The 226554-nt window shown below is 58.9% G+C and carries 220 protein-coding genes, 6 tRNA genes and 1 pseudogene (3 of these 227 running past the window's edge); 116 read left to right on the top strand and 111 right to left on the bottom strand.

The features are described from left to right. A protein-coding gene (murC, locus tag K3J57_RS05485; protein WP_259797405.1) for a UDP-N-acetylmuramate--L-alanine ligase crosses the window boundary here: on the bottom strand, position 1 shows a 1-nt sliver of it. The gene continues 1400 nt to the left of window position 1, outside the view; only 1 of the gene's 1401 nt is visible here; only part of the start codon is in view: it crosses the left edge, with 1 base visible at position 1; its stop codon lies off the left edge, out of view. Next, on the bottom strand, positions 1-1134 hold the 5' portion of the coding sequence (locus tag K3J57_RS05480) for a UDP-N-acetylglucosamine--N-acetylmuramyl-(pentapeptide) pyrophosphoryl-undecaprenol N-acetylglucosamine transferase (RefSeq protein WP_259786636.1). The gene continues 3 nt to the left of window position 1, outside the view; only the first 1134 of its 1137 coding nucleotides appear in the window; it begins with the start codon at positions 1132-1134; its stop codon lies beyond the left edge, outside the window. The genes murC and K3J57_RS05480 overlap by 4 nt, the downstream gene beginning before the upstream one ends. Then, positions 1112-2275: a putative lipid II flippase FtsW gene (gene ftsW, locus K3J57_RS05475; RefSeq protein WP_259777113.1), complete on the bottom strand. Its 1164-nt coding sequence runs from the start codon at positions 2273-2275 to the stop codon at positions 1112-1114. The genes K3J57_RS05480 and ftsW overlap by 23 nt, the downstream gene beginning before the upstream one ends. A gap of 201 nt (positions 2276-2476) precedes the next feature. After that, positions 2477-3379, bottom strand: a complete 903-nt coding sequence (locus K3J57_RS05470; protein ID WP_259794348.1) for a DMT family transporter — start codon at positions 3377-3379, stop codon at positions 2477-2479. A gap of 158 nt (positions 3380-3537) precedes the next feature. After that, the gene (locus tag K3J57_RS05465; protein ID WP_173487209.1) at positions 3538-4971 is read right to left on the bottom strand and encodes an NAD(P)(+) transhydrogenase (Re/Si-specific) subunit beta; all 1434 of its coding nucleotides are present in this window, start codon (positions 4969-4971) and stop codon (positions 3538-3540) included. Between the two features lie 13 nt (positions 4972-4984). After that, on the bottom strand, positions 4985-6556 hold the full coding sequence (locus K3J57_RS05460) for a Re/Si-specific NAD(P)(+) transhydrogenase subunit alpha (protein ID WP_259777110.1): 1572 nt from the start codon (positions 6554-6556) through the stop codon (positions 4985-4987). A gap of 166 nt (positions 6557-6722) precedes the next feature. After that, a complete protein-coding gene (locus K3J57_RS05455; protein WP_259797404.1) occupies positions 6723-7169 on the bottom strand; it encodes a methyltransferase family protein in 447 nt (148 codons plus the stop codon). 127 nt (positions 7170-7296) lie between these two features. After that, on the bottom strand, positions 7297-8208 hold the full coding sequence (locus K3J57_RS05450; protein ID WP_259797402.1) for a pirin family protein: 912 nt from the start codon (positions 8206-8208) through the stop codon (positions 7297-7299). Positions 8209-8328: 120 nt separating this feature from the next. Next, positions 8329-8922: a TadE/TadG family type IV pilus assembly protein gene (locus K3J57_RS05445; RefSeq protein ID WP_259774755.1), complete on the bottom strand. Its 594-nt coding sequence runs from the start codon at positions 8920-8922 to the stop codon at positions 8329-8331. Continuing rightward, positions 8919-9452 (bottom strand): TadE/TadG family type IV pilus assembly protein, encoded by a 534-nt coding sequence (locus tag K3J57_RS05440; protein WP_259797399.1) that lies wholly within the window; start codon positions 9450-9452, stop codon positions 8919-8921. The genes K3J57_RS05445 and K3J57_RS05440 overlap by 4 nt, the downstream gene beginning before the upstream one ends. 25 nt (positions 9453-9477) lie before the next feature. After that, positions 9478-11271 (bottom strand): TadE/TadG family type IV pilus assembly protein, encoded by a 1794-nt coding sequence (locus K3J57_RS05435; protein ID WP_259794344.1) that lies wholly within the window; start codon positions 11269-11271, stop codon positions 9478-9480. Between the two features lie 324 nt (positions 11272-11595). Here K3J57_RS05435 and K3J57_RS05430 point away from each other — a divergent pair, with 324 nt between their 5' ends. Then, positions 11596-13026 (top strand): Glu/Leu/Phe/Val family dehydrogenase, encoded by a 1431-nt coding sequence (locus K3J57_RS05430; RefSeq protein WP_259774757.1) that lies wholly within the window; start codon positions 11596-11598, stop codon positions 13024-13026. Between the two features lie 80 nt (positions 13027-13106). Here the strand turns inward: K3J57_RS05430 and K3J57_RS05425 are convergent, their stop codons facing one another. Together K3J57_RS05425 and K3J57_RS05420 are read right to left on the bottom strand one after the other, a co-directional pair. After that, positions 13107-14378, bottom strand: a complete 1272-nt coding sequence (locus tag K3J57_RS05425; RefSeq protein WP_259797396.1) for an N-acetylmuramoyl-L-alanine amidase — start codon at positions 14376-14378, stop codon at positions 13107-13109. Positions 14379-14527: 149 nt separating this feature from the next. After that, positions 14528-15295: a DsbA family protein gene (locus K3J57_RS05420; RefSeq protein ID WP_259786626.1), complete on the bottom strand. Its 768-nt coding sequence runs from the start codon at positions 15293-15295 to the stop codon at positions 14528-14530. Between the two features lie 200 nt (positions 15296-15495). Here K3J57_RS05420 and K3J57_RS05415 point away from each other — a divergent pair, with 200 nt between their 5' ends. Then, positions 15496-16647, top strand: a complete 1152-nt coding sequence (locus K3J57_RS05415; protein WP_259786625.1) for a pyridoxal phosphate-dependent aminotransferase — start codon at positions 15496-15498, stop codon at positions 16645-16647. A gap of 220 nt (positions 16648-16867) precedes the next feature. On the opposite strand, the gene K3J57_RS05410 is transcribed toward K3J57_RS05415, so the two are convergent. Then, on the bottom strand, positions 16868-17464 hold the full coding sequence (locus K3J57_RS05410) for a TetR/AcrR family transcriptional regulator (protein WP_259797393.1): 597 nt from the start codon (positions 17462-17464) through the stop codon (positions 16868-16870). Between the two features lie 129 nt (positions 17465-17593). Here K3J57_RS05410 and K3J57_RS05405 point away from each other — a divergent pair, with 129 nt between their 5' ends. From K3J57_RS05405 to K3J57_RS05385, 4 genes are all read left to right on the top strand, one after another. Continuing rightward, on the top strand, positions 17594-18070 hold the full coding sequence (locus tag K3J57_RS05405; protein ID WP_259797390.1) for a (2Fe-2S)-binding protein: 477 nt from the start codon (positions 17594-17596) through the stop codon (positions 18068-18070). 1 nt (position 18071) lies between these two features. After that, positions 18072-20306: a xanthine dehydrogenase family protein molybdopterin-binding subunit gene (locus K3J57_RS05400; protein ID WP_259797387.1), complete on the top strand. Its 2235-nt coding sequence runs from the start codon at positions 18072-18074 to the stop codon at positions 20304-20306. A 192-nt stretch (positions 20307-20498) separates the two neighbouring features. Continuing rightward, positions 20499-22703, top strand: coding sequence for a Hint domain-containing protein (locus tag K3J57_RS16035; RefSeq protein ID WP_311196499.1), 2205 nt, complete (start codon positions 20499-20501; stop codon positions 22701-22703). Positions 22704-22850: 147 nt separating this feature from the next. After that, on the top strand, positions 22851-24851 hold the full coding sequence (locus tag K3J57_RS05385) for a Hint domain-containing protein (RefSeq protein WP_259797383.1): 2001 nt from the start codon (positions 22851-22853) through the stop codon (positions 24849-24851). A 22-nt stretch (positions 24852-24873) separates the two neighbouring features. On the opposite strand, the gene K3J57_RS05380 is transcribed toward K3J57_RS05385, so the two are convergent. Together K3J57_RS05380 and K3J57_RS05375 are read right to left on the bottom strand one after the other, a co-directional pair. Next, on the bottom strand, positions 24874-25629 hold the full coding sequence (locus K3J57_RS05380; protein WP_259794337.1) for a gamma-glutamyl-gamma-aminobutyrate hydrolase family protein: 756 nt from the start codon (positions 25627-25629) through the stop codon (positions 24874-24876). Between the two features lie 203 nt (positions 25630-25832). Further along, the gene (locus tag K3J57_RS05375; RefSeq protein WP_259794336.1) at positions 25833-26447 is read right to left on the bottom strand and encodes a cupin domain-containing protein; all 615 of its coding nucleotides are present in this window, start codon (positions 26445-26447) and stop codon (positions 25833-25835) included. A 225-nt stretch (positions 26448-26672) separates the two neighbouring features. Here K3J57_RS05375 and K3J57_RS05370 point away from each other — a divergent pair, with 225 nt between their 5' ends. Continuing rightward, the gene (locus K3J57_RS05370; protein ID WP_173487226.1) at positions 26673-27125 is read left to right on the top strand and encodes a fasciclin domain-containing protein; all 453 of its coding nucleotides are present in this window, start codon (positions 26673-26675) and stop codon (positions 27123-27125) included. Between the two features lie 84 nt (positions 27126-27209). Beyond that, on the top strand, positions 27210-27413 hold the full coding sequence (locus K3J57_RS05365) for a DUF378 domain-containing protein (protein ID WP_055192595.1): 204 nt from the start codon (positions 27210-27212) through the stop codon (positions 27411-27413). A 20-nt stretch (positions 27414-27433) separates the two neighbouring features. Here the strand turns inward: K3J57_RS05365 and K3J57_RS05360 are convergent, their stop codons facing one another. Beyond that, positions 27434-27859 (bottom strand): GlcG/HbpS family heme-binding protein, encoded by a 426-nt coding sequence (locus tag K3J57_RS05360; RefSeq protein ID WP_259797381.1) that lies wholly within the window; start codon positions 27857-27859, stop codon positions 27434-27436. Between the two features lie 13 nt (positions 27860-27872). Beyond that, positions 27873-30020, bottom strand: a complete 2148-nt coding sequence (locus K3J57_RS05355; RefSeq protein ID WP_259797379.1) for a malate synthase G — start codon at positions 30018-30020, stop codon at positions 27873-27875. A gap of 220 nt (positions 30021-30240) precedes the next feature. Between K3J57_RS05355 and pepN the strand changes: the two genes are divergently transcribed. The 4 genes from pepN to K3J57_RS05335 all read left to right on the top strand — a co-directional run bounded on the left by pepN (position 30241) and on the right by K3J57_RS05335 (position 36845). Then, entirely contained in the window at positions 30241-32805 is a 2565-nt protein-coding gene (gene pepN / locus K3J57_RS05350; protein WP_259797377.1) for an aminopeptidase N, read from the top strand. A gap of 231 nt (positions 32806-33036) precedes the next feature. Then, positions 33037-34551, top strand: a complete 1515-nt coding sequence (gene gatB / locus K3J57_RS05345) for an Asp-tRNA(Asn)/Glu-tRNA(Gln) amidotransferase subunit GatB (protein ID WP_259777093.1) — start codon at positions 33037-33039, stop codon at positions 34549-34551. A 90-nt stretch (positions 34552-34641) separates the two neighbouring features. Further along, on the top strand, positions 34642-36357 hold the full coding sequence (locus tag K3J57_RS05340) for a U32 family peptidase C-terminal domain-containing protein (RefSeq protein WP_259797375.1): 1716 nt from the start codon (positions 34642-34644) through the stop codon (positions 36355-36357). Continuing rightward, positions 36357-36845 (top strand): DUF4177 domain-containing protein, encoded by a 489-nt coding sequence (locus K3J57_RS05335; protein ID WP_259794331.1) that lies wholly within the window; start codon positions 36357-36359, stop codon positions 36843-36845. Before K3J57_RS05340 ends, K3J57_RS05335 begins: the two co-directional genes overlap by 1 nt. Before the next feature lie 3 nt (positions 36846-36848). Here the strand turns inward: K3J57_RS05335 and K3J57_RS05330 are convergent, their stop codons facing one another. Then, the gene (locus tag K3J57_RS05330) at positions 36849-37106 is read right to left on the bottom strand and encodes a BolA family protein (protein WP_259786611.1); all 258 of its coding nucleotides are present in this window, start codon (positions 37104-37106) and stop codon (positions 36849-36851) included. 74 nt (positions 37107-37180) lie between these two features. Here K3J57_RS05330 and K3J57_RS05325 point away from each other — a divergent pair, with 74 nt between their 5' ends. The 4 genes from K3J57_RS05325 (at position 37181) to cobT (ending at position 41604) form a co-directional block, all read left to right on the top strand. Continuing rightward, on the top strand, positions 37181-37813 hold the full coding sequence (locus K3J57_RS05325; RefSeq protein WP_055192602.1) for a J domain-containing protein: 633 nt from the start codon (positions 37181-37183) through the stop codon (positions 37811-37813). Positions 37814-38105: 292 nt separating this feature from the next. After that, positions 38106-39077, top strand: coding sequence for a cobaltochelatase subunit CobS (gene cobS / locus K3J57_RS05320; RefSeq protein ID WP_055192603.1), 972 nt, complete (start codon positions 38106-38108; stop codon positions 39075-39077). A 112-nt stretch (positions 39078-39189) separates the two neighbouring features. Beyond that, positions 39190-39645 (top strand): thermonuclease family protein, encoded by a 456-nt coding sequence (locus tag K3J57_RS05315; protein ID WP_259797373.1) that lies wholly within the window; start codon positions 39190-39192, stop codon positions 39643-39645. 87 nt (positions 39646-39732) lie between these two features. Continuing rightward, on the top strand, positions 39733-41604 hold the full coding sequence (gene cobT / locus K3J57_RS05310; protein ID WP_259797371.1) for a cobaltochelatase subunit CobT: 1872 nt from the start codon (positions 39733-39735) through the stop codon (positions 41602-41604). Here the strand turns inward: cobT and K3J57_RS05305 are convergent. Then, positions 41601-42794 (bottom strand): amidohydrolase, encoded by a 1194-nt coding sequence (locus K3J57_RS05305; RefSeq protein WP_259797369.1) that lies wholly within the window; start codon positions 42792-42794, stop codon positions 41601-41603. The two genes, cobT and K3J57_RS05305, sit on opposite strands and share 4 nt — an antisense overlap. Positions 42795-42950: 156 nt before the next feature. Between K3J57_RS05305 and K3J57_RS05300 the strand changes: the two genes are divergently transcribed. Further along, positions 42951-44744 (top strand): aminopeptidase P family protein, encoded by a 1794-nt coding sequence (locus K3J57_RS05300; protein WP_259797368.1) that lies wholly within the window; start codon positions 42951-42953, stop codon positions 44742-44744. Between the two features lie 79 nt (positions 44745-44823). Beyond that, positions 44824-45165, top strand: a complete 342-nt coding sequence (locus K3J57_RS05295) for a DUF427 domain-containing protein (RefSeq protein WP_173487238.1) — start codon at positions 44824-44826, stop codon at positions 45163-45165. Positions 45166-45254: 89 nt separating this feature from the next. Here the strand turns inward: K3J57_RS05295 and K3J57_RS05290 are convergent, their stop codons facing one another. Next, complete coding sequence (locus K3J57_RS05290) at positions 45255-46403, bottom strand: anhydro-N-acetylmuramic acid kinase (RefSeq protein ID WP_259797367.1); 1149 nt, start codon at positions 46401-46403, stop codon at positions 45255-45257. A gap of 66 nt (positions 46404-46469) precedes the next feature. Between K3J57_RS05290 and tyrS the strand changes: the two genes are divergently transcribed. From tyrS to trpE, 4 genes are all read left to right on the top strand, one after another. Then, positions 46470-47726 (top strand): tyrosine--tRNA ligase, encoded by a 1257-nt coding sequence (tyrS, locus tag K3J57_RS05285; RefSeq protein ID WP_259794861.1) that lies wholly within the window; start codon positions 46470-46472, stop codon positions 47724-47726. Positions 47727-47857: 131 nt separating this feature from the next. Then, positions 47858-49039 carry an aminotransferase gene (locus K3J57_RS05280; protein ID WP_259794322.1) on the top strand — a complete coding sequence of 394 codons (1182 nt, stop codon included), beginning with the start codon at positions 47858-47860 and terminating at the stop codon, positions 49037-49039. 72 nt (positions 49040-49111) lie between these two features. Next, complete coding sequence (locus K3J57_RS05275; RefSeq protein ID WP_259794321.1) at positions 49112-50953, top strand: SurA N-terminal domain-containing protein; 1842 nt, start codon at positions 49112-49114, stop codon at positions 50951-50953. Between the two features lie 27 nt (positions 50954-50980). Next, positions 50981-52492: an anthranilate synthase component I gene (gene trpE / locus K3J57_RS05270; RefSeq protein WP_173487242.1), complete on the top strand. Its 1512-nt coding sequence runs from the start codon at positions 50981-50983 to the stop codon at positions 52490-52492. Between the two features lie 148 nt (positions 52493-52640). Here the strand turns inward: trpE and K3J57_RS05265 are convergent, their stop codons facing one another. The 3 genes from K3J57_RS05265 to K3J57_RS05255 form a co-directional block, all read right to left on the bottom strand. Further along, positions 52641-53663, bottom strand: a complete 1023-nt coding sequence (locus K3J57_RS05265; protein ID WP_259797366.1) for a DUF3179 domain-containing protein — start codon at positions 53661-53663, stop codon at positions 52641-52643. Between the two features lie 113 nt (positions 53664-53776). Beyond that, complete coding sequence (locus tag K3J57_RS05260) at positions 53777-54415, bottom strand: peptidylprolyl isomerase (RefSeq protein ID WP_173487244.1); 639 nt, start codon at positions 54413-54415, stop codon at positions 53777-53779. Continuing rightward, positions 54408-54908, bottom strand: coding sequence for a peptidylprolyl isomerase (locus tag K3J57_RS05255; RefSeq protein ID WP_259777080.1), 501 nt, complete (start codon positions 54906-54908; stop codon positions 54408-54410). The genes K3J57_RS05260 and K3J57_RS05255 overlap by 8 nt, the downstream gene beginning before the upstream one ends. Positions 54909-55063: 155 nt before the next feature. Between K3J57_RS05255 and K3J57_RS05250 the strand changes: the two genes are divergently transcribed. From K3J57_RS05250 to K3J57_RS05215, 8 genes are all read left to right on the top strand, one after another. Further along, on the top strand, positions 55064-56254 hold the full coding sequence (locus K3J57_RS05250; protein WP_259794318.1) for a phosphoglycerate kinase: 1191 nt from the start codon (positions 55064-55066) through the stop codon (positions 56252-56254). 309 nt (positions 56255-56563) lie between these two features. Continuing rightward, positions 56564-56698: a hemin uptake protein HemP gene (hemP, locus tag K3J57_RS05245; protein WP_235477694.1), complete on the top strand. Its 135-nt coding sequence runs from the start codon at positions 56564-56566 to the stop codon at positions 56696-56698. Positions 56699-56905: 207 nt separating this feature from the next. After that, positions 56906-57799 (top strand): fructose bisphosphate aldolase, encoded by an 894-nt coding sequence (locus tag K3J57_RS05240; protein WP_259794316.1) that lies wholly within the window; start codon positions 56906-56908, stop codon positions 57797-57799. A 250-nt stretch (positions 57800-58049) separates the two neighbouring features. After that, positions 58050-58352, top strand: coding sequence for an FtsB family cell division protein (locus K3J57_RS05235; RefSeq protein WP_259786597.1), 303 nt, complete (start codon positions 58050-58052; stop codon positions 58350-58352). A 229-nt stretch (positions 58353-58581) separates the two neighbouring features. Beyond that, positions 58582-59583 carry a pyruvate dehydrogenase (acetyl-transferring) E1 component subunit alpha gene (gene pdhA, locus K3J57_RS05230; RefSeq protein WP_259774790.1) on the top strand — a complete coding sequence of 334 codons (1002 nt, stop codon included), beginning with the start codon at positions 58582-58584 and terminating at the stop codon, positions 59581-59583. Between the two features lie 21 nt (positions 59584-59604). Further along, positions 59605-60972 (top strand): pyruvate dehydrogenase complex E1 component subunit beta, encoded by a 1368-nt coding sequence (locus tag K3J57_RS05225; protein ID WP_259777077.1) that lies wholly within the window; start codon positions 59605-59607, stop codon positions 60970-60972. 12 nt (positions 60973-60984) lie between these two features. Continuing rightward, a complete protein-coding gene (locus K3J57_RS05220; RefSeq protein WP_259794314.1) occupies positions 60985-62283 on the top strand; it encodes a pyruvate dehydrogenase complex dihydrolipoamide acetyltransferase in 1299 nt (432 codons plus the stop codon). A gap of 131 nt (positions 62284-62414) precedes the next feature. After that, the gene (locus K3J57_RS05215) at positions 62415-62765 is read left to right on the top strand and encodes a carboxymuconolactone decarboxylase family protein (RefSeq protein ID WP_259774793.1); all 351 of its coding nucleotides are present in this window, start codon (positions 62415-62417) and stop codon (positions 62763-62765) included. A 114-nt stretch (positions 62766-62879) separates the two neighbouring features. On the opposite strand, the gene cysE is transcribed toward K3J57_RS05215, so the two are convergent. Next, positions 62880-63683, bottom strand: a complete 804-nt coding sequence (gene cysE, locus K3J57_RS05210) for a serine O-acetyltransferase (protein WP_259786594.1) — start codon at positions 63681-63683, stop codon at positions 62880-62882. Positions 63684-63978: 295 nt separating this feature from the next. Between cysE and K3J57_RS16030 the strand changes: the two genes are divergently transcribed. Next, positions 63979-64167: a TraR/DksA family transcriptional regulator gene (locus K3J57_RS16030; RefSeq protein WP_311196498.1), complete on the top strand. Its 189-nt coding sequence runs from the start codon at positions 63979-63981 to the stop codon at positions 64165-64167. 53 nt (positions 64168-64220) lie between these two features. Here K3J57_RS16030 and K3J57_RS05200 read toward each other — a convergent pair whose 3' ends face one another. From K3J57_RS05200 to K3J57_RS05090, 23 genes are all read right to left on the bottom strand, one after another. Next, positions 64221-64505, bottom strand: coding sequence for a DUF7742 family protein (locus tag K3J57_RS05200; RefSeq protein WP_173488070.1), 285 nt, complete (start codon positions 64503-64505; stop codon positions 64221-64223). A 2-nt stretch (positions 64506-64507) separates the two neighbouring features. Beyond that, positions 64508-68419, bottom strand: a complete 3912-nt coding sequence (locus K3J57_RS05195; protein ID WP_259794312.1) for a baseplate multidomain protein megatron — start codon at positions 68417-68419, stop codon at positions 64508-64510. After that, entirely contained in the window at positions 68419-68862 is a 444-nt protein-coding gene (locus K3J57_RS05190; protein WP_173487383.1) for an NlpC/P60 family protein, read from the bottom strand. The genes K3J57_RS05195 and K3J57_RS05190 overlap by 1 nt, the downstream gene beginning before the upstream one ends. Before the next feature lie 80 nt (positions 68863-68942). Continuing rightward, entirely contained in the window at positions 68943-69830 is an 888-nt protein-coding gene (locus tag K3J57_RS05185) for a phage/gene transfer agent baseplate hub protein (RefSeq protein ID WP_259786592.1), read from the bottom strand. Beyond that, positions 69830-70462 carry a DUF2460 domain-containing protein gene (locus tag K3J57_RS05180; RefSeq protein WP_259786591.1) on the bottom strand — a complete coding sequence of 211 codons (633 nt, stop codon included), beginning with the start codon at positions 70460-70462 and terminating at the stop codon, positions 69830-69832. Before K3J57_RS05180 ends, K3J57_RS05185 begins: the two co-directional genes overlap by 1 nt. Before the next feature lie 12 nt (positions 70463-70474). Beyond that, positions 70475-71137: an RcGTA-type gene transfer agent tail tape measure protein gene (locus tag K3J57_RS05175; protein ID WP_259777070.1), complete on the bottom strand. Its 663-nt coding sequence runs from the start codon at positions 71135-71137 to the stop codon at positions 70475-70477. 2 nt (positions 71138-71139) lie between these two features. After that, entirely contained in the window at positions 71140-71364 is a 225-nt protein-coding gene (locus tag K3J57_RS05170) for a rcc01693 family protein (protein ID WP_259778938.1), read from the bottom strand. Then, complete coding sequence (locus K3J57_RS05165; protein ID WP_173487257.1) at positions 71361-71693, bottom strand: gene transfer agent family protein; 333 nt, start codon at positions 71691-71693, stop codon at positions 71361-71363. The genes K3J57_RS05170 and K3J57_RS05165 overlap by 4 nt, the downstream gene beginning before the upstream one ends. A 2-nt stretch (positions 71694-71695) precedes the next feature. Beyond that, complete coding sequence (locus tag K3J57_RS05160) at positions 71696-72109, bottom strand: phage major tail protein, TP901-1 family (protein ID WP_055192633.1); 414 nt, start codon at positions 72107-72109, stop codon at positions 71696-71698. Between the two features lie 24 nt (positions 72110-72133). Next, complete coding sequence (locus K3J57_RS05155) at positions 72134-72544, bottom strand: DUF3168 domain-containing protein (RefSeq protein WP_259797363.1); 411 nt, start codon at positions 72542-72544, stop codon at positions 72134-72136. Beyond that, the gene (locus K3J57_RS05150) at positions 72541-72879 is read right to left on the bottom strand and encodes a head-tail adaptor protein (protein ID WP_173487258.1); all 339 of its coding nucleotides are present in this window, start codon (positions 72877-72879) and stop codon (positions 72541-72543) included. The genes K3J57_RS05155 and K3J57_RS05150 overlap by 4 nt, the downstream gene beginning before the upstream one ends. Then, positions 72876-73478: a head-tail connector protein gene (locus tag K3J57_RS05145; protein WP_259786588.1), complete on the bottom strand. Its 603-nt coding sequence runs from the start codon at positions 73476-73478 to the stop codon at positions 72876-72878. The genes K3J57_RS05150 and K3J57_RS05145 overlap by 4 nt, the downstream gene beginning before the upstream one ends. A gap of 165 nt (positions 73479-73643) precedes the next feature. Then, complete coding sequence (locus K3J57_RS05140) at positions 73644-74861, bottom strand: phage major capsid protein (RefSeq protein ID WP_259797361.1); 1218 nt, start codon at positions 74859-74861, stop codon at positions 73644-73646. 40 nt (positions 74862-74901) lie between these two features. Beyond that, the gene (locus K3J57_RS05135; RefSeq protein WP_055192710.1) at positions 74902-75447 is read right to left on the bottom strand and encodes an HK97 family phage prohead protease; all 546 of its coding nucleotides are present in this window, start codon (positions 75445-75447) and stop codon (positions 74902-74904) included. 32 nt (positions 75448-75479) lie between these two features. After that, the gene (locus K3J57_RS05130) at positions 75480-76658 is read right to left on the bottom strand and encodes a phage portal protein (protein ID WP_259797360.1); all 1179 of its coding nucleotides are present in this window, start codon (positions 76656-76658) and stop codon (positions 75480-75482) included. Positions 76659-76839: 181 nt separating this feature from the next. After that, positions 76840-78189 (bottom strand): DNA-packaging protein, encoded by a 1350-nt coding sequence (locus tag K3J57_RS05125; protein WP_259797359.1) that lies wholly within the window; start codon positions 78187-78189, stop codon positions 76840-76842. Continuing rightward, positions 78116-78466 (bottom strand): permease, encoded by a 351-nt coding sequence (locus K3J57_RS05120; protein ID WP_259778934.1) that lies wholly within the window; start codon positions 78464-78466, stop codon positions 78116-78118. Before K3J57_RS05120 ends, K3J57_RS05125 begins: the two co-directional genes overlap by 74 nt. Positions 78467-78640: 174 nt before the next feature. Further along, positions 78641-79801, bottom strand: coding sequence for an endolytic transglycosylase MltG (mltG, locus tag K3J57_RS05115; RefSeq protein WP_259797357.1), 1161 nt, complete (start codon positions 79799-79801; stop codon positions 78641-78643). Beyond that, complete coding sequence (gene fabF, locus K3J57_RS05110) at positions 79801-81063, bottom strand: beta-ketoacyl-ACP synthase II (protein ID WP_259797356.1); 1263 nt, start codon at positions 81061-81063, stop codon at positions 79801-79803. The genes mltG and fabF overlap by 1 nt, the downstream gene beginning before the upstream one ends. Positions 81064-81254: 191 nt before the next feature. Further along, positions 81255-81488, bottom strand: coding sequence for an acyl carrier protein (locus K3J57_RS05105; protein ID WP_055192641.1), 234 nt, complete (start codon positions 81486-81488; stop codon positions 81255-81257). A 224-nt stretch (positions 81489-81712) separates the two neighbouring features. Then, positions 81713-82450, bottom strand: coding sequence for a 3-oxoacyl-[acyl-carrier-protein] reductase (gene fabG, locus K3J57_RS05100; protein ID WP_173487265.1), 738 nt, complete (start codon positions 82448-82450; stop codon positions 81713-81715). Positions 82451-82541: 91 nt separating this feature from the next. Next, positions 82542-83483 (bottom strand): ACP S-malonyltransferase, encoded by a 942-nt coding sequence (fabD, locus tag K3J57_RS05095; protein ID WP_259774806.1) that lies wholly within the window; start codon positions 83481-83483, stop codon positions 82542-82544. A gap of 186 nt (positions 83484-83669) precedes the next feature. Further along, a complete protein-coding gene (locus tag K3J57_RS05090) occupies positions 83670-84248 on the bottom strand; it encodes a hypothetical protein (protein WP_259794307.1) in 579 nt (192 codons plus the stop codon). A gap of 281 nt (positions 84249-84529) precedes the next feature. Between K3J57_RS05090 and rpsF the strand changes: the two genes are divergently transcribed. The 4 genes from rpsF to K3J57_RS05070 all read left to right on the top strand — a co-directional run bounded on the left by rpsF (position 84530) and on the right by K3J57_RS05070 (position 86399). Next, entirely contained in the window at positions 84530-84886 is a 357-nt protein-coding gene (rpsF, locus tag K3J57_RS05085) for a 30S ribosomal protein S6 (RefSeq protein ID WP_055192645.1), read from the top strand. A 19-nt stretch (positions 84887-84905) separates the two neighbouring features. Further along, complete coding sequence (rpsR, locus tag K3J57_RS05080; protein ID WP_055192646.1) at positions 84906-85133, top strand: 30S ribosomal protein S18; 228 nt, start codon at positions 84906-84908, stop codon at positions 85131-85133. 10 nt (positions 85134-85143) lie between these two features. Beyond that, the gene (gene rplI, locus K3J57_RS05075; protein ID WP_173487269.1) at positions 85144-85758 is read left to right on the top strand and encodes a 50S ribosomal protein L9; all 615 of its coding nucleotides are present in this window, start codon (positions 85144-85146) and stop codon (positions 85756-85758) included. 137 nt (positions 85759-85895) lie between these two features. Beyond that, complete coding sequence (locus tag K3J57_RS05070; RefSeq protein ID WP_259797355.1) at positions 85896-86399, top strand: lytic transglycosylase domain-containing protein; 504 nt, start codon at positions 85896-85898, stop codon at positions 86397-86399. Between the two features lie 222 nt (positions 86400-86621). Here the strand turns inward: K3J57_RS05070 and tig are convergent, their stop codons facing one another. Further along, positions 86622-87953 carry a trigger factor gene (tig, locus tag K3J57_RS05065; RefSeq protein WP_259774810.1) on the bottom strand — a complete coding sequence of 444 codons (1332 nt, stop codon included), beginning with the start codon at positions 87951-87953 and terminating at the stop codon, positions 86622-86624. A 22-nt stretch (positions 87954-87975) separates the two neighbouring features. Continuing rightward, positions 87976-88060, bottom strand: a tRNA-Leu gene (locus K3J57_RS05060). Positions 88061-88304: 244 nt separating this feature from the next. Here K3J57_RS05060 and K3J57_RS05055 point away from each other — a divergent pair. Beyond that, positions 88305-88802, top strand: coding sequence for a Hint domain-containing protein (locus K3J57_RS05055; RefSeq protein WP_259786579.1), 498 nt, complete (start codon positions 88305-88307; stop codon positions 88800-88802). A 146-nt stretch (positions 88803-88948) separates the two neighbouring features. Continuing rightward, positions 88949-89365, top strand: a complete 417-nt coding sequence (locus K3J57_RS05050) for a Hint domain-containing protein (RefSeq protein WP_173487272.1) — start codon at positions 88949-88951, stop codon at positions 89363-89365. Here K3J57_RS05050 and K3J57_RS05045 read toward each other — a convergent pair. Next, complete coding sequence (locus K3J57_RS05045) at positions 89362-91140, bottom strand: NAD(P)H-hydrate dehydratase (protein WP_259797354.1); 1779 nt, start codon at positions 91138-91140, stop codon at positions 89362-89364. The two genes, K3J57_RS05050 and K3J57_RS05045, sit on opposite strands and share 4 nt — an antisense overlap. Before the next feature lie 281 nt (positions 91141-91421). Between K3J57_RS05045 and K3J57_RS05040 the strand changes: the two genes are divergently transcribed. Beyond that, complete coding sequence (locus K3J57_RS05040; protein WP_055192654.1) at positions 91422-91760, top strand: P-II family nitrogen regulator; 339 nt, start codon at positions 91422-91424, stop codon at positions 91758-91760. Between the two features lie 48 nt (positions 91761-91808). Next, positions 91809-93215, top strand: a complete 1407-nt coding sequence (gene glnA, locus K3J57_RS05035) for a type I glutamate--ammonia ligase (protein ID WP_259777059.1) — start codon at positions 91809-91811, stop codon at positions 93213-93215. Positions 93216-93695: 480 nt separating this feature from the next. Here the strand turns inward: glnA and K3J57_RS05030 are convergent, their stop codons facing one another. Then, positions 93696-94478 (bottom strand): heme-dependent oxidative N-demethylase family protein, encoded by a 783-nt coding sequence (locus tag K3J57_RS05030; protein WP_259797353.1) that lies wholly within the window; start codon positions 94476-94478, stop codon positions 93696-93698. A gap of 257 nt (positions 94479-94735) precedes the next feature. Between K3J57_RS05030 and K3J57_RS05025 the strand changes: the two genes are divergently transcribed. The 14 genes from K3J57_RS05025 (at position 94736) to K3J57_RS04960 (ending at position 108158) form a co-directional block, all read left to right on the top strand. Further along, positions 94736-95953, top strand: a complete 1218-nt coding sequence (locus K3J57_RS05025; protein ID WP_259797350.1) for a bifunctional alpha/beta hydrolase/OsmC family protein — start codon at positions 94736-94738, stop codon at positions 95951-95953. Positions 95954-96055: 102 nt separating this feature from the next. Next, positions 96056-97105, top strand: coding sequence for an alanine racemase (gene alr / locus K3J57_RS05020; RefSeq protein WP_259797346.1), 1050 nt, complete (start codon positions 96056-96058; stop codon positions 97103-97105). Then, on the top strand, positions 97102-97887 hold the full coding sequence (locus tag K3J57_RS05015) for an MlaE family ABC transporter permease (protein ID WP_173487278.1): 786 nt from the start codon (positions 97102-97104) through the stop codon (positions 97885-97887). Before alr ends, K3J57_RS05015 begins: the two co-directional genes overlap by 4 nt. After that, complete coding sequence (locus K3J57_RS05010; protein WP_173487279.1) at positions 97884-98630, top strand: ABC transporter ATP-binding protein; 747 nt, start codon at positions 97884-97886, stop codon at positions 98628-98630. Before K3J57_RS05015 ends, K3J57_RS05010 begins: the two co-directional genes overlap by 4 nt. A gap of 391 nt (positions 98631-99021) precedes the next feature. Continuing rightward, positions 99022-99870: a DNA repair protein gene (locus K3J57_RS05005; RefSeq protein WP_259794295.1), complete on the top strand. Its 849-nt coding sequence runs from the start codon at positions 99022-99024 to the stop codon at positions 99868-99870. Between the two features lie 30 nt (positions 99871-99900). Continuing rightward, positions 99901-100359, top strand: coding sequence for a paraquat-inducible protein A (locus K3J57_RS05000; protein WP_173487281.1), 459 nt, complete (start codon positions 99901-99903; stop codon positions 100357-100359). Positions 100360-100412: 53 nt separating this feature from the next. Next, positions 100413-101780, top strand: a complete 1368-nt coding sequence (gene radA / locus K3J57_RS04995) for a DNA repair protein RadA (RefSeq protein ID WP_259797343.1) — start codon at positions 100413-100415, stop codon at positions 101778-101780. A gap of 44 nt (positions 101781-101824) precedes the next feature. Further along, entirely contained in the window at positions 101825-102391 is a 567-nt protein-coding gene (locus K3J57_RS04990; RefSeq protein WP_055192663.1) for a CvpA family protein, read from the top strand. A 209-nt stretch (positions 102392-102600) separates the two neighbouring features. Then, on the top strand, positions 102601-104058 hold the full coding sequence (purF, locus tag K3J57_RS04985) for an amidophosphoribosyltransferase (protein WP_259794860.1): 1458 nt from the start codon (positions 102601-102603) through the stop codon (positions 104056-104058). 60 nt (positions 104059-104118) lie between these two features. Beyond that, positions 104119-104592: a DUF1284 domain-containing protein gene (locus K3J57_RS04980; RefSeq protein ID WP_259794292.1), complete on the top strand. Its 474-nt coding sequence runs from the start codon at positions 104119-104121 to the stop codon at positions 104590-104592. Positions 104593-104648: 56 nt separating this feature from the next. Further along, positions 104649-105302, top strand: a complete 654-nt coding sequence (locus tag K3J57_RS04975; protein WP_259797735.1) for an SDR family NAD(P)-dependent oxidoreductase — start codon at positions 104649-104651, stop codon at positions 105300-105302. Between the two features lie 132 nt (positions 105303-105434). Beyond that, positions 105435-106220 (top strand): 5'/3'-nucleotidase SurE, encoded by a 786-nt coding sequence (gene surE / locus K3J57_RS04970; protein ID WP_259797340.1) that lies wholly within the window; start codon positions 105435-105437, stop codon positions 106218-106220. Then, on the top strand, positions 106217-106873 hold the full coding sequence (locus K3J57_RS04965) for a protein-L-isoaspartate(D-aspartate) O-methyltransferase (protein ID WP_173487288.1): 657 nt from the start codon (positions 106217-106219) through the stop codon (positions 106871-106873). Before surE ends, K3J57_RS04965 begins: the two co-directional genes overlap by 4 nt. 127 nt (positions 106874-107000) lie before the next feature. Further along, positions 107001-108158, top strand: a complete 1158-nt coding sequence (locus K3J57_RS04960; protein ID WP_259797336.1) for a LysM peptidoglycan-binding domain-containing protein — start codon at positions 107001-107003, stop codon at positions 108156-108158. A 285-nt stretch (positions 108159-108443) separates the two neighbouring features. Here K3J57_RS04960 and der read toward each other — a convergent pair whose 3' ends face one another. The 3 genes from der to K3J57_RS04945 form a co-directional block, all read right to left on the bottom strand. Further along, on the bottom strand, positions 108444-109904 hold the full coding sequence (gene der, locus K3J57_RS04955; protein WP_259786569.1) for a ribosome biogenesis GTPase Der: 1461 nt from the start codon (positions 109902-109904) through the stop codon (positions 108444-108446). A 47-nt stretch (positions 109905-109951) separates the two neighbouring features. Next, positions 109952-111298 (bottom strand): PQQ-like beta-propeller repeat protein, encoded by a 1347-nt coding sequence (locus tag K3J57_RS04950; protein ID WP_259794288.1) that lies wholly within the window; start codon positions 111296-111298, stop codon positions 109952-109954. Positions 111299-111376: 78 nt separating this feature from the next. Then, positions 111377-112009, bottom strand: coding sequence for a tetratricopeptide repeat protein (locus K3J57_RS04945; protein WP_259797334.1), 633 nt, complete (start codon positions 112007-112009; stop codon positions 111377-111379). Between the two features lie 259 nt (positions 112010-112268). Between K3J57_RS04945 and K3J57_RS04940 the strand changes: the two genes are divergently transcribed. After that, positions 112269-113513, top strand: a complete 1245-nt coding sequence (locus K3J57_RS04940) for an efflux RND transporter periplasmic adaptor subunit (RefSeq protein WP_259797333.1) — start codon at positions 112269-112271, stop codon at positions 113511-113513. Continuing rightward, complete coding sequence (locus K3J57_RS04935) at positions 113510-117430, top strand: efflux RND transporter permease subunit (RefSeq protein ID WP_259797332.1); 3921 nt, start codon at positions 113510-113512, stop codon at positions 117428-117430. The genes K3J57_RS04940 and K3J57_RS04935 overlap by 4 nt, the downstream gene beginning before the upstream one ends. A 123-nt stretch (positions 117431-117553) precedes the next feature. Here the strand turns inward: K3J57_RS04935 and K3J57_RS04930 are convergent, their stop codons facing one another. Further along, complete coding sequence (locus K3J57_RS04930) at positions 117554-119380, bottom strand: ABCB family ABC transporter ATP-binding protein/permease (protein WP_259797331.1); 1827 nt, start codon at positions 119378-119380, stop codon at positions 117554-117556. A 115-nt stretch (positions 119381-119495) separates the two neighbouring features. Then, on the bottom strand, positions 119496-120878 hold the full coding sequence (locus tag K3J57_RS04925) for a LysM peptidoglycan-binding domain-containing protein (protein ID WP_259797330.1): 1383 nt from the start codon (positions 120876-120878) through the stop codon (positions 119496-119498). Positions 120879-121128: 250 nt separating this feature from the next. On the opposite strand from K3J57_RS04925, the gene K3J57_RS04920 reads away from it, so the two are divergent. Then, entirely contained in the window at positions 121129-121710 is a 582-nt protein-coding gene (locus K3J57_RS04920; RefSeq protein ID WP_259797329.1) for an LOG family protein, read from the top strand. Here the strand turns inward: K3J57_RS04920 and rarD are convergent. The 12 genes from rarD to K3J57_RS04860 form a co-directional block, all read right to left on the bottom strand. Continuing rightward, positions 121665-122591 carry an EamA family transporter RarD gene (rarD, locus tag K3J57_RS04915; RefSeq protein WP_259794282.1) on the bottom strand — a complete coding sequence of 309 codons (927 nt, stop codon included), beginning with the start codon at positions 122589-122591 and terminating at the stop codon, positions 121665-121667. The two genes, K3J57_RS04920 and rarD, sit on opposite strands and share 46 nt — an antisense overlap. A 130-nt stretch (positions 122592-122721) precedes the next feature. Then, positions 122722-123129, bottom strand: coding sequence for a GFA family protein (locus K3J57_RS04910; protein ID WP_259794281.1), 408 nt, complete (start codon positions 123127-123129; stop codon positions 122722-122724). A gap of 82 nt (positions 123130-123211) precedes the next feature. Continuing rightward, positions 123212-123811, bottom strand: coding sequence for a superoxide dismutase (locus K3J57_RS04905; protein WP_055192680.1), 600 nt, complete (start codon positions 123809-123811; stop codon positions 123212-123214). Between the two features lie 93 nt (positions 123812-123904). Beyond that, positions 123905-124564, bottom strand: coding sequence for a hypothetical protein (locus tag K3J57_RS04900; RefSeq protein WP_259797328.1), 660 nt, complete (start codon positions 124562-124564; stop codon positions 123905-123907). 368 nt (positions 124565-124932) lie between these two features. Continuing rightward, complete coding sequence (locus tag K3J57_RS04895) at positions 124933-125361, bottom strand: hypothetical protein (RefSeq protein WP_259794279.1); 429 nt, start codon at positions 125359-125361, stop codon at positions 124933-124935. Positions 125362-125643: 282 nt separating this feature from the next. Beyond that, positions 125644-126060 carry a hypothetical protein gene (locus K3J57_RS04890; protein WP_055192683.1) on the bottom strand — a complete coding sequence of 139 codons (417 nt, stop codon included), beginning with the start codon at positions 126058-126060 and terminating at the stop codon, positions 125644-125646. Positions 126061-126125: 65 nt separating this feature from the next. Next, a complete protein-coding gene (locus K3J57_RS04885; protein WP_259794276.1) occupies positions 126126-126578 on the bottom strand; it encodes a hypothetical protein in 453 nt (150 codons plus the stop codon). A gap of 45 nt (positions 126579-126623) precedes the next feature. Continuing rightward, on the bottom strand, positions 126624-127058 hold the full coding sequence (locus tag K3J57_RS04880) for a hypothetical protein (RefSeq protein WP_259794274.1): 435 nt from the start codon (positions 127056-127058) through the stop codon (positions 126624-126626). An 85-nt stretch (positions 127059-127143) separates the two neighbouring features. After that, positions 127144-127698 carry a sarcosine oxidase subunit gamma gene (locus K3J57_RS04875; protein ID WP_055192686.1) on the bottom strand — a complete coding sequence of 185 codons (555 nt, stop codon included), beginning with the start codon at positions 127696-127698 and terminating at the stop codon, positions 127144-127146. Next, positions 127691-130714 carry a sarcosine oxidase subunit alpha family protein gene (locus K3J57_RS04870; protein WP_259794272.1) on the bottom strand — a complete coding sequence of 1008 codons (3024 nt, stop codon included), beginning with the start codon at positions 130712-130714 and terminating at the stop codon, positions 127691-127693. Before K3J57_RS04870 ends, K3J57_RS04875 begins: the two co-directional genes overlap by 8 nt. Then, positions 130711-131034 (bottom strand): sarcosine oxidase subunit delta, encoded by a 324-nt coding sequence (locus K3J57_RS04865; protein ID WP_259786556.1) that lies wholly within the window; start codon positions 131032-131034, stop codon positions 130711-130713. Before K3J57_RS04865 ends, K3J57_RS04870 begins: the two co-directional genes overlap by 4 nt. Before the next feature lie 205 nt (positions 131035-131239). Continuing rightward, entirely contained in the window at positions 131240-132487 is a 1248-nt protein-coding gene (locus K3J57_RS04860; protein ID WP_055192716.1) for a sarcosine oxidase subunit beta family protein, read from the bottom strand. Between the two features lie 274 nt (positions 132488-132761). Between K3J57_RS04860 and ccmI the strand changes: the two genes are divergently transcribed. Genes ccmI through K3J57_RS04845 form a run of 3 tightly spaced genes read left to right on the top strand, consistent with a single transcriptional unit; the run spans position 132762 to position 134760 of the window. Beyond that, entirely contained in the window at positions 132762-134033 is a 1272-nt protein-coding gene (gene ccmI / locus K3J57_RS04855; protein ID WP_259797327.1) for a c-type cytochrome biogenesis protein CcmI, read from the top strand. A gap of 53 nt (positions 134034-134086) precedes the next feature. After that, positions 134087-134506, top strand: a complete 420-nt coding sequence (gene ruvX, locus K3J57_RS04850; protein WP_375542835.1) for a Holliday junction resolvase RuvX — start codon at positions 134087-134089, stop codon at positions 134504-134506. Continuing rightward, positions 134506-134760 carry a DUF1289 domain-containing protein gene (locus K3J57_RS04845; RefSeq protein ID WP_259794270.1) on the top strand — a complete coding sequence of 85 codons (255 nt, stop codon included), beginning with the start codon at positions 134506-134508 and terminating at the stop codon, positions 134758-134760. Before ruvX ends, K3J57_RS04845 begins: the two co-directional genes overlap by 1 nt. A gap of 331 nt (positions 134761-135091) precedes the next feature. Here the strand turns inward: K3J57_RS04845 and ispG are convergent, their stop codons facing one another. From ispG to hemA, 4 genes and pseudogenes are all read right to left on the bottom strand, one after another. Beyond that, positions 135092-136213, bottom strand: a complete 1122-nt coding sequence (gene ispG / locus K3J57_RS04840; RefSeq protein WP_259786549.1) for a flavodoxin-dependent (E)-4-hydroxy-3-methylbut-2-enyl-diphosphate synthase — start codon at positions 136211-136213, stop codon at positions 135092-135094. A gap of 144 nt (positions 136214-136357) precedes the next feature. Next, the gene (locus tag K3J57_RS04835; RefSeq protein WP_375542834.1) at positions 136358-137353 is read right to left on the bottom strand and encodes a DUF4115 domain-containing protein; all 996 of its coding nucleotides are present in this window, start codon (positions 137351-137353) and stop codon (positions 136358-136360) included. Positions 137354-137374: 21 nt separating this feature from the next. Further along, positions 137375-137491 (bottom strand): annotated as a pseudogene (locus tag K3J57_RS16085) (helix-turn-helix domain-containing protein); the annotation flags it as partial. Between the two features lie 202 nt (positions 137492-137693). Further along, entirely contained in the window at positions 137694-138917 is a 1224-nt protein-coding gene (gene hemA / locus K3J57_RS04830) for a 5-aminolevulinate synthase (protein WP_055191374.1), read from the bottom strand. Between the two features lie 369 nt (positions 138918-139286). On the opposite strand from hemA, the gene K3J57_RS04825 reads away from it, so the two are divergent. Then, positions 139287-140663, top strand: coding sequence for a M20/M25/M40 family metallo-hydrolase (locus tag K3J57_RS04825; protein ID WP_259797322.1), 1377 nt, complete (start codon positions 139287-139289; stop codon positions 140661-140663). A gap of 61 nt (positions 140664-140724) precedes the next feature. On the opposite strand, the gene K3J57_RS04820 is transcribed toward K3J57_RS04825, so the two are convergent. The 4 genes from K3J57_RS04820 to K3J57_RS04805 form a co-directional block, all read right to left on the bottom strand. After that, positions 140725-140946: an RND transporter gene (locus tag K3J57_RS04820; RefSeq protein ID WP_259794266.1), complete on the bottom strand. Its 222-nt coding sequence runs from the start codon at positions 140944-140946 to the stop codon at positions 140725-140727. A 148-nt stretch (positions 140947-141094) separates the two neighbouring features. After that, positions 141095-141171: transfer RNA gene (locus tag K3J57_RS04815), tRNA-Asp, on the bottom strand. Positions 141172-141354: 183 nt separating this feature from the next. Further along, positions 141355-141431 (bottom strand) — tRNA-Asp (locus tag K3J57_RS04810). 77 nt (positions 141432-141508) lie between these two features. Next, positions 141509-142111: a histidine phosphatase family protein gene (locus K3J57_RS04805; protein WP_259794265.1), complete on the bottom strand. Its 603-nt coding sequence runs from the start codon at positions 142109-142111 to the stop codon at positions 141509-141511. Between the two features lie 330 nt (positions 142112-142441). Here K3J57_RS04805 and K3J57_RS16080 point away from each other — a divergent pair, with 330 nt between their 5' ends. Next, entirely contained in the window at positions 142442-142684 is a 243-nt protein-coding gene (locus K3J57_RS16080) for an integrase core domain-containing protein (RefSeq protein WP_375542833.1), read from the top strand. A gap of 248 nt (positions 142685-142932) precedes the next feature. Here K3J57_RS16080 and K3J57_RS04800 read toward each other — a convergent pair. From K3J57_RS04800 to lon, 4 genes are all read right to left on the bottom strand, one after another. Continuing rightward, a tRNA-Val gene (locus tag K3J57_RS04800) sits at positions 142933-143008 on the bottom strand. A gap of 188 nt (positions 143009-143196) precedes the next feature. Further along, positions 143197-143271, bottom strand: a tRNA-Val gene (locus K3J57_RS04795). 19 nt (positions 143272-143290) lie between these two features. Continuing rightward, the gene (locus K3J57_RS04790) at positions 143291-143731 is read right to left on the bottom strand and encodes an HU family DNA-binding protein (RefSeq protein ID WP_259794264.1); all 441 of its coding nucleotides are present in this window, start codon (positions 143729-143731) and stop codon (positions 143291-143293) included. 236 nt (positions 143732-143967) lie between these two features. After that, a complete protein-coding gene (lon, locus tag K3J57_RS04785; protein ID WP_259797320.1) occupies positions 143968-146370 on the bottom strand; it encodes an endopeptidase La in 2403 nt (800 codons plus the stop codon). A 465-nt stretch (positions 146371-146835) separates the two neighbouring features. On the opposite strand from lon, the gene K3J57_RS04780 reads away from it, so the two are divergent. After that, a complete protein-coding gene (locus K3J57_RS04780) occupies positions 146836-147273 on the top strand; it encodes a hypothetical protein (protein ID WP_259794262.1) in 438 nt (145 codons plus the stop codon). A gap of 32 nt (positions 147274-147305) precedes the next feature. Here the strand turns inward: K3J57_RS04780 and tgt are convergent, their stop codons facing one another. Continuing rightward, positions 147306-148445 carry a tRNA guanosine(34) transglycosylase Tgt gene (gene tgt, locus K3J57_RS04775; protein WP_259772561.1) on the bottom strand — a complete coding sequence of 380 codons (1140 nt, stop codon included), beginning with the start codon at positions 148443-148445 and terminating at the stop codon, positions 147306-147308. Positions 148446-148654: 209 nt separating this feature from the next. Here tgt and K3J57_RS04770 point away from each other — a divergent pair, with 209 nt between their 5' ends. The 4 genes from K3J57_RS04770 (at position 148655) to K3J57_RS04755 (ending at position 150972) form a co-directional block, all read left to right on the top strand. Then, positions 148655-149020, top strand: coding sequence for an SUF system Fe-S cluster assembly protein (locus K3J57_RS04770; RefSeq protein ID WP_055189145.1), 366 nt, complete (start codon positions 148655-148657; stop codon positions 149018-149020). Between the two features lie 140 nt (positions 149021-149160). Continuing rightward, positions 149161-149814, top strand: coding sequence for a hypothetical protein (locus K3J57_RS04765; protein ID WP_259797316.1), 654 nt, complete (start codon positions 149161-149163; stop codon positions 149812-149814). After that, positions 149807-150514, top strand: a complete 708-nt coding sequence (locus tag K3J57_RS04760) for a DUF3307 domain-containing protein (protein WP_259794260.1) — start codon at positions 149807-149809, stop codon at positions 150512-150514. The genes K3J57_RS04765 and K3J57_RS04760 overlap by 8 nt, the downstream gene beginning before the upstream one ends. Positions 150515-150576: 62 nt before the next feature. Beyond that, positions 150577-150972, top strand: a complete 396-nt coding sequence (locus tag K3J57_RS04755) for a HesB/IscA family protein (RefSeq protein ID WP_173487323.1) — start codon at positions 150577-150579, stop codon at positions 150970-150972. A 66-nt stretch (positions 150973-151038) separates the two neighbouring features. Here K3J57_RS04755 and pyrE read toward each other — a convergent pair whose 3' ends face one another. Further along, positions 151039-151569 (bottom strand): orotate phosphoribosyltransferase, encoded by a 531-nt coding sequence (pyrE, locus tag K3J57_RS04750; RefSeq protein WP_259794259.1) that lies wholly within the window; start codon positions 151567-151569, stop codon positions 151039-151041. Between the two features lie 282 nt (positions 151570-151851). On the opposite strand from pyrE, the gene tpiA reads away from it, so the two are divergent. The 4 genes from tpiA to K3J57_RS04730 all read left to right on the top strand — a co-directional run bounded on the left by tpiA (position 151852) and on the right by K3J57_RS04730 (position 156963). Further along, positions 151852-152598 (top strand): triose-phosphate isomerase, encoded by a 747-nt coding sequence (gene tpiA, locus K3J57_RS04745; protein ID WP_259797314.1) that lies wholly within the window; start codon positions 151852-151854, stop codon positions 152596-152598. Positions 152599-152749: 151 nt separating this feature from the next. After that, complete coding sequence (locus K3J57_RS04740) at positions 152750-154147, top strand: pyridoxal phosphate-dependent decarboxylase family protein (RefSeq protein ID WP_259797313.1); 1398 nt, start codon at positions 152750-152752, stop codon at positions 154145-154147. 362 nt (positions 154148-154509) lie between these two features. After that, on the top strand, positions 154510-155151 hold the full coding sequence (trhA, locus tag K3J57_RS04735; RefSeq protein ID WP_259772568.1) for a PAQR family membrane homeostasis protein TrhA: 642 nt from the start codon (positions 154510-154512) through the stop codon (positions 155149-155151). 273 nt (positions 155152-155424) lie between these two features. Beyond that, positions 155425-156963 carry a trimethylamine methyltransferase family protein gene (locus K3J57_RS04730; RefSeq protein WP_259777013.1) on the top strand — a complete coding sequence of 513 codons (1539 nt, stop codon included), beginning with the start codon at positions 155425-155427 and terminating at the stop codon, positions 156961-156963. Positions 156964-157111: 148 nt separating this feature from the next. Here K3J57_RS04730 and K3J57_RS04725 read toward each other — a convergent pair whose 3' ends face one another. Together K3J57_RS04725 and K3J57_RS04720 are read right to left on the bottom strand one after the other, a co-directional pair. After that, positions 157112-158935, bottom strand: a complete 1824-nt coding sequence (locus K3J57_RS04725; protein ID WP_259794254.1) for an ABC-F family ATP-binding cassette domain-containing protein — start codon at positions 158933-158935, stop codon at positions 157112-157114. 127 nt (positions 158936-159062) lie between these two features. Then, a complete protein-coding gene (locus K3J57_RS04720) occupies positions 159063-159848 on the bottom strand; it encodes a GNAT family N-acetyltransferase (protein WP_259797311.1) in 786 nt (261 codons plus the stop codon). A 153-nt stretch (positions 159849-160001) separates the two neighbouring features. On the opposite strand from K3J57_RS04720, the gene msrB reads away from it, so the two are divergent. Then, positions 160002-160412: a peptide-methionine (R)-S-oxide reductase MsrB gene (gene msrB, locus K3J57_RS04715; protein ID WP_259794251.1), complete on the top strand. Its 411-nt coding sequence runs from the start codon at positions 160002-160004 to the stop codon at positions 160410-160412. Between the two features lie 89 nt (positions 160413-160501). On the opposite strand, the gene K3J57_RS04710 is transcribed toward msrB, so the two are convergent. After that, on the bottom strand, positions 160502-160954 hold the full coding sequence (locus K3J57_RS04710; RefSeq protein WP_259786517.1) for an outer membrane protein assembly factor BamE: 453 nt from the start codon (positions 160952-160954) through the stop codon (positions 160502-160504). 217 nt (positions 160955-161171) lie between these two features. Here K3J57_RS04710 and K3J57_RS04705 point away from each other — a divergent pair, with 217 nt between their 5' ends. From K3J57_RS04705 to K3J57_RS04665, 9 genes are all read left to right on the top strand, one after another. After that, entirely contained in the window at positions 161172-161747 is a 576-nt protein-coding gene (locus K3J57_RS04705; protein ID WP_259794250.1) for a YceD family protein, read from the top strand. A gap of 112 nt (positions 161748-161859) precedes the next feature. Further along, on the top strand, positions 161860-161988 hold the full coding sequence (locus tag K3J57_RS04700; protein WP_256415719.1) for a hypothetical protein: 129 nt from the start codon (positions 161860-161862) through the stop codon (positions 161986-161988). Between the two features lie 37 nt (positions 161989-162025). After that, entirely contained in the window at positions 162026-162235 is a 210-nt protein-coding gene (gene rpmF / locus K3J57_RS04695) for a 50S ribosomal protein L32 (protein WP_055189173.1), read from the top strand. A gap of 93 nt (positions 162236-162328) precedes the next feature. Further along, on the top strand, positions 162329-163411 hold the full coding sequence (plsX, locus tag K3J57_RS04690) for a phosphate acyltransferase PlsX (RefSeq protein ID WP_173487334.1): 1083 nt from the start codon (positions 162329-162331) through the stop codon (positions 163409-163411). Continuing rightward, positions 163408-164382, top strand: coding sequence for a beta-ketoacyl-ACP synthase III (locus K3J57_RS04685; protein ID WP_055189177.1), 975 nt, complete (start codon positions 163408-163410; stop codon positions 164380-164382). The genes plsX and K3J57_RS04685 overlap by 4 nt, the downstream gene beginning before the upstream one ends. Positions 164383-164497: 115 nt before the next feature. Then, on the top strand, positions 164498-164800 hold the full coding sequence (gene ihfA / locus K3J57_RS04680) for an integration host factor subunit alpha (RefSeq protein WP_173487336.1): 303 nt from the start codon (positions 164498-164500) through the stop codon (positions 164798-164800). A 72-nt stretch (positions 164801-164872) separates the two neighbouring features. Beyond that, the gene (locus tag K3J57_RS04675) at positions 164873-166465 is read left to right on the top strand and encodes a MerR family transcriptional regulator (protein ID WP_259797308.1); all 1593 of its coding nucleotides are present in this window, start codon (positions 164873-164875) and stop codon (positions 166463-166465) included. An 83-nt stretch (positions 166466-166548) separates the two neighbouring features. Then, positions 166549-166625: transfer RNA gene (locus tag K3J57_RS04670), tRNA-Pro, on the top strand. A gap of 121 nt (positions 166626-166746) precedes the next feature. Then, entirely contained in the window at positions 166747-167826 is a 1080-nt protein-coding gene (locus K3J57_RS04665; RefSeq protein ID WP_259797307.1) for a 2'-deoxycytidine 5'-triphosphate deaminase, read from the top strand. A gap of 138 nt (positions 167827-167964) precedes the next feature. Here the strand turns inward: K3J57_RS04665 and K3J57_RS04660 are convergent, their stop codons facing one another. The 7 genes from K3J57_RS04660 to K3J57_RS04630 form a co-directional block, all read right to left on the bottom strand. Then, positions 167965-168204, bottom strand: a complete 240-nt coding sequence (locus K3J57_RS04660; RefSeq protein ID WP_259794244.1) for a hypothetical protein — start codon at positions 168202-168204, stop codon at positions 167965-167967. Between the two features lie 56 nt (positions 168205-168260). Beyond that, positions 168261-168920 carry an SMC-Scp complex subunit ScpB gene (gene scpB, locus K3J57_RS04655; RefSeq protein WP_259797305.1) on the bottom strand — a complete coding sequence of 220 codons (660 nt, stop codon included), beginning with the start codon at positions 168918-168920 and terminating at the stop codon, positions 168261-168263. After that, positions 168920-169672: a segregation and condensation protein A gene (locus tag K3J57_RS04650; RefSeq protein ID WP_375542823.1), complete on the bottom strand. Its 753-nt coding sequence runs from the start codon at positions 169670-169672 to the stop codon at positions 168920-168922. The genes scpB and K3J57_RS04650 overlap by 1 nt, the downstream gene beginning before the upstream one ends. 33 nt (positions 169673-169705) lie before the next feature. Beyond that, positions 169706-170725: a glycoside hydrolase family 3 N-terminal domain-containing protein gene (locus tag K3J57_RS04645; RefSeq protein WP_259797302.1), complete on the bottom strand. Its 1020-nt coding sequence runs from the start codon at positions 170723-170725 to the stop codon at positions 169706-169708. Between the two features lie 36 nt (positions 170726-170761). After that, entirely contained in the window at positions 170762-172015 is a 1254-nt protein-coding gene (locus K3J57_RS04640; RefSeq protein WP_259786510.1) for an SPOR domain-containing protein, read from the bottom strand. A 126-nt stretch (positions 172016-172141) separates the two neighbouring features. Beyond that, positions 172142-173863 carry an arginine--tRNA ligase gene (gene argS, locus K3J57_RS04635; RefSeq protein WP_259794238.1) on the bottom strand — a complete coding sequence of 574 codons (1722 nt, stop codon included), beginning with the start codon at positions 173861-173863 and terminating at the stop codon, positions 172142-172144. 142 nt (positions 173864-174005) lie between these two features. Beyond that, on the bottom strand, positions 174006-175145 hold the full coding sequence (locus K3J57_RS04630) for a deoxyguanosinetriphosphate triphosphohydrolase (RefSeq protein ID WP_259786508.1): 1140 nt from the start codon (positions 175143-175145) through the stop codon (positions 174006-174008). Positions 175146-175422: 277 nt separating this feature from the next. Between K3J57_RS04630 and K3J57_RS04625 the strand changes: the two genes are divergently transcribed. The 7 genes from K3J57_RS04625 (at position 175423) to K3J57_RS04595 (ending at position 181600) form a co-directional block, all read left to right on the top strand. Then, a complete protein-coding gene (locus K3J57_RS04625; protein WP_259787014.1) occupies positions 175423-175752 on the top strand; it encodes a HesB/IscA family protein in 330 nt (109 codons plus the stop codon). A gap of 136 nt (positions 175753-175888) precedes the next feature. Beyond that, on the top strand, positions 175889-177076 hold the full coding sequence (locus K3J57_RS04620) for a BaiN/RdsA family NAD(P)/FAD-dependent oxidoreductase (protein WP_259797732.1): 1188 nt from the start codon (positions 175889-175891) through the stop codon (positions 177074-177076). A gap of 120 nt (positions 177077-177196) precedes the next feature. Then, the gene (gene xth, locus K3J57_RS04615) at positions 177197-178003 is read left to right on the top strand and encodes an exodeoxyribonuclease III (RefSeq protein WP_259794237.1); all 807 of its coding nucleotides are present in this window, start codon (positions 177197-177199) and stop codon (positions 178001-178003) included. 36 nt (positions 178004-178039) lie between these two features. Further along, positions 178040-178978 (top strand): nucleoside hydrolase, encoded by a 939-nt coding sequence (locus tag K3J57_RS04610; RefSeq protein ID WP_259797299.1) that lies wholly within the window; start codon positions 178040-178042, stop codon positions 178976-178978. After that, entirely contained in the window at positions 178975-179421 is a 447-nt protein-coding gene (locus K3J57_RS04605) for a GNAT family N-acetyltransferase (RefSeq protein ID WP_259786505.1), read from the top strand. The genes K3J57_RS04610 and K3J57_RS04605 overlap by 4 nt, the downstream gene beginning before the upstream one ends. A gap of 9 nt (positions 179422-179430) precedes the next feature. After that, entirely contained in the window at positions 179431-180834 is a 1404-nt protein-coding gene (locus K3J57_RS04600; protein ID WP_259794235.1) for a protein adenylyltransferase SelO, read from the top strand. Between the two features lie 82 nt (positions 180835-180916). After that, on the top strand, positions 180917-181600 hold the full coding sequence (locus K3J57_RS04595; protein WP_311196497.1) for an endonuclease/exonuclease/phosphatase family protein: 684 nt from the start codon (positions 180917-180919) through the stop codon (positions 181598-181600). On the opposite strand, the gene K3J57_RS04590 is transcribed toward K3J57_RS04595, so the two are convergent. Next, positions 181587-181874: a hypothetical protein gene (locus K3J57_RS04590; RefSeq protein WP_259797297.1), complete on the bottom strand. Its 288-nt coding sequence runs from the start codon at positions 181872-181874 to the stop codon at positions 181587-181589. The genes K3J57_RS04595 and K3J57_RS04590 overlap by 14 nt on opposite strands. A 163-nt stretch (positions 181875-182037) precedes the next feature. On the opposite strand from K3J57_RS04590, the gene K3J57_RS04585 reads away from it, so the two are divergent. From K3J57_RS04585 to K3J57_RS04555, 7 genes are all read left to right on the top strand, one after another. Beyond that, a complete protein-coding gene (locus K3J57_RS04585; RefSeq protein ID WP_259794232.1) occupies positions 182038-183288 on the top strand; it encodes a cation:proton antiporter in 1251 nt (416 codons plus the stop codon). Further along, entirely contained in the window at positions 183288-184118 is an 831-nt protein-coding gene (locus K3J57_RS04580; protein WP_259797294.1) for a PhzF family protein, read from the top strand. Before K3J57_RS04585 ends, K3J57_RS04580 begins: the two co-directional genes overlap by 1 nt. A 94-nt stretch (positions 184119-184212) precedes the next feature. Then, a complete protein-coding gene (locus tag K3J57_RS04575; protein WP_055189215.1) occupies positions 184213-184632 on the top strand; it encodes a Fur family transcriptional regulator in 420 nt (139 codons plus the stop codon). A gap of 242 nt (positions 184633-184874) precedes the next feature. Further along, complete coding sequence (locus K3J57_RS04570) at positions 184875-185771, top strand: DMT family transporter (protein ID WP_259794227.1); 897 nt, start codon at positions 184875-184877, stop codon at positions 185769-185771. A 50-nt stretch (positions 185772-185821) separates the two neighbouring features. Next, on the top strand, positions 185822-187096 hold the full coding sequence (gene eno / locus K3J57_RS04565) for a phosphopyruvate hydratase (protein ID WP_173487350.1): 1275 nt from the start codon (positions 185822-185824) through the stop codon (positions 187094-187096). 304 nt (positions 187097-187400) lie between these two features. Beyond that, positions 187401-188177, top strand: coding sequence for a UPF0449 family protein (locus tag K3J57_RS04560; RefSeq protein WP_259797291.1), 777 nt, complete (start codon positions 187401-187403; stop codon positions 188175-188177). A gap of 150 nt (positions 188178-188327) precedes the next feature. Continuing rightward, complete coding sequence (locus K3J57_RS04555) at positions 188328-188753, top strand: cupin domain-containing protein (protein WP_259776991.1); 426 nt, start codon at positions 188328-188330, stop codon at positions 188751-188753. 135 nt (positions 188754-188888) lie between these two features. Here K3J57_RS04555 and K3J57_RS04550 read toward each other — a convergent pair whose 3' ends face one another. Continuing rightward, positions 188889-190499, bottom strand: coding sequence for a divergent polysaccharide deacetylase family protein (locus tag K3J57_RS04550; protein ID WP_259794223.1), 1611 nt, complete (start codon positions 190497-190499; stop codon positions 188889-188891). 192 nt (positions 190500-190691) lie between these two features. On the opposite strand from K3J57_RS04550, the gene K3J57_RS04545 reads away from it, so the two are divergent. The 8 genes from K3J57_RS04545 to lexA all read left to right on the top strand — a co-directional run bounded on the left by K3J57_RS04545 (position 190692) and on the right by lexA (position 197379). Next, complete coding sequence (locus tag K3J57_RS04545) at positions 190692-191300, top strand: anthranilate synthase component II (protein ID WP_055189224.1); 609 nt, start codon at positions 190692-190694, stop codon at positions 191298-191300. Then, positions 191297-192313 (top strand): anthranilate phosphoribosyltransferase, encoded by a 1017-nt coding sequence (gene trpD, locus K3J57_RS04540; protein ID WP_259794222.1) that lies wholly within the window; start codon positions 191297-191299, stop codon positions 192311-192313. Before K3J57_RS04545 ends, trpD begins: the two co-directional genes overlap by 4 nt. Before the next feature lie 188 nt (positions 192314-192501). Beyond that, entirely contained in the window at positions 192502-193140 is a 639-nt protein-coding gene (locus K3J57_RS04535) for a uracil-DNA glycosylase (protein WP_259786494.1), read from the top strand. Between the two features lie 4 nt (positions 193141-193144). Beyond that, on the top strand, positions 193145-193948 hold the full coding sequence (gene trpC / locus K3J57_RS04530; RefSeq protein WP_259797288.1) for an indole-3-glycerol phosphate synthase TrpC: 804 nt from the start codon (positions 193145-193147) through the stop codon (positions 193946-193948). Positions 193949-193957: 9 nt separating this feature from the next. Beyond that, on the top strand, positions 193958-194437 hold the full coding sequence (gene moaC, locus K3J57_RS04525) for a cyclic pyranopterin monophosphate synthase MoaC (RefSeq protein ID WP_259797284.1): 480 nt from the start codon (positions 193958-193960) through the stop codon (positions 194435-194437). Continuing rightward, entirely contained in the window at positions 194434-195327 is an 894-nt protein-coding gene (locus tag K3J57_RS04520) for a GIY-YIG nuclease family protein (RefSeq protein ID WP_259797281.1), read from the top strand. Before moaC ends, K3J57_RS04520 begins: the two co-directional genes overlap by 4 nt. Then, positions 195324-196496, top strand: coding sequence for a molybdopterin molybdotransferase MoeA (locus K3J57_RS04515; protein WP_259797280.1), 1173 nt, complete (start codon positions 195324-195326; stop codon positions 196494-196496). Before K3J57_RS04520 ends, K3J57_RS04515 begins: the two co-directional genes overlap by 4 nt. Before the next feature lie 178 nt (positions 196497-196674). Next, positions 196675-197379 (top strand): transcriptional repressor LexA, encoded by a 705-nt coding sequence (gene lexA / locus K3J57_RS04510; protein WP_173487361.1) that lies wholly within the window; start codon positions 196675-196677, stop codon positions 197377-197379. 168 nt (positions 197380-197547) lie between these two features. Here the strand turns inward: lexA and phaR are convergent, their stop codons facing one another. From phaR to K3J57_RS04495, 3 genes are all read right to left on the bottom strand, one after another. Beyond that, the gene (gene phaR, locus K3J57_RS04505) at positions 197548-198105 is read right to left on the bottom strand and encodes a polyhydroxyalkanoate synthesis repressor PhaR (RefSeq protein ID WP_173487362.1); all 558 of its coding nucleotides are present in this window, start codon (positions 198103-198105) and stop codon (positions 197548-197550) included. Positions 198106-198294: 189 nt separating this feature from the next. Next, the gene (locus K3J57_RS04500; RefSeq protein ID WP_055189245.1) at positions 198295-198744 is read right to left on the bottom strand and encodes a hypothetical protein; all 450 of its coding nucleotides are present in this window, start codon (positions 198742-198744) and stop codon (positions 198295-198297) included. A 263-nt stretch (positions 198745-199007) separates the two neighbouring features. After that, a complete protein-coding gene (locus K3J57_RS04495; RefSeq protein ID WP_259797278.1) occupies positions 199008-200810 on the bottom strand; it encodes a PHA/PHB synthase family protein in 1803 nt (600 codons plus the stop codon). 161 nt (positions 200811-200971) lie between these two features. On the opposite strand from K3J57_RS04495, the gene phaZ reads away from it, so the two are divergent. After that, positions 200972-202333: a polyhydroxyalkanoate depolymerase gene (gene phaZ / locus K3J57_RS04490; RefSeq protein ID WP_259797275.1), complete on the top strand. Its 1362-nt coding sequence runs from the start codon at positions 200972-200974 to the stop codon at positions 202331-202333. A gap of 118 nt (positions 202334-202451) precedes the next feature. On the opposite strand, the gene K3J57_RS04485 is transcribed toward phaZ, so the two are convergent. After that, positions 202452-203162 carry an alpha/beta fold hydrolase gene (locus tag K3J57_RS04485; RefSeq protein WP_259797273.1) on the bottom strand — a complete coding sequence of 237 codons (711 nt, stop codon included), beginning with the start codon at positions 203160-203162 and terminating at the stop codon, positions 202452-202454. 93 nt (positions 203163-203255) lie between these two features. Beyond that, positions 203256-204014: an alpha/beta hydrolase gene (locus K3J57_RS04480; RefSeq protein ID WP_259797271.1), complete on the bottom strand. Its 759-nt coding sequence runs from the start codon at positions 204012-204014 to the stop codon at positions 203256-203258. A 171-nt stretch (positions 204015-204185) separates the two neighbouring features. On the opposite strand from K3J57_RS04480, the gene thrS reads away from it, so the two are divergent. The 5 genes from thrS (at position 204186) to K3J57_RS04455 (ending at position 209407) form a co-directional block, all read left to right on the top strand. Beyond that, a complete protein-coding gene (thrS, locus tag K3J57_RS04475; RefSeq protein WP_259797269.1) occupies positions 204186-206132 on the top strand; it encodes a threonine--tRNA ligase in 1947 nt (648 codons plus the stop codon). A gap of 587 nt (positions 206133-206719) precedes the next feature. Beyond that, a complete protein-coding gene (locus K3J57_RS04470) occupies positions 206720-207019 on the top strand; it encodes a BufA1 family periplasmic bufferin-type metallophore (protein ID WP_173487370.1) in 300 nt (99 codons plus the stop codon). A gap of 174 nt (positions 207020-207193) precedes the next feature. Then, complete coding sequence (gene bufB / locus K3J57_RS04465) at positions 207194-208084, top strand: MNIO family bufferin maturase (RefSeq protein WP_259797267.1); 891 nt, start codon at positions 207194-207196, stop codon at positions 208082-208084. Next, complete coding sequence (locus tag K3J57_RS04460; RefSeq protein WP_259786485.1) at positions 208081-208857, top strand: HvfC/BufC N-terminal domain-containing protein; 777 nt, start codon at positions 208081-208083, stop codon at positions 208855-208857. Before bufB ends, K3J57_RS04460 begins: the two co-directional genes overlap by 4 nt. Position 208858: 1 nt before the next feature. Continuing rightward, the gene (locus tag K3J57_RS04455; RefSeq protein WP_259797265.1) at positions 208859-209407 is read left to right on the top strand and encodes a DoxX family membrane protein; all 549 of its coding nucleotides are present in this window, start codon (positions 208859-208861) and stop codon (positions 209405-209407) included. An 87-nt stretch (positions 209408-209494) separates the two neighbouring features. Here K3J57_RS04455 and K3J57_RS04450 read toward each other — a convergent pair whose 3' ends face one another. Then, positions 209495-209860, bottom strand: coding sequence for a hypothetical protein (locus tag K3J57_RS04450; RefSeq protein WP_173487374.1), 366 nt, complete (start codon positions 209858-209860; stop codon positions 209495-209497). Positions 209861-209893: 33 nt separating this feature from the next. After that, complete coding sequence (locus tag K3J57_RS04445) at positions 209894-210229, bottom strand: arsenate reductase family protein (RefSeq protein WP_259797261.1); 336 nt, start codon at positions 210227-210229, stop codon at positions 209894-209896. A 254-nt stretch (positions 210230-210483) separates the two neighbouring features. Here K3J57_RS04445 and K3J57_RS04440 point away from each other — a divergent pair, with 254 nt between their 5' ends. Beyond that, the gene (locus tag K3J57_RS04440; RefSeq protein ID WP_259772613.1) at positions 210484-210690 is read left to right on the top strand and encodes a cold-shock protein; all 207 of its coding nucleotides are present in this window, start codon (positions 210484-210486) and stop codon (positions 210688-210690) included. Between the two features lie 163 nt (positions 210691-210853). On the opposite strand, the gene K3J57_RS04435 is transcribed toward K3J57_RS04440, so the two are convergent. Then, positions 210854-212500, bottom strand: a complete 1647-nt coding sequence (locus tag K3J57_RS04435) for an AIPR family protein (protein ID WP_259797256.1) — start codon at positions 212498-212500, stop codon at positions 210854-210856. A gap of 3 nt (positions 212501-212503) precedes the next feature. Beyond that, entirely contained in the window at positions 212504-213412 is a 909-nt protein-coding gene (gene thyX, locus K3J57_RS04430) for an FAD-dependent thymidylate synthase (protein WP_173487671.1), read from the bottom strand. A 168-nt stretch (positions 213413-213580) separates the two neighbouring features. Here thyX and K3J57_RS04425 point away from each other — a divergent pair, with 168 nt between their 5' ends. From K3J57_RS04425 to K3J57_RS04410, 4 genes are all read left to right on the top strand, one after another. After that, positions 213581-214660, top strand: coding sequence for a hypothetical protein (locus tag K3J57_RS04425; protein ID WP_259772616.1), 1080 nt, complete (start codon positions 213581-213583; stop codon positions 214658-214660). An 82-nt stretch (positions 214661-214742) separates the two neighbouring features. Continuing rightward, positions 214743-216038, top strand: a complete 1296-nt coding sequence (locus K3J57_RS04420) for a surface lipoprotein assembly modifier (protein WP_259797252.1) — start codon at positions 214743-214745, stop codon at positions 216036-216038. 206 nt (positions 216039-216244) lie between these two features. Further along, positions 216245-216673, top strand: a complete 429-nt coding sequence (locus tag K3J57_RS04415) for a VOC family protein (RefSeq protein WP_259772618.1) — start codon at positions 216245-216247, stop codon at positions 216671-216673. Next, positions 216674-217552 carry a DUF1194 domain-containing protein gene (locus K3J57_RS04410; protein ID WP_259794204.1) on the top strand — a complete coding sequence of 293 codons (879 nt, stop codon included), beginning with the start codon at positions 216674-216676 and terminating at the stop codon, positions 217550-217552. A 36-nt stretch (positions 217553-217588) separates the two neighbouring features. On the opposite strand, the gene K3J57_RS04405 is transcribed toward K3J57_RS04410, so the two are convergent. The 3 genes from K3J57_RS04405 to K3J57_RS04395 form a co-directional block, all read right to left on the bottom strand. Beyond that, entirely contained in the window at positions 217589-218086 is a 498-nt protein-coding gene (locus tag K3J57_RS04405) for a MarR family winged helix-turn-helix transcriptional regulator (RefSeq protein ID WP_173487666.1), read from the bottom strand. A 133-nt stretch (positions 218087-218219) separates the two neighbouring features. Then, positions 218220-218519, bottom strand: coding sequence for an FAD assembly factor SdhE (locus tag K3J57_RS04400; RefSeq protein WP_259787010.1), 300 nt, complete (start codon positions 218517-218519; stop codon positions 218220-218222). Between the two features lie 17 nt (positions 218520-218536). After that, complete coding sequence (locus tag K3J57_RS04395) at positions 218537-218941, bottom strand: helix-turn-helix domain-containing protein (protein ID WP_259786475.1); 405 nt, start codon at positions 218939-218941, stop codon at positions 218537-218539. Between the two features lie 193 nt (positions 218942-219134). Between K3J57_RS04395 and K3J57_RS04390 the strand changes: the two genes are divergently transcribed. Then, positions 219135-220337 carry a pyridoxal phosphate-dependent aminotransferase gene (locus K3J57_RS04390; RefSeq protein ID WP_259797250.1) on the top strand — a complete coding sequence of 401 codons (1203 nt, stop codon included), beginning with the start codon at positions 219135-219137 and terminating at the stop codon, positions 220335-220337. A 9-nt stretch (positions 220338-220346) separates the two neighbouring features. Continuing rightward, positions 220347-220748, top strand: a complete 402-nt coding sequence (locus tag K3J57_RS04385) for a hypothetical protein (RefSeq protein WP_173487663.1) — start codon at positions 220347-220349, stop codon at positions 220746-220748. Between the two features lie 193 nt (positions 220749-220941). Here K3J57_RS04385 and K3J57_RS04380 read toward each other — a convergent pair whose 3' ends face one another. The 3 genes from K3J57_RS04380 to ppk2 form a co-directional block, all read right to left on the bottom strand. Next, positions 220942-222267: an MATE family efflux transporter gene (locus K3J57_RS04380; RefSeq protein WP_259797249.1), complete on the bottom strand. Its 1326-nt coding sequence runs from the start codon at positions 222265-222267 to the stop codon at positions 220942-220944. 117 nt (positions 222268-222384) lie between these two features. Further along, positions 222385-223479 (bottom strand): lytic murein transglycosylase, encoded by a 1095-nt coding sequence (locus K3J57_RS04375; protein ID WP_259797248.1) that lies wholly within the window; start codon positions 223477-223479, stop codon positions 222385-222387. 296 nt (positions 223480-223775) lie between these two features. Beyond that, positions 223776-224780, bottom strand: a complete 1005-nt coding sequence (gene ppk2, locus K3J57_RS04370) for a polyphosphate kinase 2 (protein ID WP_259786468.1) — start codon at positions 224778-224780, stop codon at positions 223776-223778. 256 nt (positions 224781-225036) lie between these two features. Between ppk2 and K3J57_RS04365 the strand changes: the two genes are divergently transcribed. After that, positions 225037-225159: a hypothetical protein gene (locus K3J57_RS04365; protein ID WP_259786467.1), complete on the top strand. Its 123-nt coding sequence runs from the start codon at positions 225037-225039 to the stop codon at positions 225157-225159. Between the two features lie 55 nt (positions 225160-225214). Here the strand turns inward: K3J57_RS04365 and K3J57_RS04360 are convergent, their stop codons facing one another. Next, positions 225215-226554, bottom strand: partial view of a right-handed parallel beta-helix repeat-containing protein gene (locus K3J57_RS04360; RefSeq protein ID WP_259797247.1) — the 3' portion only. It continues 952 nt past the right edge of the window; only the last 1340 of its 2292 coding nucleotides appear in the window; its start codon lies beyond the right edge, outside the window; its stop codon occupies positions 225215-225217.

Here is a 226554-nt window from a genome sequence, read left to right as displayed (position 1 = left end):
TTGTGTTTGTCCTGTAAGCGTTTCAACCAGCGCGACAAGGCGTGCAGTGGCATCGGGAATTCCCTGCGAAAGCGCGGCGCGCGCCATTTGGCTGGCGCCCTCGGGGTGTTCCAATACATTGGCAATCTGGACCGAAAGAAGACCCGGATCCAGTTTGCTTTCGGGGATGAGGATCGCCGCCTGCGCATCCACCAGCCCGCGCGCATTGGCGGTCTGGTGATCTTCGGTGGCATGGGGATAGGGGATCAGGATCGACGGGCGCCCGATGACCGAAATATCTGCTACCGAGGAGGCGCCCGCCCGGCTGATCACAAGCTGCGCTTCGGACATGCGGCGGGGAATATCGGTGAAGAACGGCTGCACATCGGCGCGGATACCATGTTCGTTGTAAAAGGCGACCACCCGGTCATGATCTTCGTCCCGCGCCTGGTGGCTGACCGAGACATGCCGGAGCAGGTGCCCCGGCAAAGCGGCAATCGCAGCCGGGACAGTGTCCGACAATGCCCGCGCGCCCTGACTTCCGCCCATGACCAGGATCGACATCGGGTAATCGCCAGGCGCGATATAAGGCGCGCCAGCGCGTTCCAGAACCGCAGCACGCACCGGGTTTCCCGTGTGCTGCGCCCCTGCCCCCTCGGGCAAAGCGGTGGGCCATGTGCCGCAGGCAACCACGTCCACCCGAGTGGCAAAGCGTTTGTTCACCCGCCCGAGAACGCCGTTCTGTTCATGGATCATCCGCGGCAGGCCCAGCATCCAGGCGGCCCCGATCGCGGGAATGGAGGGATAGCCGCCAAAGCCCACCACGGCCGCTGGGCGATCGCGCCGCAGACGCAGGGCCATGGACAGAACGCCCCCGGCAATTTTCAACGGCACCAGTGCTTTTGCCACGATACCGCCACGTGCGAATGTGGCCGAGCTGACCTCCTCCACCTCAACCACATGGGGAAATCCGCCTGTATAGCGGGCGCCGCGGGCGTCCGTGGACAGCTTGACCCGCCATCCTTTGCGCAACATGGCTTCAGCCAGGGCCTGCGCGGGAAACATATGCCCCCCGGTCCCTCCGGCGGCGATCACAAGAAGAGGATGCGTGTCTGACATGTTTTCGGCCTGCTCAGTGACGGTGGTTAAAGACATCCTGCATCCGGCCCTGCGGCCGTGTGCGGGTGAAAGCCAGGAGCATACCCAAAGCCACGCCGCCTGCAATAAGCGATGATCCGCCGTAGCTCACGAAGGGCAAAGTCATGCCTTTGGCCGGCAGAAGGCGCACTGCGACCCCCATATTGATCAGCGCCTGAACCCCGAAGATCGAGGCAAGCCCAGCCCCCGCCAGACGGATGAACGTATCGCGTTCCTGAATGAGCCGCATAAAGCTGCGCACCACGATGGTGGCGTAAAGCGCGATAATGACCAGCACCAGAAGAAGGCCGTATTCCTCGGCCGCGACCGCGATGATGAAATCCGTATGGGCATCCGGCAGGGACCATTTCACCTGCCCCTCGCCCACGCCCACGCCAAAGAACCCGCCTTCGCGGATGGCATTGGTGGCATAGCCCAGCTGGGTGGTCGGATCGACCTCCGGGTTCAGGAACCCATCGATGCGGCGGGCAACATGTTCGGAGTTGTTATAAGCGACGCTCATGCCCAGCACTGTCAGCCCCACGAGAGAAACCAGCACCAGAATGGGCGCGCCGGCGAGGAAATACATCACCCCCCAGGCAAAGGCGATCAGCGCGGTCTGGCCATAATCCGGTTGGGTGACCAGAAAGGCGACAATCACCATCAACAGCCCCAGTGACATTGCCTTTCCCGGCGGTCCGTTCAATTCGTAACTGGCGGCCATCAGCCAGGCGGCCACGATCACGAAACCGGGCTTGAGAAACTCGGACGGCTGTATCGAGGCAAAGCCCAGCGAATACCAGCGCACCGCCCCTTTGCCAAAATCCGTGCCCAGCACCGGCAACATCATCACCGCAACCATGGCAAAGGCGAACCCGATCACCCCCAGACGGCGCACCATTGTCGGGCTCATCATCGTGGTGGCAAACATCGCAACCAGCGCCACAACCCCGAACACCAATTGCCGTTCGACATAGTGGAAATGATCCAGCCCGTTGCGCTCGGCCAGCGGCGGAGATGCGGCCAGCCCCAACAGGATGCCCAGACCAAACAGCGCCAGAACACAGGTCACGGACCACCGATCCACTGTCCGCCACCAACGGGGAAGAATTGGGTCGCCATCCCGCTTCGGGATCGCACCATATACCATTTCAGTCATGATCGCCGCCTGTCACTGCTTTAAAAACCGCTCGTTCTCTTTTGATTTCCCCGGCTTTTTATTGACTTCAGGCTCTGCGGCCCAACCGGAGGTCCCCGTCTACTTGCGGAGGATTGTGAAAATCATAGCGCAGATTTCCCTTTGCTGCCAGCACTTTATCTGGCTTTCGCCATGCCATGCGCAAAGATCCGCGCGCGCGGTTCAGGACGGGGTAGAGCCGCGAACCTGTGCTTCGCGCCACAAGATCACCCCACCTGCCGCAATCACGACCCCCGCACCGATCAGGGTCTGCAGACTGGGCAGTTCCGAAAAGAACAGATAGCCAAACAGGATTGCAAAGATCATCGACGAATAGTCAAAAGGCGCAATCGTCGATGCATCCGCATATTTATAAGCGGTGGTCAAAAGCGCCTGCCCCACGGCTCCAAGACATCCCGCACCAAACAGAACGGCCCATTGCGGGCCGGTGGGCCAGAGCCACCCGAAGGGAAGCGTCAAAAGCGCCGCCGCCGATGCGGTCAAAGCTGCATAGAGAACAACCGTCGATGGATGATCCCGCCCGACAAGGCTGCGCACGAAGATCTTGGCAGCTGCCATGAAACAGGCCGCGCCCAGGGCCAGCATCGCCCCCAGGCTGCGCTGCGCTGCTGCCTCATCGCTGGCGCCTGCCACCCCGCCCAGCTGGGGCCAGAGGATCACCAGCACGCCGATCAGCCCCGCCACCACTGCACTCACCCGAATAAGCCGCACCCGCTCTTTCAAAAAGATCACCGCAAAAATTGTGGTCAGGATCGGGGCAAAGAAGAAAAGCGCCGTGGCTTCGGGCAGGGGCAAGTAGGAGATGGCGGCAAAGGTCAGGCTCATTGCGCAGGCCCCCATCAGGCCCCGCATCAGATTGCCGCGCAGGTTTTCCGTCTTCAGCACAACATGCAGCCGCCCCTGCCCTCCGATCCAGACAAGCAGAAAAGGGATCGACAGAAACGCGCGGAAAAACACAACTTCGGTCGGCGGCAGCGCCCCCTCCAGCGTCTTGATCAGGCTTTGCATCGACAGGATGAAACCCACGGAGGCGAGTTTAAGAAAAAGACCAAAACCTTGTGACATGTGTTTGCCTAAAGCTGTTTGGGTGGTGGGCGCGCTTCACCACAGAGAAACCCATCAACCTGACCTCAATTGCCTTAGCGCCCGTTCCGGGGCCGGGCAAGGCCTTTGAAATGCGAACGGGCGCCCGAAGGCGCCCGCTGTGTTGATTTCATAACCGGTCAGGAGATCATCGTCAGCAGCGTATCAAGCGACTGCTTTGCGTCGCCATAGAACATGCGCGTGTTCTCTTTGAAGAACAGCGGGTTCTCGATGCCGGAATACCCGGTACCCTGCCCACGCTTCGAGACAAACACCTGTTTGGCTTTCCAGCATTCCAGAACCGGCATCCCCGCGATCGGGCTGTTCGGATCTTCCTGGGCAGCCGGGTTCACGATGTCATTTGACCCGATCACGATGGCCACATCCGTTTCCGGGAAGTCATCATTGATCTCGTCCATTTCCAGCACGATGTCATAAGGCACCTTGGCCTCTGCCAGGAGCACGTTCATATGCCCGGGCAGACGACCCGCAACCGGGTGAATGGCAAAGCGAACGTTCTTGCCCTTGGCGCGCAGGCGACGGGTCAGTTCCGCCACGTTCTGCTGGGCTTGTGCCACAGCCATACCGTAGCCGGGAATGATCACAACGCTATCGGCATCTTCCAGCGCAGCGGCCACGCCGTCTGCGTCGATGGCGATCTGTTCGCCCTCGATCTCCATCGCCGGACCGGTGGTGCCACCGAAACCGCCCAGGATCACCGAAATGAAGGACCGGTTCATCGCCTTACACATGATGTAGGACAGGATCGCACCGGACGACCCGACCAGAGCGCCGACCACGATCAGAAGGTCATTGCCCAGCGAGAAGCCGATCGCGGCCGCGGCCCAGCCTGAGTAGCTGTTCAGCATCGACACAACCACCGGCATGTCCGCACCACCGATCCCCATGATCAGGTGGTAACCGATGAAGAAGGCCGCCAGCGTCATGATGATCAGCGGCAGGATGCCACCGGAATTGAAATACCAGACAAGACAGACCAGCGACAGGATCGCAGCCCCGGCATTGAGCGCATGCCCACCGGGCAGCTTTTCGGCGGCCGAGGTCACTTTGCCCGCCAGCTTGCCATAGGCAATTACAGATCCCGTAAAGGTCACGGCACCAATGAAGACCCCCAGAAACAGCTCAACCCGCAGGATGTTCTGTTCAACGATGTCCTTCTTGGCAATGAGCGCCGCAAACCCTTCGAGGCCTTTCTTGGCGGCCTCCTCCATGCCCAGCACATTGACCAGTTCGATATGCGCATTGAAGCCCACAAACACTGCGGCCAGACCCACCAGAGAGTGCATCGCGGCCACAAGCTGCGGCATCTCGGTCATCTGCACGCGCTGTGCCACATAGGTGCCGATCACGCCGCCAATGGCGATCAGGATGATCGACAGCCACCAAAAGCCCGCACCGGGACCGATAAGCGTGGCAAACACCGCCAGCGCCATGCCGACAATGCCATACCATACCGCGCGCTTTGCGCTTTCCTGTCCCGACAGACCGCCAAGGGAGAGGATGAACAGAACTGCTGCAACAACATATGCAGCCGTGGTGAAACCAAATTCCATGATCCCTACCCCCTTAAGATTTCTGGAACATGGCGAGCATGCGCCGTGTCACAAGGAAGCCGCCGAAAATGTTGATCCCGGCCATGAAGACCGAAAGCGCGGCAAGGATGACCACCAGGGCCGAGCTTGTGCCGATCTGCATCAGCGCCCCCAGGATGATGATCGACGAGATCGCATTGGTCACCGCCATCAGCGGTGTGTGCAGCGAATGCGCCACATTCCAGATCACCTGGAAACCTACGAACACGGCCAGAACAAACACGATGAAGTGCTGCATGAAGCTGGCCGGCGCCACAAGACCAACCCCAAGAAGGAGTGCGCCACCAACAGCCAGAAGCGTGACCTGATTTTTGGTTTGCTGTTTGAATTCAGCAACTTCCAGCGCTCTCTTCTCTTCCGGCGTCAGTTCCGGAACCACCTCTTTCGGCTTGGCGGCAATCGCCTGCACCTTGGGCGGCGGTGGCGGGAAGGTGATCTCACCCTCAAAGGTCACGGTTGCACCGCGGATCACGTCATCTTCCATATCGTGGTTGATCTGCCCGTCCTTTTCGGGGGTCAGGTCAGCCATCATGTGGCGGATGTTGTTGGCGTAAAGCGATGAGGATTGCGTGGCCATGCGCGAGGGGAAATCGGTATAGCCGACGATCGTCACACCATTGTCGGTGACAATCTTCTCGTCCATCACGGTGCCTTCGGCGTTGCCGCCCTTCTCGGCTGCAAGGTCAACGATCACCGAGCCGGGTTTCATCGCCTTGATCATATCCTCAAGCCACAGCTTGGGCGCTTCGCGGTTCGGAATAAGCGCGGTGGTGATCACGATGTCCACCTCGGGCGCCAGTTCGCGGAACTTGGCCAATTGCGCTTCGCGGAACTCGGGGCTCGACACCGATGCATAGCCACCGGAGGCCGCACCATCCTGCTGTTCTTCTTCGAAATCGAGATAGACGAACTCCGCCCCCATCGATTCAACCTGTTCGGCCACTTCCGGGCGAACGTCGAACGCATAGGTGATTGCCCCCAACGAGGTCGAGGTGCCGATTGCGGCCAGACCAGCCACACCGGCACCCACAACCAGAACCTTGGCGGGCGGAACCTTACCGGCAGCGGTCACCTGACCGGTGAAGAAACGGCCAAAGTTGTTGCCCGCCTCGATCACCGCGCGATAGCCCGCGATATTCGCCATGGATGACAGCGCGTCCATTTTCTGGGCACGCGAAATACGTGGAACCATCTCCATCGCAATCACATTGGCACCAGATTTTTTCGCCTTTTCCATCCCATCTTCGTTTCCGCCGGGATTGAAGAAGGAGATCAGCGTCTTGTCCTTGGTGAGACGCTTCAGTTCCGTATCATTCGGCTGGCGCACTTTGGCGATGATATCGGCCTCTTTCCAGAGGCTTGCCGCGGTTTTGGCAATCTCTACACCAGCCTCCCTGTAAAGCTCATCTGAAAACCCGGCAGCAAGCCCTGCCTTGGTTTCAATCAGGCATTCATAGCCGAGCTTCTGCAGCATTCTGGCGCTTTCGGGGGTCATCGCGACCCGGTTTTCGCCCTCAAATATTTCCTTGGGAACACCAATCTTCACGTGTCTTTTCCTCTTCTCCCATCTTAGGGATGGCCATCCGATCCATGCCGCCGGACATCCCTGTTATTCATGCAATCTACGCTGTAATCCTGGCAAAGATACGCAGACGCAGCGTAACATCCTAACGTTTTTTGCCGCGCTGCGACAATTTTGTTTCAAAAACCTATCAGATCCAGCGGCGAACCTTTCTGCTCCATTCCTCAAATTCAGCCCCGTAAAGCGCCCGCAACCCGGCCTCTTCTCCTTCGATAAATCTTTTGTTTATCAAAAAGATAAACAGGGGAACAAAGAGGATGGCAGGAGCGATGTTCCACCATAGAACTGCCCCCAGCAACACCAGAGCATCCCCCAGATAGATCGGGTTACGAGAGAAACGGTAAATGCCGCGCCGCAGAAATGCCGTTGGGGTTGCGCGTGGCATGATGGTTGTGCGCGCGCGAAGAAACTCCCACATGGCACATAACATCAAACCAATCCCAAGCATGACGAACACCGCCCCCAGTTCCGGGATTACCAATGGGCCAAACCCGACTTCCGGCAAAGCAAGATGCAACGCATAGGTCCCGGCCAGCAGGCCCAACAACCACACGGGCGGGAGATCAAGCAGTTGCATCGTACATTTCACGACTCTTTTCAGCGAATTTCCGACCATTAGTAACATTTCCGAAAGGTTTAGCAATCGCTTCTGTTCGTCCCCCCTCTCCGGCGCGCGCCAATGCGTTGCTTTTCCCTTCGGAGGTTTAACTGCGGGGAGCGATAAAGGTCCCGTTTCTGAGGTCAGACATGGCCTGGCGAAGCTCGTCTTTGGTGTTCATCACAATCGGGCCGTGCCAGGCCACCGGCTCGCGGATCGGCGCCCCCGCCACCAGAAGAAACCGCAGCCCGTCAGGACCAGCCTGCACCCGGACCTCATCACCTGCGCCGAACCGGACCACGGTACGATTTCCGGACAGATCCCGGATATTCACTTCACGCCCCCCCACTTCCTTTTCAAGCAGAACCCCTTGGGGGGCAGCGGCATCTGCGAAAGCTCCGGCCCCCTCAAACACATAGGCAAAGGCCTGACGGCGGGTATCAATCGGCAGGGATTTCGTGACACCGGCGGGGATGGATACATCAAGGTAAAGCGGGTCAGCGGCAATCCCGTCTACCGGGCCAGTGCGCCCCCAGAAATTGCCCACAACAACCCGCACCACCGTGCCATCATCTTCTTCAATCACCGGGATTTCGGCGGCGGGCACGTCCTGATAGTTGGGGGTGGTCATTTTCAGCTCTCTGGGAAGATTGGCCCAGAGCTGAAACCCATGCATCTGCCCTTGCGGGTTGGCGCTCGGCATTTCCTGATGCATGATGCCCGACCCGGCTGTCATCCATTGGATGTCACCCGCCCCGAGGCGTCCCTTGTTGCCCAGGCTGTCTTCGTGTTCGACCTCTCCCGCCAGCACATAGGTGATGGTCTCAATGCCGCGATGGGGGTGCCAGGGGAAACCCTGCCCGTAAAGCGCAGGATCATCCGAACGGAAATCGTCGAAGAGCAGAAACGGGTCAAAGGATTTCGGATCATGAAACCCAAAAGCCCGATGCAGATGAACGCCTGCGCCTTCAAGCGTAGGCTGGGCGATATTTTGGGACAGAACAGGGCGAAGTGACATGGAAACCTCCTTGATCAGGCTGTGTCCATGATATGGGGTGGCCCGGTCACTTCGCAATTGCGCACAAATGCTCACCCAAAATACAGAAAAGCACAGATCCCGGCCTTGCTGATGGTCCGCTTATGGGTTGCAGTTTTCGTTCTCAAAACAGATCTTGGGTCCGTTCCGAGGCTTTGTCACAACCAGATCCGTCATGTTGCGTGAGAAGATGCCAGTCCAGTCCCCCGAAAAAATCGGCAGATAAACTGCGTTCGTCTCCACAATCACCAGAAACTCCCCCAGATACATCAACGGGATCGCCTCTCTGTACCGTTCCTGAATGTCCGTTGTCGTCAGTTCCGGCACACTTGCGGCTGGATAGGATTTGGACCAGACTTTTCTCAGAACCCGGCTTTGCTTGCCACAGGCGCGGCGACATTTAACCTCAGTCACCCTGATCCAGGCCCCCGGGTTGTTGTTTGTCAGATAGCGAAACAGCTTGTGGTAGCCCTGCAAATCCGCTTCGGTCACATTGTCATCACGCGAAATCAGATCGGAAATGGCGTAGTTTGCTTTCAGGGTCAGACTTTTTTCACGGAAGACATCAAAAAAGGTAAACCCGATCATGAAGACGGTGAACACGAGCGGGATGAGGATGACAGATTCAACGGTAATCGAACCATCATGCCGCGCCAGAAAAGACCGCAGGTGATATTGAACCGGTTTTTTCATCATTTCGGCTCCGCAACGTAAGTGGACCAGGACGACATGACCGACCCACCCGACGCATCCCGCGGCAAGTCCAGAACGAAGGGGGTTGGTGCAAAGAACGGGTCCATCACCAGGCAGGCCCGCACCAGGGTTGGCACCTTGTCAGCGCCCGGGGTAAACCGCAGATCCGCCGGATCAACACCATTCACACGGTCACGGCAGGCGATCTTGCCCGTGGGCAGTTTCCAGGAACTGTCAAGGGCGCGCACGTCAATCGACAGATCGGTTGTGCAGGTGGGGAAATAGATCATTTCGCTGCACATTCTGCGCTTCATCTCTTCGGGTGTCGCCGGCAGCATGGTTCCGAGGCGCAAAGACCGTATGCTCAGATCCAGCGCACGTTCCAAAAGAACGGTGCGAAAGGTGAAGAACCCGATTTCAAACGCGGTGAAGAAAATTGTCATGAACAACGGGAAAAAGATCACGAACTCAATGGTCGCGTTGCCGTTTTCCCGTTTCAGACGCCGTTTCAAACCTTTGCACCAAGCCATCATCACTCTCCCGAAACCTTCACCCGGATCATTGTGTCAATCGCAGACGGGAAATGTCCTGCCCGATTGCGGAAAAGGCTTGTTCCAATCCGGAACCATCAACCTTGAAATAATATCCGGCCCCCGAGGAGCATCTTTGCAGAACGCTGCCCCCATCGCTGCCCCCGGCTGTCTCAAGCTCAATCGTATAGACCTTGATTCCCTGGATTTTTGCCGCGTCACATTGGTCCAACAGCAATTGATCCACCGCTTTGTCAGGATCCGCATTCGACAGGCTGGTTCGCGGGGTGCTCAGGAAACTGAACTGATCAAAATACTTGGTCGTAAACCCTGCTTTCCAGAACTCTTCATAACGCAGTTGCACGGCAGAACCCGGTTCATCCTGGTCCCAGCAGTAATTGTAATATCCACTGGACCAGCTGTATCGCGTTTCGCAGGCGCGGTAAGACCCACTGCCATAAGGATGATCAGCGGTGCGCGGGGCGGATGCCGGCACATTGCGCCAGTGATACAGACCCGTCTTTGCATCATAGATCGACATGATACTTTGATGAGACAGATTGTCATAAGACTGAGAGTTGTTTCGCCAGAACGGGGAGGGACCTGTGCGCCGCCCGTCTTTCAGACGACGATAGGAGGAGTTCAACCCATCCGTCATCAACACAACAATCTTGGATGTCTCAACAATCGAAGGGTCATAGGGGCGGCTGGCAAAACCCGAATAGACGATGTTGTCGTCAATCAATCCCTGCACAACGCTGTTCGCATCTTTCATCAAAAGCGCAACACCCCATTTCATCCCGATATGGATTGCGGTTCCGCCAAGCGCATCCAGCGCCTCGATATCCTGAACCAGATCCTCTGCGGAATCCTCAAGCGGGGCGATTTCCCGCCACGGCGCCGTGAAACAGCTCCACCAAGTGTCTTTGGATGTGGCCGCAGCTCCGGACGGTTCAACCCACCCGTTGGGGTCCACCCAACTGCGATAGGTCAGACCGTAATACTTGGCAGCCTGACGCAAAGGAGAGCTCGGATCGATCCCGGCAATAGAAAAATCGCCGTCCATGAAGGTCGCGCAATGGCTGTCATCCTGCTGATCCAAAAGATTATACCGTTTCAACAGGTCCTTTCCGACCGACACCTGCGAAGCGTAAGGCACAAGCGAGATCGAGGTGTTCTTTTCCGTGTAAGTACAATTGGTTGAGGTGCTGGTGTCTTCCGGATTGCACAGCAGCTGGTTGGAAAATTTCTTTGCCGCCTGCTTCAACTCGTAAAGCTTCGTATTGCCGCTGGCGGACGGGTCTCCCATTGATCCTGAAACATCAACAACAAGCGAAACCTCAAGATGTTTCACAGCTTGTCGGGCACCACTGACGGCAACGGCATCCAGCCCCTTAAAGTCAATCAATTGCAGCAACAATGGCTCGACATGCATTTTTGCCTTCGCGCTGACCTCACTATGGGTTGCACTGGCATCCACCACGATATCCGCAGGATCAATGTAGTTCCCCAACCCGGCGGAATCGAAATAGGATTTCACAACCGCCGCACGATCTGTGGTCTGATCGGGATGGGCACCGGCCAGGATGGCACGATCCAGGGTGGCCTGAAGGCGGGTGCGCTGCGCTTCGTAATGCATGAAATCCACGCCAAGCCCGGCGATGATCAGCATGCCCACGATCATGAACAGCATGAAAACGACAAGCGCGCCATCTTCTTCCCGCTGGAAGCGCAGGACATGATCAACAAGCTTCGAACCGATACGCGTTTTATTCGAACCGATACGCGTTTTACGAGTTTTCCATTCTGCAAATCGCATCATGAAATCCCCTTTCCTCAATACAAACAGGCCAAATTGGTCCCGACAAAATCGCCGACACCAACGCCACCCAAACCCTACTTGGAGAGAGTTAACCTTATCCTTGTGGCGAAATTAGGGCATTCTCATTCTTCAAACTGGCCCAAACGCACCTAAACAAGCATTTGTTTCCACTCACTTTCTTGTTTCCCATAGGTCAATGATAGCCGTTCACATTTCTCATTTTCGGGATGTGTTGTTAACCAAAGCAGCCTAGGTTGTGCGTGAAAGTGACGCAGGGTGCGATTCGCCCTGCGTGTGTCACCGGTCAGCAGTCAGGAGCATCAAATGACCCGAACACAAGAACCTTCATTCCGTGAATCCGTGGATATCATGTTCGACCGTGCGGTCGAGATCATGGACCTCCCCCCCGGACTGAAGGAAAAAATCCGTGTGTGTAACGCCACATATACCGTGCGGTTCGGCGTGCGGTTGCGCGGCGAAATCCGCACCTTTGTTGGGTATCGCGCCGTGCATTCCGAACATATGGAACCGGTGAAAGGGGGCATCCGTTACGCCAGTGCCGTGAACCAGGACGAGGTCGAAGCCTTGGCCGCCCTGATGACCTATAAATGCGCGCTGGTCGAAACGCCTTTTGGCGGTTCAAAAGGCGGGCTGTGCATTGATCCGCGCGAATATGAAGAGCATGAGCTGGAGCTGATCACCCGTCGGTTTGCCTATGAACTGGCCAAACGCGACCTGATCAACCCCTCGCAAAACGTTCCCGCCCCCGATATGGGCACCGGCGAACGCGAAATGGCTTGGATCGCGGACCAATATGCCCGCATGAACACCACCGACATCAACGCCAAGGCCTGTGTCACCGGGAAACCCACCCATGCGGGCGGGATCTCGGGCCGGGTCGAAGCAACCGGGCGTGGGGTCCAATACGCGCTGAGAGAGTTCTTCCGTCACGAGAAAGACAAGGCAATGGCCGGCCTGTCCGGTAAGCTTGAAGGGAAGCGGGTGATCGTCCAGGGCCTTGGCAATGTGGGCTATCACGCAGCCAAATTCCTGTCAGAGGAAGATCACGCCCTGATCACCGGCATCATTGAACGCGACGGCGCGCTGGTCGACGAGAACGGGCTGGATGTGGAAGCGGTGCGCAACTGGATCGGCGCCAATGGCGGGGTGTCCGGTTTCCCGGACGCGACCTATGTCGAAAACGGGCGTGCAGTGCTGGAAAATGAGTGTGATATTCTGATCCCGGCGGCCCTGGAAGCTGTGATCGATCTGACCAACGCCGATCGGATCAAGGCACCGCTGATCATCGAAGCGGCCAACGGCCCCCTCACCGCTGGCGCCGATGATATCCTTCGTGAAAAGGGCTGTGTGATCATCCCCGACATGTATGCCAACGCAGGCGGCGTGACCGTTTCCTATTTCGAGTGGGTCAAGAACCTCAGCCATATCCGGTTCGGCCGGATGCAGCGTCGCCAGGAAGAGGCACGTCACCAGCTTGTGATCGACGAGCTGGAGCGGCTTGACCGCTACCTGGGGGACGCCTGGTCAATGACGCCGGAGTTCAAAGAGAAATATCTGCGCGGCGCAGATGAGCTCGAACTTGTGCGCTCGGGGCTGGATGACACGATGCGCACCGCCTATCAGGCCATGCGGGACGTGTGGCATTCACGTGACGATGTGCCCGATCTGCGCATGGCCGCCTATCTGGTGGCGATTGACCGGATCTCCAAAAGCTATCGCGCCAAGGGCCTCTGAGCTTTTATCGCCAATAAAAAGAAAAGGCCGCGCAATATGCGTGGCCTTTTTTACCGAAGATACAGACGCCAAAGGGTGGATTACTTGCGTAAACGATCCGCCTGCGCTGCATCCTGAATGGCCCAGTATTGCAACGCATCACGGATCCCTTCCGCAGCCTGCGACCGCCATTTCGCCGAGGTCATCCGCTCAAGATCCTTAGGCGAAGACATGAAGCCAAGCTCCAGCAACACCGACGGAATGTCCGGTGCTTTCAAAACCGAAAACCCTGCCTCCATCCGGGGGGTTTTGTAAATCGATCCCGTTGCGGAATGGATGCCTTCAACCAGCGCATCAGCCAAGGCGCTCGAACGGGGGGTGGTTTCCCGGCGCGCCAGATCCATCAGCACAAGCGCCACCTCATCATCCTGTTCCCGCAGGTCCACCCCGGCCAGCAGGTCCCCCCGATCATGACGTTCCGCCAGTTTCTGAGACGCGAGATCCGTGGCTTCTTTGGACAGGGTATAGACCGTGGCACCGGTGGCACGCCCCTGTGCCAAAGCATCCGCATGCAGCGAGATGAACACATCAGCCCCGGCATGGCGGGCAATGGTCACACGTTCCTCCAATGAAACGAAGCTGTTGTCATCACGGGTCAGCACAACATCAAACCCACCTGCCCGACGCAGAACGTCCCGCAACTCACGCGCAAATGTCAGCACCAGATCCGCCTCAACCACGCCATCGCGTTCCGCGCCCGGATCAATTCCCCCATGACCGGGGTCCAGAATCACCCGCAACGCGGCTTGCCCACGCTGGTGGGGTTTGCCGACAACATCGCCGGATCCCGAAGCAAACGCAGGACGGGTAGCGCCCAGATCCGGTGCCCCGGCGGTCTGCGCAAATTCCTCGTCCGAGACCGGCACGAGACGCAGGTGCAATCGAGCGCCCTGATCGCCCGTCGTCATTTGTGATGTCTTGATTTTCAGCGGCTCTGCCAGATCCAGCACAAGCCGCGCCCATCCCGGTCGATACAACCCGGCCCGCAAATCCGAGATCCGGTCGCTTTCATAAAGCACCGCCTCGCGGTCAAGCCCGGTCCAGTCCAGCTCTGAAAAATCAATCACCAGACGCCGGGGTTGTGTCAGCGTGAAAACGCGCCAGGGAACGGCGCGCGTCATGTCAATCCGAAGCTCAAGGCTGCGCCAGTTTGCCTCCAACGTCACCCCATCGCCCGCCAAACGGGCCAGCGCGGACAGTTTCCCTGCTTGGCCCGGTGTCGACTGCCCCTCTGCCAGCGCAGGAGAGAGCAGCAGACCGAAACAGACCACAAGACAGTTGAAAAAGCGGGTGAAACGACAAATTGAACGCAAGGGGCTGCTCCGTTCAGGATTGGGGCCGAGGGGTGGGATTGGGCGATCATAGCAAACCGCCCTCCCCTGAACACCCGTTTTGCCCCGGCTCACGGGCGCCGGGTTATTGGGGCACCGCGTTATTGGGGGCAACGTGTTATTGGACGGAGTTATTGGGCGGACCGGATGTCCGAGACAAAAGCCTCCATCTGCGCCAGCGGCATATACCCGCGCGCCAGCTGTTCCCCCATCACGAAGGCAGGCGTTCCGGTGATCTGCAGACGGCGCGCAAGGGCGTGGTTCTCACCAAGGATTTCATCAACACGATCCGCCGTCATCCCCTTTGCAATCGCTTTGCCATCCAGCCCGAGATCATCCGCCAGTGCGATCAGATTGCCAATGCTGGCCGATCCCCGCAGAGTGATCAGCGCCGGGTGCAGTTTTGCATATGCATCCTCACCAAACAGAAGTTGCGCCGAGATCGCAAACCGCGACGAGTTCAGGCTGTCTTCGCCCAGGATCGGGTATTCTTTCAGGATCAGGCGGATGCCCTTGTCCTTCTCCAATAGTTCGGTGACCTCGTCATAGGCCTTGCGGCAATAGCCACAACGGTAATCAACAAATTCGACAATCGTCACATCCCCGTCGGGATTGCCAGCCACATGCGAATAGCCATCGTTGAACAGCGCCTCTGCATTGACCCGCACCAAGGCCAGATCATCCATCGCGGCCTGCGCTGCCTGACGCTCTTCCAGAACGCTGACCGCTTCCATGATCACTTCGGGGTTTTCCAGCAGATAAGCCCGCACCTCATTGCGAAACGCTTCTCGCTCGGCCTCGCTCATGTTGCTCAGATCAATTGCTGCGGCAGGCAAGGCGGTGCCAATCATCAAAGCGGTGCTCAGAAGGGTGAGTTTAGCGCGGGAAAAACGTTTCATGGGGTTCTCGTTCCGAAAAAGACAAATCCCTTTCGACATATGCGATTGCAGCCGATGCGCCAAGCCTGATCCGATCAAACCCGCGCGAGGTCGCGCGGCAGATGGTCCCAGCCTGCCCCCTTCATCCCTTACCGCAGGTTGACTTTACGCCATTTGCGCGGCACCTGTCCGGCAAACCGGATCAGAATTCGAGGATCGACATGCGCAAATCTACCCGCGGCCAGGTGGCCCCCTTTATCGTGATGGACGTCATGGAAGCCGCCCGCGCCGCCGAAGCCGCCGGGCGCCATATCATCCATATGGAAGTGGGCCAGCCGTCAACGCCCGCGCCGCGTGCGGCCCGTGAGGCATTGCTGCGCGAGATGGAAAAAGACGCGCTAGGATACACCGTGTCGCTGGGGCTTCCAGAACTTCGGGAAGGCATCGCAAAGCTTTATAAAGATTGGTATAATCTTGACCTGAACCCTGCGCGCGTGGTGATCACACCGGGCAGCTCAGGGGCATTTATCCTTGCCTTTTCCGCCTTGTTTGATGCGGGCGACAAAGTGGGGCTGGGTGAACCCGGTTACCCGTCTTATCGGCAGATCCTCAAGGCCATGAGCATCGAAGCTGTCGGGCTGCAGACTGCCCCCGAAAACCGTTATCAACCGGTCCCATCGGACATTCCCGAAGGCCTTCAGGGCATGTTGACCGCCTCCCCCGCCAACCCCTCTGGCACGATGCTGGACCATGGTGCGCTTGAGGCGTTGATCGGGAAATGTCACGCGCAGGGCACCAGCTTCATCTCGGACGAGATCTATCACGGGCTGCAATATGGCGGTCGTGCGATTTCGGCACTGGAAGTGTCCGACGACATTTACGTGATCAACTCTTTCTCGAAATATTTCTCGATGACCGGTTGGCGCGTAGGGTGGATGGTCGTGCCCGAGGATCACATCCGCCACGTTGAACGTATCGCACAGAATATGTTTATCTGCGCCCCTCATCCCAGTCAGGTGGCGGCAATTGCGGCACTGAAATCACGTGAGGAGTTGGACGCAAACCTAGATACTTACGCAATAAATCGCCAAATTCTGACGGAAGAACTCCCCAAGATCGGATTTGGCAAATTTGCACCGGCGGATGGTGCGTTTTACATCTATTGCGATGTCAGTGAACATACCAACGACAGCCGGGCCTTTGCCGCTGAAATTCTGGAGAAGGCTGGCGTCGCAGTCACGCCCGGTTTGGATTTCGACCCGCGCCGGGGCGCTCAGACCCTGCGCTTTTCATATGCCCGCTCGACGGCGGATATCAAAGAAGGGGTGGCACGTCTGGCAACGTTCATGGCCGAGCGAAAGGCAGACACCTAAAGCGTTTCGGTTTCAACCTGACACAGGGCAAAACCGAAACGCGGCAAGAGATATCAATGTCGTGGGCGTTTCGGAATAAACATGTATCTCAAGTTTATCCCGAAACGCTTTAACCCGTCACCGCCCCGGAACCGACAGAAGATTGGACCGGCAGTCTGGGGCGGCTGGTAGGACAGCAGACGCGTCAGAAAACGGGGAAAGACAAAACACATCCGGCGCTTCAGGCCGACAGGGCTTTTCCAAAAACACGCCCCAGTCGGCTGACCCCGTCCAGATATTGCTGATAGCTGGTCGCATTGGCTTTGACCCCATCCAGCCCATCCAGAAGGGTCCTGGCCATTTCGCTCGCCGGGACATCCAGCACCACACGCCCCAGCGCGGCCTGATCTTCGAACCAATCCGCCAGCACCGAGGAGAGGCGCACCATACCTTCGGCCACCTCCTCCTCGGCAGCGGAGGTTTTCACTTCCATCATCTCATGCCCATGAGGCGAATTGAACAGGGCTTCCATCCCCGCCCCCCCCTTGGCCAGCAACGCGGCAACCAGCGTATCCGTCACCGCACGCGAGGGATCGCGCAGCAGCTCTCTGCGCAGATCACAGACGGCCTGGGCGAAAAACACCACAACAAGACGGCGAAACAGGTCCTGTTTGTTGCGAAAGTGAAGGTAAAGCGCCGCCCGCGACATGCCAGCGGTCTTGGCGATATCCTCCATCGACGAGCGGCGAAACCCATATAGCCGGAACACCTCCAGCGCGGCCATCAGAATGGCCATCTGCTTGTCATCGACGGGTATATCCGCAGGGGTTTCGGGCATGTTCTGGCTTTCAATCCGGCAAGAGGTCTGAAGCGCCAATCTGACATTTTCGTCAAATTTTGTCAATTGACTTACTGACACTTTAGGCTCATTTTGTCATTACGCAATTACTCGCTGCGGAGGATCCCGATGTCTCAGCCCACGACCCGAACCCTTGTTATCAACAACACCCCTCATCAGGTCACTTTGCCCGGTGACGTGCCCCTTTTATGGGTGTTGCGCGATGAACTTGGCCTGACCGGAACGAAATACGGCTGTGGTGTTGCGGCCTGTGGCGCCTGCACCGTGCATATTGACGGCGAAGCGGTGCGCTCTTGCCAGGTGCTGCTGGAGGATATCGACGGGCCGGTGACCACAATCGAAGGGATCGGAACACCAGAGGCGCTCAGTGCCCTGCAAGAGGCGTGGGTGCACAACCAGGTGGCACAATGTGGGTATTGCCAATCGGGACAGATCATGCAGGCGGCCGCCCTTCTGGCAGAAAACCCTGCCCCGACAGATGACGACATCAACGACGCGATGTCCGGCAACCTGTGTCGCTGCGGCACCTATCCCCGGATCCGGGCCGCCATCCATGATGCGGCCAGAATGATGGAGGTTTCCTGACATGGGCAAATTGAAGACTTTCACCCGACGCGCCTTTCTCGTCACCTCAACCGCCGTGGTGGGGGGCGTTGCCTTCGGGGCGTATCAATTGGCCAAGACCCCGGACAGTCCCTTGCCGGAAGGGGACGGCGCATTGAACCCATGGGTGGTGATCAATCAAGACGGGGTGAGCGCAGTGGTGCCGCATTCCGAAATGGGCCAAGGCGTGATGACCACGCTTGCCGCAATGGTCGCGGAAGAGCTGGATGTGGATCTGGACGCCGTGACGGTCCTGCACGGCCCCGCAGCCCAGGCCTATTACAACAGCGCATTGGCAACTGATCGCCACTACAAAGCAAGCCAGGACCCTGCCCCCAATGGCTGGGCGGCCTCGCTCACACAGGCCTTTCCGAAACTTCTGTCGCTACAGATCACCGGCGGATCGACCTCCGCACTGGACGGAATGCAACAGATGCGCATGGCGGGGGCCTCTGCCCGCGCCACATTGCTCATGGCAGCGTCGCAGCAATTGAATATCGGGCTGGATCGTCTGCGCACCGAAGACGGCCATGTGATTGCGCCGGATGGCACACGCCTCAGCTATTCAGAGCTGGCCCCGCATGCCGCCACGCTTGACCCGGAACAGACCCCGCGCCTGAAATCCCCGTCCGAATGGCGCTATCTGGGCAAAAGCCAGCCGCGCAAGGATCAACCACTGAAAGCAACCGGCACCGCGACATTTGGCATGGATGTCCGCCTGCCCGGCATGAGGTTTGCCTCCGTTCGCATGTCCCCTCGGCTGGGGGGTGAGATGATCTCTTTTGACGCCAGCACTGCTGAAACCATGCCGGGGGTCGAGAAAGTGGTCGATCTGGGCACTGGTGTGGCGGTGATTGCACGCAACACATGGCTTGCGATCGAGGCTGTGAATGCAATTGACGTCACCTGGGGAGATGCCCCCTACCCCCCTGAAAACAATGCGATTTTTGAAAAGATCAAGACCGCTTTCGATCAGCCCGCCAACTGCACCTTGCGCGATGAAGGGAACGCCGATATCGCCTTTGCGGGTGATGCCCTGACCGCGGAATATCGCGTGCCATATCTGGCCCATGCGACGATGGAACCGATGAACTCCACCGCGCTTTACACCGATGGCAAGCTAGAGGTCTGGTCCCCCAACCAAGCCCCGGTTCTGGTGCGCGACACATGCGCAGCCGCGGCCGGGCTGGAGGCCGAGAATGTTGAAGTGCACACCACCTTTCTTGGTGGCGGGTTTGGCCGGCGCGCCATGGTGGATTTTGCCGAGATCGCCACGCGGGTCGCCCTGGCCCTGCCCGGCACCCCGGTGCAGACCACCTGGTCGCGCGAAGAAGACATGCGCCATGATCACTATCGCCCCGGAGCCATCGCCCGGATGCGCGGAGTTCTGGAGAACGGCCGGATTGCTGCGCTGGACGGTCAGATGGCCGCACCGTCGATCATGAAACAGCTTCTGACCAACATGCTCGGGTTCGAAATGAACCCATCGGACAACACCCTCACCGAAGGGGCGCATGACCAGCCCTATGACATTCCCAATCAGCGGTTCAGAGGATACGCGGCGGATGTTGCGATCCCGGTCGGGTTCTGGCGCTCGGTCGGCTCCAGTCAGAACGTTTTTTTCCACGAGAGCTTTATCGACGAACTGGCCCATGAGGCAGCTGTGGACCCGCTGGACTTCCGCCTGCGCCACATCCGCCCCCAGCACGCCCCCTCCGCTACGGTTCTGGAGACCGTGCGCGACATGTCCGGCTGGACCGGCAAGACTGCGGACAATATCGGGCGCGGCGTGGCATTTGGGTTTACCTTCGGCACCGCGGTGGCCCAGGTGGTGGAAGTGGAACGCGATGCAGAGGGGCTGATCCGCCTGAACGACATGTGGATCGCAGCAGATCTTGGCACGGTGCTTGATCCGCTCAACGCAGAAGCCCAACTGACCGGCGGGGCCGTTTTCGGCCTGTCAGCGGCCATCCACGGACAGATCACCTTTTCCGACGGGATGGCTGAACAGGAAAACTTTCCGGATTATGACGCGCTGCGCATGGGGGTCACGCCCCGGTTTCATGTCAAGCTTTTGCAAAACATGGAGCGGATGGGCGGGGTTGGCGAACCGGGCACCCCCCCGGCCGCGCCTGCGCTGGCCAATGCGCTGTTTGACCTGACCGGCACCCGCGCACGCCATCTGCCCCTGGTGGAGCAGTTCCAGTTTTACAGCTGAACTGCTGCCCTCCACCGGATTGTTTCCAAATGGGAGATCTTTAGAAACACGCGGTTTCCTCACAAAAAATCGCAGCTTTACCGTAGTTTGCGCCAATTTTGCCTAAATTTCGGCTGAATTGTCCGAAAAATGGGAACAATCGAGGGGTTTGTCCGTGAAACAGCCCCCAATTGACGGCTGAGCATACACAAAATGGCAACGTATACGGTAGAGTTCTATGATACGGACCCGCTGTTCATTCTTGGACAGACGGTTGGGGCCACCGTGTCCTGGTCCGGTTCAGCCACCGCTGCCGGTGTTGCCATCATCACTGACAATGAAGCCGGCATCGAAGGACTGACACTTGACGGTGACGATGGTGGCGGAGAGACGGCCACAGCAGATGTCACCCTTGGCACGGGCAGTTCAACCGCAGCATTGGTTGAAGCCGAAGAAATGTGGACGCTGCGCGACACCGTCACCGGCGAGGAATTTCAGGTTGCCACCTTCCACGTCCTGTCCGGGGGCGCCGCAGGATATTACACCCTGTCCGAAGTGCCGCTTGTGCCGGGACGCTCTTACGAAGTGGTGGAGTTTGACAGTTCGCCCGATGTCACCTCTGGTGATATTGCCTTTACCTATTCCGACCAATTCCTGGGGGATGATCTGGTTGACGGCACCAGCGGGAATGATGTCATCGACGCAGGCTATGTGGGCGACCCGGAAGGCGACACCATTGACGATGGGCACGGGTCCGGCCCCTCCGGCCAGGGCGACGAGGTTGAGGCAGGCGGTGGAAATGACACCGTTCTCGCCGGCGATGGCGATGATCTGATCTATGGGGATTTCGGCCACCCCGATACCCCCCTTGCCGCAGAAGAGGTGCTCGACTGGACAGATCAGGGCACGCAAGGCACCGATCTGACCGGGGGATTTACCCAAAACACAGGCGAGATTGATGTCACGATCGGGTTTTCCGATCCGGGCAACAACGCCACAACCTTCACGGTTGAAACCGGAAATACCCAATATGTTGGTTCTGACGGATACGACACCAACTCAGCCGGCCGCCTATATGGAAACGGCGATGCGGAAACGGCGGTCCTGACCGTTGATTTTGCGGCGGCCACCGGGGCGAATGTCACCGGAGAAGTTTCTGACGTTTCCTTCCGCATCAACGACCTTGACGCGGTTGCGGGCAACCATATCGACCAGGTCACAATCACCGCCTTTGATGCGGATGGGAACCCGGTGGCGGTCAACCTTACCGCGGGCAGCGGCATTCTGGTTAGCGGCAACACCGCAACGGGCAACGGCAGCTATGACACCTTCAATCCGGAAGGCTCGCTATTGGTCGAGATCCCCGGTCCGGTGTCACAGATCGTCATTTCCTATGCGAATGGCGATACGGTCACCCATGCGGTCGACATTACCGACATTCACTTCACGCCGATCCCGATCTCCGGCAATGACAGCCTGAGCGGCGGGACGGGCAATGACACAATCTATGGGGAAGATGGGGATGACACGCTGGTCGGGGATGCCGGTCAGGACCACCTGTATGGTGGGGATGGCGCAGACGAATTCTCTGTGGGCGCAGGCGATGTGGCCGAGGGCGGGGCGCACTCTGATATCTTCAACCTCGACCTGACCGCCGCACTGGATGGCTCTGGCCCAACGATTACCGTGGATGGCGGCGAAGACGCAGATGACAGCGATATCGATACGCTCGACCTCAAGGGGCTGGTCAATGACTGGTCTGATGTGGTGTTCGATCCGGGTAATGCCGAAAACGGCACCGCCACCCTGACCGATGGCACGGTGGTCACTTTTTCCAATATCGAAAACCTGATCATCTGCTTTACCCGCGGCACCCGGATTGAAACCCCCTATGGCCCCCGCCCGGTTCAGGATCTGCGCCCCGGTGATCTGATCATCACCCGTGACAACGGGGTGCAGCCCCTGCGCTGGATTGGATCCAAGACCGTAAAGGGACAGGGGGATCTTGCCCCAGTTCGCTTTGCCAAGGGGGCCTTTGGCAACAGCCGCGCCCTGCTGGTCAGTCCGCAACACAGGATGCTCTACCGTGGGGCAGATGCAAATTTGTTATTTGACCAGAGCGAAGTCATGATCCCCGCCAAGCACCTGATCAACGGGCGCACGATCTTTCAAGAAGACCGCCACGAGGTGACGTATTATCACCTGCTCTTCGATCAGCATGAGGTGGTGTATAGCGAAGGCGCCGCAAGTGAGAGCTTTCACCCCGGCCTTCAGGGCCTGGCCGCGATCAGTCCCGCGGCGCGCGAGGAGTTGTTTACCTTGTTCCCAGAGCTGCGTTCAGCACCAAACAGCTATGGCCAAACCGCGCGCATGGTCTTGCGCCATCACGAGGCCCGCACACTGAACCTGGTGGCGTGATCGGTTGAATTCGCTTCAAATCCGAAACAAAAAGCGCCGCGAAACACTGATAATTCGCAAAATTTTCAGTCTTTTTTTCCTTCTCACACCCAATCTTAAGCCGCAACAGGCAAGCTGCCGAAATCTGCGCGTATGGTGGGGGAACCTATGGCAACGGGGTATCTGGTACAACTTGGTGATGGTTCACTGGACAGTGGCGACACAATCGTCGGCCCCACGACCAGTTTTAACGTCGATACAATCCTTGGCAGCGGAAGCTGGACCTGGAGCGGCACATATGGCGGCACCTCCTATACCAATGAAACCGAGACGGGGACATATTATCTGGGCTCGGATGGGAATGTCTATTTCACCTCGGACTATGGGCCGGTTGATACAATTTCATCCGCATCCGTCATCTCTGCTCCAAGCTATTCCACAACGGATGACGTGCTGACCGGAGGGGATGGCGCGGATGTCATCGACACAAATTTCACCGATGAAGACGGGGAAAAGGTCGACGGGGGGGACGGCGCCGCCGGGGACAATGCAGATGTGGTTGATGCGGGAGCAGGCGACGATTACGTGGACGCCGGTTACGGCGACGATACGATCTATGGCGGCACAGGATCCGACACGATCCAGGGGGGCGATGGCAACGACAGCATTTATGGCGATGACGACCTCTCTGCTGACGCGCCTGATCCGATCACGATCAACGAAGGCAATTTCGCCGACACCACCAATGGGTATACGGTCACCGCGCAGAATGTTGTTGGCGGGTCGCTGACCACCGCGAGCAGCAGCAACATTGCCACCTATTCCGGCGGCGGGTTCGGCGCAAGCGGCACCGTCTCTGACAGCGACAGCTCGGTCACCTCGCAAATCGGCTATGACCTTGCTTCGGGCCTGTCCGAAAACGTGACGGTCACACTCGATGGGGAGGCAAGTGAAGCAAGCTTCAGCTTTGCCAATCTCTACACCTCAACCTATGCAGAAGCCGGTCATTGGGCGATCTACAATGATGGTGTTCTGGTTGCGGAAGGCGACTTCACCGAACAGGGCGCGGGCACGGGAAGTGGCACGGTGGACATCTCCGGCCATGGGAATTTTGACCAGATTGTCTTTACCGCCCTTCCCCAGACAGATGGAACGGATGGATCGGACTATCACCTGACCTCGGTCAGTTTCACCCCGGTCCCGGTCGACCCGATCGCCGGGAATGACAGCCTTTCAGGTGGCGCTGGCAATGATTTTATCGATGGCAACGGAGGGGATGACACGCTGATCGGCGGGTCGGGGTCGGACACGCTTCATGGAGGAGACGGAGAGGATCTGATCCATGTCGGGGCGGGCGACACCGCTTCGGGTGGGACCGGGTCAGACCGGTTTGAACTGGACCCGACGGATGCGCTGGATGGTTCCGGCCCGACCATCACCCTGGATGGCGGCGAAGACGGCGACAACAGCGATATCGACGTGCTGGACCTGAACGGCCTGGTCAATGACTGGTCCGACGTTGTGATCAGTGAAACAGACCCGGAGGCCGGCACCGCCACATTGTCGGATGGCACCGTGGTGACCTTCACGAATTTCGAACAGATTATCATATGTTTTGCAGGCAGTACGCAGATTGAAACCCCTTTCGGGCCGCGCCCCGTTCAGGATCTGCGCCCGGGGGATCTGATCATCACCCGTGACAATGGGTTGCAGCCCCTGCTCTGGGTCGGGAAGAGCCATGTCGCAGCCCAAGGCAGGCTGGCCCCCATTCGCTTTTGCAAAGGCGCGATCGGAAATTCCCGCCCGCTTCTTGTCAGCCCACAGCACCGGATCTTGTTGAAGTCCTCCAAGGCAACCCTTCTGTTTGACACGCCCGAAGTCCTTGTTCCGGCCTGTCACATGGTCAATGGCAAAACCATCTACCGGGAGGAGACATCAGAGGTGACCTATTATCACCTTCTGTTTGATCAGCACGAAGTGATCTATTCCGAAGGTGTCCCGACCGAGAGTTTTCACCCGGCCTGGCCCACACTTGGTGGGCTGGACACCCCAACAAGGGAGGAGGTGCTTGCCCTGTTTCCCGCGCTACGCTGCTCAAACACCGGCTATGGCAAGACAGCCCGCAGCGTGCTGCGCCGCTATGAAACGCGCCTATTGCTGGCGGGGTGACGCTCCCAAACGGGTTTCACACTCAGACTTTTGCCGCCTTCCAAGCGCGGGCCGCGTTGCCGAAAGCTTCGAACAGGGGGCGGGACACCGGGTCTTCGGCCGCCTTATATTCCGGGTGCCATTGCACCGACAGCGTGAACCCCGGCGCATCCCGGATGACAATTGCCTCGGGCGTCTCATCATCCGCATGGCCTTCGATCACTACACGAGGGCCTGCGGTCTTGATCCCCTGCCCGTGCAGCGTGTTGGTGCGCACCGTGGTTTTGCCCAGCAATTTGTGAAACGCCCCCCCTTGGGTGAAATGCACGTCATGTCGGATTTCAAATTTTTCATCAAGCGTGCCATCCGGGGGCATCCGGTGGTTCATCCGACCGGGAAGTTCACGGATTTCCGGGTAGAGCGTGCCGCCCATCGCCACATTCACCTCTTGAAACCCGCGACAGATCCCAAAGAAGGGCTGGCCGCGGTCGACGCAGGCCCGGATCAGCGGCAGGGTAATCGCATCCCGGCAACGGTCAAACTCGCCATGTGCCTCGGTGGGATCTTCCCCATATTCCTCGGGATGCACGTTGGGCCGCCCCCCGGTGAACAGAAAACCGTCACAGACATCCAGCAATTCGTTCACGCAGACAAAATCCGGGTGGCTGGGCACGATCAGCGGCAGGCAATGCGCCACCTGACTGATCGCCTCTGAATTCATCGTTCCGCCCGCATGGGTGGGGTATTGATCATTCAAGGTGTAGAAATTGCCGATGATACCAATGACGGGGCGGGTCATATGTGCTCCGGTTTAATGCGTCTTTCTAAAGTGTTTCGCCTTATTATTGAGACACAATAATGAGGCGAAACACTCGAAACCTACTGATGTTGCGGGCGTTTCGAAATCAACTTGTGACTCAAGTTAACCTCGAAACGCTTTAGGCGTGATAGCAGATCGGGACTGACGGGCGAAGCCTTGATTGAGTTTCGACCCGAGGAAGTTTACGACCCGCGCGCCGAACTTGGCAAATGCGGTGCAACCGCGACCAGAGCCCGCGCCCGCCCGCCCTCGGATGTGGCATTTTCGTATTGGTGGTCATAATCCGCATCAAAATAAAAGGCATCTCCCTGAACAAGCAGATGGCGCCGACCATGAATGGTCAGGGCGATCTGCCCCTCGATCACATAGACCAGTTCAACCCCTTTATGGGCATGGGGTTTTGAAGGGCGTCCTGTTTCAGGAAACTCGGCCAGATACGCTTCGAGCAGACGATCAGGCACCGGGAAATCCAGGCTTTCGAACAGGTAGGACACGCCCTCCTGCCCGTCGATCGGCAGTTTGATCCGGTCCTCAGCGCGCACATGCACGGCTGTCGGTCGGGCATCTTCTGGCGTGAAGAAGTGATCCAGCCCGACGCCGAACACAAGAGAGATGCGCACAAGAGTTGGCAATGTGGGCACCACCACACCGCGCTCGATCTTGGACAGCATCCCGGCAGAGAGGCCGGTATGTTCCCCCAACTGCGCCAGCCCCAGCCGCTTGTCGGTGCGCAGCTGGTGGATTTTCGGACCGATTCGATAGGCGTCGATCTGCTCGATCAGCGTGTCTGACAACATGGGGATGTCCCTTTCCTTTTCGGTTTCTTTTGCCCCTCCGGAAAGAAGGCACAGATTATTTTACTCACATTACAGAATTATTCACATCACGAAAAAGTGGGTTGAGATGCAAGTAACTTTCACATCATGAAACTATTGTTCTCCAAATTCAAACCCAAAAGGAGCGTTACAATGTCGTTCAAGACGCTGAACCTGAAAAACACCACTCTTGTACTGGCCCTTGCGATGGCCCCCCTTGCTGCCTGCACCTCATATGCGGGGAGCGGCCCTGATATCGTGGACACTGCGGTCTCAGCCGGGAGCTTCAATACACTGGCGGCGGCTCTTGACGCTGCCGACCTTGTCGAGACCCTGAAAGGCGACGGCCCGTTCACTGTTTTTGCCCCCACGGACGAAGCCTTTGCCGCCCTGCCGGAAGGCACCGTGGAGACGCTGCTGAAGCCTGAAAACAAGGATCAGCTGACCGCAATCCTCACCTATCACGTGGTGCCTGGGAAAGTGATGTCCGGCGATGTGGTGCAACTGACCTCTGCCACCACCGTCAATGGCAGCGACGTGTCTGTGAAAGTCATGGATGGCAGCGTGATGATCAATGACGCCAAGGTCACCACCGCGGATGTGGGCGCCAGCAATGGCGTGATCCATGTGATCGACAAGGTGCTGATCCCCGCGAATTGAGGCCTCAGTATATCAGGCCGGAGCATTTCAGGCCGGCCGCGTCAGGTTTGGCGCGGCCACTCTTAAACACGGAAAGGAAATGTTATGACTTATACCCATCTCGTCACCCTGATCCTCGTCTGTATCGGCGGGGTGAACTGGGGCCTTGTCGGCCTTGCGAATTTTGATCTTGTTGCGGCGCTGCTGGGCGACATGTCAATCCTGTCGCGCATTGTCTATCTGCTGGTGGGCGTCTCGGCGGTCTATCAACTGGTTGGGGCCAGCCGGTGCCTGAAGGCAGCCGCCTGACCTCAGAAATGAAACGGGGCTTACCCCTCGGCGGTAAGCCCCACCGCGTCAATTCCTGCGGCTCCTGCGAGCAGGTCATTTTCCGACGTATCCCCGGTGACACCAACCGCACCGATCACCGCCCCGGTATCATTTCGCACCAGAATGCCCCCCGGCACCGGCACCAGACGCCCGTTATAGGCGCCATTGGCAGCGAGGATGAAATAGCTCTGCGCTTCAGCCCGGTCGCGCTGGGCCGTGCCACCAATCCCCAGCATGATCGAGCCATAAGCCTTGCCCTGGGCAATATCGAACCGGCCCGGAGGGGCGCCTTCGCCGCGTTCAAACGCCATCACATGACCGCCCGCATCCACCACCACAACCGACAGGGGCTTCATCCCCTCATCCCGGCCCTTTTCCTTGGCCACACGAATGATTTCGCGCGCCTGTTCCACTGTGAGTGTCATCACTTTTCCTTTTTCACCCGGCCAATGCGGCCTTCAATGCAAGGCGCCGCGCATGCAGCACCGGTTCAGTATAGCCGGACGGTTGCACCCGTCCCTTGAACACAAGATCACAAGCTGCCTGAAACGCCTGACCATCAAAATCGGGCGCCATCGGGCGATAGGCCGGGTCATCCGCGTTCTGCGCATCCACAATCGCCGCCATCTTTTTCAGCGCTGCCATCACCTCCTCCTCGCTGACCACACCATGGTGCAGCCAGTTCGCAAGGGCCTGGGAACTGATCCGACAGGTGGCGCGGTCTTCCATCAGGCCCACATCATGAATGTCCGGCACTTTTGAGCACCCCACCCCCTGATCAACCCAACGCACCACATAGCCAAGAATTCCCTGCGCGTTGTTTTCCACCTCCTGGCGGATATCCTCGGCAGACCAGTTCACCCCATCCGCCACCGGAATGGTCAACAGATCATCGAGGCGCCCGCGCGCGCCACCTTTGCGCAGCGCCTCCTGCCGGGCCAGCACATCAATGTCGTGGTAATGCGTGGCATGCAGGGTGGCAGCGGTTGGGCTGGGCACCCAGGCGCAGGTGGCACCCGCTTTCGGGTGGCCGATCTTGTCTGCCAGCATCTGCCCCATCCGGTCGGGCATCGCCCACATGCCTTTGCCGATCTGCGCCCTGCCCTTCAGACCACAAGCCAGCCCGATATCCACATTGCGATCCTCGTATGAGGCAATCCATTTCGACCCTTTCATATCCCCCTTGCGGATCATGGGGCCCGCCTCCATCGAGGAATGAATTTCATCCCCGGTGCGATCCAGGAAGCCGGTATTGATAAAGGCCACACGAAATTTGGCCGCGCGAATGCATTCCTTGAGGTTCACAGACGTGCGGCGTTCCTCATCCATGATGCCCAGCTTGACCGTATAACGCGGCAGGCCCAGCACCGCTTCGACCCGGCTAAAGATCTCATCCGAGAAGGCAACCTCCTCCGGCCCATGCATCTTGGGCTTCACCACGTAAACCGATCCGGTCACCGAGTTCCCGCCGCTGCGCGACAGGTCATGCATGGCGATGAGCGTGGTGATCATTGCGTCCATCAGCCCCTCGCCGATCTCTTCTCCCTCAGAGGTCAGGATCGCGGGGTTGCTCATCAAATGGCCCACATTCCGCACGAGCATCAATGACCGGCCCTTCAGGGTGATCGGCTGCCCGTCGCTGTCAAGATAGGTGCGGTCCGGGTTCATCTTGCGGGTGATGGTCTTGCCCGATTTTTCAAAGCTCTCTTCCAGATCCCCCCGCATCAGGCCAAGCCAGTTGGAATAGGCCAGCACCTTGTCTTCGGCATCCACCGCGGCGACACTGTCTTCGCAATCCATGATGGTGGACATAGCGCTTTCCAGGATGACATCCGAGATATTTGCCGGGTCATCCTTGCCAATCGGATGAGATGCGTTCACGCAAACAACCACATGCAATCCGTTGTGTTTGAAGACAAATTCGGATCCATTCTCCGCCGAACCAACAAAGTTCTCCGGCGAGACAAGGCGCGCCTCACCCCTTGAGGTCGAGATCACCAGCCCATCCTCAATACGCAATCCACGCACGTCCGACCATTTGACTCCCTCCAGCGCAACAGCCTTGTCCAGAAACCCCTTGGCCCAGTCAATCACCCGCGCACCACGCGCAGCATCATAGCCCCCAGCCTCGGGCAGATCCCCCATTGCGTCGGTGCCGTAAAGCGCGTCATACAGGCTGCCCCAACGCGCATTGGCTGCATTGAGTGCAAAACGCGCATTCATGATCGGCACCACCAGCTGCGGTCCCGGGATCAGGGCAATTTCCGGGTCGACATTTTCCGTCCCGATCTCAAAATCCGGGCCTTCCGGCACCAGATATCCGATTTCCTCAAGGAAAGACCGATAGGCCACGGGATCGTGTGATTGCCCACGATGGGCGATATGCCATGTATCCAACTGCTTTTGCAGCGCGCTCCGCCGCTCCAGCAGGGCGCGGTTTTTGGGCATAAGGTCCGCCACCAGATCCGCAAATCCCGACCAGAACGCCCCCGCGTCCACCCCGGTTCCCGGCAATGCCCGATCTTCAAGGAATGCGGCCAGCTCGGCAGCGACGGACAGTCCGGCACGGTTGGTATAGTCGGTCATGGGGCACCTCTCTTTGCGATCTGTTACAGGCAAACTCCCCCAAACAGCGTTGGCAGGCAATTGAAATCCTCGGCAGGTCAGTTAAGGGAAACTGAACCGACAGGTGAGTTTTTCCGTCGCGAGCCCTGACAGCCCGCCCCACCATCTCACCATTCGTTCTGCTTGCAGCCCCTCACCGGGCGAATTACGTTAGCGCCAAACATATCAAAGGCTCCCCGACATGACCGAACAGGCCCAGAACCAGGCACCGCAGAAAATCCACCTTTCCGACTACACCCCACCGGCCTATCTGGTGGAAGACGTGGCGCTGAGCTTCAAGCTCGCCCCAACAGCCACGCGTGTCTCCTCGAAAATCCGCTTCAAACCCAATCCGGCTGCCGCAAGCAGGGAATTTTTCCTGCATGGGGAGTATCTGACCCTGATTTCCGCAAGGATCGACGGCAAGGACGTCACCCCGGAGCTGGTTGACGGTGGCCTGCGCTGCGACGTGCCGGATGCTGCGTTTGTCTGGGAAGCTGAGGTCGATATCAATCCCGAGGCCAACACCGCGCTGGAAGGGCTTTACATGTCAAACGGCATGTATTGCACCCAATGTGAAGCCGAAGGGTTCCGCCGCATCACCTATTACCCCGATCGCCCGGATGTCATGGCCCCCTTCAAGGTGCGCATCGAAGGGGACCAGCCGGTGATGCTGTCGAACGGCAACCCGGTGGCCTCGGGCAATGGCTGGGCAGAATGGAATGACCCTTGGCCAAAACCCGCTTATCTCTTTGCCCTTGTGGCAGGCGATCTGGTGGCGCGCGACGACAGGTTCACCACCATGTCGGGCAAAGAGGTCGATCTGAAACTCTGGGTGCGCCCCGGTGATGAGGGCAAGACAGCTTTTGGCATGCAGGCGCTGAAAGACAGCATGAAATGGGATGAAGAGGTCTATGGGCGTGAATATGACCTCGATATTTTCCAGATTGTTGCCGTGAGCGATTTCAATATGGGCGCGATGGAGAACAAGGGGCTGAACATCTTCAACACCTCCGCCGTGCTCGCCTCACCCGACACCTCGACAGATGCCAATTTCGAGCGGATCGAAGCGATCATCGCGCATGAGTATTTCCACAACTGGACCGGAAACCGGATCACCTGCCGGGATTGGTTCCAGCTCAGCCTCAAGGAAGGGCTGACCGTGTTCCGCGATCAGCAATTTTCCGGCGACATGCGGTCCGAGGCCGTGTGCCGGATCAATGATGTCATCGCCCTGCGCGGTCGACAGTTCCGCGAAGATAACGGCCCGCTTGCCCATCAGGTCCAGCCCGACAGTTTTGTCGAAATCAACAATTTCTACACGGCGACCATCTATGAAAAAGGTGCCGAACTCATTCGCATGATGAAGACGCTGGTGGGGCATGAGGAGTATTACAAGGCGCTGGATCTTTACTTCACCCGCCATGATGGCGAGGCCGCGACAATCGAAGATTGGGTGCGGGTTTTTGAAGACAGCACCGGGCGTGACCTGACCCAGTTCCGTCGCTGGTACAAACAGGCCGGCACCCCACGCCTGAAGGTGACGGATCGGTTTGAGGATGGCACCTATACCCTTCATTTTGAACAACAAACTCCCCCCACCCCTGATCAGGATGAAAAGCTGCCACAGCATATTCCCGTGGCGGTTGGGCTGCTTGGCGACAATGGGGATGAAGTGCTCGGCACGCAGATCCTCGAAGTGACAGACGCCGCGCAAAGCTTCAGCTTCAGTGGGCTGGGCGCGAAACCCACCCCCTCGATCCTGCGCCATTTCTCAGCCCCGGTGATCTTGGAGCGCGAAAGCTCTGCCGAAGAGCGCGCGTTCCTGCTCGCCCATGACACCGATCCGTTCAACAAATGGGAAGCTGGGCGCACTTTGGCAAAAGATGTCCTGATCGGGATGATCACTGGCGAGAGCACCCCCGGCGGGGCCTATCTGGATGCCGTGGCTGCGATGCTGCGTGATGATAGCCTCGATCCCGCCTTCCGGGCGCTTGCGATGGGGCTGCCGGGGCAAGATGATCTGGCACAGACGCTGGCAGATGCCGGAATGACCCCCGATCCGATGGCGATATACAATGCCCATCAGACCCTGCGCCAGCAAATGGCCGAACACCTGCAGGACCTGCTGCCACGGCTGAGCGCGGAAATGACCGTGACCGACGCGTTTCAACCCAATGCGGAACAAGCAGGCAAACGTGCCCTTGGGCTGGAAGTGCTGAAGCTCACCAATCGGCTGGATGGCGGCATTGCGGCTCAGGCGCAATATGATCAGGCGGACAACATGACCCTGCGCCTGGGCGCACTTGGCTGCCTGCTCGACGTGCAGAAAGGCGAAGCAGCGCTTGCAGATTTCCGCAACCGGTTTGAGGAGGACGCCCTGGTCATGGACAAGTGGTTTGCCATGCAGGTGGCCCATGGCACCCCGGACCGTGCAGCTGAAATCGCCGCTGACCTGACGAAAGACGCGGACTTCAACTGGAAAAACCCCAACCGCTTCCGCGCCCTCTTCGGCGCCCTGATGATGAACCAACCAGGTTTCCACGAAGCCTCAGGAAAAGGCTATGCGCTCTTTGCCGACTGGCTGATCCGTCTCGATCCGCTCAACCCGCAGATCACCGCCCGCATGAGCTCAGGCTTTGAAACCTGGAAACGCTGGGATGTGGACCGGCAGGCGCTGATGAAAACGGCGCTGGAACGGATCCTCGCCTCCCCGGATCTGTCCTCGGACACGCAGGAAATGGTCAGCCGCATTCTGAACGGCTGACCCACCCCTTTTCCCGATCCCTGAAGGGTGGCGGCCTGTTCCGCCGCCCTTTTTTTCTTGTTTCAAATATCCCGGGGTGAGCGCGCTTGTCGCGCGAGGGGCAGCGCCCCTTGGTGATCCCCGCCCTGATCCCCACGCGGCGCCCTACCGACAGACCAGTCGCCAGCCCCCTTGCCCCGGATCGCGCCCTGCCCTAGAAGGCAGGGGAAACGAAATCATGGGAAAGCACACATGTTGGATCATCTCGCCTATGAAACCCCGAAACCAAAAGTCATTGCCGGGGCAAAGGAAGATTGGGAACTGGTTATCGGGATGGAAATCCACGCCCAGGTCAGCTCCAACGCCAAACTGTTTTCCGGCGCGTCAACCAAGTTCGGCGCCGAGCCCAACTCCAACGTGGCTTTCGTGGATGCCGCCATGCCGGGCATGTTGCCGGTCATCAATGAATATTGCGTAGAGCAGGCGGTGCGCACCGGGTTGGGACTGAAGGCGGATATCAACCTGTTCTCGGCCTTTGACCGCAAGAACTATTTCTACCCGGACCTGCCGCAGGGCTATCAAATTTCGCAGCTGTATCACCCCATCGTGGGCGAAGGCGAAGTGATTGTCGACATGGCGCCGGGTGTCGCGCGCAAGGTTCGGATCGAGCGTATCCACCTGGAACAGGATGCCGGCAAATCGGTGCATGACATGGATCCCAACATGTCTTTCGTGGACCTGAACCGCACCGGCGTCGCATTGATGGAAATCGTCTCACGCCCGGATATTCGTGGCCCGGAAGAGGCCGCGGCCTATGTCACCAAGCTGCGCCAGATCCTGCGTTACCTCGGCACCTGTGATGGCAATATGCAAAACGGCAACCTGCGCGCGGACGTGAACGTCTCGGTCTGTCGTCCGGGGCAATATGAGAAATACATGGAGACGCAGGATTTCTCGCATCTCGGCACCCGCTGCGAAATCAAGAACATGAACTCGATGCGCTTCATTCAGGCCGCGATTGAGTATGAGGCCCGCCGCCAGATCGCCATTGTCGAAGACGGGGGCGAAGTGGTGCAGGAAACCCGCCTGTATGACCCGGACAAGAACGAAACCCGCTCGATGCGGTCAAAGGAAGAAGCGCATGATTATCGCTACTTCCCCTGCCCTGACCTGCTGCCGCTCGAGATCGAACAGGACTGGGTGGACGGGATAGCCGACACCCTGCCGGAACTGCCGGATGAGAAAAAAGCGCGTTTTGTCACCGATTTCGGTCTGTCGGAATATGACGCGGGCGTTTTGACCGCCGAAGCGGAAAACGCCGCCTTTTTCGAAAAAGTGGCCGAGGGGCGTGACGGCAAGCTCGCCGCAAACTGGGTGATCAATGAACTCTTTGGTCGCCTGAAAAAAGAAGATCATTCGATCACCGAAAGCCCGGTCTCTCCCGAGCAGCTGGGGGGCATCATTGCGCTCATTACCAAGGGCGACATCTCGGGCAAGATCGCCAAGGATCTTTTCGAGATTGTCTATACTGAAGGTGGCGACCCGGCTGAGATTGTCGAGGCCCGCGGCATGAAGCAGGTGACGGATACCGGCGCCATCGAAGCGGCCGTGGACGAGGTGATTGCCGCCAACCCCGCTCAGGTCGAAAAGGCCAAGCAAAACCCGAAACTGGTCGGGTTCTTTGTGGGGCAAGTGATGAAAGCCACCGGCGGCAAGGCCAACCCGAAAGCGGTGAATGACATCGTGACGGCCAAGCTGGGCCTCTGATTTTGTCGACATTTCTGGTATAAGGCCCCCGCTGTGGGGCCTTTGCCATTTCTTCCAATCAGCCGACTGCGCGAACATACGGATGATGATATGACTGAACGACGCTCTGAACTCCTGATGCCTGCGGGCAATCTGCGAAAGCTGAAAATGGCGGTGCTTTATGGCGCCGATGCGGTCTATCTGGGCACGCCGGACATGTCGCTGCGCACCAAGTCGCAGTTCTCGCTGGAAGATGTGATCGAAGGGGTCGAGTTCTGCCACCAGCATGGGCGCCGCGCCTATCTGACCCTGAACCTGTTCAGCCACAACAAGGACATCCCGAAGCTCGACGAATATATCGACACGGTGCGCAAGGTGAAGCCCGACGGGCTGATCATCGCGGATCCCGGCGTGTTTCAATACGTGCGCACCCGCGCGCCTGAACTGCCGCTGCATATCTCGACCCAGGCCAATGTGTGTTCCTGGCTGTCGGTGAAATTCTGGGAGGATCAGGGGGCAGAGCTTGTGGTTCTGGCGCGCGAAGTGTCTTACCCGGAACTGGTTGAAATCCGCGAACAATGCCCGGATGTGAAGCTTGAAGCCTTCGTGCATGGCGCCATGTGCATGACCTATTCGGGCCGCTGCCTGCTGTCGAATTTCATGGCCGAACGCGGGGCGAACCAGGGCAATTGCGCCAATTCCTGTCGCTGGAATTACGGCGTGCGGATGCGCCTGAAGGATGGCACGATCGAAGATCTGAACATCACTGAAGACAACGCCGATATGTTTGAATTCCTACTTGAAGAGGGCGTGCGCCCCGGGGAATTCATGCCGATCGAGGAGGATGGGCGCGGCTCCTATATCCTCAATTCGCGCGACCTGTGCATCATGCCGAAACTGGATGAATACCTGAAAATCGGCGTGGACAGCCTGAAGGTCGAAGGGCGTGGCAAGTCGGAATATTACTGTGCCATTGTCGCCCGCGCCTATCGCATGGCCATCGATGATTATTACGCCAATCCCGAGAACTGGGATCCGAAACCCTATATGCGCGAGCTCGAGGCGGTGGGCAACCGCGGCTACACGCTGGCTTTCCACAATGGCCGGCTGACCAATTATTCACATGACTACGAACACACCGCGTCCTTGGCGCAGTGGGAATATGCCGGGGTTGTGAAAGAGGTCACCGAGGACGCTTTTCTGATCGAGGTGAAAAACAAGCTCGAGGCAGGGGAAGTGCTGGAGTTCATCTCTCCCATCGCGCGCGAAACCGTTTTGCTGCGGATGTATGAGTTTGAAGATGCCGAAACGGGTGAGGTGAAAGAGGTGGTGCAAGGCGGCACCAGAACCACCATCCGTGTGCCCTTTGCTCTGTTTGATCATGAGGACCTGGACCACCTCAAGGCGCAGTTCCCGGCCTTCACCGTGATGCGCAAGGAAAAGGCGCTGACGGATGAACAGTGGAAGCGGATCCGCTTTGACAAACTCACCCAAGGTCTTGAGATCACAGGGAAAGAAAACCCCAAAGCCTATGAAAAACGCCGCGATGCCCTGTCGGAGGCGATTGCCGAAGATGGGCGCGAGATGCGCTATAAGACCAACCGGGTCGGCACCGATGGTTGCTGTGGCAAGGGCTGTAACGGCTGCCTGATCTTCTGGCAGGGCGACCAATATGCCAAGGCGCGCGAGGTTTTGCTTAAGCGCAAACAGGGTGAACAGCTGACCCGGGCCGAAGCAAACGAGCTTCGTCTGGCCGCAGCCCCGTTTGCCCCTGCGGATCCCACATTTGCAGATCTGCCCCAAAGCGACGTGCCGATTCTGCGCTGATGCAGATGCTGGCAAAATTTGGCCATATGATGTCTGGTCGCCTGTTTGGCGGCTGGTCAGAACCCCGTCAAAATGCTACATCCCACGAACCCAAACACAGCGAGACAGGTTCCATGTACGAATACCGCGTCATCCCCGCACCCTCACGGGGCAAGAAAGCCAAAGGTGTCAAAACATCCGAAGATCGGTTTGCCCTGGCCATGTCCGATTTGCTGAATGAAATGGCGGCAGCGGGCTGGGATTATCAGCGTGCCGAGACCTTGCCGGCGGAAGAGCGCAAGGGGTTGACGGGCAAGACCTCAACCTTCCGTAACCTTCTGGTGTTTCGGCGCGAACGTGCCTGGGATGATGTGAAGGATACCTCCCCCACGGTGGCCGCCACCGCCGCCGCGGAAGAGACAAACGCCCCGGCCCTACCCTCAGCCGCCCAGGCCAACGAGGTGCCCGCAGATGCCCCTGCCCTGTCGCGCGATGGGGACAGCGCCTGACCCTCAAGCCTTGATATCAAGCGCCAGCGCGTGGATCTGCCCCATCAGGTCTGCGCCAATGGCCTGATGCACGGCTCGATGGCGCGCAACGCGGCTAAGATCGGCGAGCTTCTGCGCATGGATCACAACGCGGAAATGGCTTTCGCCCCCGTCCTGATACCCTGCATGCCCCCGGTGCATTTCGCTTTCATCAATCACTTCAAGCTGTTGCGGTTCAAACGCTGTTTCGAGCTTGGAAAAAATCTGGTCTCGGCGGGTCATTTTCGGACGCTTCCCTCTTCAAACATCTGCAAAATCCACTAAACTCTCTGGTCCGAGTCGAAAAGAGTGAACTAATGGCAAACGACGATCCTTTTGGTTTCGATATTTCGGTTTCTTCCGCCAAGAAGAAGAACCCGCGCGGCAGGCGTGGGATGTCTGGGGCGTTTGAAACCTCTACACGTGAATGTGAACACCCAACCTGTAAAGAGGCCGGGAAATACCGCGCGCCCCGCTCGCCGGATCATCTGGACGAGTTCAAATGGTTCTGCAAAGACCATGTGCGCGAATATAACCTGAAATGGAACTTCTTTGACGGCGCCAGCGAAGAAGAAATCAACGAACAGGCCGACAAGGACCGGGTCTGGGAACGTGAAACCAAACCGTTTGGCAAGCAGACCGAGGAACAGCGGGCCTGGGCCCGTCTGGGCATTGATGACGCCCATCAGGTGCTTGGGGAAAACGCCACGCAGAACCCGGGCAAATCCGTCACCGGCTCGACCCGACGCCTGCCCCCGACCGAACGGCGTGCGATTGAAATTCTGGAAGCCAAGGATCACTGGACCAAGGCCGAGGTGCGCAAGGCCTACAAAAAACTGATCAAGGTGCTGCACCCCGATATGAATGGCGGCGACCGTAGCCAGGAAGAGCAGCTGCAGGAAGTGGTCTGGGCCTGGGATCAGATCAAGGACAGCCGCAGCTTCAAATAAGCGCATTTTCAGGACACCCGAACGCCCTGCTTGTTTTCTGCAGGGCGTTCTTTTTTCCCAGCCCCATTGCCCAATGCAGAATTTCGCACCGTCAACTCACACGTCAAATCGTGCGTCAACTCACGCCAACAAACCGTCCGAATTCAGGTGGCCCTACACGCGATTATCCTCTGGCAATATCAATGGCTGAAAAATACGCCACGCTCCCCTTGCACGACGCGAGATAATCGGGCACCACACCGGGGCTGGCACCGGAATACCGGACCAAAACCGTTCAGGAAGGATTGCGAAGATGGATGTGAATGCAAAACCCACCGAAGATATCTCGGTTCGCGAGGTCTTTGGCATCGACACCGATATGACGGTGAAGGGCTTTGCAGACCGGACTGATCGCGTGCCGGAGCTGGATCCGACCTATAAGTTCGACCCGGACACAACACTCGCCATCCTCGCAGGGTTTGCCTTCAACCGTCGTGTGATGGTTCAGGGCTATCATGGCACCGGGAAATCGACCCATATCGAACAGGTTGCGGCGCGGCTGAACTGGCCCTGTGTGCGGGTAAACCTCGACAGTCACATCTCGCGGATTGACCTGATCGGCAAGGATGCGATCAAGCTGAAAGACGGGATGCAGGTGACCGAATTCCAGGAAGGCATCCTGCCCTGGGCGCTGCGCAACTCGACCGCCATCGTATTCGACGAATATGACGCGGGCCGGGCTGACGTGATGTTCGTCATCCAGCGCGTGCTGGAACATGACGGCAAGCTGACGCTGCTGGACCAGAATGAGGTGATCACTCCGAACCCGAATTTCCGCCTGTTTGCCACCGCAAACACCGTGGGTCTGGGCGACACAACCGGGCTTTACCATGGCGTGCAACAGATCAACCAGGCACAGATGGACCGCTGGTCGCTGGTCGCCACGCTGAACTACCTTTCGCATGACGCGGAAACCAACATCGTGCTGGCGAAAAACGCGATGATGAATACCGAAAGCGGCCGCAAGACCGTGAGCCAGATGGTCACCGTGGCGGATCTGACCCGCACCGCATTCATGAACGGCGATCTGTCGACCGTGATGTCCCCCCGCACAGTGCTGAACTGGGCGGAAAATGCACGTATCTTCCGCGATGTGGGCTATGCGTTCCGCCTCTCGTTCCTGAACAAATGTGACGAGCTTGAACGTCAGACCGTGGCTGAGTTTTATCAGCGCTGTTTTGACGAGGAACTGCCTGAATCAGCGGCAAGCATGAGCCTTGGTTAACCCAAGTTAACCCTGAAAGCCCTGTTTTTTCAGGGCTTTTCCTTTTCTCATTAACGGTTTCCCAGCAATCCCGGCTTATATTGGCCATGGGTGAAAATCGGGTGATGGTGGTATGCGTAGCCTCATGGTGTTGGTCTTTCTGTTCCTGTCGGCCTGTCAGGAAGAGCCGAAAAAAATGACGGCAGCCTCGGCGCCTCCGTCCTCGTGCGACATTATTCGCGTGGTGGATGGGGACACGGTAAAAGCCATTTGCCATGGGCGGGAACAGAACCTGCGCCTGCTTGGATTTGACACGCCGGAGACCTTTCGGTCACGCTGCCCTGACGAAAAGGCTCTGGGAAAAATTGCCACCAATCACCTGCGAAAGCTGATCGAAAATGCGCAGGAAGTTTTGCCCGTCACAGGTCGCCCGGATAAATACCGTCGGCTGCTGACACGGCTCTATATCGACGGGCGTGACGTGGCTGAGATCATGATCGAAGCCGGGCTCGCGGTGCCCTATCACGGCGAAAAACGGATCAACTGGTGTGACCGCCTGGTGGGGCGCAAGCAGGTGCCTCTGGGCTGATACTCCGCCGGAACTGGCCTCACAAATCCATCGCAAAATGTCGGAATACGGCTTTCCAAAGCGCGGGCGACGCCCTAATTTGACGATATGAAAAAGCCCAACGACAACCCCGCTGATCCGTTCAAAAAGGCGCTGGCCGAAGCGACCAAGACGCTGGCTGATGATGGCGATCTGTCCGTGACCTATTCGGTGGACCCGCCCGGGGCCACGAATGACGCGGTGCGCCTGCCGCAGGTGACGCGCCGGATGACCCGTGAAGAGGTGCTGTTGGCCCGCGGCACAGCCGATGCGTTTGCAATGAAACATCGCTATCATGACCCCGCGATGCACCTGCGTTACGCCCCTGCTGGCCAAATGGCGCGCGACCTTTACGAGGCGATGGAAACCGCCCGATGCGAGGCGATGGGCGCGCGCGACATGCCGGGCACGGCGGGCAATATTGACGTTAAAATTCAATCAGATGCCGCGCGTCTCGGCTATGACCAGATCACCGAGGCTGCGCAGGCTCCGCTCGCGGATGCCGCGGGTTATCTCGTGCGCCATCTGGCCACCGGACGCGATCTTCCCCCTGCTGCGACAAATGTGATGGAGCTGTGGCGTGGCTTTATCGAAGGACAGGCGGGCGACCATCTGAACGATCTTCAGGATACGCTGTCGGACCAGCAGGGCTTTGCGCGTTTTGCCAGACAGGTGATCGAAGATCTGGGCTATGGCGATCAGCTTGGCGATGATCCGGATCAGGACGACCAGTCCGACGAGGACGCCGAACAGGATCAGGAACAGCAAGAGGACCAAGAGCAGGAACAGGGGGACGACAGTTCCGAGGAGCAGGACGCCCAGCCTGAGCAGTCGCAAGATGAGACCATGGACCAGACCGAGGCCCAGGTTACCATTGACGACATGTCCGAAGATGAGATGGGCGATGATGCCGAGATGCCCGAAGGGGAGGCGCCGGTCGAGCCACCCGCCCCGGCCCCGGCCTCTGACGCAGACCCCAATTACGAGGTCTATCTGAACGAGCATGACGAGGAAATCCTGGCTGAGGAGCTTGCTGAACCGGCGGAGCTGGAACGGCTGCGAGCCTATCTCGATCAGCAGCTGGAACCTTTGAAAGGGGCCGTAAGCCGACTGGCCAACAAGCTGCAACGCCGCCTGCAGGCGCAACAGAACCGGTCCTGGTTGTTTGATCTGGAAGAAGGCATTCTGGACGCGGGACGCCTTGCACGGGTTGTTGCGAACCCGACCACGCCGCTTAGTTTCAAGCAGGAGAAGGATACCGAGTTTCGCGATACGGTGGTAACTCTGCTTCTGGACAATTCCGGCTCGATGCGGGGCCGACCGATTTCGATTGCTGCGATCTGCGCCGACGTGCTGAGCCGCACGCTGGAACGCTGTGGGGTGAAGGTTGAGGTGCTTGGCTTTACCACCCGCGCCTGGAAAGGCGGACAGGCACGCGAAAAATGGCTGGCTGATGGGCGCCCGGGACAGCCGGGGCGGCTGAATGATCTGCGCCATATCATCTATAAACAGGCGGATGCGCCGATGCGCCGGACCAGGGACAATCTGGGCCTGATGATGAAGGAAGGGTTGCTTAAGGAAAACATCGATGGCGAGGCACTGGAATGGGCCCATCGCCGGATCGTCGCACGCCCCGAGGCGCGGAAAATCCTGATGGTGATCTCTGATGGGGCGCCGGTCGATGATTCAACCCTGTCCGTCAACCCTGCGAATTACTTGGAAAAACACCTGCGTGACGTGATTGCAATGGTTGAAAAGCAGGCACGGGTTGAGCTTCTGGCAATTGGCATCGGCCATGACGTGACCCGGTATTACGACCGAGCCGTCACCATCACCGATGCCGAACAGCTGGCAGGCGCGATGACCGAACAGCTGGCCGCGCTGTTTGACAGTGACCCCCGGGCGCGAGCGCGGGTGATGGGGATCCGGAAGGCGAGCTAACCTTCGCCTTCCCCCGGTGTCGTCGGCCCCGGGGGCGTCGGTCCAAGAGCGTTCAGACTGGCAAGGAAAGCTTCGGTTCCAATGCGGATCAGCGCGTCTGGAAAGTCGTAATCCGGGTTGTGCAACGCAGGCGTGTCCACACCACTGCCCACAAACAGCATCACGGTTTGGGCAATTTCGCTGTATACGCCAAAATCTTCGGACCAACGCATCGGCAATCCACCGTCGGAAACCACAAATTCCGCGCTTTCCACCGCGCCTTTCACCTGTCCGGTCAGAGCAGGATCATTTTCACAGCCTGCAAATACATCCTGATAAGACCACGTCACCGAAAGCCCCTGCGCTTTCGCCACGTCACTCACAAGGGCTTCTGCGTCGCCAACCAACGCGCCCATCGCTTCATTGGTCAATGTGCGCAACGTCACCCAGACCTCCCCGGCACCGGGGGCGATTCCAAAGGTTTTCTCCCCCAGACTGGCATGGGTCACCGTCGCCATCCGGAAGTCGGGGTCGGAGGGTGCGCCAACCGCCATCGCGGCAAAACCGGAAATCACCTCTGCCATGGCCAGTCCCGGCGAGCGCCCGGTTTCAGGTTGCGATGCATGCGCCGTGCAGCCATTGAAGGCCACGCGCATTCCGCGCGAGGCACAATTGACCGGCCCGGCCTTCAGGCCAATCTCGCCCAAAACACGCCCGGGCACATTGTGCAAAGACAGCGCAAAATCCGGGGCCAGGCGCTGAAGCCGCCCATCCGCGAGCACCGCCTTTGCCCCGGCTCCGGTTTCTTCTGCGGGCTGAAACACCAAGATCACATCCAGCCCTTCAAAACGCCTGTGCGCCAGTGTGCGGGCCACGCCGATCAGGATGGCCATATGCCCGTCATGACCACACAGATGTCCCCTTCCGGGGTATTGCGAACGATGCGGCGCGTCTGAGCGTTCCTCAATCGGTAACCCATCCAGTTCACAGCGCAGCATCACCCGGTGCCGGATCTTGCCCGCACCGCGAAACACCGCCGCCACACCATGCCCCCCGAGCCCGGTTTCTATGTGATCAGGGCCAAGAGGTGTCAGCACCTCAACCACCCGCCGGGCGGTTTCACGCTCCTGCCCCGAGAGTTCCGGCCAGCGATGCATCTCACGTCGCCAGCGGGTCAGTTCCACCAGGTCCTCATCAGGCATTTGATACATTGATCTTCCCACCAAACTGCGTCGTAATGTTCAACTGCTGTGGCCTGCGCTCGGACCTGTCAACCGAATATTCCACTTTCCCTCCCGAGGCCGCAGGGGCAGTATGCGCGCAAACCAGTCCCACTTCAGACCAAAGATTCCCGCCAGAGACCCCACATGTATCAAAGCTTTGACACCACCGCCGATCCCTCCAAGGGGCCCGCCCGCCTAGACCGTCTGCGCCGCGCCATGGCACTGAAAGGTCTGGACGGGTTCATCATTCCCCGCGCGGATGCCCATCAGGGCGAATATGTCGCGGAATGTGACCGGCGGCTGGCCTGGCTGACGGGGTTTACCGGGTCGGCGGGGTTCTGCATCGCGCTGAAAGAGAGCGCGGGTGTGTTCGTGGATGGGCGCTATCGCAATCAGGTGAGAAGCCAGGTGGATCTGGGGCATTTCACCCCTGTCGACTGGCCCGAAACGCAGCCCGGTCCGTGGATGTCACAAAAGGCCCAGCCCGGACAGAAAATCGGGTTTGATCCGTGGCTGCACAGCCGCGGCGAAATCGAACGGTTGCGCAAGGATACCGCCGCTGCGGGGCTGACCCTTGTGGCGGTGGACAATCTGGTGGATCAGATCTGGACGGACCGCCCGGCGCCACCAGCCGCTCCGATCACCGCACACCCGCTTGAGTTTGCGGGTCAGAACAGCGCAGACAAATGCGCCGAAATTGCCGACGAACTGCTGGCGCGCGGATTGAAAGCGCAGGTGCTGACCCTGCTTGACAGCATCGCGTGGCTTTTGAACATCCGTGGCACGGATATTGAGCATATCCCGGTTGTGCAGGGTTTTGCGATCATTGGCGATGACGCGCAGGTGACGCTGTTTACCGAAGAGGGGCGCGAGGGGATTGAGCGGCTTGAGGGGATTTCGGTGCGCCCCAAACACGCGTTTGTTGCCGCCCTGAAGGCGCTGGATGGACCGGTTGGCGTCGACAAAAGCTCTGCCCCCTATGCTGTCACCCAACATCTGGAAAAAGCAGGCATTGCCTTTGAGTGGAACGACGACCCCGTTGTCCTGCCCAAGGCACGCAAAAACCCCACCGAACTGGCCGGAGCCCGCAAGGCCCATCTGCGCGACGCCGCGGCCGTGGTCGAATTTCTTGCCTGGTTTGACAATATGGACAAACCCAGCCTGTCCGAAATTGATCTGGTTGAAAAGCTTGAGGAGAAACGCCGCGAGACCGGGAAGCTCGAGGACATCTCATTCGAAACCATCTCAGGCACTGGCCCCAATGGCGCAATCATGCATTACCGCGTTACACATGACAGCAATCGCCGCCTGCAAAACGGGGATCTGGTGGTTCTGGACAGCGGCGGACAGTATCGCGATGGCACCACCGACATTACCCGAACGCTGGCTGTCGGCGAAGTCGGTGACGAGGAAAAACGCTGTTTCACCCGTGTATTACAAGGCATGATCGCGCTGTCCCGCACCCGTTTTCCCCACGGCAGAACCGGCCGCGACCTTGACCCGATTGCGCGCTATCCGCTCTGGGCGGCGCATCAGGACTTCAATCATGGCACCGGCCATGGTGTTGGCGCCTTCCTGTCGGTCCATGAAGGGCCGCAACGGTTTTCAAACATCTCGGAAGTGCCCTTGGAGCCCGGCATGATCTTATCAAACGAACCCGGATATTACCGCGATGGCGCTTTCGGCATTCGCATAGAGAACCTGGTGGTGGTTGAAGAGGCTGTCTGCCCGCCCGATGGGGACAAAGAGCGCGCCCTTTACGGGCTGGAGACCCTCACCTATGTGCCGATTGACACCGGGCTCGTGGTGGGGGAAATGCTGTCGGGGGAAGAGCGCGCATGGCTCAACACCTACCATGCCCGGTGCCGCGAAATGCTCTCACCGCGCCTCAGTGACGTCGCGTATCAGTGGCTACAGGACGCAACCGCGCCGATTTGACACGCGACACGCATCTATAATCTGGTAAAGTCAGGGCCAAATCGAGATCGGCCCTTTGGTCGGAAGAATTGGGGATAACATGACTGACAACATCAAGATCCGTAAGGCCGAGGGCAAATGGACCGTGCGCGCCGGGGGCGCTGTGCTGGGCGAAAGCCTGAATGCCCTTGAAGTCATCGAAGGTCAGAGCCAACCGGTCATCTACTTCCCGCGCGCGGACATCGCCATGGCCTTTCTGGACGAAAGCCAGACCGTGACAACCTGCCCCTATCGTGGCGAAGCAAAACACTATTCGATCAACACCAAATCCAAGGTGATCGAAGATGCCGGTTGGAGCTATGGCTCTCCGATCGAGGAATTGGCTGCGCTGAAAGATCACCTGGCCTTTTACGGCGATAAGGCGACAGTGGCACGGACCTGATACGGCGACCTGATACTGGGCCTGAGACGGGGACCACCTTTACACCACATCGGAAATGGGCCCTGTTTGGGCCCATTTTTTATGCAAGATCAGAGATCTTGATCCCCGTCCCCTTGCGGATAGGACAGGACGCCCCCCCCAACTGCGGCTTCAACACCTGTTGTCGTGGGGCAGGACGTGGGCAGACCACGCGCCACACGGACCGCAAGATAGGCAAAGGCCTGGGCCTCCAACATATCTCCATCCAGACCTGCCTCTTCAACCGGCAGGACATCCCCCCCACAGCGCGCGCGCAGCTCTTGCATGATGGCCGCGTTGTGCCGCCCCCCACCCGTGACCAGAATGCGGGATGGTGTCGAGGGGCAGTGCTCAAGCCCGCGGGCGACGGCCGCAGCGACACAGGCCGACAAGGTCGCCACGGCATCCGCATCGCAAAGCATCTCCACCTGATCCTTCAGCGAAGAAAACGCATCCCGGTCAAGAGATTTTGGCGGAATGCGTAGAAAATAGGGGTGCTGCAGGAACCGGTCGACAATCTCCTCCTGCACCTCGCCAGACTGGGCCAATGCACCCCCGGCATCAATGCTCTGTCCCCGGCGCGCGCGCATCACATCATTGATTGGTGCATTGGCAGGCCCCGTGTCGAAGGCGAGGCAGGCACCGGTTGCAGCGGGATCCGCTACATTCGGATCCACCCAGGTGACATTTCCGACCCCACCCAGGTTGAGAAAGACCAACGGCATGTCCGCCTTGATATGACGTGCCAATGCATGGTGGTAAAAGGGCGCAAGCGGGGCGCCTTCCCCCCCCAACAGCACATCAGCTGACCGAAAATCCCAGACCACAGGCGTGCCGGAAATCTCGGCCAGAACCTGGCCGTCGCCCACCTGATGCGTCCCCCTCCCGCGCGGATCATGCGCCAGGGTTTGGCCGTGAAAACCAATAATATCAATATGATGAGAGGACAACTTCGACACCAAAATCGCATGTGACGTTTCCACCAGTTCTGCCGCCTCAGCCACTCCCTCCTCGCCCGGCCACGCGCCAAGAACTGCACATAGTTGCGCCTGCTCAGCATCATCAAAAGGAAGAAAAACCGATGGTCCAAACTCTTCAACCCGTTCGCCATCGGTCAGCACAAGCGCACCATCCACCCCGTCCAGAGAGGTCCCCGACATGCAGCCAAGCGCCCAGATCGCCTGCCCCCCGCCCGGACCGTTTGTCCGTGTCTTCAACATGCTCTTCCCCTTTTGCCCGCCCCCGTCTATACGGAGGGTTCAATGACAAACATGGACCGAAAAACGATGACCTACCACCCAAAATCCGACTTCATGCGTGTGATGATCGAGCGCGGCTTCGTGGCCGATTGCACCGATTATCAGGCACTGGACGAAGCTTTGGTCAAAGGTGTCGTGCCGGCCTATATCGGCTTCGATGCCACGGCAAAATCGCTGCATGTGGGGTCGCTCATTCAGATCATGATGCTGCGCTGGCTGCAAAAGACCGGGCATAAGCCGATCACGCTGATGGGCGGTGGCACCACCAAGGTGGGGGACCCCTCGTTCCGCGCGGACGAACGCCCGCTGTTGGGGCCTGAGCAGATTGACGAGAACATCGCCGGGATCAAGAAGGTCTTTGCCAAATATATCGACTATGACACTGACGGCGACAACAAGGCGCTGATGCTGAACAATGCCGAATGGCTGGACGATCTGAACTACCTCGATTTCCTGCGCGATATCGGGCGGCATTTCTCGGTCAACCGGATGCTGGCGTTTGAAAGTGTAAAGTCGCGGATTGATCGGGAACAGAGCCTGTCTTTCCTCGAGTTCAACTACATGATCCTGCAAGCCTATGATTTCCTTGAGCTGAACCGCCGCTACGGCTGTGCTCTGCAAATGGGCGGCTCGGATCAATGGGGCAATATCGTCAACGGGATCGACCTGACCCGCCGTATCCTCGACAACCAGATCTTTGGCCTGACCTCGCCGCTTCTGACCACATCGGACGGCAAGAAAATGGGCAAATCGCAAAACGGTGCGATCTGGCTGAACGAAGACATGCTGTCACCTTACGAATTCTGGCAGTTCTGGCGCAATACCACGGACGCGGATGTGGGGCGTTTCCTCAAGCTTTATACTGAACTGCCGCTTGAAGAATGTGAACGCCTGGGCGCGCTGGAAGGTCAGGCCATCAATGATGCAAAGATCGTGCTGGCCAATGAAGTCACCACGCTCGCCCATGGGGCGGAAGCTGCAAAAGCCGCCGAGGCCACTGCGCGCGAAGTGTTCGAAAAAGGCGGCGTCGGGGATGACCTGCCCACCGTCGCCCTCTCCGCAGATGAGATTGGCGATGGCATTTCCATCGTGCAGCTCATTGTGAAATCCGGCCTGGTCAAATCCGGCAAGGAGGCCAAACGCCTGATCGCCGAAAACGGGGCCAAGGTAAATGACGCGCCGTTGGAAAATGCTGGCCTCATGATCAGCGCGACCGACCTCGCCCAGCCGATGAAACTGTCCGCAGGCAAAAAGCGGCACGCACTCGTCACCTTGGCGGGTTAAACGCCCTTTTTCTTGCTAAAAATACCTTTGGGGTCCGGGGGCAAAGCCCCCGGCCTGCCAATGCGCAATCTGCAGATTGCCCTTCCTTCCCCTGCTTGCTACCGTCCATTGCGCAGCCGCAGGAGGATCCGATGCAGCCACTCAATCCCAACCTATTCGCAACCTCTCCTCCCCCGGTGATGGAGGCGCGCCGCTGGATCGCGGGCAAAAGCTTTTCCCAAGACCTGCCCCTGATCAATGTCAGCCAGGCCGCCCCGGTCGATCCCCCACCGGAGGGATTGCGTCAGGCAATTGCCGACACTGCTTTGACCCTGCCCGACGCTCATCTTTACGGCCCGGTTCTGGGTCTGCCCGCATTGCGCAAAGAAGTGGCGTTTCAGTTTTCCCAGGCCTATGGCGGCACGATCGACGCAGAAAACGTGGCTATCACCTCCGGGTGCAACCAGGCCTTTTGCGCCGCCATCAGCACACTTGCCGGCCCAGGGGACGCAGTCATCCTGCCAACACCTTGGTATTTCAACCATAAAATGTGGCTGGACATGAACGGGATCAACGCTGTTGCGCTGAAAACCGGTAAGGATCTGCTGCCCGACCCGGACACAGCCCGCACCCTGATCACCCAAAAGACACGGGCAATTGTGCTGGTCACCCCGAACAATCCGGCCGGGGTCGAATACCCCCCCACCCTGATTGCCGCCTTTCGTGACCTTGCCCGCGACGCCGGGATTGCGCTGATCATTGACGAAACCTATCGGGATTTTCATTCCAGGGACGGCGCGCCACATGACCTGTTTGCGGACCCTGATTGGAGCGACACGGTGATCCAACTTTACAGTTTCTCGAAAGCCTACCGGCTGACCGGCCATCGCGTGGGAGCATTGATCACCAGCCCCGCACGCCTCGCCCAGGTGGAGAAATTCCTCGACACCCTGACAATCTGCCCCGCTCAGCTGGGCCAGCACGCGGCCCTTTGGGGGATGCGCAACCTACGGGACTGGCTCAACGGCGAACGGCAGGAGATCCTGAGCCGCGCCCAGGCAATGCGAGAGGGGTTTGCCCCGCTGGCACAAAAGGGCTGGAGCCTGATGGGATGTGGCGCCTATTTCGCCTATCTGAACCACCCGTTCGACCTGCCCTCGGATCAGCTTGCTCCCAGGCTGGTTGATCAAAGCGCCATTCTGTCCCTTCCCGGCACCATGTTCACGCCCGCGGGCGATGCGGACGGGGCGCGCCAGCTGCGGGTGGCCTTTGCCAATATCGACCGTGATGGGATCGGCGTATTTCTTAATCGGCTCACGGATTTTCATCCCTGACGCATCACCGCTTGGCAATCCGGACCGCGTGACCTAAAACCGCTTAGAGCTGAATGAAAAAGGATGCAAAGCATGGCAACCAGTAAGATCTCGCGCACCTTCGGTTGGGGCCTCATGGGCCTCGTGATGGTTGGGCTTGTAGGCTTTGGATCCACAAATTTCGGCGGCGGCGGCCGGTCAATTGGCACCGTGGGGGATACCGATATTGATGCCCAGCGATATGCGCGTGAACTGAACAATGAACTGCGTGCGCTCCAGGCCCAGACCGGGCAGCAGATCCCGCTGGCGCAGGCCCAGGCCTTTGGCCTCGACCGTCAGGTTCTTGGCCGCCTGCTGGCGACCACGGCACTGGAAAACGAAACCGCTCGTCTGGGTATTTCGGTTGGCGATGACCAGCTGCGCAAGCGGATTGTGGAAATCTCGGCCTTTCAGGGGATCAACGGACAGTTTGACCGTGAAGCCTATAATTTTGCATTGGAGCAGTCCGGCCTGACCGCAGCCGAGTTCGAAGCGTCTTTGCGGGCGGAAGTGGCGCGTCAGATCCTGCAGACCGCCGTGGCAAGCGGCACCACCGCCTCGCCGCTTTTCGTCGATACGCTTTATGGTGTTTACTATGAGACCCGTGATTTCACCTGGGCCAGCCTGCCGATGTCGGCGCTGACCGAGGCGCTTCCGGCTGCCTCTGAGGAAGAGCTGACCGCCTTTTATGACGCGAACGCAAGCGCCTACACCCTGCCCGAGACAAAGAACATCACCTTTGCCTGGCTCAACCCGGAAGACCTGATCACCGGGATCGAGGTGAACGACGAAGACCTTGAAGCTCTTTATCAGGAGCGGATCGACGAGTTCATGGTGCCCGAGCGCCGCATGGTCGAACGCCTTGTCTTCTCCAGCACGGCAGACGCCCAGGCAGCCATGGACGCGATCACCGCAGGCGATAAGAGTTTTGAAGACATTGTCGCCGAACGTGAACTGACCTTGAGCGATGTCGATCTGGGGGACCTGTCACAGGATGAGCTGGGCATGGCAGGGGACGCAGTTTTTGCCATGACGGCCCCCGGCGTTGCGGGCCCGGTTGAAAGCGACCTGGGCCCGGCAATTTTCCGCATGAACGCTGTTCTGGCGGCGCAGGAGACCAGTTTCGAGCAAGCCCGCGAACAGCTTCAGGGAGAGCTGGCCTCTGACGCGGCCCGTCGGCAGGTAAACGACCAGATTGCCGATCTGGATGATCTTCTGGCCGGTGGCGCCACCCTGGAAGAGATTGCAGGCAGCCATAAAATGCGTCTCGACACAATCGACTGGACCACAGAGAACAGCGACGGCATTGCCGCCTATGAAAGCTTCCGCGATGCAGCCCTTGCTGCACAGGAGGGAGATTTCCCCGAAATCACGCTGATGGCCGATGGCGGCGTTTTTGCGCTGCGCGTCAACAAGGTCGACGCCCCACGCCTGCAGACGCAGGAGGAAGTGGCAGATCAGGTTCTGGTGGGCTGGGGCCTGCAAAAGCGCCTTGAGTTGCTGGCCGCACAGGCCGAAAGCATGATCCCGGCGCTGGAGGGGGGCGAAAGCCTGTCCTCGCTTGGACTGACTGAGGTGGTGGAAACGGAACAGGGGCGCGAAGCCTTCATCAACGGCGCACCAGCCGGGTTCATCAACGAAGTCTTCACCATGAAAACCGATGAATGGCGTGTTCTTCCGGGCGTTGAAGACGTGGTGCTGGTGCGTGTTGATGCGGTGAACGCCGCCGACCAGACCAGCGAAGAGGCCGTTGCGACGAAAGCGCAATTTGCCGAGCAGACCGGTCAGGAGCTGGGCATTGACATCGAAAATGCCTTTGCCCGTATTCTCGAAGCTCAGGCAGGGGTGACGCTTGATCGGGCCGTGATCAACGCCATCCACGCCCAGTTCCCGTAACCCCGCCCCCAATCGAGAGGAACCCCCATGGCCCTTACCCCGTCATTCGACGCGTTTGAAGCCGGTTGGAATGCCGGGAAAAACCAGGTGGTCTATACCCGACTTGCGGCGGATCTGGACACACCGGTCAGCCTGATGATGAAGCTGACCGAAGCGCGCCGGGACAGTTTCATGCTGGAATCGGTCACCGGCGGCGAGGTCCGGGGCCGCTATTCGATGGTGGGCATGAAACCCGACCTGATCTGGCGCGCGCGCGGGGAGCAGTCGGAAATCAACCGTCAGGCACGGTTTGACGGGGACAGTTACGAGCCAATGCCGGGCAACCCGCTGGACGCTTTCCGCACTGTTCTGGCGGAAAGCCGGATTGACCTGCCCGCAGATCTTCCAGCCGCCAGTGCGGGGCTGTTTGGCTATCTCGGCTATGACATGATCCGGTTGGTGGAACATCTGCCCGATCAGAACCCCGACCCCCTGGGCCTGCCGGATGCGGTGATGATGCGCCCGTCTGTGGTTGCGGTCCTGGATGGGGTGAAAGGTGAGGTAACCCTGGTTGCCCCCGCCTTTGTGTCTTCCGGCCTCAGCGCCAAGGCGGCCTATGCCCAGGCGGCGGAACGCGTCATGGATGCGCTGCGGGATCTGGAGCGCGCCGCGATTGGCGAAAGCCGCGACCTAGGGGATCTGGCCGATCTGGGCCCGCTTACATCAAACTTTGCCAAGGACGATTATCTGGCGGCGGTAGAACGCGCCAAGGAGTATATCCGGGCCGGTGACATTTTTCAGGTGGTGCCCAGCCAACGCTGGGTTCAGGATTTCCCCCTGCCCCCGTTTGCACTTTACCGCTCCCTGCGCCGGACCAACCCGTCGCCTTTCATGTTCTACTTCAATTTCGGCGGTTTTCAGGTGGTTGGTGCCAGCCCGGAGATCCTTGTGCGCGTGTTTGACGGGGAGGTGACAATCCGCCCGATCGCGGGAACCCGTCCGCGCGGAAAAACACCCGAGGAGGACAAGGCGCTGGAGCTGGATCTGCTGGCGGATCAGAAAGAGCTGGCCGAGCACCTGATGCTTCTGGATCTCGGGCGCAACGACGTGGGCCGCGTGGCAAAAATCGGCACCGTCCGTCCGACCGAAGAGTTCATCATCGAACGCTACAGCCACGTTATGCATATTGTCTCGAACGTTGTGGGAGAGCTGCACGAAGACAAGGACGCATTGGACGCCTATTTCGCGGGTATGCCCGCAGGCACCGTGTCGGGCGCGCCGAAAGTGCGGGCGATGGAGATCATCGACGAGCTGGAGCCGGAGAAGCGCGGCATCTATGGCGGCGGCCTTGGCTATTTCAGCGCGGGTGGCGACATGGACATGTGCATCGCGCTGCGCACGGCGATTGTAAAAGACGGAAAGCTTTATATTCAGGCCGGTGGCGGTGTTGTTTACGACAGTGATCCGGAGGCGGAATACCAGGAAACCGTGAACAAGTCGAAAGCCATTCGGGCGGCTGCGGAGCATGCCGGGATGTTCAGCCGTTCACGGGGAAACTAAAGGGTTTCGGCTTTAACCCGAAACACCTTAGCCCAGGTTGAGGGGCTCTGCCCCTCGCTTCTTCGAGGCTCACCCCGAGGTATTTCAAGCAAGAAAAAGGCGGCGCAGGCATCTGGGGCCGCCTTTTCTTTTCTGCAATTTCGCGGGGTTAGAAGCCGAGCATCCATGTCCCATCGGGCCAGAATGCATGGAAAGCGAAGGCAAAGAGCACATCATGGGGAAGGTCACGGCCCTGAGCGTCGCGCACCCGGATGGTCCCCACGTCGCGCCCATTTGCGATCCGCCCGTCATCCAGCGCCGACGCCTGACCGCCCACCCAGCTGATCGTGATCCCTGCCTCGTTAATCTCACCAGATTTGGCAAGGCGTGAAACGGGCCAGGCGCGATCTCCGACCCGCACCACCCGCGCAAGGGCGGGCACATTGTTTGGGGGAAGCTCGCCTGTAAAAAAGGGATAGGGGCGTGTGCGGCTGTCATATCCCACATAGGGGTTCCGACCATAGGCACGGCGCGCCTGTGGTTGGTCCATCACTTCCCCATCCGGGTTGCGACCGGCAAATTCTGCCCAGCTTTCCATCCAGGAGGGAAGCTGTTCAAGTTGCGTATCGGTATGAACGCCGACAATTCCAGTGCCAAGCGCCTGCTGCCACCAGCTTTCGGTTTCACGGTCATACATCACCATGTCCGAATTTCTGAGCTTTCCGGTCACGCCGAAGTTGAGCACCTGCCCCTTGACGCGCCGGTCAAATACCATGGCGGAATTACAGAGCGGGCAGAAGGTGACCGCGATGGGGCGACCGGCGACCTCATCATTTACGATTTCATGCCAGGTCAGGTAGCGCAACGGATAGGCGCGAGCCGGCGCGCCGTCGAGTTCCACCGCGATCACGGGTTCACGTGCGCCGAGACGGGTTTCGTCCTGTACGGAAAGAAATCGGGGATCAAACAAGGCAGGGATCCCGTCCCGGCCCGGGCCACCAGACAGGATTTCGGTCCAGTTCTCAACACTGGTTCGGGTGAAGTCGGTTTGGGGAAATTCGTGTTTCCAGAACGCGGGATCTGCCCGCAGGCATTGTGCCCAAAGCCCGAGGATCACGGTCAGGATGGTCAATGCCAGACGTCCGTGAAACTGTATTTGGGTCTGGGATATAAGCTGGACGGGTAAACGCATCGGGGCCTCCTCTTCCCGTGGCATCTGGTCAACAGATGGTGACAGAGAGAGGAGGCCCCGCCTAGACCCGCTCACGCGGGTTTGAGGGCATGTGTTCGCAAGCGACTGAGGCGTTACTCAACCACTTTCACGGAGGTCATCACGTCCGGATCGCCCAGGATCTGACCATTGGGACCTGCGCCTTTCTTGATGGCCTCTACCACGTCAAAGCCATTGGTGACTGCGCCGACGATGGTGTATTGGCCGTCTAGGAACGGTCCCGGCTTGAACATGATGAAGAACTGCGAGTTGGCAGAGTTCGGGTTTTGCGACCGCGCCATGCCAACAACACCGGCGGCAAAACTTTCCGAGGAGAACTCGGACGGAAGATCCGGGTAATCCGATCCCCCCATGCCGGCGTAATCCATCTTGTCACCATCTTTTTTGCCGTATTTCACGTCACCGGTCTGGGCCATGAACCCCTCGATCACACGGTGAAACACCACATTGTCATATTGCCCCTCACGCGACAGCGTCAGGATGCGCTCCACATGCTGCGGGGCGAGATCCGGGCGCAGGGTGACTTCGATCTGACCGTTGGCCTCTCCGGCCACGGTGATTTCGATCTTCGGAAAATCACTTTCGGCAATGGCGGCATTGGGTTCGAAACTTTGAGGCCACAGGGTATAGGCGGCATAGCCGACGATCACCAGAACGCCAGCCAGAAATGCCGTCCAGAACCCGCGCTTATCCTTGGCGCTATAATCAGACATCTGCAGCGACCTTGACCGACACCATCACATCCGGCTCTGCAGGCGGCTCACCACGGGTGATTGCATCCACATGCTCCATGCCCGAGGTTACACGGCCGTAAACGGTATATTGGCCATTCAGGAAATGGTTGTCGTTGAAATTGATGAAAAACTGCGAATTGGCCGAGTTTGGGTTCTGCGAGCGCGCAGCGCCAAGGGTGCCACGATCATGTGGCAGTTTCGAAAACTCTGCCGGCAGATCCGGCAGATCCGACCCACCGGTCCCCGCACGACGCAGGCTCATCGGGTCTTTGCCGTTGGCCACATCCCCGGTCTGGGCCATGAACCCGTCGATCACACGGTGAAACACCACACCGTCATAGTCGCCACGACGGGCCAGCTCTTTCATGCGCTCTGCATGTTTCGGGGCCACATCCGGCAGCAGCTCAATCACGACCGTGCCGTTTTTCAGCTCCATCAGGATCGTGTTTTCAGGATCTTTATATTCGGCCATCTGGGCCTCCTTTGCATTCAGATTTGCCGCCAACCTATGTTGCACGGCAACGGTTGAAAAGACCCCGACCTGAATCCGGTGCAATTTCCGCATTCATCGTTGACCATAGTGGACAAATGGTGTGCATAGGCGACAAGATTGTAAGGAGGGGTGTCATGGCCTGGAAAACGCTGGACGAGATGGAACTGGCAGGGAAAGTGGTGCTGACGCGCGTGGATATCAACGTGCCGGTCAAAGATGGCGAGGTCACGGATGACACCCGCATTCAGCGCATCCTTCCAACCATCAGGGACATTCTGGCCGCAGGCGGCAAACCTGTTCTTCTGGCCCATTTCGGGCGCCCCAAAGGGGAACGCGTGCCGGATATGAGCCTTTCGGTCGTGCGCCCCGCCCTTGAGGCTGCGCTGGGACGACCGGTCAAATTTGCCGAGGACTGTATTGGTGGTCCGGCCAAACAAGCGGTGGCCGCGCTGGAAGAAGGCGATGTTTTGCTTCTGGAAAACACCCGCTATCACGCTGCTGAGACCAAAAACGATCCTGCTTTTGCCGCCGGTCTTGCAGCCCTCGGCGATATTTACTGCAATGATGCCTTTTCGGCGGCGCATCGCGCACATGGGTCGACCGAAGGGGTCGCCCGGCTGCTCCCATCCTGCGCCGGACGTCTGATGCAGGCGGAGCTTTCCGCGCTTGAAGCTGCTTTGGGGCAATCTGAACGCCCTGTTGTCGCGGTGGTCGGCGGGGCGAAAGTGTCAACCAAACTCGACCTTCTGGGCAATCTGGTCAGCAAGGTGGATCACCTTGTCATTGGCGGTGGAATGGCAAATACATTCCTCGCCGCGCAGGGCATCGATGTGGGCAAATCACTGGCAGAACACGAAATGGCCGATACCGCGCGCGAGATCCTGGCCAAGGCAGACACAGTGGGCTGCGAAGTGATCTTGCCAAGCGATGTGGTGGTGGCGCGGGAATTCGCTGCAGGGGCTGCCAGCGAAACTGTACCCGCCGACGCCTGCCCCGCTGACGCAATGATCCTCGACGCGGGACCTGAAAGCGTCGCGAAAATTATCGACACCCTGTCAACCGCCAAGACCCTGATCTGGAACGGGCCTCTTGGGGCGTTTGAGATCGAACCGTTTGATGCGGCGACCAATGCGGCGGCTGCGAAGGCGGCGGAATTGTCGGCAGACGGTAAACTCACCTCGGTGGCGGGCGGGGGCGACACGGTGGCCGCGCTGAACAAAGCAGGGGCGACTGAGCGATTCACCTATATCTCAACCGCTGGCGGTGCATTTCTTGAGTGGATGGAGGGCAAGGAACTGCCCGGTGTAGCGGCCCTATCCAACTGATAACGTCTTATAATTAAACCACTTCACCCCGCCTCTTTCGGCGGGGTTTTCTTTTGCATTCTCAGCTTGACTCTTTTCTGACTATTTTAGTAAGTTATCCATATCAGCCACCCGACACCCGGCCAGCCGACACATTTTTCTCACGAGCGCGAACATGAAGACACTGGCTGATAGCCCCCCGGATCCACTGGAGATCCTGCACCACCTCCCCCTGCCCTCCGGCCTTGCTCCCTTGGCGGAATGGCTCCTCGACCGAATTGAAGGAAATCGCACATGACTGTCCAACTGCGCACCCTTTCACTGGATGCAATGACCAAACCGCAAGCCCCGCAATATGAGGCCCTTTCGCTGACCCGGAATGGCAAAACGGCCCAGATCACCCTCAACGGGATGATCTACACGCTGACAATCACCCGTGCCGGCAAACTGATCCTGACCAAGTGACGCGCGAACCAATCGCCGGTTCCCCGCAGCATGGGTTCCTGGCGGCTCCGGGGGCAGCGTCATTAAACCGTTTCATCCGACGTTGCCTCCGGTTTTTTGCCCGTCTCCCTACTGTCCCAACAGAATGTTAGCGCCAGCAGAATTGCAACATTGGGGTCTCTCGCCTAGAAGGGGGAAAATTTCACCCTGACATCGGACGGGACCATCATGCCGAACCAAGCACAATTGGACAAAATCAAAGCCGGCCAAGGCTTTATCGCAGCACTCGACCAATCGGGTGGCTCCACCCCCAAAGCTCTGCGCCTTTATGGCGTGGAAGAAGACGCCTACTCGAACGACGCCGAAATGTATGACCAGATCCACGCCATGCGCTCACGCATTGCGCAGGCGCCTGCGTTCACCGGCGAAAAAGTTATTGGCGCGATCCTGTTCGAAATGACCATGGATCGGGAGATTGACGGAAAACCGACCGCCACTTTCATGTGGGACGAACGCGGCGTTGTGCCTTTCCTGAAGGTCGACAAGGGCCTGGCCGATGAGGAAAACGGCGTGCAGGTGATGAAACCAATGCCAGATCTGGATGCCTTGTGCGCGCGCGCTGTGAAAGCAGGCGTTTTCGGCACCAAAATGCGCTCGGTCATCAATGCGGCCAACGCGGAAGGCATCAAGGCGGTTGTGGCCCAGCAGTTCGAAGTGGGCAAACAGATCATCGGCCATGGGCTGGTGCCGATCATTGAGCCGGAAGTGACCATCTCGATTGAGGACAAGGCTGAGGCCGAAGCCCTTCTTCTGGCAGAGATCAAAGCCCAGCTTGACGCATTGCCCGAAGATCAGACCGTGATGCTCAAACTGACCCTGCCCGAGACCGCAAATCACTATAAAGCCCTGGTCGATCATCCGCGCGTCGCCAGCGTCGTGGCGCTGTCCGGCGGCTATTCCCGTGAGGAGGCGAACGCCCGCCTTTCGAAAAACTCGGGCATGATTGCCAGCTTCTCTCGCGCGCTGACCGAGGGGCTTTCGGCCCAACAGTCTGATGAGGCGTTCAACGACACCATCGCAGGCACCATCGACAGCATCTATCAGGCGTCGATTGCAGGCTAACCCCCTGCGCCAAAATGATTTTTCCAAAACGCCCGCGATCAGTTTCGTGGGCGTTTTTCATTCAGCCCCCTGCTTTCCAGAGCTTTCAAATTGCTCCTGTTGCCCGCGCGACTCACTTCCTGCCTCTGTCTGACTTTTTTCAAAACCGATTCGTTTTTGGGATTCACAAGGCGAATCGCCTATGGCATAGTCCTCTTGCACCACCCAAAAAGAGGTGGGCATGAAGGCAGTACATACAGGCGGGAAACCTATGGGCGCCCCTCGCGCAAAAACGGGAATTGGTGGAGTGGTCTACTTCGTCGCGGTCACTGGCCTCGGCATCTACTTCACCTTTGCCAGCGTGCAGGGCGACTTTGGAATTTTCCGACGCGTGCAAATTGAGGCCGAGGCGCAAGCGCTCACACAAGAACGCGCAGCGCTCTCGGCCCAAATTGCGGAGCTGAGCAACAAAACCCGACGGCTCTCCGACACCTATCTTGACCTCGACCTGCTGGACGAACAAGCGCGCTCGGTTCTGGGTCTGGTGCGGGCTGACGAAGTGGTTCTGCGTTAAGCAACCTACCTGAAAATCCGACAGGGCTGAACTTATCCCCCTCCCTCTCCGCTAAACTCTCCACAAACCGGCAAAAAATTCATGCGACGGGCGCGCCCCAAGTCGCTTTTACGTGACTTTTTTCCTGAACACCAAGTTTTTGTCGACCTGAGCAGGAAAACTCTGTAATAGATAGTTTAATGCTAAACTATTGCATCAATCAGAGTTGACGCCAAAAGGAGGATGCCGCATGGCCGCCCGGAAAAGCGCCCAGAAAAAGTCCGCTAAATCAAACACATCCAAAGAAGAGCTGCTTGAGTATTACCGCGAGATGCTTCTGATCCGTCGATTCGAAGAGAAATCGGGGCAGCTCTATGGCATGGGGCTGATCGGCGGGTTCTGCCACCTTTATATCGGTCAGGAGGCTGTTGTGGTCGGCCTGGAAGCCGCCGCGATCGAGGGCGACAAGCGCATCACCTCTTACCGTGACCATGGACATATGCTGGCCTGCGGCATGGATCCAAAAGGCGTGATGGCAGAGCTGACCGGCCGCGAGGGCGGTCTGTCGAAAGGCAAAGGCGGCTCGATGCACATGTTTTCGAAGGAAAAGCATTTCTACGGTGGCCACGGCATTGTTGGCGCGCAGGTTCCGATCGGCACCGGCCTGGCGTTTGCAGACAAGTATCTGGAAAATGGCGGTGTAACCTTTGCCTATTTCGGCGATGGCGCAGCCAACCAGGGTCAGGTTTACGAAAGCTTCAACATGGCCTCGCTTTGGCAGCTTCCGGTCATCTATGTGATCGAGAACAACCAATATGCCATGGGCACGTCATTGCAGCGCGCAAGCTCCACCCCCGAAATCTACACCCGCGGCGAAGCCTTTGGTATTCCCGGTGAGGCCGTGGATGGGATGGACGTTCTGGCGGTAAAAGAGGCCGGCCTGCGGGCGACGGAACATTGCCGATCGGGCAATGGGCCATATATTCTGGAAATGAAAACATACCGTTACCGCGGACATTCGATGTCAGATCCGGCCAAATACCGCACCCGTGAAGAGGTGCAGAAAGTGCGTGAGGAACGCGATGCCATCGAACATGTGCGCGAGCTTCTGCTGCAAGGCAAACACGCCACGGAAGATGAGCTGAAAGCCATCGACAAGGACATCAAATCGGTTGTGAACGACGCTGCCGAGTTTTCGAAAACCAGCCCGGAACCCGCTCTCGAAGAGCTGTGGACCGATATTTACGCCTAAGCCGGACGAGGAGAGAGAAACATGGCTACTGAAATCCTGATGCCCGCCCTGTCCCCGACCATGGAGGAAGGCACGCTGGCAAAATGGCTGGTCAAAGAGGGCGACACCGTATCGTCCGGTGACATCCTGGCCGAGATCGAAACCGACAAGGCGACGATGGAATTCGAAGCGGTTGATGAAGGCATCATCGGCAAGATCCTGATCGAAGAAGGCACCGAAGGGGTGAAAGTCAATTCGCCCATCGCCGTGCTGGTGGAAGAAGGCGAAAGCGCGGATGACATTGCCGCGCCCGCCGCTGCGACCGAAGCGGCCCCGGCCGCTGAAGCCCCGGCCCCTGCTGCCCCGGTTGCTGCCCAGCCGATCACGCCAGTGGTTCCGGCTGATACCGAAATTCCGGCCGGCACCGAAATGCGGTCCACCACCGTGCGCGAAGCCCTGCGTGACGCGATGGCCGAAGAGATGCGCGCCGATGACAGCGTCTTCCTGATGGGGGAAGAGGTTGCGGAATATCAGGGCGCCTACAAAGTGTCCCAGGGGCTCCTGGACGAGTTCGGCGCCAAACGCGTGATTGACACACCGATCACCGAGCATGGTTTCACCGGCCTCGCCACCGGGGCTGCAATGGGTGGTCTGCGGCCTGTGGTCGAGTTCATGACCTTCAACTTTGCCATGCAGGCAATTGACCACATCATCAACACCGCCGCCAAGACGCGCTATATGTCCGGCGGCCAGATGTCCTGCCCGATCGTGTTCCGCGGCGCCAATGGTGCCGCCGCCCGCGTCGGCGCCCAGCACTCGCAAGATTATGCCGCATGGTATGCCCAGATCCCCGGCCTGCATGTGGCCATGCCCTACTCGGCGGCGGACGCCAAGGGGATGCTGAAATCGGCCATTCGTGATGACAACCCGGTTGTGTTCCTGGAAAATGAGCTGCTTTACGGCGCGAGTTTTGATGTGCCGGTGATGGATGATTACACCGTCCCCTTTGGCAAGGCACGCATCTGGCGGGAAGGCAATGACGTGACCATCGTCAGTTTCGGGATTGGCATGAAATACGCTCTGGAAGCCGCAGATGAGTTGGCGAAAGAGGGTATTTCGGCAGAGGTTATCGACCTGCGCAGCCTGCGTCCGATCGACTATGACACCGTGATCAATTCGGTGATGAAAACCAACCGCTGTGTCACGGTGGAAGAAGGCTGGCCGGTGGCCTCCATTGGCAACCACATCTCGGCCACGATCATGGAGCGTGCATTTGATTATCTGGATGCCCCGGTGATCAACCTGACGGGCAAGGATGTGCCCATGCCCTACGCCGCCAACCTTGAAAAGCTGGCGCTTGTGACCACCGCCGAGGTGATCCAGGCCGTCAAAGCCGTTACTTACCGCTAAGGAGCTCGACACATGGCTATCGAAATTCTCATGCCCGCCCTGTCGCCCACGATGGAAGAAGGCACTTTGGCAAAATGGCTGGTCAAGGAAGGGGACACGGTGCAATCCGGTGACCTTCTGGCCGAGATCGAAACAGACAAGGCGACGATGGAGTTCGAAGCGGTGGACGAGGGTGTCATCGGGAAGATCCTCGTGGCCGAAGGCACCGAGGCCGTCAAGGTGAACTCGCCCATCGCAATCCTCGTAGAAGAGGGCGAAGAGGTTGGTGACGTGGCTGCAAGCGCCCCAGCAGCGCCTGCTGCAGCCGAGGCCGCTCCTACAGCGGTTGAGGCATCGGCACCTGCCGCAGCACCTGCGCCCGCAGCCCCCGCCCCGCAAGCCGCTGATGGAACACGCATTTTTGCCTCGCCGCTGGCGCGTCGCATTGCAGCGGACAAAGGTCTGGATCTGACGCAAATCAGTGGCACCGGTCCGAAAGGGCGCATTGTGAAGGCGGATGTGGAAGGCGCAACGGCATCGGCCCCCGCAGCAGCTCCGGCGGCGTCCGCCCCGGCAGCCCCGGCCGCAGCCCCTGCCCCCTCCGTGTCTTCGGATGCAGTGGCCGCAATGTATCAGGGCCGTGAGTTCGAGGAGGTCAAGCTTGACGGGATGCGCAAAACCATTGCCGCCCGCCTGTCGGAAGCCAAGCAGACCATCCCGCATTTCTACCTGCGCCGCGACATCAAGCTCGACGCTCTTCTTGCGTTCCGCAGCCAGTTGAACAAACAGCTGGAAGCGCGTGGAGTGAAACTGTCGGTCAATGATTTCATCATCAAGGCCGTGGCAAACGCCCTGCAACAGGTGCCCGAAGCCAATGCCGTTTGGGCAGGCGACCGGGTGCTTCAGATGAACGCCTCGGACGTGGCGGTCGCCGTGGCCATTGAGGGCGGGTTGTTCACCCCGGTCTTGCAGGACGCCGATCAGAAGTCGCTGTCGAGCCTGTCGACCCAGATGAAAGACCTCGCCGCGCGTGCCCGTGACCGCAAACTGGCACCGCATGAGTATCAAGGCGGCAGCTTTGCCATCTCGAACCTCGGCATGTTCGGGATCGACAATTTTGACGCCATCGTGAACCCGCCGCATGCGGGCATTCTGGCGGTCGGCACCGGAGTGAAGAAACCTGTGGTTGGCGATGATGGCGAGCTAACGGTTGCGACAATCATGAGCGTGACCATGTCTGTGGACCACCGGGTGATTGACGGGGCCGTTGGGGCCAACCTTCTGAAGGCCATCGTCGAAAATCTGGAAAACCCGCTGACCATGCTGGCCTGAAGAGGATCGGGTGCCGGAAGATCCCTGCACCCGATACATTCAAAAAATTACATCCATTGATCTGGCTCAAGGTGGCGCCCTGCCCCTTGGGCCATTTCTTTTGCGAATGAAGATATCCGCAGGAGACAGACATGGATTTCCCCGCCCTTCTGGCTGACACCACCGCCAACACGGACGAGTTTCGCAAGCTCAATCCCGATGGCGGGAAAGGCTTTGCCGCCATGCACCGCGCCGCGATGGGTGAAGGGGTGCTGTCGGTTAAGGCGAAAGAGCTTCAATGCATTGCGATCGGGATTGCCAAGCAATGCAATGACTGCATCGGCTTTCATGTGCGTGCCGCAATCAAGGCGGGCGCAACCCGCGAAGAGATTTCAGAAACTGTCGCCGTGTCGATCATGATGGGGGGCGGTCCCGCCTATATGTATGGCGCGCGCGCCCTGCAGGCATTTGATCAGCTATCCGAACTTGCGGTCCCGGCCTGAGCCTGACGCGTTTTCTGGGGTCCCCGAGGCGCCTTAAAACATGTAAGGGCGCCGGTATCGGGCGCCCTTTTCATCTTCTGTCATGATCATCATCTGTCATGAGATGCCACCAGCTCAGCGGCTGAGGGTCTGATCCATCTGGATTGACGGTTGCGCGCACCCGGCCTCACCCACGATACGCGCAGGCACACCGGCCACAGTCACGTTTTCCGGGACTTCCTCCAACACGACGGACCCCGCTGCGATACGCGAGCAGCAGCCGACGCGGATATTGCCCAGCACCTTTGCCCCGGCCCCAATCAGAACCCCATCGCCAATTTTCGGATGACGGTCTTCGTCCTCTTTGCCCGTGCCTCCCAGCGTGACGGAGTGCAACATCGACACATTGTCCCCGACCACAGCGGTTTCACCAATCACGATGGAATGGGCGTGGTCAATCATGATCCCTTTGCCAATGCGCGCACCAGGATGGATGTCGATGCCATAAACCTCGGAACAGCGCATCTGAATAAAATAGGCCAGGTCCTTGCGCCCTTCGTTCCACAGGAAATGCGCCAAGCGATAGGCCTGCATCGCCTGAAACCCCTTGAAGTAAAGAACCGGCTGCAACATCCGGTGGCAGGCCGGGTCGCGCTCAACAATCGCGGCCACATCCGCACGTGCCGCCTCTGCCAGATCCGCACAGCTGTCATAAGCTTCATCCGCAATCTCGCGCAACAAAACCATGCTCATTTCATTCGAGCTGAGCTTGGCGGCAAACCGGTAGGACAGTGCTTTTTCGAGCGTCTTGTGATGCAGAACACAAGCCCCCACCAGCCCCCCCAACAGGGGTTCTTTCTGAATTGCAGCCCTTGCCTCATCGGTAATGCGGTCCCACACTGGGTCGAGTTTTGTCACGATTGCGCGCTTCTCTGCCATGGTTTTTCCTCAAGTTACCGAACCGTTTTACACCAGCTCTGCAGGGAATGCCAAACGCAAAGCCGTGATGGGGGCAATTGCAAACAGGAATGACTTAAAGCGTTTCGACGTTCACCTGAGACAGGAAAAAGTCGAAACGCGGCAAGAGATATCAATGTCATGGGCGTTTCGGGACAAACATGTATGTCAAGTTTATCCCGAAACGCTTTATGCGTAGCAAATTCAAAACGCAGCTTTTGCAGGAGCTGGACGATCTGGACCAAGAAGATGCCCTCGGGGCCGAGGGGCACGGGTCGTGGAGCTGGATCAGCAGGCCGTTGGGCGCCTGTCCCGCATGGACGCGTTGCAAAATCAGGCCATGGCGCAGGCTCAGGGGGCGCGACGTCACGCCCAGCGCCAACGCATTCACGCCGCCCTCGAGCGGATCGAAGACGGCGCGTTTGGCTTTTGCGAGGATTGCGGAGAAGATATCCCCGGCGGTTGACTGGAACTGGATCCCTGTGTGACGCGATGCGTCAGTTGCGCATCAGGGTGATATCAGACACAGCGTTGGGTCCTCAGGGCCGCAAAGATCGTCAGCATGCAGTCACAATAGTCGGGATCATCCTGATACGGTTCCTGTTCGCGCGGCATCTTGCGGGCAACGGCAGCCAGGCTGCCATTGCCCCATTTCGGATGCGCACGCCCCGTCACATAACGGTAGCGATCTGCCATATTGGCCCGCGCCACCATGCGCAACATGGCGTCGGGTCGGTCCTGCGCAGGCAGCGCAAGAAGCGCACAGGCTGCAGCGGCCACATCACCGGGAAGGACAGGACGCATGGTCAGACCTCCAGATCCATCCGGGCAAACAGGCCGGGGCCGAAGCGTTCAGACATTTGCGCCACCTCGATCTGACAGCTTCCCGTCACCCCATCGCTCGCAATCTCCGCGGCACTATAGGTCCACACCGGTTCCGAGACGAACGTTTCGCGCAGGATGGTTCCCCCCTGACGAACACGCACCATGTATTGCTCAAAGGCTTCCCCAAGCGGAACATCTCCGATCCCCCATTGGTCCCCCTCAAGGCGGGTGCGCCGGATCCAGCTGATCTCCTGCCCCCCGGCCCCATCGGGGCTTGCCTTCAGATAGGCTGGGGCATAGGGGCGCAGCCCGTTCCCATGGAACGCCTGCACAACATGCTGAAAGCTCGGATCGCTGACCGGCAGACGTGCCGCCCCGATCCGATAGTGGCGCTCAACCCCTCTGGAGGACATGGCGAGGTCGATCTGCTCCGGGCGGCCATCCAGAAGCACGAAGTAGCTGCCGACCGGCCAGCTTTCCGGCATCAGGGCATCTGTGCCCAGCTGACCACGCAACCGACCTGAGATCTCATAGGTCCGCGTGTCAACAAGCGTGGCGGTGGTGAATTGGAAGATCTCCCAATTGTCCGGCATCCCATCCCCGATGGCGGCGATATTGGCCCCATTGAGCACATCTGCCAGCGCGGCACTGGACAGGGAACCGTCAATCAATTTCACCCGCAAGGCCGCCCCGTGGTCCAAAACAGCTGGGGGTGCGATATCCAATTCGGTCTCAGTCAGCCCGATGACCGAACGAAGGTCAATCACGGTATTCAGAGCATACCCGCTGTCAGATGCAGACCCATAGGCTGCGGCCTTCCCAAGCCACGGCCTGGACGATACCGCTAGGTAAGGCGCATGGGGCACCTCGTCCCCACGGATCAGGGGCAAGTCAAGGAACAGCGGAAAGGCAGGCGCAGGCGCGACGAAGCTGACCGGTGTCAGGCTTTCCTCGACATTGGCCGAAGCCCCGTAGATCCCGGTCTCAACGCGCGTGGCCTGCACCTGCTGGACACCGGCCTGCTCGACCTGATCCAGACGATAGAACTCGGTTCCGGCGTCCGTTTCGATCTGCACGATGTCCCCGGCAACCTTGCCAAGATCAGAAGGGGGCATGGCAAAGCTGGCACGGTCCCGGGCGACGCGTGCTTCAGATAGCCAGCGTTCGGTGATCTCCAGCGCTTCATTCGCGGTCAGGATCAGGGGAAATTCCGATTGCGACACGGTCTGAATGTCATCATCCGGGAAACTGGATTCGGTCGACCGCAGCTCATAGCTGCCTTCGCTTTCCACATAGGTCAGGCGCACCCGCCCCACCACATCCGGCTCGCCATCCCGCACGCGTTCCAGGCTGCTGTCACGATCCGGCGACAGGGCAAGCTTATCCGGGTCGAGCACATGGTCCACAACCCCGCTCCGTGACCTGAAATGCAGCACCCCATCATATTCCGCGGCCTCCATACCATAAGCCAGCATCAGAGGTTGCAGCGCAGACCGCCCGGCCGAGATATCCTTGACCACATAGCCGCGCACCAACCCATGGAGCTTGGAGACATCATAGCGGGTCACACCGGAGCGTTCACAGACCTCCGACACAACAGATGCGAGCGAACGCGAGGAACTGCGCCCATTCAGCCAATGACCACGCAGGTAGTTCTCCCCATCACTCCAAAGCTCGAGATTCATCGGAAACTCCGGATAGGGTCGCGCGTCCCAGGCCCAGACATGGGCACGGTCCATATCCACCATCTGCACATCCGTTGCAGTGTGCACCGGATTGTTGGCCTCATCCCCCCAATAGCCATACATGGCCCGCAGATATTGCATCTGCGCAAGGTCATCCCGCCGGCCCGTCGAGTAATGCGGCAGCTCACTTTCCGAACTTTTGGGATCCAGAAACTTGTTTGGCTCATTGGTCGCCTTGTCGATCGCCGCACAGCCCAGTTCGGTAAACCAGAACGGCTTTGACCCCGGCAGCCAGTCGGTGGGCAAATTGTGTCGCACCCCGCCTATGCGGTTGTGGTGTGACCGATACCACCAGTTGCGCAGATCCTTGTATCTGAACACCCAGGGTTCCGCATGGGCGCCATCTGTGATCGGCAAACGGTTCTGCGCATCACGATCTGCCTGCGAGGCATAATACCAATCATACCCCTCGCCCCCTTCGATATTGGCCTGCAGGTATTCCAGATTGTAGATCGACCGATAGCTGGCATCCAGATGATCAACCTCATCACGCCAGTCAGACAGCGGCATGTAATTGTCGATCCCGATGAAATCGACCTCATCATGGCTCCAGAGCGGATCAAGGTGGTAATAGACATTCCCCGACCCGTCGGTGGGGTGGTAGCCGAAATACTCGGACCAGTCCGCCGCATAGGAAATCTTGGTGTCATCGCCCAAAATGGCGCGCACCTCTTCGACCAGCTCGATCATTTTCTCAACCGCCGGGAAACTGTGCCCGGCGCCACGGATCTGGGTCAGGCCCCGCATTTCGGATCCAACAAGGAACGCATCCACGCCACCCGCAGACGCGCAAAGATGCGCATAATGCAGGATAAAGCGACGATACGAGAACTCCTCCGGGCCGCTATAGCTCACGCCATTTGAAGTCGCTGTAAAATCAGACGGTTGGGCCGCCCCGAAAAAGCTTGCCACTTCCGCGGCGGCGGCAGCGGTCCCATCCGGGCTGCCGGACACACCCGGCGCAAGCGACGTGGTGATCCGACCACGCCAGGGCAACCTGGGTTGCTCACCACTGCCGGTCCACGGGTTGATCAACCCGTTTCCGTCGAGTTGCTCCATCAGGATGAACGGGTAGAACGTCACCTTCTGCCCGCGATCTTTCATTGCAGTGATCGCCTGTTTCACCGACTGGTCCGTCGGGGTGCCCCCGTAAACGGCACGGCCATCTTCATGCGGCACGACTGAGGCATTGGCGCGGGTGACCCCGGAGACATTCCAGGGCATTTCTTTCCCGTCATCCCCGTTTTGCTCAACCTTCGGCTGGACCTGACAGCTGCCACAGCGCAGATCCGACCCAAACCAGGACACGACAAGAGAACTCGCCCCGCAATTGGGCAGATCATTGCCCAACATCTCCAACGAGGCCTGAAAGTCCGTAAGCCCCGTTGCGTTGTTGACATTGCTGCGTCCCGCGACACCAGGTTCTGCAGGAAAGGACACCTTGCTTGTGGCCAGAGAATACTCTCCCGTTCCGGGAATGATCGCCACGGCTTTGGTGCCGCGCGCCACTTCTGCAATCTGGTTGGGTTGCTCAGGCCGCACCACTTCGAAATTGAACTGGGGAATCCGGTTGCCGAACTGACCCAGAGGAAGGTCTTCGATCACAACATAGGCCGTGCCCCGATAGGCCGGCGCCTGGCCCAGCCCCATGGTTGCCTCGATCTTGGGATCAGGCAATTGCGCCTCATCCCCCGGATAGACGCGCATGTTCAGATCACTGGTCGCAATTTCCTTGCCATCCGCCCAGATACGCCCCACCCGGGTGATTTCACCCTCACAAAGCGCCAGCGCGACACTTACCGTGTAGCTATAAGAGGTCACCTCTGGCTGGCTGGGGCCACCCTTGCCACCGCCTGAGGTTTTGGAGTGCTCCTTGAACCGTGTTGCCCAGATCACCTGCCCGGCGACCCGCGCACGCCCATAAAGCTGCGGGATCGGCGTGCCTTCGGACGCCCCGGTCAGACGGAAACGGTCAACCCGCCCGGTTTCCACGGGTTCAGAACCGCCCCCCAGAATTTTCCCGTCAATCATCCGTCCAAGGGTTGCCCCGACAGCCTTGCCAATGGCAACCGAGGAGAGCCCCAGAATGCCACCACCAATCGAAGCCCCAACTGCGCTCCCAACGCCTGCAAGCAGAATTGTTGCCATCAGTCCATCCTTTCCGGAAATGCAAATGCCGCCACCACGCGGCGCGCCCAGGGCGCTGACAGGGGGCTTTCAACCACCCCGTGGCCGCTATAGGCGTGAATGAAAGTTTTATGGGGCGAAACAGCCCCCAGAATGCCAAGATGCTTTGCCACGGCGCCCTGCCTCATGCGAAACAACAGCACATCCCCCGGCACCGCTTGGTCAGGGGTTTTCTCAATCAGATACCGGGAGGCATCTTCCCAGAGGTCTTCTTGCCCCGAAGGTTCGGACCAGTCCTGAGTGTAAGCTGGCACCTCAACGGGCTCGCGCCCGAGCACGGCACGCCAGACCCCTCTGATCAGCCCCAGACAATCCGTCCCTCCCCCCGCACAGGAAGATTGATGTTGATAGGGCGTCCCAATCCAGCGCCGCGCCTCCTGCAGCGCACGTTCATTCTGCGTCATCTGTGACATGATAAACCTGTTGATGAATGCCCGGACATAACCCGCCAGGACAATGAGCGAAGAGGGCAATGCGCTGGTTGTCAGCTCAGCGCACCGCCATCATTTTGTTCTGTGGAAACCGGGTAGGACATCAGCCAGTCCTCGCCCGGGATGGTCGGAAAGCCGCGGAAATTCAACAAGTTGTCAAATTTAGCCTTGCAGGTCTCGGCCCGTTTGTCACACCCTGCTTCCAGACGGATCACATCGCCGGCGACGATCTCGGCCCGCAGGGCTTCCCACAGGGTGATTTCGCGCGCTCCGCCGGGAAGAACCTTATCCTTGCGGATCAAACCAACCAGCCCGGCCCCGTCGCCGGTTTTCACCGAAAGCCGCCCTTTTTCAAACCAACCGCTGTCAAAAGCACCCAGGCCTGCAAAGGAAAAGGTGATCTCATTTCCGGCCACTTGCAGGGGCGCCTCGACAGCATAAGCGGGGTCATCCAGATCGACCTTGCAGGACTTGTCCCCCAGCAGCGCCGAGCAAGGTTTCTGAAATGCCCGTCCCTGCGGACGGTTCAACGCTTCGGACAAGCCCACAAGCTCTGCCCGGAAGGCCCCGTTTTCACGGGTGATTTCACCGATATTTCCACGAAATTGCAAATATCTCTGCGAGGGCGTTTCCCAGTTTACCAACCAGGCCTCGACCTCTGCACCGTCATAGCGACCCGCCCGGATGTCTTCCTCGGTAATGGCCGCGTCCGTCAACGCCCCCATCGCTTCGGAATTGTCGATCGACAGGCCCGTGGTCTGTTCCAGCGCATAGGCGGTCAGCCCGGTATCCGCCTTGCACAAGACCGCACCGATCATCAGGTCCCGGTCATGATCAGTGAAGCCAAAGGCCTCGCCGTCGCGACGCGTGACCACCCAGGCTCGGCAAACGGTGGTCATTCCCGTGGCGAAATGCGCTTCAAATTGAGGAGAAAGAGGCATCAGACACGCACCTCCACAACCGGCACATTCGGCGCATCCCCCGCCTGGAAGGATGAAACGGAGGTATGAATGCGATCCGTATCGAAACGCACGGGCACGTCAAACTCATATCCTGCGGTAATCTCTGCCCCCTCTTCCGGCGCGATCACAAAGCTCACCATACCGGTGGTTGCATCATAGGTGAAATCCACCCCTTCAATCAGCGGATCCCCCTTGAGACCAAGGGTCACCGTCCCCTCCACAGGTTTCTGGATGGGGCGGTCATAGCTTTGTTCACCACTGCGATATGTCTTGATCAGCTGCCAGTCGGTGCGCGTGCCATTGCCATGGCCAATCACCTGATCGGTATAGGAAATCTCGGCAGAAGGTTGGGCACTTTTGTAATCGGACCAATCCTTCCAGCGGAAAGAATGCAGCTGCCCGCGGCGGGCCTCGAAAAAAGCAATCAGAGTTTCGATATCGTCCAGGCTGCGCATCGCAATCCCTGCATCATAACGACGACGGGAATGCTCCCATGGCGTGTTGCGCTCTTCAAATCCATTGGCAAGCGTCACCACTTCGGTGCGCCGTTCCGGCCCCCCGATTGAGCCAAAGCTGAGATTGGCTGGGAAACGGACTTCATGAAAGCTCATTCTAAACCCTCCTTATCGATGCCGCTGACCGCGTGACAACGCACGCGTCATCTGTGCCGCGACCTGACTTTGTGACCGGCGGAAGCCTTCCACGTCCGGCGTTGTGATATTCATGGTGATATTGATGGGTTGACCACCGCCCTGCGCACGGACACCAAGGCTGCCATCGGCCCCTCGGGTCAGGGGCATGATCGCCTCAGGGCCAGCTTCGCCCATCAGCCCGGTGCCGCCGCGCATCGGGAAAGTGGTGGCACCAGAAACAACACCGCCCTTGGCAAAAGGCATCACCTTGCCCTGTGCGAACGCACCGCCCTTTTCGAAGGCCAGAAAGCCGTTCATCACGGTGCCAACACCCTGGGCAATCATGCCGCCAAAATGGTTCATCACTGGCTGCATCGCCGCATTATAGGCGGTCCGCGACATGCTCTCGGCAAGGTTCGACAGTGCATCCGACAGTTTCATGCCGTCAAAGGCCAGCCCATCAAACGCCTTTTTCAGACCAGAGCTGAAACCTGAAGACAGTTTGCCCACATCAACATTCAGATCCGAGATCGTGGAATGCACCCCCTTGAGCTCGCCCGAAAACGCCGAGGTGAGCGAAACCGCCTGACCCAGCGAGGTGCCAAGCGCCTCGACCTGATCGTCGAAACTGTCCAGCATTTCCAATCCAGACATATCTATTCTCCTTCATCTGCAGGGCGTTCATCCGGGAATTGCACCAGCAATTCATCCAGACGGGCCCGCATCGAGGGTGCGCCCTGACCATCCAGGCCCAGCATCACCATCAACTCGTTAGGGGTCAGCGCCCAGAACTGGTCCGGGCGCAATCCAAGCTTGGTAAAACCCAGCCGCATCAGCTGGGGCCAGTCGAAACCAGGGCCGGAAACGGGGGCCTTCCTCACGCGGCACCACCTTCGGGGTCCGGCATGGCAAATGCGCGGGCCAGAAGCTGACCTGCCGCCTTTGCCGCCATGACCGGACCTCCGGCTATCTCAGCTGACAGAAGGTCGGATGCCTGCCCCTGCCAGCCCCCCCCGCGAAGACCGGCGACAATCAGTGCCAGCACATCACGGGTGGAAAACGCCCCGCCTTCGAACCGCTCGACAAGGGACACGATTGTGTCCTCGCCAAGGCTGGCTTCAAGCTCAGCCAGCGCCCCTAGGGTGAGTTTCAAGACGTGGGGCTGCCCGTCGATGGTCAGCGCCACCTCTCCCGTCCACGGATTGGCCATGATCAGAGCGCCGTAAAGGTCAGGGCACCAGCCGACGCCATCGACAGCTCATAGGTGGCCTCGCCATTATGCGTACCGGCATATTCGATCGAGGTGATCATGAACGGGCCTTCAACCGTGCCGAAATCCGGGATAATCACCTGGAAATTCTGCACTTCATTGTCGAAAAACACCTGTCGGGCACGTTCATCTGTGGTTGCATCACGAAAGACGCCCGAGCCGGAGATGCTGGCCGATTTCACACCGGCCCCTCCCAGAAGCTCACGCCAGCCGCCCGCACTCTCCAGCGAGGTCACATCAACGCTTTCGGCGTTAAAGCTGATCCGCGTGGCGCGCAGCCCCGCGATGGTTTCAAAAACACCCGCACCGGTCATGTCGAGTTTGATCAGAAGGTCCTTGCCTTTTTGGGCTACCATTGGGTCACTCCATTAATGAAAGCGTTAGTCGTCTTCGACGCGGGCATGGAAGGTCAGGTCGATCCTGCGCACATCCGCATCCTGAACACGGCGGGCCTTGGCCCGGTTGAAATTGAGATAGACCAGCTTGCCGCGGGCCAGGATCAGGGTGGCATCCACCAGACTGTCGGAAATGGCCGCGGCCACTTCTTTCGCCTGCTGAAACCCCGCCGCATCGGTCACCACAGAAACGGTGAATTCATGCAGCGCCCCATGGCCGGTCATGTCCGATTTCTCAGCCACATCCTCCGGCCCGATCGAGACATAGGTTCCGGTGATAATCCCGGATGGAACGGCATCATAGATCGCCGAACCAATCAGGGCATCCAGAGCGCTATCCGCCTGCAAACGTTGATAAATCGCCTGTTGAAGGGCAGCAGAAACGCCATAGCTCATGCGACCACCTCCTCTTTTGCGAAACAGGTCAGATACTGGGCGCTGCCATCCGCTTCGGTCACCGCAAGGATGCGGAATATCCGGGCCCCTGCACGAAAGCGCTGTTCGGGTTTTGGACGTGACGGCGCACCATGAGGGGCGGCCCGGACGGTGATGCGAAAGCTGATCGAGGACAATGTCACATGATCGGCCGCTTTCTCATTCCCCGTACCTGCTTTGATATCTGCCCAGAGCTCACCAAGCGCGACCCAGGTTTCGTCAAAGCCCCCTGCGCCATCCGGCACCCTCTGAGGCTCTTCCAACGTCAATTTGCGATTGAGAACAGGTAGGGTCACTGCGCACCCCCACCACCAAAGAGCCGCACCACACGATACCGCTGGATCAAAGCGGTCACACCAAAGGGCAGATCCCCCGCTCCGGCGCTCATATCTGAACGGTTTTCATAGTAATACGCGGCCAACATCAGCACCGCTTGCGCGAGATCTGCGGGAATATCCGCCCAGTCCGCACCGAAACCAGCATCAAAACCGATTTCCACTTCACCCGCGACCGGAATGGCCGGCAGGCAGATCCCGGTCGACACCAGCTTGGGACGGTGCAGGTCTTTTTCAAGGCGATAGCGGTCTGATGAGATCACCTCATCCGTGCCAAGGCGGTCGGTAATGGTCAGGCCGGTGATTGCGCTGACAGGACCAACCGGCAGGGCCTGCGTCGCCAGATCGCGCCAGGCGGTCAAGGTCCAGGTAAACGACCGGGTGATCAGGATCTTGCCGGTGCGAGCCTCGATCGCGGCCATCGCCGCGCGCAAATAACTCTCCAACACATTATCCTGCACCCCGTCATCGGCAAACCCGGTGCCCAGCCGCAGGTGGTCCTTGAATTGGGCGACCGGCAGGGCCGCGATCGGCACAGTGGTCTGCTCGACTAACATCATGGATCATCTCCGAAATTCGGGCCCCTCACGTCAAAGGAATGGGTTGGATGGGCACACGCTGTCCGTATTGCTCGGACGGAGGGGGAGCAGCTAGACAACACGGAGTTGGCCAGCGTGTGCCCAGCCCGAACGGTGACACGCACCGCCCGGACCTTGGTTCCCGGCTTAGGACACCGAGAATTTCAGCAGTTTGATCGCGGCAAAGTCGCTCACGTCACCGCCCACGCGCTTGGTGGCATAGAACAGAACATGCGGCTTGGCCGAGAACGGGTCACGCAGGATGCGGGTGTCGGGACGTTCAGCCACGGTGTAACCATTGGCAAAGTCACCGAAGGCAATCGAGGCGCTGCCCGATGCGATATCCGGCATGTCTTCTGCAATCAGAACCGGGTAGCCGATCAGACGAGCGGGCTCGCCAGCGACGGTGGCATCCGACCACAGGAAGCGGCCATCAGCATCTTTCAGCTTGCGCACGGCGCCCACGGTTTTCGAGTTCATCACAAAGACGCCATTGGCGCGGTAATCAGCACCCAGCGCATAGATCAGGTCGAAAATCGCATCCGCCGGGTTGGTGCCGTCAAAGTCACCATCCGCACCAGTTGCCACATAGCCCAGGTTGCCCCAGCTCCACGACCCGTTCTCAACCGCAGTATGGTTCAGGAAACCATTCGGCTTGTCGACGCCATCACCGTTGATAAAGGCAGCCGATTCCGCGCGGGCAAATTTCTCGGCGATACGACCCGCCAGCCAGCTTTCGATATCAAACGCACTGTCATCCAGCAGGCGCTGCGACACTTTCGGCAGGGCCGACAGTTCGTGCAGCGGGATCGAAATACGGTCGATCTTGGGGGTGCCGGTCTCAGCGGCGGAACCGGTTTCAGAAGCCCAACCGGTCACCAGATCATCCTGGTCGATCAGCACGTCATAGGCGGTGCCTTCGACATTGACCACATTGGCAACCGAGCGCAGGGATGCGGCGTTGGACAGCACACCTTTGATGGTGTCAGCGGTCACCGGATCCACCAGGTAACCACCGTCGGCGGCCACGGCGGTCGACATGGCTTTGCCTTCCAGTTGAAGGCCGCGCAGGCCGTCATCGTCGCCCGAACGCACATAGGCTTCAAAGGCTTTCTGGTGGGGGGCGCCGAGATCGGTTTCAGCGGCCAGGTGCGGCCGTGCCGCGTTCAGTTGAGATTTGCGATCCAGCATGGTCAGTCGCTCTTCCTGTTGTTGAAGTTTGGTGGAAATTTCAGATTGAAACTCTTTGATATCGCTCACGAAACCGGCCAGTGCGGTCTTCACCTCGGCAACCGGGGCGTGCGCCTGACCGGGACCAGAAGGCGCACCTGTCCGGCCCTGAGCTTTGATCTCTTTTTCGCTCATGGATGGGTCCTTGATAGAAGGTTCAGATCACTGGCGCGGCTCACTCGCCTGCCAGTATTTGGCGCGCCTCCGAAAGGGCGGCGGCCAGTTCACACAGGAGGGCATCATCGCCCGGGGTTTCCCCCTTGGCGCCCACCCGCGCACTGGGCAACATCGGGAAAGTGACAAGCGACACTTCCCAAAGTTCCAGCTCGCTCAAGAGCCTCTGGCCCTTGTCGTTCTTTGTGGCTTTCACGGTGCGATAGCCGATCGACAGGCCATCCATGGCCCCGGCCTCAATCAAAGCGGCGGCTTCTCGGCCCCGTTCCACATCGGTCAGGATCCGCCCTTTGACAAACAGGCCCTTGTGGTCTTCACGCACCTCGTCCCAGACACCAATCGGCTGGCTTGGGTCATGCTGCCAGAGCATTTTGACATTTCGCCCTTTTGCCGACAGCTCGGTAAGGCTTTTCGCATAGGCGCCTTTCAGCACAACGTCATTGCCGTTATCAACCTCGCCGAAATAGCTGGCATACCCTTCGATCGCGATGCCCTCATCGGTCTGAACTGTCTGCCCGAGGCGGACGAATTTATGCTCCAACCCCATATGGGTATGGTAATCGCTCATGTTCGCATTCCTTATTGATCGTCGTCCGACAGTTTCGGCAGCCCCAGCAGCGCCCGCTTTTCGGCATCGGACAAAAAGCCCGCCTCAGCCACGCGTTTCCATTGCTGATCCCGTTCGGCGGCCAAAGCAGGCACCTGATCCAGGTCGGGCTTGAGCGTCACCGCCTCGCCGGTGAACTCGCTCAGCCAATGCCCAACATTGGCCGCAACCCGCTGCACCATCGGAACAACCGTCAACCGGTAGAAGGCCCGATTGGCTTCCTGATAATTGGCGTAGGTCGCATCCCCTGGAATGCCGATCAGCATCGGGGGAACCCCAAAGGCCTGCGCAATTTCGCGCGCGGCGGCCTCTTTTGTTTTCTGAAACTCCATGTCAGAAGGCGAGAACCCCATCGGTTTCCAGTCCAGCCCCCCTTCAAGGAGCATCGGACGCCCGGCATTTCGTGCACCGACGTGATGGGCTTCCATCTCGCTCAGCAGGCGGTCATATTGATCCGCCGACATCTGCGCCTGTCCATCCATCCCCTTGTAAACAATCGCACCTGACGGACGGGCGGCATTGTCCAATAGGGCCTTTGACCAACTGGATGCCGCATTGTGCACATCAATTGCAGTGGCCGCGGCCTGCAGGGGCGACAGGCCGTAATGATCGTCCTGCGGATGGAAATTCTTGATGTGGCAGACCGGGCTTGGCCCTTCCCCCAGATGGAACCGGTGTTTCTTGGCCCCAACCGCATAGTCATAGGCCACCGGCCAGCCATTGGCCCCCGGCACCAGGTTCATTCGGTCCGAGCGCAGAACGTGCAGCTCCAGCGGGGCGCCCTCCTGGCCGCCAACCGCCTCCAGATACCCATTCCCCGTCAGGGTAAGCTGGCCAAACAGGGCCTCAAACAGCTCTGCGCGGCTTTGCGCAGCATTCGGACGCGACAGCAGGTCCAAAATCGGGTGCTCGTCATAGCGCCGCTCGGCATCCTGAAGCACAAGCGGCAGCGCCGCGCCAGCTTCTGCAATCAGTTTCACGGACCGAAAACCAACCGGGTTGGCCGCAAAACCGGTTTTGGTCAGGCTGACCACATCCCGCGGGCTCCATGCCACCCGCCCCGAGCCATGATAGGCGATAACGGGGCCGGTGGCCGAGGCCTTGGTCTCGACCGGAGCTTCCTCACCACGCTTCAGAAAGTTAAAAACCATATGCTGGTTCTCCTCGTTTCAAGCCGCCAATAGGCAAGCCGGTTCCAGTCCGGCGCGAGCGCACCCGCGCCAGCCGGTTCATATTTCTCTTGTCTTGGGTTGGTCAGGATGCCGGTTCAATCTGCCGCAGCATCCCGCCTTTCGATGTTTGGCACTTTGCCACCACTGGTTAAAAAAGAGTTTAACCGAGCGTTCGCACCTGTGGCCGGGACCAATGCGCAACAGGGGCAATCATCAGTTCGTGCAATGCCCAGACCAACGCATCCAGACGATCAGGGCTGCCCTTGCCCTCATACCCTGTCGGGGTCATCTGACACATTTGATCTTCAAGCTGGGAAAAGAAACCCGCGTGAAAGACTTTGCCCTGCTCATAAAGTGCTGCCACCGGTTCTGCCCGTTGTGCCTTGCCCCGGCTGGCATGAACCGCCCGATAGGGCACTGTGGGATCAATCTGGCGCACCACCTGCTCCACCAGAGCCCCACCCTGATTGACTTCGGCCACCAGACGGTCTGCCCCATGTCGGTGCATGGCCGCCAGCGCCGCCTCGGCCCATTCTGTCGGCGTCGCCCCGGAGGTTGAGGCATCCTCAAGCACATAGGCGCGCCAATCACGTGGATGCCCCTCGGTCACGGCGCCCACAACGACGATACCGCATTCATCCGACCCTTTATGCGCGGTGACAGACGGGTCAACGGCAACCACGATGCGGTTGAAATCCGGCAGCGCACCCTCATGGCGCTTCTGGTCAATCTCCTTCATTTCCCACATTGCACCCTCCACACCCTCCATCAGCACCCCATCCAGCTCCTGTCGGCCAAGATGCGTGCCCGCATAGCGGTGGCGCACCTCCTCAAGAAAACTTTTCGCAAGATAGGCCCGGTTGGCTTCGGTTGGTGCATGGGTGGTGACGGTTGAGGGGTTGGCCAGAATTTCTTTCAGCACATTGACATTGCGCGGCGTGGTGGTGATCACCTGCCGCGGATGCGCGCCCAGACGCAAACCGAACTGAAGCATATCCCAGGTCTCTTCGGCCTTTTTCCATTTCGCCAACTCGTCCACCCAGGCCGCATCAAACTGCGGCCCGCGCAGCCCTTCCGGGTCACTGGCGGAAAACACCTGCGCCACCGCCCCGTTCGGCCAGACCAGTTGGCGGCGCGAGGCAATCCACTCCGGCCGGCGATCAGGCGGCGAACACGCGATAATGCCACTTTCGCCAAACACCATCACATCGCGGGTCTGATCAAAGGTCTCGCCAATCAAGGCAACCCGGCGCGAGCGGCCCGGATCAAAGGGGCCATCCCCCTCAACCTCAGCGCGCACCCACTCGGAGCCAGCGCGGGTTTTCCCCGCGCCGCGCCCCCCCATGATCACCCAGCTACGCCAGTCCCCTTCCGGCGCCACCTGATGCGGCAGCGCCCAGAAGTCGAAAATGTAAGGAAGGGCTGCAATTGCGCTGTCAGTCAGGCTGCTCAGGAAGGCCTCTTGCTCGTCTGACGTCGCGCAGGCAAGCCAGTCTGCGCCCGATCTCATCTCTGGCCTGAGCAAGGTTGAGGCTGGTTCCAGCCGCTCCTTGCCCGGCAGTTTTGCTAGTCTGTTCAAGTCTCTTCCTTTCATCAAATACGGTCTGCAGAGCCTTGCGCAATTCGGTCGATGTTTTCGCCAAACCACATTCGCCCTCGCTCATTCCTTCTTCAGAAGCCCGCAACTGGCGCTCCAACTCATTCAAAACACGATTAAACAATCCATTGGCGATTTCGATATAATCCATCGCTTCTGCATCTGCTTTCAAAGGCTTATTATTGCTCATCTTTTTGTGTCTGCCTCTCATGCTCTCGTCCGCACGAGCGACATGAAAAAACGGCCCGAGGCAAATGCCTGGGCCGTTGATCCACGTCTTCTAGCGTAATTGAAAACTTACCGGGGACCGTGCGCACGGTCAAATCGTGCACTGGCAACAGCGCACGATCTGTTCAGCGGGTGTTTACTGTTTCGCACGCTCCGCTTCGATTTTGCGCCAGTTGGCGACATTGGCATTGTGCTCTTGCAAGGTGGTTGCGAAAGCATGCCCGCCGGTTCCATCCGCGACGAAGAACAGGTACTCCGTGTCCGCCGGGTTCAGGGCAGCTTCAATCGCTGCGCGTCCCGGATTGGCAATCGGTGTGGGCGGAAGCCCGTCTATGACATAGGTGTTATAGGGGGTTTCCCGCCGCAATTCTGATTGCCGCAATCCCCGGCCCAGAGCGCCTTGCCCCTTGGTGATACCATAGATCACGGTCGGGTCGGTCTGCAGACGCATTCCTTTGTTCAGGCGGTTCACGAATACGCTTGCAACCTGACGACGTTCCTCAGCCAGACCGGTTTCCTTTTCGACGATCGAGGCCATGATCAGCGCCTCTTCCGGGCTTGCATAAGGCAACCCCTCTGCCCGATTTTTCCAGGCTTCCACAAGGGTAATTGCCTGCGACGCCATCATTTCGGAAATCAGCTCTGATCGGGCACGTCCGGCTTTCATCTCATAGCTGTCCGGCGCAAGGCTGCCTTCGGCCGGAACGCCTGCAATCTCACCGGAGAGGAAATCAGCGGCTTTCAGGCTTTCCACCACCTGCCAGCTGGTGACACCTTCCGCAATTGCGATGCGGTAACGGGTATCGGCCTCTTCTCTCTTGGACAGGTAAACATCCGGGGCTGCCCCTTCGAGCTCTGCCGGTTTGAACTCGGCTGCCACCTTGTATTCCTGCGAGACGGGATCCAGCTCACGCACTTGCATGATCGCACTCAGGACGCCGATACGATAGAGAATTTCCGTGCCACATGTCGACGACCCGCCACGGGTGACGATCTCGATGATGTCAGCCATCGAGGCCCCCTCCGGCACCAAAAAGGACCCGGCTTTAAGCTGGTTGGACTTTTCGGAATAGCTGACACCGACACGAAAGATCTGCGGGTAGGAAATTGCCCCCAGGGTCTCCAGATTCTTCGACACCCGGTTGAAATTCGATCCACGCTCTACCTTGAGACAGACCGCCTGCGCCAGGGGACCCGGTTGGGTAAACTCACGTTTGCCCCAAGCGATCATCCCCACCCCGACAATCAGGATGAGGATGAAAAGCGTCAGCGCGTTGGACGCGATGTTTCGCCACATCAGTCAGCGACCTTGCCCATAACAAGACAGGCATTGGTGCCACCAAATCCGAAACTGTTCGAGAGGGTGATGTTGATGTCGCGCGGTTCCGCCTTGTTGGCTGCCAGCGACAGGCGCGGCGCGACTGCCGGGTTGTCGAGGTTCAATGTTGGCGGTGCAATCTGGTCGCGGATTGCCAAGACACAGAAGATCGCTTCCACCGCACCAGCAGCGCCAAGCAGGTGACCGATTGAGGATTTGGTCGAGGACATGGTGGCCTTGTCAGCCGCGTCGCCCAGCAGACGCTCAACTGCACCCAACTCAACCGTGTCTGCCATCGTGGACGTGCCGTGGGCGTTGATGTAATCCACCGCTGACGGTTCCAGACCAGCTTTCGCCAAAGCCGCGGTCATGGCGCGGAAGCCACCGTCGCCATCCTCGGACGGGGCGGTGATGTGATAGGCGTCGCCCGACAGGCCATAGCCCAGCACCTCGGCATAGATCTTGGCACCGCGCGCCTTGGCGTGTTCGTACTCTTCCAGCACCACAATTCCGGCACCTTCACCCATCACGAACCCATCCCGGTCGTTGTCATAGGGGCGGCTGGCCGCTTTGGGGTCATCTTCGCGCTTGGTCGACAGGGCTTTACAGGCGTTGAAACCCGCAATACCGATCTCACAGATCGCAGCTTCGGCACCGCCGGCCACCATCACATCTACATCGCCGGACTGGATCAGACGGGTTGCATCACCAATGGCGTGCGCGCCGGTCGAACAGGCGGTCACAACCGCATGGTTCGGACCTTTGAAGCCGTATTTGATGGACACCTGTCCGGAGATCAGGTTGATCAGCGACCCGGGGATGAAGAAGGGCGAAACCCGGCGGGGGCCACGTTCCTTGATCAGCACAGCCGTATCGGCAATTGACGACAGCCCGCCAATGCCGGAGCCGATCATCACGCCCGTGCGCAGGCGGTCTTCCTCTGCTTCCGGGGTCCAGCCCGCATCAGCCAATGCCATATCGGAAGCTGCGATACCGTAAAGGATGAAATCATCCACCTTACGGCGCTCTTTCGGAGCCATCCAGTCATCGGGGTTGAATGTCCCGTCAGTGCCATCACCAAACGGCACTTCGCAGGCATATTTGGTGGTTACATTGGAGGCATCAAACTTGGTGATCGGACCTGCGCCCGACTGCCCGTCCAGAATACGTTTCCAGGTTTCCTCGACCCCGCTGGCCAGCGGAGATACCATGCCCAGACCTGTCACTACCACTCGACGCATATTTGTAGCCCTTTCAAAGGTATTTCAAACTCTCGCGTTAAATAACGCGGGCAAGCCATGCGGGGCAAGGCGTTTTCCGGAAACGGGCAACTGCCCGCACGTCGTTCCGCCCTGCCTGCAGGAAAAATTCCTGTTCACAAACGAAAACGACGCCCCGAAGGGCGCCGTTTCCCAGTTTCTGTCACACGCGCTTATTGAGCTTCGGTGATGAACTTTACGGCGTCGCCGAAGGTCTGGATGGTTTCGGCAGCGTCATCCGGGATCTCAATGCCGAACTCTTCTTCGAAAGCCATAACCAGCTCAACGGTGTCCAGGCTGTCTGCGCCCAGGTCGTCAATGAACGAGGCCGATTCCGTGACCTTGTCCTCTTCCACACCCAGGTGCTCAACAACGATTTTTTTCACGCGATCTGCGACGTCGCTCATGGTAAATCCTCACATTATTCAGGGCTTGTGCCCTTTGGGTCGGGCCGGAGCCCTGTCTCATTTGGCCTCGAAAGACCGCTCAGTTTCCCGCGCGTTATGCCGAGATCCCCAGACATGCAAATGCGCCCGGGGGAAAACCTGCGCCGCCTATACCACATCGGGTAAGATAGGCAAACCATTTCAGGGATCAAGGGGCAGGCACACCCGGCCCCTTGATCAAAGCCTTAAAGCATCGCCATGCCACCGTTGACATGCAGCGTCGCACCGGTCGTGTAACCTGCTTCGTTTGACGCCAGATACAGAACTGCGGCCGCAATTTCATCCGCACTGCCCATACGCGCGGCCGGAATTTGCACGTTGATCTTGTCTTTCTGATCATCGCTCAGCTTGTCGGTCATCGCGGTTGCAATGAAGCCCGGTGCCACACAGTTGGCGGTGATGCCGCGGCTTGCAACTTCATAGGCCAGCGATTTGGTCATGCCGACCATGCCCGCCTTCGACGCAGCATAGTTCACCTGACCGGGGTTTCCGGTGGCACCGACGATCGAACTGATATTGACGATTCGCCCCCAGCGCGACTTCATCATCGGGCGCATCACCCCACGGCAGAGCCGCATGGTCGAGGTCAGGTTCACGTTGATCACGCTATCCCATTCCTCATCCGACATGCGCATAAAGATCTGATCCCGGGTGATACCAGCATTGTTCACCAGAATATCGACCGATCCCATCACCTCAATTGCCTGCTTAGGCAGGGCATCCACCGCCTCGCCATCCGAAAGGTTGCAGGGCAACACATGCGCACGCTCCCCCAGTTCGGCGGCCAGAGCCTCAAGCGGCTCCACCCGGGTTCCTGACAGCGCCACAGTCGCCCCCGCGCCGTGAAGCGCCTTGGCAATCGCGCCACCAATACCCCCCGAGGCGCCCGTGATCAGCGCATTTTTACCCGTCAGATCGAACATCTGCTTTTCCTTCTTTGCTTTCCAGCCCACCTCAGCCCCGCGACAGAAAACAAGCGAGTGTTTCCCCCACGAGACCGGCAGCTCTTCTGAATTATCCGTTCAGCGCCTCAATGGCAGCTTTCACATCCTCAGGTGTGCCCACCGCCCGGCAGGTCACATCCTTGGCAATCCGGCGGATCATGCCCGAAAGCGCCTTGCCGGCACCGATTTCCCAGACCTCACTCACGCCTTCATTTGCCATCCACGCAACACTTTCGCGCCAGCGCACGGAACCGGTCACCTGCTCCACCAGCAAAGAGCGGATTGTCGCCGGATCGGAAAGTGCGGTGGCCCGCACATTGGCCACCAGCGGCACGCTGGGACGTTCCATATCCACCTCTGCCAGAGCCTGCGCCATCGCTTCGGCCGCCGGTTGCATCAGTTCACAATGGAACGGGGCGCTCACTGGCAGCAGCACGGCACGACGCGCGCCTTTCTGCTTGGCAATCTCAACCGCGCGCTCAACCGCCTCCTTATGGCCAGACACCACAACCTGTGCGGGATCATTGTCATTGGCGGCCTGACAGACCTGCCCCTGTGCGGCTTCCTCGGCGACATCGGTCGCGGCGTCGAAATCCAGACCAAGCAGTGCCGCCATGGCCCCAACCCCGACCGGAACAGCCTCCTGCATCGCCTTGCCACGAATGCGCAGCAGGCGCGCGGTGTCGGCAATGGAGAAGGTGCCCGCAGCGGCCAGCGCGGAATATTCCCCAAGCGAATGCCCGGCGACATAGGCGGCAGCGTCAATTCCCACGCCTTCCGCTTCCAGTGCCTTCACAGCAGCCAGCGACGTGGCCATCAGCGCGGGTTGCGCATTCTGGGTCAGGGTCAGCTCTGCCTGGTCCCCTTCCCAGATCAGGGTCGAAAGTTTTTCGCCAAGGGCCTCGTCCACCTCGTCAAACACAGCTTTGGCTTCCGGGTATGCCTCTGCGAGGGCTTTGCCCATGCCAATGGATTGGGCACCCTGCCCGGGAAATACGAATGCGCGGCTCATAAACCCTCCTTTGCCCAATCGGACAGATTTCTTTCCCCAAGGGCATAGCCTGCGGGGGAAGCGGGCGCAACGGGTTTAAACTGCACCAAAAAAAATGGGGCGCTGCCGCACCCCATCCGTGGTTCGCGCCTCGCCCAGATCACGCCGCACAGCGCATGGACCCAGGCTCAGGCAGGACCGGTTTCGTCAGGCGGCGAGTGTTGCACGCCTCATATCCGCTTTGATGCGCTTCAGCAGCGGATACAACAGGTCCTCCGGCCCGGCGGCCACTTCGAAAGCCAACGGCGCATCGTTGCGGCGCACATAAAGAACGGCATCGTCCCCCTCATATGCCGGGCGCGAGACAAACAGATCGCCCGCCTGCTGAAGCGGCATTTCAGCAACCACCGAAAAGCGGCCGTTTGCGCGCCGCAGCCCCCGGCGCAGCTGGCGCCGTTCGAGATCAACCTGCGTTTCTCCACACCGGTCATTGGTGCCGCTCCAGAACAGAACCGACCCGAGCAGGGCAAAAAGCACGCTCACCCCGATCTTGAACGGGATGATATCAGGATGCACGGAGGCGCCGGGCATCACCCAAAGGCCAACCGCAACCAGAAAAAGAACAATCCCGCCATAGCGCAACAGGAGGTAACCAGCCCTCATCGCAACACCCGCAGCGTCGCAAGAGGTGATCATGTACCCCCAGCGCGTGTGGGTCAGCTCCGGCCCCTGATCTTCCGATCCGAGGGATTTGACATCGTTGATATCGTTGATCAGAACGCTCATTACGCAACATCCTTCCTTGCCGTCTTTCCGTTAATCATTTGCCCTGAAAGGTGGCGGGAATGGGGCAGCGGAGAGGAGTTGTTTTGACACCCGCCGCCTTCGCTGTTCTGGCGCATGCACCTGCCAAGGCGTGCCCCTCTCCCCTGCCCCTTGCATCCTGGCCCGATCCGTGTATAAGGCCCTGTCCTTTCCGCATGTCTTGAACTGCGTTGCCTCTCGTGAATGGGTCGCGGAAAGGTTGGGCCCATACTTTGAAGCACGTGTAAATAACAGGAGCTCACATGCCGCTTTATGAGCATGTCTTCATCTCGCGCCAGGACCTGTCCAACGCGCAAGCTGAAAACCTCGTCGAACATTTTGGCACCGTGCTGGCCGACAACGGCGGTAAAGTCGTTGACAGCGAGTACTGGGGCGTCAAAACGATGGCCTACAAGATCAACAAGAACCGCAAAGGGCATTACGCCTTCCTGAAAACCGACGCGCCTGCCGCTGCGGTTCAGGAAATGGAACGCCTGATGCGCCTGCATGACGACGTGATGCGGATCCTGACCATCAAGGTCGATGATCACGCTGAAGGTCCGTCGGTTCAAATGCAGAAACGTGACGAACGCGGCGACCGCCGTGGCCGTGACCGCTAAGTTCGGAAGGATCTAAACAATGGCTAGCAAACCGTTTTTCCGCCGCCGCAAGGTCTGCCCGTTCTCGGGTGACAACGCCCCGAAGATCGATTACAAAGACACCCGTCTGCTGCAGCGCTACATCTCTGAGCGTGGCAAAATCGTTCCTTCGCGCATCACCGCCGTTTCGGCCAAGAAGCAGCGTGAACTGGCCCGTGCCATCAAACGCGCCCGCTTCCTCGCCCTGCTGCCCTACACCGTGAAGTAAGGAGAACATCATGCAAGTTATCCTTCTGGAACGCGTGGCCAAACTGGGTCAAATGGGTGACGTGGTTGACGTCAAGCCGGGTTACGCCCGCAACTTCCTGCTGCCGCAAGGCAAAGCCCTGACCGCTTCGCAAGCCAACATCGCTGGCTTCGAAGCTCAGAAAGCTCAGCTGGAAGCCCGCAACCTCGAAACCAAAAAAGAAGCTGAGGCTCTGGCTGAGAAGCTGGACGGTCAGCAGTTCATCGTGATTCGCTCCGCTTCGGATGCCGGCTCGCTCTACGGTTCCGTCACCCCGCGTGACGCCGCAGATGTGGCCACCGAAGCTGGCTTCTCGCTGGACAAAAAACAGGTTGCCCTGAAAGCTCCGATCAAGGATCTGGGTCTGCATGCCGTGCATGTGCGCCTGCACCCTGAAGTCGAAGTTGACATCTTCCTCAACGTGGCCCGTTCGGAAGAAGAAGCCGAACTGCAGGCCTCGGGCAAGTCGATCCAGGAACTGGCTGCAGAAGCTGAAGCCGAAGCTGAATTCGAAATCGCCGAACTGTTCGACGAAATCGGTGCCGCTGCTTCGGATGATGACGACGCTCCGGCTCCGGTCGCTGAAGAAGCTTCGGAAGAAGAGTAATTCTTCTCTTTCCGAAACGACCTTAAAAGCCGCCTTTCGGGGCGGCTTTTTCTTGCCGCCCCCAAAAGGGTGGCAAAGAGATGCTGATCACCACACAGTTTCTTTGCGTCCCCATCGCCACGCTGTAGCGTCTGGACATGAGACAGATTTCTTCCATGCCACGGCGCCAGTTTGTGCAGCTGGCAACCGCCACATTGCTGGCAGGATGCGGCGGGCGCACAACGGAACCGACCCGGTCGCGCCCCCACAAAGATGCGTTCAATCCACCGCTCTATCCCAACGAGACCCCCGAACTGCGCGCCCTGATCAACAAATGGGCCGACCATTACCAGATCCCGCGCGAGCTGGTGCATCGTCAGGCGGTGCGCGAAAGCACCCACCGCCCCTGGGCGCGCAACGGACCCTATTGGGGGCTGTTGCAGATCCTCCCCCAGACCGCCCGCACCATGGGTCACCGCGGCCCGGCAGAAGAGCTGCTCGACCCAGATGTGAACCTGAAATATGCAGGGAAATACCTGAAAGGTGCTTATCTGGTGTCGAATGGCAGCATTGAAGGCGCAATGAAATGGTACGCGCGCGGCTACTATTACGAAGCCAAGCGGCTGGGGCTGTTGGTGGAGACCGGGCTTCGACCGGGGTAATGCTCCCGCGTCTTTACGGCCTTTGGCCGACAGGCTTGGGCGTGGCCTCGCTTCGCTCGGGAAGGGGCCTTGCCCCTCTTGTCCCTTTTCGGGGCCAATTCACCCCAGGATATTTTTGACCAGGAAAATGTGGCAAAAAGGCCGGGGATCGTTCCCGTTCGAACTGGCACAAAAAAGGCCGCCCCAAGCGGGACGGCCTTGTCATAAGCGGAAATGCCCGTCTTATTCGTCTTCCAGCGCCTCAACGGCCTTTTGAAGATCGTCTTTCGACACTTCTTTTTCCGACACATCAGCCAGTTCAAAGATGTAGTCAATGACCTTATCTTCGAACAGCGGTGCCTGGATCTGCTGGCGCATCTGCGGGTTTTGCTGAACGAATTCAAAGAACTGACGCTCCTGCCCCGGGTATTGACGCGCCTGATTCATGATCGCCTGGGTGAACTCTGCATCAGAGACCTGGATCTCGTTCTTCTGGCCCAGTTCGGCCAGCAGCAGACCAAGGCGCACACGACGTCCAGCCAGTTTGTTGTGCTCGTCGGTGGGTTCAACTTCCGGGTGGTCGTGGCCTTCCACTTCCGGGTTTTCCTCATGCCACAGCTGATGAGCGATCTGCTTGGCTTCTGCATCCAGCAGCGACGGCGGCAGGTCGAACTCAACCAGCTTGTCCAGCTCATCCAGCAGGCCACGCTTCATCACGGCACGGGCTGCACCGCCGAACTCAGCTTCAAGACGCTCGGCGATCTGAGCTTTCAGAGCCTCGAGGTCTTCGGCACCGAATTTCTGGGCCAGCTCATCATTGATTTCTGCGGCAACCGGTTCCTTCACCTCATTCACGGTGCATTCGAACACGGCATCTTTACCGGCCAGGTGCTCAGCGCCGTATTCAGCGGGGAAGGTCACTTTGACTTCCACTTCTTCACCGGCCTTGGCGCCAACCAGTTGGTCTTCGAACCCCGGAATGAACGAGTTCGAGCCCAGAACCAGCGGGTAATCGTCGCCAGCGCCGCCTTCAAAGGCTTCGCCGTCCACTTTGCCCAGGAAGTTGATTACAACCTGATCACCGTCTTTGGCTTTCGACCCTTTTTTGCGGGCTTTGAAATCCTGCGCGGTTTCGGCCAGGTTGCCCAGGGCCTCTTCCACGTCAGCGTCACCAGCCTTCACAACCATCTTCTCGAGCTTGATGCCCTTCAGGTCGACTTCCGGAATTTCCGGCAGAGCTTCGTAGGTCATTTCGACCTCGACGTCGTCGCCTTCTTTCCAATCTTCGTTGGTCATTTTTACATCGGGCTGCAAAGCCGGACGATCGCCGCTTTCCTCGAAGTGCTTGTTCATTGCACCATCAATCGATTCCTGCATGGCTTCGCCCATCAGGCGCTGACCAAACTGCTTTTTCAGAAGCGCCATCGGCACCTTGCCCTTGCGGAAACCTTTCATCTCCACTTCCGGCTGCGCCTCGGCCAGCTTTTCATTGACCTTTGCGTCCAGATCGGCCGCGGGAACCACGATTTTGTAACCGCGTTTCAGGCCTTCATTCAGGGTCTCGGTGACCTGCATGTCGTTGTCCTTCTTTCATCTTTGGTGCGGGTGGAGGGACTTGAACCCCCACGCCTCGCGGCGCCAGAACCTAAATCTGGTGCGTCTACCAATTTCGCCACACCCGCATAACCTTAACGGCGCACCGGTTGATTTCTGTCTGACCCGACGCCGAATTCGCGCCCTTCTAGCAAAGGACGCCGGGGGATGCGAGAGGAAAAATCGCAAAGTGAGTCCGCTTTGCCACGTTGCTTTGATGATTTTCCGCCTGCCCGGAAAAATCGTCGCCCTTAACCGTTTGTTGGCCTATCGTCGGTATCAAAGAGCAGCGCCCCGCAAGAGGGCAAAAACAAAGATGCAGGTGGTGTCCCCATGACGTTTCAAACACGGGGGCTTGTTTCGGCGTATGATCGACAAGCCCGGCATATTTATTCTTCCGGTATTGGCGCAGGTGCGCGGGTTTTGACGTTATCAGGTGAAAAGCCGATTACCGAGATCAAAGCCGGAGAGCGTCTGGTGGCCGCAGATATAGGTGTCGTGCGTCTTCGTGCCATCAGCCGAAAGACGATGCACCTGCAGGACATGATCCGCATCAATCCGACAGCGATGTTTGGATTGTCCGGAAAGGACGCCTTTCACGTGGCTCCAAACCAACCTGTTCTGCTCCGGGGCTGGATGGCACAAGCCATGTTTGGAAAAGAACAGACACTTGTGGCAGCACATCGCCTTGTGGATGGAGAACTGTTCAGCCGCCCGACTGAGGCAGGCACAATTACCCTATTTCAGTTGCATTTCGCAAAACGTCATCTGATCCGCATCAATGGTCGGGACATGTCATCTACCCCGCTCCCCGCGCTGAAAGAGGCTTAATGGAAACAATGCTATGCATTTAGGCGCATTACCTCAAAATGCGAAACAGCCACATTAACAAACCTCACCGCTGCCCCAATTCTGCCCCATTTCCAAATAAATGGTTACTCAGGGATAAATCCGAACTGATGTAAAAGGGTGCTGCCATGACTGCCTTGACCAGCAACAACGTTTTTCACGACGCCACATCTGCCCAGGCGGGCCTCACAAAAGGTACGATCGTCCTGACGTTGCGCGGCGAGGTCGCCGTGGAAGACCTGCGCGAAGGCGACCGCATCATTACACGTGATGTCGGAGCCCAACCGTTGCGCGCGATCGAGCAGAGCACCGCCAAAAGCGCGCTCATCCAGAAAGGCAGCCTTGGTGCGAACATGCCGGAACGTGACACCCGCGTCGCCGCTGAGCAGGCCATCCTGCTGCGTGGTGAGAAAACTTCTCTGGTCAGCGTCAGCAGTCTGGCAGGCGAAGTGCGGGAAACTCTGGAAAAAACGACGCTCTATCGCCTCATCTTCGACCGCAACCATGTCATCTACGCAAACGGTGCTGAGCTGACGACGGGTTAAGCCCCGATTTTCCGAAACACCTTTGGCAACATCTCCGGCAGATCCTCCGCGATCAGCCCCGGGCCGAACTCCAACGCGCATTCCACATGCAGCCAGGCGGCCGTTTCGGCGGCCTGCATTGGCGAAAATCCCCGCGCCAAAAGCCCGGTGACAAACCCGGCCAACACATCCCCGGATCCGGCTGTAGCCAGCCAAGGGGCCGCACGTTCGTAATGCGCTGAATGGATCGAACATTGCCCATCCGGGGCCGCAATCACCGTATCCGCTCCCTTGAGCAGCAGCACACAGCCAGCCCGCGCTGCGGCCTCGCGGGTTGCATCTACCTTCGAATAGGCCGGACCTTTGACTGCTGGCGCATTTAGCTTTTGTGCAATATCCGGAAACAGTCGCGCAAACTCACCGCCATGGGGGGTGAGCACGCAGTTTTCGTGCAGCTGATCAAAAAAAGCCTGCGGCTCCTCCGCAAAAGCCGTCAGCGCATCAGCATCCAGCACCGTCGCCCGCCCGGCCAAAAGCGCCACTGGCACCAGCTCCCGCGCCCGCTCAATGCCCAAGCCGGGGCCAAGGCAGAGCGCATTGAACCGCTCATCCGCGAGCACTGCCTCCAATGCCTGTTTGTCCCCAACCGGAGACAGCATGATCGCATCCAGCCGCGCCGCATTTTCCTGAACGGCACCGGGCGTGGGAGCGACGGTCACCAGCCCTGCCCCAATGCGTAAAGCACCTCGCGCCGACAATCGCGCAGCCCCGCCTTTGCCAGAAGGCCCCGAGAGGATAAGAGCGTGACCATGGGAGTATTTGTGTTCATCAATATCCTTGCACACCCCCCCCCCATGCCAACCATCAAACTGCCGTAAAAGTGCTCGGTTAGGTGTGTTGAAAGCAGACAAAGCTTTTCCCTCAGTCTTTTGAAGAGGCATCACCACGCCATGATCCAAGCTCTTTTGTTGAGCTTCCAATCCTATATCTACACAATGCAGCTTCCCAACCCGCTCTGCACCTTTGTCGAGTAAATGCCCAGGTTTGTATCTGTGAAACGAAACAGTGAGGTGAGCCGTAGCCGAATAACGGTTCCAATCCTCTTCATGTGGAAACTCTTTTCCGCTGTCAGAACAAATTCCACTTGGCATGTCGACGGCTACGATGGCTGGCCGCCCCCTAAAATGGCCAAACTCAATTGCAAAACAATCGACCATGTCCTCCATATTCCAAAATAACTCACCCAAGCTTCTCAACGGTCTCGCCAACCCTGTACCGAAAAGCGCATCAATCAACACATCACACTTCCAGCCGTCCCTGCGTGCATAATCACTCAGATCGCCTACCTCCCCCAATGCGCACCACCGCTCATAATTCATCCGCGCATCCGGCGGCAGCTTTTCGGCATCCCCGTAAAGAAACGCCTCCACCTCCCAGCCGCGCAAATGCAATAACCGCGCCACGACAAACCCATCACCGCCATTATTGCCCGGCCCGCAAAGCACGACCGCCCTTTTCCTCTTGCTGGAAATATCCCGGGGTTCGAGGGCTTCCTGGAAATGATCCGGGGGATCATTTCGCCCGACGAACGGGCTGAGCCCTGACGCAGGATCGGGGGCAGCGCCCCCCTGCCCGGCCTCATCGGACTCCGACGCCAATTCTGGCCATTTTGCAAAAATCGCCTCAACCACGCCCCGCCCGGCACGCTCCATCAACTCAAGGCCTGTGACCTCACCTGAGTCGATTGCAGCCTGTTCAATGGCGCGCATTTGGGCAGCCGTCAGCAGTTCCGTCATCTTGATCCTTTCTGCAATTGCACAATTTCACGCCATATCGCCTAAATTTTGTGCAGAAGCCCTAAAAATTGGCACAGCTGCGCGCCGTAACAGAGACCAACAATTGTCCGGCCACAGGGAACATGGTCTGTCTACTTCTAAAGCGTTTCACCAGAAATCTGTATCACTGATTTAGGGCGAAACGATCGGAACGTAGATATGTTGTGCTGCGTTTTGCTTTCTCCTGAGGTCAGGCAAAAAGCAAACGCTTTAACGCGCAAACTGCCATTGGGGGAAGCCAGATGAAAAAGATCGAAGCGATCATCAAACCGTTCAAACTGGACGAGGTGAAAGAAGCGCTTCAGGACATCGGCGTTCAAGGTCTGTCGGTGATCGAAGTGAAGGGGTTTGGCCGCCAGAAAGGTCATACCGAGCTGTATCGCGGCGCCGAATACGTGGTCGATTTCCTGCCCAAAGTGAAGATCGAAGTGGTTCTGCCCGCCGATCAGGTGGACGAAGCCATTGAAGCCATCGTTGAGGCCGCCAAGACCGACAAGATCGGTGATGGCAAAATCTTTGTCTCCCCCGTTGAACAAGCCATTCGCATCCGCACCGGTGAAACCGGTCTGGACGCCGTGTAATCCGCCCTTTTCCCGGGCATCCAAGTTTCTGAAACAAAGGAAAAAGCAATGAGCACACAAGCCGTACTCAAGCAAATCAAGGACGAAGACATCGCCTATGTCGACATCCGCTTCACCGACGTGCGCGGCAAGCTGCAGCACGTGACCGTGGACAGCGATCTGGTGGATGAGGACTTCCTGGAAGAAGGCTTCATGTTCGACGGGTCGTCGATTGCCGGCTGGAAGTCGATCGAAAACTCCGACATGAAACTGATGCCGGACACAGAAAGCACCTATGTTGATCCGTTCTATGCTGAAAAAACGCTCTGCGTGCACTGCTCCATCGTGGAGCCGGACACCGGTGAGAAATACGGCCGTGACCCGCGCGGCACCGCCGAAAAAGCCGAGGCCTATCTGAAGTCGTCGGGTATTGGCGATGTGGCTTACATGGGGCCGGAAGCAGAGTTTTTCCTGTTCGACAACGTGCGTTACCAGGTTGGCATCAACAAAGTGTCTTACGAAGTGGACGCCGTGGACGCCTCGTGGAACACCGACACCGATTATGAAATGGGCAACTCGGGCCACCGTCCGGGCGTCAAGGGCGGGTATTTCCCGGTGAACCCGATTGATGACGCGCAGGACATCCGCGGTGAAATGCTGTCGACCATGAAGTCGCTGGGCATGAAGACCGACAAACACCACCACGAGGTGGCGTCGTGTCAGCACGAGCTGGGTCTGATCTTCGACACCCTGACCAAACAGGCTGACGAGCTGCAGAAATACAAATACATCATCCACAACGTGGCCCACGCTTATGGCAAGTCGGCAACCTTCATGCCGAAGCCGATCTCGGGTGACAATGGCACCGGCATGCATGTGAACATGTCGATCTGGAAAGACGGCAAACCGCTCTTTGCCGGCGACAAATACGCCGACCTGTCGCAAGAGGCGCTGTGGTTCATCGGTGGTGTTCTGAAACACGCCAAGACCCTGAACGCTTTCACCAACCCGTCGACCAACAGCTACAAACGCCTGATCCCCGGCTTTGAAGCCCCGGTTCTGCGCGCCTATTCGGCCTCGAACCGTTCGGGTTGTGTCCGTATTCCGTGGACCGAAAGCCCGAAAGCCAAGCGCGTGGAAGCCCGCTTCCCCGATCCGGCCGCGAACCCCTACCTGTGCTTTGCCGCCCTGCTGATGGCTGGCCTTGACGGCATCAAGAACAAGATCGATCCGGGCCCCGCTCAGGACAAGAACCTCTATGATCTGCCGCCGGAAGAGCTGGAAGGCATTCCGACTGTCTGCTCCAGCCTGCGCGAAGCACTGGACGCCCTGGCCGAAGATCACGACTTCCTGCTGGCCGGTGACGTGTTCACCAAAGACCAGATCGACGGCTATCTCGACCTGAAATGGGATGAGGTTTACGCCTACGAGCACACCCCGCACCCGATCGAATTCCAGCTTTACTACAGCTGCTGATCGCTTTTGCGGTTCATCACACCAAGGGCGCCTTCGGGCGCCCTTTCCTTTTTGGAAGCCATTTTTGCCCCGGCTCGGTATTGAAGTTCCGCCAGTAGAAGCGCCGGAAAACAGGGTTAACACAACTTAAGGCCTGAGGCACCGCCTGCCATATCGGCATGCAATTGGTCCATTTTGGCCGTATTTCTTTCCCGTAAACTGCATATTCACGAGGCATTCTGAGGTCAGACAAACACCAAACCGCGCCTGAATGCCCTGAAACGAATGAGACCTTCGCCATGCCCCTCTTTGCACCAAAACATCAGAAACTGGCCCCGATGACCCGGTCAGGAAACCTGTTTTCCCGGCTCTTCGCCCAGCGTCGCTCCGCCAATCCGCCGCGCACCATCCGCCATTGGACCCCGCAACAGGGGTTTGTCGAAATCCCCGTCGGCTGCTGACATCTCGGCTGCGGACATAAGGCGCAGATTGACCCGAATGTCAGGCCCGCTCGGCTTGTGGTAAACGGATCCCAAGCTCCGCCAACCGCGTATCGCGCAGGACAAAGCTGTGGATCGAAAAGATCACGGCACGTGTCTTCGGCAGGCGTCGCATTCCTTGCCGCTCCACCCGCAGAAATTTGCGCCCTGACTGCACCGGGCCTCTCTTATCCTCTTCCCGACGCGGTTGATGCAGTTCCGGATCCCCGTAAACCAGAGCATTCGCCCGCCACATCGGGCGGCCAACCTGAATACCATCAAACAGGCGCTGAACCCGGCGGGCAATTTCGGGCGTATATTCCTCAACCGGCACATGAATACGGGTCATGGGTTGCAGGAATTTCTGCTCCAGCGTCCAGCTGGCAGGAAAGCACAGGATTGCCCCGGTCAGCACGTGCTCATCCCCGATCTTTTCCATGATAACAAAATCTTCCTGAACCAAGGCTCCGACGGTCAGGAGCGGTGCAGCGCGATTGATCTCAATTTGCGCCCGGTCGGGACATATCACCCTCTCGGCGCAGATTTCGAAGTCACTGCGCGCACGCAGTTCCTCCAATACCGTCTCTAAAAGCTCTTGTGCGGCAGGCAGGGCCGTTTCCGACAGGCGGTGCACGGCATTCCCCTTGTCTGACATCAACTGACGGCGATGGTTCATCTGGGCGCCATAGGCATCATCAACCCAAAGCCATTCCCCGGGTGCGGTCGGTGTCAGTCCTGGCAGGCGGCGGGTATGCTCATCCTCCCACGGGCGAAATGGCAGCTCCTGTTGGCAAATTTCGACCATTCTAACTCCATGCTTCCGGGCCTTTGATCAGTCCTACCGTGGCAAAGCCCGGTTGGGCTGACAAGCGGGGCCGCGCCGTGACGGACGCCTTTTGTCACGTCCCCTCACGTTCCTGTGCGTTTGCACAACAATCCCTTGAGACCTGGGGCATCTGCCCCCAATCTCAGGGCAACACCGGTTAGTCCCTTGTCGGAAGGGCGCTGGGAAAAGGAACACCGGCCCCAACCACCGGGACCGGCTGGAAAAAGGATCTGTGGATGCCGACCGAGCGTTTCACTTTCAAAGGGCATGGCGGAGATGATCTGGCGGGGCGGTTGAACCTGCCCTCGGGTCCGCATCTGGGCACCGCCCTGTTTGCCCATTGCTTCACCTGCGGCAAGGACATTGCCGCCGCCCGACGCATCGCGGATCGCCTTGCCGGGCTGGGCATCGCCGTTTTGCGGTTTGACTTCACCGGGTTGGGCCAGTCAGACGGCGCGTTTGAACACACCCATTTTTCTTCAAATGTAGAAGATATCCTGCTCGCCGCACAGGCTTTGAAAGCGCGCGGTATGGCCCCGGACCTCCTGATTGGTCATTCGCTGGGGGGCGCGGCCATCCTCCGGGCGACGGCACAATTACCGGATACGCAGGCCGTAGTGACCATCGGCGCGCCCTCGACGCCTGCCAATGTCATCCGGCAATTTGAAACCGCCCTGCCCGATCTCAACGCCGAGGGAACAGCCCGTGTCCAACTTGGCGGTCGCCCGTTCACCCTGCGACAAAGCCTTGTTGATGATTTGCAGGAACAGAAGATAGATGAGGCCATCCACAATCTGAATGCCGCCCTACTGGTGCTGCATGCCCCGCGCGACGAAGTGGTCTCGATTGACCATGCCGCGAAGATTTTCATGGCCGCCAAGCATCCGAAAAGCTTTATCACCCTTGATGATGCCGACCATCTGATCACCCGACAGGCGGATGCGGAATATGTGGCCGAGGTGATTTCGGCCTGGGCAACCCGTTACACCGACCTGACCCCACCGGCCCCTCCGATAGGCGCGCCAGAGGGCATCGTTCGGGTGGCCGAAGCAGATGCAGACGGGTTTTTGCAAGACATTCAGGCCGGACCTTTTCATCACACCCAGGCCGATGAACCGATGGCCTATGGCGGCACCAACAAGGGCATGTCGCCTTACGGGTTCCTCTCAGCCGGGCTTGGGGCCTGCACATCCATGACCATCCGCATGTATGCACGCCGCAAAGGCTGGCCGCTGACCCATGTGCGGGTGGATGTCAGCCACAACAAGGTTCACGCGCAGGATGCCGACACCAGCACACGGGCAAAGATCGACAAGTTCCGCCGAGAGGTGATGCTGGACGGACCGCTCAGTCAGGACCAGCGGCATCGACTTCTGGAAATCGCTGATCGCTGCCCGGTGCACCGTACACTTGAAGGCACAAGTGACGTGGAGACCGTGCTGGTCGAGGCATAAGCCCGGTCATTCCCGCCACAATTCTGGTGAAAATACCGCTCCTTGCCGTGCGAATACCGTTTTGCCTTGACCTTGTCCGCCCGCCTTACGAAAACGCTGGGCATGAGCACTGGTAAACTGACAATTGATCTTGATGCCGTGGCCGCAAACTGGCAGGCGCTGGATGCGAAAACCGCAAATGACGTGCAGACCGCCGCGGTGGTCAAGGCCGATGCCTATGGGTTGGGTGTGGCAAAAACCGCGCGGGCGCTGGCCGCCGCAGGCGCACGCCGTTTTTTTGTCGCCGCCGCTGAAGAAGGGGCTGCCCTGCGCGAAGCCTTGGGACCGGGACCGGAAATCAGCGTGTTTTCCGGCCACATGTCCGGCGACACCGACATGATCCATGATCTGGGTCTTGTGCCGATGCTGAACTCGGTCGAACAGGTCACCCGCCATTTCGAAGCCCTGCCCGGGCACCCGTTTGGGGTCCAGCTTGATACCGGCATGAACCGCCTTGGCATGGAACCGGGCGAGTGGGCAGCCTTGCGCGACATCTGTCTGGCGCAGGGGCCGCGCCTGGTCATGAGCCACCTTGCCTGTGCGGATGAACCGGACCACGAGATGAACAAACGCCAGCTGATGGCGTTTCATGACATGACCGACGGCATTGATGCCCCGCGCAGCCTGTCTGCCACCGGGGGAATTTTGCTGGGGGAAGATTACCACTTTGACCTCACCCGCCCCGGAATTGGCCTTTATGGCGGATTTCCATATGAGGAGGCGCAGCCCGTGGTGGAACTGGACACCCCGGTTATTCAGATCCGCGACGTGGCCATCGGCGAAAGTGTTGGATATTCAAACACCTGGATCGCAGAACAGCCCACGCGCGTGGCCACGGTGGCAGCCGGGTATGCGGATGGCGTCAATCGCGCGATTTCAAACAAGGCGGTGTTGTTTCACGAAGACACCCCCTGCCCGATCCTGGGACGCGTTTCGATGGACATGATTGGCGTCGACATCACCCATCTGGACGGCCTGCCCAAATCCCTGACCCTTTTGGGCAAACATCAAAGCGTTGACGACCTTGCCGCCGTGGCCGGGACCATCGGCTATGAAATTCTGACACAGCTGGGCGCACGTTATTCCCGCCGCTATGCACGGGGCCGGGAATGACCGCCCTGACCACCCCTTTGGCAGCAATCGGCCGCTCGGTTCTTGGCTTTCTGGCCCTGATCGGTCGGGTGGCGATTTTTGCCGGGCAGGCGCTGGGCCATATCCTGCGCCCCCCCTTCTATCCGCGCGAGTTTCTCGCCTCGGTGATCAATATCGGCTATTTCAGCCTGCCCGTTGTGGGGCTGACCGCAATTTTCACCGGAGCGGCGCTGGCCCTGCAGATCTATTCCGGCGGGCAGCGTTTTTCGGCCGAGGCCGTGGTGCCGCAGATTGTCGCCATTGGCATGGTGCGAGAGCTTGGCCCGGTGCTGGTGGGGTTGATGATCGCCGCCCGCGTCACCTCTTCCATCGCGGCTGAAATTGCCACGATGAAGGTGACCGAGCAGATTGATGCGCTGGTCACCCTGTCGACACACCCGATGAAATACCTCACCGCCCCACGCGTGCTTGCCGCCATTCTGGTGGTGCCGGCCCTGGTTGGGATTGGCGATGTGATCGGCATCATGGGGGGCTATATTGTTGGCACCAAGCAACTGGGCTTTGCCCCTGGCGCTTATATCACCAACACCTGGAATTTCCTTGAAAGCGCCGACATTGTATCTTCTCTGGTCAAGGGGGCGGTGTTCGGGTTTATCGCCGCCGTGATGGGCTGCTTTCACGGTATGAATTCCGGGCGCGGCGCACAGGGGGTCGGTCGTGCCACCAAGACTTCGGTCGAAGCCGCCGCCGTGATGATCCTCGCCGCCAACTTCCTTCTCACCAGCTTTTTCTTTGTCTCATGATTGAACTCAAAAACGTCCACAAAGCCTTTGGTCCGAAACGCGTTCTGGATGGCGTTGACCTGACGATCAACAGGGGCGAAAGCATGGTGATCATCGGTGGATCAGGCACCGGGAAATCTGTGCTGCTCAAATGTATTCTTGGGCTGATGCAGCAAGATAGCGGGCTGATCACGCTGGACGGGGAAGACACGTCAAAAGTGGAGCGTGACGCGTTTCTGGCCCGATTTGGCATGCTGTTTCAGGGGGCCGCGCTGTTTGACAGTCTTCCTGTCTGGCAGAACGTCGCCTTTCGCCTGTTGCGTGGATCGCTGAAACGCCCGCGTGACGAAGCCCGTGAGATTGCCATTGAAAAGCTGCGCCGCGTGGGGCTGACCCCTGACGTGGCCGATCTGTTTCCATCCGAACTATCAGGCGGGATGCAGAAACGTGTGGGCCTTGCCCGTGCCATTGCCGCAGAACCCGAGATCATTTTCTTTGACGAACCCACCACCGGGCTCGATCCGATCATGTCCGGTGTGATCAATGACCTGATCCGCGAAATTGTAGTGGAAATGGGCGCAACCGCGATGACCATCACCCATGACATGTCTTCGGTCCGGGTGATCGCAGACAAGATCGCCATGCTGCATGCCGGCAAGATCCAGTGGACCGGCCCGGTAAGTGAGATGGACACCTCTGGCGACCCCTACGTGACCCAGTTCATTTCCGGCAGCGCCGAAGGGCCGATCGAAGCGGTGCGGTGAAATTCTCCGCTATTCTTGCTGATTGTGCTGCGGATTCAATCACATATCGGTGACCAATCTTTGCCCCGCTACCCAAATCGCGATTTTCTTGCTATAATCAACTTCTGATTAAAGCGTTTCGGGATAAACCTGAAACACATGTTTCTTCCGAAACGCCCACGACATTGATATCTCATGCGGCGTTTCAACTTTTCCCTGTCTCAGGTTAAAGTCGAAACGCTTTAGAAAATTCATTAAAGCGTTTCGGCCCGAGTGACGGCCCGAGCTGAACAAAAAAACACTTCAAAATTCGGCCAGTTTCCGCACTTCGTTGCGGGATCAAATACCCGAACCTCTTGGACCAAACCCCGAAACGCTTCGCGTGAACTCTTATTCATAAGGGGGGGAAATAATGCTGAATTTCAAAAGGATCATGGCGCTGCTGACCGGAATTGCGCAAAGGATTAGCCTTTTGCTGATGGTGATCTTGGCATTGGCACTTGTGGGGGCAACTCTCGCTGCCACCCTTGGAATGCAACCCTGGCTGACCATACCGGCCCGGTTCGGCGATCTGAATGTGCCGGATCTGGGCATGTATATGCAGATCTTTCTTACCGCTCTCTGTATTTCATTGCTGTTCTTCCTGCCCGGCCATGGCCGGATGATGCAGCTGGAAAACAGCCATCGCAGGTTTCACATGACAATGCAGGATGTCGCCCGGGCCTATCGCCTTGCCCATGAAGGGGACCGCGAAAAGCTGTTTAAAACCGGTGCCGAGTTTGATGCCGTGCGTGAACGCATAGCCCATCTTCGAAACCACCCCGACCTGGCAGGATTGGAACCCGACATTCTGGAAGTCGCAGCACAGATGAGCTACGAGAGCCGCGACTTGGCCCGCATCTACAGCAAAGATCGCGTGGAGCGTGCCCGCACCTTTCTGCGTCAACGCCATGAAGAGCTGGAGGAGTTTCGCTCCAACCTCAAACTGGCCCGCCTCTCGGTGGATGAGTTGAAGCACTGGTTGATGCAGGTCGAAGCGGATGAGCGCGTCGTGTCGAAACAGGTGGATGCGCTGGGGGCGGACCTCAACGCACTGTTGCCCAAGCTGGGTTTCGAAATACTGGCAACTCCGAACATGGAACGTACTGTCGTTCCCATGTCATCAAAGCCACGCCGGGACCGCAATCGCGGACCAGCTGGCCCTCGGGTGGACAACACGGCGCGGAAGGAACAGGACCTGAACGACAATAAGGAGTTGTAACGCCTACAGAACGCCATATATCCCGTCACTATGGTGTATCTGCGTTATCTGAATCTGGCCCTTTTGGCCCTGTTTCCCCTGTCCTGGTTTGCCCCGCTCCTGCGCGCGGGCCTGAACCTTCCATTTTTTGGCACGGATGAAATCAGCGTGATTTCGGGGCTGCAGACCCTCTGGGCAAAAGATGTATTCTTGGCGCTGCTGGTCACGTTTTTCGCCATTATCGCCCCCCTTCTGAAAACGCTGGGGCTTGCGTTGATCCAGTTTGGACAGATGCGGCGCAAGATGCTGCCGGTTTTCAACCTGATGGGCAAACTGGCGATGGCCGACATCTTTCTTGTGGCGCTTTATATCATTGTTGCTAAGGGCATGACCCTCACCCGGATCGAGGTGGCATGGGGGCTTTACCTGTTCAGCGCCTGTATCCTGACCTCGCTCGCCATCTCGCTTCTGACCGGGAAACGGTTCCAAACCGGAAAAAGTGCCGGGTAGGCCCGACAACACTCCCCCTTGCATGGGCCTGCCCTCTCGGGCACAAGTTCGCCATGGCAAAGAACAACAATTCCTTCAGCTGCAACGCCTGCGGAGCAGTGTTTACCAAATGGTCCGGGCGCTGCGATGGATGTGGCGAGTGGAACACGATTGTTGAGGACAAACCGCTTTCGGCAGGGCCGGCCTCAAAATCCCTTGGGGCGACACGCGGGCGTGGCATTGCCTTAAGCGACCTGTCAACCGAAGAAACGCCGCCCCCGCGCACCCTGTGCGGTCTGGGCGAACTGGATCGGGTGCTGGGGGGCGGGCTGGTGCCCGGCTCTGCCATTCTGGTTGGCGGTGATCCCGGCATCGGAAAATCGACGCTTCTTTTGCAGGCCGCCGCGCGGTTTGCCCAGGCGGGCCTTGATACGATTTATGTTTCGGGCGAAGAGGCCTCTGCCCAGGTGCGGATGCGCGCCGAGCGGCTGGGGCTGAGACAGGCACCGGTGCGCCTGGCCGCCGAAACCAATCTCCGAAACATCCTGACAACCCTGGACGAAGAGCGCCCGCAACTGGCGATCATCGACTCGATCCAGACCATGTGGGCCGACAACGTGGACAGCGCCCCGGGCTCCGTCAGCCAGGTGCGCGCCGCCGCGCATGAATTGACAACCTTTGCCAAAACCCGTGGCGTCTCGGTCATACTGGTGGGCCATGTGACCAAGGAGGGCCAGATTGCTGGCCCCCGCGTGGTGGAGCATATGGTTGATACAGTGCTTTATTTCGAAGGCGAGCGTGGCCACCAGTTCCGCATTCTGCGCGCAGTCAAGAACCGCTTTGGTCCGGCTGACGAGATTGGCGTTTTCGAAATGACCGGGGGCGGGTTATCAGAAGTCGGCAACCCGTCGGCGCTGTTTCTGTCCGACCGCGAAGAACCGGCGCCTGGCAGTGTGGTATTTGCGGGCATCGAAGGCACCCGCCCGGTGCTGGTCGAGTTTCAGGCGCTTGTCGCCCCCTCTCCTCACTCCCAGCCACGCCGCTCGGTTCTTGGATGGGACGGTGGGCGACTGGCAATGATCCTGGCGGTGCTTGAGGCCCGTTGCGGCATTCCTTTTGCCGGGCTGGACGTCTATCTGAACGTGGCCGGCGGCATGAAAATATCTGAACCGGCCGCAGATCTGGCTGTGGCGGCGGCGCTACTGTCTGCGCGAGAGGACGCCGCCATCCCCAAAGACACTGTGGTTTTTGGGGAAATCAGTCTATCAGGGGCGTTGCGCCCGGTGGGGCAGACCGAAAACAGGTTGAAAGAAGCGCTGAAACTTGGTTTCAACGCAGCCATCACTCCCAGTCGCAGCAAAACAGGGGCTGTCGAGGGAATGCGCATACAGAAAATGGCGGATCTGACCGGATTCGTTGGTGAAGTTTTCGGGGCGGGGTAACCTCCCTCCTCGTGTAAATACGGCGAAAAACATCGGAGAGACAGATGGAAGCCTTTACTCTTGTTGACGGGATCGTTGCGGCGGTCATCCTTGTCTCGGCCATTTTGGCCTATTCACGCGGATTTGTGCGCGAAGGCATGTCGATCCTTGGCTGGATCGCTGCGGCCATTCTGGCCTATATCTTTGCGCCAAAGGCTGTGCCACTGATCAAAGAGGTTCCGGTGCTGCGCGATTTCATCGCTGACAGCTGCGAGCTGAGCATGATTGCAGCATTTGCCGGTGTCTTTGCGCTGGCGCTGGTTGTGGTGTCGATCTTTACGCCGCTGTTCTCCTCCGCCGTGCAACGCTCTGCGCTGGGCGGGCTGGATCAGGCGCTTGGCTTCATCTTTGGCGTCGCCCGCGGGTTGCTGTTGGTGGCCATTGCGCTGGTGGTTTACGACCGGGTTGTGACCACGGACACGATCAAGATGGTGGATGACTCGCGCACGGCCAAAATTTTCGCCCGCACCCAGGACAAGATCAACGAACAGATCCCCGAAGATGCGCCCGGCTGGATCGTGGGGCGGTACGAGGCCCTGGTGGGCAGCTGCACCTCCGAGGAAAAACCATAGGAATTGTCAACAAAACGCGCCTTTCGGCGCGTTTTTCTTTACATAAACAACGCCCCGGCCCTTCGGCCTCCCTCTCATGTTAAGAAATCGCCTCCTGAATATGATAGTTTCGTGACAGGACGCTTTTCACCCACTATGAGGAAGCCAACGCCACGGAATCGGAGACTGAGATGTCCAAACCGCCCGCCGCCTGCCCTTCCAAGGATCAGATGAAGCCGTTTCTTGCCCATCCGTTTGATGATGAGAAACTAAAGGAAGAATGCGGCGTCTTTGGCGTCATTGGTCTGAAGGACGCGTCCAATTTCGTCGCCCTTGGCCTGCACGCTCTGCAGCACCGCGGACAGGAAGCTGGCGGCATTGTCTGTCATGACCCGGAAGAGGGGTTCAACTCGGCCCGTCGTTTCGGCTATGTCCGGGACAACTTCACCAAAGAAAGCGTGATGAAACACCTGCCCGGTCCGATTGCGATCGGTCATGTGCGCTATTCCACCGCCGGCTCCAAGGGGGCGGTGATCCGCGATGTTCAGCCCTTCTTTGGCGAGTTTTCCATGGGTGGCGCCGCCATTGCCCATAATGGCAACATTACCAATGCCAACGCGCTGCGCCGCGAGTTGATCGACCGCGGGTCGATTTTCCAAAGCTCCTCGGACAGTGAATGCATCATCCACCTGATGGCCCGTTCACTGCAACGCAATATCTCCGAACGGCTTGAGGATGCGCTGCGCCGGGTTGAGGGCGCGTTTTCGGTGGTCGCCATGACCCGCACCAAGCTGATTGGGGTGCGTGATCCGCATGGGGTGCGCCCGCTTGTGCTGGGCCGCTTGGGCGACGGGTGGGTCCTGTCGTCTGAAAGCTGTGCACTGGACATTATCGGTGCGGAACTGGTGCGTGAAATCGAACCGGGCGAAATGGTGGTGATCTCGGATGGTGAGGTGGAAAGCCGGTTCCCCTTCCGACCGCAGCCATCGAAATTCTGCATCTTCGAACATGTCTATTTCTCGCGTCCAGATTCGATTATCGGAGGGCGCTCGGTCTATGAAACCCGCCGTCAGATCGGTGTGGAGCTGGCCCGCGAAGCCGCGGTAGACGCAGATCTGGTCTGCCCGGTGCCGGACAGCGGCGTGCCATCTGCGATTGGCTATAGCCAGGAAAGCGGCATCCCTTACGCAATGGGCATTATCCGCAACCAATATATGGGCCGCACCTTTATCGAGCCCACCGATGCGATCCGCAACATGGGGGTCCGCCTCAAACTCAACGTCAACCGCGCGCTGATCAAGGGCAAACGGGTGATCCTGGTCGATGACAGCGTTGTGCGCGGGACCACAACCCGCAAGATCAAGGACATGTTCCTGGATGCAGGCGCCAAGGAAGTGCATTTCCGCATTGCCTCTCCGCCCACCGCCTGGCCCTGCTTCTATGGGGTCGATACGCCGGAACGCGAAAAACTTCTTGCCGCGACCATGAGCGAAGAAGAGATGTGTGAACACCTCAAGGTCAACAGCCTGAAATTCATCTCTCTCGATGGGCTTTACCGCGCGGTGGGAGAGGCCGACGGCCGCAAGAAAAGCTGCCCGCAATATTGCGACGCCTGCTTCTCGGGCGAATACCCGGTGGTGCCCTCGGACAAGATTGAACAGGGGTTCAAGATGGCGGCGGCGGAGTGATCCCTACCCTGCCTTTCCGGCCCCATTGCCTCGCATAACAAGTTGCGGCAAGCTTGAACGATGACCAAACTGCGCTTTCGCCCGCATCATTTCCTCTGCTCCCTTGGCTTTCAGGGCAAGGGCTATTCGGATGGGTTCACCGCCAATATGGACGCGATCGTCAATGGGCGTCTGCGGGCAGAGGGCGGAGATCGGGTTGAGATCGAAGTGATCCGACACACCGATGACATTTGTGGCCCCTGCCCCAAACGCATCGACACCAAATGCCAAAACCAGGAGGGGATCGAGGCGCTGGACCGCCAGCATCTGACCGCGCTGGATCTGCGCTATGGCCAGACCCTGACCTGGGGCGAGGCCGAGGCAACCATCCGCCGCAAGGTGCGTCCACGCGACCTGAACACGATCTGCGCAGGGTGCCAATGGCTCAGCTACGGTCTGTGTGAAACCGCGCTTCGCGATCTGCATGACCGGTTGGATCTGGAAGATGACGGGGTGCGTCCGCTGGCACCTTCGGCGCAGGAGCGGGCGAAATGACACAGGACGGCGTTGGCCCCCTCGACATTCCAGAACCTGAACGCTACAGGTCAACCATGACTGAGACCAAGAAAATCGCGCTGGTCACCGGCGCCTCCCGTGGGCTCGGCGCCGCCTTGGCGCTGGAGCTGTCAAAGACCCATCACGTGATGGCCGTGGGCCGCACCACAGGCGCGCTGGAAGAGCTTGACGACAGGATCCAGGCAGCGGGTGGCAGCGCCACGCTGGCGCCGCTGGATGTGACCGACAAGGGCGCGATGGCCCATCTGTGCCGGTCAATCCATGACCGCTGGGGCAAGGTGGATACCTGGGCGCATACCGCAATCTATGGCCCGGCCCTGATGCCAACCACCGATCTTGATGACAAGGGATGGAACCGGGCGTGGCAAACCAATGTCGAGGCCACGCGGATCCTGATCCATATGGTCAACCCGCTGCTGGCGGATGAAAGCACCGCGTTGTTTTTCCACGACGATCACGCGGGAGAGAGCTTTTTTGCAGGCTACGGCGCCACCAAGGCCGCACAGATGGCGATGGTGAACAGCTGGGCGTCTGAGACCTCCCGGCTTGGCCCGAACGTGGTGGTGGCAAAGCCGAAACCGCTGGCCACAACAATGCGCACCCGGTTTTACCCGGGCGAGGATCGTGACGCTCTGGCACATGTCGAGGATGAAAGCCGCCGCATTCTTGCCGAGGTGGGGCTGGCCTAACCGGTTCCCGACCTGAGTCCCGAAAAGCACATATCGCCGCGCAAATTCCGAAAACAATTGCCGCTTTTCCCTGCCTGCCCTAATGAGGGGCAGGCATTGTTTTTATGACTGAACGGCAAATCGGGGACAAACATGCGCATTCTCATCACCAATGACGACGGCATCAACGCGCCCGGTCTGAAAGTGGCCGAAGCCATTGCGAAAGAGATTGCCGGCCCCGATGGCGAGGTCTGGATCGTGGCCCCTGCCTTTGAGCAATCCGGGGTTGGCCACTGCATCTCATACACCCACCCGTTCATGGTGGCCCAGCACGGGCCCCGGCGCTTTGCCGCAGAAGGCAGCCCTGCCGATTGCGTTCTGGCAGCCCTGCACCACGTCCTGCCCGTGCGCCCTGATCTGGTGATTTCCGGGGTAAACCGGGGCAATAATTCTGCCGAAAACGCCCTTTACTCGGGCACATTGGGCGCAGCGATGGAAGCGGCCCTTCAGGGCCTGCCGGCAATTGCGCTCAGCCAGTATATGGGGGCGGGCACCAAGGGGCTGGACAGCGTATTCGATGCCGCCAGCGCCCATGGCGCGAAGATTGTGCGCAAGCTGTTGCAAGAAGCCCCCTGGGATGCGCAGGAAAACTACAAGATCTTCTACAATGTGAATTTCCCCCCGGTGAGCGCCGAGAACGTCCAGGGGGTGAAAGCCGCACCGCAGGGTTGGCGTCACGACGCCACCTTCTCAGCCGAACCGCATCAAAGCCCGTCCGGTCGACAGTTCCTCTGGATCAAGGGCGGCCCGCAGGCCACCCCGTCCGACCCCGAGATGGATGTGACGGAAAACCTCGCAGGCTATGTTTCGGTCACGCCGATGCGCGCTGACCTGACCGCACATGACCATTTGTCCCGGGTAAAGGACCTGTTTTCATGACCTCCCCTGGCAATGGCATGGATGCAGAGCGCAAGATGCAGTTTCTTTTCGCGTTGCGCACAAAGGGCGTGACGGATCCACGCGTCCTGACAGCGATGGAAGAAATTGACCGCGGACCCTTTGTGCGCGGTATTTTCACCGAACGCGCCTATGAAGACATGCCGTTGCCAATTGCCTGCGGACAAACGATTTCACAGCCGTCAGTGGTGGGGTTGATGACGCAGGCCGCCCGGATCACCCCGCGCGACAAGGTGCTCGAAATTGGCACCGGATCCGGTTATCAGGCCGCCATCCTGTCGCGTCTCGCCCGCCGGGTCTATACGATCGACCGGCACAGACGCCTGGTGCAGGAAGCCCGTCAGATCTTTGAAGCACAGGACCTGCACAATATCACCGCCATCACCGGGGATGGGTCCCGCGGTCTGCCGGATCAGGCGCCTTTTGACCGGATCATTGTCACGGCGGCGGCGGAAGACCCGCCCAGCCCCCTCTTGGCGCAGCTGGCAATCGGCGGTATCATGATTGTGCCGGTGGGGCAGTCGGACACGGTCCAGAGCCTGATCAAGGTGACACGCCTTGAGGATGGGTTTGACTATGACGAACTGTTGCCGGTGCGTTTCGTGCCCCTGTTGGAAGGGTTGGGGCAGGAATAGCGAGACCCCGGGAAAAACGGGGCCGCAAAACAAAAACTCCCGTGGCAAAACCCCGGCAGAGGGTACGCCACTCGCCCTCTGGGCACATAAACAGGTCCAAACGGGCCGATGATTGAGGACAAGAGCAATGAAACGACGCCCCATGAGGATCATGCGCGGCCTTCCGATTGTTGGCATGGTTGCCGTAACAACTGCCTGCACCGACGGGTTCGACTTCGACCTGCGCCCAGCCCATAACAGCCTGTCAACCGCTGCAGCCGCCCAGAATGCCAGGACCGCCCCACGCCCTGCACCCGACGCGCGCGGCGTGATCGCCTATCCGACCTATCAGGTGGCGCTTGCACGTCGGGGGGATACGGTGGCCGACGTGGCCAAGCGGATCGGGCTCCCGGCGGACGAACTGGCCCGCTACAATGGGATCGACGCAAACACCCCCCTGAACCGGGACGAGCTTCTGGCCCTGCCCCGTCGTGTGGCCGAGCCATCAACCGGTGTGATCCAACCCGGCGGGCAGATCGACATCCAGACCTTGGCCGGAGATGCCATTGACCGCTCTCCCTCTGGCGCCAACCGTGCCGTTGCCTCCACAAGCCCGCCCGCGTCCCTCAGCGGTGAAGAGCCGCTGCGCCACCGTGTTGAGCGCGGCGAGACCGCTTATTCGATTGCACGTCTCTATCAGGTCTCCGTCCGCTCGCTTGCCGATTGGAATGGTCTTGGCGCAGATCTTGCCGTGCGCGAAGGTCAGTTTCTGCTGATCCCGGTGAAAGTGCAGGCGACCGCAGCAGCCACCCAAGTCAGCAAACCTGGACAGGGCAGCCCCACCCCCACCCCGCCGTCTGCATCGCAGCCGCTGCCGGACGAAAAGCCGTCCCAGGCGAAACCGGCCGCAACACCCCCGTCACCTGACATGAAAGATCAACGCACAAGTGCATCCTCCTCAAAGATGGTCCTGCCGGTTGCCGGCAAAGTGACCAGCCTGTTTGACGCGGATAAGGCGGGCTATATCCTCATATCAGCCAAACCGGGCGACGCTGTCAAAGCAGCCTCCTCGGGCACTGTGCGCCTTGTGTCGAAAGATGTGGAAGGCGAGGAGATTGTGGTGATTGATCACGGGGACAACACCCAGACCGCCTATAGTTTCATCGAAGGCATTTCGGTTCAGAAAGGACAGAAGGTGAAACGCGGCCAGCAGATCGCAAAGGCCACGAAGAACCAGTATAACGCCATTCAGTTCCTAGTCTTCAAAGGGACGGATCCGGTCGATCCGATGCTTTACCTGAATTAACCAGCGGCCCCGCAAGACCTTGAAGGAGTAGGCAGTTTGCCCATCTCATCTTCAAGGTCCTCTGGAATGTGGGAGGCAAGAAAAAAGAGGCGCGCTTTTGGCGGGCCTCTTTTTTTGACGGGGCTTTGGGCGGACAATGCGCAAAGACCCGAGCCTGTTTCGGGACACGCGCTAAAGCGTTTCGAGATTAACTTGAGACACAAGTTGATTTCGAAACGCCCGCAACATCAGTAGGGTTCGAGCGTTTCGCCTCATTATTGTGTCTCAATAATAAGTCGAAACACTTTATTCGTCAGCGCGGCCTTTCCCAAGGTGCTTGCGCAGCCGAGACGGCGTGGATTTCTTCCGGTTCTTGTAGGGGTTCTTGTCCCCTTGCCCACGCATGGTCAGCCGGATCGGCGTGCCGGGCATGTCAAAATCCTCGCGCAGCCCGTTCACCAGGTAACGGGTGTAGCTTTCGGGCAGCTTATCCGGGTGTGAGCACATCACGACAAAGGCTGGCGGGCGGGCTTTGACCTGGGTCATATAGCGCAGTTTGATGCGACGTCCGCCGGGGGCGGGAGGCGGGTGCGCCTCGATCATTTCCGACAGCCAACCGTTCAGATGAGAGGTGCGGATGCGGGTGTTCCAGATCGCATGGGCGCGCAGAACCGCCTCGCGCAGGCGCTCCATCCCTTTGCCGGTCTTTGCCGAGATTGTCACAAGAGGTGCGCCGCGAAGTTGCGGCAACAGGCGGGCAAAAGCCTCTTTCAACTCTTTGAGTTTTTCCTGTTTTTCCGGCTCCACGTCCCATTTGTTGATCGCAACAACAACCGCCCGCCCTTCGCGTTCCGCGAGGTCGGCGATGCGCAGATCCTGTTGTTCAAACGGGATGGCCGCATCAAGCATAACCACCACCACCTCGGCGAATTTCACCGCGCGCAGCCCGTCTGAAACAGACAGTTTTTCCAGCTTTTCCTGAACCTTGGCCCGCTTTCGCATCCCGGCCGTGTCAAAGATCCGCGTGGGGGTATCGCCCCAGTTGAACCGCAATGAAATGGAATCGCGTGTGATCCCGGCCTCGGGACCGGTGAGCAGCCGCTCCTCGCCGATGAGCTGGTTGATCAGCGTGGATTTCCCGGCATTGGGCCGGCCAATAACCGCCACTTGCAACGGGCGTTCCACGGTGGGCTGGCGCGGACCATCATCCTCTTCGCCATCGACAACATCCACATCGGTTTCAGGAGCCGTTTCCGCGGCGCGTTCTTCAAATTGTTTCGCAATCGGATCAAGGGCAGACAACAGCTCCCCCATACCTTCGCCATGCTCACCTGACATGCGGATCGGTTCACCCAACCCCAGCGCATAGGCTTCGAGATAGCCCGCATCTGCCGCCTTCCCCTCCGCCTTGTTTGCCGCAAGGATCACATGGGCATTCTTGCGGCGCAGGATGTCGGCAAACACTTCATCAGCCGGCAAAAGCCCGGCCCGCGCATCGACAATGAACAGGCAGGCATCAGCCATTTCCACGGCGCGCTCCGTCAGGCGACGCATCCGCCCCTGAAGGCTTTCATCCGTGGCCTCTTCCAACCCCGCCGTGTCAATCACGGTAAAGCGCAGATCGCCCAGCCGCGCCTCGCCTTCGCGCAGGTCGCGGGTCACACCGGGCTGATCATCGACCAGCGCAAGGCGCTTGCCGACCAGTCGGTTGAACAGGGTAGATTTGCCCACATTCGGGCGGCCCACAATGGCGAGGGTAAAGCTCATATCGGACTCCGGGTCACATCAAGCGCCCCGCATACACGGTTTTTCACTCAGCGCAAAGCCAGAAGTTGACCATCACGCGACACGACATAGGCAACCCCGTTGACAATCGCCGGACGTGTCGCAGCCCCTGCAGGCAATGCAATGCTGCTGACCAGGCTGCCATCAACCGGATCAAAGCCGCGCATCACCGCATCAGAGGAGGTCACCCAGAGCTTGCCTCCTGCAAGGACCGGCCCGTAATGGGCGTAAATCGCCTTGCGTTTCTTGACTTTTTCCTTGGTGAAATATGGCAGATCCACCGCCCAGATCCGTTCGCCGCTGGTGGCATCCAGGCGCACTAGTTTTGCCTCATCCGAGATCAGGAAGGCCGAACCGCCGGAAACCCAGATTGGGCTGATCGCCCCCTCGGTGGCCGTCCAAAGGCGTTTGCCCGAGAGGGACAGCGCAAAGCTGCGGCCAACCGGATTGCCAACATAGATCACATTGCCCTGCACGACGGGGGCTGCCGAGATATCATTGATCAGCGCATAGCCCCGCCCGGCCCGTTCGCCGGTCACCAGCGCGTCCCAGGTGCGGGTTCCGCCTTTGGGAAGGGTGGCCACGATCTCTCCTGATGCGAAGGGCCAGATAACCAGGCGGTCGGTGACGGCAGGACTTGAGGTTCCCGTGATCCCGTCCGGGCTGGGGGTGCCGCTTTCGCGCCACTTCACCTTGCCGGTTTTCGCCTCAACCGCCCAGGCAATGTCATCCCTTGTCGTGACGTAGACGATGCCGCCATGCACGGATGGCGCCCCGTGGGCGGGCGCTGCGAGCTCCTGCTGCCATTTCACCTCACCGGTCGTGGTATCAAGAGCGGTCAACGTGCCAAAGCCAGACGTGACGAACAGGAGGTTCCCGGCAACAGCCAGCCCGCCTCCGGACGCATCGTCAGAACTATCCGTGGCTGGGGTCAGGTCACGGGTCCACAGCGTTTCCCCCGCGCCCGAGGTTGCGACAACCAGCGCGCGGCTGTCGAGCGTAAAGATGCGCCCGTCAAGGATAACCGGTTCCGCCGTAATACGGTGTTTGCGATCATTGCCCTGGCCGATATCTGCCGCCCAAACCAATTGTGGGCTGGCGGCCAATGCGGGGTGCTGCACCTGATGGGTGACATTACCACCAATATGCGTCCAGCTCGCATGATTGACCTGTTTGGGGAGCGTGATCGGGGCCGACACATTGTCCGGCGTCACCTCTTCCTGCTCAGTCGCAGACGTTTCGGCGGCGTCTTCCACCACCGCCATATTGGGGCTGCGCAGGGCTTCGCGCTGACCTGGCAGGATATATTCGGGTGGCGAACAGGCCGCCAACAGACCAAGGGCCACCATAATTCCGGTGCTTGTCTTCAGCTTCACCTTAACTTCCCCCGAAACACTTCTTATCATTATCAAATCAAGGCAATGCGGCTATGTTATTCGCATGCCAGCCCCGGATCAGGACGCCTCTGGCATCCCGCCCAAGGCTACAATCAACTGAGAGGCGCGCTGACGCAAGGCCCGAGATGCTTCTTCGTCGCTCAACAATGCCTGAAGGCGGGAAATTGCCGCGTCTTTTTGGCCCTGAGCCAGTTCGACCAGCGCCATCTGCTCTTCTGCCATGACACGGAAGGGTGCCCCGGCCACCAAAAGCGGCTCCAGATGTTCTACCGCCTGTTGCGGCTCCATGTCCGTGCCTGCCTGCATGACCAGTTTCAAGGCTGCAAGGTCCCGATAGACCTTGGGCAGGGATGCATCCTGTGCAAGGCGTTCCAGAGAGGTTCGCCCCTCCTCGGCATCAGCAGCCAGAAGAGACAGAACCGCCTTGGCATCCCCTTCGACCGCAACCCCTTGCAACATTTTGGCCCGCGCCGCCCGATCTTCGAGTTCTTCCGCCGCGAGAATGGCATCGCCTACAGCCTCGGCCTTGGCCTGCGCCTGCGCCTTGGACCATTCATTATAGGCCGCGCCCCCGACCAGCAGCAGAACGCCGGTCACACCAATCCAGCCATATTTCCGCATCAATGCAAACAGCTTGTCTCGGCGGACCTCTTCGGTCACCTCGTCGATGAAATTCTCGGGATTGCTCACGATATGCGTCCTTTAACTTGTCTTGCACCCTTTTGCCTCAAAGCAGGCGGATTGCCAAGGGGATCAGGCAGGTCCATTTATTGTCGGAAAAGTTGCCGTAAGGGCACCCGGCCTGACAGGTGTCATATCCCCTATTGATCAGCATTTCCACGTCATTTTGCTTGCTGAAAAGCACACGCAGAGCTTGTCCCCGGGACGCACCGCTCCTATCTTCTCACCTAAAATAGTGTTTACAATAAATATACCGACAGGATCTGAAATGCGCGTTTTTCCAGTCATTGCCGCCATCGCCGTCGTCACCGTTCTCTATCTGGTGATCTTTCAGCGCACCAGCCTGAAAGAGGCCATGGGCATTGCGCCGCAACAGGTCGCCGGGCAGGTCGAAGAATCCGCCCCCTCCTCCTCTTCACCGGCTGGTGGTAACATTGCAAAAGGTGTTTCCGTAATCGCTGTCGAAACGATTGCCCGCGATATCGAAAGTGCAGTGGTCGTGCGCGGGCGCACCGAAGCATCACGCCGGGTGCAGATCCGGGCAGAAACTTCAGGCCAGGTCATTTCTGAGCGGGCGAACAAAGGCAGCACGGTCGCGCAGGATGATATCCTGTGTCAACTCGACCCCGGCACCCGCGAGGCAAGCCTGGCAGAAGCCCGCGCTCGTCTGGCTGAGGCCCGCGCCCGAGCGCCGGAAGCAGCCGCCGGGGTAAGCGAAGCACAGGCCCGACTCGACGAAGCCCTGATCAACCTCAACGCGGCCGAAAAGCTGTCGCAAGATGGCTTTGCGTCGGACACCCGCGTTGCCAATGCCCGCGTACAGGTCGAAGCGGCCAAAGCGGGCGTTATCGCGGCCCAATCCGGGGCCATAAGGTCTGCTTCGGCAATCCAGTCGGCAGAAGCCGCTTCTGCAGCTGCGCAACATGAGTTGGACCGCACCGTAATTCGCGCCCCGTTTGGCGGTCTTTTGGAAACCGACACCGCCGAGCTTGGCGCTTTGCTGCAGCCGGGCAGTGCCTGCGCAAGCATCATCCAGCTCAACCCGATCCGGTTGGTTGGGTTTGTGCCAGAGCTGATGGTGGATATCGTGGATCTGGGCAGTCCCGCCACGGCACGGCTTGCCAATGGCGAGGAGATTTCAGGTGTGGTAACCTATGTCGCCGACAGCTCGGATCCGGAAACCCGCACCTTCCGGGTCGAAATCGAAGCGGAGAACGGGGAAAAACAGCTTCGCGAAGGACGGACCGTTGAAATCTCCATTGCGGCCCCGGGGCGACAAGCCCATCTTCTGCCGCAAAGCGCATTGACATTGGATGATGACGGGCATCTGGGCGTCCGTATCGTAACCGATGCGGGGCGTGCAGGTTTTGCCCGGGTCGAGATGCTGCGCGACAGCCCCGAAGGTGTCTGGGTCACCGGGTTGGGGGACCACGCCACCGTGATTGTCAGCGGACAGCATTATGTCACCGATGATGTCCTGCTGGATGTCACCTTGCAGGACAAAGACGCATGATTGGTATAGTCGACTGGGCCGCAACACGCGCCCGCATGGTGATTGCCTTTGTGATCCTGTCCATCGCGGCGGGGACATTGGCCTATGTCAGCCTGCCCAAGGAAGGCGAGCCGGATATCGAAATTCCGGCATTGTTTGTGTCGGTCCCCTTCCCCGGAATTTCGGCAGCAGACAGTGAGCGCCTTCTGGTGCGCACCATGGAAACCGAGCTGGCCGATATTGACGGGCTCAAGACCATGTCCGGCACGGCTGCAGAAAACTATGCCGGTATCGCGCTGGAATTTGAATTTGGCTGGGACAAGACCCGTGTCATGGCAGATGTGCGCGACGCCATGAACACGGCTGAGGGGAAGTTCCCGGATGGGTATGAGAAATACTCCATCAACGAGATCAATTTTTCGGAATTCCCGATCATCATCGTCAACCTGACCGGCCCGGTGCCGGAGCGCACCCTGATCCGGGTGGCCAAGGACCTTCAGGATCAGCTGGAAGCGGTTGATGCGGTGCTGGAGGCCTCTCTTGCCGGGTATCGCGATGAGATGGTCGAGGTCGAAATCGACCCGCTCCGGCTCGAGGCTTATAATGTCACCGCGGATGAGTTGATCCGGGTGGTGCAGTCGAACAACCAGTTGATTGCCGCCGGGGACGTGAAGACCGCCAGCGGCTCTGCCGCGATCAAGATCCCGTCCTCCTTTGACGAAATCGAAGATATTTATGCCCTGCCGGTGAAGGTCAATGGCGACAGTGTGGTCACATTGGGTGATCTTGCCTCAATCCGGCTGACCTTCGAAGATCGACGGGGCACCGCGCGCTTCAATGGGCAGAACTCGGTGGCCCTACAGGTGGTGAAACGCAAAGGGTTCAACCTGATCGACACCGCCGCACAGGTGCGGGACGTGGTCGCCAAGGCCAGCGCGCAATGGCCTGAGGAGTTGCAGCAGGCGGTGCATGTGGGCACCTCCAATGACCAGAGCTTTATTGTCGACAGCATGGTCAAACAGCTGGAAGGGTCGGTGATCACGGCCATCGCACTGGTGATGATCGTGGTGCTGGCAGCCCTCGGCATCCGCTCTGCCCTGTTGGTGGGGTTTGCCATCCCAACCTCGTTTCTGCTGACCTTTGCCCTGTTCGGGGTGCTGGATGTGACGATTTCGAATATCGTGATGTTCGGTCTGATCCTCGCGGTTGGGATGCTGGTGGATGGGGCCATTGTGGTGGTCGAATATGCCGACAAGAAGATCAGTGAAGGTGTGGGACCGATGGAGGCCTATACCCGGGCCGCCAAACGCATGTTCTGGCCGATCGTCAGCTCAACCGCCACCACACTTTGCGCCTTTCTGCCCATGTTGTTCTGGCCCGGCATCCCCGGACAATTCATGGGGTGGCTGCCGAAAACGCTCATCTTCGTGCTCTCCGCCTCCCTTCTTGTGGCACTGGTTTACCTGCCGGTGGTGGGCGGCGTGTTTGGGCGGTTCGAACGCTGGTTCCAGGACCGGGTCCGAGACATCGCGGATGCGCGTTTCTGGATCCACAACCTGCTGTTTCCGATTGCAATCGGCGCAATCATCCTGTGCAGCTATCTGGCTCAGGCCAGCCTGACAAAAGCGATGGGGCTTCTGTCCACAATGGACCAGACCGCCATCCTGTCTTCGGTCGTCCCGAGCCTGGTCGGAGCCTTTGTCCTGTTTGTGGCCGTGGCCGGGTTTTCGGCTCTTGTAATCGGCAGCCTGCTTTTGGTGATTTTTGCCATCAGCGCCCTGTTCAAAAGGATACGTCGCCGTCTTCAGGCCCTGAAAACGCGCCTCTTTCCCAAAAAAGAAGCCCATGTCGAGGGCGGGCACCGGCGCACGGCGCTGGGTTACCTGATCCATGCCATCGCCGCCAACCCGGTGATGCCGCTGGTTGTGATTGGCTTCATCTTCACACTTGTCGGCACCGTCTTTATCTATTTCACGAACAATAACAAAGGGGTGGAGTTTTTCACCGATAGCGAACCCGAACAGGCGATTGTCTATGTCCGCGCCCGGGGCAACCTGTCGATCGAAGAAAAAGACGCCATGGTGCGACAGGTGGAGCGCGTGGCGCTTGGCACCAAGGGGGTGGAAACCGTCTTTGCCTTCGCCGGAGAAGGCGGGCTGAACCAGAATACCGGCGGCGCTTCCGGCCCACGCGACTCGATTGGCCAGTTGCAGCTGGAACTTGTGGCCTGGGCCGACCGGCCCTTCATCGAGAAAGACATCAAGCTTTTGGGGTTCATCCCGTTTACAACCGTGGAAATCGACCCGGAATATGACGGCGATTTCGTCATGGAAAAGTTGGAAAAGCGGCTGTCTCAGCTGCCGGGCATTCGGTTTGAGGTTCTGAACCTGAACCGGGGGCCAGCCTCGGCCAAGCCGGTGCACCTGCGGCTGAAAGGGGATGACTGGAACACGCTGCGGGCCGCAACCCAGGCTGCCGTGGCCAAGTTCAACGCCACGCCGGGGCTGACGCTGATCGAAGATACCCTGCCCCTGCCCGGCATTGACTGGCGCATGGATGTGGATGTGGAGAAAGCGGGGCGTTACGGCACAAACGTCGCCACGGTTGGCGGCATGGTGCAATTGGTCACCAATGGGATCCTGCTGGACACAATGCGGGTCGACAGCTCAGATGAAGAGATCGAAATCCGCGTGCGCCTGCCCGAAGATCAGCGCCTTCTGTCGACACTCGACACGCTGAAACTGCGCACGCCCACGGGGCTGGTGCCATTGTCGAATTTCGTCACCCGTAAACCGGTCCCAAGCCTGGCGCAAATCGACCGGGTGGATCAAAGCCGCTATTATGATGTGAAAGCCGGTGTTGCAAATGATCTGGTCAAGCTGGTTGACCGCGATGGTGGGGAACAATTTGTCACCAACGCCGAGGCGGACAGGGCGCTTGCCGCTGACCCTGAGTTGAAACGGGTTGTTGTCACCCCGGCCGAGCGGATCGACGCCATCACCAACTGGATCAACGCCACTGGCCTGCCCGCGGGGGTGACCTATGAATGGACAGGTGACCAGGAAGACGAAGCTGAAAGCCAGGCCTTCCTTGGTCAGGCCTTTATCGGCGCCCTGTTCTTGATGTTCATTATCCTGCTGGCGCAGTTCAACAGCCTTTACAACTCGGTTCTTGTCCTGCTGGCGGTGGTTCTGTCCACCACCGGGGTTCTGATCGGCATGTTGATCATGGGCCAGCCCTTCTCGATCATCATGACCGGGACCGGCATCGTTGCGCTGGCGGGGATCGTGGTGAACAACAATATCGTGCTGATCGACACATATCAGGATTATTCGCGCTACATGCCCCCGATTGAGGCGATCACCCGCACGGCCGAGGCCCGCATTCGCCCGGTGCTGTTGACAACCGTCACCACCATGGCCGGTCTGGCCCCGATGATGTTCGGCCTGTCGCTGAATTTTGCCGACGGGGGATATTCCATCGACAGCCCAACCGCGCTTTGGTGGAAACAGCTCGCAACCGCCGTGGTCTTTGGGCTTGGCATTGCCACTGTTCTGACACTGGTCTTTACGCCCTCGATGCTGGCGCTTCGGGTGTGGCTCTCCGCCGGCGCTTACCGCTCACTTTCAGATTTGCGGGCTCTGGCCCATCGTCGGGGCGCGGAAGCCCGCGACGCCGCCCTTGGCAAAGCGGCCAGGAAAACCGCTCTGAACGAACTGATCTGGTCGGACATCCTGCCCGAGACGGACAGCGATCAGCCGGAAAACACGCCGGAAACAGGGGCTGGCGAAGGTGATGTCGCCCCCGGCGTCGCCGACATTCAACGGGTGCTGTCGGGCCCGGCAGGAGAGGATGAGGTTCAGACCGACACCGACGACGGCACCGAAACCCCGGAGAACGATAAGGCCCCCTCCTCCAGAAGCAGCGCTGCGGAGTGATACCGGTCATCACGAAGCAAGCAGGCGTGCAGTGCAAAAAGAAAGGGGCGGAAAATCCGCCCCTTTTTCTGATCCGTATCTCTGATACTGTGCCCCGGCTTCGCGCACGGCTGCAATCATTGATCACGCCACGCCAGCCATGTCTTCCTCGCTGTCGCTCGCCTGACGGGCCCACATGGCGGCATAGCGCCCCTCGCGGGCCAACAGCTCCTCATGGCGACCCTGCTCGACCACTTGCCCCTGCTCCAGCACCACAATCTGGTCCGCGTCAGCAATGGTCGACAAACGGTGGGCGATGGTAATGACCGTGCGCCCCTGCCCCATTTCCCGCAGGCTGTCCTGAATATCGCGCTCGGTCTGGGTGTCCAGCGCCGAGGTGGCCTCATCCAAAAGCAGGATCGGCGGGTTTTTCAACAAGGTGCGCGCAATCCCCACCCGCTGCTTTTCCCCACCTGAGAGTTTCAATCCCCGCTCGCCAACAGGCGTGTCATAGCCTTCGGGCAAGCCGACGACAAAATCATGAATCTTTGCCGCTCTGGCGGCGGCCTCAACCTCGGCCCGCGAGGCGTCAGGATTTCCGTAAGCGATATTGTAATAAATCGTGTCGTTGAACAGGACCGTATCCTGCGGCACCACGCCAATTGCATCATGCAGGCTGTCCTGCGTCACATCCCGCACGTCCTGCCCGTCGATTTTCAGCGCGCCACCGCTCACATCGTAGAACCGAAACAAAAGTCGCCCGATGGTGGATTTTCCCGACCCGGAGGGCCCGACGATGGCCACGGTCTGTCCGGCCCCGGCCTTGAGCGAGACCCCTTTCAGGATCGGTCGTTCCGCATCATAGCCAAATTGCAGATTGTCAAATTCCAACGCTGCGCCATCAACTTTCAGATCCGGTGCCCCCGGTTTGTCTACCACCTCGGCGGGTTGTTCGAGCAGGTCAAACATCTCCCCCATATCCACCAATGACTGGCGGATCTCTCGATAGACGGTGCCGAGGAAATTGAGCGGCATGGTGATCTGGATCATATAGGCGTTGACCATGACGAAATCGCCCACTGTCAACTGGCCCTGTTCGACCCCGATCGCGGCCATGACCATGACCGCCACCAGACCACCGGTGATCAGAAGCGCCTGACCGAAATTGAGAAAGGCCAGAGAATAGGAGGTCTTGAGGGCGGCCTTTTCATACCCCTCCATCGCCACGTCGTAACGGGCTGCCTCACGCGCTTCGGCGCCGAAATACTTCACCGTTTCGAAATTGAGCAGGCTGTCGATCGCTTTCTGGTTGGCGTCCGTATCCTGTTCATTCATCTCTTTGCGGATTTTTACCCGCCATTCCGTGACTTTGAATGTGAAGGTTACATAGGCCCAAATCGTCACAACAACGGCGACCAAATACCAGACATCAAAGACAAAAAATAGAATTGCGGCAACCATTGCCAGCTCAAGGATCAGCGGCCCCATCGAAAACAGAAGGAACCGCAAAAGGAACTCGACCCCTTTCACCCCACGCTCAATGATCCGGCTCAGCCCCCCGGTCTTGCGCGTGATGTGATAGCGCATTGAGAGGCGGTGAATATGGGTAAACGTTTCAAGGGCAAGCTGGCGCAGGGCCCGCTGCCCAACGCGTGCAAAGATCGCATCACGCAATTGCTGAAACCCATTGGCCATCACCCGTGCCAGACCATAGGCCAGCGTCAGCCCAACCGCCCCCAGGCCAAGCAAGGTGGCGGGGCTTGCGTCTTTGGCAAGCGCATCCACCGCTTCTTTGTAAAGGAAGGGGGTGGCCACGGTGACCAGCTTGGACAGCAGCAACATCGCCATCGCCCAGATGACCCGGTTTTTCACCCAGCCCTGCCCCTCGGGCCAAAGATAGGGCAGAACACGCTGAATAATCCTCAGGCTGTTATCCGGGGCTTTTGTCGCCGTGATGTGATTATGTCTCATGCAATGCCCTCTTCCTCACGCCCTGGCAGATCAAAGGATGGGCGAAACAAACACATAGGCCCCCCCCTGCCAAAGGTCGAGGGGGCCCAATCAAATAAGCCTGTGACGGGCCGGATCAGTTTGCCGCAGGCACCTGGAACACCTGACCGGGATAGATCAGATCCGGGTTGCGGATTTTGCCCCGGTTGGCATCAAACACCTGCACATACAGGACCCCTTCCCCCAAATTCTCGCGCGCAATGGCCCAAAGGGTTGCGCCCGGCTGCACCGTCACAAGGCGCGGACGGGAGGGGGCGGGATCCGGCTGAACTGCATCTGTGGCAGGCGCAGGCTCTGCCTCGGCGCCAATCTCCGACGCGGGCCCGGCTTCGGCGACAGTCTGGACCTCAGGCAAGGGGGCGGCCTGATTGTCCGGGGTCGCGGCCAGATCCGTCTTCTGAGCAGAAGCCACCCCGTCCGCACCTGCCCCATCTTGCGCACCAGACACAGGCTGTGGCGCTGGCGTGTCAGTGACTTCAGAGGACAGGGTGGCAATCTGCGCAGGATCTTCCCGTTTGAACGGGGTTTCAACCCGCGACAGGACAGTGCCATTCGCATCACGGGCCTCGACGCTCAGGTCATAAACTCCCGCAGCCACTGCAGGCAGGTCCATACGCCATTGCCCATCTTCCCCAACCGTGGTGTCCATCAGCTCTGCACCATCCAGAAATACCTGAATAGTGGCGCCCGCAACCGACCGCCCTGCAAGAGTGACGGCTCCCAGCGCATCATAGGCGATGCTGTCGATCCGAACCTTCTCTTCCTCCTCCACGGCGTCCTGCAACACCTTAATCCCCTCTTGATCCGCCAACAGCACCTGAGGCGCTGTCGGTGAACCGGTTTGCGCCCCGCTGCCCTGGGCAGTGTCGCTTTGTGCAAGATCGTCGGAAGGATCGTTTCCGGGACTGGCGGAAGAGGCGTCTGACTCCGGCTCAGAGGTGGCCAGAACCGGTGCGGCGATCGGACCAATGATGACCGACTCATCCGAGCTGCGAAGCTCTTGCCCATCGACCATCAGTTTCATGACACGGGGGGTATCAGATGGGGGCAGCGACAGGAGTGCTACAAAATTGCCGCTGCCATCCACCTCAACCTGCCCCGCTTCTGCATCATCCAGAAGGATCTGCACTTGGGCGCCGGGAGCGGCCTGACCGGCAATAACCGCGGCCCCGTCGGGATCAACCCGCACCACGTCAAACCGAGGTGTCTGCGCGGCGGGGTCTGCCTCGTCGGTCCCGGGATGCTCCGCCGTGTCTGTCGGGGCGGGCGTTGTCGTGGTGCCGGTCGTATCTTCGCCCGTCCCCGGTTCCGCAACCATCTGGGGTTGCCCCCCAGTCGTTTCCGGGGCCCCGGTATCGCGCGACACCCACCAGCCAAGGGCCACAAGCACAAGCGCCAGCGCGGCACCGCCACCAACCAGCGCCCCGGCACCCGTGCCGGAGGTTTTCTCTGAAGTCATCTTCATCCCCTTATGGCCGGATCAACGGTCTTCCCTTCCTTTGATCTGGCCTGTTGTTTCACCTGTCAACGCCTACGCATTTCACACTGATACCAATCCAATGTCCCGCCTCAGTTTTCGTTCATGACCCTGTCTGTTTCAGGGCCGCAGGCTTGTCTTTTCCGCTAGGTCCGGCAAACCTGCCGCGACGCTTGAGCAAACCTAGCAACCTCGTTATCACCGGTCAAAAGATCTATTGAAAGAAATGCCTATGTCGACCTCTGCCGCTCTCACCTATTCTGCCTCGGTCTGCGTGTTCTGTGGTGCACGTATGGGCAATGATCCCGCCTTTGAACACAGCGCGGTCCAACTGGGGCAGGTCCTTGCAAAAGAAGGCTGGCGTCTGGTCTATGGTGCCGGCGATGTAGGCATCATGGGGGCGGTGGCGAAATCGGCGCAGGCCGCTGGGGCCGAGACCTTTGGCGTGATCCCAGTGCATCTGATGGGGCGCGAAGTTGGCAAGCGGGATCTGACCGCCTTTGTGGTCACCGAAAACATGCATGAACGCAAGAAAGTCATGTTCATGAACTCTGACGCGATTGTGGTGCTGCCGGGCGGGGCCGGGTCGCTGGACGAGTTTTTCGAAGTGCTGACCTGGCGCCAGCTGGGGTTGCACGACAAACCGATCATTTTGCTCAATATCAACGGCTATTGGGATCCGCTGATTGCCCTGATGGATCATGTAATCGCACAGGGCTTTGCCGGGTCTGACATCCGCGACAACACGCTGGTTGCGGATGATGTAGATCAGATGACGGCGCTTTTGCGCGACCGCCTGAGCGCGCGTTCCTGACCGAAAGCGGCCAGAGAATATATCACCAATGCGGCCCAGATCAGGGGCAGCGCAATGGCATGCCAGCGGGTCACCGGTTCGGCAAATATCAGGCTTGCGCAAAGAAATTGCAGGCTTGGGTTCAGATATTGCACCACACCAACCGTGGACAGGGGCAACTGCTTTGACGCATAGCTGAACAGGATCAGGGGGCCCGCGGTCAGGGCCCCGGAGCCGATCAACATCAGGCTGTCAAAAAGGTCATGGCCAAACGCCCCCAGATTGCGATCAAACAGCCCGGTCCAGCCTTGCAGATGCACCCCCGCCAACCAGATCAGCGCCAATGGGGCCAAAAGCAGCACCTCAGCCGTAACTGAAACAACCGGCCCGGACTGCACCCGTTTTTTGATCACGCCGTAAAAGGCAAATGTGCTGGCCAGAAACAGTGAAATCCAGGGAGGCACCCCGAGACCAAAGGTCAGAATGGCCACGGCCAGAGCCGCCAGTCCAATGGCAACCAGCTTTCCACGCCCAAGCACCTCGCCATAGATCATCCGCGCCAAAAGCACGGTCACCAGCGGGAAGATGTAATAGCCCAGGCTGGCCTCGACCGCCTTTCCGATCTGGATCGAAATGATAAACCCGCCCCAGTTGGCAGAAATCATCACGCTGGCAATGGCCACCAGCAACACCCCCTGGGGGTCACAAAGCAGATGGAGAAGATCTGGCAAACGCCGCTGAACCGTCAGAACCGCGCTGAACAGGACAAGCGACCAAAGCGTGCGATGGCTGAGAAGTTCGAGCGGAGGAACATGCGCCAGAGCCTTGTAATAGAGCGGTGACAGCCCCCAGATGGTGCAGGCCAGCAAAATGGCAATAATGGCTTTGGTGCTGTCGCGCATTGGGGCTTTCCGGGAAGAGGTGAAAACGAAAGCATTTCACATGTGAATTCCGCGAGAAGATGGCATGGATTGGATCCAATCCCAAGCAAAAACCCCGCCCCGCCCTGAATTCATCGGCACGCCCCCAAACTCAGCTCTTGGAATAGCGCAAGATCCCTGCAATCCCACTGGCCCCATCAGAGGGGTGGTTCACGCCGTCATGCACCACAAGTTCGGGGAAATCGAACGGGCTGACCCCTTCCAGACAGGCGACATTTACCCCGTATTCATTGGGGTTGGAGCGGCGTTGATGATGGGTATAGATGCCGCAGATCTTGCAGAAATAATGTTTCGCTGTGCCTGTGCCAAATTGGTAGAGGGTGAGGCTATCCACCCCTCGGGTAATGCGAATGCCATCAAGCGGGGCAGACACGGCCACCGCACCCCGCATCCGACAAAAGCTGCAATCACAACGCCGGGCCCGGTCCAGGGCCTCGGACAACACCACGTCAAACTGGACTGCGCCACAATGACAGGCCGCTTTTCTCACATCACTCATACCCTTATCCTTTCCAATCTCACCAAACGAAAAGGGGCACCCAAAGAGCGCCCCTTCGTAAAACCCGTTGCAATCACGCTGCTTACAGGCGCGATGCTACGTTTTCCCAGTTCACCAGGTTTTCCAGGAAGTTGTCCAGATACGCAGGGCGCTTGTTGCGGAAATCGATGTAGTAGGAATGCTCCCACACATCGCAGCCCAAAAGCGCGGTCTGGCCGAAGCAGAGCGGGTTCACGCCGTTTTCGGTCTTGGTCACTGCCAGCGACCCGTCAGCGTTTTTCACCAGCCAGGCCCAGCCCGAACCGAACTGACCAGCGCCAGCAGCGGCAAACTGCGATTTGAAATCGGCAACCGAACCGAAGTTCTCAACGATGGCTTTTTCCAGCTCACCCGGCATGGCGGATTTGCCCGGACCCATCATTTCCCAGAACTGGTTGTGGTTCCACAGCTGCGAAATGTTGTTGAAGATGCCGTTTTGCGCCACGGACGATTTGTCATAGGTGCCGACAATGATCTCTTCAAGGGTCTTGCCCTCCCACTCGGTGCCAGCGATGGCGGCGTTGCCGTTGGTCACATAGGCATTGTGGTGCAGGTCGTGGTGGAATTCCATGGTTTCCGCCGACATGCCAAACTCGGCAAGGGCGTCATGTGCATAAGGAAGGTCGGGAAGTTCAAAAGCCATTGGTAGGGCCCTCATCTGTCGCGTGTTTTTGTTCTCGTTCTAAATGGGGTAGTTGGGTGGTATGGGTCAAGGGGAGAAGAGGGAAATCTCGCATCATCCATCATTAATATGGTTCAGACATTCTTCTTTTGTCATGAAAACGGTCGTTGTATGCGCCGGGCCATTATAAATGAACTCCAACACTTTGACCGGGCCGCGAAAATACCCGGAAAACTCCCGACACATCTCATCTGCGTCAGGACCGTCAAACATGTTCATGCGCCCCGGTTCCAGATCATCAAACGCATAAGAGTATACGATCTGGTAAAGCCCGTTTTCGAAGGCAACACGTTCGGCGACGATCCCCGGAGACACTTCGCTTGGCATTGACAGATTCAGCGCCAACACCTCATTTCGGATTGCCTTACGGCCAATTGGCAGGCCGTTTAAGTTGAAGGTAAACAAATTATACCCATATCCGACACCGCCCAGCAGGATAATGACCAGCCCCGCCCATGACCAAAAGGACGGCACCCGATCATTGTTCATTGCGCGATACTGGCCACGGGCAAGCAGCAGGCAGTAAACAATGCCCACAACAATGGCAAAATTCATAATGCCGTCGGCCAGCCAGTCCTGATCGTTGACATAAAGCCCCAACGTGCCGGCGGTGATCGCAATGAACACACCCCGCATCAGGAAATTGAAGCCGACAAACCCGCCCCAATATGTCTGGGTTACCGTCAGCTCACCTGCAAAAAGTTTTCTCAACATTAAAGCGTTTCGGTTTTAACCTGATACAGGGGGAAACCGAAACGCGGTAAGAGATCTCAATGTCGTGGGCGTTTCGGAATAAACATGTGTCTCAGGTTTATCCCGAAACGCTTTAACTAAATCCAAAACCAGTGAAAAAGGCGCATCTCAACTTAAAGATGCGCCCAGAACAATCCTTTTGGGCGGGCTTGTCAATTAGGAAACACGCCTTTCCCCGGCACCGCAGCGGCGCCACTGGTCACAATCTCTTAGGGAGAGAAGCCATGGTGGATTTTCATGCTTTGCCCAACCCCTCCTACTCGACAAACACGTCATGTGCGTAAGGAAGACAGGGGCGTTCAAAAGCCCCTGGTTAGGCTCTCACCACCTTATTTCACCTGACATGTCCCCGTGGACCGGAATGTATTTCGGAACCCGCGCGGCTTCATCGACATCGTCGCTGATAAATCCGATTTTTGAATGGTCAGGCGATAGGCCAAATCATGGGCCAACACCTTGCCGCCATACTGGTTTTTTCCCGGAACTTTCTTGACGGAGTAGGCAAAGGTGATGCGCTTGGCGTTGTCCACGGCAACTTGCCCTTCGATCGGATCCCCGAACATCTCCTGGATCAAACCATCCAGCACTTTGACCTCACCGGTCTTTTCATCATGCCAAACATAGAGGTCAGGCGGCAGGCTGCCAGCATCCCCGCCGCTGCTTTTTTTCTGAATTTTGCAATAATACTCTGCCGCCGTCGCCTGCCCCAACGTGGCCCCAAGGGAAATGACTGCAACCGCCAGGATTTTTGTAAACACGTCTTACTCCTCAATCAGAAATCAAACCATCTATGATTGATTCCCTCATAGATTTAAAGAGTGCCAAAAACCAAACAGTTCAAAAAATCCACCTTTGCCGCAAGGTAATAAAAGACCCCGGCGACTTGAACAATCACCGGGGGCTGCATGATCCAATTTCGGTCCAGATCAGGCCCGGACTGCGCCTCCGGGAAGCGCTGCATCCTTCAACAGGTCAAATGCAAATTGCTCCACGGAACGGAAGAAGACCGAGTTCCCGCCCCCGCCATTCCCGTCATCGTCTCACACGATGCTGCATTTTCCTTTACCGCGGAACGTATTAAGAAAACCCAAGGGTTTGACCGAGGTCCTGGCCTGCAGGTTCGCCTTCACAATTGTAAACTTATACACAATATTCTGCATCATCGCAGTGCCGCCTTCGGTCGTTCCAACCTTGAGCCCAGAGACATTCCAAGAATAGGTCGTGCGCTTGGCGTTATCCGTTGAAATACGGGCTTCAATCGGTTGACCATAGATCTCCTTGATTAACCCGTCGAAAACAACAACCTCACCTGTCGCCTTATCATGTTCGATAAACGTTACGGATGGGATCAACCAATCTTCGTGACCGGTATCAGGCTTGACCTCACATTTATATGTATCAGCGATTGCAGAAAATGGTGCCAAAGCAACAACGCCAGCAAATACGAGATGTTTCATTTTGTTCTCCTAATTAATGGATAAGTATTTTTGCAGTGATTTCACCGTTGCAGGTGATGATCTTGTCATTGCCGACCAATACATTTTCCGGTTGTTCTGTATTTTTCTTCCGTGAAGAAATAATCGGGTTCTACCCCTGCAGCTTTCAAAAGAGCAGGCCTGCCGTCTTTGTAGAGCGTAAGCTCATATTTCGTGCGCCCCAGAATACTTGCACTGCTTCTTCCGCTGCTGCGCCACACATCCGAGTTGCCAAACCAAAACACAAATCTCTTGCGAAGATTGTTTTCGAACACCACCTCAGCCTTCAGTGCGCGTTCTCCAAAGCGATCAAACAGCTTTGCCCGCACTGAACCAAAGGCCCGCGCGGGATCATCATCAAGGCGGATCTGCTCAGGAACCCATAACCGGTACCGGTCCGGGATCTTGAAAGTGCAGTCATAGGTTTCGGCAGCAGCAGGCGCGGCAAGCAGGAACAGGGAAAGTGAGGATACGAGAAATGATTTCATTACTTTAACCATCAGATATTCAGTTTTTCGAGGCATCAGACAGGCAATCCAGCTGTGCTATTTCTTCTTGCACTCACCTTTGAAGCGAACCTTCAAATTGCTCCAGCCAAGTGTTTCCGGCTTGGTTGTCGCTTTCAGGAGCGCCGGGCGTTCATCTGAGTAAATCGTCAAGGAGTATCGGGCACTGCCCACGTCACGCCTTGCATACCCACCAGCATTCGTCACGCTTGGGTCGATATTTTGAAATCCAAACCTGATCCGCTCATCGGTACTGAGCATCAGCTTTGCTGGAATAAAGGACTTTCCTGATTTCCGGAAAATCTCTGCCGACACTTTATCGCGCCCGTAATCCCGGTCACGGATCAGGGTAATTTGCGCCGGCACCCAGTCCCGGTGCCGTTCTGTCACGTTAAACGTGCAGATCAAGGTTTCAGCAACGGCAGGAGTGGCCAAACTGCTCGCCAGCAATGTAGAAAAAACAATAGATTTCATAAAGCTAACCCCGAAATAACTTAGCATTGTGCTAGATCGATTCGGGGTTAAACTCAATCTTGAATTGCAAGCTTGCCACTTGACGTCAGAAGACCTCACCTCCGGGAAGCGCTGCATCCTTCAACAGGTCATAGGCATACTGCCCAACGGACCGGAAACAGACCAGTTCTGCGGTCTCTTCGTCGATCAGATGGAACGCCGCCGGGATCTGCGCGATGCGGGTGCGGCGCAGTTGGCCCGGAACCATGACCGACACGTCCGCGGGGCTAAGCTTGGCCACCACTTCACGTGCCGCCTTGCCAATAACCCGGAACACGGCGCGCGCGTCAGACACGTTCACCACAAGCGCATGTTCACCAGCCAGCGTGGCGTTCATCGCGTCGATGATGCCCGGAGCAGCCGCGTGATCCACGATCAGCAAAAGCTCATCCGGGGACATCCAGGCGGTGCGCCCCGCCTCACCCGACAGGATTTCCCCCTGCCCCGGCATTTTGGTCCCGGTGGCTTCTTTCACCGCTTTCGCCAGTGTCTTCGAGGCCAGATCACCGCGCACGGTGATCATGCCCACGAGGCCCTGTTCTTCGATGCGGCAATAGCCGTCAAACGACGCGCCATTGAGTGCGGAAACAGCCTTAGACATTCTGCTTCTCCCCATCCTTGTCGTAGAAGACCGGATCACAGATCCGCGCCTTGATCACAGTGTTGGTGCCATCCACGGTCGGGAAGGAAATCACCTCACCCATCCGGTCAGGACCGTGTTTCACCAGCCCCATGGCGATGCCGCGTTTCAGAGTTGGCGAATAATAGGTCGAGGTCACGCGCCCGATCACAACCTTCTGGCCGTTTTCGTTCACGCCTTCGCCCTGCGCATAGGCCCCGTCCGGCAGGACAGACCCATCGAGGGTTTCCAGCCCAACCAGTTTCCAGCGCTCCGGATCGGTCATATGGCTGCGCAGCTGGGCACGTTTGCCAAGGAAGTCTTCCTTCTTCTTGGAAATCGCCCAGTTCAGCCCCAGATCCTGCGGGATCACCGTGCCGTCGGTTTCGTCGCCAATCATGATAAAGCCTTTTTCGGCTCGCATGATGTGCAGACATTCGGTGCCGTAAGGCATCACGCCGAACTCTTCCCCGGCTTCCAGAAGCGCATCCCAGAAGGCACGCCCCTGCGAGGCAGGCACAGCGATTTCATAGCTGAGCTCCCCTGAGAACGAGATCCGGTAGGCGCGCGCATCAAATTCGCCGATCTTGCCATCACGCCACTGCATGAAAGGCAGAGCCTCGGCGGACAGATCCATGCCACCTTCGACGCCCGCATTCAGTTTTTCCAACACTTTGCGCGCGTTCGGCCCCACAACGGCAACCTGCGCCAGCTGTTCGGTCACATTGGCAACATAGACTTTCCAGTCCCACCATTCGGTCTGCAGCCATTCTTCCATCCAGCCATGGATGCGATCGGCCCCGCCCGAGGTGGTGTGACACAGCCAGGTGTCTTCGTCGATGCGGGCAACCACACCGTCATCCGACAGGAAGCCGTTTTCCGAACACATCAGACCATAGCGACATTTTCCAACAGCCAGGTTCGACATCATGTTGGTATACATCATGTCCATGAACTTGCCTGCATCCGGCCCTTTGACAATCAGCTTGCCGAGGGTCGAAGCGTCCAGCAGGCCGAGGTTTTCGCGGGTGTTGATCACCTCGCGATTGACCGCCTGCTCATGGGTCTCACCCTTGCGCGGATAGGTATAGGGACGGCGCCAGTGGCCGACCGGTTCCATATAGGCGCCCTGCTCTTCATGCCATTCGTGCATTGGGGTGCGGCGAATGGGTTGGAAGATCTCGGCCCGAGCCTCACCAGTGATCGCGCCCATCGAAATGGGGTGATAAGGCGGGCGGAAGGTGGTGGTGCCGGTGGTCGGGATCTCTTGACCAAGCGCATTAGACAGAACTGCCAAGCCATTGATATTCGACAATTTCCCCTGATCCGTCGCCATGCCAAGCGTGGTATACCGCTTGGTGTGCTCAACGCTTTCATAGCCCTCACGCGCCGCAAGCTGCACGTCGGACACTTTCACGTCGTTCTGATAGTCCAGCCACATTTTCATGCGCTTTTTCGGACCTGCGCCCTGCGGCATGATCCAGACCGGCTCCAGAGCGGCTTCTGCCTCAGCTTCCCCTTTCGGAGCGGCCATCTCGCCTTCGCCCGCAGCAGCCAGACCGGCCTGCACGGCATTGTCCAGAACGGAACCCAGGGCGAACTCACCATCAGCCGAGCCTGCCGGGATCACAAAGCCTTCGCCATTTGCGCCAAGCGGCGGGCGAGAGGCGTCGGGGCGGAACATGGCATTTGCCTCATCCCAGTTCAGCTTGCCACCGCAATGCGACCAGAGGTGCACAACCGGGGACCAGCCGCCGGACATGGCAACCGCGTCACAGGCGATCTCTTCCAGCGTGGCGCCTTCGCCCTGCTGGGCACAGAGGGTCACGCCGGTGACGGATTTGCCACCTTTGACCATGCCAATGGCTTTTCCATTCTCAACGCGAATACCAGCTTCACGGGCCACGTCTGCCAGCGCGCCGCCACCGTTGGGGCGGGCGTCGATGATCACCGGCACCTCGAGACCAGCCGCCTTCACGGCCAGCGCGGTGCGATAGGCATCATCATTGTTGGTCACAACCACCACACGGTCGCCGGCGGAAACACCCCAGTTCACGAGGTAATCGCGCACGGCACCGGCCAGCATCACGCCGGGGATGTCGTTGCCAGCAAAGGACAGCGGACGTTCAATGGCACCGGTTGCAGTCACGATCTGACCTGCACGGATCCGCCACAGGCGGTGACGCGGACGACCGTCGCCGGGGGTGTGATCTGCCACACGCTCGTAACCAGTCACGTAACCGTGGTCATAAACCCCTGCGCCCATGGTGCGGGTGCGCAGCGTCACATTGTCCATCGCTTCCAGTTCAGCCACAGCGGCGTCGACCCAATCGGAAGGTGATTGGCCGTCGATGGTGCCGCCATCCACAGGCGCACGACCGCCCCAGTGGTTGGTTTGCTCGATCAGCATCACCTTTTTACCCGACTTAGCCGCGGCCAGAGCTGCGGCCAGACCGGCCACGCCACCACCCACAACCAGAATATCGGTGTGGTGGTAGTAATGCTCGTAGCGGTCGGCATCGAAGGTTTCCGCGTCGGGCGCTTTGCCCAGACCGGCGGACTGACGCACGATCGGTTCAAACACATGTTTCCAGCCTGCGCGCGGGAACATGAAGGTCTTGTAGTAGAACCCGGCAGGCAGCCAGCGCGACACGTAGTTGTTCACCACACCCACGTCGAACTCAAGGCTCGGCCAGTGGTTTTGCGAACCCGCGGTCAGACCGTCAAACAGCTCGGTGGTGGTGACACGTTGGTTCGGCTCAAAACGCGCCCCTTCGCCCATGTTCACCAGGGCGTTCGGCTCTTCAGCACCAGACGCAATGATGCCGCGCGGACGGTGGTATTTGAACGAACGGCCCACAAGGGTCTGGCCTTCGCCCAGCAGAGCGGACGCAAGGGTATCCCCTTCGAAACCCTTCATTTTCTTGCCGTTGAAGGTGAAGTTCTTCACCTTCGAGCGGTCGATCAGGCGACCGCCAGTTGAAAGACGGGTGCTCATTTATACCCCTCCCAGTCAGGGTGTTTCGCCTTGACCGCATCAATGATGTCCTGCGGCGGTTCAGTGGTTTGCGCCAAATAGGTGCCGTAGACTTCCAGCGTCATAGTATTGCGGGCAGCGTGAAACCACTTGCCGCAACCCGACGCATGGCGCCAGCGTTCAAAGTGAACCCCTTTCGGGTTCTTGCGCATGAAGAGATAGGTTTCAAACTCGTCATCTGACGAGCCGGGACCAAAACGCTTCAGATGCGCTTCGCCACCGCCATGCAGATCGGTTTCATCGGCCATAACGCCGCAGTAAGGGCATTCAAGGATCAGCATGACAGCAGCTCCGTCTTGATTTTGCGCTTTTCTACACCCAGTTTAGAAAGAAGGAGAGTTTTCTGCGCATGTACACATTTCTGAAAATCGCGCCACTGGCTTTGCTCCTCGTTGGAGCCACATGGGCTGTCTTCCGAGGTTTCGATAAGATCAAACCCGACGATTCCAGAAAAAGTAATATTGGTGGTGGACCAAATCGATTGCATTAGTGAGCTACCCCCGCTGCGACGCTTTCGTCGATAAAGCGGCCTTCGGTGAAGCGGTTGAGGCCAAATTCGGCAGCCAGCGGTCCGGGTTCGCCTTTGGCAACCAGCTCCGCCATCGCCCAGCCGGATCCGGGGATCGATTTGAACCCGCCGGTGCCCCAGCCTGCATTGATGAAGGTGTTGCCCAGTGGCGTTTTCGAAATGATCGGCGAGCGGTCGCCGGTCACATCCACGATCCCACCCCATTGGCGCAGCATCTTGAGGCGCGACACCATCGGGAAGGTCTCAACCAGCGCGCGCACGGTTTCCTCGATATGGTGGAACGACCCGCGCTGGGTGTAGTTGTTGAAAGCGTCGGTGCCGCCACCGATCACCATCTCGCCTTTGTCCGACTGGGACATATAGCCATGCACGGTGTTGGCCATCACAACCACATCCATGCAAGGTTTGATCGGCTCAGACACCAGCGCTTGCAGCGCCACAGATTCCATCGGCAGGCGGAAGCCAGCCATGTCAGCCAGGTGACCCGAGTTACCGGCCACGACAATCGCCATCTTGTCACAGGCGATGTCGCCCAGGGTGGTGCGCACGCCGGTCACTTTGCCGTCGGCCTGATCCACACCGGTCACTTCGCATTTCTGGATGATGTCCATGCCCATGTCAGAACACGCACGGGCATAGCCCCAGGCCACCGCATCGTGACGCGCGGTGCCGGCCCGTTCCTGCCACAGCGCGCCCAGAACGGGGTAGCGCGGGCCGTTGATATTCATGATCGGCACCAGTTCTTTCACACGTTGGGGCGAAATGAACTCGGTCTTCACGCCTTGCAGGGCGTTGGCATGGGCCGTGCGCTGATAGCCGCGTACCTCATGATGGGTCTGCGCCAGCATCATCACACCACGGGGGCTGAACATGACGTTATAGTTCAGGTCCTGCGACATGGTCTCATAAAGGCTGCGCGCCTTTTCATAGATCGCCGCGGACGGATCCTGCAGATAGTTCGACCGGATGATGGTGGTGTTACGGCCCGTATTGCCGCCGCCCAGCCAGCCCTTTTCGATGATCGCCACATTGGTGATCCCGAAATTCTTGCCCAGGTAATAGGCGGTGGCCAGCCCGTGGCCGCCAGCGCCCACGATCACCACGTCATATTTCTTTTTAGGAGTGGGCGATTTCCAGGCGCGTTCCCACCCCTGGTGGTAGCGCACACCCTCCCGTGCGATGGCAAATGCCGAATAACGTCTCATGCTAACCCCGTCGAATCCTCTGATTGGGCGTTCGGTATCCTTCTCTTTTACGCTTTTGTGTGTCGCATCCTTGGCGATCCAGCGCCATTTATAGGCAAAAAGCGACATTGAGGCTTTTGGCCCTGATTGCAGCACGGATCACAGCTTGGTGATCAGGCCCTTTGCTTGACACATATCATGTCAACAGGGTTCGAATTGTCACATCTACGCTTTGGGGGTTTTTAACCCGGCCTTCCCCCGTTACATGATACGGGACCAAACAGACGGAGACATCATGGTTTTCTGGGCACTCACCGGCGCAATTGTACTGGCCGCTGTTCTCATCCTGTCACGACAGATCCTGCGCCGTAGTCCCGAAGGTGCCGGATCGGAAATCACCTCGGACATGCAGATCTATCGTGACCAGTTGAAAGAACTGGACCGGGATCTGGAACGGGGGACGGTTGGCAAGGAGGAGGCAGACCGCACCCGTCTGGAAATCTCGCGACGCCTGTTGGATGCCGACCGTCAGGCGCAGGCCCGTGTGCGGGCAACCGATGCCCCAGAGAGCGCAACCCGCCTGACCATGGGGCTTGCTGCGGTGGCGCTGATTGCAGGCAGTTTTGGCCTTTATTGGGTGCTGGGCAGCCCCGGCGCCGAGGATCTTGGCCTTAAAAAGCGCATCGCAAAAGCAGAAGAGCTTCGTGTGGCACGCCCGTCACAGGCAGAAATCGAAGCAGAACGCCCCGAATGGCCCGGCCCCCCTGAAGGCACCCCTGACGATTACATCAGATTGGTCGACAGCCTGCGCGCCAAGATGCAGGAAACCCCGGATGATCCCCGCGGGCTGGACCTCCTCGTGCAGCATGAAACAAATATGGGCAACTTCATCGCAGCCCGCACCGCAATGGATCGCCTGATGGAGATCAAAGGCTCCGAGGCCAGCTCGGACGATTATGCCCGTCAGGCGGATGTCATGATCATGACCGCCGGCGGCTTTGTTTCGCCCGAAGCCGAAGAAGCACTGCGCGTGGCGCTGATCAAAGATGCCTCAAACCCGGTGGCCCGCTATTATACCGGATTGATGTTTGCCCAGAACTCACGCCCGGATCTGGCCTTCCGCCTGTGGCGCGCTCTTTTGGAAGAAGGTCCGGATGGCGCCCCCTGGATCACCCCGATCCGCACGCAGATCGAAGGGCTGGCACAGATGGCGGGTGAAAACTTCACCCTTCCGCCGCGCGCCCCCAAGGCAACCGCCCCCCTGCCGTCGGCAGAACCCGACGGGTTGGCCGGTCCTTCAGCCGAAGACATGGCCGCCGCCGCTGAGCTGAGTGACGAGGACCGTCAGGACATGATCCGGGGCATGGTGAACCAACTGTCCGAACGCCTTGCCACCGAAGGGGGCACACCTGCGGAATGGGCCCGACTGATCACCGTTCTGGGCGTGTTGGGCGATACCGAACGGGCTGCGGCGATTTGGGGAGAGGCTCAGGAAACCTTTGCGGGCACGGGCGATGCGTTTGAAATGGTCAAAAAGGCGGCCATTCAGGCCGGGGTCGCAGAGTGACCCCGGCTGTGATCCATGAGGATATTGCGGATTTCGCGGCAGCTCTTTCACCGATGACGGCCCTGGTGGGGCTGGACCTTGGCACCAAGACCATCGGGGTTGCGGTGTCCGACGGGTTTCGCCAGGTTGCCACCCCTTTGGAGACCATCAAACGCAAGAAATTCACACTGGATGCGGGGCGTATTCTTGAGATTGTCGCAGAGCGGCAGCTGGGCGGCATTGTCCTTGGCCTGCCCCGCAACATGGATGGCACCGAAGGGCCGCGCTGCCAATCCACACGCGCGTTTGCCAGAAATCTGGCCAAACTGACCGAGCTTCCCATCACCTTCTGGGATGAACGCCTGTCCACCGTGGCCGCCGAACGGGCCCTTCTGGAGGCGGATACGTCACGAAAGCGTCGCTCCGAGGTCATCGACCATGTCGCTGCCGGGTATATCCTGCAAGGAGTGCTGGATCGTATGAGGCATCTTTGATGGCGGATGACGGGAAAATCTGGGTGCGCGACGAGGTGGACAGCCCCTGCGTGAAAATCTGTGTTGTGCACCGCGACGCAGGCCTGTGCACCGGTTGCCTGCGCACTCTTGACGAAATCGCCAGCTGGTCATCCCTGCCGGCTGAAACCCGCCGCGAGATCATGAAAATCCTCCCGGAACGCCGCTCGGAACTGACCAAACGTCGCGGTGGACGGCGTGCGCGTCAACGGCGTGCCATGGGGTTGGACGAGTAACGCGGCCTCCCCACGCCGGGTTCGCAAACATGAAGCTTGCGGTTTCTGTTCGGGCAAAAGGTGAGAGGCGCGAGTGTGACCTCTTTCAAACGTGAAATCGCTCGCGTCTCTGCCCTTCCTTCCCCCTCGCCCTCACGGTTTCTACGGCAACGCGCCTTCGGACAAGGTCCTCAGGCCCAGCAGGGCGACGGCTCACTTTGTGAGCCTGAGGGGGCGCTGCCCCCTCGACCTTCGGTCTCACCCCCGGGATATTTATGACCAGAAAATGACCCTAAACGTCAGTTCACGAGATCGAAGATGGTGACATTGAGGGATACGCGGGGCCGCGCTCCTATTCGGCCAGCTCGGCCTCGGCTTCGATCTCTGCCGCTCGCTGCTCTACCAGTTCCACGATATGCTCAACCATCTTCTCATTGTCGAGCTTGTGGTCCTGTTTGCCCGCGACATAGACCATTCCCGAACCGGCCCCACCGCCGGTAAAGCCGACGTCTGTCATCAACGCTTCACCGGGACCGTTCACCACGCAACCGATGATCGAAAGGCTCATTGGCGTGTGAATATGGGCCAGGCGTTCTTCCAGAGTGGCGACAGTTTTGATCACGTCAAACCCCTGACGGGCACAGGACGGACAGGAGATGATGTTCACACCGCGATGGCGCAGCCCCAGGGATTTCAGGATTTCAAAACCCACCTTCACCTCTTCCACCGGATCGGCAGACAGGCTGACCCGGATCGTATCACCGATCCCGGCCCAGAGCAGGTTGCCAAGGCCGATGGCGGATTTGATGGTACCCGAGACAAAGCCCCCTGCCTCGGTGATCCCAAGGTGGATCGGGGCATCGGTCGCTTCGGCAATGCCATGATAGGCCGCTGCAGACAGGAACACGTCGGAGGCTTTCACGCTGATTTTGTATTCGCGGAAGTCGTTGTCTTCCAGAATGCGGATGTGCTCCAACCCGGATTCCACCATCGCCTCGGGGCAAGGTTCCCCGTATTTTTCAAGCAGATGCTTTTCCAGGGATCCCGCGTTCACCCCGATACGGATCGAGCATCCGTGATCCTTGGCTGCCTTGATGACCTCGCGCACACGTCCGGCATCCCCGATATTACCAGGATTGATCCGCAGGCAGGCCGCGCCCGCTTCTGCCGCTTCGATTGCGCGTTTGTAGTGAAAGTGGATATCCGCGACGATCGGAACCGGGCTTTCCCGGACAATCTCTTTCAGGGCGGTGGTGGAGCCCACATCCGGGCAGGAAATCCGCACGATGTCTGCACCGGCTTCGGCCGCTGCCAGCACCTGCCCCAGCGTGGCCTTCACGTCCGAGCTGTCCGTATTGGTCATGGTCTGGACCGCAATCGGCGCCCCCCCACCAACAGGCACATTCCCCACCATGATCTGGCGCGAGGTGCGGCGTTCGATGTCACGCCAGGGGCGGATGGGATTATGGCTCATAACCGGACCTTTCCGATGATTTTCATGGGGCAAGAGATAACGCGCCGCAGGCGGTTGCACAAGCGCGAGGGGTGAGGATTGCGGCGAGAACGCGCAGACATCCGCACTCCGGCGTGTCATGTCCAACTGATTGTAAAATGGGGGTTACTGCGTCGGAAGAAGCTCAGCCACATAGGTGGCCAATGCCTGATCCTGCGACAGATCTGCCGCGGCAAAGCTTTCGGTGAGCTGGTCAGAGGACAGGGCGATATTCTTGACCACAGATCCGCTGGCCCCGGCCGGACCATAGGCCTGGCCGTTCACCGCAAAATAGATACCACCGGCATTCCCGGTGCGCAGCACAGGGGCGCTTTCCGTTTTCGGCAGGACATAATGCTCGCCTGCATCCATCACTTTTTCGAAAATCACCGACCCGCTGGCCGATTGAATACGCACCCAGCTTGGGCGCACGGCAACCAGCGCAACCTCGGGCGCGTCGGCGCCGAACACCTGCACGCCGGTCGGCAGGTCTGCGCTTGCCTCACCCGCAACGGCGGAAATCACATTCTGCGCCAGATCCGCAGCCTCAGACTGCGGGGCCACGGGGGGGGCGGATTGCGCCAGCTGAACGCCTGCCAAAACCCCCACATTGCGCGGGTTGAGCGTGGAAATCGGTGCATCGCGCTGCGTCATCACGGGCACGTCAAGCGCCTGCGGACGGTAAAGCCGGTCCAGTGCTTCGGCGGATGGCGGGGCCATGATGGTTCCCGCATCGGCCAATTCAGGCCCATCTTCGAAAACAGGCAATTCGGCCAGAACCCCGGGCGATTGTTCCACTGGGGCAAAGTCAACCCGTTGAATTTCCTGCAAAACAGACCAGCCGGCAAAGCCCAGCACACCAACCAGTGCAGCCAGGGCAAAAACAGATCCGACCGCACCGGGTTCGATCCGGGCAAAGACACTTTCGGTTTGAGGAACCCAAGTGGCATTGGGGTTGGCAAACGGTTCACCACTGTGTTTCGGGACGTTCGAGACACGCGCGGTTTGCTTGCTGGAGGCGGCTTCGGAAAGACCATGTGCGGTGGCAAAGCCGCTTTCTTCGCAGAACCGGGAAAACGCCCATTCCGGGTCCAGACCGAGGTAGCGCGCGTAGGAACGCACATAGCCTGCGACGAACCCCTGAGTATCAAAGGCAGAGGCGTCGGCGTTTTCGATTGCGGCGATATAGGTGGCTTTGATCTTGAGCTCGCGCTGCACATCAAGCAGAGATTTGCCAAGCGTGGCGCGTTCTCCACGCATCACATCCCCCAAACGCATTTCGAAGGAGTCGAACCCTGTGGGTTCGGCTTCCCCTTCAACGCGCGTAGATGCCCAACGCCCGATCATTCAACTGCTCCTGCTTAACCTCGCCTGTCCCTAGCGAAGGGGGGCGATTCGATACACCGCCACCTCTCACGGACAAGTTACCATATACTCAATACATTTACAGCAGGTTGCTTACCTATGCGGAAAGCTCGGCGCGATTCAGCTCACAACGCGACCAAAGGCTGTCCATGGCGTTGACCAGCCCGTCCATCTCACCCGGACCGTGGACCGGTGACGGGGTAAACCGCAGACGTTCGGTGCCACGCGGCACGGTGGGGAAGTTGATGGGCTGCACGTAAATACCGAACTCTTCCAGCAACATATCAGACAGTTGCTTGGTATGAACCGGATTGCCAACAATCACCGGAACGATGTGCGACCCGTGGTCGATAATCGGCATGCCCAGCCCCTTGAGGCGGGTTTTCAGGATCCTGGCCTGGGTCTGGTGCTGCTCGCGCAGGGATTGATCTTCCTTGAGATGGGCAACCGACGCCGCAGCGGCAGCGGCCACAGCAGGCGGGATCGATGTCGAGAAGATGAAGCCCGGCGCATAAGAGCGCACAGCGTCGACCATTTTTGCTGATGCAGCGATATAGCCACCCATCACGCCATAGGCCTTGGCCAGAGTGCCATTGATGATATCCAGCCGCCCCATCAGCCCGTCGCGCTCGGCAATCCCTGCCCCACGCGGGCCATACATGCCCACGGCATGCACTTCGTCAATATAGGTCAGCGCGCCGAACTCATCCGCCAGATCGCAGATCTCTTCAATCGGGCCAAAATCCCCGTCCATCGAATAGATCGATTCAAAGGCAATCAGCTTGGGGGCTGCCGGATCATCTGCTTCCAGCAGTTCGCGCAGATGGGCCACGTCGTTATGGCGGAAGATACGCTTGGCCCCGCCATTGCGGCGCACACCTTCAATCATCGAGGCGTGGTTCAGCGCATCGGAATAAATGATCAGGCCGGGGAACAGTTTCGGCAGGGTCGAAAGCGTCGCGTCATTGGCGATATAGGCTGATGTGAACACCAGCGCGGCCTCTTTGCGGTGCAGGTCCGCCAGTTCGGCTTCCAGGCGTTTGTGATACACGGTGGTGCCCGAGATATTGCGGGTGCCGCCGGACCCGGCACCGGTGGCCTCGATGGCCTCATGCATGGCTGCCAGGACCTTGGGGTGCTGCCCCATGCCCAGATAGTCATTGCCACACCAGACCGTCACGGGCTTTTCGGTCCCATCCGGTTTTTGCCAGGTTGCATGGGGGAAATGGCCCTTGTGACGCTCAATCTCGATAAAGGTGCGATAGCGGCCTTCTTCGTGCAGGCGTTCAATAGCTTCATCGAGCTTTACGTTATAGTCCATGTTCCCCTCCGTCCCCTCCTGCGAGGGCCTGATCCGGTTGCGTGACGCGTTCATAGCATATTGCTAATGGAAAAACACATTCATCATCTTGATCTATGTTAGTCCCTCCGGCCCTGCCCCCCTCACATTTGGGTGATCATTGACTGGAGATATGTTCGCGCTTTTGCCCTTTAAAAAACCTTCACATGCTATTTACATTGATCTGGCGCAAATGAAACCGGCTGAAACGCCGCAGCCGCGCCTGTTTGCGGCGTGGTTTTGTCTCTGATCGGAAACTTTTCTCCGCTGGACAGCAGACAGGGTGCTGATAGGCTCGCGCCAGAAACATGCGGCCCAGACGGCCCATTCCCGACATCAAGGAGCAACCAAATGACGCTTGAGCGCGTTCTAGAGCGAATCGATCAGGACCTTCCCGCCTCTGTAGAGCGGTTGATGGAGCTTCTGCGCATTCAATCGATTTCCACCGACCCCGCCTTCAAAGAGCATTGTGACAAAGCCGCCGATTGGCTGGTCGATGATCTGAAATCCATCGGTTTCGACGCTGAAAAACGTGTCACCCCCGGCCATCCGATGGTTGTGGGCCATGGCGGTTCAGGGGATCGTCACCTGCTGTTTTACGGCCATTACGATGTGCAGCCGGTCGACCCGCTGGACAAATGGGACCACGATCCGTTTGCCCCCTTTGTCGAAGACACCCCTAATGGCAAAATCATCCGTGCCCGTGGCGCCTCGGATGACAAGGGCCAGCTGATGACCTTTATCGAAGCCTGCCGCGCCTGGAAAGCGGAGCATGGCGCATTGCCGGCGAAACTGACCATCTTCTTTGAAGGTGAGGAAGAAAGCGGTTCCCCCTCTCTGGTGCCCTTCATGGAACAGAACCGGGACGAGCTGACCGCAGATATTGCGCTGATCTGTGACACGTCCATGGTCAGCCCCGGCGTGCCGTCGATTGCAAGCCAGCTGCGTGGCATGCTGAAAGACGAGTTCACCCTGATTGGTCCCAAGCTTGACCTGCATTCCGGCCATTACGGCGGCCCCGGTCTGAACCCGCTTCGCGAAATGTCACGCATCATCGCCAGCTTTTATAATGAAGACACCGGGGCGGTTGCTGTGGACGGTTTCTATGAAGGCGTCACCGACACCCCGAGCCAACAGCTCGCGGCCTGGGAAAGTTGCGGTTTTGACGAGAAGGACTATCTCGACAATGCCGGTTACACGATGAGCCACGGCGAGAAAGATCGCAGCTGCCTCGAGCAGCAATGGGCACGGCCCACACTGGAAATCAACGGGATCTGGGGCGGCTATAATGGCGCCGGGTCGAAAACCGTAATCCCGTCCGAGGCCCATTGCAAACTGACCTGCCGCCTTGTGGGCGACATGGACCCCGACAGGTTGCGCGAGCGTATCCGTGCCCATGTCGAAGCGCAGCTGAAGCCTGACATGAAGGTGATCTGGGACAATGATCTGGAAGGATCGCGCGCGCCCGTGATGGACATCACCCGCCCGGAGTTTTCTGCAGCTCAGAAAGGTCTTTCGGCGGAATGGGACCGCGAAGCTGTGTTCACCGGCATGGGCGGCTCCATCCCGATCGCGGGCTTCTTCAAATCCGTTCTCGGCATGGAATCAATGCTAGTGGGCTTTGCCAATGACGATGACAAGATCCACTCGCCCAATGAAAAATATGACATGAAGAGCTTTCACAAGGGCATTCGATCCTGGGCAAGGATCCTGGCGGAACTCGCCTGAGCAACATCGTGACAGCGAAAAGGGCCCCAAGGGGCCCTTTTTTGACTTACGCTTGTTTGACTTACGCTTGTCGACCTGATCGCATGCGGATCACCTTGATACCCAGAACCAGCCAAGGGGCGCCATGCATGAAAAGATCAAAGATATCAATTGGCTTCACCAGATCTCCTGCCACCAGCATCACCATTTTTTCCCACACATGCGGCGGGGCAAATGGTGCAAGCCCGATGGTCAGGCAAAAGATCAAAACAGTGCCGAACGGTATGTCATCAATCAATTTCATCAGTGTGTGTCTCGGGCCTGAGTAAGGGAGCGGTCACCCACCAGCTTAGATGTGTCGTCCAACGCATACCATGCGGTGCGAAGACGCGGCCATTCACACCGAACAGACCGGTTTCGACCGTGTGGCATCTTGCGAAGAAGGGGGAAAATGGCGCGGTTGACGGGGCTCGAACCCGCGACCCCCGGCGTGACAGGCCGGTACTCTAACCAACTGAGCTACAACCGCGCGTGAGGGGGTATTTAGGCCGAGTGCGATGGGGCGTCAATGAGAAAATGTGCAAAAGGGCGAAAGTTTTCGCTCTTTTCTCCAATGTGCCCAAAAGAGGTTTCCATGCGGGATCCCAACCTGCGAAAACCAAAAAGCCCCGCCGGATGGCGGGGCTTTTTCGGGTCACTTCGAAGGCAGCAGTGGCGCGGTTGACGGGGCTCGAACCCGCGACCCCCGGCGTGACAGGCCGGTACTCTAACCAACTGAGCTACAACCGCTTGCTGCCAGTCTTGCGACTGTTTGGGCGTTCTAATCCGGGGGGTCGGAACGGTCAAGCGGCAATTTGCCTTTTTTGTCATTTTTCCAAACGAACATGTCCAAGCTCTTGAGAAAGATGAAAAATCACCCCCTGCCCGCCCGGCAGGCCAAGCATTTCCCCGACATTCATCCCCAACCAGCGCGCCCGCAGCACGCGTGACAGAATCCCATGGGTGAAAATGACGGACGGGCCGCGAAGATCTTTCAAAAACGCCTCCGCCCGACATTCAAGCTCCTGCAGGGTTTCACCGCCAGGGGACAGAAAGTGCCATGAGACCGGATCCTCTTCTGCAAGCTGCGCGAGCTCAGGCCACTCCTGGCGAATCTCCGGCAGGGTTTTTCCTTCCCACCGACCAAAGGCCACCTCACACAAGCGCGCATCCTCACAGGCTTCGGGCAAGGGTTGCGACACCTCCCCCAGGGCCAGAGCAGCGGTTGCGCGTGATCGCCCCTGTGGGCTGGTGAAATAGGAAAACTCCTGAGGATGCGGCAATTTCTCTGCCAACAGGCGCCCCATTGCGACAGCCTGCCCGCGCCCATGCGGGGTCAGAGGGCTGTCCAGCCGCCCCTGATGACGCCCGGCAAGGTTCCATTCGGTCTGACCGTGGCGAATGACATAGATTTCTGGATAGTGAGACATGATCCTCCCCTGCCGCCAACCTAAAGCGTTTCGACTTTAACCCGAGGCAGGGAAAAGTCGAAACACTGTCAGAGGAGCCAATGCCGAGGCCGTTCGCACCCCATGTCTTGCGCGTTGTTTCGTAACTTGCGCCCGTCAACTGAAGTGGTCCCAGAAAACAGGACAGCGGGCTCAGGTGTATCCCGCACCTTTGAAGAGACACGAGAATGGCGAAGCCCCGGAAGTTTACAGACCATTTGAAGGCCAGGATCACGTTGGAAGCGCTGCGTGCGACAAGACGATCCAGGAGATCGCGGCGAAGCATCAGGTGCATCCGAACCGGGTCAGCACATGGGAGGGTCAGACTGTGGAAGGCCTGGTCGATGTTTTCGCACGTGGCGCAAGCCGGAAGGGCCGACAGAAACAGAGATCAAGGACGGCTTCCAGGCTCGAAGGATCGAAGGATCGAAGGATCGAAGGATCGTCAAAAACTGGATGACATTCTACAACCTCGAGCGGCCCCATTCCGCGCTTGATCAGCGAACGCCGGGCGAACCCTACCGGGCGGGCTTGGAAGAGCAAAAAGCAGCATGAAACCTAAACCCGATACACCTTGGGAAAGCTACAAAACTGTCCGAAAAGGTGGGACCACTTCAGTAGTGTGGGTGGTCCACGGCATTTGGGGTGCCGATTGTGTTGCCCACACTATCATAGCGCGTAATCCGGGTACCATTTCCATCGTCATAAATGGTAAAAAACCGCGATCATCCAACCCGTTTCCAAACTTGAAATGCGCGCGCCTGCGGTGCAAGAGCGTTCTTTCAAATCGATGGGAAGCGGAATGGTGGGTCGTGAGAGGCTCGAACTCCCGACATCTTCGGTGTAAACGAAGCGCTCTACCAACTGAGCTAACGACCCGTTCCGTGGGTGGTGATTTAAAGTGAGGCGAGAGAGAGCGCAAGAGGAAATTTCGGTTTTCCTCAAAAAAATATTTCTCACCTCACCCAGGCTAACCCACTGAAGTTTCGCAAATATTTTGCAAAGCCCAACCATACTGACGGGGAAACTGGTCCCGCGTCATATCATCCAGCGCGCATGGTGGAAAATGGTGGGTGATAAGAGATTTGAACTCCTGACATCTTCGATGTGAACGAAGCGCTCTACCACTGAGCTAATCACCCAACGAGGGGCTATTTACCGTCACTCGGCTGCAGGCGCAAGAGGGTCAATGTCAGAATTTTCATCCTTTTTACGGCGCAGCTTGCAGATCAGAACATCCGCCTTCCCGACATCTTTGCTGCGCTTGACCTGCATTTTTCCAAGCCCCGGCAGCTTCAGTTCTTCACTGTTTGAAAGTGCCAGCCCCAGTTCCTCAAGCACCGCTTCGGTCACCGCACGCACCTGATTGGGGCGCAGCTCAGCACGTTTTGCCACCCGGCGCACCAGTTCTTTCTTATTGACCCCATTCGCCACAATGGACCGTGTGACACCGGACACCTGTGTGGGTTTGGTTGCCGCAGGGGCATCTACAGCTGCGCTGCGCGTCGAGGTGGCTACCTTTTTCACCGCAGCGTCCAGAGCGGGGTCAGGTGCAACAACCGGGCTTGCAGGTTTTGGGCTTGTCTTCGATGTCTTTGTCACCTTCGTCACCTTTGCAGCGGGTGCCTTGGTGGTGCGGGTGGTTTTTTTCGACTTTGTCGCCATTGTTCTGCTCGGCTCATGATTGTTTCTGATTGGGAATAAGTTAGTGCAAAAACATTAACAAATCCAGTTCCAAGCATTTTTAGAGCAAAAATTAAAGTGGCGCGCCCAAACCGGGCGCGCCACTGAAAAGGTGTCACATGCACATAAAGCGGATGGGCGCCTGCCCTTCGAGATCAATGCGCGGTCTGGCTGGTGCTGCCCGGTTTGCTGGCAAGCGCGGCCGCGGCCTCTTCCGCGGCTTCATCCCATTCCACCGGTTCCGGTGTCCGGGTCAAAGCCAGTTTAAGAACATCCGACACGTGGTTTACCGGGATAATTTCCAGACCATCCTTCACGCTGTCCGGCAAATCCGGCAGGTCCTTTTCGTTCTCCTCGGGGATCAGAACCGTCTTGATCCCACCACGCAGCGCCGCCAGCAGCTTTTCTTTCAAACCACCAATGGCCAGCGCATTGCCGCGCAGACTGACCTCTCCGGTCATGGCAATGTCCTTGCGCACCGGAATGCCGGTCAGCACCGAGACAATTGACGTGACCATGGCGAGACCCGCCGAAGGACCATCCTTTGGCGTGGCCCCATCGGGCACGTGCACGTGGATGTCCCATTTTTCAAATTGCGGCGGTTTCACCCCGATTTCGGGGGCGATGGAACGCACATAGGACGAGGCCGCATCAATCGACTCTTTCATCACGTCGCCCAGTTTCCCGGTGGTTTTCATCCGACCTTTGCCCGGCAGACGCAGGGCTTCGATCGACAGAAGGTCGCCACCGACCGAGGTATAAGCCAGTCCGGTCACGACGCCGACCTGATCTTCCTTCTCGGCCAGACCATAGCGATGGCGCCGCACCCCAAGCAGGTCAGACAATGCCTCCGGGGTCACATCCACCGCTTCAACCTCACGCTTCACGATTTTGGTGACCGCCTTACGGGCCAGTTTGCCAATCTCGCGCTTCAGGTTCCGAACGCCCGCCTCTCGGGTGTAATAGCGGATCACATCGGTCAGAGCATCATCGGTCAGCGAGAACTCTTTCGCCTTCAGCCCATGATCCTTGATCTGCTGCGGCACCAGATGCTGGCGTGCAATCTCAAGCTTTTCTTCCTCGGTATAGCCCGACAGCGGGATGATCTCCATCCGGTCCAGAAGCGGGCCCGGCATGTTGTAGCTGTTGGCCGTGGTCAGGAACATCACATCCGACAGGTCATATTCGACCTCAAGATAGTGATCGACAAAGGTCGAGTTCTGTTCCGGATCCAGCACTTCCAGCATCGCCGACGCCGGATCACCCCGGAAATCCTGCCCCATCTTGTCGATTTCATCGAGCAAGATCAGCGGGTTGGTGGTTTTCGCCTTTTTCAGCGCCTGGATAATCTTGCCCGGCATGGACCCGATATAGGTCCGGCGGTGACCGCGAATTTCGCTTTCATCCCGCACGCCGCCCAGCGAGATGCGAATGAACTCGCGCCCCGTGGCCTTGGCAACCGATTTGCCAAGCGAGGTTTTCCCCACACCCGGCGGGCCAACAAGGCACATGATCGGGCCTTTCAGCTTTTTCGAACGTTGCTGCACGGCCAGATATTCGACAATGCGTTCCTTGACCTTCTCCAGCCCATAGTGGTCCTTATCCAGAACCTTCTGAGCGTTGTTCAGGTCTTTTTTCACGCGGGACCTTTTGCCCCACGGCAGACCCAGCATCCAGTCGAGATAGTTGCGCACCACAGTGGCTTCGGCCGACATGGGAGACATGTTCTTGAGCTTTTTCAGCTCGGCATCCGCCTTTTCGCGGGCTTCTTTCGAGAGCTTGGTCTCGGCGATTTTCTCTTCGAGTTCCGTCAGTTCGTTCTGACCTTCATCCCCATCACCCAGCTCCTTCTGAATGGCCTTCATCTGCTCATTCAGGTAATATTCACGCTGGGTGCGCTCCATCTGCGATTTCACGCGGGTCTTGATTTTCTTCTCAACCTGCAGGACGGACATTTCCCCCTGCATCAGCCCCATGACCTTTTCCAGCCGCTCGGACACGGTGAAGGTTTCAAGCAGGTCCTGTTTCTGTTCCACATCCACGCCAAGATGACCCGCCACGAGGTCAGCCAGCTTGTCAGGTGTGCGCGTCTCAGCCACGGCGGCCAGCGCCTCTTCGGGGATGTTTTTCTTGATCTTGGCGTAGCGTTCGAAATCTTCGCCCACCGAGCGCAGCAAGGCTTCAAGCTCGTCGGGATCTCCCGGACGTTCTTCGATCAGCTCTGCCTCGGCTTCGAAATAATTGTCATTGTCGAGGAAGTCGGTGATCTTCACCCGTGCCTGCCCTTCGACCAGCACTTTCACGGTGCCGTCGGGCAGCTTCAGAAGCTGCAACACATTGGCGAGCACCCCTACGGAATAGATGCCCTCGACCTCCGGCTCATCCACCGCGGGGTCGATCTGGCTCGACAGCAGGATCTGCTTGTCATCCGCCATCACCTCTTCCAGCGCGCGCACCGATTTCTCGCGCCCGACGAAAAGCGGCACGATCATATGCGGGAACACGACAATGTCGCGCAGCGGCAGCACCGGATAGGATTGGTTCAGTTGCTCGGTCATGGATAATCCTTGTTTTTGGCAAGGAGATCAGGCCCCGTAAGCGGCAGCCGCGATCCCCTCCTGTTCGCGTATATCACTTGGGCATTCAGCAACCCGGTTTCAAGCGCAGCAACCCTGGACTGGCCCTGGACTGGCCCTTACATCCAGCCCCTACGCGCTATCCCAAACCATGCCTGTGCCGGGCGGAAGGTGCAAGGGGCCAATCCCGGTGAGAGGGCGGAAAACCACATGGTTGTGAGGGAACGCAAACGCCCGTCCGGTTTTCAACCCGACGGGATCGCGTTGCCCTCGCGCATCGCCTGGGGGTTTAACCACGTTTTTTTCACAAACGCGCCGCAATATGGTGATTCTCCTGCTTAAAATATCTTCCGACATGAATTCGGAGATTTCAGGATGCTCAAATTTCTCAAGCGATCACCGCAGAAGACCGATCCTGCGCCAGCGAAACCTCCTTCCGCCCCGCAGATGCCCACCCCATTGCTGACTGCGGAAATGATGCACCGCCTTATCCGCAACCTCGCACGTGAGGGCCATTTTCAGGGCAGCTTTGCCATTTTCCCGGACTATCTCGTTGAAAAAACAGGGGACGATCAGGAAAACGTGACCCATGCCAGCTTTCTGGCTGGTGGTCACCTTGCTCCGACAAGGGTGGCCATCTCTTTTGCGGGAATCACCGGGCCGCACCTTGCCAGCCTCGCAATCGACGTGGTGATGGATGATCTGTTTGAACTGACCCCGAAATGGCACAACAGCGATAAGGGCACGGTTTCAACCCGCCTGCCCTTTGGTCCGCCGGGGCATTGGATGCTGATCGACTGTGTCACCGAACCGGTTGATCCCTGGAGCACCGGGCAGGTATGTGACGGGTCCACCCTTCGGATCTCGCTGGTCGAAGAAGGGTGAGCCGTCCCGGCCCTGCTTCCCCCCGGACCTGCTTACAACGGCGCGATATCCCCCTGGGCCCGCTGCGCGTGGAACTCGGCCTCCCAGGCGTCGAACCGCCCTTCGGAAATCGCATCACGCATCCCCTGCATGATCTCCTGGAAGTAATGCAGGTTATGCCAGGTCAGTAACATGCCCGAGATCATCTCGTTCGAGCGGAACACATGATGCAGATAGGCGCGCGAATAATTGCGGCAGGCCGGGCATGTGCAGCTCTCATCCACCGGGCGCGGATCATCTGCATGGCGGGCATTCTTGATGTTCAGAACGCCATGGCGGGTCCAGACCTGTCCGGTGCGCCCTGATCGCGAGGGCAGCACGCAATCCATCATGTCCACACCACGCTTCACCGCCCCGACAATGTCGTCCGGCTTGCCAACCCCCATCAGGTAGCGCGGCTTGTCTTCGGGCAGGAACCCCGGCGCAAACTCAAGGCAGTCAAACATTGCCTCCTGCCCCTCACCCACTGCGAGACCACCAATTGCGTAGCCATCAAAGCCGATATCAATCAGCGCCTTGGCCGATTCCTCACGAAAGTCCTTTTCAAGCCCGCCCTGCATGATGCCAAAAAGCGCATGTCCCGGACGGTCACCAAAGGCCTCGCGCGACCGCTCCGCCCAGCGCATCGACAGGCGCATGCTTTCGGCAATGCGTTTGCGATCCGCAGGCAATGCGGGGCATTCGTCGAAACACATGACAATGTCAGATCCCAACAGGCGCTGGATCTCCATCGAGCGTTCCGGGGTCAGCTCATGCTTGGAGCCGTCGATATGCGAGCGGAAGGTCACGCCCTTTTCCGTCAGCTTGCGCAGGGACGAGAGGCTCATCACCTGGAACCCGCCGCTGTCGGTCAGGATCGGCTTCGACCAGTTCATGAATTTGTGCAGCCCGCCCAGCGCGTGAATACGTTCCGCTGTGGGGCGCAACATCAGGTGATAGGTGTTGCCCAGCAGGATATCCGCCCCGGTCGCCGCCACGCTTTCCGGCATCATCGCCTTCACGGTGGCCGCGGTGCCCACGGGCATGAAGGCAGGCGTGCGGATCTCTCCGCGCGGGGTAGAGATCACCCCGGTGCGGGCGCGCCCATCGGTGGCTTTGAGGGTATAGCTGAATGTGGTCGTATCCTGTGTCATATCCCCCGAATGTCGCAATTGTCGGAAAATGCCAAGGGGGGAATCGCGCCTGAGGACGGTTCTCCGCCCGGTTTGGCACGGTTCCCGAGCGTTTTTGGCGGGTTTGATCTGTATCATGGGCAATTTCGGCCCCCTGCGGCATTGGTCCTCTGGACCTCGGAGCATGTAATCCTTATATGTTCGCTCAGGAATAAAACGGGACTTTCCAGATGACCATGGAATCGCAAGACCAGCTCGAAGGTGAGCCACTGATCAAACCCTCCTCAACCGAGCATCCGCTGTATGATGATGTGGTAGAGGCCTGCCGCACGGTGTTCGACCCGGAGATCCCGGTCAACATCTATGATCTTGGTCTGATCTATACGATCGAGATCAACGCGCAGAACGAGGTGGATATCATCATGACCCTCACCGCGCCGGGCTGCCCGGTGGCGGGCGACATGCCGGGTTGGATCATCGAAGCGATTGAACCGGTGGCAGGTGTGAAGCAGGTCAATGTGGACCTGACATGGGAGCCGCCCTGGGGCATGGAGATGATGTCGGACGAGGCGCGTCTGGAGCTTGGCTTCATGTAAGCCCCCCCAAGTGAGAGATTTGAAAGGCAGGCCCAGCGCCTGCCTTTTTTGTTGCGCCCCTTCAAGCTAGAAAGCTTGATATTCATCATTTCAAGTCAAATAACTTGATTTTTTCAATTTCAAGCTATATGACTTGATACATGACCTTAAAACGAGAACAACGCGTCACTGTCCTGAGTGGGGATTTGATTGCCTCCACACAACATCAGCGCGACCACACGGAAAAAGCTCTGCGCGACCTTGACCAGCGCGCAAATCGCGTTGCCGGGTGGCAGGGGCAATCCTTCGCCTATTTCTCACGCTTTCGCGGCGACGGATGGCAAATTGTTCTCTATGCGCCAGAGCACGCATTGCGCGCGACCCTTTACCTGCACGCTTATCTTCGAATTTTCAAAATACTGCCTGCCACACGGATCTCCATTGGCCTTGGACAGATGGACCCCTGGGACGGGGGCGATCTGTCCACCGCATCCGGCAGCGCATTTGAAGCTTCGGGGCGAGGATTGGACAATATGCCAAAATCCCGCCGCTTCATGATTTCCGGCGACGGCGTCACCCCCCTGCATCACGCGATTATCGCAATGGTCGAAGATCAGGCTTTTGGATGGAGCCCAGAACAGGCAGAAGCCATTTCCCGCTATCTCCTGCCCAATCGGCCAACACTAAAAGACATCGCACAAGACATCGAGATTTCGACCCAGGCCGTTCATGCCCGGATCAGCGGGGCACATGGACAAACCCTGAGACAGACCGTTGAACTCTGGGAAGAGTACGAAAGGAACCACCATGCTTGAGACCTTCCTGGCCCTTCTCATCGCCCATCTGCTCGCCGACTTCGTGTTTCAGACCAACGCGATGGTGCGCGAGAAGCGGCGGCTGGATGTGTTTGCCTCACATATCGCGGTGGTCGGAGCGGCCAGCCTGTTTGCGCTGGGGGGCGATTGGCGGCCAGCGCTGGTGATCACCGTGGCCCATGCAATCATTGATGCGCTCAAAACCTATGCCCTGCCGGCTCGGCAGGCCGCACGGCTTTGGGCCTTTCTTACGGATCAGATCGCGCATTTGGCCACGATCTCTTGGGTGGCGCTTCTCTGGCCGCTTTCCTTCGTGCATGGGATCTGGGGCTTTGCCACGCCCCAGATGGCGGGGCCAACCATCCTGATCGCAGGCTTTCTGATTGCCACCTTCATGGGCGGGCCGATTGTGGGTGGTCTCATGCAACGCTTCCCGCAAAGCTTTGCCATTCAGGGATTGAAAAATGCAGGGCGCATGATTGGCCTGCTTGAGCGTATCTTCGTCTTTTTCCTGATCCTGTTTGACAGCCCGATCGGCATCGGCTTCCTGCTCACCGCAAAATCGGTTCTGCGCTTTGACACCACCCGCAAGGGGCAACGGGCCTCTGAGTATGTGATTATCGGCACGCTGGCCTCATTTGGATGGGCGATGGGGGTGGCTTTCCTCACAAAAGAGGCATTGGCGCTTCTCACCCCTTGAGACATTCCGAATAACACCCTAAATTTGTCAGGCTCACCAGATTGGGCACAAAGGAGCACAACATGTTCGGCATCCCCGGCAAACAGGCCCTGACCATGACGGATCGGGCCGCTAAGCAGATCTCCAAACTGATGGAGAAAGAAGGCCATACCGGTCTGCGCATCGGCCTGAAAAAGGGTGGCTGTGCGGGGATGGAATACACGATGGACTATGTGGATCAGGCCGATCCCCATGATGAGGTGGTCGAACATAACGGTGCGCGTATCCTCATTGCCCCCACCGCACAGATGTTCCTGTTCGGCACCGAGATCGACTATGAAACCGGTCTTCTGGAAAGCGGCTTCAAGTTCAACAACCCCAATGTGGACGAGGCCTGTGGCTGCGGGGAATCGGTGACGTTCAAAAGCGTCGAAGAATTAACCGAAGCCTTCCCCAACGGGGTGCCGAAGCTGGGATAGCTCCGGCCAGGTTTGCTCACCAGAATATCAGCCGGGTCCGGGGCATCAGCGCCCCGTCACCAGACTTCACCCCACCAGATCTTCGCGCCGGAAGGCCGGGAACACGGGCAAAGACGGTTCTGAGACAATTGCCGGGTCTCCATCGCCCCTCCAAAGAGCGCAGACGACAGCCAGAACCAGCGCCCCCTCTTCGGTTGCAAGCTTATAGGCATCAGACACGGCACCGCCGGTGGTAATCACATCTTCAATGAACGTGACCTTCCGGCCGCCAACATCCTGCCCCTCAATGGCTTTGCAGGTGCCATATGACTTTGCCTCTTTGCGGATAAATGCAGCGGGCAATCCGGTTTCCAGCGAGATGGCTGTTACCAATGGCACGCCCCCCAGCTCCAACCCGGCAACAATCTCGGTCCCGGCGGGCAACAAGCTGGCCATTTCCTTTGCCAGAGGCCTGAGTATCTCGGGCTTTCCCTCAAATCTGTATTTATCAAAATACTGCTGAGACACCTGCCCGGAGCGCAAAACAAACTCTCCTGTCAACGATGAGGCATCAAAAATCTGTTTTGCGAGTTCAGATCTGGAGGTTTCTGCAGACATAGCTTTCCTTTACATAAACTTGAGGCATGTCCAGTTTTGTCGGATCACAGCAACAACTGGAAACGCCCATCACCCTTATATGATGCGCGGCATTTCCACATCACGCTATTTCAAATGAACATGGTGCACGCCTCTGGTCAGCGGGCAGATGCCAGCACGCCAATATCATCTTCCTGCCAAACCAAGCAACCTGTGTCCAAAATTGGTGGTTCGGGGGACCAGCCCCTTGACGCCCCCTGCCCCAGCCCCGAAAACGGGGCAAACAGTTTTGGAGGATCCGCGATGCGGCGTAAATTGGCAGCAGGTAATTGGAAGATGAACGGGCTGGGAAGCAACCTGGCGGAATTGGAAAAGCTGTCGGCGCATCATGCCGCCCCCTCCTGCGAGGTGCTGATCTGCCCTCCCGCCACGCTGATCTCTCGCGCCCGTGACACGGCGGGCAGCCAGATTGCCATTGGCGGTCAGGATTGTCATGCGGCCACCTCCGGCGCGCATACCGGTGACGTCTCTGCCGAGATGCTGAAAGACGCGGGCGCCAGCCATGTGATCCTTGGCCATTACGAGCGTCGAGAGCACCACAACGAAAGTGACACGGATGTGCGCAAGAAGGCCTCTGCGGCGATTGCAGCGGGCCTCAAGGTTGTGATCTGTGTCGGCGAAAGCCTCGACGAACGCGAAGCAAACAACACGCTCGATATCATTGGTGGCCAGCTGGCGGGGTCGATCCCTGATGAGGTGACCGGCGAAAACCTCATCGTGGCCTATGAAGCGATCTGGGCGATTGGCACCGGCAAAGTGCCGACGCTGGACCAGATCGGCGAAGTGCATGATTTCATTCGCTCCCGCCTGGAACGGCGCTTTGGCGAGGGCGTTGGCCGTTCGGCCCGTCTGCTCTATGGCGGTTCCGTCAAGCCGGACAACGCGGGTGAGATTTTTGCCGTTTCGAATGTGGATGGTGCGCTGGTCGGCGGGGCCAGCCTGAAGGCCGATGATTTCTCGGCAATCATATCTGCCCTGGAAAACGCCTGAAGCATCATGGAGTGAGGGGCTGCGGCCCCTCTTTTCTTTTGCCTGCCAGGAAAAGACTTGCTGTCCCCGGAGCGCCACCTGCCCGGACCGCCAACTGAAGACCCACAACAGAACAGGCGAAACGACTGATACAGGGAAACGGAAGCTCGACATGAACCACGACGATCTGGTCACCTGGTCCACAAAAGCCGCCGAATGGGCGCGCGACTACCATCAGGGGCTGCGCGCACGCCCGGTGCGTCCGGACATCACGCCCGGCGCTTTTCTGGCACAAATCAACGCACCGGTGCCGGAAACCCCCGAGCCAATCGAAACGATTTTTGACGATTTCACCCGGTTGGTGCCGGATGCGATGACCCATTGGCAGCACCCGCGCTTTTTCGCCTATTTCCCAGCTAATGCTGCCCCCGCCTCACTGCTGGCAGAACAACTGGCCAATGCCATGGCCTGTCAGGCGATGCTCTGGCAGACAGCCCCGGCCGCAAATGAGATGGAGGAGCTGGTGATCCGCTGGCTGCGCGATGGCATGGGCCTGCCTGAGGATTTCACCGGCACAATTCACGACAGCGCCACCACCGCCACCTTTTGCGCCGTCACCACGATGCGTGAACTTGCCCTTGGTCATGAGGGCGTAAGCAAAGGGCTGGCCGGTGGCCCGACCCTGCGCATCTATGCCAGCGCCCAGACCCATTCGAGCGTCGACAAGGCGGTGCGCCTGTGCGGCATCGGGCAGGATAACCTTGTCAAGGTGCCCACCCTGCCCGACCATGCCACCTGGTCGATGGACCCGGTGGCGCTTGATGCGCTTATTCGCGCCGACCGTGACGCGGGCCGAAAACCGGCAGGCGTCGTGCTTTGTGTCGGGGGCACCTCGATCGGGGCCTGCGACCTGGTGGGCGACTGTATCAAGGTCGCGCATGCCCATGGCCTCACCGTGCATGTGGATGCGGCCTGGGCGGGATCTGCGATGATCTGCGAAGAATTCCGCACGCTTTGGGCAGGGATCGACGCCGCCGACAGCATTGTCTTCAACCCGCATAAATGGCTGGGCGCGCAATTCGATTGCGCAATCCAGTTTCTGCGGGACCCCGCCCCCCAGATCGGGGCAATGGGGCTGAGACCCGATTACCTGAAAACGCAGGGAACGGATGAGGTCGTGAATTACAATGAATGGACCCTGCCGCTGGGCCGCCGCTTCCGCGCCCTGAAGATCTGGTTCCTGTTGCGCGCCGAGGGCCTGACGGGCCTGCGCAGCCGCATTCGCAACCACGTCACCTGGGCAAGAGAAGCCGCGGAGGCCATCGCCAAACTGGACGGGTTCGAGATCACCACCCCGCCGATCCTCTCTTTGTTCACCTTCCAATATCAAGACGACGCCAAAACCGCAGCCCTTCTGGAGCGGGTGAATCGCGACGGGCGCATCTATCTGACCCAGACAAATCATGAGGGGAAATTTGTCATTCGTGTGCAGGTCGGCCAGTTCGATTGCCTGCGAGAGGATGTGATGATGGTGCCGAAAGTGCTCTCGGAACTTGCAATCGACCTCTAAGGCAAGGAAATCTTTACATGTTCATGAAACCCTGATGATCAGAACAGGTCATCAGGCGCAGGCGGGACTGTTTCCGGCATCCTGACAATGAGTTGATCGGGTTTGCCCACAAATCGCCTCGATTTTGCGCTAACATGAAAGGACCGGTCCCAAGGCGATAGGCCTTCATGTCCGACATTGCACAGAAAGTCACATCCAGAAGGATCCCGAACTCATGGCATTGAACCGTGCGTCAGGCACGGATCACGGACATTACAGGTCACGTCGCCCTGCACGAGATTGGTTGTGGGCGTGTTGCCGAGCAGTTTTTTGCAAACCCTTCGACACCCCGCATGAGCAGCGTTTAAGCAAGGGGTAGCGATATGGAGTTTGGAGAAGAATTCACATTTCAGGAATATGTCGCCGATGGTGTCGTGCACGGGCTGGGTGTGATTGCCGCCCTTGCTGGCGCCACCGGGTTGATCATCTGGGCGGCCCATGCCGGGCCAATGGGGCATTTGCCGCTGGTGGCCATCTACGCAGCCGGATTGCTGGCCACGTTCCTGCTTTCAGCCGCCTATAACATGACCCTTCACCGCGAAGCCCGCGCCGTGCTGCGCCGCTTTGATCACGCAGCGATCTTCTTGATGATCGCCTGCTCCTACACCCCGCTTGCACTGATTGGCATTGGCGGCACCAACGGGGTGGCACTGATGCTGGCGGTCTGGACCATCGCCGTGATCGGCATCACCCTGAAACTGTTCTTTTTTGGCCGGTTTGAACGGTTTACCTTTCAACTCATGCTGATGCAGGGCTGGCTTGCCGTTCTGGCCATAGGTCCGTTGATTGCTTCTTTCAGTCTTGGCGTCCTGATCCTGCTGGTCGGCGGCGGCGTGCTGTTCACATTGGGCACGCTGTTTCACCTGCGCGATCACCTGCCTTTCAACCGCGCCATCTGGCACGGGCATGTCCTGATCGCCGCCGGGATGCATTATGTGGCCATGTTCATGATCTTGCGGGGTTAATCGTTACATTCCGTCGTGACAGCGTCCAATTGCGACATGCGATTATGACGCAAACGGAAAAGAATCACGTTCTGCACTCGTTTCTTATTGGAAACAGGGAGGACGAAATGGACAGCTTTAACTGGCTCATTTCCATAGTGGTAAGGACCATTGGCGCCGAACGGGGCCGGGCCGCACGTGGGCGACCGGGCGGCAGCTGAGCACGGGCCGCGATTTGCCCCGTGGCTTTGGCATTCCACACCAAAATACACTCTCTGAAAAATGGACCTTGATATGAGTTCACCTTCTGCCCGCCGTTCCGGCGGTCGCGCAGCCCGTAAGGCTTTGCGCGCAGCCCCCCTGACCGATGCGATCCGCCCCGTGCGTCCCGGAATGGAGGGCGGCACCTATCAACCGCTTTCCGATGCGGATGTCCTGCGCATCCACAACGCCGCCCTTGAGGCGCTGGAGACAATCGGCCTTGCCGATGCCCCCCCCAGCGGCATTGAATACATGACCAAAGCGGGGGCCATCCTGGGCGAAGACGGGCGGCTGCGCTTTCCGCGTGCATTGGTGGAAGACAGCCTGGCCATGGCGGCAAAACAGATCACCCTGCATGGGCGCGACCCAAAACGTGATCTGGATCTGGGCGGCAACCGCGTCCATTACGGCACTGCAGGCGCTGCGGTCAGCATGGTGGATGCGCAGGGCCGCAACTACCGCGACAGCACCGTACAGGACCTGCATGACGCGGCCCGTATCGCGGATCGTCTGGACAATATCCACTTCCTACAACGCCCCATGGTCTGCCGTGACATCGCTGACAATTGCGAGATGGACCTGAATTCAATCTACGCCTGCGTGACCGGCACCACCAAACATATCGGCGTCTCTTTCACCGAACCGGATTTCGTAAAACCGGCCATGGAGTTGCTGCATATGATGGCGGGCGGCGAAGAGAAATGGCGCGAGCGGCCCTTCGTGTCCAACTCCAACTGCTTTGTGGTGCCACCCATGAAATTTGCCACCGAAAGCTGTCAGGTGATGGAAGAGGTGATCAAGGCCGGCATGCCGGTGCTGCTGCTGTCGGCGGGCATGGCAGGCGCCACCGCCCCCTCCACCGTGGCAGGTGCCATTGTGCAGGCCACGGCCGAATGCCTCGCTGGCCTGGTCTATGTCAATGCCATCAAGCCCGGCCACCCGGCCATCATGGGCACCTGGCCCTTCGGTCTGGACCTGCGCACCGGCGCCATGTCGGTGGGATCAGGAGAGCAGGCCCTGCTGACCTCTGGATGTGCACAGATGCACCACTTTTACGGTCTGCCCGGCGGAGCAGCCGCTGGGGCGTCAGACGCGAAACTGCCGGACATGCAGGCCGGCTGGGAACAGATGTGTTCCAATGTCACCGCCGGGCTGGCCGGTGTGAACATGGTCTATGAGGCGGCTGGCATGCACGCCTCATTGCTGGGATTTTGCCATGAAAGCCTGATCCTTGGCGATGACCTGATTGGACAGGCCCAGCGCGTGGTGCGCGGGATCGAAGTGACGGATGAGACGCTTGCACTGGACCAGATCGCCTCGGTCTGCCTTGAGGGGCCGGGTCATTACCTTGGCACCCCACAGACCCTCAGCCGGATGCAGGCGGATTATGTCTATCCGACATATGGGGATCGGACCTCGCCCAAGGAATGGGCAGAGAATGACAAACCAGACCTGATCGCCAAAGCGACCGAACGCAAGGAGGCCATTCTGGCGGAGCCGTCGCAGGCTGCCTTGGATCCCATGCTGGATGCGGAGATCCGGGCCACGTTCAATATTCACCTGAAAGGGTGACCTGAAGCGCGCGGGAACACTCCCGCGCCTTTACGACCTGCCGGTCGACAGCCTTGGGCAGGGCCTCGCTTCGCTCGGGTCAGGGGCTTTGCCCCTCACCTCTGCGCGGCTCACCCCAAGGTATTTGAGGCATGAAAAAACGAAGGAACTACGATTTCGCCGCCTCGGCTTTTTCCTCCAACTCCATCCATTCTTCTTCGGCGCTTGCGAGTTTTATCTGCCGTTCTGCCAGCCCTTCCGTGGCTTTCTTAAACTTGATCGGCGCATCCGTGAAGAGGTTTGGATCCATCAGGAATTCTTCAAGTTTGGCAATCTCGGCCATCAGGCGGTCAATCTCATCGGGCAAAGCCTCCAACCGATGCTGTTCGGTAAAAGAGAGGCCAGTGGTTTGCGCAGCAGATTTTTCGGCTTTCGGCTTCTCAGCGGGCTTGGATTTTTTCTTTGCCGGCAGCGCCGGGTCTTCTTCGCCCTTCTGCGCCTGATAATCAGACCAGCCTCCGGGGTAGATCGTCGCACGCCCGTTGCCCTCCATCGCAATGGTGCGATGCGCCACTCGGTCCAGGAAATCCCGGTCGTGGCTCACCAGCAGCACCGTGCCGTCATACGACCCAAGAATGTCCTGCAACAGGTCGAGCGTTTCCACGTCAAGGTCGTTGGTCGGTTCATCGAGCACCAGCAGGTTGGATTGCCGCGCCATGATCTTGGCCAAAATCAGCCGCGCCTTTTCCCCGCCGGACAAGGACCTGACCGGCGCCCGGGCCTGCGCCTCATCAAAGAGAAATTCCTTGAGATAGCCCACAACATGTTTCGGATTTCCCCGCACCATCACCTGGTCGGCCTTGCCAGAGACGCGCATCTCCGGATCCCCGGTCAGGTTTTCCCACAGGCTGTCATCTTCCACCAGGGTCGAACGGTTCTGGTCAAACACCGCCATTTCGATGCCGGTCCCCAACGAGACAGAGCCGTCATCCGGGGTTTCCTGACCAATGAGCATTTTCAGAAGCGTGGTTTTGCCCGCGCCATTGGGTCCGACAAAGGCCACGCACTCACCGCGCATAACCCGCAGGTCAAACGGACGCAGAATCAGTTTATCCCCGTAGGCCTTTGAAATACCTTGCGCTTCGATCACGCGGCGGCCAGATTTCGGCCCCGCCTCAAGCACCATCTCGGCCGTGCCCTTGCGTTTGATCTGACTGGCACGCTCGTCGCGAAGCTTGGCCAGTTCACGCAGCCGCCCCTGATTGCGTTTGCGTCGCGCCGATATCCCTTCGACCGCCCAGCGCGCTTCGGATTTGATCTTGCGATTGAGCTTGTGGCGGCTCTGGTCTTCCTCTTCCCAGGTCTTGTCGCGCCAGATTTCGAAATGCTCAAATCCCTTTTCCTGCCGACGCACCTGTCCGCGATCCACCCAAAGGGTCGCACGGGTGAGATTGCGCAGAAATGCGCGGTCGTGGCTGATCAGAACATATCCTGCACGGGTAGAGTTCAGCTCATCTTCCAGCCATTGAATGGCCTGAATATCGAGGTGGTTGGTCGGCTCATCCAGCAGCATCAGATCCGGGGCTTCAGCCAGCAGTTTCGCCAGCGCCGCCCGCCGACGCTCTCCGCCAGAGGCCGTCCCCACCGGCGCCTCAAGGTTCATCTTCAACCCCTCGGCCACCCGCTCAACCAGATACTCCTCGCCGGGTTCCAGCCCGCTCACGGCAAAATCGCCCAATGTGGCGAAGGCAGACAGGTCCGGGTGCTGTTCCATATACCCCACGGACACCCCGGGCGACAGCACCCGCTCGCCCTGATCCGGCTCAATCATACCGGCCATTACCTTCATCAAGGTGGATTTTCCCGACCCGTTTCGCCCGACCAGCGCCACACGATCTGCGGGCTGCACCACCAGATCAAGATCATCAAAAACAGGATCGCCCCCAAAGGTCAGCGAAATTCCGGACATTTGCAAAAGAGGTATACGTGCCATGAGGAGGAGTTAGGCGGCCTGATGCGACAGGTCAACGCCAAAGCCGCAGCAGAAACCCCCGGCCCTCATTTTCTGGTCAAAAATATCCTGGGGTGAATGACGCAGTCAGAGGGGCAAAGCCCCTTCCCTACATGTCCTGTGTCAAAGCCCGCAGCAGACGTGCCCGACCGGGGGGGATGGCGGCAATTTCCACCCCGGTGAATACATGCAGCGTGTTCAGGTCACGATCCACAACCGCGTGATCGCTGACCCACCCTCCCATACTCAGATAGCTGCGCAGCAAGGGGGGCATCAGCCGCAACGCCTGATTTCGGTCGGGGGGCCGCCCGCCCGGACCTTCCTTGGCAAACGGCACCACTTCGGGGGCCTTGCGTCGGGGGGCATGCTGGGCCGGGGCCAGATGGGCCTGGCGCAAAACCCCAAAGACATCAAGGTAGCGTCCCACGTCGGTTCCCTGAAAAGAGCTGCACCCGAACAGCAGTCCAATCCTTTCCGCATCCACCACCCGCGTGATCTCAGCCCAGGCCAGACGCAGGATATCCGCCCCATCGGCTTCCTTCGCCCCGTCGGGAGCGATGCAGAACCGGCCCAGTTCCAGCAATGGCTTCGAATAGGTCGACAGCGCGGACAGGTCGTAATATTGCGCGGAATAGCTCCGCGCGATCTCGGCCCCGGACGCAAGCGGCAACAGGCGAAAACAGGCCATCAGCGCCCCGTCCTCCATCCGTTCGATCAACACGTGGCGACAATGCGCGTCAAACGCGTCATGGTCACGGTGTTCCTGCCCGGAGGGATCGGGTTGGTTGACCTGCCCGGCACGGAAACACCGAAACCGCAGCTTTTGTGCTGCAATCCGATCCCCCTCCCCATTGGCCAGACGCACCCGGTAACGGGGGGCACACGTTTTCGGCATCCTTGTTTCTCCGCCCTTGGCGCCATCCCGCGCGCACCCTAACTATTGGCTCTATCGGTCTGCTCGCTGGCACAATTATGTGACAGCAGTATGACCCTTGCCTGATCCAACCATATTGGATGAGATCAAGAAAAGCGAAAAGGGAGAGGCGACATGGCCAAAGTGACCAAAACCGACGAGGAATGGCGCGCCGAGCTGCAAGACGAACTGACCTTTCAGGTCACACGAAAGGCCGCTACGGAACGCGCCTACTCGCATCCCGGCTTTCCCGAGGGCGACGGTGTCTTTCACTGCGTCTGCTGCGGAGCCGCCCTGTTTGACAAGGGGGAAAAGTTCGAAAGCCATTGCGGATGGCCCGCCTTTTCCGCCCCCCGTGACGATGCCCCGATTGGCGAAGAGGTTGACCACAGTTTCGGCATGACCCGCACCGAGGTACATTGCGACGATTGCGGCGCCCATCTGGGACATGTGTTCCCGGACGGCCCCGGTCCCAACGGTTTGCGCTATTGCATCAACGGGGTCTGCCTGAGTTTCGAACCCGGCCCAGGGACAAAAAAGGGCTGACACGCGCGCCCACAGACACGCCCCACAGACATGAAAACGCCCGGACAGTGATCCGGGCGTTTTCATCTAAATTCTTGCAAAAAACCGGGTCAGTTCCCGCTGATAATATCCCCGACATTAAGCCGCCCGAGCGAGCCGAACAGCTGGCGCAGGAAGCCAACCCCGACGATCCCGGTTTCCGTCACACGCCGGTCCAGAACAACCACGCGGCCATCTTCCAGGCCAAATCGCTCGATATTGGCGACCTTACCGGCGGTATCATAGCTGATGGCCAGAACCTGACGGTCGATCTCTTTCGGTTCATTATAGGTGAAATGCTCAAACCGGCTTTGCACGTAATACCAGCCCCCGTCGGTCAACAGACCGCTGGTGCCCGGTTGTCCGACGGTTTCTGCCACGCTTTCACGGGTGTCGACGCCCACCTGCAGGGCCGCAATATCCGTATCCGTCGGCATGTAACCGTGATTACGATAGGTTGCCGAGCAGGCCGCCACGCTGCCCGCCAGCAGTATTGCCAGCCCCACGCGCTTCAATTTTGACATCGGCCCCCCTCAAGACGCATCGCTAAATTTCACCAGACAGGGCTTGCGCAAACCGTCATCGGTTGGGCATGGTGACCAAACCGCGGGAAACCCGTCCGCAAACACCCTTGTAATACAGGTTTGTCTGCTAACAGGTCCTTATGGCATCTTGCGTTTTCCTACCTGTCTCGCGTATCGGCTTACCCTAGGATCGCAAAACGTTCAAGAAACATACATCATGACCCAGCCAAAAGACGCCCTTCCCTTCAGCCACCCAATCCGCGTTGCGGATCTGCCCCCGAATGAGGCCACCCCCTTTGAGATTATCCCAAGCGAGGCGCAGTGCCGGGCGATTGCTGCAGATATTGGCGTGCCCGCCCTGCGCAAAATCCGCTTTACCGGCACCCTCGCGCCGATGGGAAAACGCGACTGGAAAATGAAGGCGCGCCTTGGGGCCACCGTGACGCAGGACTGTGTTGTCACCCTGGCGCCTGTCACCACCCGGATTGAAGACGAGGTCAGCCGCCACTGGATTGCGGGGCTTGTCACGGCCCCCGAAGGCGACGAGGTGGAAATGCCCGATGACGTCACCCAGGAACCGCTTGGTGCGGAGATTGATCTGGGCGAGGTTCTGATCGAGGCGCTGGCGCTGGCGCTGCCGCTTTACCCGCGCGCCGAGGGGGCCGCACTTGAAGCTCAGAATTTCACCGAACCGGGCATCACCCCGATGACGGATGAGGCGGCACGGCCTTTTGCGGGACTTGCCGGGTTGCGGGACAAGCTGTCAGGCGAATCTGACCCATCCGACAACTGACCCACCACGCCGGATCCGCCATCAGATCAGGCTGTCAGTTCCCCCCGGGACACCCGTCCCGGGCCACGCGCTTTCAGCCTAATTCACCTTTTGCACCATTCCCCCTTGCAACATGACAGAAAATACGTATTTTCGCGGCTTCTTTCTGCAAGATGAGTTGGACAGCGCCCGCGAGATCGCGTATGACGCGCCGAGACTCAGGAAACTGAACATGAACATGGGCGTGATTGCCCCCGATTAAACCCGGGCCCCGCGCCCCCAAACCAAAGGTTGAGACGATGGCTGTCCAACAGAACAAAGTTTCGAAATCGCGCCGCAACAACCGCCGCGCACATGACGCTCTGGTTGCTGCTAACCCGAACGAATGCACCAATTGCGGCGAGCTGAAGCGCCCGCACCACGTCTGCCCCTCCTGCGGTCACTATGACGACCGTGAAGTGGTGGCCATGGCTGGCGAAGCTGACTTCGACGACGAAGACGCAGCGTAAGGCTCTTGCCCTCTTGGGGCGGGCATGTCAGGAAAGTCCCTAAAGCACGGGTGGCCCACAGGCAGGGCCACAGCGCCCAAGGGACAATTAAGAATGACAAGTAACGCCCCGAAACGCACCATTATTTCGATCGACGCCATGGGTGGCGATCGTGGGCCGGCAGCCGTGGTTGCCGGCCTTGCGCTGTCTGCAGAGAAGAACCCGGATATCGGGTTTCTTCTGCATGGCGACAAACCCACCCTTGAACCGTTGATTGCGCGCGAAGCCAATTTGCAGGGCCGGGTGGAAATCCGTCACACCCAGGAAGTGGTGACGATGGATGCCAAACCGTCCTATGTCATGCGCAATGGCAAAGAGACCTCGATGTGGGCCACCATTGATGCGGTGCGCAACCACGAAGCGGATGTGGCGGTCAGCTGCGGCAACACCGGCGCGCTGATGCTTCTGTCGATGGTCCGCCTGCGCAAGCTGCCCGGGGTGAACCGCCCTGCGATTGCCTGCCTCTGGCCCTCGCGCAATCCCGGCGGGTTCAACATCATGCTGGACGTTGGGGCCGATATTCGCGCCGACGACACCGATCTTCTGCAATATGCGATGATGGGCGCGTCCTATGCGCGCAACGGTTTGGGCATCGCCCGCCCGCGTATCGGCCTTCTGAATGTCGGCACGGAAGAGCACAAAGGACACCCGGTTCTGAAATCGGCCCATGAACTGATCACCAACGCGGCAGAGGATGCGAATATCGAGTTTGTCGGCTTTGTCGAAGGTGTCGATATCCCCTCGGATCAGGTGGATGTGATCGTCACGGACGGGTTCACCGGGAATGTGGCGCTGAAAACCGCCGAAGGCACGGCCAACCTGATGGCAGGCTTTATTCGTGAAAGCTTCACCGAGACCGTTCTGGCCAAGCTGACCGCGCTGATCGCCAAGGCGTCGCTGGGTCGGCTCAAGCTGCGCATGGACCCGCGTCGCGCCAATGGCGGCGTGTTCCTGGGCCTCAACGGCACGGTTGTGAAAAGCCATGGATCGGCGGATCCGGTGGCCATTTCATCGGCCGTCAAACTGGCCTTCACGCTGGCCCGGTCGGGCTTCAATCAGAAACTTGCCGCACGGGTTGCATCCTCGGGAACCCTACGTCAAGATGACATGTCAACGAAGGATGAAGAGCAGGCATGACAATTCGCGCGGTGGTCAAAGGCGTTGGGCATTATCTGCCCGAACGCGTGGTGGAAAATTCCTATTTTGAAGGCATTGTGGACACGTCCGACGAATGGATTCGGGCGCGTTCCGGCATTGAACGGCGCCGTTTTGCGGCAGAGGATGAGACCACATCGCAAATGGCTGGAAAGGCCGCGCGCGAAGCCCTGGCGGATGCCGGTCTGGACGCGGATGATATCGACGCCATTGTCGTGGCCACCTCCACCCCGGACCTGACCTTTCCCTCGGTTGCCACCATGGTGCAGAACGAGTTGGGCATGACCCGCGGCTTTGGCTTTGACGTTCAGGCGGTTTGCGCAGGCTTTGTCTTTGCGCTGACCAATGCCAATGCGCTGATCCTGTCCGGTCAGGCCAAACGTGTCCTGGTGATCGGGGCCGAGACCTTCTCGCGCATCCTTGACATGACGGACCGGGCCACCTGCGTGCTGTTCGGGGATGGCGCCGGGGCCCTGGTGCTGGAAGCGCAGGAGAGCCGCGGAGAGAATTCCGATCGCGGCATCCTGTCGGCCGACCTGAATTCTGACGGGCGCATGCGCGAAATGCTTTATGTGGATGGCGGCGTCTCAACCACCCAGAAATCGGGCTTCCTGCGGATGCAGGGCAACCCCCTGTTCCGGCAGGCGGTCGGCAAACTGACCGAGACCGCCGAAGCCGCTTTGGGCAAGATCGGGTTCACCGATGATGACGTGGATTGGATTGTGCCGCACCAGGCCAATATCCGCATCATTCAGGGCACCGCAAAGAAAATGGGCGTGCCGATGGACCGGGTGATTGTCACGGTCCAGGACCATGGCAACACCTCTGCCGCCTCGATCCCGCTGGCCCTTTACGAGGGGCGCAAGTCCGGAAAGATCAAAGAAGGGCAGCTTGTCGTGACCGAGGCAATCGGTGGCGGGCTTGCCTGGGGCGCCGTGGTCCTGCGCTGGTAACCGGCAGGCTTTTGCCTGCAACTCACGACACAAGCCATTGATTTTGGGGGTGCTTATTGACAGCCTCCCCCAAAGCACTCATTCTCTCTGCAACAACATTACAGGGGGACAAACAATGAGTGAAAAGACTTTGACGCGCATGGATCTGAGCGAAGCTGTATTCCGCGAAGTAGGCCTGTCGCGCAATGAAAGTGCGCAATTGGTGGAAAGCGTCCTGGGCCATATGTCCGACTCTCTGGTCAATGGTGAAAGCGTCAAGATCTCATCCTTCGGCACCTTTTCCGTTCGCGAAAAAGCTGCCCGTGTGGGTCGCAATCCGAAGACCGGTGAAGAGGTTCCGATCAGCCCACGCCGCGTGCTGACCTTCCGCCCGTCCCATCTGATGAAAGACCGTGTTACGGTCGGCAATAAGAGCTGATTATTTACGTGTTTTCAGGGGGATACCCCCCCTTTGTTTTCTATTTTCCACTGAATATCCGGGCAAAACACCATGGACAAAAAGTCACCCGACGCCTTCCGGACCATCAGCGAGGTGGCCGATTGGCTTGGCGTGCCAACCCACGTCCTCCGTTTCTGGGAAAGCCGTTTTTCACAGGTCAAACCGGTGAAGCGCGCGGGGGGGCGGCGTTATTACCGCCCCACGGACATGGCGCTTTTGGGCGGCATTCGCAAATTGCTGCATGAAGACGGGATGACCATTCGCGGCGTGCAGAAACTGCTGCGCGAACAAGGCGTCAAACATGTGGCCGCCATGTCCCCCCTGCTCGATTCGCCCCCCTTGCCGCAAAACGCCGAAGGCAACGTGGTCTCCTTTGACCCTGCCGAACGCGCCCGCGATGGCCAGGCTCAGTCAGGTGATGGGCAGACCCAACCGGATGAAGACGCAGCGACCACCCCGGATGTGACCGCACCTCCCGCAGAGGAGGTCACAGAGGAGATTGCAGAGGCTGGCATCTCCGAAACGGATGCTGACACCTCCCCAGCGGCCCCAACTGACCCGCTTGCCCCGCTGCCACAGAAGGACCGCACCATCGCCGAAGCTCTGGAGAACGGGCCCGGCACTGCCCCGGCCCCAGAGGATATCGTGGATGAGCCTGCAGCCCCGATCACAACAGATCCTTCCACCATCCCTTCCACCACGGAAGACGGGGAAGATGCGGACGTCGCTGAGGTGCAAACAGAGGTAACAACCGCCCCAGACTCGACAGCACCGGCCGAAGCCATGTCTTCGCAGTCGGCTTTCACTGAAGAAGACATTCCAACCACAGCGGCAGATCCTGCAACCGATCCGTTGCCCCCCCTCCCCGAGCAAATGCCGCCGGAAGAGAGCGCAACAAGCGCGCCTGCCGCAGATACCGTCCCCGGAGAGGCCCGCCCCGAGGCGGAACAGCCTGTCGCCACAGAGGTTGCACAGGAAGGCGAAGCGGTCGATCCCCCCGCCAGCCCGCAACCGATGGATCTGTTCGGGTTTGCGGACACGCTTCCGGGCGAAGCGCCAGACGCAGGCCCTGCAGGCCCGCCAGCCACTCTCCCGTCAACCGAGGGGGAGGACCCGGCCCCAACCGCACCCACCGACAGTGAACCCGCCGCCACGGCTGAGGCGCTGAGCGCCGAATTGCCCGACCTTGCGGATGATGCCCCCCTTCCCACCGACGCCGATCCTGATTTTGACGCTGGCGAGACACCAGTTGCCCCGACCCTTGAGCAGCCCCCCGAACAGGACACGGGGGATGGCCTGTCCGAAGACATGGTGGCAGTTGAGCACGGGCAAGAGGACGCCGAGGCGGATTCCACCTCCCTCCCCCCGCTTCATTCTGAACCGGAGGAGCGCGTCGCGTCCCAGCCGGAAGAGATCCGGACGCCACCCGAATCTCCTGCTGAGCCAGACCTGCCGCCGCAGATCGACCTGTCCCACATTCCGGCCGACCCCGAAGGGGATGATCCTGAGGTGGACACCCCGCTGATCCTCACGCTCCGCGACATCGGAAAGCGCGGCACAGATGTGCATCTGCCGGTTTTGCAGGCCCTTGCGGATCAGCTGGACGCTCTGCTTGCGCAGATGGACCGATCAAACAAGCGCTGAACAAAAGAAGTGGGGACAATGGTGACTTTCCTGCGTTTTCCGGCTTGCCCCGCCCGTGAAAATCACTATGTAAGGGCCTCAGTCGGGCTATGGCGCAGCCTGGTAGCGCGTCCGTCTGGGGGACGGAAGGTCGCAGGTTCGAGTCCTGCTAGCCCGACCAAAACACCCCGCCCCACCCGGCCCGAACGGGCATTGGTCAGGGGCATGAAAACAGCCCGCCCCTTCACTGAGGGGTGGGCGTTTTTGTATTCGGGGTTCAGGGAAACGATGGGAGGATTGCGATGACACCGGGTGTTCTGGCAGATGCGCAGATCAGGCAAATGATCACCGATGGGGCCATCTCGGCTGCCTCTCCGATTCTGAATGACCAGATCCAGCCCGCCAGCCTTGATCTGCGGCTGGGGGAGCGGGCCTATCGCGTGCGCGCCTCGTTCCTGCCGGGATTGGGACGCACCGTGGCGGACCGTCTGGACGATCTGACCATGCATGAAGTGCCCCTGACCGGCGGCGCCGTGCTGGAAAAGGGCTGTGTCTATGTGGTGCCGTTGATGGAACGCCTGTCCTTGCCTGCGGGGATGACCGGGGCGGCCAGCGCCAAATCCTCAATCGGGCGCCTTGATATGATGACCCGGGTGATCACCGATCAGGGGATCGAGTTTGATCGCGTTCCCGATGGGTATGAAGGCCCGCTTTATGCCGAAATCTGTCCGCAGAGCTTTTCGGTGGTGGCCCAGCCCGGCCAGTTGCTGACACAGATCATCTTTCGACAGGGCCGCACATTCCTGTCTGATGAGGAGCTGCGCAAGGTCCATGTCGAGACGCCAATTGTTTCCGGTGACCCGGTAATTTCCGATGGGCTGGGGTTTTCGGTGGACCTGAAACCACGTTCCGGTGACCTTGTGGGCTATCGCGCCAAGCGGCATTCCGGTGTGGTGGATCTGTCCAAGCTCAACCATTACGACCCGGCGGAATACTGGGAAGAGGTGCGCACCACCAAAGGGCAGATCATCCTTGATCCGGGAGCGTTTTACATTCTGGTCAGCCGGGAGGCGATTGCGATCCCCCCCAATTGTGCTGCGGAAATGGCCCCCTATCTTGCCATGGTGGGTGAGTTCCGGGTGCACTATGCCGGTTTCTTTGATCCCGGTTTTGGCTTTGATGCTGCGGGTGGATCAGGTTCACGCGGGGTTCTGGAAGTGCGCTGCCATGAGGCGCCTTTTGTGCTGGAACATGGGCAGGTCGTGGGACGGCTGGTGTATGAGCGCATGTCACAGACACCTGAGGCGCTTTATGGGGTTGATATCAAATCAAACTATCAGGGACAGGGCCTGAAACTGTCCAAACATTTCAAGGCAAAATGACGTAGAAGGCCAAGGGGCTCTACCCCTCGCCTCGTTGAGGCTCACCCCGGGATATTTTCAACCAGAAAATGAGAGCGGCGACTGGATGTCGGTTCCGTTTCCGGTGGCGGCGGCGCTTGCGTAAAGCGTTTCGGCCTCTCAGAACAGTTTGCGGGTGATGCGGGCGCTTTGCCGGGCCTTTCGGGCCATCTGGCGGGCCTGCCGGGCGCGCCTGCGCTCTTCAGGGGTCATGTCTTCGTTTGTCGGGGGCTCACCACGGCCAGTCCGTTTGGCGGCATAATCAATTCCGGCATCGACCCCTTTATTGATCAACTGGCCCAGAACCCGGCGAATGATCATGTTGATAATGCTGTTGAGGTTCATGTCTGTCTTTCCCATCTGCGCGCAAGGGTAATATAACATGTCATTGCGGCGATTTCAGGATGCGGGCAAAATTAATCTTCGAACAGTTCGCTCTGGCCGCTGGTTGGTTCGTCATCCTCGTCGTCATAGTCCGGTCCGGGCATCATGCCGGGGGGCGGGCGGCTTTCGAGAAGGCCTGCGGCGCGCAGCTCTTTCAGCCCCGGCAGGTCGCGGGCGCTTTCCAGTCCAAAGTGGTCCAGGAAATGCGGCGTAACCACAAACGTAACAGGGCGACCCGGCGTCATGCGACGGCGACCAAAACGGATCCATTCCATTTCGATCAACTGGTCAATCGTTCCCCGGGAGACGGAAACGCCCCGGATCTCCTCGATTTCGGCCCGCGTGGCGGGTTGGTGATAGGCGATGATGGCCAGGGTTTCGATTGCGGCGCGACTGAGTTTTCGCACCTCGATCGTTTCCTTTTGCATCAGATGTCCCAGATCAGGGGCGGTTCGGATCGCCCAGGCATCGCCCACACGCACGACCCGCACACCGCGCCCTTCATAGCGTTTCACCAGATGGGCGAGCGCCTCGCCCGCGTCCGCCCCATGGGGCATGCGGCTTTCAAGTTCCGCCACGCTGACCGGTTCCCCCGAGGCAAACAGGATCGCTTCGACCATGCGTTCCTGCTCTCCCATCGGGGGGGCATCAAACAGGCTTTCTTCCTGAGTATCAACGACTTGCTCATTCATCACGATTTCCTGCGAATTTCGATCGGCGCAAATGTGTCGGGTTGGCGAATGTCGATCATTCCCCGTTTGGCCAGTTCCAGAGAGGCGGCAAAATTGGCGGCGGTGGCCGAGCGGCGGCGTTTGCCATCCAGCACCCAACCTTCGGGCAGATAAGAGGACAGGTCGGTCCAATCCCCCGCATAGCCCACGAGGTCACGCATCCGTTCCAGCGCCTGTTCCATGGTCATCAGGCTTTCCCGATCCATGACAAAGGGGCGAAACTCATCCTTGGTGCGGATCCGGGCATAGCCCTGCATCAGGTCGAGAAGCGTGGCTGTATAGGTCACGGTGCGAATGCGCGTCACATCCTCTGGCACACCACGGGCGAAGAAATCCCGCCCCAATTGGTCACGCGCCATCAGCTTGGCAGCGGCATCGCGCATGCCCTGCAGCCGTTCCAGCTGAAACGCCAGATGCGCGGCAAGATCCTCACCCGTCGGCCCTTCTTCGGTGGGGTCAGGGGGCAGAAGCAGACGGGATTTCAGAAAGGCCAGCCAGGCCGCCATCACAAGGTAATCCGCAGCCAGCTCAATCCGCAAATGGCGCGCTTTTTCGACAAATCCCAGATATTGCTCCGCCAGATCAAGGATCGAGATCTGGCGCAGATCCACTTTTTGCGTGCGCGACAGGGTCAAAAGCAGGTCCAGCGGGCCTTCATAGCCATCGACATCGACAATCAGTGCCTCCGCCGCGAGGCGGTCTGACACCGACATGACGTCTTCTGAAAATTCTTCCTGCTCCGCCATCTAGCGTGGGTTCTCTGCTGTTTCACCTGTCATCAGGTTCTGAAACTCGGCCTCCAGCGCCTCTATGTCAACCGCCATGGGCACGGCGCGCCAGATCAGTGCCTTGTCGGCCCGCGCCTGCGCCCCCTCGGCCATCTGGCCGGTGGCGTCCACAATCTCGGCCATTTCTTCCCGATCCCCATTGCAGTGCAGGATCAGATCGCAGCCTGCGGCAAGGGCACGGCGGGCGCGCAGCGACAGCGGCCCCTCGAGCGCCTGCATCGACAGGTCATCCGTCATCAAAAGCCCGTCAAACCCGATATCCTTACGGATCAGGTCCAGCATGATGGGGGATTGGGTGGCGGGCGCGGTCGGGTCGATATCCTCAAACACGATATGCGCGGTCATGCCAAGGGGCAGGTTCGAAACGCCTGAAAAGGCAAGGAAGTCAGTGTTGTGCAGCTCACGCGCATGGGTGGCAACATGGGGCAGGTCCAGATGGCTGTCCATCGTGGCCCGCCCATGCCCCGGCAAGTGTTTCACCACCGGCAGCACCCCGCCCTCAAGCAAGCCCTGGGCCACGGCCTGTGCCCGCTCCACCACATGCACCACATCTTCGCCAAGGCAGCGATTGCGCAGGACGGGATGGGTGTCGGCAAAGGCAAGGTCAACCACCGGGGCACAATTTCCGTCAATCCCAACGGAATACAGCTCGTCCGCAATCAGGCGATAGCGCAGATACATGGCGCGTGTCGCGTTGCGTTTGTTGAACTGCGCCTGATCCAGCGCCGGAAGCCATTCCCGCCAATGGGGGGCAATCATGCGCGCAACCCGGCCGCCTTCCTGATCAATGAAGATAGGAGCATTTCGGCCGACCGCGCCGCGCAGATCAGCCGTCAGAGCGCGCAGTTGATCGGGGCTGTCCACATTTCGGGCAAACAGAATAAATCCCCAGGGCTGCGTTTTCTCAAAAAACCGGCGTTCCCCTTCGGACAGGGTCAGACCTGCGCAGCCGAAAATATAGGCGCCCTGCCGTGACATGACAGCTCCTTTAACTTCACATTCCGGCAGGACCGATCAGCGGGTGACCACCGGGATACAGGCGGTTTTGCCTGCCATCAAAGCTGAACAGAAACGGCGCGCATCGGCAAGGTCTTTAAATCCCATGGCGCGCAGACGATAAAAGGTCTTGCCGCCGGATTGGGCCTTTTGGATCACGCGGGTCTTGCCGGGAAGGTAATCGTCAAACCGGGTCGAAAGCTTGTCCCATTCGCTGCGCGCAATCTCTGCGCTTTCAAAGGCACCAAGCTGGACAAGCCGCGTGCCGGCCGGGATCGCCTCGGGGGTGATCTCCTTTGGGGCGCTGCCTGCCGGGCTTTGCAGGCTTGCCTTGACCGGGCTGACCGTGCGCAGATCCGACGGGCGGATCAGCGGGCGGGCGGATGTCGACACGCCGGGCACGGAGGCCGGAATAACCTTGACGGTTTTGGGGGCAACCTGCGGCAGGCTGACCGGGCTTTGCGCCGCCACCCGGGTCACATCTGCGCCAGACGGGGCAGTTTGCGACAGGGGCTTGATATTCTGGCTGACCTGACTGGCAATGGCCAGCGCGGCGGCCACCGGGTCAGAGGGCAGATTGCTCATATCCACGCTCGGGGCGTCAGGAACAGAATGCGCTGCAACTTCAATAGGTTCGAGAATCGGATCCGTATCTGAGATCTGGGTCTCGACCTGCGCGGCGAGATCAGCAGATCCAGCCGGGAGGTCCTCGTCATCCAGCTTTTCCGGCGCAGGGGCAAGCGCCACCTGGTCAGACGGGGCACTGGCCTCGCCGTCTGCCTGAACCGAATTCACCGCCAGGCCCTGGTGGGCTGCGGACTGGCCACCAGGTTCAACCGGCTGTATCCGCATCGGACCTTCCAGCGCACGCACCACCGGAATGCCGGTCACGTCGCGCATGGCCAACTGGTATCCCCAGACGGCCAGCCCAACAATCAATCCAAGAGAAACCGCCGCCCCGGCATAATTGACCGCCGCCCCAAAGCGCCCACCGCCACCCAGGACAGGCGCAGCGGGGTCTGGCATATGAGATGTGTGGGCATAGGCAGGCGGGGCACCAAATTCACCCTGCCCCTGCGCACCCCCATAGTGAAGATGTGGATCCAGCGCAGACACATGATGCGCCTGCCCAGCGGCAGACCAATGTCCCTGTTGCTGCTGTCCCTGCACCGGGGCCGATCCCGCGTTGGAATAGCCGCCCTGCCCTGCCGGTCCGGGTGTCTGCTGGGGATATATGGGGGCACGGGTGTTGCCCCAATCGATCGTCGCCATACCTGCCTCACATCCGGGGGGACACGATTAGGCAGACCTGCTGCCCGCATCCTCTCTCCGGTCTCTGCTCGTTGCCTCGAAAAGGGGCGTTTGCGCCCCCATTTCCGGCACGGGCTGAGCTTGTGATCAGCGCATTTCCTCGGCCGGATTGACGCCAAGAATACCAAGGCCTGCGGAAATGACAAGTTTCACGGCACGCGGCAGGGCGATTTTCGCAGCAGATGAGTCATTCTTGCCATCCTGCACGAAACGCAGCTCTGATTTTTCGTTGCCGCGATTGTAAAGCGACTGAAATTCTGCTGCGAGTTCATAGAGATAGAAGGCGACGCGATGCGGCTCATGGGTGCGTGCCGCGATCTCGACCAGGCGTGGCCATTCGGCAAGCTTCTTGGCCACCGCCAGCTCTGCCTCATCTTCGATCAGCGGTGCGGCGCCCAGGGAAACACCGGCCTCTTCGGCCTTTTTCAGAACCGAACAGATCCGCGCATGGGCATATTGCACATACCAGACCGGGTTGTCCCGGCTGGCCTCTTTCACCTTGTCAAAGTCGAAATCAAGCGGGGCATCGTTCTTGCGGGTCAGCATGACAAAACGGGTCACATCCGAGCCCACCTCGCTCACCACATCGCGCAGCGTGACAAAATTGCCCGCACGTTTCGACATTTTGAACGGCTCGCCGTTTTTATAAAGCTTCACCAGCTGGGTCAGCTTGATATCAAGCGGCACCTTGCCATCCGACAATGCGGACACCGCCGCTTTCATCCGTTTGACATAGCCGCCATGGTCCGCGCCAAACACGTCGATCAGCTGGTCATAGCCGCGGTCGACCTTATCATAGTGATAGGCGATATCGGGCGCAAAATAGGTCCATGCGCCGTCCGACTTCTTCACCGGACGATCCACATCATCGCCATGTTCGGTCGATTTAAAGAGGGTCTGCTCACGCGGCTCCCAATCTTCGGGTTTCTTGCCTTTCGGCGGCTCCAGAACACCCTGATAAATCAAGCCTTTGCTTTCGAGGCTGGCAAGGGCCGCCTCGATCCGCCCGGTGCCATATAGCGACTTTTCGGAGAAGAACCTGTCCATTTTCACACCAAGCTGCGCCAGATCCTCCCGGATCAGATCCAGCATCGCAGCCGTGGCAAACTCGCGGATTTCCACCAGCCAGACATCCTCCGGTTGGTCCAGATAGGCATCCCCGACCTTGGCCTTCAGCGCTTCCCCCACCGGCACAAGATAATCGCCCGGATAGGTGCCATCCTCAAACGCCACTTCCTGCCCGTGGGCTTCGAGGTAACGCAGATAAACAGACCGCGCCAGCACATCAACCTGCGCGCCGCCATCATTGATGTAATATTCGCGCGTGACGTCATAGCCCGCATATTCCAGAAGGCTTGCCAGGGCATCTCCAAAAACCGCACCGCGGGTGTGCCCCACATGAAGTGGCCCGGTCGGGTTGGCGGAGACATATTCGACGTTGATTTTCTGATCCGCCCCCATGGCAGACCGACCATAGCCTTCGTTTGCCAAAATGCCAGAGACCAGCCCGGACCAGATCGACGCCGACAGGCGCAGGTTCAAAAAGCCGGGGCCGGCCACTTCCGCCACATCAATCCGATCATCCGCCCCCAGCTTGGCAGCCAGCACATCGGCAATATCACGCGGCTTCATCCGAGCGGGCTTGGCCAGCACCATCGCCGCATTGGTCGCCATGTCCCCATGGGCCGGATCGCGCGGAGGTTCCACCGCCACATTGTCAAAGCTCAGCCCCTCGGGCAGCACGCCTTCGGCCACCATCTCGGTCAGGCTGTTGATCACAAGCGCGCGAATTTCAGCAAACAGGTTCATGTCACGGATCCTTTCTCGTCCAGCGCACCTCTATCAGCATGGGGCCAAAGGTCAAGAGAGCCTCCCCCTCACGCGCGCCCTCTTTTTTCTTTGCTACAAATACCTCGGGGTGAGCGAGCTTGTCTCGCGAGGGGCAGCGCCCCTACCCCCCCAGCCCCAGACGCCTGTGTTCCTGAAGCGCAAACCGGTCCGTCATCCCGGCAATATAATCGGCCACATGACGTGCAATCGCCCGCTCGCTCGCCCCCGCAAGGGCCTCCTGCCACTCAGCCGGCAGGTCCGAGGGCTGCGCAAACATATGGGCAAACAGCTCTTCCAGCACCTGCGTGACCCGCCTGCGCATTTCGACCACCGACGGGGCACGATACATGCGGGTGAACAGAAATTCCCGGATGTCTTTCAGGTCCTGCCACAAACCGGGTGAAAAGCGGATCACCGCGTGATCCAGCGCACGCAGATCCTCGACGCAGGTGGGGTTTGCCGCTTGCAGCAGCCGGGTTGAGGTCGCAAGCACGTCTTCGACCATGACACCAAAGACGCGCCGCAGCGCTTCGTGGCGCCGCCGCCCGCCGCGAAGGCCGGGATATTTGCGGTCCACCTCGCGGATCATGTCCCCCACGATGGGCAGGTCCGCAATCTCCTCCATCGTGAACAACCCCGCCTGCAATCCGTCATGCAGGTCGTGATTGTTATAAGCAATGTCATCAGCCAGCGCCGCCACCTGCGCCTCGCCCCCCGCATGGGTGTGCAGCTCCAGATCATGGCGCGCATTATACTCCGCCAGCGCAAACGGCAGCGCACCGGTGACCGGGCCATTGTGCTTGGCAATGCCCTCAAGCGTTTCCCAGGTCAGGTTCAGCCCGTCCCAATTGGCATAGTGATGTTCCAGAGAGGTCACGATCTTGAGCGCCTGCGCATTGTGATCAAACCCGCCATAGGGCGCCATCAGCTCGTCCAGCCGATCTTCTCCGGTATGACCAAAGGGCGTATGGCCCAGATCATGGGCCAGCGCCACCGCTTCGGTCAGATGCTGGTTGAGCCTGAGCGCCCCGGCAATGGTGCGTGCCACCTGCGCCACTTCAATCGAATGGGTCAGCCGGGTGCGAAAATAATCCCCCTCATGTTCGACAAAGACCTGCGTCTTATGCTTGAGCCTGCGAAAGGCCGAAGAGTGAATGATCCGGTCCCGGTCCCGCTGATACGGCTCCCGAAAGGCGCTTTCGCTTTCCTCAAACAGCCGCCCACGGCTGCGTTCGGGATGCGTTGCATATGTGGCGAGCATCCGGATGCTCCTTCTCTGCCTGTCAATCTGCCCGTCAAATGACCTGTCAAACGACCTGCCAAAACACACTCAATTGCAAATAGTTACCCAGGTCAACACATAGCCATCTTGCCGCGCGTGGCCCCCACACCTATATTCGGTCTGCGCTGAACAAAATCGTTTCACGCCAAAACTGGGTCACAGTTTTGACGTGGGGCATCTGCTACGACAAACATCACCCGCGCTGCCCCCCCCGTGTTTCGACACGGGAAAGGCGCTCTGAGAAATGGTTACCCCGATGGATCTCACCCTGCCCCCCACCGTGACCCAACGTGCTTTTGACCGGCTGGCCGAAATTGGCGCGGCCGATCAGGGTAAGGCCCTGCGGGTGGCCGTGGAAGGGGGCGGCTGCTCCGGGTTTCAATATGACATTTCTCTTGATGATCCCGCCGAGGGCGACCTGATCCTCGAAAGAGACGGCGAAAAGGTTGTGGTGGACGAAATGTCCCTGCCCTTTCTCGCCAATGCCGAGATCGACTTCACCGAAGAACTGATCGGGGCACGGTTTGTGATCAACAACCCCAATGCCACCGCCTCCTGCGGCTGCGGCACCTCGTTTTCGATCTGACCCAGCGCAGAAACCGGCCCGTTTCCCGCACCACCTCAGCCCCGACCCTCAACGGCAGGATGGCCGCGCGTGATGCCAGCCTCGCGGCCCTGATCTGCACGCTTTCCTCCTGCTGATGAAACAGGTATGCAGCGCCATGATTTACGACACGATCATCATCGGCGCGGGGGCTGCTGGCCTGTTTTGCGCCACGCGAACCGGCGGGCGCACGCTGGTGATTGATCACGCCAAACGCCCGGGCGAGAAAATCCGCATTTCCGGCGGCGGGCGCTGCAATTTCACCAACATGTATTGCGAGCCGGGAAATTTTCTTGGGCAGAACAGGCATTTTCACAAATCCGCCCTCAGCCGTTTTGGCCCCTGGGACTTTGTGGCCAAGCTCGACCAGGCCGGGATAAACTGGCATGAGAAAACGCTTGGGCAGCTATTTTGCGACGACAAGGCAACGCAGATCGTGGAGCTTCTCGTCTCCGAGGCCAAAGCTGCGGGCGCGGAAATCCGCCTGAGTTGCAGCGTTCAGTCCATCGCCCATGACGGTCAGGTATTTGTCCTCACCACCCCTCACGGCCCGGTGCAGGCGCGCGCGCTTGTGCTGGCCACCGGCGGCAAGTCGATCCCGAAGATGGGGGCAACCGGGTTTGCCTATGACATTGCCCGCCAGTTCGGGCATGAGATAACCGAAACCCGCCCCGGCCTTGTGCCTTTCACCTTTCCCGAAGGGCGCTTTGCCCAGCTGTCCGGCCTGTCCCTGCCGGTGCGGGTCTGGAACGCCCGCGCACAGTTCGAAGAGGCGCTTTTGTTCACCCATCGTGGCCTGTCCGGGCCGGCGATCCTGCAGATCTCGTCCTACTGGCGCGAAGGGGAAAGCGTCACGATTAACCTGACCGCAGGGATTTCGGACGGGCGCGGCCTGTTGACGGCCCTGCGCGATCAGCGTCAGCGCGCCGGGCGGCGCAATCTGACCACGGAGCTGGGACAGTTTCTGCCCGCAAAACTTGTCGATTTCCTCGCGCCCGAGCTGGGCCTGTCCGGCAATCTGGCTGATCAGAGCGACACCCGCCTGCGCGAGATCTGCGACGCCCTTGCCAACTGGACCGTGACCCCGTCCGGAACCGAAGGCTATCGCACCGCCGAGGTGACGCTGGGCGGAGTGGCCACCTCGGGCCTCGACAGCAAAACGATGATGTCGAAACACCAGGACGGGCTTTATTTCATCGGCGAATGCGTGGATGTGACCGGCTGGCTTGGCGGGTTCAACTTCCAATGGGCCTGGGCGTCGGCCCATGCGGCAGGCGCGGCAATTGCGGCCCGCAATGCAGGCTGATCAGCCATTTCCGGCCCGCCGTCCTCAGCCATTTCCGGCCTGCCGTCCCCCGCCCCCGTTAATCGCTTGTGCAGCCGTAGATTTCCCCCCACAGTAAGCGCAGAAAAACGGAGAGCGCCCATGAAGATTGCCAGTTTCAACATCGCCGGGATCAAGGCCCGCATGCCCGCTCTTACCGCGTGGCTGGAAGAGGCGGCCCCGGATGTGGCAATCTTGCAGGAAGTCAAATCCGTGGATGAAAACTTTCCACGCGAACAGTTTGAAAACATGGGATATAATGTCGCCACCCATGGGCAGAAAAGCTTCAACGGCGTGGCGATTTTGTCGAAATACCCGCTTGAGGACGTGATGACCGGCCTGCCCGGGGACGACAGCGATGAACAGGCGCGGTATATCGAAGCCACCGTGGTGAACGAATGCGCAATCCGCATCTGCGGGCTTTACCTGCCCAACGGGAACCCGGTCTCGTTTGATGCCGATGATCAACCGATCCATGACGGCAAATATGGCTATAAGCTCAGCTGGATGGCCCGATTGCAAAACCGTGCAGAAGAGCTGATGGCCGCGGAAGAACCGTTCCTGATGGCGGGGGATTACAACATCATTCCGCAGCCCGAAGACGCCGCCCGCCCCGAGGCCTGGACCCGCGATGCGCTGGCGCTTCCTGACAGCCGAACCGCCTTTCGCAAGCTTCTGAACCTCGGCCTTACCGAAGCCTTCCGCACCCGCAATCCCGCCCCTGAGCAATACACGTTTTGGGATTTCCAACGCGGGGCGTGGCAGCGCAATGACGGGATCCGTATCGACCATTTCCTGCTGTCACCGGAATGCGCCGACATGCTGCGTGACTGCCAGATCGACAAAGAGGTGCGCGGGCGTGAAAAGCCATCGGATCACGTGCCGATCTGGATTGAGCTTGCGGCTTAACCCCAGAACATAAAAATCAGGACGCAAAGATCTGATATGGCACGAAAAATCATCATAGACACCGACCCCGGACAGGATGATGCGGTGGCCATCCTGCTGGCGCTGGCCAGCCCGGAAGAGGTGGAGGTTCTGGGCATCACGACCGTCGCCGGCAACGTGCCGCTCAGCTATACGCAGCGCAATGCACGGATCATCTGCGAGCTTGCCGGCAAGCCGGAAACAAAGGTCTTTGCCGGCTGTGATCGCCCGCTGGAACGCGATCTGGTCACGGCGGAATATGTGCATGGTAAAACCGGGCTGGACGGGCCGGAGCTCTGGGATCCGGTCATGCCATTGCAGGACGGCCACGCGGTGGATTTCATCATCGACACGCTGCGCTCGCAAGCCCCGGGCACGATCACGCTCTGCCCGCTGGGGCCGCTGACCAACATCGCCACCGCCTTTGCCCGCGCCCCGGACATCATCAACCGGGTTGCGGAGATCGTGCTGATGGGGGGCGCTTATTTCGAGGTGGGCAATGTGACCCCCGCGGCCGAGTTCAACATCTATGTCGACCCGCAGGCCGCTGATATCGTGTTCAAATCCGGGGTGCCGATTGTGGTGATGCCACTGGATGTGACCCATAAGGCGCTGGTCACCAAACCGCGCAATGATGCGTTTCGCGCCTTGAACACAAAGGTGGGGCGCTTCACCGCCGAGATGACCGATTTTTTTGAACGGTTCGACCGCGAGAAATACGGGTCTGAAGGTGCCCCGCTGCATGATCCCACGGTGATCGCCTACCTGCTCCGGCCCGCGCTGTTTTCCGGCCGCCATGTGAATGTCGAGATCGAGACCCGATCCGAACTTACATTGGGCATGACGGTCGCCGATTGGTGGGGCGTGACAGACCGCCGCCCCAATGCGCTGTTCATCGGCGATCTGGACGCGGACGGATTTTTTGACCTGCTGACAGAAAGGTTGGCCCGACTATGAGCGCATTACGCCTTGCCACGCTGGAGGATCTGGATCGGTTGACCCATCTGGTCGCCGGGTTTCACGCCGAAAGCGGTATCGAACAGGACGAGGCCACCCGCCACGAGGCCCTTGTGCCGCTCCTGCAAGGTTCCCCCCATGGCGCAATCTGGATGATCGGCCCCCGCTCGGCCCCGGTGGGGTATATCGCGGTCAGCTTTGGCTGGTCGATCGAATTCGGCGGGCTCGACGCCTTTGTCGATGAGTTTTACGTGCGGGAGCGGGTGCGCGGGCGTGGCATGGGATCCGAGGCGATGATGGCGCTGGCCCGGGCGCTGGCCGGACAGGGGATCAAGGCGATGAACCTCGAAGTGGATACGGACAACCAGCGTGCCCGCACCCTTTACGAACGGATCGGGTTCTCGTCGCGCGATCGTTACCACCTGATGGCGCGCATCCTGTAAACTGATCCCATGAGTGTGACCTTCGACAACAGCTATGCCCGGCTGCCCGCCCGTTTCTTTGCCCGCGTTGATCCAACACCGGTCAAGGCCCCTGCCCCGTTGATCGTAAACGAAAAGCTGGCCCATGTGCTGGGGTTTGATCCGGCGGAGCTGACACCGGAGCTGTTGACCGGCAATCATCTGCTTGCGGGGATGGAACCGATATCGCAGGCCTATGCGGGCCATCAGTTTGGCGGCTGGGTGCCGCAGCTTGGGGATGGGCGTGCCGCGCTGCTAGGGGAAATCACCGGGGCATTTGGCCGTGTGGATATCCAGCTGAAAGGGTCAGGCCACACACCGTTTTCACGGCGTGGTGACGGGCGGGCCTGGCTCGGGCCGGTGATGCGGGAATATCTGGTATCCGAAGCCATGCATGCGATGCTGATCCCGACCACCCGCGCACTGGGCGCTGCACTGACCGGTGAGGTTGTGCAACGGGAAAGAGGCTTTCCCGGTGCGGTTCTGATGCGGGTGGCGGCAAGCCATATCCGGGTTGGCACGTTTCAGTATTTTGCCGCAAGGGGCGACACGGAGGCGCTTGGGCTGCTTCTGGATCATGTGATCCAGCGCCATTATCCCGATATTGCCGGCCCGGTGGCCTTTCTGGATGCAGTGATGCAGCGGCAGGCAGAGCTTGTGGCGGCGTGGATGGCGGTGGGGTTCATCCACGGGGTGATGAACACGGATAATATGGCCGTTTCCGGCGAGACGATAGATTATGGTCCCTGCGCCTTCATGGATGCCTATCATCCGCGCACGGTGTTTTCCTCGATCGACCAGAACGGTCGCTATGCCTATGCGGCCCAGCCGGACATGGCGCTTTGGAACCTCGCACAGCTTGGCACGGCCCTGTTGCCGCTGATGCCAGATCAGGAGGCGGGTATCGAAGAGATGGGCGCCCTGCTTGACGGGTTCGGCACGGTTTTTCAGGCGGCGTGGTTGCGACGGTTTCGCGCCAAGATCGGTTTGTTGCGCGAAGAAGACGGGGACATGGCGCTGATCACCGGGCTTTTGGGCCGGATGGCAACCAGTCAGTCGGATTTCACCCGGACATTTACGGCCCTCAGCCACGGGGATGCACGTGACGAGGTCACAGACGAGGGTGCATGGGAGAGTTGGGCGCCGGACTGGCAGTCCCGGCTGGCGCGAGAGCAGGACCCACATGGGGTCATGGCGGCGTCCAACCCGGTGATCATTCCCAGAAACCACCAGATCGAAGCCGCCATTCAGGCGGGCCTCTCTGGCGATCACGCGCCGTTTCATCGCCTTGCAGAGGCCTTTACCCGGCCTTACGCTCCGCACAAGGGAGACATGGACCTGACGCAAGGACCAAGATCCGAAGAACGGGTGATGCGCACCTTCTGCGGAACATGACCCTGGGATGAGAGGGGCGCTGCCCCTCGCGAGGCAAGCTCGCTCACCCCGGAGTTTATGTGCCAAGAAGAAAGGGGGCAGCGTGGAGCTGTCATTGCTGACATACAATATTCGCAAGGCTGTTGGGCTGGATCGACGGCGCGATCCCCATCGGGTGATGGAGGTGATCTGTCAGGCGGATGCGGATGTGGTGGTGTTGCAGGAAGCCGACCGCAGGTTGGGGCCCCGCCGGGCTGCGCTGCCGTTTCAGATCGTCGCGGAAGAAAGTGATTACCAGGTGGCGCCTCTGGCAGCAAATTCCGTATCCCTCGGCAGTCACGGCAATGCGGTTCTGGTGCGGCGCGGGTTTGAGATTGGCCCCTGCCAGCGCCTTCCCCTGCCCGGGCTGGAGCCGCGGGGGGCGGTCTCGGTTGAGGTTCACGGGCTTCGGGTGATTGGCACCCATCTGGGGTTGATGCGCCGCTATCGCCATCAGCAGATGCGGCGTCTGGCGGGGGAACTGAGCCATGAGACAAAGCCCACGGTGATCCTGGGGGATTTCAATGAATGGTCCGCACATCGTGGGTTCGAGCCACTGGACCGGTGTTTTGACATCCATGATTTCGGCAAAAGTTTCCATGCGGCGCGCCCGATGGCGGCGCTGGATCGGCTGGTGATCAGCCCGGGTGTCCAGATCCTTGAGGGGCATGTGGTGCAGACGCCGCTTGCGCGGGTGGCATCGGATCATCTGCCGGTCTGGGCGCGGGTGGCCCTCAGTGCCGGTTGATCAGGATGATCCTGGTCACCACGAGGGCGAGCGCCCCGAACGCGGCAGGGCCAGCAGTTTCGCCCAGCCACACCCAGCCACGCCCCCCCATGGCGACGCCGAAAATGGGGGGTAGGAAGGCCAAGGAGGCAACCGAGGACACCTTGTCGTGTTTCAGAAGCCAGAACCAGAACAGGAACAGGCCGGAGGTGATGCCCCTGTAAAGCGTTTCAACAAACAGGGCCGCCAGCAGGAGAACCGGTGCCAACGCCCAGACCTGCCAGAAGATCTGCATATCCGGTGAAGCTGTTTTCAAATCTGTGAGACGCGCGCAGAGCGACACGCGCAGCCGGCCTCAGGACCTTGCGTCGCACACAGCGTCAAGAGGTTTGTGTCATCACATCCCCATGATAAGAGGAGGCAAATCACCCCTTCTCTTTCAGGCCCGGAGCCAAAACATGACTTTTCTGCAAATTGCGTCCCTGCTGATCGTTCTGGCGGGGCTTTTTGGAGCGATCAATTACCTTTTCCTGAAACTGCCCTCTGCCATCGGCATTCTGGTTGTGTCTCTTGCCGCGTCGCTTGCGGTGATGGGGCTTGACCTTCTGCTGCCGGGGCTGGGCATGGCGGACCAGGTGCGCAGCACCGTCGCCGGCATTGATTTTTCAGACGCGCTTTTGGAGGGCATGCTGGGGCTGTTGCTGTTTGCCGGTGCATTGCATGTCAAGATTTCCGATCTGAGGCAGCAATGGCGGGTTGTGATCTTGATGGCCACCATCGGTGTGGCCCTGTCCACCACCATTGTCGGTGTGGGCTTCAGTTGGCTGACCGGGATGCCGCTTTTGATCGCGCTGGTGTTTGGCGCGCTGGTCTCGCCCACTGATCCGGTGGCGGTTCTGGGGGTCTTGCGCGAGGCCAACCTGCAGAAATCGCTGGAAACCAAGATCGCGGGGGAAAGCCTGTTCAATGACGGGGTTGGCTATGTGGTGTTTCTGGTGCTGGTCGGGCTGGCCTTTCCGGCCGGTGACGCCCATCACGAGCCGGGCTTTCAGGCGGCGCTCCTGCTATTTGCACAAGAGGCGTTGGGCGGTGCTGTGCTGGGGGTGATGTTAGGCTGGCTGACCTTTCGACTGATGCGCCATATCGACGATTATTCACTGGAAGTGCTGTTGACGCTGGGCCTGGCCTTTGGCGGATATGAGCTGGCGGTTGCCCTGCATGTCTCGGCCCCGATCATGGCGGTCTGTGCGGGGCTTTTGATTGGGGATGTGGGGGCGAAACACGGCATGAGCGAAGAGACACGGAAATATGTCGATGCGTTCTGGAAGCTGATTGATGAGATCCTGAATGCGGTCCTGTTCCTGATGATCGGGTTTGAGGTCTTTGCCGTGGCCTTCACCGGGGATGCGGTCATGGCGGGCATCTTTGCGATCGCGCTGGCGTTGTTTGCGCGCTTTGCCGCGGTGGCGGTGCCGGTGATGCTGCTCAAACCTTTCCGCAACTTCTCGGCCGGGGTGATCCCGATCATGACCTGGGGCGGGCTCAAGGGCGGGATCTCGGTTGCGCTTGCGCTGTCACTTCCCGAAAATGAATGGAAACCCTTGATCCTCACCGCGACCTATATCATCGTCATCTTCTCGATTATCATCCAGGGGCTGACCGTGGCGCCCCTTGCCACGAAACTGGGCCGCGAACCGGAGCTGATGTAATGCGCTATTTTGTCTATGACGTCTTTACCGACACGCCCTTTGGCGGCAATCAGCTGGCCATCGTGCCGGAGGCCGGGGGCCTGTCCGAGGCACAGATGCAGACCATCGCGCGCGAGTTCAACTTCTCGGAAACCAGCTTTGTCCTGCCGCCCGAGGATCCGGCCCACACGGCGCGGGTGCGGTATTTCACCCCGATGCGGGAGCTGCCCTTTGCCGGTCACCCGACCGTGGGCACGGCGGTGATGCTGTCCGATCTGGGCGGCGCAAATGACATGGTGCTGGAGCTGGGTGTCGGGCCGCTGATCTGTCAGGCCAAAGATGGCGCAGCGTCGTTTCGCACCGAACACCCGCTTGAGATAAAAGCCCACCCGGCGGCCGATCTGGTCTGCCGGGCCATTGGATGCGAGATCGGCAACCTGCGCAGCGAACCGGTGCTCGCCTCGCTTGGGGGGGATTTTGTCTATGTCCAGCTCGACAATCGCGACACGCTGTCAAAGCTCTGCCCCAATGTGGACGCCATGCGCGAGGGCGCGGCACTTTACCCCGGCAATCACGATTTTGCGGTTTACCCTTTTGTGATGGACGGCCAGGAAGCGCATGCGCGCATGTTTGCACCGCTCGACGGCATCCCGGAAGATCCGGCCACAGGATCGGCGGCCGCCCCGCTTGCATCCCTCATGTGCCAGAGCCTTGGGCGCGATATTGCCCTGACCGTGCATCAGGGCACGGATATGGGGCGCCCCTCGCGGATTGAGCTTCTGGCCGATGCCAAGGGGGTCACGGTTGCAGGACAGGCCGTGAAGGTGATGGAGGGCACGCTGCTGCTCTGAGCCGCCCACCCACCGGCCTTTGCCCCATTCCCGGTTTCCCCACCCGTCGTTTCGCGTCATAAAAGGTGAAAGGATTCGTGAGGTTGATCAGATCATGCCCAACAAGAGCATTCTTGCCCGCTGCGAGGAAAAGGGCCTGCGTATGACCGAACAGCGCCGGGTGATTGCCCGTGTGCTGCAGCAGGCCCATCACGACCACCCGGATGTGGAGGAGCTTTACGCCCGCGCGTCCGAAATCGACGCCGGGATCTCTCTTGCCACCGTCTATCGCACGGTCAAACTGTTCGAAGAGGCCGGTATTCTGGTCAAGAACGAATTTGGCGACGGCCGCGCACGGTATGAAAGTGCAGATCGCGATCACCATGATCACCTGATTGATCTGACCACAGGCAAGGTGATCGAATTCGTGGATCCCGAGATCGAGGCGCTGCAGGAAAAGATCGCCAAGAAACTGGGCTATAAGCTCAAGGATCACAGGCTGGAACTGTACGGCGTGCCGATCGACAAGGCTTGAGTCCGATCTGGTCAGGCTGGGGGCCAGCCCCCAGACTCCCGGGATATTTCTGACCAGAAAATGACTGACAAGAAAATGACGGGGGGCCTGTTGCAGGGAACCTGCGGCGCGGGGCGGTGATGCCGTGGCCCCTGCTTGTCCCTCATTCATCAGGAAATCAAATGTGATCCATCACGTTTCCCGGGCTTGTTTTGGATCCAATTTTCCGGTTTTGTCTGCCGGTAACATCGCGGGTCCTGAACATGCAAAATATACGCGGCATCATCCTTGTCACCCTGTCCATGGCCGCTTTTGCGGTTGAGGATGCGTTCATCAAGTCAAGCTCTGCCGGTCTGCCGGTTTCCGAGGTCTTGGTGTTTCTGGGCTTTGGCGGGGCATGTGCCTTTGCCGTAATCACCTATCTGACCCGGGGCACGCTGGCACCGCTGGTGCATCGGGACATGCGCTCTCCCATGATGCTGTGGCGTGCGGCCTCTGAGGGGGTGTCGGCAATGTTTTTCATCACCGCCCTGTCGCTGGTGCCGATTTCCACCGTGGCCGCCGTGTTTCAGGCCACACCTCTGGCCATCACCGCAGGGGCGGCGCTGTTTCTGGGGGAAGCGGTGGGCTGGCGGCGCTGGACGGCCATCGGCATCGGTTTTCTGGGGGTTCTGATGATCATCCGTCCTGGTGCGGAAGATTTCGACATGGCGGCCCTTTTTCCCATCGCCGCCGTCTTTGGCATTGCCCTGCGCGACCTGATCACCCGTCAGATCGACCCGTCGATCCCCTCAACTTCGGTCAGTTTCTACGGTTTCTTTGCGCTGATCCCGGCCGGGTTGCTGATGATCCCGGTCACCGAGCCGTTTGTCCTGCCTCAGGGGATCCAATGGGGGTTTCTGGCCGGGGCAATGGTCTTTGGCGTGGGGGGGTATTATGCCATCGTTCTGGCCATGCGGATTGCGGAAACCTCGATCATCATGCCGTTTCGGTATTCGCGTTTGATCTTTTCGATCATTTTAGGGGTGATCATCTTTGGCGAGCGCCCCGACACACTGACCTATCTGGGCGCGATGGTGGTCATTGGCAGCGGGATTTACATGTTTCTGCGCGAAGCTCGCGCTAACAGGCGCGCCGCCCGGTTGCCCGACGCGGCGTGACGGGTTAAAGACGCCCCAACTGAAGTTTTCTTCTTATTGGGAGCGCTAACATGAGCACCATCGTCGATATTTTCGCCCGCGAGATTCTGGACAGCCGCGGCAACCCGACCGTAGAGGTCGATGTTTTGCTGGAGGACGGCACGCTTGGCCGTGCCGCGGTGCCTTCGGGGGCCTCGACCGGTGCCCATGAGGCGGTTGAGAAACGCGATGGCGACAAGGCGCGCTATCTGGGCAAAGGCGTTCTGGCCGCTGTGGAATCGGTGAACGGAGAGATTGCCGAGGCGCTGATCGGGTTTGACGCCACCGAACAGGAAGCCATTGACGCCGCCATGATCGAGCTGGACGGCACCTCCAACAAGGGCCGTTTGGGGGCAAACGCCATTCTGGGCGTGTCGCTGGCCGTGGCCAAAGCAGCAGCCGACGCCTCCGCCCTGCCGCTGTACCGCTATGTTGGCGGTGCGGCCGCCCGCGTTCTGCCGGTTCCGATGATGAACATCATCAATGGCGGTGAGCATGCGGACAACCCGATCGATATCCAGGAATTCATGATCATGCCGGTTTCGGCCACGAATATCCGTGAAGCCGTGCGCATGGGGGCCGAGGTTTTCCACACGCTGAAAAAAGAGCTGCAGGCTGCGGGTCTGTCGACCGGGATCGGTGACGAAGGTGGCTTTGCGCCCAATATCGCCTCGACCCGCGACGCGCTGGATTTCGTAATGAAATCGATCGAAAAAGCGGGCTACAAGCCGGGCGAAGACATCTACCTCGCCCTCGATTGCGCCGCGACCGAGTATTACAAAGGTGGCAAATACGTGCTGTCAGGCGAAGGGAAAGAGCTGAGCTCGGAAGAAAACGCCCAGTATCTCAAGGCGCTGTGCGACGACTACCCGATCATCTCGATCGAAGATGGCATGTCGGAAGATGACTGGGACGGCTGGGTCGCCCTGACCGAGCTTCTGGGCGACAAGGTGCAGCTGGTGGGCGACGACCTGTTTGTGACCAACCCGGCCCGCCTGTCCGACGGGATCAGCCGCAAGGCTGCCAACTCGATGCTGGTGAAAGTCAACCAGATCGGGTCGCTGTCCGAGACGCTGAAAGCCGTCGATATGGCCCATCGCGCGGGCTATACCAACGTGATGTCGCACCGCTCGGGCGAAACCGAAGACGCCACCATTGCCGACCTCGCTGTGGCCACCAATTGCGGTCAGATCAAAACCGGGTCGCTGGCGCGTTCGGACCGGCTCGCCAAATACAACCAGCTGATCCGCATCGAGGAACAGCTGGGCGCGACGGCAGAATATGCCGGGCGCAGCATTCTGAAATAAGCCATCCGGATTTCACATAGATCCGCCCGGCGGCCCAGAATGGGGTCTGGCGGATCTGGTGATTTCGAGCATAAGAGCAAACATATCCGGGCCGCCCGCTGCCAAGACGCAGGGGCGGCCCGGTTTCTTTGAGCTCGGGGCCCCTTCCGCTCACGTGCCGGGCCCTTCGACACCCTCCCCCCCAAACCACCCGATCAGCCCGCTTCAGCCCTGTGATCTCCCCCCTCTGGTGCCGGGTTCACATTCCAATCACGCTCGGTTGAGCCCGCTTGCGCTGCGTCACCGCTCTCGTAAACTCGGCCCTATGAGTTTTGTGACCACCCATCAATTGCATCTGCTTCTGGCGCTGTTCGTGATCGGCGCAATAGGCACCGCACTATTGTTTCGCAAGCCCCCCGGACATCGCGCCTGGAAACTGGCGGATCTGGTGTGGGTTGTGCTCGGGGGCGTCGGCGCCTTGGTGGCCATCATCGCCGGGCTTTACACCTCTGACAGTTCCCGCCTTGATCGGCAGATTGACCTGGCCTATGCCGCCAGCGCCGATTTCGACCGCGATGCCGCCCGGTTTCGCCTGCGCTTTTGCGACCCGGCCATGGATAAAAACGTGCGTGTTCTTTGTGACAAGGTCGAATTCCTCTCCGCCTCCACCGCCGCCAATTCCGACCTGCCTCTGTTCATCGCCGTCACCGAAGAAGTGGCCCCCCTCACCGGGCTCAGTTTCCTGACCCTTGGCCGCAGTCACCCCGACAGCAATAATATGCGTGATATGGTGAGCAAGGCCGATGCCTTTGATATTTCAAGGTTTCTTGTGTTCTCCTCCCTCGACCCAACCACGCGTGCAGCCATGACATCCCTGCGTCCGCTTGCCCCGGCCATTGCCGGGGATTTCCAGATCCTTGCCCAAAGTTACGATCGGCTGATTGAACAGGTCGGGCAGTTGCAGCAGGAATGGGAGTATCTGCAAAGCAACGCCCATATACTGATCCTGCAGATCCTGGCCCTCTGCCTGGTCAGCTTTGCCGCACCGTTTCGCCTGGGCAAATCCATCGTCGAATTGCGCAGCAGCATGAACATGCCATAATGCGTTCCGGCGCTCACCTGAGACAGGGAAAAATCGAAACGTCGCTAGAGATCTCAATACTGCGGGCGTTTCGGGAAAACATGTATTTCAAGTTTATCCCGAAACGCTTTAGTCAGGACAAAACCCTGACCCCAACGAATGAGAGCGCAGATGACCGCTGATGAAATCATCCAACACCTGAACCTGGCCCCACATCCAGAAGGGGGATATTTCCGCGAAACCTGGCGTGACACCCGGTCAGATGGGCGGGCCCATGGCACCTGCATCTACTTTTTGCTGAAAGAGGGAGAGAGCAGCCATTGGCACAAGGTTGATGCCACCGAGATCTGGCTCTACCACGCCGGTGCGCCTCTGGTGCTGTCCCAGTCTGAAGCCGACGATGGCCCGGCCAAAGACAATCTGCTTGGCCCAGACCTCTTCGCCGGACAGGCACCGCAGATCATCGTGCCAGCCCATCACTGGCAAGCCGCCCGCACCACGGGCGCTTACAGTTTGGTCTCCTGCACCGTGTCACCGGGGTTTGACTTCAAAGGCTTTACCCTCGCGGCACCCGGCTTTGACATCCCGCGCCGCTGACACAGGTCCTCCACGCGGACACTGACCCTCCGCGCAGCCCGCCACCACAAACCACCCGCCCCGGTTTTTTCTTGTTCAAAATATCCCGGGGTGAGGCCGCCAGGCCGAGGGGCAGCGCCCCTCTCCCCGCTCACCCTACTCGCCCAGCAAAACCGCACTGACCGGCGCCAGAGACACGGATTTCGCACGAGATCCGAGGCTCCATTCAATCAGCGCCTGAAGCGTCTCCGGTCGGGCACGACCCAGCACAATCACGCCGTCCTGCTGACGAGACTTGAAGGCAGCATTGTCAAGGAAACGGCGAATGGCACGCCCGTCCTGACCGGCCCCGTCCACATCCCGAAAAACCAACCCTGAAGGCACACCTGCCTTCAGGGCGATCCGATGCCCGGTCGACAATCCCACCGGACTGCTGACCGCACCAAATCCACCTGCCAGCAGGATCTCGGACACCTGATTTGCAAGCTCCGTATTATCCTGAAATCCGCTTTCCTCAGGCAAAAAGACAGCAACCCCTTGCTCCATCACATCTTTCTGGATCTGAAAATTCACCTCGGCATCCGTTGGAGTGGCTGCTTCGGGAAGGCTCGCCTCGATCACGATCTCAGCGCCTTTGGCGCGGTAATAGGCAATGGCCTCTTCCGCATCTGCCGCAGTTGCGTCAATCACGATGCTTATCGGGAAAGGCAGGGAAGACAGCTCCCCCAGGGCCTGCCGCTCCGCCCCCTGATCGCGCAGGATGATCGCCATGATCGGGTCATCCCCCATGCGGTCAAAAGGAATGGCATTTCGCTCAATCGCCAATGGGGATTGGGCGCGGGCCGCGTCTGCCTCCGAGATCACTTCAGGGGCATCCTGCGGCGCCTCTCCCGCGGCAATTGTTGGCAGACGATCCGTTGTGACATTCGGGGCAAGGTCGCCAATCGGTGAGGATGGGTTATCGCTGAGCGCAATGCGTGCCGGGCCACCACTGGCGGATGGATCCTCGGAAAGCGTGGCCTCCTCCGCCTGCCCGTCTGTCATGGGGGTATCCTCTGGATCGGGCTGCACCTCATCGGCAGGCGCCTCCGCCGGGGCAGGCGCGGCGCTGTCCCCGTCAGGCAGGCTCTCAGGCGGGTCGGTTTCCAGGGCAGGTGTTTGCACCGGCAGCCCGCCCGCCCCGGCGATCGGAGTATCTGCAACCACATCAGGCGCCGGATCCTCTTTCGGGGAAACCGGCGCCGGAGCGGTTTCGGCTCCGGCAGGTGGCGCGTCTACGACGGGGGCCGCATCTTCAACCTGTGCTGCGGGACCGGTTGGCACCGCAATCGGGGCTCCGTCCGGCACCATCCCTTCAGGCGGTTTCGGCACCTCACTCGCACCGTCGGAAAGGGGGCCCTCATCCCCTTTCGATGCCATTTCCGGGGCCATTTCCGGCGCAGGTTCGGACACAGGACGCTCCCCGTCCGACAGGTCAGGAGAAACCGGCGCGTCGGGGGCAGCTTCGGACAGGTCAGGGGCCGCGGGCTGATCGTTGGAAGTATCGGAGTTCTGGCCTGCCACCTCACCCGTTGCCGTGGTAGCGGGATCATTACCGGCCGGTGTGGACGGATCGGGGGCTATCTCTGGCGCTGCAACCGGGACTTCGGTCTCGGCAGAAGGCCCAACCGGAGCATCCGCCATCGGCATGACAAGCGACAGTCCCGCAAGACCCAATCCCGACACGATGGCCCCCATGGCCACCCCCGACAGAAACCCTCGTGACATGCCTGTCCTCCTCGGAGCTTTACGCCCGCTCACTCTTGCTGCATTCCGGGCCCAAAATCTGTATCTGCCCGGCTGTTACCTCATAGAACCCACCTGCCCCCCTTGACCAGAGGCGCAGGTCTGGAACATGTATAGCCGGACTGGACCCGCGCGTAACCCCTGTTGCGCCGCCAATTGCTGAAAGGCCATCTCATGATCCTGCTGATCGACAATTATGACAGCTTTACCTACAACCTTGTCCATTATCTGGGCGAATTGGGGGCCGAGGTCGAGGTCTGGCGCAATGACGCGTTGACGGTTGACGAGGCGCTGGCGAAACAGCCGCAGGGGATCTTGCTTTCACCTGGTCCCTGCGACCCGGATCAGGCCGGAATCTGCCTTGATCTGACCCGTGCCGCTGCAAAATCAGGTGTGCCGCTTCTTGGTGTCTGTCTTGGGCATCAGACCATTGGCCAAGCCTTTGGCGGACAGGTGGTGCGCGCAGGCGAGATCGTTCACGGCAAAATGGGCACGATGCACCATGCCGGTCAGGGCGTGTTTGAAGGTCTGCCCAGCCCGCTTGAGGCCACGCGCTATCATTCTCTGATCGTTGACCGTGACAGCCTGCCGGATTGTCTTGAGGTCACGGCCTGGCTGGAAGATGGCATGATCATGGGGCTGCGCCACAAGGAACTGCCGATTGAGGGCGTGCAATTCCATCCCGAAAGCATCCGTTCGGAACATGGTCACGCGATGCTGGCGAATTTTCTGAAAGCGGCCGGGGTCAACGTGCAGGCCATCAACAAGGGGGACGCCGCATGAGCGAGATGATCAAACCGCTGATCGGAGCTGCCGCCGACCGCCCCCTGACCCGCGACGAGGCAGAACAGGCATTTGAGATCCTGTTTCAGGGCGAAGCCACACCCAGCCAGATCGGCGGGTTTCTGATGGCCCTGCGCACCCGCGGCGAAACGGTTGAAGAATACGCCGCCGCCGCCGCGGTGATGCGCGCGAAATGCAACAAGGTCGCGGCGCCTGAGGGGGCAATGGACATCGTTGGCACCGGGGGCGATGGCAAGGGCACGCTGAACATCTCGACCGCCACGGCCTTTGTGGTGGCAGGGGCGGGGGTGCCGGTGGCCAAACACGGCAATCGCAACCTGTCGTCAAAATCCGGCGCAGCGGATGCGCTGTCGGAAATGGGTGTGAACGTGATGGTCGGGCCCGATGTGGTCGAAGCGGCCCTAACCGAGGCGGGCATTGCCTTCATGATGGCGCCAATGCACCACCCGGCGATCGCCCATGTGATGCCCACACGCACCGAGCTGGGCACAAGGACGATTTTCAACATTCTCGGTCCGCTGACCAACCCGGCAGGTGTGAAACGCCAGCTGACCGGCGCCTTTTCGCGCGCTCTGATCCGTCCGATGGCAGAGACCCTCGGCCTTCTGGGCAGCGAAAAGGCGTGGCTGGTGCATGGGTCTGACGGCACCGACGAGCTGTCGATTGCCGGGGTGAGTTGGGTGGCCGCGCTGGACAACGGCGCGGTGACGGAATTCGAACTGCACCCCGAAGAGGCCGGCCTGCCGGTGCATCCGTTTGAGGCGATCATGGGCGGCGAACCGGCCGAAAACGCCAAAGCGTTCCGCGCGCTGCTGAACGGCGAGAAATCCGCCTATCGCGATGCGGTTTTGCTGAATGCGGCGGCAGCATTGGTGGTGGCTGACAAGGCGGGCGACCTGAAAGACGGCGCCGCGTTGGCAGCCGAAAGCATCGACAGCGGCGAAGCCTTGCGACGGATCGAAACCCTGGCCCGCGTGACCTCAGCAGGGTGATCATCCGCCATCTGACGAGCCCGGGCGGCGATCCGCCCGGGTGTAAAAACCAGAAAACTAGTTTTCTAGTTTTCTAGTTTTCTAGTTTTCTAGTTTTCTAGTTTTCTAGTTTTCTAGTTTTCTAGTTTTCTAGTTTTCTAGTTTTCTTCGAAATGTGCGCCCGAGCGCGCCTGTCAAGGTCTCCACCTATGCCCCACCTCCCCGCAGCCTGGTCCGACCTTCCCTTTTTCACCGATACCTGGCCCAAAATTGACGCTGCAATCAAATCGGACCCGCGCGAGATCCTTCCGCCAGCGCCCCGCCGCTTTGCCGCCCTTGAGGCGGCGCAGCCCGAAGATGTGCGCGTTGTGATCCTGGGTCAGGATCCCTACCCCACGCCGGGCCATGCCAACGGGTTGGCCTTTTCCGTGGAACCGGATGTGTCCCCCCTGCCCCGCTCCTTGAAAAACATCTATGCCGAGCTGGAAACCGATCTGGGCATCTCGCGCGCCAATGGCGACCTTTCGGATTGGGCAAATCAAGGCGTCTTGCTTCTGAACACCGCGCTTTCGGTGCCGGCAGGAGAGGCCAACGCACATCAGAAACTGGGTTGGGACCGGCTGGTGCATCAAGTGCTGGGGCGCGTCTCCCGTCGGCCCACTGCCTTTATCCTGTGGGGAAACAATGCCCAAAAGCTCGCCCGACACATTCAGCCCGGTGATCACCTGATCGTGCAAACCGCCCATCCTTCCCCGCTTTCGGCCAGACGTGGATTTTTCGGCTCTCGCCCGTTTTCTTCCGTCAACAATTGGCTTACAGATCAGGGCCAGCCCCCAATAGCATGGTGAAGACATGACCCTGACCGTTCTCGACAAGATCAAAGCCTATAAGCTGGAACATGTGGCCGAATGCAAAGCCCGCCACCCGCTGTCTGAGGTAGAGGCCGCCGCGCGAAACGCTTCTGCACCCCGAGGCTTTGCCAAGGCTCTGTTGGATGCGTCGAAAACTGGTTATGGCCTGATTGCGGAAGTGAAAAAAGCCAGCCCATCCAAAGGTCTGATCCGCGAAGACTTCAACCCGCCAGAAATTGCCCGCGCCTATGAGGCCGGGGGCGCCACCTGCCTTTCCGTGCTGACCGATGGTCCGTCTTTCCAGGGCGCGGATGAGTTTCTTGTCGCGGCCCGCTCCGCCGTGTCCCTGCCCGCGCTGCGCAAGGATTTCATGTATGACGCCTATCAGGTGGCCGAGGCCCGCGCGCTGGGGGCCGATTGCATCCTGATCATCATGGCCTCCGTCTCGGATACGCAAGCCGCCGAACTGGAGGACGCTGCATTCGGCTGGGGAATGGATGTGCTGATCGAAGTGCATGACGAGGCCGAGCTGGAACGCGCGCTGGCGCTGAAATCCCCTCTGCTGGGCGTGAACAATCGGAACCTCAAAACCTTTGAAACCACGCTGGACACCACCCGCCGTCTGTCAAAGCTGGCCCCGGCTGACCGCCATCTTGTCTGTGAAAGCGGGCTCTTCACCCCGCAGGATCTGGCCGATATGGCAGAATATGGCGCGCGCAGCTTCCTGATCGGTGAAAGCCTGATGCGCCAGGATGATGTCGAGGCCGCCACCCGCACCCTTCTTGCCAACCCTGTTCCTGCCTGAGGTAGCCCCATGACCACATCACCGCTCACTCATTTCGATGCCGACGGACAGGCCCATATGGTGGATGTGTCCGACAAAGCCGTGACCGACCGCATGGCGCTTGCCGAGGGGTTCGTGAAAATGACGCCGGAGACACTGGCGCTGATCACCGATGGCACCGCCAAGAAAGGCGACGTGCTTGGCGTGGCGCGGCTTGCCGGCATCATGGGCTGCAAACAAACCTCTGCCCTCATTCCACTGTGCCACCCGCTGCCAATCACCAAGGTCGCGCTGGAACTGGAACCGGTGCCGGACCTGCCCGGCATCCGCATCACCGCCACGGTGAAGACCGGTGGGCAGACAGGGGTCGAAATGGAAGCCCTCACCGCGGTGTCCGTCGCCGCCCTCACCGTTTATGACATGCTCAAGGCCGCCGAAAAGGGAATGGAAATCAAAGACATCCGCCTTCTTCGCAAAGAGGGTGGAAAATCGGGTGTCTATGAAAGATGAGCAAGGGGCGGTCTCTCGAACTCTTTTTTGTTGATGGTCGCCCCGATGGGATGCTGACCGCAGAAGTGTTTGACTGGACCGGTCATGTATTGCGCCTGCCCCGCACCCAGCTCGTGGATGGTCTGAAACGGCCTGAGGCGCAGCAGACCGGAGTTTACATCCTGATCGGACAGGATGAAAACGGACCACTTGCCTATATCGGCGAGACCGAGAATATGGCCGATCGGCTTAAATCGCACGCCCAGAGCCGCGACTGGTGGGACGACGCCATCCTGATCACCGCCGCCCGCGATGCGCTGCACAAGGCACATGTGAAATTTCTCGAAGCCCGGTTGATCCAACTGGCCAAAGAGGCCGGCCAAATCCGCCTGGAAAACGGCAATCAGCCCGGCGGGGCGAGCCTGAACGAAGCCCATACTGCCAATATGGAGAGCTTTCTGGACACCCTGCATATGGTGTTGCCCGCCATTCGTGTGGAGTTCTTTCAAAGCGGGCGACGCACTCGCCCACCTCAAGAAAAAGCCAATCAAACAGTTCCCCAACTGGAATTTGAGCTGGCAATGCCGCGCCATGGGGTTCAAGCAAAAGCTCAAATAGATGGCGCCGAACTCGTCGTGCTTGCCGGATCCATTATTCGTGCCGAGTGGATTGGTGATCGGTCCGAAAAAACGCACTACTGGAAGCTTTTTGACGCTCTTCAAAGTCAAGGGTTGATAGTTAAGGAAAGTGGCAAAGGAAAGCTCATCGCGGATTATGCGTTTGCCAGCCCCTCTGCCGCCGCATCCGTGGTCACGGGGCGATCTGCCAACGGACGCACATCATGGAAACTCCCCGATGGCCGCACCTATGCCCAATGGGAAGAAGAACAACTCAACGAGGCCCCCTCATGATCCCCGTCATCGAAGCCCTGGACAATCTGTTTTCTCTGGTAAATCCGCTCGATACCGAAGAGGTGCCTTTGGCCGAGGCCGCGGGCCGCGTGCTGGCCTCCCCGGTGACCGCAAACAGGATGCAGCCCCCCTTTGCGGCCTCCGCCATGGATGGCTATGCGGTAAACGGCGTGGAAGCAGACCCCGAGGCGATGTTCCGGGTGATCGGAGAAAGCGCCGCCGGGCACGGGTTTGATGGCAAGCTTGGCGCAGGCCAATCCGTGCGCATCTTTACCGGCGCCCCGATGCCCGAAGGGGCAAATCGCGTTATTATTCAAGAAGATGTGACCCGAAAAGGGGATCTGATCACCCTGGGGCGCAAACTGGATAAAGGGCCACATGTGCGCCCCGAGGGGGCTGATTTCGCGGTTGGGGATCAGGTCGAGGCCCCCTTGGTGCTGACCCCGGCCCATCTGGCTCTGATTGCAGCCATGAACACCCCGAAGGTGCAGGTGTATCGCAAACCCGTTGTGGCCCTGATGGCCACCGGGGACGAACTGGTCATGCCCGGCGAAGATCCCGGCCCGGACCAGATCATTTCCTCAAACACCTTTGGCCTCAAAGCCCTGATCGAAGAAAACGGCGGGGAAGCCCGTATGCTGCCCATCGCGCGCGACAATCACGACAGCCTGCGCATGGCATTTGAACTCTGCGCCGGGGCAGATCTGATTGTGACCATCGGCGGGGCCTCGGTCGGCGATCATGATCTGGTTGGCGAGGTGACCGAAGAGCTCGGGATGGCACGCAGTTTTTACAAGGTGGCAATGCGACCGGGCAAACCGTTGATGGCAGGCAAGCTCGGGAACACACCGGTGATCGGGCTGCCGGGCAATCCGGTCTCGGCCATGGTCTGTGGGCATGTGTTCCTGGTGCCGGCCCTGCGCGCGATGCTGGGGTTGGGCAAGGCGGCGGCGCCGCGTTACACCGCCCGCTTGGGTGCGGATATTTCCGCCAATGGCCCACGGGAACATTATATGCGCGCCGTGGTGGAAAATGGTGAAATTACAGCATGTAATCAACAAGATAGCGCCCTTCTATCGGTTCTCGCGGGTGCCAATGCCCTGTTGATCCGTCCGGTCAGTGATCCAGATCAGCCCGCCGGAACGCTTGTGGAATATCTTGCTATTTGACGGGCCGGCACGGTTTGTTAACCACTTCTTTACCTCAAGTTGACACAAACAGAGAACATGGGTAGAACAGAGGCTGAACGCCCCGTAATATCGGGACGATTGGTCCCTGCGTGAGCATCACCCGTGATGATGCCCCACCGAAGGGGGATGTGCCAAATAACAACGGAGGTAAGAGCAAGTGCTGACCCGTAAGCAATTGGAACTTCTGGATTTCATCCATAAACGCATCCAACGCGATGGCGTCCCCCCCAGCTTTGATGAAATGAAGGAAGCGCTGGATCTGCGGTCGAAGTCAGGTATTCACCGGCTGATCACTGCACTTGAGGAGCGTGGTTTCATCCGTCGCCTTGCCCATCGCGCCCGCGCCATTGAAATCGTCAAGCTGCCCGAAACCATGGAAAACGCGGGCCGGGCCGGGTTTGAACCCAAGGTAATCGAAGGCGACCGCCCGGAAACACCGCCTGCGGCACTGGCGGTGGAGGCTGAAGCCGCGCTGGGGGTAAGCACCCTGCCACTGATGGGCCGGATCGCCGCTGGCGTGCCAATCGAAGCGATAACCGATGGGGCACAGCGCGTGTCAGTGCCCCAAACCATGCTTGGCCATGGAGGGCAACATTACGCCCTTGAAGTAAAAGGGGATTCCATGATCGACGCCGGGATCAACAATGGCGATATCGTGGTTATCCGAGAGACCAGCCATGCCGAAAACGGTGAAATTGTCGTGGCCCAGATCGAAGGGTATGAAGCCACGCTGAAACGCTTTCGCAAGACCAATGGCATGATTGCCCTTGAAGCAGCCAATCCGAATTATGAATCCCGCATTCTGCCCGAAGGCGCCGTCAAGGTTCAGGGGAAGCTGGTTGGGTTGATCCGCACCTACTGATTTCGGTGCGATCTGGCAAAAACACCAAGAAAAAGGGAGGCTTACCGCCTCCCTTTTTCGTTTTTTTTAAGTGGCCTCTGCCAAGAACAAAGCTGGCCGAGCGGTGTGGGAAACGTCACGGCAGCAGGCGCATCAGCCCCCCTTTACCTGTCTCCAATCACACTCAGATCAGCCAAGGCCAGAGAGTTTTTTCTGAAGCTCTGACAGTTGTTTCTTGATCTCGCTCAGCTCCTCATCCTTGGACCCATTTTCCCCATCCTCTTTCGCAGAGGGGGCAGACCCAGCGGCAAAACCGCCCATCATGGCTTTCAGAAAGGCCTCTTGCTGCGCCTGCATCGCTTCCAGCCCCGGCATATTGGCCATTGGATGGCCCATCGTGCCGAGGTTTTCCATCATCTTGCTCTGCCCTTCGCGCAACATCTCAAAGCTTGCCGCAAGGAATTGCGGCACCACGCTTTGCGCCTGCGTCGAATAGGAGCGCACCAGATCCGTCAGAACATCGACGGGCAGGACATTTTCCCCCCGGCTTTCATGTTCCGCAATGATTTGAAGCAGATACTGCCGTGTCAGGTCATCTCCGGATTTCAAATCTATAATCTGAACATCCCGCCCGTCGCGGATAAAGCCCGCGATATCGTCCAGCGTCACATAGTCGGATGTTTCAGTGTTATAGAGCCGACGGCTGGCATAGCGTTTGATCAGCAGCGTATCTTGTTGTTGTACCATTTTTCCTCCCCCGGGGGGCACCCCCGACTGCACCTGCCTTGAGCGGCATTTTGTGCTGCAGTGCAAAAAGCCTATGCCAGCGCGCCAGTCATTGGCAAGCCTGTTGACCACAAAAGAATAGAAAAGGGCGCACCAAAGGCGCGCCCAGGGTCAGGTGCCGGGGGGAGGACCCGGCGGAGTGTAACCCGATTATTTCGCGGCAGCGGTGGCCTTTTTGGTGGCTTTCTGCACCTCTTCGCCAGCTTTTTTCACAGCAGCCTGAGCTTCTTCGCCCATTTCTTTGCCCGCAGCCATCATCAGTTCGACGGTTTCAGCTTGAACGCGCTTGGCGACTTCTGCAAAGGCGGCCATGTTTTCGGCAGCCAGTTCAGCCTGGGCCGAAGCGAAATCGGTCACGGCTTTCGAGTAATCAGCAGCGTCTTCTTTCGCGGCGGTCACGTCACCGATTTTGGCCAGGGTCTCTTTGGTCCATTTGGTCGAGATTTCAGCCGATTTGTCAGCAGCCTGCAGAGCCACTTTCGAGAATTTCTCGCCCAGTTCAGCCTGGTTTTTGAAAGCGTCTTGCGCGATGGACATATCCACCGGGAAGTTGCTCATCATCTCTTGGAACATCTTGGTGAAGTCTTGCGTCTTGGTCATTGGTCATCTCCGAATTTTGCGGCCGCCGGGAGGATTAAGGAGGAGGAGCGGCCAGGATATAGTCTGTCTGTTGCAACCTGCCAGTCCGCCCTGCGGGGATCACCCTGCTGTTTTTCGGCAAACCAACTTGCTGCGTCTGCAAAGAATATGAATGCTGCAGCGCAGCAAATCAAGTTTTTTCTGCACTGCAGCATGTAAAACTTGTATGACAGACAAAAAATGCGGAGATTCAGGGGGTTGCAAAAAATGCAACCCCAGATAGTTCAGCTCTTTTTCGCCACAACGTAGGTTCCGGGTGCCGGTGCCAGCACGTCGTTGGTCGAATCACCCGGCACACGCGCGGCCTGCTTTTTCCCGGATTTGGCCGAGAGCCATTTGTCCCAACGCCCCCACCAGGACCCTTCATGGAAAGTCGCCCCTTCCATCCAGTCATCCGCACGCTGGGGCCATTCCGTGTTGGTATAATGGCCATATTTCTTTTTGGAGGGCGGATTGACGATGCCTGCGATATGGCCGGATTCCGATACGATGAAGGTGCGATCTTTTGACGTGGTGCGCCGCATCCCGATGTAAGAGCTTTTCCAGGCCGCGATATGGTCAGTTTCGCAGGCAATGGCACACAGCGGGACATCGACATCCTCGATAGACAGATGTTCGCCCAGCAGTTCAAAGTCCCCCAGCGCAAACTCGTTCCCCTGACACAGACCGCGCAGATACTCCACAGTCATTCTGGCCGGCAGGTTGGTGCTGTCCCCATTCCAGTACAGCAAATCAAAGGCGGGCGGCGTTTTACCCAGCATGTAGCTGTTGATCGCCGGGCCATAGACCAGATCATTCGGGCGCAGATACGAGAAGGTGCGCGACATGAAGAAACTGTCGAGATACCCCTTGGAATTGACCTCTTCCTCAATGCCATCGACAAAATCATCGTCGAGGAACACGCCCACTTCCCCCTGATCAGAGAAATCGGTGAGCGTGGTAAAGAACGTGGCGGAGTTGATAGAATTGTCACCGCGTTTCTTCATCAGCGACAGGGTCAGGGACAGGGTGGTGCCCGCGATGCAATAGCCCACCACATTGACCTTTTTCTGCTTGGTGATCTTCTTCACCTCTTCGATCGCGGCCAGATAGCCTTCCTCGATATAGGTCCCCATTCCTACATCACGATAGCTTTCGTCAGGGTTGGCCCAGCTGACCACAAACAGCGTGTATCCCTGATCGACAATCCACTTGATCAGACTATTTTGTTCTTTCAAATCAAGGATATAGAACTTGTTGATCCAGGGTGGAAAGATGATCAGCGGGCGGGCATGCACCTGTTCCGTGGTGGGCGCATACTGGATAAGTTCAATCATCCGGTTGCGAAATACCACAGACCCTTCGGTGGTGGCGATATTGCCCCCCACCTCAAACGCACTCTCATCCACCAGCTTGACCAACAGCTCTCCGTCATTGGCTTCCAGATCATTGACCAGGTTTTCCAACCCATCCACAAGCGACCGGCCTTCGGTCTCGATCGCCCGCTCCATCGCGTCGGGGTTGGTCGCGAGATAGTTGGTCGGGCTCATCAGGTCGATCAGTTGCTGGTTGAAGAAGGCCAGCTTGGTGCGTTCGCGTTCGCTCAGCCCCTCAACCCGGTCGAGATTTTCATGCATCGCTTCCGCCGCCAGCAAATATTGCTGCTTGAGGTAGCTGTAATAGGGATGCGTGTCCCACAGGGGATTGGAAAAACGGCGATCCTTGGTGGTCGGAGCCTCCGGCGCTTTGAACTCGCCGGTTTTCATGCCCTCGGTCAGCGCCTGCTGGGCTTCCATCGCATGCTGCAGGCTTTTGCCCCAGAAATTCACCTGCTGCTCAATGATCTTTGCCGGGTTGGTCATAAGTTCATTCCAATAGGCGGTAGAGGTCTTGAGCAGAAAATCCTGCCCCGGCCCCTGCAGGCTCTGCCGCACCGCTTTGCGCCCGGCAAGCACCGCAGACAATCGGGCTGACAACGTCTCAATCCGGGCAAGGTTTTCGTTCAGTTCACTTACATCCTGGCCTGGATTTTTTTGATCTGTTGTCATGGTGAAATATTCCCCCTATCTTATTTCGCACTTGCAGCATAAAATATATCTGCACTGCAGCATTGCAAAAACCGCACCGCAGCATTGCAAATATTGCATGTGTTCATGACTATGCGGTAACAAAGCTGGAAAATGCAAAGGGTAAATGAAAGGGGTTCTGAATGCGGTACATGGCGACATATGATCTGATGGAGACGTTGCGAAACACCAACCAGTGGCTGGGCGCGACGGCTGCCGCTCTTGGCTCCTACCCGGCAACGGCCCTTGTTCCCAACCCCTTCTTCCAGATGATGGCAGCCTGGGGCGACGTCACAGAACGCACCTTCCACCGCATGACCGTAAAGCCCGACTGGGGCATCAACACCGTGGTCACCAAAGATGGTCGCGAGCGTCTGGTCGAGGTTGAAAAACTGGTCGAACGCCCCTTTGGCGACCTGATCAAATTCAATGCTGTTGGCCGCGCCCCGCGCGAGCGCCGCATCCTGCTGGTCGCCCCCATGTCGGGCCATTACGCGACGCTGCTGCGCTCAACCGTGAACAGCCTTCTGCCCGAGGCGGATGTCTATGTGACCGACTGGCACAATGCCCGCGACATCCCGGTCTCGGAAGGCAAGTTCGATATCGAAGACTACACCCTCTATCTTGTTGATTTCATGCGCCATCTTGGCCCGGACATCAATGTGATCGCCGTGTGCCAACCGGCCCCCCTGACCCTGGCAGCCACGGCCTATCTGGCCGAGCTGGACCCCGAAGCACAGCCCCAGACCCTTACCCTGATCGGGGGACCGATCGACCCTGATGCCGCCGCCACGGACGTGACCGATTTCGGGCGCCGTGTGACCATGGGACAGCTGGAGGAAATGGCCATCCAGCGCGTTGGTTTCAAATATGCTGGCGCAGGTCGCATGGTCTATCCGGGCCTGCTGCAACTCGCCGGGTTCATGTCAATGAACGCCGAAATGCACTCCAAGGCTTTCGCGGATCAGATCATGCGCGCGACCAAAGGCGAGGCGTCGGATCACGACAAGCACAACACGTTCTATGACGAGTATCTCGCCGTGATGGACATGACCGCTGAGTTCTACCTCTCCACCGTTGAACGCCTGTTCAAGGACAGCGAGATTGCCCGCAATGCGTTTGTCGTGAACGGGCACAAGGTCGATATCGGCAAGGTCACCGATGTGGCGGTGAAAACCGTGGAAGGGTCCAAGGACGACATCACAGCGCCGGGGCAATGCGTGGCCGCGCTGGATCTTCTGACCGGGCTGCCCGAAGATAAGAAAGCCAGCCATCTGGAGCCGGGCGCGGGTCATTACGGCATCTTTGCCGGCAAGAGCTGGCGCAACAATATTCGCCCCATGGTCCTTGATTTCATTGACCAAAATGCCGGCACCCATGCCAAACAAGCCGAAAAGAAACGGGCGGAAAAAGCCAAGGGCAAAACAGCTCCCCCTGCGGCCAAAGCAAAGGCCGAGCCCAGTTCATCGGACGAAGGCGGCCTGCCCACGCGAATTCCAGTGTGATTCGCGCGATCACCGGGCACATCCCCTGACCTCAGACACAAAAGGCACCCAACCGGGTGCCTTTTTCTGTTCCTGCCCCTGCCCGGATCACGTTTTGGCAGGTCTGCATTTTCACAATTTATCGCAAGGCCAGCGGCATCTGCATCCAGGCATCCAGCCCGATTGTCACTTCCTCCGGGCATTCCAGCATCGGCATATGCCCCGCATTCGGCAACACGACCAGTTCCGCCCCCACCACCAGTTCCGCCATGTTTTCATGCCGGCGCGGCGAGGTCAGCCGATCATGCGCACCACATAGCACCATGGTCGGGATCTTGAGTTTCTGCAGCATTCTCTGGGCATCGGGGCGCCGTTGCAGCGCCCGTTGATGGCGGATGAACATCTCAGGTCCGAAATCAAGGGCCATGTCGCGAATCAAAGACAGGATTGCGTCCTGCCCGTCGCCCGGCGCCAGGGTGTCCGGCGTGACCACTTCCGACACAGCCTCTGCCAGACGCCCCGCCTGTGCCCGCACGATCAGCGGCTCTCGCCAGGCGGCCTGCGCAGGCGTGTCGGGCAAGGGAGAGGTGGACAAAAGCGCCAGACGCGAGACCCGCTCAGGTGCGCGCCGGGTCACCTCCATCGCCACGATCCCGCCCATCGAATGTCCCGCCAGCGCAAAGCGCGGTGGCGCCTGGTCCAGCACATGAGCGGCCATTTCCCGAATGGTATCCCCCATGGCCAAGTTGGCCAGCTGCACCGAGTATTTCCGGGACAACACATTGATTTGAGGCGCAAAAACCCGCGCGTCACACACCATACCCGGCACTAGAACCAATGGCTCCCGCATTCCCTCACCTCACCTTGTCCACCCGTCTTGTGCCGTGTCGCGACGGCGGGGGCAAGCACCCTACGCGCCCCCGGCACAAATACGCCTTGCCCCTCAGCCTGCGCGCCGGATCACCACCAGCGTCATTTTCTGGATCAGATCAAGACATTCCGGGCTGGAGAACCGGTGATCGGCCCCTTTGACAAGCGTCAGGCGGATATCATCCCCCTCGGCATGGTCCAGCAATTTGACCGCCTGCGACGTGGGCACGGCCTCATCTTCGGTGCCCTGCAGGAAACGCACCGGCATGTCGAGCTTCAAGGGTGAGCGCAGCACGAAGTTCTCTCGCCCATCTTCGATCAGCCGCTTGGTGATCAGGTAATCCTCGTCATAATCGGACGGGATCGACAGCATCCCTTCGCGCTCCAGTTCCACTTTCTGCGCGTCGGTGAAACTGGCCCAATAGCCATCTTCGGTGAAATCGGGCGCGGCCGCGATGGTCACCAGACCGGCCACCCGGCCGGGGCGCGCGCGCGCCAAAAGCAGCGATTGCCACCCCCCCATGGACGACCCCACCGCAATGATCGGCCCTTGGGTCAGATTATCCACCACCGCCAGCGTGTCCTCATGCCAATCGCCGATGCTGCCTTCCACAAAGGCGCCCGAGCTTTGCCCATGGCCGGAATAGTCAAACCGCAGGAAGGCAAATCCCTTCTCCTGTGCCCAGGCCTCCAACGCGACCGCCTTGGTGCCTTCCATGTCGGATTTCAGCCCCGACAGAAACACGATGGTCGGCCCCGTCTGGTCTTGGGCACCGCCGGTCTTGTTATAGGCAATGCGACGGCCCTGCGGCGTGTCGAGAAAGTCCACCATCTTTGCGCTCCTCATCCTGTGATCTGTGCTGGGGCGAACCATAATCTGCCGGAATATATGAGCAATCCCCTTTTCACATTGACACGCGCGGGTCATCGGGGGAAAACGCCCCTTACACATAACCCGCAACCGGGCGTTCCGTGGGCGCCAAAACGACGAGGAGCTAGGCCGATGAGCCAGATTTCCCTTACATTTCCCGATGGCAATGCGCGTGAGTTCAACGCAGGTGTGACCCCTGCCGAAGTGGCCGCCGGCATTTCCAACTCACTCGCCAAAAAGGCCATTTCCGCCACCGTGAACGGGGCCCATTGGGACCTGCAATGGCCGATCAATGACGACGCCGAAATCGCCATTCACACCATGAAAGATGACGTGCAGGCGCTGGAACTGATCCGCCACGATTTTGCCCATGTCATGGCGCGCGCCGTGCAGGAGATCTGGCCGGATGTGAAAGTCACCATCGGGCCGGTGATCGAAAACGGCTGGTATTACGATTTCGACCGTGAAGACCCCTTCACGCCGGAAGATCTGGGTGAGATCGAAGCCAAGATGAAAGAAATCATCAACAAGCGCGATCCGGTCACCACCGAGATCTGGGAACGTGACCGCGCGGTGAAATTCTATCAGGCCAACAATGAACCTTATAAGGTTGAGCTGATCGAAGCCATTCCGGGGGACGAGCCGCTGCGCATGTATTGGCACGGCCATTGGCAGGACCTGTGCCGTGGTCCCCACCTGCAGCACACCGGCCAGCTGCCCGGCGATGCGTTCAAACTGATGAGCGTGGCCGGCGCCTATTGGCGTGGCGACAGCAACCGTCCGATGCTGCAACGGATCTATGGCGTGGCCTTCCAGAACAAGGATGGCCTCAAGAAACACCTGCATATGCTGGAAGAGGCCGCCAAGCGCGACCACCGCAAGCTGGGCCGCGAAATGAACCTGTTTCACATGCAGGAAGAGGCCCCGGGTCAGATCTTCTGGCACCCGAACGGCTGGACAATCTATACCGAGCTGCAGGATTACATGCGCCGCCAGCAAAAACGCGGCGGTTATGTTGAGGTGAACACCCCGCAGGTTGTGGATCGCAAGCTGTGGGAGGCCTCGGGCCACTGGGACAAGTATCAGGAAAACATGTTCATCGTTGAGGTGGACGAAGAGCACGCACGCGAAAAGGCGGTCAATGCACTCAAACCGATGAACTGCCCCTGCCACGTGCAGGTCTATAACCAGGGTCTGAAATCCTATCGCGACCTGCCCCTGCGCATGGCCGAGTTCGGATCGTGTAACCGCTATGAACCGTCGGGCGCGCTGCACGGCATCATGCGGGTGCGCGGCTTTACCCAGGATGACGCGCATATCTTCTGCACCGAGGCGCAGATCGAGGATGAAACCAAGCTGTTCATCGAATTCCTGTCCGATATCTATAAGGATCTGGGGTTTGAGAGCTTCTCGGTCAAATTCTCCGACCGCCCGGAAAAGCGTGCCGGCAGTGATGAGGTCTGGGACAAATCCGAAGCCGCCCTGATGGCTGCCACCAAAGCCGCCGGGTGCGACTTTGACCTCAATCCCGGCGAAGGCGCCTTCTATGGCCCGAAACTGGAATTTGTTCTGACCGACGCCATCGGCCGTGACTGGCAATGTGGCACGTTGCAGGTGGACTTTGTGCTGCCGGAACGGCTCGACGCCAATTATATCGGCGAAGACGGCGCCAAGCACCGCCCGGTCATGCTGCACCGCGCCACGCTGGGATCGTTTGAACGCTTCATCGGCATCCTGATCGAGGAACACGCCGGCAAACTGCCATTCTGGCTGGCCCCGCGTCAGGTGGTTGTGGCGGCGATCGTCTCGGATGCAGATGAGTACGTGCATGAGGTGGTTGCCCAGCTGAAAGCCCAAGGTGTCCGGGCCGAGGCCGATGTGCGCAACGAAAAGATCAACTACAAGGTCCGGGAACATTCGCTGGGCAAGGTGCCGGTGATCCTGGCCTGTGGCATGAAAGAGGTCGAAGAGCGCACCGTGTCGATGCGGCGCCTGGGCGAGAAACACTCGAAAGTTCTGTCACTTGACGAGGTTGTGGCAGATCTTGCCGGTGAGGCCACCCCTCCCGACCTGACCTGAACAGCGACATAACAGCCATATAAAAGGCCAGGGTTCCACGCCCTGGCCTTTTTCTGTGCCTAAAGCGTTTCGACTTTAACCTGAGACAGGGAAAAGTCGAAACGCCGCAAGAGATATCAATGCCATGGGCGTTTCGGAATAAACACGTGCCTCAAGTTTATCCCGAAACGCTTTAACCCACGAACCATGTGTCCGAAGGCACGCCAATATTTCGTTACAGGGTTCACGAAACGCGTGATCCCCCCTGTGCATGGCAGCCTTGCGTCTGAAACATATCAGGGCCTGTCACATATCTTTGCAACGGAACGTAACATTTCGCCGTCAACTGCCTGCCGTCAGTTCACGGGTTAATCGTTATTTTACTGGGGTTTCCAACGTCTCGCCCAGCGATGGCCCTCACAGGGGCGTGAGCGCGTTTCGCGCAACCCATAACGCTCCCGTGACTAACGCCGTCGTGAGTGGAGCGGCGCGACCGCGCTGCCTAGATTGCTCTCACCGGCCCCGAGCAACGCCAACAGGGACATCAGACAGCCCAGATCACGCTCATCACGGGACGGTACGAGTTTTAAACCTGAAAGGAAGTTCACATGTCGAAAGCAAAAACCATCGCAGTTCTGGGTGCCGTTTCCGCAGCCGTTGCCGCCAACGCAACCGCCGCTCTGGCAGATGGCGATCAAGAGAAGTGCTTCGGTGTCGCTCTGGCCGGTCAGAACGACTGCGCTGCTGGCCCCGGCACCACCTGCGCCGGTTCGTCGACCGTCGATTATCAGGGCAACGCCTGGAAACTGGTTCCGGCCGGCACCTGCGAGACCATGGAAATCACCGACAGTGCTGGCAAGATGCACAAAGGCTCGCTGGAAGCGACCAAAATGAACCTGCCGTCGTAAGCGCAGGTAAGTGGGTCGGGCAAGCCCCCAAGTTCTGCCCGACCCACCCCAGACAGATAAAAGATCGGCCCGGTCCGCTGTGGCCGATCCTCTTAAAAGCCTCATTCCAATTGCCCTCAGGGGGCACGTCTTCCCCCTTCCGCTCTGCGCCGGGCAATGTTTCGGGAGATATCAATGCTGGACCAACCGCAAAACGCTGCCCCCCATTCCGCCCTGCCCAAATCAGGCGGTATCGGATATAAACCGCAGTATTTCAAAGATTTAATGGAAAATCCCGGCGCGGTTACCTGGCTTGAGATCCACGCGGAAAACTATATGGGCGATGGCGGGCGCCCACTGGCCCAGCTGAAGCATCTGGCGGATCGTTTCCCGATTTCCGTGCATGGTGTGGGCCTGTCTATCGGCGGCGAGGCGCGGCTGGACCCCGAACATCTGGCCCGGCTGAAAAAGCTGGTCGACTGGATCAACCCCGCAATGTTTTCCGAACATCTCGCCTGGTCGACCCATGACAGCCAGTTTCTGAACGATCTTCTGCCCCTGCCCTATACCAATGACACGCTTGCCCGCGTGACCCGCCATATCAACGAGGTGCAAGACTATCTTGGCCGCAAGATGCTTTTGGAAAACCCCTCATCCTATCTGGCCTTCGCCGAAAGCACCTGGTCCGAACCCGATTTCATCCGCGAACTGGCCCGACGCACCGGCTGTGGCCTGCTTCTGGACGTGAACAATGTCTTTGTCTCCGCCACCAATCTGGAATTTGATCCACATACCTATATCGACGCCTATCCGCTGGAGCTGGTTGAGGAGTTTCACCTTGCCGGTCACGATGAAGACGCGGATGAGCTGGGCAAAAAGCTCCTGATCGACAGCCATGGCAAACCGGTGGATGAGCCGGTCTGGGCGCTGTTTGATTACGTCATTTCACGGAGCGGCCCCCGCCCTGCGCTGGTGGAATGGGACAATGACGTGCCGGATTACCCGGTGCTGGAAGCCGAAGCCGCCCGCGCCACCGCCCATATGGCCTCAGTCCCGCAGCCGTCTGCCCAACAGGTGCCCGCATGAGCGTTGATCTGAAACCCCGCACAACTGAGGTCAATCAGACCGATTTCCGCCACGCCATGCTGGATCCGACCACATCCGTCCCTGACGGGCTGGTGAACCCCGATGGCTCTCAGGCCGAGAAGCGGTTCAACATCTATCGCAACAACGTGACCCATTCGCTGGCAACGGCGCTGACAGACGGGTTTCCCGTATTGGTTGCCCTGCTGGGAGAGGAGTTCTTTCGTCAGATGGCGCTGGTGTACCTGCGCATCCATCCGCCAGCTTCACAGCTGATCATGCATTACGGCGCCGCCATGCCACAGTTCCTTGTGGGCTTCCCCGGCACGGTGCATCTGAAATACCTGCCCGATGTGGCCAAGCTCGAACTGGCCCTGCGGCGCGCCTATCACGCCGGGGACGAAGAGGCGATTGATCCGGCGGATCTGACCGCGCTGTCCCAGTCCGACCTGATGGATGCGCATCTGACCCTGGCGCCTTCGGTGGAGGTTTTGTCTGTCGAACACCCGGCCCTCGCAATCTGGGAATATAATATGAACGGCGGCCCCTCCCCGGTGATGGCCCCCGAAGACATCCTGATTTCACGCAAAGGGTTCGATCCCATTGCACAGCGCCTGCCAAAAGGCGGCGCCACATTCGTCAACGCGCTTTTGAAGGGGAGCAGCTTTGGCACGGCCCTTGGCCTGGCCACATCCGATGTGGCCGATTTTGACCTGACCACAACGCTGGGCGCGCTTTTTGCCGGGCACGCCATCACACAGATTTCTAGGGGATGACATGATCGCACTGATTAACCTGCACAATACGCTGGCCGGGCACGTCCAGCGTCTGGGGCCGGCGCTGCTGCCGCTTCTGGCCCGGTTCACCTTTGCCGCCACGCTGGTGGGGTATTTCTGGGCCTCGGGTCTGACCAAACTGGGCAGCGGTATTTTTGGCATCTTCAACCCATCACTTGGGGCCTACGCCCAGATTTTCCCCAAAGCGATGGAGGCGGCAGGCTATGACGTCTCGAAACTCAGCACCTTTCACACGCTGGTGGTCACGGCGGGCACCCTGGCCGAGTTCATCTTGCCGCTGCTGTTGATCATCGGATTGTTCACCCGTCTGGCGGCAATCGGCATGATCGGGTTTGTGATCGTGCAGACGCTCACCGATCTGTTTGGCCATGGCGGCATTGCCCACCCTGAAACGCTGGGCGCGTGGTTTGACCGTATCCCGGACAGCCTGATCCTGGATCAACGCCTCTTTTGGATGGTGGTGCTGGTCACGCTGGTGATCAAAGGCGCAGGTCCCCTGTCACTGGATCGGCTGCTGAAGCTGCACTGAAGGCGCCTGCGCCACAACCGGCCACAAACGGCCTCACCCAACCTCATGTGTAACCAGTATGCACCCCGCCGATCCGGCGGGGTGATTTCATCTGCGGTCAATTGCGTCCGGCTTCACCGCTGCAATCGCCAAAAGACCACCAAGACCTGCCAGCGCAATGGGGAACATGGTGAAAACGCCATAGCCAAAGGCGAAATACATTCCCGCGGCCGAGGCCAGCAACAAGATGCCACCAACCTGCGCGACCGAGCGCGCCATCGCCCCCCCTGCCAGCGCCAGGAGCGGCGCAATCAGCGCAAAAGCACGGATGCGTTCGGGGTGCTCAACCTGCTCGGCCAGATCGGGCAACTCGCCAAACCGCTCGATCAGCTCCGTATAGCCATAGCCGAAGAACCCGACAAACATGCCCCAGATCCCGGCGATAATGCCCAATACCAATGCCGCGTTACGCATATACTCACTCCTCTTTGGGTAGGAGATAGGGCGTCAGGCGCCGTTCTCCAACCACTCGGCGCTGGTTTTCTTGTCCCAGCCCAGCGTCAGGCGATCGCCATCTTCCACAACGGGACGTTTCATCAGGGTCGGGTGTGCCGCCAAAAGCGCCAGCGGATCACCTGCCCGCTCCTCCTCCGACAAGCCCCGCCATGTGGTGGAGCGCTTGTTCACCAGCGCCTCACCAAACGCCGCATAAAACCGGGCGAGATCCGCCGCCGCCACCCCATCTGCCCGCACATCGGTCACCGCCAGATCATAGCCCGCTGCCACCAGCGCCTTTTGCGCCTTCTTGCAGGTGTCACAGCTTTTCAAACCCCAAAACCGCATTGCCCTCTCCTGTCATGTCTTTGTCATGTTGGCCCGTCACATTTCCCCCGTTATGGGCGCCGATGATTGCAAGAACAAGACGGCACTGACAGGTTCATTTGCAGGAAAGCCTTGATTTTCCATCTGCGCTACGCCATGTCAGTGTTGTACGACAGACTATCTTCCGCCTTCTCACTACGCAGTCGGCCAAGTTCAAGACTGCGCTACCAGGGTCACCGCATGTTGTGGGTGGCATAAATTAGGAGAATACGGAAATGGCTTCAGGCACCGTAAAATGGTTCAACAGCACTAAAGGCTACGGCTTCATTCAACCCGACGATGGCGGCGCAGACATCTTTGTGCACATCTCGGCCGTTGAACGCGCCGGCCTGCGTGAACTGCAGGACAACCAAAAAGTCAACTACGAGCTGGAAACCGGCCGTAATGGCAAAACCTCTGCCGCCAACCTCGAGCTGGTCTAAGAGGGTTTTTCAGGGTCGGGGCCCCGGCCCCGATCAATCGTTCCAGTGGAACGATTGAAATGAAAAACGGGCGCGACGCAAGACGCGGCCCGGCACCTGAATAAAAATAGAACCCCCGCGGATCGCAAGATCGGCGGGGGTTTTCTTTATTGCAGGACGGTAACTAAATAAGCCTTGGCTGCGCTGCCGATTCCAAAAGTTCTCTGGCCCTACTAGTATCTCTAAAATAGGTATAGTAGGCAGGATAACCCTCTTCCTCCAGCTTTTTAGAAATTGCAGTTATTGCCTCATCAATGACCGTGTGACGATCATCGCCCTCCGCATTTGGATTAATTACCGAACACATCATCAAGATATGGAAAACTCCATAAGTCACAAATGTGTTTTCTGCCCGCAACGAACCCCTAATGCGAACTTCATCCTCAATATACTGGCGCCTTTCCTCAATGAGGTTGAACCAATCCAATCCCTTGACCAATATAGATGGATCAACCTCAGCGAAAATCTTTTGGTAGAAGTCAGTGAAAATACTATCTGAATCTCTTTTCGCCCGAGCCGGGTCATGGTGCACATACGCTAATAGAATTTGACCAGCCTTCAACGCATCAATGGTCGGCATATCAGAAGAAGGTTCGGCGGTGAACGACCGCTTTCGTCTGTAACGAACGCCAAGAGCAGCCAGCTTTTCTTCCAGTCTGATCTGATGCACATCATTGGCTCTAAGGTCACGTGGACCAATCCTGTTTTGATTATTGGTCGAAATTGCAATACTCGAAATAAGATCAGGATCATCAGTCTCGAAGACACGAAACAAAACTGACAAATGCTCGAACGTCGAGAAGTCAGGATAGTAGTCCTTCATGGCTTCAAAAATCGCATGGCAAGTTTGAGCACCATTAACAATGCTCATTTTTTTCACACCAATTCTGGGTCTGTCAGAAGCCGTTCTGTTTACCCGTAAAGTAGAGCCGACAACAGTTATCCCATTATTCAAAGATGAAAAATGAATGTTGGATGAAGCAGAAGCAGATCGGAAGATGTCTTTGTTTACCGAATTATCTAATCCAAGAAATCCTCGAACGTTTAGATTAAACACGGAATAATCGACCTTACGCTCATCTCTAACATCTTTTATCAAATCATAAAGTTGCTTCGCAGAGAGATACCCAACGACACTTCTCAGTTCTGAAGTGCCAGCCTCTATGACCCCAACCTCTTTAGCGTAGAATGTATGATTTGTTCTTGTGCTATGAGCATTCAAGCAAAACTCAACCACTTCAAGAAGGTGAAACTCTTCGATTTCGATGGACTCGCGGCTTTCCAAAGCATTCTTCAATGGGAAAATCTCGTGCGAAAGGCAGGGGCTACCATTACTCACAAGCCAAAGCTTGAAAATTGGAAAGTTGCGATCAATTTCAGAACGAATCTCGAGAACTTTTTGTTCCAGTTTTTCATTAACAACCTTAGAAAGGTCCGACTTCCTCTCTTTCACAATTTGCAGAAATCTGTGAATTTTTTCTAGGCTTGACGCAGGAAACGGGTTTCTGGCTTTTCGCCTACTCGAATGCACCTTTGATTGAAAAAGATGCACAACTGGATCATCGCCTCGGCGATCTATGTAAACAGCATCAATTCCACAATCATTCGGACCATCAGTTATGGCTTCATTAATTTCATACTGTTCACAATAGAATTTATTCGAAAGAATTAAGTGGATGACCCCGTGCTTCTCGTCACAAATACTTCCGTCAGCTACGAGGCCAGCCAATCTTTCATTCAGTCGATCAAAGTCACATTCACTGAATGACATTATTCACCCCCGCAACTCCGCCTCAAACTCACGCCATTCCCCCGCGCTCATGCCGGAATTCTCCTGCGTGACCTCTTCGCCTTTCAGCATCCGGCGGATGCAGTCCATGGCGCGGCCGGAGAGGTTGGAGCCTCCCAGACGGTAATCTTCGAACGCGCCGTAGGCGGCGGGGACCCAGTCGGCGACGATCTTGCACATCGCTTCGGCATAGACGCGGATTTCGTATTGGGCGTGGTGATCGGCGCGCAGGCGAAGGAAGTGGAAGAGGTTGTGCAGGTCCACTTTCCAATACCATTGGGTATAGACATTGGCGGGCAGGTTCATCCGGGCAAGCTCGCGCGCCAGCCCATCCTGACCGTCCTGCGAGATCATCTCTTCGTAGTGATCATAGGCCCGGTTGCTGTCGGCCTTGAGGATTTCCAGAACCCGTGCGGCCTCTTCCCCCTGCAACGCAGCGCCACGGCCCTGGTTGTTCACCACCGATTGCGCCGCCACATGTTCGGGCGCCGGGATGTAAAATTCGCGGTCCAGGATCGAATAGCGCGCGGAATATTCATTCACATTCGCGGTACGGTGACGGATCCATTGCCGCGCCACAAACACCGGCAGTTTCACATGCAGCTTGATCTCGCACATTTCAAACGGGGTCGAGTGCCAGTGGCGCATCAGGTAGCGGATCAGACCCGCATCATTCTGCACCGATTTCGTGCCCTTGCCATAGCTCACCCGCGCCGCCTGACAGATCGCCGCATCGTCGCCCATATAGTCGATGACACGGACAAAACCGTGATCCAGCACCTCATGCGCGGTATAAAGGTGCTTTTCCATGCCTTCGCTCACCACACGCATCGTGGTGTTTTTCTGGCTGCGCTGTTCTTCGATCTCGGCTTTCTGCTCAGGGCTCAGGGGCATGACGAATCTCTCTCTGAATGTGATTGGGGCCACTATATCTAGGCGATGCGCCAAGCGGAACACACATGATGACGTGGCATCCCCCCAAAGCGGCGCATTCACCACACAGGCCGAGTTTTTCACCCGCGCGCCATTGAAAACTTGACAATATCCGCCCCACCCGCCTGAATGACGCAAAAGAAAACCCGAGGCAGTTTCATGACAGTGACTTTGAAAACAGGCGCAGCCCTGACCGCAGCCATGGCAGCTTTTACGCTGGGAGCCTGCGACAATGGTGGCAACAACCCCCTGACCAATCCGGCGCCCGACACCCCGGCAACAGAAAGCCCGCTGCCCCCCGGGACCGATGATCCCTCTGCAGGCGGATCCATCAACCGTTACGAAGAAGAGGACGGATCCGGCAACGGCTATGCGCAGTCGATCACCTATAATGAGGTGGACGATACTTTCACCGTCGACAACCTGGGCTTTGACGGGACCAACACCTATTCGCGCGTTACCCTGCCCGACGCACAGCTGGCCGCGGCTGTCTCGCCCTATCGGGTTTACGAAAACGCCTCGACATTTGCCGATTCCGTGACCGGCACGCCGATCACCCAATTGCCCCACAAGGCGATCCTCGGGGTCAGCACCAACAGCAATCCCGATGGCTCCCCCGTGACTCAATTTGCCCTGGTGCGCACCGGTGCCTATACCGATTACGGCTTTGGCGGCTTCATGTATGAACGCAACGGGGCGGTTGTCCTGCCGACCAGTGGCCAGGCCGGTTTCCGGGGCGGTTACGCGGGGCTGCGGGATTTCAGAGGGGTCAGCGGGCTGGAATATACCACCGGCGACATGACCCTGGATATCGACTTTGACGATTTCAACGCGGGCGACGCGGTGAAGGGCACCATTACCAATCGTCAGGTTTACGACATGGACGGCAACCGCCTGACCGATCAGTACATCGCCGAGATCAATGACGACAATGCCCTGGTCACCGGCTGGCAGGACATCCCGCTTGGGGCCCTGCCCTCGCTGCACCTGACCATTGGCCCGGATACGCTGAACGCTGATGGTGAATTGACCAATGGCATCACCAGCAGCAACTCCGGCGTTCAGCTGGAAAGCGGAAATTACTACGCGGTGCTGGCCGGCGAAGGTGCGGATATGGAAGTGACGGGGATCGTGGTGATCGAAAGCGCCGATCCGGGGACCGATGGCGTGGTTATCCGCGAAACAGGCGGCTTCATCCTTTACCGATAAGTCGATGACTTTCCTTCGAAAACCCATATTGGCGGCGGTGTTATCACTGCCGCTTTTCGCCACATCATCCCTGGCTGAACAAGTGACCCTGAGCGCCGACCAGATGCTTGTGGCCACACGAAACGCGCTGGCGGCGCGGCAGCCGGGCGTGGCGTTACGATTTGCCACCGCCTATCTGGATGCCTATCCCGACTCCGTCCTGATGCTGGTGCTGAAATCCCGTGCCGAGCGGGACCTCGGACACAACAAAGACGCGCGCAACACGGCCAAACAGGCCTGGAAACTTGCCGAGACCGAAGGGCAGAAATACTCCGCCGCCATGGTGGCCGCGCAGGCCTCAGCGTCGGGCGGCAACAAGATGGCAGGGCAGTTTTGGCTGCGGCGCGCCTCAAACCACGCTGCAACCCCCGCGCAGAAGCGGCAGTTGAGACAGGATTTCAACTATGTGCGGGCGCGCAACCCGTGGCGCCTGCAGCTTGATTTTGGCCTGACGCCAAGCTCCAACGTCAATGACGGATCCTCGGAAGAGGGGGGGTATTGGGTCTTTGGTGGCACGTTGCTTCCGGTAACCTACCGGGGGGCCTCTCGCCCGCTGTCCGGCCTGGAAGGGCATCTTGGCGCGACCCTCACCTACCGGTTTGCCGAAAGCAAAACCGCGCGCAGTTTCGTTGGCACCCAGGTTTTTCACAAGGAAGTCTGGCTGAACGACCCGAGCGATGCCGCCCCGGCTTCGGTCTCCGGGGCAGATTACCGTTACAGTTCCGTTGCACTGACCTATCGGCATCAGCGCCTGTTGGGGCAAAATCGCGGGATGCTGGACTTTGACATGCGACTGGGGCGCAACTGGTATGGCGGCACACCGCTGTCGGTTCTGTTTGGTGCCGGGTTGCAGTTTCACCTGCCCCCCAAGGCCGGGAAACGTCTTTCCCTGCAACTGAAATATGACCTGCAATCGCCGGACAGCGCATATGTCGATGACATTCACACCACCGGGATCGGGTTGCGCTATCGCATGCCGTGGCAGAAGAACCGCCTCACACTGAAGGCGGACTACCAAATGGCGACATCACGCGACATCACCCGCGCCTATGACGAATACCGGATCGGGATTGAGATGGATTTTGGCAAAGCACTTGCCGGCAACTCGATTTCAGGGGGCGTGACCGGCAGTTACCGGGAATATGCCCAATCCCCGCACACATTGGATGGGCGCCGGGACAAGACGTTCTCGGCATTTGCCGAAATGACCCTGAACTCGGTCAGCTATTGGGGGTTTTCCCCGGTTGTCAGCCTCAACCATACAAGCACCAGCTCAAACGCTGCCCGGTTCACAAAATCGGAAACCGCGCTCGGTCTGTCGATCCGTTCCCAGTTCTGACTTCTTTTGCTTAGCCCCGGGTCTGCTAAAGCGTTTCAAGTTTATCCCGAAACGCTTTAATGTGACTGGTGAAACAGCTGAGACACAGGTTTTCCCCGAAACGCCACGGCACTGTCACGTCCTGCCCCGTTTCGCCCCCTGTCTCAGATCAAGACCAAAACACTACAGGCGGGGGGGCAGCCCCTTTGCCCAGAAGGAGAAACCGGATGGATATCCGTTATTTACACACGATGGTTCGGGTCAAGGATCTGGACAAGAGTATCGCGTTTTTTGAACTTCTCGGGCTGAAAGTGACCAGCCGTCGGGATTTTGAGCAGGGGCGGTTTTCCCTTATCTTCATGGCCCCACCGGGGCAACCGGACTGCCCGGTGGAGCTGACCTATAATTGGGATGGCGATGAGGGGTTGCCCTCGGACAGCCGCCATTTCGGCCACCTCGCCTATGAGGTTGAGGATATCTACGCGATGTGCCAGCACCTGATGGACAATGGGGTCACGATTAACCGCCCTCCGCATGACGGCCGGATGGCCTTTGTGCGCTCGCCCGACAATATCTCGGTCGAGTTGCTGCAGATGGGGGCCCCACTGGACCCGGCAGAACCCTGGACCAGCATGGGCAACACGGGGCATTGGTAAATGCTGCGGGCGTGGGGCATTCTGGGAAGAGGTCACTGGCGTGTGGCGCAATGCGTCCTCTTTCTTGCCCTGCCCCTGCTGACCGCGCCGCTTTCCGCAGCCCCCTGTCGGCAGGCCCTTGCGCTGGGGCTTGATGTCTCCGGCTCGGTTGATGATCGGGAATACCGGCTGCAGCTGGATGGCATTGCAGCGGCGCTGCTGCAACCGGACGTGTTATCGATCCTGACCTCGCAGCCACAGGCCCCTGTTTCAATTGCCATTTTCGAATGGAGTGGCCCCGACAACCAGAATATCCTCATTCCCTGGACCCGGATCCAATCGGCGCAGGATGCACAGGATGTCGCCACAAAGCTTAACCAGCAACGGCGTCGGCCGGGGGATCCGTCCACAGCCATGGGCAAAGCCCTGATTTATGGTGCAGAGCTGTTGCGAAACATGCCCGGCTGCTGGCAACACACGCTGGATCTGTCCGCAGATGGCATGTCCAATTCGGGTCCGCGCCCGGTGGAAGTGGCCGAGGATCTTGCCCGCAATCCGGTGCTGGTCAACGGGCTGGTGATCGCGCCGGATGGCAGGGGGGACCAGCAGGGTCTGGACCAACTGACCCGCTATTTCGAAGAATGGGTCATCCGTGGCCCGTTCAGTTTTGTGGAACAGGCCGCGGGCTATGAAGATTACGCAAATGCCATGGCCCGCAAGTTGCTGCGCGAGCTGTCAGGGTTGCCCCTGTCAGAAGCACCGCCAAAAAAAGTGCCTGGTGTGCCATCTGTGATCCCTGCTGAACGACGGGCTGAAGCGCCATCTCAGGACGTTTCAACTGTCTCAAACACACTGCTCTGGCCCGAAACGCCAAATCAGAGGCACACGCAGGCCCATTGATCAGCCAGGGGATCAGCCCGCTTATCAGTCCGGGGATCAGTAGATATAGCGGATCTGGTCTGTCCAGTAACGTTCAACCCGTTTCAGCGCGGAATTGATCTCTTCCACACCTTCAGCCCCCAGCACACCGCGCGACTGCAACCCATCAGCGTGTCGCTCAAACAGCCCGCCAACGATGTCCCGAATGGCACGGCCACTTTCCGTCAGGCGCACGCGCACGGAACGGCGGTCAATTTCACATCTCTGGTGGTGCATATAGCCCATTTCAACCAGTTTTTTCAGGTTGTAGGACACGTTTGACCCCTGATAGTAGCCACGCGATTTCAGCTCGCCCGCCGTGACTTCGTTGTCACCGATATTGAACAGGAGCAGCGCCTGCACGGCGTTGACTTCCAGCACACCAACACGTTCAAATTCATCTTTGATGACATCCAGCAATAGCCGATGCAGACGTTCGACCAGGGCAAGGCTGTCAAGATACTGGCTCACGAACGTCTGGTTGACGCTCTGAGGGATTTGGGAATGCATGCTCATTCGTTACTCCGACCTAATTCTTGTGGTCAGTTTTCAGAGCAAATCCATTACATTCAGTTAAATCTGAGAATAAATCTGGCGGAGAGTTGCTGAAAATTTTCAGCAAATCTCCTGTTTTGATCCCGATCCGGCCTTAGCGGGCGCCGGTGAATTCAGCGATCTTTTCGATCAATGGCGCTATTTCAGCGGGCGGCGTGATCTGGCCCGACACCCACTGATAAAGGTCCTGATCATTTCGCGACAGGAGCGCTTCGTATTCATCCAGGGCGGCGGTATCCATTTTTTCAAGATGAGCATCCGCATAGGATTTCAGGATGATGTCCATCTCCTTGATGCCGCGCCGCATCGACCGCATCGACAGGCGTTTGATACGGTTTTCGGGGGTTTCCCCTTCCGGTCCCCCCGGCAGCTCGCTCAGAAGCGCGTCGAGCATCTCGTCGTTTTTCCGGGTCATACCTGCCCCCCTTCGAAACGTTTTCGCAATGTCTTTTCCAGCCGCGCCAACCGCTCGGCAGAACTGTTCATCTGGGTGCGCAAGTCGCGAATTTCACGCAAAATTCCACGGATTTCCGGGGTGTGGTCAGGTTCGCCCTCGGGCAGGTTCACCCCCTCCCCTTCGCCGGTCAAAAGCCAGCGCAGGGACACATTGAGAACCCCTGAGGCCATGTTCAGCTTGTTGGCGCGCGGTTCGGACAGGTCATTTTCCCAATTGCGCAGCGTGGCAACCTTGACCCCAAGGCGTCGGGCCAGTTCGGCCTGGCTCATGGCTTCGGCTTCGCGGGCCCCGGCAAGGCGATCCCCAAAGGTGGCTTCGTCCTCCGAATACCATCCACTGTTCTGATCTGCATCATCCATAAAATAACCCTTTCTTCATCTGCCTCATCCAATTGGGCGCACCATAGGGGCAATCGGGTAGAAGTTGAAGGGTCCTGCCCGCGCCGCCCAGACTTTTAACGCTGCGTGGGCCGGTTTCTTGCCATTATAGCTTTCACAACCGTGTCGAAACCCATTAGATGTTTCGCAACTGACTTACCAATAGAGGCCCCCCATGTCTTTCCTGTCTGCGACATTGAACCGTGTAAAACCCTCCCCCACCATCGCCGTTTCGAACCTGGCGGCTGAGTTGAAGGCGCAGGGCAAGGATGTGATCGGGCTGGGTGCCGGGGAACCGGATTTCGACACACCTGAAAACATCAAGGAGGCCGCAAAGGCCGCGATTGATGCGGGCAAGACGAAATACACCGCCGTTGACGGCATCCCGGAGCTGAAGGCCGCGATCTGTGCCAAGTTCCAGCGCGACAATGGGCTGGATTACAGCCCTGCCCAGATCTCGGTCGGGACCGGCGGCAAGCAGATCCTCTATAATGCGCTGATGGCGACGCTCAATCCCGGTGACGAGGTGATCATCCCGGCGCCCTATTGGGTAAGTTACCCGGATATGGTGCTGCTGGCAGGTGGGGAACCCGTGGTGGTGGAATGCCCGCTGGAAACCGGGTTTCGCATGACACCAGAGCAGCTTGAGGCGGCGATCACCCCCAAGACCAAGTGGCTGATTTTCAATTCCCCCTCGAACCCGACCGGTGCGGGCTATTCGCGCGACGAGCTGAAGGCGCTGACCGATGTGCTGATGCGCCATCCGCATGTCTGGGTGATGACCGATGACATGTATGAACACCTCGCCTATGGGGATTTCACCTTCTGCACCCCGGCCGAGGTCGAACCCGGTCTTTACGACCGCACGCTCACCTGCAATGGCGTGTCCAAAGCCTATGCGATGACCGGCTGGCGGATCGGCTATGCGGCGGGTCCAGTGGAGCTGATTGGTGCGATGCGCAAGATCCAGTCGCAATCAACCTCGAACCCCTGTTCGGTCAGCCAGTGGGCAGCGGTTGAGGCGCTGAATGGTCCGCAGGATTACATCCCGGAAAACAACAAGATGTTCGTGCGCCGCCGGGATCTTGTGGTCGAGATGCTGAACGCCGCCGACGGACTGGAATGTCCGGTGCCGGACGGGGCGTTCTACGTCTACCCTTCGATTGCCGGATGTCTGGGCAAAACCTCGGCGGGTGGGGTGAAGATCGAAAACGACGAACAGTTCGCAAAAGCCCTGCTCGAAGAAAAAGGCGTGGCGGTGGTGTTTGGCGCGGCCTTTGGCCTGAGCCCCAATTTCCGCGTCAGCTATGCCACCTCCGACGCGGCACTGAAGGAAGCCTGCACCCGCATCCAGGCCTTTTGTGCGGAACTGAGCTGAGGGGGAACAATGAGCACTGAACTGCCCGACTATTACTTCCGTGTGCGCGACAACGGCGCCTTTGTCTTTCGCGTGGATACCGAAAACCGCCATCGTCGCATCGACATGGAACAGATCGCCATTGTGAATATCCGCAATGGCGAGGTGAAACCGCATGGGGACCGGGTGCTGTCATCCGAAGATCAGGCGGCGATTGCCACCTGGATGACGGAGCGGCGCGCGCTTTTGCAGCGGCGCAGCATCGACGACATCCTGCGCACGGTGGATCACCTGAACACCACGGCCCATTGGGCGCAGACCAAGGCGGAGGAGGAGGAGCTTGAGGCGATCACCGACACGCTCCTTCTGGCGATGCATGATCTGCGCAGTGTGCTGGTGCGCAAGAAAGCAGATCGGATGATGAAAGGCTGAGGCGCCCCGAGCTTTTGCGGTGGGCGGGCCTAAGGTGTTTCGACTTTGACCTGAGACGGGAAAAGGGGCGCTGCCCCTCGCCGCTGCGCGGCTCACCCCGAGGTATTTTTGGCAAGAAAAAGAGATGGGAGACGGATGGCCGGAGCGGCTTTCCCCTTCCCCGTGTGATACCAGTGAAACGGCGGTGGGCCGGTTATGACTGAGACAGGCGCGAAGAGCGGCTCCAGAACCGCCAGGACATGAACGCACCTGCGCAGAGAAGCCCGATGACGAGGCCGGCCCAGACGCCCTCTCCGCCCCAGCCCCACTGGATCCCCATCAGGTAAGACATTGGCACCCCGACCAGCCAGTAGCTGATCGAGGCGATCACCATTGGCACCTTGGTATCATGCACCCCGCGCAGCAGGCCCAGCGCCATCACCTGTGCGGCATCGGCAAACTGGAAAAGAGCCGCCACGACCAGCAGCGAAGTGCCGACGCGCAGGATTTCGTCGCGCAGCGGTTCGGCCGGATCCAAGAAGGCGCTGATCATCGGGTATGGCAGGCCGATGAACACAAGCACGGAAACGCCCCCGAACAGGAGAGACAGCAACGTGATCGCCAACGCGCCCCTGCGCAGCCCCTCCTCGTCACGGCGCCCAAGCGCACGGCCTGCCCGTACGGTGGCCGCGTTGGACAGGCCGATATGCACCATGAAGAAGGCCGACACGATCTGCAATGCGATCCCATGCGCGGCAAGTTCCAGCGTCCCGATCCAGCCCATCACCACGGTGGAGGCCGAGAAAAGCCCCGCCTCGGCCAGGGATGTCAGGCCGATCTGCACCCCCATGCGCACCACTTCACGCAGGGCGTCCCAATCCGGGCGCCAGATCCGCTGAAACAGGTTATGTTCCGGCAGCGCCCGCACCGCGTAGGTCACCAACACGGCAAAATTGGCGCATTGCACAATCAGCGAGGCCAGCGCCGCGCCGCGCACCCCCATTTCGGGGAAGCCGAAATTGCCAAAAATCAGCGCGTAATTCAGAAAGGCATTCAACACGGTGGCCAGAAGTGTGGCATAGAGCACAACCTTGGTGCGCTCCAGCGCCGAAAGATAAGAGCGCAGCACCATCAGCCCCAGCGCCGGATACAGGGACCAGCCCATGATGCGCAGATAGTCCTGCGCGATGGCCGACAGCTCTGGTTCCTGCCCGATGGCCAGCAGAAGCGGTTCGGACCACCACAGGGCGGGCATCACCAGCGTGGCAATGATGGCTGACGACCAGAACCCCATTCGGGTCACCCGGCGCACGCGGGTGTCATCCCCTGCCTCGGATGCCGACGCCACCATCGGCATCACCGCCCAGGCAAAGCCCGACCCCATGATCATCAGCACGAAAAACAGTGTGCCGGCCAGCACAACAGCGGCCAGCGCCTCGACCCCGTACCAGCCGAGCATCACCGTATCGATGATCTGGATGGCAAATCCGGCCAGTTGCGAGCCAATAAGCGGCAAGCCCAGAAGGAGCGCTGCACGCATATGCTGCGGGAGTGTTTGCGGTAACGTCGTCATTCCCCACCGCTATGATGAAATCCCTGCGCCCGCAAGGGGGGAATTTCCCCCGATTTGCCCCGCCAGCGCAACCCTAAGGCCGGATCACATCCTGGCCAGAAGCGCCAGGGAGGGTTGCCCGGTGACCGGCAGGCCCCGTGCCTGTTCAAAGCCGCGGATCGCCGCAAGTGTCTTGGGACCAATCACGCCATCAGGCTCGCCCACATCGAAGCCTGCCCGGGCCAGCCCTTTTTGCAGGGCAATCCGGTCCTTCAACCGCATACCATGGATGTCCGGCCCAAACTGGTGGCGCAGCCCCGGCCGCCCGGCAAGCAGATCTGACAGCACCCCCACACCGATGATGTATTTCTGTGCATTGTTGTAACTGCCCAGCACACGGTAATTCGGCCCCTTGTCAAAGCGCGGCCCCGCCTCCCCCGCTGGCATCACGGCACCGGAGGCGCTTTCCCGCCCCCAACCCGCAGCTTTGCGCCAGCCATTGCGCGAAAGATAGGCCGCCGCAGAGGCCAGAGCGTCGGTGGGGTCCGCCCCCCAGATATCACGCTGCCCATCCCCGTCGAAATCAACCGCAAAGGACAGGTAGCTTGTCGGCATGAACTGCGTATGCCCCATCGCTCCGGCCCAGCTGCCGGTCATTTGGCGCGGGGCAATATCCCCGTTGTCGAGAATACGAAGGGCGGCCTGAAACTGCCGCTCAAACAGCCGACCGCGCCGTCCGTCAAAGGCCAGCGTGCCGAGGGCGGACAGGGTTGGCACGTCCCCTTTGCGGGTGCCATAGCGGCTTTCCAGCCCCCAAACAGCCACAACCACCTCTTTCTCGACGCCATATTGCCGTTCGATCCGCCCCAACAGCCCGGCATGTTCGCGCAGCTTGGCGCGCCCAGTGGTGACGCGGTTTTCCGAGGTGGCAATGGCCATGTAATCCTCGAACGATCGGGTGAACTCGGTCTGGTTGCGGTCAATCTCCACCACGTCGGGCAGGAAACCGATTGTGGGGCGGGCCCGGGCAAGGGTGCGGGATGAAATCCCCTTGGCACGGGCGCGGCCAAAAGCGCCCTCCACCCATGCTTCAAACCCCGCATGGTGTTGCGGCTGAAAGCGTTTCGCCTGAGAGGAAGCGCGCGGGCGGGTGCGGCTTTCGGCATTGCTTTGGCACCCTGTCAGAAGCGCGGTTGTCATTGCCCCTGCCACACCCGTTGTAAACTGCCGCCTGTCCATCATACACACCTATCAAATTACCTGTTCGTTAGAGCGTTTCCACATTCGACCAGGTTCAAATTCCCTGCCTCTCGCTGCGCTCGAACGGGATTTTGAACACGCCCGTTTCAACGTCTTGTGGAAACGTTTCATGAGACCAGTCTAACGGCGCGCCCCGATCAGACAAGCGATCATGTGACGGGCATGAAAAGAGGCGGCGAGTTGCCCCGCCGCCCCGTCTGTTCTCTCTCCTGCATGCGCGTCACGTCCCGCCGCAATCAGCTCCCACGCCGATGGTCAGGATGCAGGCTGGCGCCCAGAATGTGATCTGCGTTGTGGATGACCTGGCTGGCATGGCCAACAATCAGCGGATCGGGGTGGTTGACGAGGTCGTAATCCTTATCCGGGTAATCCACGGTCGACAGGAAGTGGCGCATACATTCCAGGCGCGCGCGTTTCTTGTCGTTCGACTTGATGATGGTCCAAGGCGCATCCGCGGTGTCGGTGTAGAAGAACATCGCCTCTTTCGCCTCGGTGTAATCGTCCCATTTCGAGAGCGACGCCACATCCACCGGCGACAGTTTCCAGCGCTTGAGCGGATCATCCTTGCGGCTGTCAAAGCGACGCTTCTGTTCCTCACGGGTGACCGAGAACCAGTATTTGTAAAGGCGAATGCCCGAGCGGGTCAGCATCCGTTCGTATTCCGGGGTCTGGCGCATGAATTCCAGATATTCGTTCGGCGTGCAAAAGCCCATCACCCGCTCCACACCTGCGCGGTTGTACCAGGAACGGTCGTAGAAAACCATTTCACCGGCGGTTGGCAGTTGCGAGATATAGCGCTGATAGAACCACTGGCCGCGTTCCTCATCAGTCGGTTTGTTCAGCGCCACCACACGGGCCTCACGCGGGTTCAGGTGCTCCATGAACCGTTTGATCGTGCCGCCCTTGCCCGCTGCATCACGACCTTCAAACAGCAGAACAAATTTCTGGCCGGTCTCACCAACCCATTTCTGCACCTTCAGAAGCTCGGCCTGAAGCTTGCTTTTCTGGGCCTCATATTCCTTGCGCCCCATTTTCACGTCATAGGGATATTTTCCGTTTTCAAAAGTCTGACGGATCTGGTCGGCGGTCACATTGGGAAAGCCGGATTTGGAACGGGTTTCCACCGCCGTTGCCTTGGGTTCGGCCGGTTTTGCACTCGCGGCGGAGGCCGCTGGCTTAGCCGTTGTTTTTGCTTGAGTTTTTGCGGTTGCGGTTCCATTTGCACTGGTAGTTTGCGCCATGCAGAGCCCTCCTGACTGTCCCTTTTTGAAATATGTCTGCAGTGTAACAGAACCCCTGGATCTGCGCCTTGATCCGGGTCAAACAATTGCTTTGAATTTGAATAAATTTACACGTGTAGGCTGTGCTTTCTGTCCCCTTTCAACATCATCTGTTAACCTTTGGCTGCTCTAACCGAACCATGCGCCGGACAACAGAAGGCCCAGACAACAGAAGGCACGGACAATCGCAGGCCCGGATAATCGCAGGAGAGACGGCATGATCCCATTTGACCTGCCAAGTTTTGACCAGTTCGCAGCCAGCCTGCTCACGCTGGCCCTGATCCGCGAGCTGCTTTTTCTGCTGCACCGCCCCCCATCACACGATCCCCGGAACCACTGAAAACACCCCGACCAAGGGCCAGGGTGTTTCAATCTCTCTATGCCATCCGCACGTGTCAGATCGGTTTATCAACCCGGATCGTCGCCCAGACCTTGCCCCGCACCGCCTGCGGCCATTTCAGCTGCACCTGCTTGTTCCCGGTGCCCTGCGCCGTTTTCACCCGCGGCATGTCATAGATCTTGACGTTGGAACTGGTCTGGGTGCCATCCTCAAACACCAGCGACTGGCACAGGCGGGCCTTGCCATCAAAAGGCAGGTATCCGCCACTGTCGAGCGTCCAGGTCGCGGCTTCGGTATTCTGGTTGAACTCCAGCATCACCGGCGAACAGGTGCGCTGGTTCACCCCGAAGAAGGAATTATCCTTGAAGGTGAGGTTGCGATAGGACCAGCCGTTCAGTGACCCATGGGTGGTGACCACGCCCTCGACCCGGTCAATTGTGCCCTTGTAGGTGCGGAAACTGTTGCCCACCACATGCATGCCCGACACGTAATGCCCGGTGCCAAACGGCTTGATCAGGATGAATTTGAACCAGGGCGCGGCATCAATGGTCACGAAAATATTGTTGGTGATGGTCATGCCACCAAAGGAATATTCCGCGCCGAAATTCGGATCCGCATCATGTTCATTGTTCAATTCGATCGAGCAGTTGTCGATATAGTTGCCGGTGATCACCGTGTTGTTGTTTTCATTGGTCAGCACAAGACCCGCCGTGCGCGCGCCCTGAACAACCTCATCCCCCTGGAAGATGTGGTTGCCCTGAATAATGTGGTTGCCACCACTCAGAACCCCGGTGGTGCCCATACGCGCAAAGCGGTTATCGCGGATCTTGGCATCATTTGCGTTCACATTGAAGGCAATCGACTGACGCGCGGTTGCGGCCACGGATTGTTCGTCGGACACGAACTGGCAGCGTTCGATATGCAGATCCTGACAGGCTTTGCCAATCGAGGTGATGCCGCGGTTTCTCGGCTTGATGAAGAAACAGTCCTGAAAGATCGCATTTTCGCCCTCACGGGCCAGACGCACGGCCGAGGCGTGGCCGTTGCACTGGAATTCCACCTCGGAAATGGTGAAGCGCCGCATCTGGTAAAACCCGGAGAAATCGAGAACATATTTGAAGTTCTTAAAGGTGAAACTCTGGGTAACCGCACCGCCATAAATCGGCTCGGACAGGGTGGCCGAATTGGCCCCGACATTCACATCCTTCACATAGACCTCGCGGCCCACGCCGTTGCCGGTCACCAGCGCGCCACGCTTGACCGCTCCGATATTGCCAATGCCGGTCAGGGTTAGCGGGTTATTTGGATTATAGGTGGCGGTTGTGGTGGTGCTGTCCACATCCCAGGCGGCGCTGTCATTCACATAGAACTGCCCGTTTTTGAGCACGCGGCGGA

The organism is Aliiroseovarius crassostreae (assembly GCF_025137635.1).
GTDB lineage: Bacteria > Pseudomonadota > Alphaproteobacteria > Rhodobacterales > Rhodobacteraceae > Aliiroseovarius > Aliiroseovarius crassostreae.
The sequence above is the reverse complement of the archived record's forward strand: the minus strand, read 5'-3'. Positions and strand labels throughout refer to the sequence as shown.

Excerpts from the sequence above, each read along its gene's own strand:
- K3J57_RS04885 (WP_259794276.1), bottom strand. The coding sequence starts at position 126,578 with ATGGTTAAAGTAATGAAATCATTTCTCGTATCCTCACTTTCCCTGTTC.
- K3J57_RS04400 (WP_259787010.1), bottom strand. The coding sequence starts at position 218,519 with ATGCTCGACGCGCTTCTGAGCGAGCTGCCGGGGGGACCGGAAGGGGAA.
- K3J57_RS04875 (WP_055192686.1), bottom strand. The coding sequence starts at position 127,698 with ATGTCTAAGGCTGTTTCCGCACTCAATGGCGCGTCGTTTGACGGCTAT.
- K3J57_RS05215 (WP_259774793.1), top strand. The coding sequence starts at position 62,415 with ATGGATTTCCCCGCCCTTCTGGCTGACACCACCGCCAACACGGACGAG.
- K3J57_RS04975 (WP_259797735.1), top strand. The coding sequence starts at position 104,649 with ATGACTGAGACCAAGAAAATCGCGCTGGTCACCGGCGCCTCCCGTGGG.
- K3J57_RS04920 (WP_259797329.1), top strand. The coding sequence starts at position 121,129 with ATGTCGACCTCTGCCGCTCTCACCTATTCTGCCTCGGTCTGCGTGTTC.
- bufB (WP_259797267.1), top strand. The coding sequence starts at position 207,194 with ATGCTGGACCAACCGCAAAACGCTGCCCCCCATTCCGCCCTGCCCAAA.
- K3J57_RS04640 (WP_259786510.1), bottom strand. The coding sequence starts at position 172,015 with ATGGCGACGATCGATTGGGGCAACACCCGTGCCCCCATATATCCCCAG.
- hemA (WP_055191374.1), bottom strand. The coding sequence starts at position 138,917 with ATGGACTATAACGTAAAGCTCGATGAAGCTATTGAACGCCTGCACGAA.
- K3J57_RS04625 (WP_259787014.1), top strand. The coding sequence starts at position 175,423 with ATGGATCTCACCCTGCCCCCCACCGTGACCCAACGTGCTTTTGACCGG.
- K3J57_RS04705 (WP_259794250.1), top strand. The coding sequence starts at position 161,172 with ATGACCCAGCCAAAAGACGCCCTTCCCTTCAGCCACCCAATCCGCGTT.
- K3J57_RS05295 (WP_173487238.1), top strand. The coding sequence starts at position 44,824 with ATGACTGACAACATCAAGATCCGTAAGGCCGAGGGCAAATGGACCGTG.
- K3J57_RS05250 (WP_259794318.1), top strand. The coding sequence starts at position 55,064 with ATGGCCTGGAAAACGCTGGACGAGATGGAACTGGCAGGGAAAGTGGTG.
- K3J57_RS05265 (WP_259797366.1), bottom strand. The coding sequence starts at position 53,663 with ATGCGTTTACCCGTCCAGCTTATATCCCAGACCCAAATACAGTTTCAC.
- K3J57_RS04960 (WP_259797336.1), top strand. The coding sequence starts at position 107,001 with ATGAAACGACGCCCCATGAGGATCATGCGCGGCCTTCCGATTGTTGGC.
- alr (WP_259797346.1), top strand. The coding sequence starts at position 96,056 with ATGAGCACTGGTAAACTGACAATTGATCTTGATGCCGTGGCCGCAAAC.
- eno (WP_173487350.1), top strand. The coding sequence starts at position 185,822 with ATGAGCACCATCGTCGATATTTTCGCCCGCGAGATTCTGGACAGCCGC.
- moaC (WP_259797284.1), top strand. The coding sequence starts at position 193,958 with ATGACCACATCACCGCTCACTCATTTCGATGCCGACGGACAGGCCCAT.
- fabF (WP_259797356.1), bottom strand. The coding sequence starts at position 81,063 with ATGCGTCGAGTGGTAGTGACAGGTCTGGGCATGGTATCTCCGCTGGCC.
- trpE (WP_173487242.1), top strand. The coding sequence starts at position 50,981 with ATGGCCCTTACCCCGTCATTCGACGCGTTTGAAGCCGGTTGGAATGCC.
- K3J57_RS04440 (WP_259772613.1), top strand. The coding sequence starts at position 210,484 with ATGGCTTCAGGCACCGTAAAATGGTTCAACAGCACTAAAGGCTACGGC.
- K3J57_RS05180 (WP_259786591.1), bottom strand. The coding sequence starts at position 70,462 with ATGAGCTTTCATGAAGTCCGTTTCCCAGCCAATCTCAGCTTTGGCTCA.
- K3J57_RS04965 (WP_173487288.1), top strand. The coding sequence starts at position 106,217 with ATGACCTCCCCTGGCAATGGCATGGATGCAGAGCGCAAGATGCAGTTT.
- K3J57_RS04935 (WP_259797332.1), top strand. The coding sequence starts at position 113,510 with ATGATTGGTATAGTCGACTGGGCCGCAACACGCGCCCGCATGGTGATT.
- K3J57_RS04925 (WP_259797330.1), bottom strand. The coding sequence starts at position 120,878 with ATGACTTCAGAGAAAACCTCCGGCACGGGTGCCGGGGCGCTGGTTGGT.
- K3J57_RS05450 (WP_259797402.1), bottom strand. The coding sequence starts at position 8,208 with ATGTCACTTCGCCCTGTTCTGTCCCAAAATATCGCCCAGCCTACGCTT.
- K3J57_RS04930 (WP_259797331.1), bottom strand. The coding sequence starts at position 119,380 with ATGAGACATAATCACATCACGGCGACAAAAGCCCCGGATAACAGCCTG.
- K3J57_RS05000 (WP_173487281.1), top strand. The coding sequence starts at position 99,901 with ATGGTGTATCTGCGTTATCTGAATCTGGCCCTTTTGGCCCTGTTTCCC.
- pyrE (WP_259794259.1), bottom strand. The coding sequence starts at position 151,569 with ATGTCTGCAGAAACCTCCAGATCTGAACTCGCAAAACAGATTTTTGAT.
- K3J57_RS05040 (WP_055192654.1), top strand. The coding sequence starts at position 91,422 with ATGAAAAAGATCGAAGCGATCATCAAACCGTTCAAACTGGACGAGGTG.
- scpB (WP_259797305.1), bottom strand. The coding sequence starts at position 168,920 with ATGAATGAGCAAGTCGTTGATACTCAGGAAGAAAGCCTGTTTGATGCC.
- tig (WP_259774810.1), bottom strand. The coding sequence starts at position 87,953 with ATGCAGGTCACCGAGACCCTGAATGAAGGCCTGAAACGCGGTTACAAA.
- trhA (WP_259772568.1), top strand. The coding sequence starts at position 154,510 with ATGGAGTTTGGAGAAGAATTCACATTTCAGGAATATGTCGCCGATGGT.
- K3J57_RS05135 (WP_055192710.1), bottom strand. The coding sequence starts at position 75,447 with ATGGGGTTGGAGCATAAATTCGTCCGCCTCGGGCAGACAGTTCAGACC.
- K3J57_RS05255 (WP_259777080.1), bottom strand. The coding sequence starts at position 54,908 with ATGGCCGAATATAAAGATCCTGAAAACACGATCCTGATGGAGCTGAAA.
- K3J57_RS16080 (WP_375542833.1), top strand. The coding sequence starts at position 142,442 with ATGGGAGGGTCAGACTGTGGAAGGCCTGGTCGATGTTTTCGCACGTGG.
- K3J57_RS05010 (WP_173487279.1), top strand. The coding sequence starts at position 97,884 with ATGATTGAACTCAAAAACGTCCACAAAGCCTTTGGTCCGAAACGCGTT.
- xth (WP_259794237.1), top strand. The coding sequence starts at position 177,197 with ATGAAGATTGCCAGTTTCAACATCGCCGGGATCAAGGCCCGCATGCCC.
- K3J57_RS04770 (WP_055189145.1), top strand. The coding sequence starts at position 148,655 with ATGACCATGGAATCGCAAGACCAGCTCGAAGGTGAGCCACTGATCAAA.
- K3J57_RS05465 (WP_173487209.1), bottom strand. The coding sequence starts at position 4,971 with ATGGAATTTGGTTTCACCACGGCTGCATATGTTGTTGCAGCAGTTCTG.
- K3J57_RS04675 (WP_259797308.1), top strand. The coding sequence starts at position 164,873 with ATGGACAAAAAGTCACCCGACGCCTTCCGGACCATCAGCGAGGTGGCC.
- K3J57_RS05130 (WP_259797360.1), bottom strand. The coding sequence starts at position 76,658 with ATGGTTTTTAACTTTCTGAAGCGTGGTGAGGAAGCTCCGGTCGAGACC.
- K3J57_RS04845 (WP_259794270.1), top strand. The coding sequence starts at position 134,506 with ATGGCGGATGACGGGAAAATCTGGGTGCGCGACGAGGTGGACAGCCCC.
- rarD (WP_259794282.1), bottom strand. The coding sequence starts at position 122,591 with ATGCGCGACAGCACCAAAGCCATTATTGCCATTTTGCTGGCCTGCACC.
- K3J57_RS05280 (WP_259794322.1), top strand. The coding sequence starts at position 47,858 with ATGCAGCCACTCAATCCCAACCTATTCGCAACCTCTCCTCCCCCGGTG.
- K3J57_RS05025 (WP_259797350.1), top strand. The coding sequence starts at position 94,736 with ATGCCGACCGAGCGTTTCACTTTCAAAGGGCATGGCGGAGATGATCTG.
- K3J57_RS05455 (WP_259797404.1), bottom strand. The coding sequence starts at position 7,169 with ATGCAACTGCTTGATCTCCCGCCCGTGTGGTTGTTGGGCCTGCTGGCC.
- K3J57_RS04535 (WP_259786494.1), top strand. The coding sequence starts at position 192,502 with ATGCCCCACCTCCCCGCAGCCTGGTCCGACCTTCCCTTTTTCACCGAT.
- surE (WP_259797340.1), top strand. The coding sequence starts at position 105,435 with ATGCGCATTCTCATCACCAATGACGACGGCATCAACGCGCCCGGTCTG.
- K3J57_RS05260 (WP_173487244.1), bottom strand. The coding sequence starts at position 54,415 with ATGTCTGATTATAGCGCCAAGGATAAGCGCGGGTTCTGGACGGCATTT.
- K3J57_RS04720 (WP_259797311.1), bottom strand. The coding sequence starts at position 159,848 with ATGCCGAAAACGTGTGCCCCCCGTTACCGGGTGCGTCTGGCCAATGGG.
- K3J57_RS16035 (WP_311196499.1), top strand. The coding sequence starts at position 20,499 with ATGGCAACGTATACGGTAGAGTTCTATGATACGGACCCGCTGTTCATT.
- K3J57_RS04620 (WP_259797732.1), top strand. The coding sequence starts at position 175,889 with ATGATTTACGACACGATCATCATCGGCGCGGGGGCTGCTGGCCTGTTT.
- K3J57_RS04900 (WP_259797328.1), bottom strand. The coding sequence starts at position 124,564 with ATGTTGAGAAAACTTTTTGCAGGTGAGCTGACGGTAACCCAGACATAT.
- thyX (WP_173487671.1), bottom strand. The coding sequence starts at position 213,412 with ATGCCCCTGAGCCCTGAGCAGAAAGCCGAGATCGAAGAACAGCGCAGC.
- K3J57_RS05105 (WP_055192641.1), bottom strand. The coding sequence starts at position 81,488 with ATGAGCGACGTCGCAGATCGCGTGAAAAAAATCGTTGTTGAGCACCTG.
- plsX (WP_173487334.1), top strand. The coding sequence starts at position 162,329 with ATGACAAGTAACGCCCCGAAACGCACCATTATTTCGATCGACGCCATG.
- gatB (WP_259777093.1), top strand. The coding sequence starts at position 33,037 with ATGTTGGATCATCTCGCCTATGAAACCCCGAAACCAAAAGTCATTGCC.
- K3J57_RS04990 (WP_055192663.1), top strand. The coding sequence starts at position 101,825 with ATGGAAGCCTTTACTCTTGTTGACGGGATCGTTGCGGCGGTCATCCTT.
- K3J57_RS05290 (WP_259797367.1), bottom strand. The coding sequence starts at position 46,403 with ATGTTGAAGACACGGACAAACGGTCCGGGCGGGGGGCAGGCGATCTGG.
- K3J57_RS05275 (WP_259794321.1), top strand. The coding sequence starts at position 49,112 with ATGGCAACCAGTAAGATCTCGCGCACCTTCGGTTGGGGCCTCATGGGC.
- rpsF (WP_055192645.1), top strand. The coding sequence starts at position 84,530 with ATGCCGCTTTATGAGCATGTCTTCATCTCGCGCCAGGACCTGTCCAAC.
- K3J57_RS04470 (WP_173487370.1), top strand. The coding sequence starts at position 206,720 with ATGTCGAAAGCAAAAACCATCGCAGTTCTGGGTGCCGTTTCCGCAGCC.
- K3J57_RS05005 (WP_259794295.1), top strand. The coding sequence starts at position 99,022 with ATGCTGAATTTCAAAAGGATCATGGCGCTGCTGACCGGAATTGCGCAA.
- K3J57_RS04665 (WP_259797307.1), top strand. The coding sequence starts at position 166,747 with ATGACACCGGGTGTTCTGGCAGATGCGCAGATCAGGCAAATGATCACC.
- K3J57_RS05050 (WP_173487272.1), top strand. The coding sequence starts at position 88,949 with ATGACTGCCTTGACCAGCAACAACGTTTTTCACGACGCCACATCTGCC.
- K3J57_RS04455 (WP_259797265.1), top strand. The coding sequence starts at position 208,859 with ATGATCGCACTGATTAACCTGCACAATACGCTGGCCGGGCACGTCCAG.
- K3J57_RS05325 (WP_055192602.1), top strand. The coding sequence starts at position 37,181 with ATGGCAAACGACGATCCTTTTGGTTTCGATATTTCGGTTTCTTCCGCC.
- K3J57_RS05175 (WP_259777070.1), bottom strand. The coding sequence starts at position 71,137 with ATGTCTGGATTGGAAATGCTGGACAGTTTCGACGATCAGGTCGAGGCG.
- K3J57_RS04710 (WP_259786517.1), bottom strand. The coding sequence starts at position 160,954 with ATGTCAAAATTGAAGCGCGTGGGGCTGGCAATACTGCTGGCGGGCAGC.
- K3J57_RS04630 (WP_259786508.1), bottom strand. The coding sequence starts at position 175,145 with ATGCTCGCCACATATGCAACGCATCCCGAACGCAGCCGTGGGCGGCTG.
- K3J57_RS04545 (WP_055189224.1), top strand. The coding sequence starts at position 190,692 with ATGATCCTGCTGATCGACAATTATGACAGCTTTACCTACAACCTTGTC.
- ccmI (WP_259797327.1), top strand. The coding sequence starts at position 132,762 with ATGGTTTTCTGGGCACTCACCGGCGCAATTGTACTGGCCGCTGTTCTC.
- K3J57_RS05375 (WP_259794336.1), bottom strand. The coding sequence starts at position 26,447 with ATGTTGTCAGACACGCTGATCGAGCAGATCGACGCCTATCGAATCGGT.
- radA (WP_259797343.1), top strand. The coding sequence starts at position 100,413 with ATGGCAAAGAACAACAATTCCTTCAGCTGCAACGCCTGCGGAGCAGTG.
- K3J57_RS04660 (WP_259794244.1), bottom strand. The coding sequence starts at position 168,204 with ATGGGAAAGACAGACATGAACCTCAACAGCATTATCAACATGATCATT.
- mltG (WP_259797357.1), bottom strand. The coding sequence starts at position 79,801 with ATGTGGCGAAACATCGCGTCCAACGCGCTGACGCTTTTCATCCTCATC.
- K3J57_RS04395 (WP_259786475.1), bottom strand. The coding sequence starts at position 218,941 with ATGGATGATGCAGATCAGAACAGTGGATGGTATTCGGAGGACGAAGCC.
- K3J57_RS05470 (WP_259794348.1), bottom strand. The coding sequence starts at position 3,379 with ATGTCACAAGGTTTTGGTCTTTTTCTTAAACTCGCCTCCGTGGGTTTC.
- tyrS (WP_259794861.1), top strand. The coding sequence starts at position 46,470 with ATGACCTACCACCCAAAATCCGACTTCATGCGTGTGATGATCGAGCGC.
- K3J57_RS05140 (WP_259797361.1), bottom strand. The coding sequence starts at position 74,861 with ATGAGCGAAAAAGAGATCAAAGCTCAGGGCCGGACAGGTGCGCCTTCT.
- K3J57_RS04610 (WP_259797299.1), top strand. The coding sequence starts at position 178,040 with ATGGCACGAAAAATCATCATAGACACCGACCCCGGACAGGATGATGCG.
- K3J57_RS04940 (WP_259797333.1), top strand. The coding sequence starts at position 112,269 with ATGCGCGTTTTTCCAGTCATTGCCGCCATCGCCGTCGTCACCGTTCTC.
- K3J57_RS04585 (WP_259794232.1), top strand. The coding sequence starts at position 182,038 with ATGACTTTTCTGCAAATTGCGTCCCTGCTGATCGTTCTGGCGGGGCTT.
- K3J57_RS04860 (WP_055192716.1), bottom strand. The coding sequence starts at position 132,487 with ATGAGACGTTATTCGGCATTTGCCATCGCACGGGAGGGTGTGCGCTAC.
- cysE (WP_259786594.1), bottom strand. The coding sequence starts at position 63,683 with ATGGCAGAGAAGCGCGCAATCGTGACAAAACTCGACCCAGTGTGGGAC.
- K3J57_RS04605 (WP_259786505.1), top strand. The coding sequence starts at position 178,975 with ATGAGCGCATTACGCCTTGCCACGCTGGAGGATCTGGATCGGTTGACC.
- K3J57_RS04460 (WP_259786485.1), top strand. The coding sequence starts at position 208,081 with ATGAGCGTTGATCTGAAACCCCGCACAACTGAGGTCAATCAGACCGAT.
- K3J57_RS04685 (WP_055189177.1), top strand. The coding sequence starts at position 163,408 with ATGACAATTCGCGCGGTGGTCAAAGGCGTTGGGCATTATCTGCCCGAA.
- K3J57_RS05410 (WP_259797393.1), bottom strand. The coding sequence starts at position 17,464 with ATGCCCGAAACCCCTGCGGATATACCCGTCGATGACAAGCAGATGGCC.
- K3J57_RS04555 (WP_259776991.1), top strand. The coding sequence starts at position 188,328 with ATGACCGCTGATGAAATCATCCAACACCTGAACCTGGCCCCACATCCA.
- K3J57_RS05415 (WP_259786625.1), top strand. The coding sequence starts at position 15,496 with ATGCGCAAATCTACCCGCGGCCAGGTGGCCCCCTTTATCGTGATGGAC.
- ftsW (WP_259777113.1), bottom strand. The coding sequence starts at position 2,275 with ATGACTGAAATGGTATATGGTGCGATCCCGAAGCGGGATGGCGACCCA.
- tgt (WP_259772561.1), bottom strand. The coding sequence starts at position 148,445 with ATGACACAGGATACGACCACATTCAGCTATACCCTCAAAGCCACCGAT.
- K3J57_RS04435 (WP_259797256.1), bottom strand. The coding sequence starts at position 212,500 with ATGTCATTCAGTGAATGTGACTTTGATCGACTGAATGAAAGATTGGCT.
- K3J57_RS04700 (WP_256415719.1), top strand. The coding sequence starts at position 161,860 with ATGACAGAAAATACGTATTTTCGCGGCTTCTTTCTGCAAGATGAGTTG.
- trpD (WP_259794222.1), top strand. The coding sequence starts at position 191,297 with ATGAGCGAGATGATCAAACCGCTGATCGGAGCTGCCGCCGACCGCCCC.
- K3J57_RS05220 (WP_259794314.1), top strand. The coding sequence starts at position 60,985 with ATGGCTATCGAAATTCTCATGCCCGCCCTGTCGCCCACGATGGAAGAA.
- phaR (WP_173487362.1), bottom strand. The coding sequence starts at position 198,105 with ATGGTACAACAACAAGATACGCTGCTGATCAAACGCTATGCCAGCCGT.
- K3J57_RS04500 (WP_055189245.1), bottom strand. The coding sequence starts at position 198,744 with ATGACCAAGACGCAAGACTTCACCAAGATGTTCCAAGAGATGATGAGC.
- K3J57_RS04870 (WP_259794272.1), bottom strand. The coding sequence starts at position 130,714 with ATGAGCACCCGTCTTTCAACTGGCGGTCGCCTGATCGACCGCTCGAAG.
- K3J57_RS05185 (WP_259786592.1), bottom strand. The coding sequence starts at position 69,830 with ATGCCTCTTTCTCCTCAATTTGAAGCGCATTTCGCCACGGGAATGACC.
- K3J57_RS04480 (WP_259797271.1), bottom strand. The coding sequence starts at position 204,014 with ATGGTGGACTTTCTCGACACGCCGCAGGGCCGTCGCATTGCCTATAAC.
- K3J57_RS05400 (WP_259797387.1), top strand. The coding sequence starts at position 18,072 with ATGGGCAAATTGAAGACTTTCACCCGACGCGCCTTTCTCGTCACCTCA.
- K3J57_RS04365 (WP_259786467.1), top strand. The coding sequence starts at position 225,037 with ATGATCCCATTTGACCTGCCAAGTTTTGACCAGTTCGCAGCCAGCCTG.
- phaZ (WP_259797275.1), top strand. The coding sequence starts at position 200,972 with ATGCGGTACATGGCGACATATGATCTGATGGAGACGTTGCGAAACACC.
- der (WP_259786569.1), bottom strand. The coding sequence starts at position 109,904 with ATGAGCTTTACCCTCGCCATTGTGGGCCGCCCGAATGTGGGCAAATCT.
- K3J57_RS04730 (WP_259777013.1), top strand. The coding sequence starts at position 155,425 with ATGAGTTCACCTTCTGCCCGCCGTTCCGGCGGTCGCGCAGCCCGTAAG.
- thrS (WP_259797269.1), top strand. The coding sequence starts at position 204,186 with ATGAGCCAGATTTCCCTTACATTTCCCGATGGCAATGCGCGTGAGTTC.
- K3J57_RS05030 (WP_259797353.1), bottom strand. The coding sequence starts at position 94,478 with ATGGTCGAAATTTGCCAACAGGAGCTGCCATTTCGCCCGTGGGAGGAT.
- K3J57_RS04590 (WP_259797297.1), bottom strand. The coding sequence starts at position 181,874 with ATGCAGATCTTCTGGCAGGTCTGGGCGTTGGCACCGGTTCTCCTGCTG.
- K3J57_RS05300 (WP_259797368.1), top strand. The coding sequence starts at position 42,951 with ATGTATCAAAGCTTTGACACCACCGCCGATCCCTCCAAGGGGCCCGCC.
- K3J57_RS05160 (WP_055192633.1), bottom strand. The coding sequence starts at position 72,109 with ATGGTAGCCCAAAAAGGCAAGGACCTTCTGATCAAACTCGACATGACC.
- K3J57_RS05365 (WP_055192595.1), top strand. The coding sequence starts at position 27,210 with ATGACTTATACCCATCTCGTCACCCTGATCCTCGTCTGTATCGGCGGG.
- K3J57_RS04515 (WP_259797280.1), top strand. The coding sequence starts at position 195,324 with ATGATCCCCGTCATCGAAGCCCTGGACAATCTGTTTTCTCTGGTAAAT.
- K3J57_RS04485 (WP_259797273.1), bottom strand. The coding sequence starts at position 203,162 with ATGCGGGAGCCATTGGTTCTAGTGCCGGGTATGGTGTGTGACGCGCGG.
- K3J57_RS05120 (WP_259778934.1), bottom strand. The coding sequence starts at position 78,466 with ATGAGCAATAATAAGCCTTTGAAAGCAGATGCAGAAGCGATGGATTAT.
- K3J57_RS04980 (WP_259794292.1), top strand. The coding sequence starts at position 104,119 with ATGACCAAACTGCGCTTTCGCCCGCATCATTTCCTCTGCTCCCTTGGC.
- K3J57_RS04905 (WP_055192680.1), bottom strand. The coding sequence starts at position 123,811 with ATGGCTTTTGAACTTCCCGACCTTCCTTATGCACATGACGCCCTTGCC.
- K3J57_RS04495 (WP_259797278.1), bottom strand. The coding sequence starts at position 200,810 with ATGACAACAGATCAAAAAAATCCAGGCCAGGATGTAAGTGAACTGAAC.
- K3J57_RS04560 (WP_259797291.1), top strand. The coding sequence starts at position 187,401 with ATGAGTTTTGTGACCACCCATCAATTGCATCTGCTTCTGGCGCTGTTC.
- purF (WP_259794860.1), top strand. The coding sequence starts at position 102,601 with ATGAAGCCGTTTCTTGCCCATCCGTTTGATGATGAGAAACTAAAGGAA.
- K3J57_RS04380 (WP_259797249.1), bottom strand. The coding sequence starts at position 222,267 with ATGCGTGCAGCGCTCCTTCTGGGCTTGCCGCTTATTGGCTCGCAACTG.
- K3J57_RS05360 (WP_259797381.1), bottom strand. The coding sequence starts at position 27,859 with ATGACACTCACAGTGGAACAGGCGCGCGAAATCATTCGTGTGGCCAAG.
- rpmF (WP_055189173.1), top strand. The coding sequence starts at position 162,026 with ATGGCTGTCCAACAGAACAAAGTTTCGAAATCGCGCCGCAACAACCGC.
- fabG (WP_173487265.1), bottom strand. The coding sequence starts at position 82,450 with ATGTTCGATCTGACGGGTAAAAATGCGCTGATCACGGGCGCCTCGGGG.
- K3J57_RS04550 (WP_259794223.1), bottom strand. The coding sequence starts at position 190,499 with ATGTCACGAGGGTTTCTGTCGGGGGTGGCCATGGGGGCCATCGTGTCG.
- K3J57_RS05015 (WP_173487278.1), top strand. The coding sequence starts at position 97,102 with ATGACCGCCCTGACCACCCCTTTGGCAGCAATCGGCCGCTCGGTTCTT.
- K3J57_RS05235 (WP_259786597.1), top strand. The coding sequence starts at position 58,050 with ATGGGCGCCCCTCGCGCAAAAACGGGAATTGGTGGAGTGGTCTACTTC.
- K3J57_RS05385 (WP_259797383.1), top strand. The coding sequence starts at position 22,851 with ATGGCAACGGGGTATCTGGTACAACTTGGTGATGGTTCACTGGACAGT.
- ispG (WP_259786549.1), bottom strand. The coding sequence starts at position 136,213 with ATGAGCCATAATCCCATCCGCCCCTGGCGTGACATCGAACGCCGCACC.
- K3J57_RS05090 (WP_259794307.1), bottom strand. The coding sequence starts at position 84,248 with ATGAGCGTTCTGATCAACGATATCAACGATGTCAAATCCCTCGGATCG.
- K3J57_RS04415 (WP_259772618.1), top strand. The coding sequence starts at position 216,245 with ATGGATATCCGTTATTTACACACGATGGTTCGGGTCAAGGATCTGGAC.
- glnA (WP_259777059.1), top strand. The coding sequence starts at position 91,809 with ATGAGCACACAAGCCGTACTCAAGCAAATCAAGGACGAAGACATCGCC.
- K3J57_RS05195 (WP_259794312.1), bottom strand. The coding sequence starts at position 68,419 with ATGGCAACAATTCTGCTTGCAGGCGTTGGGAGCGCAGTTGGGGCTTCG.
- hemP (WP_235477694.1), top strand. The coding sequence starts at position 56,564 with ATGACCAAACCGCAAGCCCCGCAATATGAGGCCCTTTCGCTGACCCGG.
- K3J57_RS04390 (WP_259797250.1), top strand. The coding sequence starts at position 219,135 with ATGTCTTTCCTGTCTGCGACATTGAACCGTGTAAAACCCTCCCCCACC.
- K3J57_RS04865 (WP_259786556.1), bottom strand. The coding sequence starts at position 131,034 with ATGCTGATCCTTGAATGCCCTTACTGCGGCGTTATGGCCGATGAAACC.
- K3J57_RS04740 (WP_259797313.1), top strand. The coding sequence starts at position 152,750 with ATGAACCACGACGATCTGGTCACCTGGTCCACAAAAGCCGCCGAATGG.
- K3J57_RS05370 (WP_173487226.1), top strand. The coding sequence starts at position 26,673 with ATGGCCCCCCTTGCTGCCTGCACCTCATATGCGGGGAGCGGCCCTGAT.
- K3J57_RS04755 (WP_173487323.1), top strand. The coding sequence starts at position 150,577 with ATGTTCGGCATCCCCGGCAAACAGGCCCTGACCATGACGGATCGGGCC.
- K3J57_RS05440 (WP_259797399.1), bottom strand. The coding sequence starts at position 9,452 with ATGATGGCTTGGTGCAAAGGTTTGAAACGGCGTCTGAAACGGGAAAAC.
- K3J57_RS04760 (WP_259794260.1), top strand. The coding sequence starts at position 149,807 with ATGCTTGAGACCTTCCTGGCCCTTCTCATCGCCCATCTGCTCGCCGAC.
- K3J57_RS04405 (WP_173487666.1), bottom strand. The coding sequence starts at position 218,086 with ATGAGCATGCATTCCCAAATCCCTCAGAGCGTCAACCAGACGTTCGTG.
- K3J57_RS04580 (WP_259797294.1), top strand. The coding sequence starts at position 183,288 with ATGCGCTATTTTGTCTATGACGTCTTTACCGACACGCCCTTTGGCGGC.
- K3J57_RS04880 (WP_259794274.1), bottom strand. The coding sequence starts at position 127,058 with ATGAAATCTATTGTTTTTTCTACATTGCTGGCGAGCAGTTTGGCCACT.
- K3J57_RS05155 (WP_259797363.1), bottom strand. The coding sequence starts at position 72,544 with ATGAGCTATGGCGTTTCTGCTGCCCTTCAACAGGCGATTTATCAACGT.
- rplI (WP_173487269.1), top strand. The coding sequence starts at position 85,144 with ATGCAAGTTATCCTTCTGGAACGCGTGGCCAAACTGGGTCAAATGGGT.
- K3J57_RS04890 (WP_055192683.1), bottom strand. The coding sequence starts at position 126,060 with ATGAAACATCTCGTATTTGCTGGCGTTGTTGCTTTGGCACCATTTTCT.
- fabD (WP_259774806.1), bottom strand. The coding sequence starts at position 83,483 with ATGAGCCGCGCATTCGTATTTCCCGGGCAGGGTGCCCAATCCATTGGC.
- K3J57_RS04410 (WP_259794204.1), top strand. The coding sequence starts at position 216,674 with ATGCTGCGGGCGTGGGGCATTCTGGGAAGAGGTCACTGGCGTGTGGCG.
- K3J57_RS04520 (WP_259797281.1), top strand. The coding sequence starts at position 194,434 with ATGAGCAAGGGGCGGTCTCTCGAACTCTTTTTTGTTGATGGTCGCCCC.
- K3J57_RS04725 (WP_259794254.1), bottom strand. The coding sequence starts at position 158,935 with ATGGCACGTATACCTCTTTTGCAAATGTCCGGAATTTCGCTGACCTTT.
- pdhA (WP_259774790.1), top strand. The coding sequence starts at position 58,582 with ATGGCCGCCCGGAAAAGCGCCCAGAAAAAGTCCGCTAAATCAAACACA.
- K3J57_RS05165 (WP_173487257.1), bottom strand. The coding sequence starts at position 71,693 with ATGGCCAATCCGTGGACGGGAGAGGTGGCGCTGACCATCGACGGGCAG.
- ppk2 (WP_259786468.1), bottom strand. The coding sequence starts at position 224,780 with ATGGCGCAAACTACCAGTGCAAATGGAACCGCAACCGCAAAAACTCAA.
- K3J57_RS04820 (WP_259794266.1), bottom strand. The coding sequence starts at position 140,946 with ATGAAATTGATTGATGACATACCGTTCGGCACTGTTTTGATCTTTTGC.
- K3J57_RS05430 (WP_259774757.1), top strand. The coding sequence starts at position 11,596 with ATGACCCGAACACAAGAACCTTCATTCCGTGAATCCGTGGATATCATG.
- K3J57_RS04575 (WP_055189215.1), top strand. The coding sequence starts at position 184,213 with ATGCCCAACAAGAGCATTCTTGCCCGCTGCGAGGAAAAGGGCCTGCGT.
- K3J57_RS04825 (WP_259797322.1), top strand. The coding sequence starts at position 139,287 with ATGACGCTTGAGCGCGTTCTAGAGCGAATCGATCAGGACCTTCCCGCC.
- K3J57_RS05420 (WP_259786626.1), bottom strand. The coding sequence starts at position 15,295 with ATGAAACGTTTTTCCCGCGCTAAACTCACCCTTCTGAGCACCGCTTTG.
- K3J57_RS04650 (WP_375542823.1), bottom strand. The coding sequence starts at position 169,672 with ATGTCGGTGTCAGACCGCCTCGCGGCGGAGGCACTGATTGTCGATGTC.
- K3J57_RS05125 (WP_259797359.1), bottom strand. The coding sequence starts at position 78,189 with ATGAGATCGGGCGCAGACTGGCTTGCCTGCGCGACGTCAGACGAGCAA.
- pepN (WP_259797377.1), top strand. The coding sequence starts at position 30,241 with ATGACCGAACAGGCCCAGAACCAGGCACCGCAGAAAATCCACCTTTCC.
- K3J57_RS05145 (WP_259786588.1), bottom strand. The coding sequence starts at position 73,478 with ATGATGTTAGTCGAGCAGACCACTGTGCCGATCGCGGCCCTGCCGGTC.
- K3J57_RS04570 (WP_259794227.1), top strand. The coding sequence starts at position 184,875 with ATGCAAAATATACGCGGCATCATCCTTGTCACCCTGTCCATGGCCGCT.
- K3J57_RS04910 (WP_259794281.1), bottom strand. The coding sequence starts at position 123,129 with ATGAGTGATGTGAGAAAAGCGGCCTGTCATTGTGGCGCAGTCCAGTTT.
- K3J57_RS05445 (WP_259774755.1), bottom strand. The coding sequence starts at position 8,922 with ATGATGAAAAAACCGGTTCAATATCACCTGCGGTCTTTTCTGGCGCGG.
- K3J57_RS05435 (WP_259794344.1), bottom strand. The coding sequence starts at position 11,271 with ATGATGCGATTTGCAGAATGGAAAACTCGTAAAACGCGTATCGGTTCG.
- K3J57_RS05380 (WP_259794337.1), bottom strand. The coding sequence starts at position 25,629 with ATGACCCGCCCCGTCATTGGTATCATCGGCAATTTCTACACCTTGAAT.
- K3J57_RS04780 (WP_259794262.1), top strand. The coding sequence starts at position 146,836 with ATGCCCACCCCATTGCTGACTGCGGAAATGATGCACCGCCTTATCCGC.
- ihfA (WP_173487336.1), top strand. The coding sequence starts at position 164,498 with ATGAGTGAAAAGACTTTGACGCGCATGGATCTGAGCGAAGCTGTATTC.
- ruvX (WP_375542835.1), top strand. The coding sequence starts at position 134,087 with ATGACGGCCCTGGTGGGGCTGGACCTTGGCACCAAGACCATCGGGGTT.
- K3J57_RS05355 (WP_259797379.1), bottom strand. The coding sequence starts at position 30,020 with ATGACCGACTATACCAACCGTGCCGGACTGTCCGTCGCTGCCGAGCTG.
- K3J57_RS05190 (WP_173487383.1), bottom strand. The coding sequence starts at position 68,862 with ATGACGCAGAATGAACGTGCGCTGCAGGAGGCGCGGCGCTGGATTGGG.
- K3J57_RS04765 (WP_259797316.1), top strand. The coding sequence starts at position 149,161 with ATGACCTTAAAACGAGAACAACGCGTCACTGTCCTGAGTGGGGATTTG.
- K3J57_RS04425 (WP_259772616.1), top strand. The coding sequence starts at position 213,581 with ATGACGCAAAAGAAAACCCGAGGCAGTTTCATGACAGTGACTTTGAAA.
- K3J57_RS05330 (WP_259786611.1), bottom strand. The coding sequence starts at position 37,106 with ATGACCCGCCGAGACCAGATTTTTTCCAAGCTCGAAACAGCGTTTGAA.
- K3J57_RS04805 (WP_259794265.1), bottom strand. The coding sequence starts at position 142,111 with ATGTCTCACTATCCAGAAATCTATGTCATTCGCCACGGTCAGACCGAA.
- K3J57_RS04385 (WP_173487663.1), top strand. The coding sequence starts at position 220,347 with ATGAGCACTGAACTGCCCGACTATTACTTCCGTGTGCGCGACAACGGC.
- trpC (WP_259797288.1), top strand. The coding sequence starts at position 193,145 with ATGACCCTGACCGTTCTCGACAAGATCAAAGCCTATAAGCTGGAACAT.
- K3J57_RS05315 (WP_259797373.1), top strand. The coding sequence starts at position 39,190 with ATGCGTAGCCTCATGGTGTTGGTCTTTCTGTTCCTGTCGGCCTGTCAG.
- argS (WP_259794238.1), bottom strand. The coding sequence starts at position 173,863 with ATGAACCTGTTTGCTGAAATTCGCGCGCTTGTGATCAACAGCCTGACC.
- K3J57_RS05200 (WP_173488070.1), bottom strand. The coding sequence starts at position 64,505 with ATGCGTCCTGTCCTTCCCGGTGATGTGGCCGCTGCAGCCTGTGCGCTT.
- K3J57_RS05335 (WP_259794331.1), top strand. The coding sequence starts at position 36,357 with ATGCAGATGCTGGCAAAATTTGGCCATATGATGTCTGGTCGCCTGTTT.
- tpiA (WP_259797314.1), top strand. The coding sequence starts at position 151,852 with ATGCGGCGTAAATTGGCAGCAGGTAATTGGAAGATGAACGGGCTGGGA.
- K3J57_RS05070 (WP_259797355.1), top strand. The coding sequence starts at position 85,896 with ATGAGACAGATTTCTTCCATGCCACGGCGCCAGTTTGTGCAGCTGGCA.
- K3J57_RS04375 (WP_259797248.1), bottom strand. The coding sequence starts at position 223,479 with ATGACAACCGCGCTTCTGACAGGGTGCCAAAGCAATGCCGAAAGCCGC.
- K3J57_RS04600 (WP_259794235.1), top strand. The coding sequence starts at position 179,431 with ATGAGTGTGACCTTCGACAACAGCTATGCCCGGCTGCCCGCCCGTTTC.
- K3J57_RS04645 (WP_259797302.1), bottom strand. The coding sequence starts at position 170,725 with ATGTCACGGCAGGGCGCCTATATTTTCGGCTGCGCAGGTCTGACCCTG.
- lon (WP_259797320.1), bottom strand. The coding sequence starts at position 146,370 with ATGACCGAGCAACTGAACCAATCCTATCCGGTGCTGCCGCTGCGCGAC.
- K3J57_RS05240 (WP_259794316.1), top strand. The coding sequence starts at position 56,906 with ATGCCGAACCAAGCACAATTGGACAAAATCAAAGCCGGCCAAGGCTTT.
- msrB (WP_259794251.1), top strand. The coding sequence starts at position 160,002 with ATGGCCAAAGTGACCAAAACCGACGAGGAATGGCGCGCCGAGCTGCAA.
- K3J57_RS04445 (WP_259797261.1), bottom strand. The coding sequence starts at position 210,229 with ATGCGGTTTTGGGGTTTGAAAAGCTGTGACACCTGCAAGAAGGCGCAA.
- rpsR (WP_055192646.1), top strand. The coding sequence starts at position 84,906 with ATGGCTAGCAAACCGTTTTTCCGCCGCCGCAAGGTCTGCCCGTTCTCG.
- cobT (WP_259797371.1), top strand. The coding sequence starts at position 39,733 with ATGAAAAAGCCCAACGACAACCCCGCTGATCCGTTCAAAAAGGCGCTG.
- K3J57_RS05340 (WP_259797375.1), top strand. The coding sequence starts at position 34,642 with ATGACTGAACGACGCTCTGAACTCCTGATGCCTGCGGGCAATCTGCGA.
- K3J57_RS05405 (WP_259797390.1), top strand. The coding sequence starts at position 17,594 with ATGTCTCAGCCCACGACCCGAACCCTTGTTATCAACAACACCCCTCAT.
- K3J57_RS05225 (WP_259777077.1), top strand. The coding sequence starts at position 59,605 with ATGGCTACTGAAATCCTGATGCCCGCCCTGTCCCCGACCATGGAGGAA.
- K3J57_RS04450 (WP_173487374.1), bottom strand. The coding sequence starts at position 209,860 with ATGCGTAACGCGGCATTGGTATTGGGCATTATCGCCGGGATCTGGGGC.
- K3J57_RS05305 (WP_259797369.1), bottom strand. The coding sequence starts at position 42,794 with ATGTATCAAATGCCTGATGAGGACCTGGTGGAACTGACCCGCTGGCGA.
- K3J57_RS05045 (WP_259797354.1), bottom strand. The coding sequence starts at position 91,140 with ATGACGGAACTGCTGACGGCTGCCCAAATGCGCGCCATTGAACAGGCT.
- cobS (WP_055192603.1), top strand. The coding sequence starts at position 38,106 with ATGGATGTGAATGCAAAACCCACCGAAGATATCTCGGTTCGCGAGGTC.
- K3J57_RS05055 (WP_259786579.1), top strand. The coding sequence starts at position 88,305 with ATGACGTTTCAAACACGGGGGCTTGTTTCGGCGTATGATCGACAAGCC.